Genomic DNA, 230,686 nt, shown 5'->3' on the forward strand with positions numbered 1-230,686 from the left:
GGGCGCCGGACCGCACGGGCGGTGAGCCCTAGGGGGCCGTGCGCAGCCCCTCGAAGACCAGCCGCACCACCGCGTCGGCGACCTCGCTCTCGACCATTCCCCGGCCGCCCGGCCGGTACCACTCGACGATCGAGTTGATCATCCCGAAGACCAGCCGCGTCGCGAGCCGCACCTCCATGTCGCCGCGTACGTCCCCGTCGGCGGCGGCCGCCCTCAGCAGCTCGGCGACCCGGTGGTCGAAGTCGCGGCGCCGCTCCAGAGCCCACCGCTCGGTGCCGGTGTTGCCGCGCACCCGCAGCAGCAGCGTCACGTAAGGCAGTTCGCCGATGAGCACCTCGACCATGCGCCGCACGACGTACTCCAGACGCGCCGAGGCGTCCCCCACGCGTGCGTGCTCCTCGTCGAGGATCGCGAAGAGGTTGTCCAGGGCGCGGCTGACCGCCCGCCGCAGCAGTTCCTCCTTGCCGGCGACGTGGTGGTAGATCGACGACTTGGAGATGCCGGCCGCCTTGGAGAGGTGCTCCATGGAGGTGCCGTCGTAGCCGCGCTCGATGAAGACCTGGACCGCGACGGTCAGCAGGGTCTCCGGGGTGTACGTGTCGCGCTTGGCGGTGGTCACGAGGCGCCCTCCCGCTTCTCGGTGGCGTAGGAGTGCCGGTACAGCGCGAGGGAGGGCGCGTAGCGGCCGGAGGGGTCGCGCTCATGGAGGTCGTCCAGGAGGGAGCAGGCCCAGGTGCGGCCCAGCCTGCGGCTCCACTCGAAGGGGCCGAGGGGGTAGTTCACACCCAAACGCATCGCGGTGTCGATGTCCTCCTCGGTGGCGACGCCCTTGGCCACGGCGTCGTGCGCGAGGTCGACGATCCGCGCGACCGTACGGGCGACGATCATGCCGGGGACGTCGCCGATGACGCTGACGTCCTTGCCGAGTGCCTGGAACAGGCCGATCGCCTCGGACATCGTCTGCGTGGAGGTGTCCTGGGACGCGGACAGGGCGATGCGGGTGGCCTTGCGGTAGTCGAGGGCGAGGTCGAAGTAGACGACGTCGCGGAACTCCACGGAGGTCTGGCCGTCGGCCAGGGCGAGCTGGCCGTCGCCGGGCAGCACCAGGCGGGTGCCGTGATCCTCCTCCTCCTCGCGGACCTGGATGCCCGCCTCCCGGATCAGCGCGAGCAGTTCGGAGGCGGGGCCCAGGTTGCCCTCGGCGACGACGTAGGCGGGCGGCTGGGCCTTCTCCGCGGTGTGCGGTTCGCCCTGCTCGGCGTTGCCTTCGGAGTAGTCGTACCAGCCCCGGCCGGTCTTGCGGCCGAGGCGGCCCGACTCGACCAGACGGCGCTGGGCGAGCGAGGGCGTGAAGCGCACGTCCTGGAAGAAGGACCGCCACACGGAGTGCGTGACCGACTCGTTGACGTCCTGTCCGATCAGGTCGGTCAGCTCGAAGGCGCCCATCTTGAAGCCGCCCGACTCGCGCAGGACCGCGTCGATCGTGGCGGGGTCGGCGCCCTGCGCCTCGTAGACGGCGAACGCCTCGGCGTAGAAGGGCCGCGCGATGCGGTTGACGATGAACCCGGGGGTGTCGGCGCAGGCGACCGGCGTCTTGCCCCAGGAGCGGGCGGTCTCGTACGCGCGCGTGGCCGAGGTGACGTCGGTGGCGTACCCGGAGACGACCTCGACGAGCGGCAGCAGCGGCGCCGGGTTGAAGAAGTGCAGGCCCACCAGGCGGCCCGGGTTGCGCAGGGCGCCGCCGACGGCGGTCACCGACAGGGACGAGGTGTTGGTCGCGAGCAGACAGTCCTCGCCGACGACGTCCTCCAGCTGCCGGAACAGCTCCTGCTTGGCCTCCAGGCGCTCCACGACGGCCTCGACGACCAGGGAGCAGTCCGCGAGCTCGGTGAGGTCCTCCGCGGGCCTCAGCCGGGCACGGGCCTCGTCCCGGTCGGTGCCGGCCAGGCGGTTCTTCTCGACGAGCCGGTCCAGACGGGCGCCGATCGCGGCGGCCGCCTCGAGAGCTCGGCCGGGCACGGCGTCGTACAGCCGCACGGTGTGGCCCGCCACCAGCGCGACCTGGGCGATGCCCTGGCCCATGGTGCCGGTGCCGACCACGGCCACGGGGCTGCTGAGGTCGAGTGCTGTCATGTGCGCGATCCTCCCGCACGGGGATTTCCACAGATGCGGCAGGCCCCCTTGTCCCGACCGATCGTTCGGTTACTCTAGCTCTGACTGGCTGTTCCTGCCCAGGTTTCCGCCAGGTCATGAGCTCGACGGAGAGTTCTCAAGACGAGGAGTTGGTCCCGCATGGCCGCCGCCGAACCGACCGCGCACGCTCTGATCGCCCAGCACCGGCCCACCCTCGACCAGGCCCTGGAAGCGATCCGCACCCGCGCGTACTGGTCCCCGCACCCGGAACACCCCAAGGCCTACGGGGAGAACGGCAGTCTGGACGCCGCGGCCGGCAGGGCCGCCTTCGACGCCGTCCTGAACACCCGCCTCGACCTCGGCCAGCCAGGCACCGACGACTGGGTCGGCGGCGAGGTCTCGCCGTACGGCGTCGAACTGGGCGTGACCTACCCGCACGCGGACGTGGACACGCTGCTGCCCGCCATGCGCGCCGGTCAGCGGGCCTGGCGGGACGCGGGCCCGGAGCTGCGCGCGGTGGTCTGCCTGGAGATCCTCAAGCGGATCAGCGACCGGACGCACGAGTTCGCGCACGCGGTCATGCACACCTCCGGCCAGGCCTTCATGATGGCCTTCCAGGCGGGCGGCCCGCACGCCCAGGACCGCGGCCTCGAGGCGATCGCCTACGCGTACGCGGAGCAGGTCCGCACGCCCGGCACAGCCGAGTGGAGCAAGCCCCAGGGCAAGCGCGACCCCCTCGCGATGACCAAGAGCTTCACACCGGTCCCGCGCGGGATCGCCCTGCTCATCGGCTGCAACACCTTCCCGACGTGGAACGGCTACCCGGGCCTGTTCGCCTCCCTGGCCACCGGTAACGCGGTCCTGGTCAAGCCGCACCCGCGCGCGGTGCTGCCGCTCGCGCTGACCGTGGGCGTCGCCCGCGAGGTGCTCGCCGAGGCGGGCTTCGACCCGAACCTGGTCGCGCTGGCCGCCGAGCGGCCCGGCGAGGGCATCGCCAAGACCCTGGCCACCCGGCCCGAGATCAGGATCGTCGACTACACCGGCTCGACCGCCTTCGGCGACTGGCTGGAGACCAACGCCCGCCAGGCGCAGGTCTACACCGAGAAGGCCGGCGTCAACACGGTGATCGTGGAGTCCACCGACAACTACAAGGGCATGCTCGCCAACCTGGCGTTCTCACTGTCCCTGTACAGCGGCCAGATGTGCACGACCCCGCAGAACGTCCTGATCCCCCGCGACGGCATCCGCACCGACCAGGGCGCGAAGACCTTCGACGAGGTCGTCGCCGACCTCGCCCGCTCGGTCGACGGCCTCCTCGGCGACGACGCACGGGCCAACGCGCTGCTCGGCGCGATCGTCAACCCGGACGTCAAGGCACGTCTGGAGGCTGCCGCGGGCCTCGGCGAGGTCGCCCTCGCCTCCCGCGAGGTGAGCAACCCGGAGTTCCCCGACGCGGTCGTGCGCACCCCGGTGCTCGTCAAGCTCGACGGGGCGCGGAAGTACTGGGAGGGGGCCGACGACGAGGCCGCCTACATGGATGAGTGCTTCGGCCCCGTCTCCTTCGCCGTCGCCGTCGACTCCGCGGGCGACGCGGTCGACCTGCTGCGGCGCACGGTGCGCGAGAAGGGTGCGATGACGGTCGGCGCGTACACCACCGACGAGCAGGTCGAGGAGGCGATCGAGGAGGTCTGCCTGGAGGAGGCCGCCCAGCTGTCGCTCAACCTCACCGGCGGGGTCTACGTCAACCAGACGGCCGCGTTCTCCGACTTCCACGGCTCCGGCGGCAACCCGGCGGCCAACGCGGCCCTCACCGACGGCGCGTTCGTCGCGAACCGCTTCCGGATCGTGGAGGTCCGCAGGGACGCCTAGACGGCCGCCCCTGCACAGGCCGGGCGGGTCGGACAGCCTGCACGGTCTGGACGGTCTCCTAGGCGTCGACGGCGTGCGGTGCGCCCCCGGTGACGCTCCAGTGGTACAGCGTCATGGCCACACTGGTCGCGAGGTTGTAGCTGGAGACCTGGGGGCGCATCGGCAGCGCGAGCAGATGGTCGGCACGCGCGCGCAGCTCGGCGGAGAGCCCGCTGCGCTCCGAGCCGAAGGCAAGCAGGGCGTCGTCCGGCAGGGTGACGCCCCGCAGGTCGTCACCCTCCGGGTCGAGGGCGAACACCGGGCCGGACGGCAGCTCGCCGACGGTCAGCCGCTCCACGGCGGTCGCGAAGTGCAGCCCCGCCCCACCGCGCACGACAGTCGGATGCCAGGGGTCGAGCGTGCCGGTGGTGACCACCCCGGTCGCCCCGAAACCGGCGGCCAGCCGGATCACCGCGCCCGCGTTGCCGAGGTTGCGCGGGTTGTCCAGAACCACCACGGGAGCACTGCGGGGCTCGTGCCCGAGCCGCTCCAGATGCGCCGCGCGGGACGGCCGTACGGCCAGCGCGGCGACGGCGGTGGGATGCGGGCGCGTCACCAGGGAGGTGTACGCCGCCTCCGGGACCTCCGTCACCAGCGCGTCCAGGGCGTCGCGCACATCGGGGGCGAGTTCGTCGGCGAGGGCGAGCGTCGCCCGCCGGTCGGTGGTGACCGCCACCGGGACCTCGGCGCCGAAGCGCACAGCGTGCTTGAGGGCGTGGAAGCCGTCGAGCAGGACGCAGGCGTCGGCGAGCCGGCGCCACCGGCCGAGCGGGTCGGAGCCGGCGGCCACGGGGTCGGTCATGCCGTGAACCCTACGGGGGTGTGCTCGGCATTCCCGCCGCCCTGCGGCTCCGGTTCCTCCGTACCGCCCTCGCCGGGGAACAGGCGGCCACGCGTGCGTGCCACCCATGCGCCCAACCGGCGCAGGAACGGCGTCGGCAGGAAGACGGCGTCCGTCGCGATCATCGCCAGCGAGAAGAACGGCAGCCCGAGCAGCACGGCGATCACCGTGTGCTCCACCATCATCAGCGCCAGCAGGACGTTCTTCAGCCGCCGGTTGGCGAGCGTGAACGGGAAGGCGACCTGCACGATGACGGTCCCGTAGGTCACGATCATCACCATCGTGCCGCTGGCGGCGAGCAGGTCGGCGAGCGCGGGCCAGGGCGAGAAGTAGTCCAGGTGCAGTGGGTAGTACGCGGCCGTGCCGTCCTGCCAGCGCGAGCCCTGGATCTTGTACCAGCCGGCCGTCGCGTAGATCAGACAGGCCTCGGCCATGATCACGACCAGGGCGCCGTTGTGCAGGATGTTGCCGATCACGTCGAGCAGGACGCGGGGCTCCGCCGACTTCGCGCGGCGGCCGACGGCCCACCACAGGCCCTGCACGGCCCACACCGCCCACAGGAGCGCCGGGACGGTCCAGTCGCTGTGGAAACGGCCCGCCACGGTCACCGCGACCAGGACGAACCCGCACGCGGACCACAGGACGGGACCCACCCGGTCGACGGCCCGCTCCCCACGCGCGCGTGCCTCGTCCACCCGGCCGGCCCGCCGCGCGTCCAGTGACCACACCGGGCCGCACCGCATGAACACGAGGTAGATCGACATCAGGTGCAGGACGTTGTCCCCGCCGTCACCCATGAAGACGCTGCGGTTCTGGAGCGAGAGCACACCGACCATGAACAGCACCGACATCGCACGGGTGCGCCAGCCGAGGAGCAGCAGCGCGCTGGAGAGCAGCGCGAGCAGATACACCGCCTCGAACCAGACCTGCCCGTCCGACCACATCAGCGCCGTGAACGCGCCGTTGGTGTCGATCAGCTGCCGGGCCAGCTCCCAGTCCCAGGGGCCGTCGGGGCCGTAGAGCTCCTGGCGGTGGGGGAACTCGCGCAGCAGGAACAGCAGCCAGGTGGCGCTGAAGCCGATCCGGACCACCGCGCTCTGGTACGGCCCGAGCGCCGACCCGGTGACGCGGGCGATGGCGGCGGACACCGACAGGGAGATCCGGTTCACCTCGTGCCTCCCTCGGTCTCGTCGTCCGGCACCGACCACCAGGGCAGCTCGCGGTACACCGGGTTCATCGACACCTTCTCGGTGCTCCACTTGGGCGGGGTCACGTTGGTCGTCCGCGAACGGACCTGGATCCGCTCGACGACACCGCCGGCACCGGCCGCGCCGCCACGTTCCAGACGCAGCACCACGATGTGCCGCAGATAGGTCTCGGAGAGGGCGCCGCGCAGGCCCACGGGCCGGTTGTCGTTGTTGTGCGTGGCGGTGAAGAAGTCCCAGGCGCGGCGCAGCTCGTTCTGCTGGGTGTGGCTCGGCAGCGGATTTCCGTCGATCGCCCGGCCGTCCTGCGCGGACAGGTCGTACCAGCCGGTGGTCCGCGAGTCGCCGTCCACGGTACGGACCTGGGCACGGACCTGGACCGCGATGTTCTGCTGGAGGGGGTTCGGCGCGAAGAGTTTCCAGTTCTGCTCGAACTCCGGGTATATCCACTCGTCGATCGCCTTGCCGTGCGCCTTGGTCACGGTGTTCGACGGAGCGACGTGCAGGAACACCATCCCGACGTGCACACAGACGACCACCGCGACGACGGCCAGTGCCAACGCGGCGCCGACCTGATAGCGCGGGGAGAGAGCGGCCACACCGGTACGCGGCCCGGCCCGGCCCGCCTCATCCGCGGGACCGGCTTCGGGCGCCGCCGGGACGGTCCCGGCCGAAGAACCGGGTCCAGAGCCCGCGTCCTCGGGCCGGGAGGACGGCTCGGGGTCCGGGAGTTCGGCTCGGGGGCGGGGAACGGCGTCCTGGGCGGGCGGTTTCTCCGCCACCGCCTCCCCCGACGTGTGCGGCCCCTTGGGAGAGCCAGAGCCTCCGTCGTGCACGTCCATTCCGCCCCGTTCCCCGATACCGGTCGTCTTCGCGCTGCGCCGCGCAATCGCGAACGGTACTCAGCCTCACCCGTTCGGCGCAGCCCCCTCCCCGCGACGCCCGGGCCGGGAAAGGCCCGGGGCAGGTGATCCACAGGGGATGCCCGCAGGTTATCCACAGCGGTTGACACCTTACGACGGCCGTTCCACGATGGAATCGCGGAGACCGAACGATCGGTCGGGAGGAGTGGGACAGAACCCCGAGCACGGCGCCGAGCCGAGCCGGGGGCTCGAGGTCAGGGGGGACCGCCGCGAGGGCGACGGAGCCGGCGCGCCGCGAGGAGGCGAGTGGCGCGAGGCGAGCGGGCAAGCAGGCGGCAGACAGCAGGCAGCAGGCGACCGACCGTTCCCTTCTTCTAGAACCTGTTCTATCTTGACGCACCGTCAGATCAGCTGACCCGTCGGGAGGACAGGCCGTGGACTTCACCTTCACCGAGGAGCAGCGGGCAGCGGCCGAGGCGGCACGGGGAGTGCTCGCCGGAGTCGCCCCCGACGTCGTGCCGAGCCCCGCGATCACCAGGGGCGCCGTGGCCGACGACTTCGACCGCTCACTGTGGGCCGGACTCGCCTCGGCGGACCTGTTGAGCCTGCTGCTGGACGAGGAGTTCGGCGGCTCCGGCCTCGACGCGATCGCGCTCTGTCTGGTGGTGCGCGAGTCGGCGAAGGTGCTGGCACGGGTACCGCTGCTGGAGAGCAGCGCGGCCATGGCAGCCCTACAGGCTTACGGCGGGCCGGAGTTGAGGTCGTCGCTGCTCGCCCGGGCCGGCCGGGGCGAGATCGTCCTCACCGTCGCCGCGAACGGCCGCACCGGCCACGACCCGGCCGAACTCGCCGTGACCGCACGACGCAACATCCCGACGGGCGGGACCGGCACCGCTGGAGGCGAAGGGCACGGCGCGGACGGCACGCACGGCCCGGGCGAGGACGAGTGGGTGCTGGACGGGGTGCAGACGATGGTGCCCTGGGCGTACGACGCCGACCATGTCGTCGTACCGGCGCGCACCGGCGAGGACCGGAGCGTCCTCGCCGTCCTGCCACGCGGACACGAAGGTGTCGTGCTCGCCGAGCAGATCTCCACCACCGGTGAACGGCTCGCCGAACTGCGCCTCGACTCGGCGAGGATCCCCGCCGGGAACGTCATCACCGCCGACGGCGCCTGGGAGTGGCTACGCGCCCTGCTCACCACGGGGGCATGTGCTCAGGCGCTCGGTCTGGGCGAGCGCGTGCTGGAGATGACCAGCGAGTACGCCGGCAAGCGGGAGCAGTTCGGACACCCGATCGCCACGTTCCAGGCCGTCGCCGTGCAGGCCGCCGACCGCTACATCGACCTGCGCGCGATGGAGGTCACCCTGTGGCAGGCCGCCTGGCGGATCGCCTCCGGGGCACCGGGACCGCTCCCGGCCTCCGGAGACGTCGCCGTGGCGAAGATCTGGGCGTCGGAAGGCGTACGGCGAGTCGTGCAGACCGCACAGCATCTGCACGGAGGCTTCGGCGCCGACGTCGACTACCCCCTGCACCGGTACCACGCGTGGGCCAAGTACCTGGAACTGTCACTCGGCCCGGCCGCGGCCCACGAGGAAGCTCTCGGCGACCTCCTGGCCGCCCACCCCCTCGGCTGACGCCCACCGGCCGGCAGGTGACCGGCCGAGCCGGCCTGAGCGGCCCGGCGCGAGGCCCGGCCGGCCCGACGGACGGACCGCCGGACCGCCGACGAGCTACAGGACGGAGCCGGACCGGCCCTCGTCCGTGACGACCGGACGGCCCGCAGCGGCCCAGATCTGCATGCCGCCGTCGACGTTCACGGCGTCGATGCCCTGCTGGACGAGGTACATCGTCACCTGGGCCGAACGACCGCCGGAGCGGCAGATCACATGGACCCGCCCGTCCTGCGGAGCGGCCTCGGTCAGCTCGCCGTAGCGGGCGACGAACTCGCTGATCGGGATGTGCAGGGCCCCTTCGGCGTGACCCGCCTGCCACTCGTCGTCCTCACGGACGTCCAGCAGGAAGTCGTCGTCCTTGAGGTCGCCGACCGCGACCGTGGGCACACCAGCTCCGAAACTCATGCCTCCGACGCTACCCGACGGGCACACGGCACGACCGGCCGCTAGCCCACCAGCTCGGCCAGCTCCGCCTCCCGGGCGGCCACGTCGGCGAGGAGCTTGTCCGCGATCTCCTCCAGGAGCCGGTCGGGGTCGTCCGGGGCCATCCGGAGCATCGAGCCGATCGCACTGTCCTCCAGTTCCCGGGCGACCAGCGACAGCAGCTCCTTGCGCTGAGCCAGCCACTCCAGGCGGGCGTACAGCTCCTCGCTGGGGCTGGGCGTGCGCTCCGCGGGCGCCGGACCGGCCGCCCACTCCTCGGCCAGCTCACGCAGCAGGGCTTCGTCGCCGCGTGCGTACGCGGCGTTGACGCGGGTGATGAACTCCTCGCGCCGGGCCCGCTCGCCGTCCTCCTGCGCCAGGTCCGGGTGCGCCTTGCGGGCCAGCTCGCGGTACAGCTTGCGGGCCTCCTCGCTGGGCCGTACCCGCTGCGGGGGCCGGACCGGCTGGTCCGTGAGCATCGCCTCGGCCTCCGGAAACAGCCCTTCACCGTCCATCCAGCCATGGAACAGCTCCTCGACCCCGGGCATCGGCATCACCCGTGCCCGCGCCTCGGCGGCCTTGCGCACGTCCTCGGGGTCACCGGTGCGGGCTGCCTTGGCCTCGGCGATCTGGGCGTCCAGTTCGTCGAGCCGGGCATACATCGGACCGAGTTTCTGGTGGTGGAGCCGCGAGAAGTTCTCGGTCTCGACGCGGAAGGTCTCCACCGCGATCTCGAACTCGATCAACGCCTGCTCGGCGGCCCGCACGGCCTGCTCCAGCCGCGCCTCGGGCCGTGGCTGCTCAGCTTCGGGGGTCGTCACTCGACCAGCCTAGGCCAACGCTCCCCCCGAACCCGCCCGACCGACCGACAGGTACTGCCCCGCCCCGCCCCGCCCCACCCCGCCTCGGCTCCGCCGCATGCGCGGAGCCGCGCGTCGTCGCCCCTGCGTGCCTCACACGCCCGCGTGCCTCACACGCCGGTCTCCGCCGGGATCCGACCCGCCCGTACCGCCGCCAGCAGGTCCGAGTGGTCCGCCTCGGTGCGATCGGCGTAGGCGACGGCGAACGTGGCGATCGCCTCGTCGAGCTCCTCGTTCTTGCCGCAGTAGCCGGCGATGAGCCGAGGGTCGGCGCTGTGGGAGTGGGCCCGGGCGAGCAGCGCACCGGTCATCCGGCCGTAGTCGTCGACCTCGTCGGCGGCGAGCGCGGCCGGGTCGACACTGCCCTTGCGGTTACGGAACTGCCGTACCTGGAAGGGGAGCCCGTCGACCGTCGTCCAGCCCAGCAGTATGTCGCTGACGACCTGCATGCGCTTCTGCCCGATCACCACCCGGCGCCCCTCGTGCTCCGCCTCCGGCGCCTCGAAGCCGGCGGTCCGCAGATGCGGGAGCAGGGCCGACGCCCGGGCCTCCTTCACCTGGAGGATCAGCGGTTCGCCCCGGTGGTCCAGCAGCAGCACCACATAGGACCTCGTCCCCACGCTGCCCGTGCCGACGATGCGGAAGGCGACGTCGTGGATCGAGTGACGGGCCAGCAGGGGATGGCGATCCTCGGACAGGGTGGTCAGGTAGTGCTCCAGGGACGCGGCCACAGCATGGGCCTCCGCGTCCGGCACGCGGCGCAGCACCGGCGCCGCGTCGACGAAGCGGCGGCCGCCGTCCTCCGTAGGCTCGGTCGACTTGGCGGCGAACCGCCCACTGGTGTTGGCTCGCGCCTTCTCCGAGACCCGCTCCAGGGTGCCCAGCAGGTCGTGTGCGTCGGTATGGGAGACCAGTTCCTCGTCGGCGATGGCGTTCCACGCGTCCAGCACCGGAAGCTTGGCCAGGAGCCGCATGGTGCGGCGGTAGGAACCGGCCGCTCCGTGCGCCGCCCCGCGGCAGGTGTCCTCGTCCGCGCCGGCTTCCCGGCCCGCCAGCACCAGGGAGGCGGCAAGGCGCTTGAGGTCCCATTCCCAGGGACCTTCGACCGTCTCGTCGAAGTCGTTCAGATCGATGACCAGGCCGCCCCGGGGGTCGCCGTACAGACCGAAGTTCCCGGCGTGGGCGTCACCGCAGATCTGGGCGCGGATCCCGGTCATGGCGGTGCGGGCCAGGTCGTACGCCATGAGCCCGGCGGAGCCGCGCAGGAACGCGAACGGTGTCGCCGCCATCCGGCCGACCCGGATCGGCGCCAGCTCGGGGATGCGCCCACGGCTGGACTCCTCGACGGCCGTCACCGCGTCCGGCCGGGAGGCGTCCAGGTCGAATGCGGCATGGGCCGAGCGCGGCACGCGGTCACGCAGCGTCTTGCCCTTGTCCTTCGGCGACTTCGGGGCAGTCCCCGCATCGGGTCCCTCGGTCGGCCACTCGACGGGCCACTCGGCGAAACCACGCACCCGGGGAATCCTGCTCGCCCCACCCATCTCCGCTCCCGCTCCACCGGCCTCGGTCATCACGACCGCCTCCCCCGCACCCGTACGTCCGTCAGCTCGGCGAGCCGAACATCAACTCGTGCAGACCGTACAGCCCGGCGACCGAACGGCGGCAGCTCTTGTGGACAACCTCCCGCCAGTGGAAAATCCCTCTCCGGCCTTCGCCGGCACACGGTCCGCCCACCGCCCCTGCCCCTCCGGCATGCACCCACGGCCGTCCGCGGCGTCAGGACGGCCGTCATGTTTCACGTGAAACACGACGCGGGCCGAGCGGGCCCTCGGACCTCGATCCGTACCGGCACCCGTTTCGGCGCCTTCTTTCACCAGACACAGGGCAGCTCCACAGCGATCGGGGCCGGTCCGCCGACGGGACTGGCCCAGCTCGTCTCGCCGTCCAGCACGGTCGGCGGGCAGCCGCAGGCCGGCGATCTCGATGGCGGCCGCGCTCAGCCCGTGCATCCGACCCGCCGCCGGATCCCCGGCACGCCGGACCCCCCACCCTCGTCCGCACCGGCTACGTCCAGCGTACTGATGGCGGCGATGAGCAGCACGGCGACGAAGAGACGGCGCCCGAACGCCATTCCCGCGGGACGAGCAGCAGGCCCGTGGCTCGTCCGTCGCTCCTGACGGCCCGGCGACCCTGAGATGTTCCTCACACACGGTGAGCAACCATGGCCTGGACCAGTCGGTCCCGGAATCCATGTCCGGAACAAGCGAAAGCCCCGCAGGTCCGAGACCTGCGGGGCTTTCAGCTGGTGCGCGAGGGGGGAGTTGAACCCCCACGCCCTTTCGGGCACTGGAACCTGAATCCAGCGCGTCTGCCTATTCCGCCACCCGCGCATTGGGTGTGTCTTCCGGTGTGTTGGCCTTTCGGCCTGGCGCCTTCCGACATGCAGAACATTAGCACGCGGGTCAGGGTGCGTTCACATCCCTTCTGGGCGGGCAGGGAGCAGGTGGGAGCCCGTCCTCGGCCCCGTACGTCTCGGCGATGACTGGTTCACGTATCAACCTCGTACCTATGGCGGCCGTCTCCCCAGGAGCCGGACGAGGACCACAGCCGGGTGCGGGACACTGGTCCTCAGCCACCTCTACGATCCTGGGCAGCAGCAGGTGCGCAAGAGGGCGTCGACACCCGTCGACGGGTGCCGACAGGGGGAACCAGCCGATTCACCGGCGCGTGGATACGATCAGTAAGCAGTACCAGGCAAGCAGCACGGCACGGGACAGCAGCCACTACGGAGGAGGTGCCCCATGGGAGTCCTGAAGAAGTTCGAGCAGCGTCTCGAGGGTCTGGTCAACGGCACCTTCGCCAAGGTCTTCAAGTCCGAGGTCCAGCCCGTCGAGATCGCAGGAGCGCTCCAGCGCGAGTGCGACAACAACGCGACCATCTGGAACCGGGACCGGACTGTCGTCCCCAACGACTTCATCGTCGAACTGAGCACCCCGGACTACGAGCGCCTCAGCCCGTACTCCGGACAGCTCGGCGACGAGCTCGCCGGCATGGTCCGCGACTACGCCAAGCAGCAGCGCTACACCTTCATGGGACCGATCAAGGTCAACCTGGAGAAGGCGGACGACCTCGACACCGGTCTGTACCGGGTGCGCAGCCGTACGCTCGCCTCTTCCAGCAGCCAGGCCCCGGAGCAGGCGCCCGCGGGCGGCAGACAGCGCCCCGGCGGATCAGGCGGGCCGGGTTACCCCGGGGCCGGAGCCGGCGCGGCCGCTCCGCCCATGCCCTCCGCTCCGCCGCCCGGCGCCCGTCCCGGCGGCTACGGCTACCCGCCCGCCGCGGGCGCCCAGCGCCCGGGCGCGGCAGGCGGAGGCCTGGCCGGGGCCCCACAGCCCGGGTCGCACACCCGCCACTGGGTCGAGATCAACGGCACCCGCCACCAGATCTCGCGCGGCACGCTCGTGATGGGCCGCAGCACCGAGGCCGACGTGCGGATCGACGATCCCGGCGTCTCCCGCCGGCACTGCGAGATCCGGACCGGCTCGCCCTCGACGATCCAGGATCTCGGCTCCACCAACGGCATCGTGGTGGACGGGCAGCACACCACCCGCGCTACGCTCCGCGACGGCTCGCGGATCGTCGTGGGCAGCACCACCATCATTTACCGGCAAGCCGAAGGGTGAAGCGGGGGCAATGTCAGAGCTGACCCTCACGGTCATGCGGCTGGGTTTTCTGGCCGTACTGTGGCTGTTCGTCATCGTGGCCGTGCAGGTCATCCGCAGCGACCTCTTCGGTACGCGCGTCACTCAGCGCGGTTCGCGCCGGGAGGCCGGGCGGGCGCAGCAGGCACAGCGCCAGCAGGCGCCTCCCCAGCAGCGCCAGCAGCCCGCCGCCGCGGGCCGCACCCGGCGCAACGCACCCACCAAGCTGGTCGTGTCCGAGGGCACCCTCACCGGCACGACCGTCGCGCTCCAGGGCCAGACCATCACTCTGGGCCGGGCGCACGACAGCACGATCGTGCTGGACGACGACTACGCCTCCAGCCGCCATGCCAGGATCTACCCGGACCGCGACGGCCAGTGGATCGTCGAGGACCTGGGCTCCACCAACGGCACGTATCTCGACCGATCGCGGCTGACGACTCCCACACCGATCCCGCTGGGCGCGCCGATCCGTATCGGCAAGACCGTCATCGAGCTTCGGAAGTAGTGCTACATCATGAGTGAGCGCGAGCGGAGCGAGCACGCGGCGGCGGCCGGCACCCATGGCCCCGGTGTGCTCCCGACCGGAGGGTGGGCAGTGTGGCTCGACACGACCGGCTGTACCCGGGGCCGACGGGCGAGGTGCGCATGAGTCTGTCACTGCGTTTCGCCGCCGGATCGCACAAGGGCATGATCCGGGAGGGCAACGAGGACTCCGGTTACGCCGGTCCGCGCCTGCTCGCCATCGCCGACGGCATGGGCGGTGCCGCCGCCGGTGAGGTCGCGTCCTCCGAGGCCATCTCGACCATCGTCGCCCTCGACGACGACGTTCCCGGCTCCGACGTCCTCACCTCGCTCGGCACCGCAGTCCAGCGCGCCAACGACCAGCTGCGCTCGCTGGTCGAGGAGGACCCCCAGCTCGAAGGCATGGGGACCACCCTGACTGCCCTGCTGTGGACCGGGCAGCGCCTCGGCCTCGTCCACGTCGGCGACTCGCGCGCGTACCTGCTGCGGGACGGCGTACTGACCCAGATCACCCAGGACCACACCTGGGTGCAGCGCCTCGTCGACGAAGGCCGCATCACCGAGGAAGAGGCCACCACCCACCCGCAGCGGTCCCTGTTGATGCGGGCGCTGGGCAGCGGCGAGCACGTGGAGCCCGACCTGTCGATCCGGGAGGTCCGGGCCGGCGACCGCTACCTGATCTGCTCCGACGGCCTGTCCGGCGTGGTCTCCCACCAGACGCTCGAGGACACCCTCGCCAGCTACCAGGGCCCCCAGGAGACCGTGCAGGAGCTGATCCAGCTCGCCCTGCGCGGCGGTGGCCCCGACAACATCACCGTGATCGTCGCCGACGTTCTCGACCTGGACACCGGCGACACCCTCGCCGGGCAGCTGTCCGACACCCCGGTCGTGGTCGGCGCGGTCGCCGAGAACCAGCTCCAGCTCCACGACAACGGCATCATGCAGACCCCGGCGGGACGCGCCTCGGGCCTCGGCCGCAGGCAGCAAGGGCGCGGCGGAGGCGGCGAGTTCGGCCCGCCCGGCTCCGGCGGCGACATCACCGGTTTCATCCCGACCGACGGCTTCGGCGACTACACCGACGACGACTTCGTCAAGCCCCGCAAGGGCCGGAAGTGGCTCAAGAGATCCTTCTACAGCGTGCTCGCGCTCGCCGTCATCGGCGGCGGCCTGTACGGCGGCTACCGCTGGACGCAGACGCAGTACTACGTCGGCACCAAGGGCGAACACGTCGCGCTGTACCGGGGCATCAGCCAGGACCTGGCCTGGGTGTCGCTGTCGAAGATCGAGAAGGACCATCCCGAGATCGAACTCAAGTACCTCCCGGACTACCAGCAGAAGCTGGTCGAGTCGACGATCGCCGAGGGCAACCTGTCCACCGCCCAGAAGAAGATCGCCGAACTGGCCGTCCAGGCCTCCGCCTGCAAGAAGCACGCCGATACCCCCACGGCGAGCAAGACCGGTTCGAAGACCGGCGAGGGCAAGGCCGGCGGCACCACGGGAACCACCCCCGTCTCCGTCACGTCCAAGGCATCGCCGAGCCCCTCGGCAACCGCGTCCCCGTCCGCACCCGCGACCACTACTCCCACCCCCGGCCCCAGCCTTTCGGAGGAAGAGCAGAAGGTCGTCTCGCGGTGCGGTGAGCAGTAGGCAAGCCGTGAGAGGCCCCGTCACACGATGAGCAGTACTACCAACTCGCCGACGCACCACACGTCCACGATCGGCTCGATCGGCACCCCGAGCCGGCGCAACACCGAGCTCGCGCTCCTGGTGTTCGCCGTCGTGATCCCGGTCTTCGCCTACGCCAACGTGGGCCTCGCGATCAACGAGAAGGTGCCGTCCGGCCTCCTGAGCTACGGCCTCGGCCTCGGCCTGCTGGCCGGCGTCGCGCACCTCGTCGTGCGCAAGTTCGCGCCGTACGCGGATCCGCTGCTGCTGCCGGTGGCCACGCTGCTGAACGGGCTCGGACTCGTCGCCATCTGGCGGCTGGACCAGTCGAAGTACCTCCAGCGGGCCGAGCAGGCCGGCACGGCCGCGCCACGGCAGCTGCTGTACACGGCGATGGGCATCGCCCTTTTCATCGTGGTGCTGGTCTTCCTCAAGGACCACCGCGTCCTGCAGCGCTACACCTACATCTCGATGGTCGGCGCGATCTTCCTGCTGCTGCTCCCGCTGGTGCCGGGCCTCGGCCAGAACATCTACGGCGCCAAGATCTGGATCTCGGTCGCCGGTTTCTCCATCCAGCCAGGTGAGTTCGCCAAGATCGTGCTGGCGATCTTCTTCGCCGGCTATCTGATGGTGAAGCGCGACGCGCTCGCCCTGGCCAGCCGCCGTGTCCTCGGCCTGTACCTGCCGCGCGGCCGCGACCTCGGCCCCATCATCGTCGTCTGGATCATCTCGATCCTGATCCTGGTCTTCGAGACGGACCTCGGCACCTCGCTGCTGTTCTTCGGAATGTTCGTCATCATGCTGTACGTCGCCACCGAGCGGACCAGCTGGATCGTCTTCGGCATGCTGATGTCCGCGGCCGGCGCGGTCGGCGTGGCCCAGTTCGAGAGCCACGTCCAGCAGCGTGTCCAGGCCTGGCTCGACCCGATGAAGGAGTACACGCTCTCCCAGCAAGGCGTCGTCGGTCACTCCGAGCAGGCCATGCAGGCCCTGTGGGCGTTCGGCTCGGGCGGCACCCTCGGCACCGGCTGGGGCCAGGGCCACTCGGAGCTGATCAAGTTCGCCGCCAACTCCGACTTCATCCTCGCCACCTTCGGCGAGGAGCTGGGCCTCGCCGGGATCATGGCGCTCCTGCTGCTGTACGGGCTGATCGTGGAGCGCGGTGTGCGCACCGCCCTCGCCGCCCGCGACCCCTTCGGCAAGCTGCTGGCCATCGGCCTCTCCGGCGCCTTCGCCCTCCAGGTGTTCGTCGTCGCCGGCGGTGTGATGGGCCTCATCCCGCTCACCGGTATGACGATGCCCTTCCTCGCGTACGGCGGTTCCTCCGTCATCGCCAACTGGGCTCTGATCGGCATCCTGATCCGGATCAGCGACACCGCCCGGCGCCCGGCGCCCGCGCCCGCCACCAACCCCGACGCCGAGATGACCCAGGTGGTCCGCCCGTCATGAACAAGCCCCTGCGCCGGATCGCGATCTTCTGCGGCCTCCTGGTCCTCACGCTGCTGCTGCGCGACAACTACCTCCAGTACGTCAAGGCGGACAGCCTCGCCGGCGACAGCAAGAACCGCCGCGTCAACATCACGCGCTACGCCACCCCGCGCGGCAACATCATCGTCGACGGCAAGGCCATCACCGGTTCGGTGGAGACCAGCGGCGACTACAAGTTCAAGCGCACCTGGTCCAACGGGGCGATGTGGGCACCGGTCACCGGCTACTCCTCGCAGGCGTTCGGCGCCAACCAGCTGGAGCGGCTGGAGGACGGCATCCTCAGCGGCAACGACGACCGGCTCTTCTTCCGCAACACCCTGGACATGATCACGGGCAAGGAGAAGGCGGGCGGCAGCGTCATCACCACCCTCAACCCCGCCGCGCAGAAGGCCGCCTTCCAGGGCCTCGGCGACAAGAAGGGCGCGGTCGCCGCGATCGAACCGTCCACCGGCAAGATCCTCGCCCTGGTCTCCACCCCGTCGTACGACCCCTCGAAGTTCGCCGGTTCCTCCGACACGGACGCCAAGGCGTGGAACGCCGTCCAGAAGAAGAACGACCCCGACGACCCGATGCTCAACCGCGCACTGCGCGAGACCTACCCGCCGGGCTCCACGTTCAAGGTGGTCACGGCCGCCGCCGCGCTGGAGAACGGCGAGGTCTCCGGCATCGACGTGAAGACCGACACCCCGGACCCGTTCAAGCTGCCGCAGTCCACGAACAAGCTCACCAACGAGCACGGCGCCTGTGAGAACGCCACGCTGCGCTACGCGCTCATGGTGTCCTGCAACACCGTCTTCGCGAAGATGGCCGACAACGTCGGCAACGAGAAGATGATCGAGCAGGCGGAGAAGTTCGGCTTCAACGAATCCGAGCTGGACACCCCGGTGCGCGCCGCCAAGTCCGTCTACCCCAAGGACAACCCGCCGCAGAACGCCCTGGACGGCATCGGCCAGGGCTCCAACGCGGCCACCCCGCTCCAGATGGCCATGGTCGCCTCGGCGGTCGCCAACGACGGCAAGCTGATGAAGCCGTACATGGTCGACGAGCTGAGGGCCCCGAACCTGGACACCCTGGAGACGACCGAGCCCCAGCAGCTGTCCCAGGCCGTCTCCTCCAAGACCGCGCAGGCCCTCCAGGAGATGATGCGGACGGTCGTCGAGGACCCGCAGGGCACCGGCGGCAAGGCCAAGATCAGCAACGTCATCGTGGGCGGCAAGACCGGAACCGCCCAGCACGGCCTCAACAACAGCGAGAAGCCGTACGCCTGGTTCATCTCGTACGCGCAACTGTCCGACGGCAGCGCACCGGTGGCCGTCGCCGTCGTCGTCGAGGACGGTTCCGCCAACCGCGGCGACATCACCGGCGGCGGTCTGGCCGGTCCGATCGCAAGGGACGTGATGAAGGCAGTCATCGACAGCAAGAAGTGACCCCCATCACGTCGCCGACACATCGGTGCACGTTGCGATACCGGTCCGGTATCGGGTGACGGGCTTGGCCAGGTCACACAGCGCCGTCCGGGTACGGTATGCCCGGACGGCAGCCTCCGGCCGCACATGTGTGCCGGTCGGGACCGACGGAGAGGGCTGGTAGGTAGCTATGGAAGAGCCGCGTCGCCTCGGCGGCCGGTACGAGCTGGGCCACGTGCTCGGCCGTGGTGGCATGGCCGAGGTCTACCTCGCGCATGACACCCGCCTCGGCCGCACCGTGGCGGTGAAGACGCTGCGCGCGGACCTCGCGCGCGACCCTTCCTTCCAGGCCCGGTTCCGCCGGGAGGCCCAGTCTGCCGCCTCGCTCAACCACCCCGCGATCGTCGCGGTCTACGACACGGGCGAGGACTACATCGACGGGGTCTCGATCCCGTACATCGTCATGGAGTACGTCGACGGCTCCACGCTCCGTGAGCTGCTCCACTCCGGCCGCAAACTGCTGCCCGAGCGGACGCTGGAGATGACCATCGGCATCCTCCAGGCCCTGGAGTACTCGCACCGGGCCGGCATCGTCCACCGCGACATCAAGCCGGCGAACGTCATGCTGACGCGCAACGGCCAGGTCAAGGTCATGGACTTCGGCATCGCCCGCGCCATGGGCGACTCCGGCATGACGATGACGCAGACGTCCGCGGTCATCGGCACCGCCCAGTACCTCTCGCCGGAGCAGGCCAAGGGCGAGCAGGTCGACGCCCGCTCCGACCTGTACTCCTCGGGCTGCCTGCTCTACGAACTGCTGACGGTGCGTCCCCCGTTCGTCGGGGACTCCCCGGTGGCCGTGGCCTACCAGCACGTCCGGGAGGAGCCGCAGCCCCCGAGCGTCTTCGACCCCGAGATCACCCCCGAGATGGACGCCATCGTCCTGAAGGCGCTGGTCAAGGACCCGGACTACCGCTACCAGTCCGCCGACGAGATGCGTCTCGACATCGAGGCCTGTCTCGACGGCCAGCCGGTCGGCGCGACGGCGGCGATGGGCTCCGTCGGGTACGGCGGCTACGGCGACGACCAGGCCACCACGGCCCTGCGCTCCACGGACGCCGGGGCCACGTCGATGCTGCCGCCCATGAACCCGGACGACGGCGGCTACGGCTACGACGACCGTCCCGACCGGCGCCGCCAGAAGAAGTCCAACGCCTCGACGATCCTGCTGGTCGTCGCCGCCGTGCTGGTGCTCGTCGGTGCGGTCCTGATCGGCAAGTGGGTGTTCAGCGGCGGCGTGAACAACGAGTCGGTCGCCGTCCCGAACCTGCTCGGCCAGAACCAGACCGACGCCCAGAGCCAGCTGACGAACAGCGACCTCAAGCTGGGGACGGTCACCCAGAAGCCCTGTGAGGATCAGCCCAAGGGCAAGATCTGCGACCAGGATCCCGACGCCGGCATAAAGGTCGACAAGGACACCGCCGTCAACCTCGTGATCTCCACCGGAGCGCCCAAGGTGGTCGTGGAGAGCGTCCTGGGCAAGAGCCTGGACGAGGCCAAGGCGATCCTGGAGGGCGACAAGTACCAGTTCGTCGTGAAGACGAAGGAGGAGGTGTCCACCGAGGAGGAGGGCACCGTCCTGAAGCAGGACCCGAAGCTCGGCGCGGAGGTGGAGAAGGGCACCACCATCACCCTCACCATCGCCAAGGCCGAGCAGAAGGCGACTGTCCCCGACGTCTCCAACAAGAGCTGTGACGACGCCAAGGCCCAGATGGAGCAGAACGAGCTCAAGGGCAACTGCGTCCAGGTCGACACCCAGGATCCGAACCAGGTCGACAAGGTCATCCAGACCGTCCCCTCGATCGGCTCCCAGGCCGACAAGGGCTCCACGGTCCAGATCCAGATCGGCCGGAGCAACCAGACCCAGGTGCCGAACAATCTCCAGGGCCTGAGCGTGAAGGACGCCAAGAAGGCGCTCCAGGACGCGGGGCTGAACGTCGGCAACATCAGCGGCAACTCGGACGACGACGCCCAGGTCATCAGCTCGGACCCGGCCCCCGGCAGCACGGTCAACAAGGGCCAGACGGTCAACCTGATCGCCTTCAAGAACGGCAACAACAACGGCGGCAACAACGACGGCGGTGTCAACTTCTTCGGTGGCGCCGGCGGCTAGTGGCCGCGCAGGGCAGGACCGTGGGCCCCGCCGGATGCGTCCGGTGGGGCCCACGCCTTTGTGCGAGCCCGGTCCGACGGCCGCTCGACCGCAGGTCCGCCACGTCGCGATGCTCCTCCGTGACAGTGAAATCGCCTGTCAGGTGCGCGCGCATGTCTTCTCGACGTGGGGCAGCGGACGCGGACGACTCCGAGGTGGCCCTGTTCGTGGCGACCACATCGCCGCCGGGACCGGCAGCACCGCCGTCCAGCGCGCTCTCTCGCAGGAGTGGAGCGCTGGGGCGGCCCTGGCGGTTCTCGAGTGACCAGGAGCCAGGCAGAAGGCCTGGAGCCGCACGGCAGGTTGCGGCTCCGGGCCCTCGTCGTGCCGGGTGACGGACTCCTTGGAGGAGGGCTGCGGCCTCAGCCCAGTTCCTTCGGCGGGGTGCGGTTCGCGTCCACCTTGTCCACCCGCACCAGCTCCCCCCACACCACGTAGCGGTACCGGCTCGTGTACACCGGTGTGCAGGTCGTCAGGGTGATGTAGTGGCCGGCCTTCTTCTTGCCGGACTCCGCGGGGATCCGGCCGAGCACCTCGACGTTGTACTTCGAGGTCTCGGGCAGCACCGCGTACACCTTGTAGACGTACCAGTCGTCCTTCGTCTCGAAGACGATCGGGTCGCCCTTCGACAGCTTGTCGATGTTGTGGAACTTCGCGCCGTGGCCGTCGCGGTGCGCGGCGAGCGTGAAGTTGCCCTCCTTGCCGCTCGTCGGCAGAGCGGCCTTCAGCGGGTCGGTGTAGTAGCCCGCGACGCCCTCGTTGAGGATCTTGGACGAGGTGCCCTTCGCCACCAGCACCTCCCCGTTCCGCATCGCGGGGACGTGCAGGAAACCGATGCCGTCCTTGGTGTCCAACGCCCCGGGACCGGTGTCCTCATGCGCCCAGTTGTCGCGCACCTTGTCGCCCTGCCGGTCCGCGTGCCGGTCGGCCACGACGTTGGTCCACCACAGGGAGTAGACGACGAACAGGCCGAGCACCAGGCCCGCCGTGATGAGGAGCTCCCCGAAGACGCTGACGGCCAGGGCGATCCGGCCGCCCCCGCGGCGCCTCGGCGCCGGTTCGGACGCGTCCACACGCGCGTGCTCTTCGTGCTCGGTGTCGCCGGCGGTCGCTGCCACGTTCCTCTGCCCTCGCTCGACTGCGTTCCTACTCGACGAGCGCATCCGGCTTGCCCTTGCTGCGCGGCCGTTCCTCGACCATCTTGCCCCAGACGATCAAGCGGTACTTGCTGGTGAACTCCGGCGTGCAGGTCGTCAGGGTGATGTACCGGCCCGGCCCGGTGAATCCGGAGCCCGGCGGCACCGGGTCGAGGACGCTCGTGTTGCTCGGCGCGGTCACCGGCAGCGAGGACGCCATCTTGTAGACGAAGTACTCGTCCTGCGTCTCCACGACGATGTCGTCGCCCGCCTGGAGCCTGTTGATGTACCGGAACGGCTCGCCGTGCGTGTTGCGGTGACCGGCGAGCCCGAAGTTGCCGGTCTTGGCGTCGGGCATCGCCGTCGTCAGCGGGCCCTCCCCGTAGTGGCCGACCATGCCCTTGTCGAGCACCTTCTTGTTGCTGACGCCCTCGGCGATCGGCACCACCACGTCCAGCTTCGGGATGTGCAGGATGGCGAAGCCCTGCCCCGGCGAGAACACCCCGGGGGCGCCCTTGCCGTTCGCCCAGTCGTCCTGGAGGCTGCTCGCCTCCTTGTCCGCCTGCGCGTGCGCCCGCACGTTGGTCCACCACAGCTGGTAGGTGACGAACAGCAGCATCAGCACACCCGTGGTGATGAACACCTCGCCGACCGCCCGGCTGACGACCACCCCGGCGCTCGGCTTGCGGGCCCGCTGCCGTCGGCGCGCCTCGACGCGCGACAGGGGCCGCTCGTCCTGTGCCGGCGCGTCGGACCCGTTGTACGACTCCGCGGCGTCACCCGGACCCCCATGACGGCCATGGCGGCCCTTGGCGGCCTTTCTGCGGGCCGCTCGCCCACCTGCCGGTGTTCCAGGGGCCGGAGAGGCCCCTGAGGCGTGAGAAGCGGATCTGGAGCGGCCACCGGGCCGGGGCGCGGGCGGTATCCGCAGCGCCACCGTCTCGTCGTCGACCGGCGGCTGATACGGCTCACCGGCGTGGGCAGCCGATCCGTAGGCGTCACCGCCGAAGGACTCGTACGACGCGGTGCCGTACGAGTCCTCGCGCTCGGGGCGCAGCGCGGTCACGCCGTGGCCCTGCCCACCACCGGGGCGAGCCCCGCCGACCTCGCCACAGCGCCCTGGTCGCCGCACTCCACCAGCCAGTTGGCCAGCATCCGGTGCCCGTGCTCGGTCAGCACCGACTCCGGGTGGAACTGCACGCCCTCGACGGGCAGTTCACGGTGACGCAGACCCATGATGATGCCGTCGTGGGTGCGGGCCGTGACCTCGATTTCCGCCGGGACCGTCGCCGGCTCGGCGGCCAGCGAGTGGTAGCGGGTCGCCGTGAAGGGGGTCGGCAGGCCCGCGAAGACGCCTGCGCCCGTGTGCTCCACCAGCGAGGTCTTGCCGTGCAGCAGCTCCGGCGCCCGGTCCACGACACCGCCGTACGCCACCTGCATCGACTGCATGCCCAGGCAGACGCCGAAGACGGGCACACCGGTCGCCGCGCAGTGCCGGACCATCTCGATACAGACACCGGCCTCCTCGGGCGTACCGGGCCCGGGGGACAGCAGGACGCCGTCGAAGCCTCCCCCGTTCCCGGCTTCGCCCGAGCGGGAGGCGACCCCATGGACCTGGGCCGTGGAGACCTCGTCGTTGCGCAGGACCTCGCACTCGGCGCCCAGCTGGTACAGGTACTGGACCAGGTTGAAGACGAAGCTGTCGTAGTTGTCGACGACAAGGATGCGCGCGCTCACTGGTTGTCCACCGTCACATCGTTGAAGGGAAGCAGCGGTTCGGCCCACGGGAAGACGTACTGGAACAGCGCGTACACGACGGCCACGACCAGCATGATCGAGATCAGCGCCTTGGCCCACGCGTTTCCCGGCAGATGCCGCCAGATCCAGCCGTACATGCCGTCCCTTCCGTCGCATCACGGCACCTGACTCACGCCGTACGCCACCAGACTAACGGCGCAGGGCCCTCGGTTCTCCTGCCTCCACGGGCTGGGTGGAGTCCAGGTGCGCCCAGACGATCAGCCGGTGACTGTGCCCCCATTCCGGATCGCACGTCGTCAACGTCAGGTACCGGCCCGGACGCGTATACCCCGACTTACGTGGCACAGCGTCGATCACCTCGACGTCCGAGGGCACTGTTTTGTACGGCCCTTTGTCGATCCGATAGGTGAACCACGTCGTCCCGTCCGTCAGCACCACCGCGTCCCCGCGTCTGAGCTCCGGGAAGTCCTTGAACGGGTCGCCGTAGGTACGGCGGTGACCGGCGACGGAGAAGTTCCCGGTCTGCCCGAGCCGCGCGCTGCCGACGTAGTGCCCCAGCCCCTTCTTCAGGGTGCCGGTGGCCGTTCCCTCGAGCACCGGCTTGTTCCACGTGAAACCGAGACGGGGGATGTACATCACCGCGAAGGGCTTGCCGCTGCGGTACGGCGTCCTCGCCTCGGTGCCGCTCGCGCCCGGTCCGGGGCTCACGCTCTGCCGGTCCCACCGGTCGTGGAGGTCGTCGATCTGGTCGCCCATGACCCGGTCGGCCTGCACACCGGTCCAGAACAGCACGTAGACGACGAAGAGGACGATGACGGTACCGGCGGTCACGCACAGCTCGCTGAACGTCCTGACGATCACCCGCACCGACACAGGCGCCCCCCCGGCTGCCGCTGCTCCACTACCCCGGCTGCACTACCCCACAGGCTTGGCGTAGTGCAGATCCACTGTGCCCGAGTACCCCGGCAGAGTCACCGCCCCGTCCTCGGTGACTTTCCAGCCGAGGCCGTAGACGTTCACGTAGACCATGTAGTTCTGGATCGCGGGGGCGTCCGCGAGCGCCTGCTGGAGCTTCTCCGGGTCGCCGACCGCCTGGATCTTGTAGGGCGGCGAGTAGACGCGGCCCTGGAGGATCAGGGTGTTGCCGACACAGCGCACGGCACTGGTGGAGATCAGCCGCTGGTCCATGACCTTGATGCCCCGGGCACCGCCCCGCCAGAGCGCGTTCACCACGGCCTGGAGGTCCTGCTGGTGGATGACCAGGTAGTCGGGCTGCGGTTCCGGATAGCCCGGGAGCTTGGCGGTGGCGTTCGGCGGGGCGTCGTTGAGGGTGACGGTGATGGCCTCGCCCTTGACCTTCTGGGTCCCGGCGTTCTTCTCCAGCCCGGCGAGCCTGTCGTCCTGGGCCCGGGTGCTGCCGTCGTCGGCCTCGGCCAGGGACTCCACGTCGTCGCGCAGGGCCCCGTTCGTCTCGTCCAGCTCGCCGTTCTTCTGGCTGCGTTCCTGGATGAGATCCGACAGCCTCAGCAAGGAGGCGTCCGTACGGATGTTGGTGCCCTTGGCCGTGTTGAAGCTGGTGAAGAAGAGGAGGCCGGCCAGGGCGAAGACACCCACGGTGAGTACCCGTACGGGCCGGAAACCGCCTCGGCGGTCGTGCGCAGAGGACGGGGACGCGGCGGGGGCGGCGGCCGCGGCGGCGGCCGCGGCGGGCTCCTCGGAGGAAACGGGGGCGGGATCGGGGGCGGAACCCGTTGTACCCGTCCGGGGGGAGTCGGCAGAATTGCTCAACGTACCCTTATCTCCTTCGGCGCCGTAGAAGCACTACGCTAACGGACGCCCGGGGGAGCCCCTCAGTCCCCTGGCACGCAGCCCCCGAGCCCGATCCAGCACCTGCGCGGCCACGCAGCGCATCGACAGGAGAGACCCTCGTGCCGAAGTCACGTATCCGCAAGAAGGCCGACTACACGCCGCCTCCGGCGAAGCAGGCGACCGCCATCAAGCTGACCAACAGTGCCTGGGTCGCCCCCGTGATGCTGGCCATGTTCCTCATCGGGCTGGCCTGGATCGTGGTCTTCTACGTGACCGACGGCTCGCTGCCCATCGACAAGCTGGACAACTGGAACATCGTCGTGGGCTTCGGGTTCATCGCGGCCGGGTTCGGCGTCTCCACACAGTGGAAGTAGCGGCGCAAGCAGCGGGGACGATGCGGGGCGAGTAGCTCTGCCCAGGGTTATCCCCTGAGTTATCCACAGCAGTTTTCCACATGGGGAAAAGAAAGACGATCTGTGGATAACTCATCGAAGGTTGACGCCGGTGTGACCTAACTACCGGCCGTTCCCTTCACTCGAAAGCCTGTTCGCCCCCTGCCTGACCTGCATAAACACGGGTCGGTGCCAGGGGGCGCAGCTGTTCCCGCACGTTGTGCACAAGATTCGCCACAGACTGTGGACAACGCGCTCAGGTGAGCTGGACGGTCCTCAGGAGCGTCACCACCACGACGACGGCCAGCATCACCGCGCAGGTCCCGAACTGCACGAGAGCGCGACGCTCACGGGGGGCGTGGACCATGCCGATCCCGATGACGACCCCGGCGACCAGGCCGCCGATGTGAGCCTGCCAGGAGATACCGCTCCAGCCGAACGTGATCACGAGGTTGATCACCAGCAGGGCGATGACCGGCCGCATGTCGTAGCGCTGCCGGCGCACCAGCACGGCAAGGGCGCCGAACAGACCGAAGATGGCCCCGGAGGCGCCCAGGGAGGCCTGGTTGGGTTCGGCGAGCAGGTAACTCAGGGCGCTGCCGGCCAGGCCGGACACCAGGTACAGCGCGAGGAAGCGGGACCGGCCGAGGGCCTTTTCGAGAGGGCCGCCGATCCACCACAGGCTGAGCATGTTGGACAGGATGTGGATGTAGCTGCCGTGCAGGAACATCGAGGTCACCATGCGGTACCACTGTCCCTCGGCGACGCCCTGCACCTCGCCGAACCCGAGGGCCGGCATGATCGCGCGGCCGATCAGGTCGAACCGGTCGGTGAAACTGTCGCCGACGGCCTGCTGCACCACGAAGAACGCCACGTTGAGGCCGATGAGGACCTTGGTGACCAGGTGGGGATCGGCGGCGACCGCGCCCCCCGCCAGCGTGCGGGGCTGCGAGGCCGCGGGCGGGTGCCCCGTGCCGGAGCCCTCGCGGACGCAGTTCGGACACTGGAAGCCGACGGAGGCGCTGACCATGCACTCGGGGCAGATCGGGCGTTCGCAGCGGGTGCAGCGGATGCCGGTCTCCCGGTCGGGGTGCCGGTAACAGACGGGCAGGCCGCTCTGCGCGTCGTCCTGCCGGCTGCCAGGCGCCTGGTCCATGGGCTCCCCCAAGTAGCTCGTCCGAGTCGTCGCGGTCGGAAGTAACAGCAGTGGTCGGCGTGATCGGGGTGGTCGGCGTAGCCGGCATGGTCGAAAGGAACCGCCCTGCTCATCCTTACGGACGAGCAGGGCGTTTGGTTCCCGGGGGTCCGTCCGCTCCCGTGGTGCGCAGCGGGTGTCGCCTCAGCCCTTGCGGCTCTCGACGACGACCGACTCGATGACGACGTCCTTCAGCGGACGGTCGGTGCGCGGATTGGTCTGGGCGGCCGCGATGCCGTCCACCACCTTCTGGCTGACCTTGTCGGCGACCTCGCCGAAGATGGTGTGCTTGCGGGTCAGCCAGGCCGTCGGGGAGACGGTGATGAAGAACTGCGAGCCGTTGGTGCCCGGGCCGGCGTTCGCCATGGCCAGCAGGTAGGGCCTGTCGAAGCGCAGGTCCGGGTGGAACTCGTCCTCGAACTGGTAGCCGGGGCCGCCGGTCCCGTTCCCCAGCGGGTCGCCGCCCTGGATCATGAACCCGCTGATCACCCGGTGGAAGACGGTGCCGTCGTACAGCTTGTCCGAGGACCGCACGCCGGTTTCCGGGTTGACCCACTCACGCCCGCCGGTGGCGAGTTCGACGAAGTTCCTGACCGTCTTCGGGGCGTGGTCCGGGAAGAGCCGGATCTCGATGTCGCCGTGGTTGGTCTTCAGGGTGGCGTAAAGCTGCTCGGCCACGGTCTGCCTTCCGTTGTCTCTCTGTGACTCCCAGATCCTCGCACGGCCCGCAGCGGACGACGCCCGACAGGCTTTGCGGTGAAGGAACCCAGGTTTCGAGTAGGAAAAACATGCGACTCGTCCGGGACGGGAGCGGGCGGAGCCGATCCGTGGCATCGTCGGCTTTGTCGCCCTGTCGACCCTCTCTATTCCATTGCCCCGATCCGTCCCCTATCGCATGTGATCAGCACCCGTATGCCTGTCCGCGCATGCCGCGACAGCCATTGACAGGCATGATCCGTAAAAGGGTGGAAAGTCGAATTACCGTACGCCACCGAGGAGGAGGAACCCGTGACCCGCATCGACAGCGTGCGCGCCGCGACCGGCTCGGCGAAGGACAGCGTGCTGCACGCCGCGGAAGTGGTGGCGCCCTACGCCGACACGGCCAAGGAACGGGCCGCGCTCTACGCGCACGAAGCCCGTGTACGGCTCGCGCCCAAGGTGTCGCTGGCCGCCGAACAGGCCCGCGTGCAGTACGACGCCCACGTCGCCCCGCGTCTGGAACAGGCGAAGACGCATGTCCCGCCCAAGGTCGACCTGGCCGCGCAGGAAGCGGCCGCCCGCACCCGGCTGGCCGCCCGCCAGGCCGCCGACTACTCCCGGCCCAGGATCGAGCAGGCGGTGGCCGCGGCCGGGCCCGTGAAGGCCGAGGCCGCCGCACGCGGCGTCGCCGCGCTGGCCGCCCTGCGCGGTCAGGTGACGCCGAAGGAGATCGAGAAGCTGGTGCGCAAGCACCGGCGGCGGGCCAGGGCGGGCAAGCTCGCCAAGGCACTGGCCGTGCTCGGTGTCGTCGCCGGCGGTACCTACGCGGCCTGGAAGTGGTGGGACAAGCAGGCCAACCCCGACTGGCTGGTCGAGCCGCCGGCGGCCACGGAGGTACCCGCCCCGGGACTCACCTCGGTGGACGGCAGCGAAGATCCGTCGGTCCTCGACCCCGAGGTGCAGGCCAAGGAGGCCGAGGAGGACGCCGCGAACCGCGACGACCGCGGCTGATCTGCCTGCGCCCGCGGCCGAGCCGCTCCCTCGAGAGACCGAAAAAAAGACCCCTCTCACCTGCTTATCCGCAGGTGAGAGGGGTCTTGCGCGTGGAGCCTAGGGGAGTCGAACCCCTGACATCTGCCATGCAAAGACAGCGCTCTACCAACTGAGCTAAGGCCCCTCGAGAGACGTCCGGCCGGAAGAACCCCGTACCGTCGGCGTCGCAGACCAGAGTACCGGGTCACCCGGGGTATCTCGCAAAAAGATTGGGGGTCCCCGCAGATGACCACTCTCCGTAAGATGCTCGGACCGGGTTCGCTACAGCGAACCGCGGTTTCTGGGGAAGCGATGGGGAGACGCAATGGACGCCGCACAGCAGGAAGCGACCGCGAGAGCGCGGGATCTGCAGCGGAACTGGTACGGGGAGCCGCTGGGGGCGCTCTTCCGTAAGCTCATCGACGATCTTGGTCTCAACCAGGCTCGTCTCGCGGGGGTACTGGGACTGTCGGCGCCGATGCTGTCGCAGCTGATGAGCGGTCAGCGGGCGAAGATCGGCAACCCGGCGGTGGTGCAGCGGGTGCAGCTGCTCCAGGAGTTGGCTGCGCAGGTCGCGGACGGCAGCGTCAGCGCCGCCGAGGCCACCGAACGCATGGAGGAGATCAAGCGGTCACAGGGGGGCTCGGTGCTCAACAACACCACACAGACGACCAGCAGTTCGGGGGCGCCCACGGTCAAGCGGGTGGTCCGCGAGATCCAGTCCCTGCTGCGCTCGGTGGCCGCCGCCGGCGACATCATCGACGCCGCCGACACTCTCGCCCCGACCCACCCGGAACTGGCAGAGTTCCTCCGGGTGTACGGCGCCGGCCGTACCTCCGACGCGGTCACGCACTACCAGTCCCACCAGAGCTGAGCCCGCGGCCCGGTCGCCGAAGGGGGTTCGGCAGCCGGGCAGTCGGCAGCCCGGGGGAGACATCAGGACGCATCAGGACTCATCAGGCGGCAGCGGCGCACACGGGAGGTCGAGGGGGTCGTAACGCTCGTCGCGGGGGGTGGCAGAGGGGAAGACCCGAGCGGGACACGGGGAGGAGCGAGGCGCAGCCATGGGTGAGGTCTTCGCCGGACGGTACGAACTGGCCGACCCGATCGGTCGCGGAGGGGTCGGCGCGGTCTGGCGCGCCTGGGACCACCGCCGGCGCCGCTACGTGGCCGCCAAGGTGCTCCAGCAGCGCGACGCGCACTCGCTGCTGCGTTTCGTCCGCGAGCAGGCGCTGCGGATCGACCACCCCCATGTGCTCGCGCCCGCCAGCTGGGCCGCCGACGACGACAAGGTCCTGTTCACCATGGATCTGGTGGCCGGTGGTTCGCTGGTCCATCTCGTCGGCGACTACGGCCCGCTGCCCCCGGTCTTCGTGTGCACGCTGCTCGACCAGTTGCTCTCCGGGCTGACCGCGGTCCACGCGGAGGGCGTCGTGCACCGCGACATCAAACCCGCCAACATCCTGCTGGAGGCCACCGGAATGGCCCGGCCGCGCCTCAGGCTCTCCGACTTCGGCATCGCGATGCGGCTCGGCGAGCCCCGCCTGACCGAGACCAACCTCGTGGTCGGAACGCCCGGTTACCTCGCGCCCGAGCAGATGATGGGCGCCGAACCGGACTTCCCCGCCGACCTGTTCGCCGTCGGACTGGTCGCCCTCTACCTGCTCGAGGGCGCCAAGCCGGATGCCAAGGCGCTCGTCCAGTACTTCGCGGAGCACGGGCCACCGAGCGCTCCCAAGAGCGTCCCGGAGCCGCTGTGGCAGGTGGTGGCCACGCTGCTCCAGCCGGACCCGCAGGCACGTTTCCGCACCGCCACGGGGGCACGCAAGGCACTGGCGGCGGCGACCGAGCTGCTGCCCGAGCCCGGCCCGGACGACGAACTGATCGAGATCTTCGACCAACTCGGGCCCCTTCCCCCGGGCTTCGGCCCCGACGGCCCGCCCGAGCGGCCGAAGGCGACCGCCTCACGGCCGACCCGAGGGGACACCCGAGGGGACCGCACGACCGGGCCGCCCGGCCCGGGCACCGGCTCGCTGCCCGCCCGTCCCGAGGCGGACCCCGATGGTGCCTCTCCGGGCGCCGGTTCCTCCTCGCCCGCTCCGGCGGCGCCCGCCGCGCCTTCACCCCAGGGGAGGAGCGGTCCGCCCGCCCGGCCGGACACGGCGCCCGGGCCGGGCCACCCGATCACCGACAGCGGCAGCCACGCAGGCGGTGAGAACAGCACGGGCAGCGAGAGCGGGTCGGTGTGGCCGGGCGGGGGCTCCGTGCGTCCCGGCACCGGGCTCGGCCCGCATCCCGTGCACTCGGCCACCGGGTCCGGCCCGGACCCCGAGCGGCCTGCCACCGGACATACCCAGGACCCCGTACGCCCCGCCACCGGTCATGCACCGGGCTCCTGGGCGGACGGCCCGCGAGGGGACGGGGACTCGGCGCCCACCGATCCACGTCGCTCCACGCATCCGACGCGTCCCACGTATCCGACACATCCCCCGCAGGAGCCGGCCTCCTCGCCCACCGCGTCCGGGCACGAGCCCGCGCCCCTCCCCTCCATGTCGGACACCGGAAGCTTCCACCTGCCGCCTCCGCAGCAGCCGTCCGGTTCCTTCTTCTCCGACCCTCTGCCCCCGGAGCCCCCCACTCCGCATCCCCCCGCCTACGCACCGGCGCCCGCCCCTGCCACCGCGCCCCCGTACGAGCCCACATTCGTGTTACCCACCCGCGGCCGCAACGGTGAGGTGTCCACCGCCTCGTACACCGCCCAGGACCCTCACGCCCCACAAGCCCGTCGCGCCCCACAAGCCGTTCAGGGATCTCAAGCCCTTCGGGCGTCGCAGGTGTCCCGAGCCCCGCATGGGTCACCGTCCGCGCCCGCGGCTGTTTCGTCGCACGGCGGTCGCCGAGGGCGTCGCGCCGTCCGCCGCGGGCGTCCCGGTCCGCCCGCCAGGGTGGCGCTGCCCCTGCTGTTCCTCGCGCTGGCCTGCTACGCCGTCGGGTTCTGGGCCTTGACGCGGATCTGAGCCGCCGCCCGCCGCCGAGCGGCCAGCGTCCAAATCCCGAGCACGATCAGCAGCACGCTTCCGGTGCCGATGCCGCCCACGGCGACCGCCCTCATGGCGGGGTCGCCGCTCGACGCACCGTCGGCCGAAGCCCGGCCGCCCGCCGTCCCGCCGCCCGCCGAGGGCTCGGGGTCCGGCGCGCCCACGTCGAAGAACCCGCGGGGCGCCGACTGCCGCGCATAGCCCGGACCCGCCTGGGTGCTGCCGCCGACGCGGACGCGCAGGGTCAGCGCGTAGGGCCCCTCCCCGAAACGGTCCGCCACCTGCTCGGCGAGGTGCACCACGAGGTAGTACGACCCGGCGAAGCGCAGGGAACTCGTCGGGTCGGTGGGGGCGTACCGGTTCGCGTAGCTCACGGGCGGGACCGGTGGCAGAGCGACCGACTTCTGGCTGCCGCCGTACCCGATGCTCGCGTCCTTGACGTCGGCTCGCACCGGGTTGTAGAGCGTCAGGTCCAGGGCGTCCACCACATACCCGGAGTTCTTGTCCGCGCTGCCGAGGTCGACGCCGGCGGACAGCTGCCGCCCCCAGTCGACGGGCACCTTGTAGAAGAGGGTCTGCCCGGGCAGGATCTCGTCGCTCCGGACGCCCTCCGTCACGGCGGCCGCCTCGGTGAAGCCGGCCCCGCCCCGAACAGGGACCGGCTCGGCGACGGGCGGCGTCGGCGTCGCGGAGTCCCATGTCTCGGGCACGCTCGTGGCGGCCGCCCTCTCCAGGGGGGCTTCCGAGACGGGCGCGAGCTCGAGGTCCCAGGACCGGTCGGTGGAGAGGCCCGTCCCGCCTTCGCCGGTTCCGGCGCCGGAACCGGTTCCGATGCGCTCGACGACGACGTAGTACGTACCGGCCTTCCGGCACAGCTTCTTGCTCGGCAGCAGTTCGCGCGCCCCCCAGGCGGTGAGCGGCTGCGCGCTCCTGGAGGCGCCCACGGTCACGGAGTCGGAGGAGCACCTGACACTGTCGGCGTCCTGCACGGAGACGCTGATCCCGTCGCCGGCGGAAAGGGCCGCTCCCGGGCGCGGGATCGCCGTGACCGAGACGTACACGTTCGACACACCGTCCAGCTCGAGCCGGTAATACGCCTTCGCCCCGGCCTTGTCCTCGTCCTGGCCCTGGCCTTGTTCCGGACTCGGGCTCCGGCTCTGGTCCGGATCCTTCAGGGAGCTCCGGTATGTCGCGCCGGGCTCGAGGCGTACGGCGCCGCCCGTGCCCGTCGCCGCAGGGGCGCTGCGGACGTCGGCGGCGAAGGCGTACGAGGGGACGTCCGGGGCTGCTACGGCGGCCCGCCCGGGCAGCACCGCCGACGACACACAGAGCACCGCTCCTACGACCGTGCTCCGCACGACGGCTCGCCACACGGCCGTTCCACGCCCCGTACGCCGGGCCATCGACCCCGCCCCCTCGCCTTCGACCGAACGTGGGCCATCCTGCCCCGCACGCGCGCGTGGCACCCCCGCATTCCGTACGAGCGTCCGAAAAGCCCGCTTCTAACCGCGGGCCGGGAGAACCGCAACACAAAACCCCGACCGCGAGCGGCGGCCGGGGTCTGCTCAGTCTTCGGTATCGGCACTCACGAACCCGTGGGCACGGAGTCGGTCGCCTCCGTCCACAGATCCTGCTCGGCGCGATCCGCCTGGATCTGGCGGTACACAAGGAGCCCGCCGATGGCGGCCAGTGCGACCAGGAGAAGCTTCTTCACCGCGCGACCTCGTCTTTCTTTGACGTAGGGGACCTCTGGCGCCCGACTATACACACCGACCGAGACCGATCGGTGACCTGCGTCCGCCCCTCAACTCCCGCCGTCGGCAGCGCAGTAGGACCGGACCGCACCGCTCCGATCGGAGGGTGATCACACCTTGACGGACGGTGATGTTTGTCCGTCCTCATCCCACCTGATCCATTCTTCTCCGCTTTTAGAGCACCTTGCGGCCATCCGGGTGGTGTTCATCAGAACAACGTCACACCGCGAGGGTCGGTCCACCACTTCGGATCGCCCATACACATCATGAGGAAAGTACGCAAATCGCCCGACCCGAAAGCGAGGGGCCATGACCAGGAACCGCGCCACGAAGCTGTGGACCGCCATCGTCACAGCCGTGCTCGCGCTGTGCACGGCGCTCGGACTGATCACGACGACCGCCGGCTCGGCGGCCGCCCGGACCGCTCCGGCCCGCGACAGCGAGAGCGCCGCCACCGCGGACACCATGGCGTGGCCGACGGCCTCGGCCCCCTGGGCCACGACCCGGTCCCTGCCCCCCACGATGAAGCAGCGCATCCGCGCCGAGGCGCACGGCAAGTCCCCCAGCTGCCGCCACCGCGGCCTTGCGGACGCGGAGCCGGCCGAGCACACCGCGGCCTCCTGCGACCCCGCGGACCCGGCCGAGCCGACCACCCCTCTCCAGCGCTGAGCCCGGGGCACACCACGTGCCGCCTCCCCCCACGTAACGGCGAACTTGCGTACAGCCCGCACGAGCAGGCCCGGTAGCTCCCCAGGAGCCACCGGGCCTTCGCCGTGCCCGCCCTCCTTGACCGCGTCGTGCCGGATGGCGCAGTAAATCGAACACATGATTGAATTTCGTCATGCGACGGTTCCCCGACGATCTCGTCCAAGCGCAGCAGGAGTGGAGTGCCACCTACCGGCAGCTCGCTGCCCGGCCCGGTCGCACCGAGTTGCGACGGCGTCTGCACCGGCTGTCCACTCGCGTGTTCTTCCACCCCTCTTGGCAGCAACGCCGTCCCAGCCCCTCGGCGTGGTGGGAACTGCGCCACCCGGAGGGCCCGGCAGCGGATGTGCGCGGGCGGCTGACCGGATGACGCGCTGGAATGCGGGGTCGCATCCCTCGGACGATCCTGGAGACATGCCCGGGCCGAGCCGCGTGACCGTGCTCCCACCCTCCCCCAGGGGCGGCCGGCGCGTGCGCGTGGACGGCGAGATCCTGGGGCTGGCTCACCACGTCGCCGACGTCGCGGAGTTCCTGCGGCGCGCCGGACTGGAGATCGACCCGGCAGACATAGCGGGTGCACCCTGGATCGACTGGCGCGGCGCCGGACCTGAGTCATGGGGCCCCGAGCCGAGCAGCTGACCTGTATCAGGGCGCGCACCGGACGGCCGCACGCCCTCCCAGGCCCCCGGCGATCGGACCCACCGCTGTCCGACGCCGACGCGTGGTCGCGGTCAGGCCGTCGCGAACGACGAACGACGAACGCGGAAGGCGACAGGCGACAGGCGAAGGCGACAGGCGAAGGCGACAGGCGACAGGCGACAGGCGACAGGCGACGGGCGACGGGCGACGGGCGACGGGCGACAGCCAGAACGTCCGACTGCGCGCCACGGCCGACAGCCGGACGTGCCGCCGCGCGCGACTCGGTCACGAGCCGCAGCAGCCGCCGGCCTGGTTCTGCGCGTCCGACTCGACAGGCGGAGCGACACCGATCTCGACGAGAGCGAAAGCGGGAGCGAAAGCGGGAGCAGGAGCGGAAGTGGGAGTCGGCGCGCAGCAGCCTCCGGCCTCCTGGTCGGCCTCGGGGGCGTCGACAAGGCCGGCGCCACCGCATACGCCGGTCTCGGGCAGGGTGAGTTCGACGCGGTCGGCGGATTCCAGGTCGCCCGCGATCGCGGCGGCGACGGACCGGACCTGCTCGTAGCCGGTCATCGCCAGGAAGGTCGGGGCGCGGCCGTAGGACTTCATCCCGACCAGGTGGATGCCCTGTTCAGGGTGGGACAACTCGCGGTGGCCGTGCGGGCGGACGGTGCCGCACGAGTGCTGGTTGGGGTCGATCAGCGGTGCCAGCTCGACCGGGGCTTGAAGGCGCTCGTCCAGGTGCAGACGGACCTCGGAGAGGAAGGACAGGTCGGGGCGGAACCCGGTCAGCACGATCACCTCGTCCACCGGCTCCAGCCGTCGGCCGTCCTCGGCGACCAGGACCAGCCGACCGCTGCCGTCGCGCTCGATGGCCTCGGTGCCGAAGCCCGTGACCGCGTCGGCGTAACCGTCGTCCACCGCGGCCTTCGCCGCCAGGCCCAGAGCGCCTCGGGCGGGTAGCTGGTCGCCCGTGCCGCCGCCGAAGGTGGAACCGGAGATGCCGCGGCGCAGGACCCACACCGCCTTCGTGCCCGTGCCGTCCTCGGACTCGGCGAGGTCGGCCAGACAAGCGAGTGCGGTGAAGGCGGACGCTCCGGAGCCGACGACCGCTGTGCGCTTGCCTGCGTGGCGGGCCCGGACGACGGGGTCCTTCAGGTCGGGCACCTGGTAGGTGACGCGGTCGGCCGCCGCCTTCTCACCGAGCGCGGGCAGCCCGTCGGCACCGGCCGGGGAGGGCGTGGCCCAGGTGCCGGACGCGTCGATGACCGCGCGGGCGAAGATCCGTTCCTCGCGGCCATCGGCGTGGGCGAGGTGCACGACGAAGGGCTGGGCGTCGCGGTCGGCGTCGACGACGCGATCGCGGCCGGTCCGCGAAACGCCGGTCACGGTCACGCCGAAGCGGACACGCTCGCCGAGGACTTCGGCGAGGGGCGCCAGGTACCGAACCGCCCAGTCGCCGCCCGACGGGTACGCCGCGGGGTCGGGCCTGGTCCACCCGGTCGTGGCAAGCAGCTTCTCGGCGGTCGGGTCGACCACCTCCCCCCAGGTGGAGAACAGCTTCACGTGCGCCCACTCCCGCACCGCCGCCCCTGCGACCGGACCGGTCTCCAGCACCAGGGGCTCGAGGTTCTGGTCGAGGAGGTGGGCGGCGGCGGCAAGACCGACGGGACCCGCTCCGACGACGATGACGGGCAGCTCGGTCAGGGCGGGCGCGTTCACGGCGACTCCTTGCTTGTTTCGACATCCGTCGATGGCTTGCGCAGCCCAGCATGGCGCCTGCATTGACAATCGTCAACATAGACATTCATCGAAACTGCGAGGTCTTCCCGCCGGGTACGGTTCCTCGCCCGGCGGCGGCCACCACCCGGCCGCCGACCCTAATGTCGCCGAGCGCCCTCACCCACCTGCTTCGACATGTGTATACATAGACGTATGTCGAACATCGAGGCGTTGCCGCTGGTGCCGGCCCCGGAGGCCACCGAGGGTGTGGTGCCGTGCTGCCCGCCGCTCACCGAGCGCCCGCTGACGGCCGAGGAGGCCGAACGGACCGCCGCGATGTTCAAGGCGCTCGGAGACCCGGTGCGGCTTCGGCTGTTCTCACTGGTCGCCTCGCACGAGGGCGGAGAGGCGTGCGTGTGCGACATCTCCGACGTCGGCGTCTCCCAGCCGACCGTCTCCCACCACCTGAAGAAGCTCAAGACCGCCGGTCTGCTCACCTCCGAGCGCCGTGGCACATGGGTGTACTACCGGGTGGAGCCGTCGGTGGTGACCGCCATGGGGCAGATGCTCGGTTCCCTGGAATAAGCCGCTGGAACGGACCGCGAGAACGGCGCAGACAGAAAGTGAACTGCAAGCAGGCGGTGGTGATCGGCGGTCAGCTACCGGGCGGGAGGCTGTGAAGATGCTCGCGGAGCCGCCGGAGAGCCCGATCGCCGGCCGGCCGCAGGCCGTCCACCGCCGTGGGTGTGAACCGGTGATGTCAAAAGACCCCCGGACCGATGGTCCGGGGGTCTTCTGGCTGGTGGGGCTAACAGGATTTGAACCTGTGGCCTCATCCTTATCAGGGATGCGCTCTAACCAACTGAGCTATAGCCCCGCCGCGCTCTGCGGTGTGTGTCCCGCGCGCTGACTCCTGAAGATTAGCGCACGACGTGGGCAGTCCCAAAATCGATAGTCGCGGGACGCACAGCAGGGTTTGGAACCGCTACGACGGCACAGGTCACTCGTCCTCGGCGAGCGTCAGCTCGACACCGCCGACGAAGCCCGCGGAGAGGTTGTAGATGAACGCGCCAAGGGTCGCGAGGGCGGTCGCGAGGACGACGTCGATGACCGCGATGATCGACGTGAACATCAGGACGTGGGGGAGCGACAGGAACGACTGGAGGTCGAAGCCGTTCGACTCGTTGGAGCCGGTCGCCTCCGAGATCGTCCCGCCGACCGTCGAGAAGACGCCCATCGCGTCCATGACCATCCACAGCACGGCGGCTGCGATGATCGTGCAGATGCCCAACGCGATGGAGAGCAGGAAGCTGACCTTCATCACCGACCAGGGGTCGGCCTTCGACACCCGCAGGCGCGCCTTGCGCACGCGGGGCGTGGTGCGGGCCCCGGTGCGCGGCCGTCGTACGGTGCCGGCCGCGGCCTGCGCCGGAGGCGCCTGCGTCGGGTAGGCCTGCGGCGGGTGGTAGGGCCCGGCGGGCTGCTGCGGCGGCTGCCGCTCACCGGGAAGCGGCGACGCCTCCTGCTTGGCCTGCGTGCCTCGGGTTTCCGTCACGGTTCCCCCCTGGGATCCCTTCGAGCCCTGTGTGTCGGCCGGGGACGAGGGCGAGTCGGCCGCTGCCGGCCTGATGGCCTTCAGCTGGGTCGTGTGCGTGTCCGCCGCACGCCCGTCGGCATCCCCTGCGCCCCGCGCGTCGGTCGTACGCGCGTCCCCCGCCGACGCGGCGGAGCCACGGCCGCCGCCGTTCTTACCCGTACCGGCAGACGTACCGGCGCCCGTGGCTCCGCTCACGTTGACTCACTCCTCGCTACTCGGACGCGGGCGACTCACCCTCGTCCGTGCCGGTGGTCGTGGCTGCCTCGGCGGTCTCGTCCACGGCGTCCTCGCCGTCGACCTCCTCCGCCTCGCGCCCCGCCTCGGCGTTACGTGCGATACCGACGACGGCATCGCGCTTGCCCAGGTTGATCAGTTGGACGCCCATGGTGTCACGGCCCGTCTCCCTGACCTCGTTGACTCGCGTACGAATCACACCGCCGGACAGCGTGATGGCGAGGATCTCGTCGGTCTCCTCGACCACCAGCGCGCCGACGAGAGAACCGCGGTCCTCGACGATCTTGGCGGCCTTGATACCGAGGCCGCCGCGACCCTGGACGCGGTACTCGTCGACGGCGGTGCGCTTCGCGTACCCGCCGTCTGTGGCAGTGAACACGAACGTACCGGGTCGAACAACATTCATCGAGAGCAGCTGGTCTCCCTCACGGAAGCTCATGCCCTTGACACCCGAGGTGGCACGGCCCATGGGCCGCAGGGATTCGTCCGTGGCGGTGAACCTGATCGACTGTGCCTTCTTGCTGATCAGAAGCAGATCGTCGTCGGCCGAGACAAGTTCGGCTCCGATCAGTTCGTCGTCGGAACCGTCCTCCGTCTCACGGAGGTTGATCGCGATGACACCACCGGCACGCGGCGAATCGTAATCCTTCAGAGGCGTCTTCTTGACCAGGCCGCCCTTGGTGGCCAGGACCAGGTACGGCGCCGCCTCGTAGTCGCGGATCGCGAGGATCTCGGCGATCGCCTCGTCCGGCTGGAAGGCCAGCAGGTTCGCCACGTGCTGTCCACGCGCGTCACGGCCGGCGTCGGGCAGCTCGTACGCCTTCGCCCGGTACACGCGGCCCTTGTTGGTGAAGAACAGCAGCCAGTGGTGCGTGGTGGAGACGAAGAAGTGGTCGACGATGTCGTCCTCCTTCAGCTTCGCCCCGCGCACCCCCTTGCCGCCGCGCTTCTGGGAGCGGTAGTCGTCCGTCTTCGTGCGCTTCACGTAGCCACCGCGCGAGATGGTGACGACGATGTCCTCCTCGGCGATCAGGTCCTCGATGGACATGTCACCGTCGTAGGGCACCAGCATCGTCTTGCGGTCGTCGCCGTACTTCTCGACGATCGCGGCCAGTTCCTCGCTCACGATGCCGCGCTGGCGGACCGGCGAGGACAGGATCTCGTTGTACTCGGTGATCTTCGCCTGGAGTTCGTCGTGCTCCTGGACGATCTTCTGGCGCTCCAGGGCGGCCAGTCGGCGCAGCTGCATCTCGAGGATGGCGTTGGCCTGGATCTCGTCGATCTCCAGGAGCTGCATCAGGCCCGTGCGCGCGATGTCGACGGTGTCGCTGCGCCGGATCAGCGCGATGACCTCGTCGATGGCGTCCAGGGCCTTCAGCAGGCCGCGCAGGATGTGCGCCCGCTCCTCGGCCTTGCGCAGCCTGAAGCGCGTCCGGCGGACGATGACCTCGATCTGGTGCGTCACCCAGTGGCGGATGAACGCGTCCAGCGACAGGGTGCGCGGCACACCGTCGACCAGGGCCAGCATGTTGGCGCCGAAGTTCGACTGGAGGTCGGTGTGCTTGTAGAGGTTGTTGAGGACGACCTTGGCGACCGCGTCCCGCTTGAGGACGATGACCAGGCGCTGGCCCGTACGCGACGACGTCTCGTCACGGACGTCCGCGATGCCGCCGATCTTGCCGTCCTTCACCAGGTCGGCGATCTTCTGCGCGAGGTTGTCCGGGTTCACCTGGAACGGCAGCTCCGTGACCACCAGGCACTGGCGGTTCTGGATCTCCTCGACCTCGACGACCGCGCGCATCGTGATGGAGCCGCGGCCCGTGCGGTACGCCTCCTCGATGCCCTTGCGGCCGACGACGAGAGCGCCGGTCGGGAAGTCGGGGCCCTTGATGCGCTCGAGGAGGGCGTCCAGCAGCTCCTCGTGCGAGGCGTCCGGGTTCTCCAGGTACCACTGGGCGCCCGACGCGACCTCACGCAGGTTGTGCGACGGGATGTTGGTCGCCATACCGACCGCGATACCGGCCGAACCGTTGATCAGCAGGTTCGGGAAACGGGCCGGCAGGACAGTCGGCTCCTGGGAGCGGCCGTCGTAGTTGTCGGTGAAGTCGACGGTCTCCTCGTCGATGTCACGGACCATCTCCATGGACAGCGGCATCATCTTGCACTCGGTGTACCGCATCGCGGCCGCCGGGTCGTTGCCGGGAGAGCCGAAGTTGCCGTTCGAGTCCACCAGCGGCATCCGCATCGACCACGGCTGCGCGAGGCGGACCAGCGCGTCGTAGATCGAGGAGTCGCCGTGCGGGTGGTAGTTGCCCATGACGTCGCCGACGACGCGGGCACACTTGTAGAAGCCCTTCTCGGGCCGGTAGCCACCGTCGTACATGGCGTACAGGACGCGGCGGTGGACGGGCTTGAGGCCGTCCCGGACGTCCGGCAACGCGCGGGAGACGATGACGGACATCGCGTAGTCGAGGTACGAGCGCTGCATCTCCGTCTCGAGCCCGACGGGCTCGATGCGCATCACGACGTCGCCGCCCTCTTCAGGGGTGACGGGAGTGTTCTCGTCGGTCATTGCTGGTGAGAATCCTTTCTGGTGCGGTCAGCTGAGACCGACTCAGATGTCGAGGAACCGGACGTCCTTGGCGTTGCGCTGGATGAACGCGCGACGCGCTTCGACGTCCTCGCCCATCAGGACCGAGAACAGGTCGTCGGCCTGGGCGGCGTCGTCGAGGGTGACCTGGCCGAGGACGCGGTGCTCCTGGTCCATGGTCGTGATGCGCAGCTCCTCGGCGTTCATCTCACCGAGGCCCTTGAAGCGCTGGATCGAGTCCTCGCGCACGCGCTTGCCGCGCTGGCGGCCCATCTCGAGCAGCGCGTCGCGCTCACGGTCGGAGTACGCGTACTCGATGTCCTCCCGGCCCCACTTGATCTTGTAGAGCGGAGGGCGGGACAGGAACACGTGCCCGGCCTCGACCAGCGGCCGCATGAAACGGAACAGGAAGGTCAGCAGCAGGGTATTGATGTGCTGGCCGTCGACATCGGCGTCCGCCATCAGAATGATCTTGTGATAGCGGAGCTTGGAGATATCGAAGTCCTCGTGCACACCGGTGCCGAAGGCGGAGATCAGCGCCTGGATCTCCTGGTTCTGAAGGATCTTGTCGATCCGCGCCTTCTCGACGTTGAGGATCTTGCCGCGGATCGGGAGGATCGCCTGGTACTGCGGGTTGCGGCCCGACTTGGCCGAGCCGCCGGCGGAGTCACCCTCGACGATGAAGATCTCGCACTTGATGGGGTCGTTCGACTGGCAGTCGGACAGCTTGCCCGGCAGGGACGCCGACTCCAGCAGACCCTTGCGGCGGGTCAGGTCGCGGGCCTTGCGGGCCGCCACGCGCGCGGTGGCCGCCTGGATGCCCTTGCGGACGATGTCCGCCGCCTCCACCGGGTTGCGGTCCAGCCAGTCGTTGAGGTGCTCGTAGACCGCCTTCTGGACGAAGGTCTTCGCCTCCGTGTTGCCCAGCTTGGTCTTCGTCTGACCCTCGAACTGCGGCTCGCTCAGCTTCACGGAGATGATCGCGGTCAGACCCTCGCGGATGTCGTCACCCGTGAGGTTGTCGTCCTTCTCCCGCAGCAGCTTCTTGTCGCGCGCGTACTTGTTGACCAGGTTCGTCAACGCCGCGCGGAAGCCCTCCTCGTGCGTGCCGCCCTCGTGCGTGTGGATGATGTTGGCGAAGGAGTACACGCCCTCGGTGTAACCGCTGTTCCACTGCATGGCGACCTCGAGGGAGAGACTCTTCTCCTTGTCCTCCGCCTCCAGATCGATCACCGTCGGGTGCACCGCTTCCCCCTTGCGGGAGTTGAGGTACTTCACGAAGTCGACGATGCCGCCCTCGTAGTGGTACGTGACAATCTTGACCTCGGCCTTCTCGTCCGCACCCGCCTCGTCCGCCCCGGCGGTGGCCTTGGCCGACTCGCGCTCGTCGGTGAGCTTGATCGTCAGGCCCTTGTTGAGGAACGCCATCTCCTGGAAACGCCGCGAGAGCGTCTCGAAGGAGTACTCCGTGGTCTCGAAGATGTCGGCGTCGGCCCAGAAGGTGACCGACGTGCCCGTCTCGTCCGTGGCCTCGTGCTTGACGAGCGGGGCCGTGGGGACGCCCATCTTGTAGTCCTGCGTCCAGCGGTGGCCGTCGGTCCTGACCTCGACCGCGACCTTGCTCGACAGGGCGTTCACGACCGAGACGCCGACGCCGTGCAGACCGCCGGAGACCGCGTAACCGCCGCCGCCGAACTTGCCTCCCGCGTGCAGCACGGTCAGCACGACCTCGAGGGCCGGCTTGCCCTCGGACGCCACGATGCCCACCGGGATACCGCGGCCGTTGTCGATGACACGGACGCCGCCGTCGGCCAGGATCGTCACGTCGATGGTGTCCGCGTGCCCGGCCAGCGCCTCGTCGACCGAGTTGTCGACGACCTCGTACACGAGGTGGTGCAGGCCGCGCTCACCGGTGGAGCCGATGTACATACCGGGTCGCTTGCGGACCGCGTCCAGACCCTCGAGGACGGTAATGGCGCTGGCGTCGTACGAGGCGGTGACCTCGCTGCTCGAGGCACTTGCCTCGCCGTTCGCGCCGGCGTCGGTGGACGGGATGTTCTCGTTGGGGTTGCCGGAATCGGCCACGAAGCGCCCTTTCTGGCACAGCACCAGCCAGGCTCGTCGGCAGGTTGCCGGAGCGGCTGCGGCATGTTGCGTTGGTAAGCCTTGATCAGCGTTGCTCGACTTCTCCCGGGCGGTCCCCACGTTCGGGGCGGGATTGGCTTCCAGTCTACCGGTAGCACTGACACTGATGGGGGTTTGCCGGTACCTGAGTCCGCATGTGCCGCCCTCAACCGGTCTCTTCCGGGTCCCGATATGCGGAAGGGGGCTTCAGGAGGCTCACGGAGGCACTCAGCGCTTCGGGGTGTCAACCCTTGGCTACTTGGGAGTCAGGTCCGGATTCGCACCCGCACGCGGGCACACGACACGAAGGCCGGGCGGTCTCCAGAGATCCGTCCCGGCCTTTCTACGCGTGACACACGTCACCCGTAGGTATCACCGGGACCGGTGCTCCCAGGGGCCCTGAGGGGGCCGTAACGGCGCGCGGGACCGCTGGGGCCGAGCACCTTGATCTGCCGCACGGCACCGTGCCCCAGATCCTCGTTGAGACGCGCGACCAGGGTCGGGGCGAGCAGCCGCAGGTTCGTCGCCCAGGCCGTCGAGTCGCAGCGCACGATCAGCACCCGCTCGTCCTCGTCGTACTTCTCCGGCACACAGTGCTTGGCCACGTCCTCGCCGACGATCTCGGGCCAGCGGCCCATCACACCGCCCACCGCGGCCGGCGCCTCCCACCCGCGCTCGGTGAGCAGCCGGTTTATCGCCGCGCCCAGCGCCATGGGGTCGCGGCCGTCGGCACGCGCACCCGAGCGCAGGCCGCCACCACGCCGCGCCTGCTTCTTCTGCTGAGCCGCGTCCCCACGCGCGCGTGCCTGCTCCCGGGCGGCCCTCAACGCCACCCGTGCGAGATCGACGCCGGAGGGCTCGGGGACGCGCTTCGCGGCAGGCTCCTCGGCGGTCATACGCGCTCCACCGTCCCCTCGGCCACGGCGTACCGGGCACCCGCGAGCACATGCGGCACGTCGTCGTCGACCGCCGCCGTCACCAGGACCTGCTCGCCGGGTGCCACCAGCTCGGCCAGCCGCTCCCGCCGACGCACGTCCAGCTCGGCGAAGACGTCGTCCAGTACCAGCACCGGCTCGTTGCCCTCGGCCCGCAGCAGGTCGTACGAGGCCAGCCGCAGCGCCAGCGCGTACGACCACGACTCGCCGTGGGAGGCGTACCCCTTGGCGGGCAGCTGACCGAGCTTGAGGACCACGTCGTCCCGGTGCGGGCCCACCAGCGTGACGCCCCGCTCGATCTCCTGCTTGCGGACGTCCGCGAGAGCGGCCATCAGCTGCCCGTACAGGTCCTCACGCGTGTGTGCCTCACCGGGCGCGGACGGCTTGTACTCCAGGGCCACGGGACCGCCACCGGGCGCCAGTTGCTCGTACGCCTTGTCGGCCAGCGGCTGGATCGCGGCGACCAGGTCGAGACGCTGGGCGAGCAGCTCGGCGCCCACGCGCGCAAGGTGCTGGTCCCACACGTCCAGGGTCGACAGGTCCATGGACCGCCCGCCGTGCCGCCGGGCGAGCGCGGCCGTCTTGAGCAGCGTGTTGCGCTGCTTGAGCACCCGCTCGTAGTCCGAGCGCACACCCGCCATCCGCGGGGAGCGCGCGGTGATCAGCTCGTCGAGGAAACGGCGCCGCTCACCGGGATCGCCCTTGATCAGCGCGAGATCCTCCGGCGCGAACAGCACGGTCCGCACGATGCCCAGCACATCACGCGGCCTGACCTGCGAAGACCTGTTGATGCGCGCGCGGTTGGCCTTGCCCGGGTTCAGCTCCAGCTCGACCAGTTGCTGCCGCTCGCCCTGTCTGATCTGCGCCCGGACGATGGCCCGGTCGGCGCCCATGCGGACCAGGGGCGCATCCGAGGAGACCCGGTGGCTGCCGAGGGTGGCGAGGTACCCGACGGCCTCGACGAGGTTCGTCTTGCCCTGCCCGTTGGGGCCCACGAACGAGGTGACGCCCGGGTCCAGTGGAACCTCGACCCGGGCGTACGAGCGGAAGTCGGCCAGCGACAGATGCGTGACGTGCATGGTCGTTCGCCGACCTCCCCCAGCGTTGTGGATCGCGGTGGCGACCCTGTGGACTACTTCTTCTCGACCGCGTGGCCGCCGAACTGGTTGCGCAGCGCCGCGATCATCTTCATCTGCGGCGAGTCGTCCTGACGGGACGCGAACCGCGCGAACAGCGAGGCCGTGATCGCGGGCAGCGGCACGGCGTTGTCGATGGCGGCCTCGACCGTCCAGCGGCCCTCGCCGGAGTCCTGCGCGAAGCCGCGCAGCTTGTCGAGGTGCTCGTCCTCGTCGAGGGCGTTGACCGCCAGGTCGAGCAGCCAGGAGCGGATGACCGTGCCCTCCTGCCAGGAGCGGAAGACCTCACGCACGTCCGTGACGGAGTCGACCTTCTCCAGCAGCTCCCAGCCCTCGGCGTAGGCCTGCATCATGGCGTACTCGATGCCGTTGTGGACCATCTTCGCGAAGTGGCCGGCGCCGACCTTCCCGGCGTGCACCGCGCCGAAGTCGCCCTCGGGCTTGAGCGCGTCGAAGACCGGCTGCACCTTCGCCACGTGTGCGGCGTCGCCGCCGTACATCAGCGCGTAGCCGTTCTCCAGGCCCCAGACGCCGCCGGAGACGCCGCAGTCGACGAAGCCGATGCCCTTGGCGGCCAGCTCCTCGGCGTGCTTCTCGTCGTCCGTCCAGCGGGAGTTGCCGCCGTCCACGACGACATCGCCGGGCTCCAGCAGTTCGGCGAGCTCGTCGACGGTCGACTGGGTGGCCGCACCCGCCGGGACCATCACCCAGATCACGCGCGGACCCTTGAGCTTGCCCACGAGTTCCTCGAGGCTGTGGACATCGGCGAGGTCCGGGTTGCGGTCGTATCCGACGACGGTGTGGCCCGCGCGGCGGATCCGCTCGCGCATGTTGCCGCCCATCTTGCCGAGGCCGATGAGACCGAGCTCCATCAGTTGTTCCTTAGGTCGCTGTGTGGCGTGTGGGGCACCTTCGTACCCATGTCCGAGCCTAAACCCGGACCGTCACGCACACCTGTGGGCATACGCGCTCAGACGTACGACCCCACCTGGGGATTCACCGGTGACTTCTCCCCAGGGACCGCCCCGGTCGTCCACCGTCTGTGGACAACCGTCCGGACTCACGGCACCCGCGTCAGCCGCTCAGACGCACCGGCATGATCAGGTACTTGTAGGCGTCGTCCGCCTCCGCGTCCAGAGCCGGCTTGCCGCTGAGCAGCGCGGGCTTCGTGGACGTCGTGAAGGACAGCTGGGCGACGGGTGAGTCGATGGCGCTCAAGCCGTCCAGCAGGAAGGTCGGGTTGAAGGCGATCGAGATGTCGTCGCCCTCGAGCTGTGCGTCGACCCGCTCCACAGCCTGTGCGTCGTCGCTGGAGCCGGCCTCCAGGATGAGCACGCCCTGCTCGAAGCTGAGGCGCACCGGGGTGTTGCGCTCGGCGACCAGGGCCACGCGCTTGACGGCCTCCACGAAGGGGGCGGTCTCGATCACGGCGACGGAGTTGAACTCCGTCGGGAACAGGGTGCGGTACTTCGGGAGGTCGCCCTCCAGAAGCCGGGTGGTCGTACGCCGACCCGCGCCCTCGAAGCCGATCAGGCCCTCGCCCGAGCCGGACCCGGAGAGCGCCAGGATGACGCTGTCGCCGCTCGTGAGCGCCTTGGCGGTGTCCAGGAGCGTCTTGGCGGGCACCAGGGCGACCGCGGAGGCCTCGGGGTTCTCCGGCTTCCACAGGAACTCGCGGACGGCGAAGCGGTAGCGGTCGGTGGACGCCAGCGTGACCGTGTCGCCCTCGATCTCGATGCGCACACCGGTGAGGACGGGCAGCGTGTCGTCACGGCCGGCGGCGATGGCCACCTGAGCGGCGGCGGAGGCGAAGACCTCGCCGGGGACCGTGCCCGTCGCGTTCGGCATCTGCGGCAGGGACGGGTACTCCTCCACAGGCAGTGTGTGCAGGGTGAAGCGCGAGGAGCCGCAGACCACCGTCGCCCGTACACCGTCCGTGGAGATCTCCACGGGCCGGTTGGGCAGGGCGCGGCAGATGTCCGCCAGCAGGCGGCCGGAGACGAGGACCGTGCCCTCCTCCTCGACCTCGGTCTCGACGGAGACCCGCGCCGAGACCTCGTAGTCGAAGCTGGACAGACTCAGCTGGCCGTCCTCGGCCTTCAGCAGCAGGCCGGCGAGGACAGGCGCCGGCGGACGGGCCGGGAGGCTGCGTGCCGCCCAGGCCACGGCCTCCGCGAGTACGTCGCGTTCCACCCGGATCTTCACTCTTGCCGCCTCCTGCTGTTGCCGGCGCTTCTCGCCCTGCCTGGCCTTCGTCGTCTGTCTCGGTGTGGTCGGCCCCGGTGAGGGGCAGGACCACCGGGGAACAGTCTGACGCACCGCACTGACAGTCGGTGCCCCTCGGGGTCAAGTCGTGACGAGGGGCAGCCGGGCACCGGAGAGCGAGTTGTGCACAGGACCCCCTTCTAAACGGATTTCTCGCTCTCTCTAGTCGGGAGTAGTAGTAGGGGCTGTGGAAACGGTGGATAACTGTGTTTCCGCAGCTCAGAGGCGATATTTTGTCCACTGGCCCTGTGGGCGGCGGCGGTGGATAACCGGGGCCTTCTGTGGAGAACAGAAAGTTCTGCACACTCCGTGCACAGGCTGAGGCGAGTTGTCCCCAGCGGCGTCCCCAGGTTTACCCGTCTTTCCCACAGGCCAACCCGGCACCTTCGTGTGACGCCTTTCACTCGACCCGGTGAGGAGGCGCGCCGCGTTGCCGAACAGTGGACAGCGATGTGGAGAAGCCCCGGATCGCTGGGGACAACCGGCCCCAACCTGTGGGTTGTCGGTGGACAACTCCATGCACAGCCTGTGGATCATTTCTTTGTCCACAGGCTGTGGAAATCCTTCGTCCACGAATCCACAGGCAGGTGACCTGCTCTGATCGTCCCGCACCGCGAACACCTGTGGACACAGTCTGGACAACTTCCCGGTCCCCAGGGTGTGGACGGGAAAAAGTCACCGAATCTGTGGAGAGTGGCCGTAACCCGGCTCTTAATCGAACACCGGGTGAGCGGCGGGCGACCGCCACCCACCGCGGTCCGGCCGGGTTCGGCCCGGATTCCGGCCCTCGCGGGTGCTGATTCGGGTGCTGATTCGGGTGCGGATGCGGCTTCGGTTCGGCGTGACGCGGCGCGGGACCGGCCGTGGTCCGGCGTGGGCCCGCGCCGATCCCCACTGAGCGAACGCGTCGTCGTCGGGCGTCCTGTGGGCTGTGGGACGACCCTCGCGCCCCGCGGGCTGTGCGGCGACGCGCGGCGGGACGAGGGCCGGTCAGGGGCCGGGCGGCGACGGCTGCCTCCGCCGGTCCACGCGCCTGCTCCGGGACGACGAAGGGCGCCCACGGATCTCCCTCCGGGGGCGCCCTCGGCGACGTCTGAGGCGCGTTCCTCCGCGCGGTCAGCCGTTCTTGATGCGGTTCGTCAGCTCGGTCACCTGGTTGTAGATGGAGCGCCGCTCCGCCATGAGATTGCGGATCTTGCGGTCCGCGTGCATGACGGTCGTGTGGTCGCGGCCGCCGAACAGCGCGCCGATCTTCGGCAGCGACAGGTCCGTCAGCTCGCGGCACAGATACATGGCGATCTGGCGGGCCGTCACCAGCGCGCGCCCGCGGGAGGTGCCGCACAGATCCTCGACGGTCAGCCCGAAGTAGTCGGCGGTCGCGCCCATGATGGCCGTCGAGGTGATCTCGGGGGCCGAGTCCTCACCGCCGGGGATCAGGTCCTTCAGGACGATCTCCGTCAGCCCCAGGTCCACCGGCTGCCGGTTGAGCGACGCGAACGCCGTCACCCGGATCAGCGCGCCCTCCAGCTCGCGGATGTTGCGCGAGATCCGGGACGCGATGAACTCCAGCACCTCCGGCGGGGCGTTCAGCTGCTCCTGCACCGCCTTCTTGCGGAGGATCGCGATACGCGTCTCCAGCTCCGGCGGCTGGACGTCGGTGGTCAGGCCCCACTCGAAGCGGTTGCGCAGCCGGTCCTCCAGGGTCACCAGCTGCCGGGGCGGCCGGTCGCTGGAGAGCACGATCTGCTTGTTGGCGTTGTGGAGGGTGTTGAAGGTGTGGAAGAACTCCTCCTGCGTCGACTCCTTGTCCGCGAGGAACTGGATGTCGTCGACGAGCAGGATGTCCATCTCGCGGTACCGCTTGCGGAAGCTGTCGCCCTTGCCGTCGCGGATGGAGTTGATGAACTCGTTGGTGAACTCCTCGGAACTCACGTACCGCACCCGCGTGCCCGGGTAGAGGCTTCGCGCGTAGTGTCCGATGGCGTGCAGCAGGTGCGTCTTGCCGAGACCCGACTCCCCGTAGATGAAAAGGGGGTTGTAGGCCTTCGCGGGCGCCTCGGCGACGGCGACGGCGGCCGCGTGCGCGAACCGGTTGGAGGCACCGATGACGAACGTGTCGAAGAGGTACTTCGGGTTCAGGCGCGCGGTCGGCTCACCGGGGCCGGGCGTCGGCGAGGACTGCTTGGCCGACTGTCCGGGGCCGAGAGGCTGGCCCGGGCCGCCGCGGTGCGGATGACCGGGCCCGGACGACTGATCGGACAGATCACGCCGACCGCTGTCGCGCTGGTCGTAGTCGGAGCGCGACGGCTCGTACTCCGAGCGCTTCTGCTCGTACGGCGAGGGGTCGTACGGCGGCCGCTCCATCGACTGGGGGCGGTAGTCCTGCGACGGCGGACCGTAGGAGTCCTGCTGTGACGGGGCGCCGTACGGGGCCTGGGAGGCCGGCCCGCCGTAGGTGTCCTGCGACGAGGGCGACGCGTAGGGGTCACGCTCGGGGAAGCCGAGCCGCTGCTGCTGCCAGCTGTACTCGTCCTGCTGCGGCCGCGGCCAGGCGCCGGGCTCCGGGCGCTGGTACTCGGACGGGTACGCGGGCCTCGCCGTGGGCAGTTGATCCGGGCGCTGGTCCGGGCGCTGGTCCGGGCGCTGGTCCGGGCGCTGGTCGGGGCGCTGGTCCGGGCGCGAGCCGGGAAGCTGGTCGCCGGGCGTCGGGGGCAGCTGTTCGGCGCGGTGCCTGCCGTAGCCCTCGTACTGGCTTTCGTACGGCTTGTCGTACCCGGTGTCGTAGCGGCCGTCCTGGCCGTCGTAGGGGCCTGCGGGGAGTTCGGGCTCTTCATAGCGGGACGGCTGCTGCACGGGAGGCGCCGGCGGGGCCGGGGCTTCGCCTACGGAGTCGTCGACGGTGATCGCGATACGGATCGGCCGCCCGCACTCGCGGCTCAGCGTCTCGCTGACGACCGGGGCCAGGCGTCCTTCGAGGACGTTCTTCGCGAACTCGTTGGGCACGGCGAGCAGAGCGGTGTCCGCGACCAGGGCCAGGGGCTGGCAGCGCCGGATCCAGTGCTCGTCCTTCACCTCGACACCCTGGCCGCGGCCCTCCCCGAGGAGCTGCTCCATTACGCGTGGCCACACTGCGGCAAGATCGGCAGGCACGTCAGCCACAGGGCACGCTCTCTCGTGGGTCCCACGTACGTGTGGTTGTGGGACGGTCGGGATTCATATCGGGTGGGGCAGGGACAAAGGAACGAATCGGAGTTCAGCCACGGTAGTCAGGGCGACGGGACGGTTCAAGTTGTTGTCCCCAGCCTGTGGACAGTGTCGCCCGTGACCGCCGGTTTGACCGAATGGCGCAGCCGCGCGTACCGTAACCAGGTCGAGTTGTCGATGGCTGCTGCCGCCTGCCTCCGATGGGCACAGATCACGTCGGTGATCGGGAAGCGGTGCACTCGGGCGTTTAACCGCGAGCTACCTCGTGGGCGCACGGTGACAGCCAGGACGGCACCCCGCCACCACCGATTGATTTCTGGAGCCCCCGAGTGAGCAAGCGCACCTTCCAGCCGAACAACCGTCGTCGCGCCAAGACCCACGGCTTCCGCCTGCGGATGCGCACCCGTGCCGGTCGCGCGATTCTCGCGAACCGCCGCAGCAAGGGTCGCGCCAACCTGTCCGCCTGAGCCTGATCAGGTCATGACGTCGTGCTGCCTACCGAGCATCGGCTGAGGCGGCGCGAGGACTTCGCGACCGCGGTACGACGGGGTCGTCGGGCCGGCCGCCCGACCCTCGTGGTCCACCTTCGAAGCGGTGCAACGGACCCGCACGCGCCTGGGGAGAGCGCTCCCCCGACGCGTGCGGGTTTCGTCGTGAGCAAGGCCGTGGGCGGCGCGGTCGTGCGCAACAAGGTGAAACGCAGACTGCGTCATCTGATGCGCGACCGAGTCACCCTGTTCCCCCCCGGTAGCCTGGTAGTCGTACGGGCGCTGCCCGGGGCGGGCGACGCCGACCACGCACAGCTGGCCCAAGACCTGGATGCCGCCCTTCAACGGCTACTGGGAGGGGGCGCGCGATGAAGTACCCGCTGCTGGCTCTGATCAAGCTCTACCAGTGGACGATCAGTCCGCTGCTGGGGCCGGTGTGCAAGTACTACCCGTCGTGCTCCCACTACGGCTACACGGCCATCGATCGGCACGGTGCGATCAAGGGAACGGCACTTACCGCCTGGCGGATCCTGCGGTGCAATCCGTGGTCGCTGGGCGGCGTGGACCATGTTCCGCCGCGCAAGCGCCCGCGGTGGCACGAAATGTTGCGTGACGCCTGGCGTGCACGCAGGGGCGGGACCTCCGCCGCCGAAACGGCCACCGAAGAGAACTTGACTTCTCCTTCGAGCCCGGCCGCAGAGACACCGTCCCATGCCCAAGGAGCATGATTAGTGGACACGATTGCCAGCCTCTTCAGCTTCATCACGACACCTGTCTCCTGGGTCATCGTCCAGTTCCACAAGGTGTACGGGGCCATCTTCGGCCCCGACACCGGGTGGGCCTGGGGCCTGTCCATCGTGTCCCTGGTGATTCTGATCCGTATCTGTCTGATCCCGCTCTTCGTGAAGCAGATCAAGGCGACGCGGGCGATGCAGACGCTGCAGCCCGAGATGAAGAAGATCCAGGAGCGCTACAAGAACGACAAGCAGCGCCAGTCCGAAGAGATGATGAAGCTGTACAAGGAGACGGGTACCAACCCGCTCTCCTCGTGCCTTCCCATCCTGGCGCAGTCCCCGTTCTTCTTCGCGCTGTACCACGTGCTCAACGGCATCGCCAACGGTGAAACCATTGGCGTGATCAACGAGAGCCTTCTCGCGAGCGCGCAGAAGGCGCACATCTTCGGCGCCCCGCTGGCCGCGAAGTTCACGGACAGCGCCTCGGACCTGGTGCCGTTCGACGCCTCGCTGACCAACGTCCGCATCGTCACCGCGATCATGATCATCATGATGTCGGCGTCGCAGTTCTTCACGCAGCGCCAGCTGATGACGAAGAACGTCGACACCTCGGTGAAGACGCCGTTCATGCAGCAGCAGAAGATGCTGATGTACGTCTTCCCCGTCATGTTCGCCGTCTTCGGCATCAACTTCCCCGTCGGTGTCCTCGTCTACTGGCTGACCACCAACGTGTGGACCATGGGTCAGCAGATGTACGTGATCCGCAACAACCCGACGCCGGGTTCCAAGGCTCAGGCCGCGTACCTGGAGCGCCTGTACAAGCACGTCACGCACCACGGCAAGATCCGCAGCCGGGGCGAGAAGGCCATCGTCAAGGCCATCGTCGCCAAGGGCCGCGAGCGCAACGACGCCGAGCGCAAGTTCATCAACGGTCTGACCAAGGTGGGCTTCGCCGCCCAGGCCGACGGCACCGTGATCAGGGGCGAGTCCCAGACCGCGGTCCAGACCGAGGACGGCACGCCGACGACGAGCACGGCCGCCGCCAAGCGGCAGCAGCCCAAGCGCCAGTCGAAGTCCCAGCGCCAGTCCGCGGCCCCGGCGAAGGCTGCCGGCGAGAGCGTCTCGCTCACCAAATCCGACGAGCCGGAGGACGCCAAGCCTTCCGGGAGCGCCGGTACGGCCAAGCCGGCCGGTTCCAAGCCCGGCAGCGGAGGCCGCAGCAAGGCCCAGTCCGGGCAGCGCAAGGGCGGCCCGCAGCGCCCCAAGTCCCCGTCCAAGAAGTAAGAAGGAGCCCATCCCGTGACGGAAGGCACCACCTCCGCCGCCGCCGAGGGTGCAGACACCCTGACCCGCCTGGAGCAGGAGGGCGAGATCGCTGCGGACTACCTCGAGGGTCTGCTGGACATCGCCGATCTCGACGGCGACATCGACATGGACGTCGAAGCCGACCGCGCCTCTGTGTCGATCATCAGCGACGCGGGCACCCGTGGCCTGTCGAAGCTGGTCGGCCGGGACGGCGAGGTGCTGGAGGCGCTCCAGGAACTCACGCGCCTGGCCGTGCACCGGGAGACCGGCGACCGCAGCCGGCTGATGCTGGACATCGCGGGCTACCGCGCCCAGAAGCGTGCCGAGCTCTCCGAGCTGGGCGCCAAGGCCGCGGCCGACGCGAAGAACAGCGGCGAGCCGGTGAGGCTGGAGCCGATGACTCCCTTCGAGCGCAAGGTCGTCCACGACGCGGTGAAAGCCGCCGGTCTGCGCAGCGAGTCCGAGGGCGAAGAGCCGCAGCGCTTCGTCGTCGTCCTCCCCAACTGATCCGGTACGCACGCACTCCGGCCCCGTCTGTTGCGCAGACGGGGCCGATCTTTGTCAGCCTGGTAGTTCTGGTGGTCGGCGCTCGAAGCGCTGATGCGGTACGGAAGGACGGTCCCCGTGACGGAGGCAGCGGAGCTCCCCCCTGCGCCTGAGGTGGCACGAGAGGTATTCGGCGATCGCTTCGGTGATGCGGTCCGATACGCCGAGCTCCTGGCCGAGGCAGGGGTACAGCGCGGGCTCATCGGCCCACGGGAGGTGCCCCGCCTGTGGGAGAGGCACCTGTTGAACTGCGCGGTGCTCTCCGAGGTCGTACCGGAGGGTGTGACCGTCTGCGACGTCGGCTCGGGTGCCGGGCTGCCCGGTATCCCCCTGGCGCTCGTGCGGGAAGACCTGAAGATCACCCTGCTGGAGCCGCTGCTGCGACGCACCAACTTCCTCACCGAAGTGGTTGAGCTCCTGGGCCTGGACCATGTGACGGTGGCTCGTGGTCGCGCCGAAGAAGTCATGGGCACGATGCCGCCGGTGCATGTGGTGACCGCCCGTGCCGTGGCGCCTCTGGACCGCCTGGCCACCTGGGGCATTCCGTTGCTGCGCCCCTACGGCGAGATGCTGGCCCTCAAGGGCGACACCGCCGAGGAGGAGCTGAAGAGTGCCGCCACGGCGTTGAGCAAGCTCGGCGCCGTGGGCACTTCGGTCCTGCATGTCGGCGAGGGCGTAGTGGATCCGTTGTCCACGGTGGTGCGGGTTGAGGTGGGGGAGAGCCCGGGTGGTGTGAGATTCGCCGCCAAGCGGGCCAAAGCGGCCCGCACCAGCCGAACGCGTCGTCGCCGCTGAGACGTACTCCACACAAGCTGCCAAACCCGCGCATCACGGAGTGTCGCGAGGGGTCCGGCTGCCGGCGCTGTGCATCGTGTTTCACGTGAAACGTCGCTCCTTGCTCCACGGCATCATCAGCCGCGGCCGCGCCGCAGCCGAACCCCGCGACCGTAAGCCTCTCGGTTCACTCCATGCGGGACGGGAGTTGTCCACAGAGGTGGATTTCTCCACAGAACAACAGGCCTCACTGGTTCATGACCCCGAAGACATGGGAGGCTCTGTTCATTGCGAGCCTGAAGTCGAGGAGAGTGAATCCTTGCGGTCCGACGCCAACATCGCGGGACCGATGACCGATCCGGTCCCCGGTCCCCGTACCGAGTCGTTTGGGGAGGATGTTTCACGTGAAACACCGCCCCCGATGGACGACACTCCGATCGGTCGTGCTGCCCAACTCGCGGTGGAGGCTCTGGGCCGCGCCGGCGAGGGTCTGCCACGTCCTGAGCAGACCCGTGTGATCGTGGTCGCCAATCAAAAGGGCGGAGTCGGCAAGACGACGACGACCGTCAATCTTGCCGCGTCGCTGGCCCTGCACGGCGGCCGAGTCCTGGTGGTGGACCTCGACCCCCAGGGCAACGCGTCCACGGCCCTGGGAATCGACCACCACGCCGAGGTCCCATCCATCTATGACGTACTGGTCGACAGTCGCCCGCTCGCGGAAGTCGTCCAGCCCGTTCCTGATGTCGAGGGCCTCTTCTGTGCTCCCGCCACAATCGACCTCGCCGGCGCGGAGATCGAGCTGGTCTCCCTGGTGGCACGTGAGAGCCGCCTTCAACGAGCGATCCAGGCCTACGAGCAGCCACTCGACTACATTCTCATCGACTGTCCGCCTTCACTCGGCCTGCTGACGGTCAACGCGCTGGTGGCCGGTGCCGAGGTCCTCATCCCGATCCAGTGCGAGTACTACGCGCTGGAAGGCCTGGGGCAGCTGCTGCGCAACGTCGACCTGGTCCGGGGCCACCTCAACCCCACGCTGCATGTGTCGACCATTCTGCTCACCATGTACGACGGCCGGACGCGTCTCGCGTCGCAGGTCGCGGAGGAGGTGCGCACCCACTTCGGTGAAGAGGTGCTGCGGACGAGCATTCCTCGCTCGGTCCGTATCTCCGAGGCGCCGAGCTATGGACAGACGGTGCTGACCTACGATCCAGGATCGAGTGGCGCCCTCTCCTACCTTGAGGCAGCACGAGAGCTTGCGCTGAGGGGTGTCGGTGTCAGCTATGACCCGACCCACGCCCATATCGGCGCCCAGAACAACCCGAACATGGTGGAGGGCATTCAGTGAGTGAGCGACGGAGGGGGCTGGGCCGCGGTCTTGGTGCGCTGATCCCTGCTGCCCCGACGGAGAAGACACCGGCGCAGGCCGCGGTCGGCGGCGGAGGATCCACGTCCCCCGCAGCCGTACCGGTGCTGACGACCGACCGGGGGGTGGCCGCCGCGAAGGTGGCCACGCTCCCGTCTGTTTCACGTGAAACAGAGGAGCTGGTGCTGAACGGCTCGGTGGAGGCGCCCGCGCCGGTCGGCGCATACTTCGCCGAGATCCCCCTGGACCACATCGCGCCGAACCCGCGCCAGCCGCGTGAGGTCTTCGACGAGGACGCGCTGCACGAGCTCATCACCTCCATCAAGGAGGTCGGCCTCCTCCAGCCGGTCGTCGTACGCCAGCTCGGCCCGGCGCGCTACGAGCTCATCATGGGTGAGCGGCGTTGGCGGGCCTGCCGTGAGGCCGGCCTGGAGGCGATCCCGGCGATCGTGCGGGCCACGGACGACGAGAAGCTTCTCCTGGACGCGCTTCTGGAGAACCTCCACCGTGCTCAGCTGAACCCGCTGGAGGAGGCAGCCGCGTACGACCAGCTGCTCAAGGACTTCAACTGCACGCACGACCAGCTGGCGGACCGCATCGGCCGGTCCCGCCCGCAGGTGTCCAACACGCTGCGGCTGCTCAAGCTCTCGCCGGCGGTGCAGCGCCGGGTCGCGGCCGGAGTGCTCTCCGCCGGTCACGCCCGCGCACTGCTCTCCGTGGACGACTCGGAGGAGCAGGACCGGCTGGCCCACCGCATCGTGGCTGAGGGACTGTCGGTGCGGGCCGTCGAGGAGATCGTGACCTTGATGGGCTCGCGTCCGCAGACGGCTCAGCGGGCGAAGGGGCCACGGGCCGGCGGTCGGGTCTCCCCGGCGCTGACCGACCTCGCCACCAGGCTCTCGGATCGCTTCGAAACCCGGGTGAAGGTCGACCTGGGGCAGAAGAAGGGCAAGATCACCGTGGAGTTCGCGTCCATGGAGGACCTGGAGCGCATTCTCGACTCGCTCGCTCCTGGCGAGGGCCCTGTCCTGCAAAAGGGTCTTGTGGAGGGCGACGTCGAGGAATCGGAAGGCTGAGCCGTAGCGGGGCCGAGAGGGCGTCGGCCGTGGGACCGGTGAGCGAGCCGTGTCCGGTGTGTACCGGAACACGGCTCGCTCTTTGCTTTCAGGCAGTTTCGATGGAATCGCATCGTGGATACGATGCGATGGGGTTGTGGCGCATCCACCTGGCAGTACCTCGAAGCGGGAGGCGGGGGCCATGCGAACGATGAGCCGGACCGGACTGGTGAGCGCCGGGCTGGGCCTGGGCGCGGTCGGCGGATTCGTCGGCAGCCTGCTCAGGGAACGGAGCGCTCTGACAGCCGCTCGCGACGCAGCGAGCGAAGGAAGCGAGGAACAGCCTTCATGGGGCGTCGGCTCGTACCGCTCACGCTGGACAACCTTCAAGACCTTCCCAAGCGCTGTCGGGCGTGTGTCTTCTGGGAGCTGGACCCCGTCAGCGGTCCGGCCGCGGTAAAGGCGGGCACTCCCGCCCTGGAGAAGGAGTCCTGGATCTCCGCCGTCCTGCTGGACTGGGGATCGTGCGGGCGGGTCGTCTATGTGGACGACGTCCCCGTGGGCTTCGTGCTCTACGCGCCGCCTGCCTATGTGCCCCGCTCGACGGCGTTTCCCACGAGCCCTGTGTCGCCGGACGCCGTGCAGTTGATGACTGCCTTCATCATGCCGGGCTACCAGGGGCAAGGACTCGGTCGAGTGATGGTCCAGACGGTCGCCAAGGATCTGCTGCGGAGGGGCTTCAAGGCGATCGAGGCGTTCGGTGACGCCAGATGGAAGGAACCGGCCTGTATGCTCCCGGCCGATCATCTGCTGGCGGTGGGCTTCAAGACGGTCCGTTTCCACCCCACTCACCCTCGGCTGAGGCTGGAGCTGCGTACCACGCTCTCCTGGAAGGAAGACGTGGAGATGGCACTCGACCGGTTGCTGGGGGCAGTCCAGAAGGAGCCGGCACTGAGGCCGCTCTAGGTGCGTGTGGTCATGCGTGTGGGCCGGCCCTCTCGGGCCGGCCCACACGTTTCACGTGAAACATCAGCCGTCGGCGGGACGGCTCAGCGCATCACTCGGAGATGAAGGTCTCCAGATCGCGGACGAGCGCGGCCTTCGGCTTGGCGCCGACGATGGTCTTGGCGACCTCGCCACCCTGGTACACGTTCAGCGTGGGGATCGACATGACGCCGTACTTGGCGGCCGTACCCGGGTTCTCGTCGATGTTGAGCTTGACGATCTCGATTTTGTCGCCGTGCTCGGCTGCGATGGCCTCGAGCGACGGGGCGATCTGGCGGCACGGGCCGCACCACTCGGCCCAGAAGTCCACCAGGACGGGCTTGTCGCTCTTGAGGACGACCTCTTCGAAGTCGTCGTCGGTCACATTCTTCAGGGTGCCGGCCACAGGGGGCTCCTTAATTCTCTGTGCGGTGGGGCGGGAGAGGGTCAGACGGTGGTCTTCTCGGGCTCGGCCTGCTCCTCGTCCGCGAGGGCAGCGAGGTAGCGCTCGGCGTCGAGAGCGGAGGAGCAGCCGGTGCCGGCCGCGGTGATCGCCTGACGGTAGGTGTGGTCGACCACGTCGCCGGCAGCGAAGACACCGGTCACGTTCGTCCGGGTGGAGGGCGCGGCGACCTTCAGGTAGCCCTCTTCGTCGAGTTCGAGCTGACCCTTGAACAGCTCGGTGCGCGGGTCGTGGCCGATCGCGATGAACAGGCCCGTCACCGGGAGGTCCGAGAGCTCGCCCGTCTTGAGGTTGCGCAGCTTCAGGCCGGCCAGCTTCGGGTCACCATGGATCTCGGCGACCTCACTGTCCCAGACGAACTTGATCTTCGGGTCGGCGAACGCGCGCTCCTGCATCGCCTTGGAGGCGCGCAGGGTGTCCCGGCGGTGGACGATCGTCACGGACCGGGCGAAGCGCGAGAGGAAGGTGGCCTCCTCCATCGCGGTGTCGCCACCACCGATCACGGCGATGTCCTGGTCCTTGAAGAAGAAGCCGTCACAGGTGGCGCACCAGGAGACACCGCGGCCGGAGAGGGCGTCCTCGTTCGGCAGGCCGAGCTTGCGGTGCTGGGACCCGGTGGTCACGATGACGGCCTTGGCCCGGTGGATCGTGCCGGCGGTGTCCGTGACGGTCTTGATCTCACCCGTGAGGTCGACGGAGACGATGTCGTCGGGGATCAGCTCCGCACCGAAACGCTCGGCCTGGGCACGCATGTTGTCCATGAGCTCGGGACCCATGATGCCGTCCTGGAAGCCGGGGAAGTTCTCCACCTCGGTGGTGTTCATCAGTGCGCCGCCCGCGGTGACGGCGCCTTCGAACACGAGCGGCTTCAGCGAAGCGCGCGCGGTGTAGAGCGCCGCGGTGTAGCCGGCGGGCCCGGAGCCGATGATGATCACGTTACGGACGTCGCTCACGGCTTGATTCCTCGTCTCTGGGGACTGCATCGGTCGAGCGGTGGGAGCTACTTGGACTCTCACCCCACCCAACGGATCCTAAGGGGCGCGCATTCCCGGTGTGTCCGGGCACACCAAGGGACGACACGGCAAGGGATGCAGGGGGGATATGACACGGGACGAGGACGGGGCCGTCGGGTGTCAGCGACGCGTGTAGGAGCTCGTCAGCAGAACCTTGGCCGGAGTTGACGCCGGGTGTTCCACGCAGGTGGTGTCCACGATGTAGGCGTTGATCCGGGTGCTGTCCGACGTGTCCGGCAACACGACGAGCAGGGCGTTCGTTCCCTGGTAGGTGCCTGTCTCGGTGGCGAGGGCCGTGTCGCTGCGGCCGATGCCCGCTTGTACGCAGGGAGGGACCGTGGGTTGGAGCAGAGTCTTGGGCGAGGCGGAACCGGGCGCTGCGGGGTCTGACTCTCCCTGGATGCCCAACCTCTGTGGGGAGCGGGAGCCGCCGGCCTTGGCGAGGAGATCGGTGACCTGCCTCTCGAGTCCGTTCGCTGAGAAGGTGTCCGGCGCAGTGGACTGATGGGCGGTGCTGCCCGGCTCCTCGTTGCCCGTGAGAGAGGACACCAGGACGGAGCCGAGTCCCAGTACCGCGGCTGTGAGGACAGCGCCCAGGACGGCAAACCGGCGGCGGCCACCGCGCGTGCGGTCCTTGCGACCCGGGCCGGTGGTCGTGGGGCGGGCGCGTCCGGCGGGCCGGTCTGTGGCTGTCGTTGTTTCACGTGAAACGCGGCGCGCTTCGGCGTCGGTGGTGGGCAGGCCGGCCGGCTGAGATGCGTGCGTGTCCTCGGGAGACGCGGAATTCAGCAGCGCCTCGGCAGCGAGTGCGGCGTCGATGCGGTGGGCGACATCGTCCGGCATACGCGGAGGGCCGGGGAGAGTGCCCAGAAGGCCACGGATCTCCTCGAGCGACGCACGGACGTCCGCGCAGAGCTCACAGCTGTCGAGATGGCGGCGCACGTCGGCACTCCGGGAGGGAGTCAGCAGGCCCTCGGTGAGGTCGGAGATCTCCGCGACGTCCGGGTGTGCGGTCCTGTCCGTCGTCGAGGTCACGCTCGCCCACCTCCGCCCTTCACAGCAGCTGAATCGCCTGTCCCGGCGTTGCCCGGCCCCTCGTCACGAGTTTCCGCTGCCGGTGGGACGGATGTCCCCTGCGCCCGGTTCCGTCCTGAGCCGTTTTCTCTGTCGCCGCCGGTGCCGGCCGGCCGTAGATGCGTGAGAAGTGGCAGGAGTCTGGCTCTGCCCCGGGCGCAGCGACTCTTCACCGTCCCGGTCGGCACGTCGAGCACGCGGGCGGCCTCGGCGACCGGGTAGCCCTGCATGTCCACGAGGACGAGGGCGGCTCGCTGGTCGGGCGGGAGGGTGCCGAGCGCTTCGAGGAGCTGGCGGTGCAGATCGTTGCGTTCGGCGGGGGCGGACGCCGACTCGTGCGGCTCGAGCAGCTGCTCCAGACGCTCGGTGTCGTCGACCGGCGAGGTCTTGCGGGAAGCGGCCTTGCGGGCGCGGTCCAGGCAGGCATTCACCGTGATGCGGTGCAGCCAGGTCGTGACGGCGGACTGGCCGCGGAAGGTGTGGGCGGCCCGGTAGGCGGACACGAGAGCGTCCTGGACGGCGTCAGCGGCCTCCTCGCGGTCCCCCAGCGTGCGCAGGGCCACCGCCCAGAGGCGGTCACGATGGCGCCGTACAAGCTCGCCGAAGGCCTCCGGGTCGCCTTCTACGTGGCGGGTGAGGAGGTCCTGGTCGCTCGCTCCGTCAAATCCGGCGCCTTCCGCCATCGGGACCCCCTCCCCTCCGGTGAGACGTCAGCCCGTGAACTTCACGTCGGTGATGGCCTGCTTGTAGCCGGCGCGACTGTACTCGTCCGTGTCCGAGCGAGGCGCGGCGGTGATCCATACGAGAACGTACCGCGTCTTCACCGGCTTCTCGGCGGAGATTCTCAGTTCCTGCCCGGACGTCCGGGCGTCGGCGATCTTCGTCATGGACGTGAGAGACGCCGACGACGAGAGCGAATCGGCCGCGTACAGGCTGGCTGCGGTGTAGCTGCCGCCGTAGTGAAGCCCTATCGAGGCTGCGGAGACGCTCTGCTCGGAACCGAGGTCGTAGACGATGCCCACCCCCTTCTTGAAGGGCGCGAGAACCGGCCCGTCGTCGAAGGAGCGCGACCGCCAGTACGTGGAGCTGTCACCGTCGTAGGTGAGCTTCGCGTCATCCGCGTGCTGGGGGGTGCCGTCCGGGTAGTACTCGGCGGCGTCGTAGATCTTGAGCGCCTTGACCGGCTTCGGAGCGGTGCTGTTCTTGTCGCCCTCGTCCGTCGTCTGGGTCTGGTTGCTGTCGTCGGACTTGCTCTGGTCCATCAGCGCGTCCGCGAGCTGCCAGCTGCCCAGACCGAGGGCGGCGATGAGGAGGGCGGAGACCGCCCACTTCAGGGCCTTGCCGGTGCGGCTCTGGAGCGGGGGCGGCGGGGGCGACATCTGCTGGGTGGCGCCCGGGTGCGGAGCGGGACGACCGTAGGTGCCCTGCTGGTACGTCGTGCGCTGGTACTCGGGCGGAGCGGTGAACGCGGGCTCGGGCGGGCGGATGCGGGGCATCTCACCGATCGCCTTCACCAGCTCCTCCGGCGTCGTGCAGGCCGCCTCGTGCCGGGAGGCGGTCGCGCCGTCGTTGACGAGGGCTCGCATGGAGAGCTCCGACAGGCCCCGGTGGACACCGGCGCGCACCTGGTCGGGAGCGATCAGCCCGACGTCCTTGGGCAGCCCCGACAGGCCGTGGGCGTCGTTCTCGTACGGCCAGCGCTGGGTGAGCGCCGCGTACAGCAGGGCGCCGATCGCCTCGGTGTCGGTGCGTTGCGGAGTGTCGGTGGTGATGCCGCGCAGGGCGGCGTTCACCGCGAGGCCTCGGATGCGCCACTGGCCCGAGGAGGTACGCAGGACGGCGCTGGGGTTCAGGCGCAGATGCGCCAGGCCTTCGCGGTGCGCGGCGGCCATGGCGGAGGCGATCTGACTCACCATCTGGTAGGCGTCGTGCGGCTCCAGCGGGCCGGCCGCGAGCAACGTCGTCAGCTCGGTGGCGTCCGGCAGCCATTCATGGACGACGTAGACGAGGTCGTTCTCCTCGACGGCGTCCAGTACTTGGACGAATCGGGGATCCCCGAGCAGGGCCGAGGACCGGGCCGCTGCCAGCACCGAACGTGCCCGTGTGTGGTCCGCGGGCAGGATGTGGACGCCCACGGCCCGGCGGAGTTTCTCGTCGACCGCGCGCCAACTGCTGAAACCGTCCAGACGGGTGACGCACTCTTCGAGGCGGTAGCGTCTGGCGAGCTTGTGACCGCTGTGCAGTTCCGGCGGTGAGGCCTTCCCGGGACGCTCCGCCCCGCCACTCCCCTGTGCCTCGTCGCTGTCCGTGTCCTGCTCCCGGTTCTTGGCCACCCCGTCGGCCGTGGACTGGTCCGCTTGTGCGGTCAGCGGCTTGTCACCGCTGTTGTCTGCCACGTCGACGGCAGCTGTGCTCCGTTCCGCCACCGTCGTTCCTGCCTCCCCATTCGATGCGCGCCGTCCGACCTCGTGCGCGCCGTCCGACGCCGAACCCAATTGTGCCCACAGTCCGGCGCTATGCACGACACGCGGGGGTGGGCGATGGTTGTGCGCCTACCCCTTGTATCAGCGACCCAGGCGTCCGCGGACCATGCCGACGAGCGAGTTGAGCTCCTCGATGCGCATGCGGCGGGCGGCGACGAAGAAGACGCCGAACAACAGCACCCCGCCGACCAGCAGCGCTGCGAAGGAACCGAGGACGCCTTGGCCCAGGCTGTGGCCGATGCCGTAGCAGGCCGCGCCGCTGATGAGAGCGGCCGGTACGGAGGCGATGCACAGCCGGGCGTAGGTCCGCAGGACATGGGAGCCGTCGAGGTCGCCGCCGAGCCGCTTGCGCAGTCTGTTCCAGGCGACACCGACGCCGATCGCGTACGCCAGGCCGTAGGAGGCCGCCATGCCGACCACGGCCCAGCGGGCGGGGAGGACGAAGTAACAGACCGCCGACGCGGTCGCGTTGACCGCGGCCACGATGACGGTGTTGTAGAAGGGGGTCCGGGTGTCCTCGTAGGCGTAGAAGGCGCGCAGGACGACGTACTGCACGGAGTAGGGAATCAGGCCCAGACCGAAGGCCATCAGCATGAAGCCCATGTTCGTGGCCTCGCTGGTGCCGGAGGAGCCGAAGATCAGCGTGCACATCGGGATGCCGAGCGCGAGGAAGCCGAAGGCGATCGGGACGATCGCGACGGCGGTGGTGCGCAGGCCCTGGGAGATGTCGTCGCGGACGGCGCCCCCGTCGCCCTCGGCCGCCGAGCGGGAGATGCGGGGCAGAAGCGCGGCCATCAGGGAGACGGTGATGATGGCCTGCGGCAGGCCCCAGATCAGCTGGGCGTTCGCGTAGGCGGCGAAACCGGTGCCGTCGACCGGCGAGTCCTTGCCCGCCGAGGTGGACAGCTGGGTGACGACGAGCGCGCCGGCCTGGTTGGCCAGCACGAAGAGGACGGTCCACTTGGCGAGGGTGGCGGCCTTGCCGAGGCCGTGGCCCTTCCAGTCGAAGCGCAGCCGCGGCCGGAACCCGGTCTCGCGCAGATACGGGATCATGGCGAGGGCCTGCACGACGAGGCCGAGCAGGACCCCGATGCCGAGAAGCCGCTCGCCCTCCGGCGGGATCGTGGTGACCTTCATGCCGGAGTCGGCGGAGGTGCCGTAGACCCAGATGAACATGCCCAGCGTCACGATGATGACGATGTTGTTGAGGACCGGCGTCCACATCATCGCGCCGAACTTCCCGCGCGCGTTGAGGATCTGCCCCATCACCACGTGGACGCCCATGAAGAAGATCGAGGGCAGGAAGTAGCGGACGAAGGTGATGCCGACCTCGTTGGCCGCCGGGTCGCTGGCGACCGAGTCGGACAGGAGGCGGATCAGGACGGGCGCTGCGGCGATGGCGCCGACGGTGAGCAGGCCGAGCGCCACCATGACCAGCGTGAGCAGGCGGTTGGCGTAGGCCTCGCCGCCGTCCTCGTCCTCCTTCATGGCCCGCACGAGCTGCGGGACGAAGACGGAGTTGAGCCCGCCGCCGACGGTCAGGATGTAGATCATGGTGGGCAGCTGGTAGGCGACCTGGAAGGTGTCGCCGAGCAGGCCGACGCCCAGCGCCGAGACGATCAGCGCCGAGCGGACGAAGCCGGTGAGGCGGGACACCATGGTGCCCGCGGCCATCACGGCGCTGGACTTCAGCAGGCCCGCGGCCCGTCCGCCCTTCTTCGCCGCAGCGGCGGCGGGAACGTCGGCCGCGGCAGGGTCCGGCGTGGCGGTGAGGTTCATGGTCTGGTCCGCCGCGAGCGACGGCGGTACCGGCGCCTGGTACGGCGGTACCGCTCCCTGTCCGCCCGGGGCGGACGCGGGGCCCGGTACCGACGGGGGCTCGGCGGCCCGGGAGCCGCCCTGCTGCTGGTCCCGGAAGAGGTGGGCGAAGGCGTCGGGCTGGTGCTGTTCCTCGCCGGAGTGCGTCACCAGGTCGTCCACCCCCACGAACTGGGTGGTGCGGGGATCGTCTCCGTACGGCAGGTACTGGCTGGGGCCCTCCGGCTCGGGCGCCGGGGTCTGGGCCCACACATGCGGGTCGGGGGCGTACGGGGACTGCGGGGGCCGGCCGTACAGAGGCTGCTGCGGCTGCTGCATGCCCGGGGGCGGTGGGGGGTGTGCGGCACGGTCGTAGAGCGCCTCGGCGACAGGATCCTGCGCGGTGAGGTCCTGGGACCGGTAGGGGTCCTGGTCGTAGGCGTCCTGGAGGTACATGTCCGCCGGGTGCTGCGGCGGCACCTGGCCGTGCTCGGGCGGCGGGCCCTCGGGGTTGCCCGAGCGGCCCGCGGCCTGGCCGCGGTCACCGTCGTACGGCGCGTTCATGGTTACCCCACCTCATCGTCCCGGGCCCACCGGCCACGGCATCCTCAACGGTCCACTCTCTCACCCGTGCCGGACGGGTCGACGCTTTCCACTGCGGTGTCCGGTGTCCCGTCACTCGGCTGCTCCGGGTCGGCTGCGCCAGCTCCGGAGCCGGATTTCTCGTCGGGACGGGTCTGGCGGCGCTCGGGATCCTCCGGGCCGTCGGCGGGTCCGTCCGCCTCGTCGGCGCCGTCCTCGCCCTCCTCGCCGTCCTGTGGTGTCTCTGCTGTCTCTCGGGCCGCGGCGCGCTTGCGCTGGGTGTACATGCGGAAGCCTGCCAGCACGAGCAGCAGGACACCGCCGCCGATGACCAGCATCACGGTGGCCGTGATCTCGGTGACCCGCACGTCGAAGGCCACCTCGGCGCCGTACTTCTGGCCGTCCTCGGTGTACAGCTGGGCGATCACCCTCGTCTGGCCGTTGACGTTGGCGGACGTGGTGAACTTCACCGTCGTGCTGTGCCCGCCGGAGACCGTGACCCGCTGCTCGACGTAGGGCTCGTCGGAGAACTCGAGACGGGTCGGGTTCGTCGAGGTGAGCCGCAGGATCAGGTGGTCGACGCCCTGCACCAGGTTGTTCTGCACGGTCACCGGGATCGTGGCGCTGCGCCCGGAGAGTTTGGTCTCCGACTTGTCGATCAGCTTGACCTGGCCGGTGAGGGTGTCCAGATAGTCCTGCACGCTCTGCCGGAACGAGCTCGCGGCGCTGCGACGGCCGCGCCACGACGTGGACATCTCACGGTTTATCGCACGCCCGAAGGGGGTCACCACCCGGGCCTCGTTGGCGAGGATCACCTTGAAGTTGTCGAGCCTGTCCTGCGTGTACGCGATCTGCTCGAACGCCGACCGGGGCAGCTCCTGCTTGCGCAGCGACGACGGGTACGCCGACCTCGACGGCACCTTCGTGGTGGCGCCCGGGTCGGGTTTGGCCTTGGCGGCAGCGGTGAGCTGCTGGGCCTGCGACCAGGTACCGCCCTGGAGCATCGTGACGGCCGCCGCCAGCGCCCGGGCCTGGCCCGCCGTAGGCACGCGCTGCGGGGCGACGACGACGCTGCGCTGCTTGGCGGTCTGCAGGTTCAGGGCCAGGCTCTGCGCGAGGAACTCCTGCACGGCGAGCGTCGACGTGGAGGCCTTCGTCAGATCGCCCTGGAACCCCGTCGACAACCTGGCGTCCGAGACGACCGCCGTGGTGCCGCCGCCGATCGGCCGGGCGGCGGAGGGGGTGTAGGTGAGATCGCCGGTTTCCGCGAGGCTGTCGCCGCGGGCGATCACCTTGTCGGCGCCGGCCGAGGTGGCGACCTTGACGATCGACGGGTCGACGGCGCCGTCCACCGGCCAGGCGAAGTCGGTGGACGGTGTCACGTGGAGCACGGTCTCGACCGTGGTGGCAGCGACGTCGGTGGCCGCCTTGAGCTGGCTCAGCGAGCCGGCGACGCCGGTGCCGTTGTGGGCCAGCGAGGCCAGGTCGGGGTCCGCGAAGGGCAGCGCGACGACCTCCTTGCCGAGCACCGCCTCCTGGAGCTCCGCGAGCCACTGCTTGGCGAGTGCCTGGTGGGTGCCTGCCGTGGTGGTGTCGCCGTCGCCCCGGATCCGGTAGCTGCCGGTCATGGCGTCGACGGACGCCAGCAGGTCCGGATCGATCACCCAGGTGACGTCGAGTTCCTTGCCGAGGCTCAGAAGCTGGTCCAGACGGCCGCCGGGCGCGAGTTCCTCGGCCAGGTCGTCGTTGAGGAAGACCGGCGTCTGCTGCGCGTTCGAACCGGTCTCCGCCGTCATGTGGACGGAGGACACCAGCGGCCACAGCACCGTCGTCCTGGTCGGGGTGTCCGCCTCCTCGGGCTGCCACGGCAGGAAGGTCCGCTGGATGCCCAGCACCTGTTCCCAGGGCCGTGCGGACGTCTGCCCGGAGAGGGCGACACCGAGCGGGTAGACGCCGTCCTCGCCGAGGTCGAGTTTGTCGACCGGGACGGCGATGCTGAAGTGCTCCGCCACGCCCGGTGTGAGCTTGGCGAACTTGGCGACGTACTTGCCGCCCACCTCCGAGCCGTCGTCGCCGGACAGCGACTCCGCGTTCTTGGCGGCGGTGTCGATCGCCGACCGGGTGCTGAACGCGGAACCCACCCACAGACCCACGTGGGCGCCGGTGACCGCCTGCCTGCCGTTGTTGACGACCGTGCCGGAGACGGTGAGCGTGTCGCCCTCGGTGGGTGCGCCAGGACTCAGTGAGTCGACGGCGACAGCCACCGTGCCCGCGCCCGAGGCGTCCTTGACGGAGGTCTGGCCGGCGGCCTGCGCGGAGGCGGCGGGCAGCTGGAGGAGACCGGCCAGCAGGGGCACCCCGGCCAGCAGTGCGCCGGTGCGCCGCAGCCACCGGCGGGCAGGTGAGGGAGTCATCCCCGGAGAGTCTGCCGCCTCGGCCACGCGTTCGCCCGTCCCTCGTCGTCGTCAGTGGTCGTCGGAATGTGCGTCCACGCATCGTAACGATGCGCGCTGAGGGTAAGTGCCGCGGACTGCTCCACAAGATCGCGGAAGGCGGCCGGATCCTCCGCTATGCGAAGGAAATGCGAAGAGTGCTGGTTTTGTAGATGAAAAATAAGCTCTGTACGTCTATCGGGGTAGATGTGATTACGCTCCATATCAGGGCGCCCCCGGTCGGCCGGGCCACGTACCCTCTTCTGTTGTGCCGAACGCCAATGAAGACAATCTCAGCGTCCTGAGCCAGGTGCAGCACCGCGCGGTCAGCGAACTGCTGCGGGTCGCCCCTGTCGCCGACGACCTCGCCCGCCGTTTCCACGAGGCCGGGTTCTCCCTCGCCCTGGTCGGCGGCTCGGTCCGGGACGCGCTGCTCGGCCGGCTCGGCAACGACCTGGACTTCACGACGGACGCCCGCCCCGAGGACGTTCTGAAGATCGTCCGGCCATGGGCGGACGCGGTCTGGGAAGTAGGGATCGCCTTCGGTACCGTCGGCGTACAGAAGGACGCCCGCGTCGAAGGAGTCGACCGGTCCTTCCAGATCGAGGTCACCACATACCGGTCGGAGGCCTACGACCGGACCTCGCGCAAGCCCGAGGTGTCCTACGGCGACTCCATCGAGCAGGACCTCGTCCGGCGCGACTTCACCGTGAACGCCATGGCTGTGGCGCTTCCCGAGAAGGAGTTCATCGACCCGCACGGCGGCCTCGAGGACCTCTCGGCTCGTGTGCTGCGCACCCCGGGTACGCCGGAGGAGTCCTTCTCGGACGACCCGCTGCGCATGATGCGCGCCGCCCGCTTCGCCGCCCAGCTCGACTTCGAGGTCGACCCCGAGGTCGTCAGGGCGATGCGGGAGATGGCCGGCCGGATCGACATCGTCTCGGCCGAGCGGGTACGGGACGAGCTGAACAAGCTGATCCTGTCCGCGCACCCCCGCAAGGGGCTGTCCCTGCTGGTCGACACCGGCATCGCCGACCACGTGCTGCCCGAGCTGCCCGCCCTGCGGCTGGAGAGCGACGAGCACCACCGCCACAAGGACGTCTACGAGCACACGCTGATCGTCCTCGAGCAGGCGATCGCCCTGGAGGGGAACGGCCCCGACCTCACCCTGCGAGTCGCCGCGCTGCTGCATGACATCGGCAAGCCTCGTACCCGTCGCTTCGAAAACGACGGCCGCGTCTCGTTCCACCACCACGAGGTGGTCGGAGCGAAGATGACGAAGAAGCGGATGACGGCTCTGAAGTACTCCAACGAGCTGGTGAAGGACGTCTCCCGGCTGGTCGAGCTCCACCTGCGCTTCCACGGGTACGGCACGGGTGACTGGACCGACTCCGCGGTGCGGCGCTATGTACGCGACGCGGGACCGCTCCTCGACCGCCTTCACGCACTGACCCGGTCGGACTGCACGACGCGCAACAAGCGCAGGGCGGCGGCGCTCTCACGGGCATACGACGGGCTGGAGGAGCGCATCGCGCAGCTGAAGGAGCGGGAGGAGCTGGACGCCATCCGCCCGGACCTCGACGGCAACCAGATCATGGAGATTCTGGGAGTCGGCCCGGGACCGGCCATCGGGCAGGCGTACAAGCACCTGTTGGAACTGCGCCTGGAGAACGGGCCGATGGAGTACGACGCGGCGGTGGCGGCGCTCAAGGAGTGGTGGGCCGAGCAGGGCTGAGTCCGTGAATCGGGGTCATGTTTCACGTGAAACATGACCCTGACGGCGCGACAGGCGCGCAGACGAAGGGGGCGGTGTTTCACGTGAAACACCGCCCCCTTCGTCTGCAACTGCCTTACTTCTTGTAGTCCTTCAGGCAGAGCAGGAAGTTACTGCCGTCACCGCTCTCGGTGTACGAGTACTGGAAGTCCTTGGCCTTCTCCTCGCACTTGCTGTCGGCCGAGAGCTGCGTGTACGTGCCCTTGATCTTCGCCAGCACGACGAACTGCGCCTGCGAGGAGTCGCACTTCACGACCTCGAGGTCGGGGTCGTTGTCGTTGGTGCTGCCGCGGTGCATGCAGTCGCCGACCGCCGCGGTGTCGGCGTCGTCCTGGCTGGATATGAAGGCGGCGATACCCACACCGACGACGGCGAGAACGATGACGATGTTCTTGATCAGCTTGAAGCTGACCTTGCGACGGGGCTGCTCCGGGGGGACCGCGCCGTAGGGGGCCGTGGGGTAGCCCGGCTGCCCCGGCTGCCCGGGCTGCTGGGGGTAGCCGCCCTGGGGCGGGTACGGGGCCTGGCCCTGGGGCTGGCCGTAGGGCTGCTGGCCCTGCTGCGCGAACGGGTTCTGGCCCTGAGGCGGCGGAGTCGACACGTGGGGTCCCCCTAGAAAACTTTGGACGTGTGGCGCGAAATCACTCGCGAAGTAAGACGCACGTAAGTTACCGGCCCCCACTGACAACCTTGTAGCCGAGGTGGAGTCTGTGTCATTGATGTGACACTTACCGACGTTCAAACCGGGCCATAGCGCCAGCAACCGTTCCGTAGATAACGGCGACCGTGACCACCAGAGCAACGGAACGCCCGTCAGGCGGCAGCATCAGGGCGGCGACCGCGGCGGCGCTTACGAAGGCGACGTTGAACAGGACGTCGTAGAGGGAGAAGATCCGGCCGCGGAAGCCGTCCTGGACGGACGACTGGACGACGGTGTCGGTGGCGATCTTGGCGCCCTGGGTGACGAGGCCCAGCACGAACGCCGCGGCGAACGTGGTCGCCCGCGTGAACGGCAGCATGAGGGCGAGCACCAGGACCGCGGCGGCCGCGGAGCAGACCACGATCCAGCGGACCGGCCCCAGCCATCCCACAGCTGACGGGGTGATGACCGCGGCGACGAAGAAGCCCACGCCGGAAACGCCCACCGCGAGGCCCAGCAGCGCCAGCCCGTCGTCCGGGTCGGACGACCAGGCGTACCGGCACAACATCAGCACCATGACCGTCAGGGCGCCGTAGGAGAACCGCATCAGCGAGATCGAGCCGAGCGCCCAGGCGGCCTTCCTGCGCTTCGGCTCGGCAAGGTGACGCAGACCGGCGGACAGCCCGCGGGCGGTGCCCCTGAGCGCGCTCGCCAGGCCGGGCCGGCCCGCGTACCGGTCGGGTCCGAGCAGGTCCGCGGCCATCGTGAGGGAGCCGAGCGCGGCACACAGGTACAGGGCGCATCCCAGCAGTACCACCGCCGCGTCGGAGTCGGCCACCACCAGCCGTACGACGAAGGCGAGACCGCCGCCCGCGACCGCGGCCAGCGTTCCGGCGGTGGGGGAGAGCGAGTTGGCCATCACCAGACGCTCGCCGTCGACGACGCGTGGCAGCGCTGCGGAAAGACCGGCCAGGACGAACCGGTTGACGGCCGTGACGCACAACGCGGAGGCGTAGAACAGCCAGTCGGGAACGTGACTGATCATCAGGACTGCGGTCACGGATGCCAGTAGGGCGCGCAGCAGGTTGCCGTGGAGGAAGACCTGGCGGCGGCGCCAGCGGTCCAGCAGGACGCCGGCGAAGGGGCCGACCAGGGAGTAGGGCAGCAGCAGGACCGCCATGGCGGAGGCGATCGCGCCGGCCGAGGTCTGTTTCTCCGGAGAGAACACCACGTAGGTGGCGAGCGCGACCTGGTAGACACCGTCCGCGCACTGGGACAGCAGCCGCACCGCGAGCAGGCGCCGGAAGTTCCCGAAGCGCAGCAGAACGCGCAGATCACGGACGACGGCCATGGGGCACAGCCTCACATACGGGGAAGGTCCCCGGGTCGGTGACCCGGGGACCTTCTCAGCCCTGGCAGGAGCGAATTTCCCGCGTGGGGTCGAGTCAGCGCTCGACCTCGCCGCGGATGAACTTCTCGACGTTGGCGAAGGCCTCGTCGTCGAAGTACTGGACCGGCGGGGACTTCATGAAGTACGAGGACGCCGACAGGATCGGACCACCGATGCCGCGGTCCTTGGCGATCTTCGCGGCGCGCAGGGCGTCGATGATGACGCCCGCGGAGTTCGGGGAGTCCCAGACCTCGAGCTTGTACTCCAGGTTCAGCGGGACGTCGCCGAAGGCACGGCCCTCGAGGCGGACGTACGCCCACTTGCGGTCGTCCAGCCAGGCCACGTAGTCCGACGGACCGATGTGGACGTTCTTCTCGCCCAGGTCGCGGTCGGGGATCTGCGAGGTGACGGCCTGCGTCTTCGAGATCTTCTTGGACTCGAGGCGGTCGCGCTCCAGCATGTTCTTGAAGTCCATGTTGCCGCCGACGTTGAGCTGCATGGTGCGCTCGAGCCGGACCCCGCGGTCCTCGAACAGCTTGGCCATCACACGGTGCGTGATGGTGGCGCCGACCTGCGACTTGATGTCGTCACCGACGATCGGGACGCCCGCCTCGGTGAACTTGTCCGCCCACTCCTTGGTGCCGGCGATGAAGACCGGGAGGGCGTTGACGAACGCGACCTTGGCGTCGATGGCGGCCTGGGCGTAGAACTTCGCCGCGCTCTCGGATCCGACGGGCAGGTAGCAGATCAGGACGTCGACCTGCTTGTCCTTGAGGACCTGGACCACGTCGACGGGGGCCTCGGCGGACTCCTCGATGGTCTCGCGGTAGTACTTGCCGAGACCGTCCAGGGTGTGGCCGCGCTGGACCGTGACGCCCTTGTTGGGGACGTCGCAGATCTTGATGGTGTTGTTCTCGCTGGCACCGATGGCGTCCGAGAGGTCGAGGCCGACCTTCTTCGCGTCGACGTCGAAGGCGGCGACGAACTCGACGTCACCGACGTGGTAGTCGCCGAACTGCACGTGCATCAGACCCGGGACCTTGGACGCCGGGTCGGCGTCCTTGTAGTACTCGACGCCCTGTACCAGCGAGGCGGCGCAGTTGCCCACGCCGACGATGGCTACGCGAACCGAACCCATTCCGGTTGCTCCCTGTGTGTACGAGTGAGTCCCTGAACGGGCGCTCACGTGGCGGTTTCGTCGGGCAGATCCGTCCTGGGGGTGTCCCCGGGACGGGGCAGGCCGCCCGTCGATCCAGATGTGGTGTTCTGTTGAGCGGAGTCACCGGAGGCGGAACCCGTGAGGTCCCGTCCGGCCCGCTCGCTCTCGATCAGCTCGTTCAGCCAGCGCACTTCGCGCTCCACGGACTCCATACCGTGGCGCTGAAGCTCGAGCGTGTAGTCGTCGAGGCGCTCCCGGGTGCGCGCCAGGGAGGCGCGCATCTTCTCGAGGCGCTCCTCCAGCCGGCTGCGGCGGCCCTCCAGTACGCGCATGCGTACATCGCGTGACGTCTGCCCGAAGAAGGCGAAACGAGCGGCGAAGTGTTCGTCCTCGTACGCGTCGGGACCTGTCTGCGAGAGCAGTTCCTCGAAGTGTTCCTTACCCTCCGCCGTCAACCGGTAGACGATCTTGGCGCGACGCCCCGCCAGTGGAGCGGCGAGGGCGTCTTCATGGGTGTTTCCCGGCTCCTCGATCAACCAGCCGTTGATGACCAGCGTCTTGAGGCAGGGATAGAGCGTGCCGTAGCTGAACGCACGGAACACCCCCAGTGACGTATTGAGTCGTTTGCGCAGCTCATAGCCGTGCATCGGGGACTCGCGGAGAAGGCCCAGGACGGCGAACTCGAGGATCCCGGCACGCCGGCTCATCGTCGCCTCCTCTCGGCTATGTCGCGCTGATGTATCGACTCGATACATCAGCACGATAGAACGGCCTTCCGGATGGGACAAGGGGAGAAAGGGTGAACGGGATCACATCGCCGATTCGTTGGAGGTGAGTTGCCTGGTTTGGGGTGAACTTCGGGGCTAGGCGGGTTTTGGCGGTGCGTAGTCTGTGCGCCATGCAGACCACCGGGACCCATGAGACGCCGGGGGGCGTCGAGGTCCTCGGTGCCGTACGGGTGAATGCGCGACCGACCGCATCCGTACTTCGGGGGGACAGGAAACCAGCCGCCTTTTCCAGGCGCGCACGGATGCGCCTGCCCGAGGAGTAATCGTTCGATGAGCGAGCACCGTCGCAAACCGCCGCAGTCGCAGGAAGGCGGACGTGCCGCGGCCCGACGCGGCCAGTCCGGTCCGTCCTCCGGCCGCCGCGCGGCACCGCGAGGCGCCACCGGATCTCCTTCCGACTACGGGTTGGGTTATGGGGTCGGAGGCGAGGAGCAGTCACAAGGCAGCCGCGCCGAGTCCCGGCGCGCGTCCCAGAGAGACTCGGGCGGGCGGCGCAGAGCGGCCGAGCCCGCAGGGGGCCGTCGTGGCGCCCCGGCCGGTCCTGGACGGGGCAGAGGGCGCCCTGCGCCCGACAGCAAGCGTCTGATCGACTACCCGCGGTCCGGCAAATACGGCTGGCGGCGCTGGACGCCGTCCTGGAAGCTCGTCACGGGTCTGTTCGTCGGCTTCGTGGGCAGCCTGGTGGCCGTGGCGGGCATCGGATACGCCATGGTGGGCATCCCGGACGTCGCCAAGACGGCGACGGCGCAGAACAACGTCTACTACTGGAAGGACGGCAGCCAGATGGTTGCCACCGGTGGTGAGACGAACCGGCAGAACATCGGCCTCTCGCAGATCCCGGAGGAGATGCGCTGGGCGGTGATCTCGCAGGAGAACAAGACCTTCTACGACGACAGCGGCATCGACCCCAAGGGCATCGCCCGTGCCGTGTTCAACATGGCCCGGGGCGGACAGACGCAGGGTGGATCCACCATCACCCAGCAGTACGTCAAGAACGCCATGCTGAACGACCAGTCGCAGACGATCTCCCGGAAGTTCAAGGAGATCTTCGTGTCCATCAAGGTGGGCGCGGAGGTCGACAAGGACCAGATCATGGCCGGCTACCTGAACTCCGCGTACTACGGGCGCAACGCCTACGGAATCCAGGCCGCGGCCCGTGCCTACTTCAACAAGGACGCGATCAAGCTCAGCCCGGGCGAGTGCGCCTTCCTGGCCGCCATGCTGAAGGGCGCCACGTACTACGACCCCGCCGGCGCGACCTCCGTCGACTCGGTCGGCGCCACGGCCGAGGCCAACAGCAGGCGGGCGCTGCGCCAGATGCAGGACACCCTGGACAAGATGGTCGAGTACGGCCATCTGGACGCCTCGGTGCGGGCCAAGTACACCGCTCTTCCCAAGTGGCAGAACCCCCGGTCGAACACCGACCTCAAGGGCCAGATCGGCTACCTGGTCGACCTCGCCAACGGCTACCTGGTCACCAACAGCAAGAAGACCGGGATCACCCCGGACCTGCTTCAGCAGGGCGGCTACTCGATCTACACGACCTTCGACAAGAACAAGGTCAAGGAGCTCGAGGAATCGGTCACGAAGGTCCAGAAGGCCAACATCAAGCCGAAGGAACGGCCGGAGACCGATACGCACGTCCAGTTCGGCGGCGCGTCCGTGGAACCGGACACCGGTGCCATCCGGGCCGTCTACGGCGGTGAGGACGCCACCAAGCACTTCACCGACAACGCCGACCAGACCGGTGCCCAGGTCGGTTCGACGTTCAAGCCGTTCGTGCTGGCCGCCGCGATGACGTGGGGCGTGCGGGATCCGGATCTGGGGTCGTCGCAGGCGCAGGACGAACGCACCATCGTGTCACCCAAGAGCCTGTTCAGCGGCAAGAACAAGCTCAAGATCGAGAACTACGACGGTTCGGTCTGGAAGAACGAGAAGGGTGAGGAGTGGCTTCAGACCAATGACGGCAACGTCTCCCTCGGCTCTCCGCCCAAGTTCAAGATCGATCTGCGTGAGGCGATGCGTGAGTCGGTGAACTCCGCCTTCGTGCAGCTCGGCATGGACGTCGGTCTGGACAAGGTGAAGGACTCCGCGGTCAGCGCGGGTCTGAAGCCGTCCAGCCTGACCAACAGCGGATTCCCGTCGTTCTCGATCGGCATCTCCGACCCGAGCGCGATCCGGATGGCGGGCGCGTACGCCACCTTCGCCGCCAGCGGCAAGCAGCGTGATCCTTACTCCGTGGAGAAGGTCACGAGCGAGAAGGGCCAGATCTTCACGCACGAGAACGAGACGAAGCAGGCGTTCACCTCGAAGGTCGCCGACAACGTCACCGACGTCCTGAAGACCGTGGTGGAGAAGGGCACCGGTACCAACGCCCAGCTGCCCGGCCGTGAGGTGGCCGGAAAGACCGGTACCACCGACGGCAACAAGTCGGCCTGGTTCGTGGGCTACACCCCGCAGCTGTCGACCGCCGTCACCATGTTCCGCTACGACGACGACGAGTCGAACAAGAACCGTACGTTCTTGAAGATGTTCGGAACAGGTGGCCAGAAGAAGATCCACGGCGCCTCGTTCCCGGCGCAGATCTGGCACGACTACATGGCCGAGGCGCTGAAGGGCACCGACCCGAAGGACTTCCCCGAGCCCGAGCCCATCGGTGAGGTCGTCAACGCGGAGCCGTCCCCCACTCCGACGCCCTCGGTGACCGAGACCGAGGAGGAGTCTTCTTCTCCGTCTCCGACTCCCAGTGAGCCGGAGGTCGAGCCTTCGCCCTCGGCGACCGAGACCTGCTCCAATTTCTTCGACTGCGGCGATGTCGGCGGTGGGACGAACAACGGGAACGACAACGGCGGAACTGGGGAATCCAGTCCCTCGCCGTCCGTCACGGAGTCGAGCGGCAACTCGAGAGGCAACGGAAACGGCGGCTTCTTCGGAGGACCGGCCGGCTGACCGCGCTGTCCCCCGTCTTGGGTGTTTCACGTGAAACATCCGGATGTTTCACGTGAAACGAGGGCCGCTCCATCGAACGAGGTGGGGCGGCCCTCGGTGTTTTCCTAGGTCCGTACGGCAGGATGTGGCTCATGCCCAGTGCAGAATCGACGCCGACGCGCGTGCACGAGCCGGATCCGGTAAGGCCGACCAGGGAGGACCCCGTGGCCGCGGCCGGCAGTGAGCTGTTCGGTGGCCCCCTCGGCCGACGGGCCCTGACCGGGACGTCCTGGTGGACTCCCGTGCGGATCATCGCGCTCGTGGCGATCGGGATGTTCGCCCTGGGGCTGATCCAGAAGGCGCCCTGCTACAACGGCGGCTGGTTCTTCGGCGCCACCTCCCAGTACACACATGCGTGCTACTCGGACATCCCGCACCTTTACCAGGGGCGCGGTTTCGCCGACGGACTCGTGCCGTACTTCGACAAGCTCCCCGGCGACATGGACTACCTCGAGTACCCGGTGCTGACCGGCGTGTTCATGGAGGTGGCGAACTGGCTGACGCCGGGCGGCGGCAGCATCCAGGACCAGGAGCAGTGGTACTGGATGGTCAACGCCGGGATGCTGATGGCGTGCGCAGCCGTCATCGCCGTCTGCGTGACCCGGACGCACGCCCGGCGTCCCTGGGACGGCCTGCTGGTCGCCCTGGCGCCCGCTTTCGCGCTGACCGCGACCATCAACTGGGACCTGCTGGCGGTCGCTCTGACGGCCGCGGCGATGCTCATGTGGTCACGGGGCCGGTCCCTCGCCTTCGGTGTCCTGCTGGGACTCGCCACGGCCGCCAAGCTCTACCCCGTCTTCCTCCTCGGTCCCCTGTTCGTGCTGTGCTGGCGTGCGGGCAAATGGCGGGACTTCGGCAAGGCCCTGGGCGGTGCGGCCGTCGCCTGGCTGGTGGTGAACCTGCCCGTCATGCTGTTCGCCTTCGAGGGGTGGTCGAAGTTCTACCGGTTCAGTCAGGAGCGGGGCGTCGACTTCGGCTCCTTCTGGCTGATCATGGCGCAGAACTCCAAGGACCCCCTCACCACCGACAGCGTCAACACCCTCGCCACGCTTCTCGTCGTGCTGTGCGCTGTGGGGATCGCCGCGCTGGCGCTGACCGCGCCCCGCCGTCCCCGCTTCGCCCAGCTGGCCTTCCTGATCGTGGCCGCCTTCATCCTCACCAACAAGGTCTACTCACCGCAGTACGTCCTGTGGCTGGTGCCGCTTGCGGTGCTGGCCCGGCCGAAGTGGCGGGACTTCCTGATCTGGCAGGCGTGCGAGGTCGCCTACTTCCTGGGCATCTGGATGTACCTCGCCTACACGTCGAGCGGGGACGCCCACAAGGGCCTGCCGACCGACGGCTACCACTGGGCCATCGGCGTCCACCTGCTGGGGACGCTCTACCTGTGCGGCGTCGTCGTACGCGACATCCTGATGCCGGAGCGGGACGTGGTGCGGCAGGCGGGGGACGACGACCCCTCGGGCGGGGTGCTCGACGGTGCGGAGGACGCCTTCGTCCTCGGAGCCGCGGCGCATCCGCCCCGGCACGCCTCCCACTTCGACGGGCCGCAGGTGGACTGGGGAAAGCCCGAGGCCATCGACAGTTCGCCCTGAGCGAACAGGGCCGTCACTGAGGCTTCCTGGCCCAGGCAGCGGGTCATGGGAAAGGCCGTACACGGACTCCGTGTACGGCCTTTGCCGTGGCCGCCTTGGTTCAGCGCTCGCCCTTCAGCGGTCCGCTCCCGCGCTTCAGCGGTCCACGATCCGGTCGAACTGGGTGGTGGTGTGCCGCAGATGGGCTACCAGCTCGTCGCCGACGTGCGGCTCGGGCGCGTCCGAGGGCACGAACAGGATGGACACCTGCATGTGCGGCGGCTCGGCGAACCACCGCTGCTTCCCGCCCCAGACGAAGGGCGAGAGGTTCCGGTTCACCGTGGCGAGGCCGGCCCGGGCGACGCCCTTGGCGCGCGGCATGACGCCGTGCAGGGCCTTGGGGGCCTCCAGACCCACCCCGTGCGACGTGCCGCCCGCCACGACCACCAGGAAGCCGTCGGAGGCCGCCTTCTGCTGCCGGTAGCCGAAGCGGTCACCCTTGGCGACCCGTGTGACGTCGAGGACCGCCCCGCGGTACTCGGTGGCCTCGTGGTCCCCCAGCCACAGCCGCGTGCCGATCCGGGCGCGGAAGCGGGTCTGCGGGAACTGCTGCCGCAGCCGGGCGAGTTCGTCGGCCTTCAGGTGGCTGACGAACATCGTGTGCAGCGGCAGACGGGCCGCGCGCAGCCGGTCCATCCAGCCGATGACCTCCTCGACGGCGTCGGAGCCGTCCGTGCGGTCCAACGGCAGGTGGATGGCGAACCCTTCCAGCCTGACGTTCTCGATGGCGGCGTGCAGCTGCGGCAGGTCCTGCTCGCTGATGCCGTGCCGCTTCATCGACGACATCACCTCGATGACCACACGAGCGCCCACGAGGCCGTACACGCCGTCGACCGACGACACCGAGCGCACCACCCGGTCGGGCAGCGGAACGGGCTCCTCACCGCGCCGGTACGGCGTCAGCACCAGAAGGTCACCGCCGAAGAAGTCCTTGATGCGCGCGGCCTCGTACGTCGTGCCGACGGCGAGGACGTCCGAGCCCAGCCGGGTGGCCTCCTCCGCCAGCCGGTCGTGCCCGAAGCCGTAGCCGTTGCCCTTGCAGACCGGGACGAGTCCCGGGAACTGGTCCTGCACATGCTTGTGGTGCGCCCGCCAGCGCGCGGTGTCGACGTAGAGGGTGAGCGCCATGGCCGGACCTGGGACCTTTCTCGTGGCTGCGGTGGGGGAAACGCCTCGGAGGTGGCGGAGGCGTCAGAGGTATGGAATCACCGAACGTGACGTCAGCGGCGCGACATGTAGATGTCGAGAGCCTTGTGGAGCAGCTTGTTCAGCGGGAAGTCCCACTCGCCGAGGTACTCCGCGGCCTGTCCGCCCGTGCCGACCTTGAACTGGATGAGGCCGAAGAGGTGGTCGGTCTCGTCCAGCGAGTCGGAGATGCCACGCAGGTCGTAGACGGTCCCGCCGAGCGCGTAGGCGTCGCGCAGCATCCGCCACTGCATCGCGTTCGAGGGGCGGAACTCGCGGCCGATGTTGTCGGACGCGCCGTACGAGTACCAGACGTGCCCGCCGACGATCAGCATCGTCGCCGCCGCGAGGTTCACGCCGTTGTGGCGGGCGAAGTACAGCCGCATACGGTTGGGGTCCTCGGTGTTGAGGGCCGACCACATGCGCTGGAAGTAGGACAGCGGGCGCGGCCGGAAGTGGTCCCGCACGGCCGTGATCTCGTACAGCCGCTGCCACTCCTCGAGGTCGTGGTAACCGCCCTGGACGACCTCGACGCCGGCCTTCTCCGCCTTCTTGATGTTGCGGCGCCACAGCTGGTTGAAGTTCCTGTGGACCTCTTCGAGGGAACGGTTCGCCAGCGGCACCTGGTACACGTAACGCGGCTGGACGTCGCCGAAGCCGGCGCCGCCGTCCTCGCCCTGCTGCCAGCCCATGCGGCGCAGCTTGTCGGCCACCTCGAAGGCGCGCGGCTCGATGAAGTCGGCCTCGATGTCGCGCAGTCGCTTCACGTCCGGGTTCTGGATGCCCGCCTTGATGGAGGTGGCCTCCCAGCGCCGGATGATCACCGGCGGGCCCATCTTCACCGAGAAGGCGCCCTGTTGCTTGAGGTGCGCCAGCATCGGTTCCAGCCAGTCGGTCAGATTCGGCGCGTACCAGTTGATGACCGGACCCTCGGGAAGGTAGGCCAGGTAGCGCTTGATCTTGGGCAGTTGGCGGTAGAGGACCAGGCCCACGCCGACCAGTTCACCGGTCCGCTCGTCGAACCAGCCGAGGTTCTCCGAACGCCACTCGGCCTTGACATCGGCCCAGGCCGGAACCTGCATGTGGCTCGCCGACGGCAGGCTCTGGATGTATGCCAGATGCTGCTCGCGGCTGATCGTCCTCAGGGTCAGGCTCATTCGGGGCGCTCCTCGGGCTGGTGTGTCCCCATGGGTACAGGGGCTCCGGCTCTCGCGCCGAAGCCTACTGCGCCTGGCGAGCGGCCTGACTGGGCGTACGGAACCTGCGCCCCGGCCCGTGCGCGGCCGGGGCGTTCCGTCCGGATTCGTAGGTGTCCTGTGTGACGTGCGGCGCGGTCGGGGCCCGTGGCGCGGGCGCCGGCGCCGCTCTAGGTCACCAGATTCCGCCGAAGAGGCCACCGTGGGCCATACCGATGAAGAAGCCGACGCCTGCGGTACCGAGACCCACGATCAGACCGAAGCGCTCACGGGTGGTCTCGGAGATCCACTGTCCGTACGCACCGGTGAGGATTCCCACCAGGCCGGCCCAGGAGCTGAGCAGATGGAGGCTGTGGAAGAACGACGTGATGAACGCCGTCACCCCGAGCACCAGGGTCACCGCGAGCAGGGTGTCCTGGAGCGGATGGGCTTTGCCGTCGGTGGCGAAGAGAGATCCGGCGGTGTTGGGTCGCAATGCCTGTGCCATGTGGCACCTCCTGCGGAAGCGGCGCATCGTAGCGCCATACACACCCGACGTGTACAGACTGACGGTCATCCACGCCGGATTTCAACCGGAAGCACGTGTGCAGGTAGTCTGTACCCTCTGCACCGGTGTCTGCCCAGGCCTAGCCAGGGAATCCGTCCAGCTGAGAACGGGGAAGTCGCAGGCCGACCCCCGATTGTCAGTGGCGGCCGATACCGTTGCGTACGCATCACAACCCTCCTGCCACGGATCGACCGTGGCCGCTGAGTCCGAAGGAGGTGGGTTCCACATGCGTCACTACGAAGTGATGGTCATCCTCGACCCCGATCTCGAAGAGCGCGCTGTCTCCCCGCTGATCGAGAACTTCCTCTCCGTTGTCCGTGAGGGCAACGGCAAGGTGGAGAAGGTCGACACCTGGGGCCGTCGTCGTCTCTCGTACGAGATCAAGAAGAAGCCCGAGGGCATCTACTCGGTCATCGACCTGCAGGCCGAGCCTGCGGTCGTCAAGGAGCTCGACCGCCAGATGAACCTGAACGAGTCGGTCCTCCGGACCAAGGTCCTCCGTCCCGAGACCCACTGAGCTCTCCAGCTCAGCTGATCTCGGGATTCTGAGTAGCAGCACAAGCAGCCAGCAGCAAACCCGCCGAGAGGTTCCCCCATGGCAGGCGAGACCGTCATCACGGTCGTCGGCAATCTTGTCGACGACCCCGAGCTGCGCTTCACCCCCTCCGGTGCGGCGGTCGCGAAGTTCCGTGTCGCGTCCACTCCCCGCACCTTCGACCGCCAGACGAACGAGTGGAAGGACGGCGAGAGCCTGTTCCTGACCTGCTCGGTCTGGCGTCAGGCGGCGGAGAACGTCGCGGAGTCGCTCCAGCGAGGCATGCGCGTCATCGTGCAGGGCCGGCTGAAGCAGCGGTCCTACGAGGACCGTGAGGGTGTCAAGCGCACGGTCTACGAACTGGACGTCGAGGAAGTCGGCGCCAGTCTGCGCAGTGCCACGGCCAAGGTCACCAAGGCTTCCGGCCGCGGTGGCCAGGGCGGCCAGGGTGGTTACGGCGGCGGCTCCGGTGGCGGCGGCCAGGCCGGCGGCGGCTGGGGTGGAAACTCCGGCGGCGGCCAGCAGGGTGGCGGCGCTCCGGCAGACGACCCGTGGGCGACCGGCGCTCCCGCCGGTGGCAACCAGGGCGGCGGGCAGTCCGGTGGCGGCTGGGGTGGAAACTCCGGCGGCAGCGGCGGCTCCGGTGGCGGCTACTCGGACGAACCCCCCTTCTAGGCCGTTCAGGCCCGGAGGTCCGGGCCTGAACGGGTCGAAGGCGGGTTGGAATCCCTACTTCTTGATCACACAGGAGAAACACCATGGCGAAGCCGCCTGTGCGCAAGCCTAAGAAAAAGGTCTGCGCTTTCTGCAAGGACAAGGTCACGTACGTGGACTACAAGGACACGAACATGCTGCGGAAGTTCATTTCCGACCGCGGCAAGATCCGTGCCCGCCGCGTGACCGGCAACTGCACGCAGCACCAGCGTGACGTCGCCACGGCCGTCAAGAACAGCCGTGAGATGGCGCTGCTGCCGTACACCGCCCAGGCGCGATAAGGGAAGGGTGACCGACAAATGAAGATCATCCTCACCCACGAGGTCTCCGGCCTCGGTGCCGCCGGCGAAGTCGTCGACGTCAAGGACGGCTACGCTCGCAACTACCTGATCCCGCGGAACTTCGCGATCCGCTGGACCAAGGGCGGCGAGAAGGACGTCGAGCAGATCCGTCGTGCTCGCAAGATCCACGAGATCCAGACCATCGAGCAGGCCAACGCTGTGAAGGCCCGGCTCGAGGGCGTGAAGGTCCGTCTGGCTGTGCGCTCCGGCGACGCCGGTCGTCTCTTCGGTTCCGTCACCCCGGCCGACATCGCTTCCGCGATCAAGGCTGCCGGTGGTCCCGAGGTCGACAAGCGCCGCATCGAGCTCGGCTCGGCGATCAAGACCCTGGGCGCCCACGAGACGTCCGTGCGTCTGCACCCCGAGGTTGCCGCCAAGGTCAACATCGAGGTCGTCGCGGCCTGATCGCTGCGCTCGGCTTGAAGTACTGAGAGGGGCCGCACCCGGTGGGTGCGGCCCCTTCTGTCTGCGTGTGTTTCACGTGAAACGCCGTTCAGGCACCGGCCGCTTGCACCGATGTACCGTCATACGCCGTCGGTTTCACGTGAAACGGTCACCGAGTAGCACCGGTGATGACCCAGCGGCCGGAGCGGGCACGCAGCCAGAGGGTCAGCATGCGAACCACCATCATCAAAGTCATCGCTCCCCATACGGCGGTGAGACCGCCGCCGAGGACCGGTATCAGCAGGGCCACCGGGGTGAAGACAGCCAGGGTGAGCACCATGGCCCAGGCGAGATAGGGACCGTCGCCCGCGCCCATCAGTACGCCGTCCAGCACGAAGACGATGCCGCAGATGGGCTGGGAGAGCCCTACCACGAGCAGAGCGGGCAACGCTGCCTCCTTCACCGCCTGGTCACCGGTGAAGAGCGGCAGGAACAGCGGTCGGGCGATCACGACCAGCAGCCCGAGCAGAACGCCTACTGCCATCCCCCATTCGACCATGCGTCGGCAGACGGCACGGGCGCCCTGGGCGTCGTCCGCACCGAGATATCGTCCGATGATGGCCTGCCCGGCGATGGCGATGGCGTCCAGAGCGAAGGCCAGCAGACTCCACAGGCTCAGAGCGATCTGGTGCGCCGCGATGTCGTTGTCTCCCAGACGGGCGGCCACGGCGGTGGCGATCATCAGAATCGCCCTGAGTGAAAGTGTGCGCACCAGCAGCGGGACCCCGGCCTGCGCGGAAGCCCTGATGCCGACGGCGTCGGGTCGCAGCGACGCGCCATGGCGACGTGCTCCCCGGACGACCACCGCGAGATAGACCACGGCCATGCCCCACTGCGCGATCACGGTGCCCCAGGCGGAACCGGCGATACCGAGGTCCGCACCGTAGACGAGGCCGGCGTTCAGGGCGGCGTTGGCGACGAAGCCGCCGACGGCGACGTAGAGCGGCGTCCTTGTGTCCTGGAGCCCGCGCAGAACACCGGTCGCGGCCAGAACGACGAGCATGGCAGGGATGCCGAGTGCTGAGATGCGCAGATACGTCGACGCGTACGGGGCGGCGGTGTCCGAGGCGCCGAAGACTTCCACAAGCGCCGGGGCGGTGGGCAGGACGGCCACGATCACAGCGGCGCCGAGCAGCAGGGCCAGCCAGATGCCGTCCATACCCTGGCGGATGGCTGCCGGAAGGTCACCGGCGCCCATACGGCGCGCGACGGCGGCAGTGGTCGCGTAGGCGAGGAAGACGAACACACTGACGGCTGTGGTGAGAAGCGCGGACGCGACGCCGAGCCCGGCCAGTTGAGCGGTGCCCAGATGGCCGACGATCGCGCTGTCGGCCAGGACGAAGAGCGGCTCGGCGACGAGCGCGCCGAAGGCCGGGACGGCCAGTGCCACGATCTCCCGATCGTGCTGTCGCCGGGCGCGCCTGGGGGGCGCGGGAGCCTGTGTCATGACCACCAATCTAATCGTCCACAGGTAAGAGATGCAATCAGCCAGTGACCCTTACTACGCTTCGTGCGGTGCCCGCGCTCGTGCGCCGTTCGAAGAGATCTTGGCCCGACCGGGAAACTTTTTCTTCTGCACAGCCGGTGGATGGAGAAGGTGCAGGTCAGAGGCTCTCCATAAGAAAAGTCGAGGGCTTGTTCACAGCGCTGTCCACCGGGTCGTACACAGGTTTCGTGGAGTTCTCCACAGCATCGGGGCCGTCGTCCACATGGCCTGTGGATAACCAGATTGGCTGACGGTGCCCGCGGGCCTAACGTGGTCCGGCGTGTGCTCCGTCCGTCGGCCGACGAAACCCTCATAAACCCGACGCGTCACAACCGGAGTTGACGCTCTCAATTGTCAGTGCCCTGCCGTAGAAAGAAGACAGGGCGAGGTCCGCTCGGCGGACGGGAGGAGGTGGCTCGGTGAGCATTTCCGAGCCCTTGGACGACCCGTGGGCCGACAGCGGGCCCAGTGATCGTCTGCCTCCGGCCCGTCGCCGCGGCGACGGAGGACGGGGCCGGGACGAGCAGCACGATCGCGGCCGGGACAGCGGCGAGTGGGAAGGCGGTGGCACCGCCTTCGAGCGGGTACCGCCGCAGGACCTCGACGCCGAGCAGTCCGTCCTCGGCGGCATGCTCCTGTCCAAGGACGCCATCGCCGACGTGGTGGAGGTCCTCAAAGGCCACGACTTCTACAAGCCCGCGCACGAGACGATCTATCAAGCGGTCCTCGACGTCTACGCGAAGGGCGAACCGGCCGACCCCATCACGATCGCCGCCGAACTCACCAAGCGCGGCGAGATCAACAAGGTCGGCGGCGCGTCCTATCTGCACACTCTCGTCCAGACGGTGCCCACGGCCGCCAACGCCGAGTACTACGCGGAGATCGTCCACGAACGTGCCGTGCTGCGCCGCCTGGTCGAGGCCGGCACCCGCATCACGCAGATGGGATACGCGGGCGACGACGACGTCGACGAGATCGTCAACCGGGCCCAGGCCGAGATCTACGCGGTTACCGAGCAGCGCACCAGCGAGGACTACCTCCCGCTCGGCGACATCATGGAGGGCGCTCTCGACGAGATCGAGGCGATCGGCTCGCGCAGCGGCGAGATGACGGGCGTGCCGACCGGCTTCACGGACCTCGACTCGCTCACCAACGGCCTCCACCCGGGCCAGATGATCGTCATCGCGGCCCGCCCCGCCATGGGAAAGTCGACGCTCGCGCTGGACTTCGCGCGTGCGGCGTCGATCAAGCACAACCTGCCGAGCGTCATCTTCTCCCTCGAAATGGGGCGCAACGAGATCGCGATGCGCCTGCTGTCCGCCGAAGCCCGTGTCGCCCTGCACCACATGCGTTCCGGCACCATGACGGACGAGGACTGGACCCGTCTGGCCCGCCGGATGCCCGAGGTCTCCTCCGCGCCGCTCTACATCGACGACTCCCCGAACCTGTCGATGATGGAGATCCGTGCGAAATGCCGCCGGCTGAAGCAGCGCAACGACATCAAGCTCGTGATCATCGACTATCTCCAGCTGATGCAGGCCGGTGGTTCCAAGCGGTCCGAGAGCCGTCAGCAGGAGGTCTCGGACATGTCCCGTAACCTCAAGCTGCTGGCCAAGGAGCTGGAGGTCCCGGTGATCGCGCTCTCACAGCTCAACCGTGGTCCCGAGCAGCGCACGGACAAGAAGCCGATGGTGTCCGACCTGCGTGAGTCCGGCTCCATCGAGCAGGACGCGGACATGGTGATCCTGCTGCACCGCGAGGACGCCTACGAGAAGGAGTCCCCGCGCGCCGGTGAGGCCGACATCATCGTGGGCAAGCACCGTAACGGTCCGACGGCCACCATCACCGTCGCCTTCCAGGGCCACTACTCGCGCTTCGTGGACATGGCGCAGACCTGACCCGCGCCCCGGGCGAAATGAGCTCGACGCCGGTCGCGCGGGCGGGTGGACTGAGCCCATGACGACACCTCAGCAAGAGTTGCTGCCGGGCACCTCGCGGGCGCTGCTGCACCGGATCGCCGTGGCCCAGGCCGAGGGGCGGGCCCCGTCGCTCGTCGCCGCGGTCGTGCGCGACGGGCGGGCCGTGTGGCACGGGGCGCGGACCTCGGTCGACGGGCACGCGCCGGACGAGAACGTGCAGTACCGGATCGGCTCGATCACCAAGACCTTCACCGCCGTGCTCGTGCTGCGGCTACGCGACGAGGGGGTGCTCGACCTCGAGGACCCGCTGGAGAAGCACCTGCCCGGCACCGGTGCGGGGGGAGCCACGGTGGCCCAACTGCTGGCCCACACCGGTGGGTTGGCGGCCGAGACGCCCGGCCCGTGGTGGGAGCGGACTCCAGGCTCGCTGCGGCCCGAACTCGCCGACGTCCTGGGCGATCGGGCCGCGCCGCACCCCGCGGGTCGCCGTCACCACTACTCGAACCCGGGCTACTCGCTCCTGGGCTCCCTCGTGGAGCAACTCCGTGGGGCGCCCTGGGAAGAGGTATTGCGGCGTGAAGTGCTCGAACCTCTGGGTCTCGACCGGACGGGTGTTCGATCAGAGGTCCCGGCCGCAGGAGGCTGGGCGGTGCATCCCTGGGCCGATGTGCTGCTCCCCGAGCCCGCCGAGGACTTCGGACGGATGGCTCCGGCGGGCCAACTCTGGTCCACGACCGGAGACCTCGCGCGATTCGCCGCGTTCCTTGCGCGGGGCGACGACCGGGTACTGGGCGCGGAGACCCTGCGCGAGATGGCCACACCCGCGGCGCCGGCGGGGCTGACGGACGTGGTGGACGGTGCCGCCTACGGACTGGGTCTGCAGATCCAGCACCGAGACGGCCGGTTGCTGGTGGGTCACTCCGGGTCCGTGCCGGGCTTTCTGGCCACCCTGACCATCGGTGTGGCGGACGACGTCGGCGCGGTGGTGCTCGCCAACTGCACGTCCGGGGTGCAGACCTCCCAGGTGGCCTCCGACCTCGTACGCATCGTCGCCGAGGCGGAGCCGCGGATTCCCGAGCCGTGGCGTCCGCTCCGTGCGGTTGATCCGGCAGTCCTGGAGTTGGCGGGCCAGTGGCACTGGGGGACCAGTCCGCTCGCCCTGCGGGTGACGGCCGACGGACTGCTGTCCCTGGGGCCGCTGTCCGGCGATGGTCGCCGATCCCGGTTCAGGGCGAACGGGGACGGCACCTGGACCGGGCTGGAGGGCTATTACGCTGGGGAGCTCCTGCGGGCCGTACGGCGGCCGGACGGGAGCGTGGATCACCTGGACCTCGGGTCCTTCGTGCTGACGCGTCAGCCGTACGACGAGGGCGCTGCCGTGCCCGGTGGCGTCGATCCGGAGGGATGGCGCGGCATCGGCTAGCCGTCGGCAGAGGGAACCTGTTTCACGTGAAACAGGGCGCTTCCCTCTGCCGCGAGCCTTTGTACGGGGTGAGGGACCGCCCGGTACCGGGTCCTCAGAGTTGCAGTTTGAAGCCCACGTGCGAGGCGACGAAGCCGAGGCGCTCGTAGAAGCGGTGGGCGTCGGTACGCGCGGTGTCGGAGGTCAGCTGTACCAGCCGGCAGTTCTCGCGCCGCGATTCCTCGATCGCCCACTCGATGAACCGGGTGCCCAGCCCGCTGCCACGCTCGTCGGCGTGCACCCGCACGCCCTCGATGATCGACCTGGTCGCGCCCCGGCGGGAGAGTCCCGGGACGATCGTCAGCTGGAGGGTGCCGACGACGCGTCCCTCGCGGACGGCGACGACGAGACGCTGGTTCGGATCCGCGCTGAGCCGTTCCAGTGCCGCCAGATAGGGGCTGAGATCGTCCGGCGACTCGCGCTTCGCGCCCAGGGGGTCGTCCGCGAGCATGGCGACGATCGCGGGAAGGTCGTCGGCGACGGCGGCCCGTATTTCAAGATCTCCCATGCCCGCAACCCTATGCGTCCAAGGCCGCGACGGGCGCCTTCAATGACTCCACGACCCGTACCAGCGGGGTCAGTTCCGCGTTCGTGGCAGCTTCGTCGAGTGCTTCACGCAGGGCGGCGTCGTTGGTCGGGCGGGCTTCGGTGAGCAGCTTCAGGCCGGCTTCGGTGACATCGGTGTAGATGCCACGGCGGTCGGTGGGGCACAGGTAGCGCTCGAGCAGCCCGCGGTCCTCGAGCCGGGTCACCAGCCGGGTGGTCGCACTCTGGCTGAGGACGACCGCGTCGGCCACCTGCTTCATCTGCAGATGCCCGCCGACGCCGTCGTGCTGTCGGCTGAGGACGTCGAGCAGCGAGTACTCGCGCACGCTCAGTTCGTGGCCGGCCTGGAGCGCGCGCTCGATGTGGGCCTCGATCCTCCCGTGCAGGAGAGAGAGGGCACACCAGCCCTGGGCGAGAGCGGTGAGTGCGGGGTCCGTCGCAGTCATGGGGGTTCTCCTCCGTCCCGGAGCGGCTGTCACCAGGATAGAGCAATCGCGCAATAGACCGCGTTTGCCTTTAGCCCGCGTCTGCAACTATTGTGTACGCACCTTAACCGCACCTGCAATCGTCTGGAAGGTATTCTCCCCATGCCTCTCGCGCTTCTGGCTCTCGCGATCGGGGCCTTCGGAATCGGCACCACCGAGTTCGTGATCATGGGTTTGCTGCCCGAGGTCGCGGACGACTTCGGGGTCTCCATCCCCACGGCCGGCTTCCTCGTGACCGGCTACGCGCTCGGTGTCATGTTCGGCGCCCCGCTGATGACGGTCCTCGGTACCAAGGCCTCCCGCAAACGGATGCTGATGCTGCTGATAGGCCTGTTCATCGTCGGCAACCTGCTCTCCGCCGTCGCCCCTTCCTTCGCCGTGATGCTCCTCGGCCGTGTGGTGGCCTCCCTCGCCCACGGCGCCTTCTTCGGCATCGGCTCGGTCGTCGCCGCGGACCTGGTCGCCCCGGAGAAGAAGGCCGGGGCCATCGCGATGATGTTCACCGGCCTCACCGTCGCCAACGTCGTAGGAGTACCGCTGGGCACTCTCGTCGGACAGAACCTCGGCTGGCGCGTCACCTTCGCCGTCGTCGCCGTGCTCGGCGTCGCGGGGCTGGTCGGCATCGCCAAGCTCGTGCCGGACATGCCGCGGGCCGAAGGGGTGCGCCTGCGGCACGAGCTGGCCGCCTTCAAGAACGTCCAGGTGCTGCTCGCCATGGCGATGACCGTTCTCGGCTTCGGCGGCGTCTTCGCGGCCATCACCTACATCGCGCCGATGATGACCCACGTGGCCGGCTTCGCCGACGGATCCGTCACCTGGCTGCTGGTCCTCTTCGGGCTCGGCATGGTCGGCGGCAACCTCGTCGGCGGCAAGTACGCCGACCGCGCGCTGATGCCGATGCTGTACGTCTCCCTGGGTGCCTTGGCGATCGTCCTGGCGCTCTTCACGCTGACCGCGCACAACAAGGTGCTCGCGGCCCTCACGGTCGCCTTGATCGGCGCTCTGGGGTTCGCCACCGTCCCGCCGTTGCAGAAGCGTGTCCTGGACCAGGCCCACGGCGCGCCGACGCTGGCCTCGGCGGTCAACATCGGGGCCTTCAACCTCGGCAACGCGCTGTCCGCCTGGCTCGGCGGCCTCGTCATCGCCGCCGGACTGGGCTACACCGCCCCGAACTGGGTCGGCGCCGCGCTCGCCGCGGGCGCCCTGCTTCTCGCCCTGGTCTCGGCCGCGCTGGAGCGCCGCGCCGGCACCCCTGGTACCGCGGGTGCGGCAGGTGCCGTCGTCGCCGGCGGGGCGATCGCCGAGCGGCAGGCGGCCGTCCGGCGGTAGAGATCGCCGGTCACCCCGCCGCAGGAGCCGTCCCGGCACACCGGCGCCCGGCCGTCATCCGCAGCTGATCTCGACCACGCCGTCCCGCAACGCCACCTCTGCCCGACCGGCGACGCCGAACCGACCGGCGAGCCGCGCCCTCGTCGACCCCGCAAGGAGAAACCCCCTCATGAGCACCACCACCGTCGCGCCCCTGACCATCCAGGACGCCGAAGCCCTCGTCACGGCCGCCCGCCGCGCCGCCGGGGCCGAAAGGGTCACGGTCAGCGTCACCGTGCTGGACGCCGGCGGACATCTGCTGGCCTTCCGGCGCGACGACCGCGCTGTACTGATCTCAGGAGAGACGAGCACACGGAAGGCGTACACCGCGCTTCAGCTGAACGCCCCCACCTCCGACCTCGTCGACGCCGTACAGCCCGGCGGCTCCTTCCACACCCTGCCCACCGCGTTGGACCGACCGCTGCTGTTCATCGCAGGCGGGGTGCCGGTGCACCGCGACGGCCGTCTGATCGGAGCGATCGGGGTCGGAGGCGGCGCCCCGGAGCAGGACCACGACTTCGCCACGGCCGCCGTCAAGACGCTCACCTGACCTGACCTGACCTGACCCGTGTACGACAACGCCGGTCCCCAGCCATCGACGGGGACCGGCGTTGTCCGTGCCCCGGCTTCAGCCGGCTGCCACGGTGAGCGGCGCGAACCGGCGGCGCCAGTCGCCCGGCAACTCCGCGATCCCGTGGGTCATCACGGCATTGAAGGCCACGGACCGTAGACCCCGGCCTTTCACCCACGCCAGCAGTTCCTCGTGCCGCACGTCGATGTCAGTGCGCAGCGGCCGGTCGGTGTGGGCGGCGAGGGAGGTCAGCAGCGCCTTCGCGGTCTCCGTGTCCCTGGCGATCAGTGGGCCGACGACCTGAGTGTCCATGTTCGGCCAAGCGGCGGCGTAGCCGACGATCCGGCCTTCGTCCTCGGCGACGCGCAACTGGTCGGCGAAGGCAGGCAGACGGGTGATCACATGCGTGCGGTCGGTTCCGAAGACCTCCTCGTCGAGCCGGAGGATCGTGATGAGGTCCTCGGCCGTGGCGGCACGGGTGACGACGTGTGAGGCCGGCTGGTCCGGCGTGAAACGCCCACGCACCATTTCCGCCCGCCCCGTGGTCTTGAAACCCAGCTCCTCGTAGAGCGGACGGCCGTTCGGCGTGGCGTGCAGGGTCAGCGGGGTGGTGCCCATCACGGAGATGACGTGGCGCATCAGGCGTCGGCCGACGCCCTGCCTGGCGTGCCGCTCGGCGACCAGCATCATGCCGATGGCGCCGAGGGCGGGGCGGCCGTGCGGGCCGTACTCGGTGACGACACAGGCGCTGACGAGCCCGCCGTCGGGGTCGTCGATGCCGTAGCCCGTTCCGGCCGAAAGGAGGAAGCCCCATTTGTGCTCCTCGCGCGGCCACCCCCGGTCCTCGGACAAGTCAGCGCAGGCGGTGAGATCGCGGAGCGTCAGACGACGGACGGGCAGAGCGGTGAGGGAAGGAGTCGGCACGCGGGTCAGGCTGTCCGATGGGTACGCGCGGCGTCCACCTGTTTCCCTGAGACCTGCGTGCTTTTGGCCACCTCGTATCCCACCCTCACGCCACGTCGGCACCGAGAGAGTGTTTCACGTGAAACAGCGGTGACGGGCAGCGCGAAACAAGCCTCCTCAGGAACGTGACACGCTTCCCGCTAGCCTCGGGTCATGGCGAGACTTCACCTCTTCGACCTCGACGGCACGCTGCTGCACGGGACTTCCGCGCCGCTGGAGATCTCCCGTCAGCTCGGCCTGGAAGCCGAGACCATGGTGCTCGAGCAGTCGATTTCCGCGGGAATGATCGGTCCGCCGGAGTACGCGACACAGGTGCGTGACCTCTGGACCCACCTCACCGACGAGCATGTGACGGCGGCGTTCGAAGGCGCACCGTGGCTGTCACGTATCCGCGATGTCTGGGCGGAGATCAGGCGCAGGGGAGAGTACTGCGCCGTCGTGTCGCTCTCGCCCTCCTTTTTTGTGGAGAGGCTCACTGGCTGGGGCGCGCACGCGACCTGTGGATCCCGGTTTCCGATGCTCCCTTTCACCGAGCCCGTGGACCCGGCGGGAGTACTGAGCGCGGCGGCCAAGGTGCTGATCGCCGACCGGCTGTGCGTCGAGTTCGGGGTGTCCCGGGACGACTGTGTGGCGTACGGCGATTCACTTTCCGACAAGGATCTGTTCGCGACCGTTCCCGTCTCGGTGGCGGTCAACTCGGACCGTCATCTGGCGGGCCTCGCAACGCACTCCTATGTGGGACGCGATCTGTGGGACGCCTATGAACTGGTGTGCCAGGAGGACTGATGGCCAGAACGGCCAGCTCCTGAACGCAGCTGGGCGTCCGGCGCGTGTCAGGTGTGCTCCCGGCGCCGGCCGAGCGCTCCGGGCTCCGGAGCTCCCCGACGCTCCCGATTTCAGCCCAGGTCAGGCGCGTGCATGGCGCGCACGCCCTCGATGTTGCCGTCGAGATAGTGCCGTAGCGACAGCGGTACGAGGTGGACGGAGGCGATCCCGACCCGGGTGAACGGAATACGGACGATCTCGTACTCGCCGGCGGGTTCCTCGATCTCAGGGCCGTGGCGCAGGGCCGGGTCCATGGACTCCAGGCGGCAGACGAAAAAGTGCTGCACCTTCACTCCGGTCGCGCCCCCGTCCGCACCGATGTGCTCGACGGTGTCGACGAAGCAGGGCACGACGTCAGCGATCTTGGCCCCGAGTTCCTCGTGGACCTCGCGGTGAAGGGCGTCCACCACGGTCTCGTCGTCCGGTTCGACTCCGCCACCGGGCGTGACCCAGTAGGGATCCACGCCGGGCTTGGTGCGCTTGATCAGGATCAGGTTGTCGCCGTCCAGCAGAACGGCTCGTGCGGTGCGCTTGACCACGGGTCGGACGGTCATGGGAGAAATGTGGCCCCGCTGGTTCCACGTGAAACATCGTGAGGTCTCCCGGGCGAGATCATTCGGTGGAACCGGTCGAACACACCGGTCAGTACCAAGCGGCGGCCGCCCCCAGCAGCCACTCGTGGGCCTGTGCGACATGCGGCATCGCCAGTGTTCCCGTGCGGACCACCAGCACGTAGGTCCGTAACGGCGGCACCGCCGGTTCGTGCAGCGCGACGACGTCCCCGCGCTCGAGAGCGGCAGCGCACAGATAGCGGGGCAGAACCGCCAGACCGGCGCCGGCGACAGCGCAGGCGAGGACCGCGCGCAGGTCGGGAACGATGACGGTGCCCGAGGCCGCGGGGCGGGAGCCGAAGACGGTGGCCCAGTAGCGGGAGACCAGGGGCAGCGACTCGTGGACCTCGATGACCGGGACGTCGTCCAGCGCGGCCGCGCCCTTGCGGCGCAGTTTCCCGGCGCCGATGCGCTCGTCCCACCTGGGGGCGGCGACCAGGACGTGCTCCTCGTCGCACAGCGGAGTGGCCGTGAACAGCGCCCCGCGCGGGCGGGCCGTACTGATGGCCAGGTCGTGGTGGCCGGCGGCCAGGCTCTCCAGGACCTCCTCGGCGTTGCCGAAGGAGGCACGCAGGGCCAACCCCTGTCCGTCACTGCCGGCCAGTTCGGTGAGGGCGGGGAGGGCCCGCTCGGCGGTGAACTCGGGAGGGCCGGCGAGATGCAGTGTCCGCCCGGTGGATTCGTCGTCGAGGCCGGCCTCGGTGATCTCCATCAGGGCGTCGAGATGAGGCGCGGTCTTGTGCGCGAGCTCGTCACCGATGCTCGTCGGCGTCACACCGCGAGCCTGCCGCAGGAACAGGGGACGGCCCAGCTGCCGCTCCAGTGTGCGGATCTGCGAGGTGACAGCCGGCTGGGACAGTCCCAGCAGAGCGGCGGCGCGAGTGAAGGAGCCGGCCCGGTGCACGGTCACGAAGGTACGCAGCAAGGCCAGATCCACGCAGCGTCCTCCTCTTCCCTGCCCTTCTCTTCCGGCTCCGAGGCAGGACCCAACTATAAATAAGTCGATAGGTCTCTGTCGCTACAGTGATTGGACACTGACACAGAGTCAACTAGCCTTGTGCGCGCGGTTCTTCACGCGTGGAACCGAGGGCGGTCCGAGCCACGAGGGGGGAGGCTCGGACCGCCCGCCATATGCAGGGGGACCCCGTCGAGGCTTCCTAAGACGCTCACCGCGCCGACTCCTCCAGCGCCCGCAGCACATCCGCCACCAGGTCCTCCGGGTCCTCGGCGCCCACGGACAGCCGGATGAAGCCCTCCGGCACCGCGTCCCCGCCCCAGCGTCCCCGCCGCTCCGCGGTGGACCGCACTCCGCCGAAACTCGTCGCGTCCTCCACGAACCGCAGCTCCTCGAGGAAACGCTCGGCACGCGCGCGGGTGGGCAGCGTGAAGGAGATCACGCATCCGTAGCGACGCATCTGCTGCGAGGCGACCTTGTGGGAGGGATCGTCCGGCAGCCCCGGGTACCGCAGCCCGCTCACCTCGGGCCGCCCCAGCAACGCCTCGGCCAGGGTCATGGCAGTGGCGTTCTGTCGGTCGACGCGCAACTGGAGTGTGGCGATCGACCGGTGAGCGAGCCAGGCTTCCATGGGCCCGGGGATCGCCCCGACGATCTTGCGCCAGCGCCGTACGGACGTCATCGGCTCACCGGCCCGCCCGGTGACATAGCCGAGGAGGACGTCGCCGTGGCCCGTGAGCTGCTTGGTGCCGCTCGCCACCGAGAAGTCGGCGCCGAGTTCCAGCGGGCGCTGCCCGAGCGGGGTGGCGAGCGTGTTGTCGACTGCCACCAGGGCGCCACGCGCGTGTGCCGCTTCCACGAGCCGCCGGATGTCGCACACCTCGAGCCCGGGATTGGACGGGGACTCGATCCACAGCAGCTTCGCGCCGTCCAGGACGTCCAGTTGGGCGTCGCCGCCGGTCGGCGCGGTGCGCACCTCGATGCCGTACGCCTCCAACTGCGCGCGCACCATGGGCAGCACCTGGTATCCGTCGTCGGGCAGAACGACGGTGTCGCCGGCCCGCAGCTGCGAGAACAGCACCGACGAGATCGCGGCCATGCCCGAGGCGAAGACGAGCGTCTCGACGCCGTCCCGGCCCGGCGCCTCGAGCTCGCCGATGGCACGCTCCAGATGGGTCCAGGTCGGGTTCTCGTCACGGCCGTAGGTGTACGGGCCCGTGGGCTCGCCCGGCAGGTGGAAGTGCGCTGCGAACACCGGCCCGGGAAGGGTCGGCTCGTGCTTCACCGGCTCGGGCAGCCCGGCCCGCACCGCACGCGTGCCCTCGCCGGGGCCTTCGGGGCGCTCTCCCTGGGGGGATTCGTTCATGCCGCTCGTCCTTCCATGTCGTGCCGTACGGCGGCGAGCAGACCGGTGCTCGCCGCCTCCACCATCTCAAGGCACTCCTCGAAGCCGTTCCGGCCCCCGTAGAAGGGGTCGGGCACGTCGAGGCCCTCGCCGGCCGCACCGGAGGTGGTGGGCGCGGCACTCGGCGAGGAACGGCCCCGCGACGGGCGGGTGTACGAACGCAGCAGCCGGATCTTCGCAGCGTCCTCCTCGGTGGGTGCGAGGAGGCGCAGGGCTTCGAGATGACCGGTATCGAGGGCTATGACCAGATCGAGGCGGGCGAACCAGGAGGGCTCGAATCGCCGGGCCGCGTGGTCGAGGGTGTAGCCGTGCTCCCCCAGGACGGACAGCGCGCGCGGATCGGCGTTCTCGCCCACGTGCCAGTCGCCAGTGCCGGCGCTGTCCACCTCTATCAGCCCGTCGAGGCCGGCGGCCTCCACGCGCGCGCGGAAGACCGACTCGGCCATCGGCGAGCGGCAGATGTTGCCGGTGCAGACGAAGCAGACGCGGAAGGTCATCGCAGACTCAGTCCCCGTCGGGCAGGGCCACGTTGAGCGCCCAGGAGACGACGGAGATGATCAGACCGCCCAACACGGCGGTCCAGAAGCCCTCCACGTGGAAGCTCAGGGCGAACTTGTCGGCCAGCCACGAGGTGAGCAGCAGCATCAGGGCGTTGACCACCAGGGTTATCAGCCCGAGCGTGAGAATGAAAAGAGGGAAGGTCAGCACCTTCAGGATCGGCTTGACCAGGAAGTTCACCAGGCCGAAAAGCAGTGCGACGACAATGAGCGTGCCGATCTTCTTGCCCGTGCTGTCACCGGTCAGAGTGATCTTGTCGAGCAGCCAGACGGCGACCGCCAGGGCGCCTGCGTTGGCGATCGTCTTGACTACGAAATTCTTCATGTGTCTGATCGTGGCAGAGAGATCGCGAACGAGCACCGGACGAGGGCGGACAAGGTCGATGAAGGTATTCCGGTTGGACGAACTGGAGACGGAACGAGCCGCCAACGATGGCGCCTACCTGCAGTTCCTGCGCGAGCGGAACATGTCGGTCGGGCTGTACGCGCTGGACGCGGGCGCCCATGATCCGCAGAATCCGCACAACCAGGACGAGGTGTACTTCGTCGTGAGCGGGCGCGCCTCGGTCACCGTCGGTCTGGAGACCACGCAGGTGGCGCGCGGCAGCGTGGTGTACGTCCCGGCCGGTGTCGCCCACAAGTTCCATCACATCAGCGAGGACCTGCGCGTCCTGGTCGTGTTCTCGCCGGCCGAAGGCTGAGCCGTCTTCTCACCGGCCGAGGGCTGAACCTCTTCCTCAGGAGCGTCTCCGCCTGCCGGTCGACCAGCGGTCTCGGGGTTCCCTAGGGGTTCGGTCAGGGGAGGACAAGGGGTGCGGAGCCCCCGTCGGCACCCTCTTCGGACCTAGCATCGACGGCAGGACATCGAAACGCTCCGGCCCGGCAGGGGTGCCGGACATCGACCGAAGAGGATGAGGACAAGGGCGATGCGAGAGATCTTCGCGGGACTGCCGTGGTGGGTGAAGTGGGTCGCGGTGCCGGTCATCGCCCTGGTCGTGTTCGGCGGCCTGATAGCCAGCGTCGTCGGGTTCGTGATCGGCCTGCTGTTCAAGCTGCTGGTCTTCGTGGCGCTGGTCGGCGGACTCGTCTATCTCGTGAGGAAGTTCACGTCGAGTTCCTCGTCGCGCAGCGACTGGTGAGCGGTGCGGGAGGCCGGTGATCGGTAACAGCAATCACCGGTTCCCTCGGCCGGGGGAAGTTTCCCTGACAGCGCGTCTGCAAGCGGTGGCAGACGGTTAAAGTCCGGAACTCGTCGCGGGGACGACCCCGCGAGTGGCGTACGCCCCCTCCCGTGTTCCCCCGCACGGACCGCCCCCTCGCGCTTCGGGAGTGACCCTTGGCCATGGTTGACACCGCATCCGCAGAACCGTACGCACCCCCCACCCGGCCACGCTCCTCCGCACCCCCGCTGCAACGCCCGCCGAACACGACCGCCCCCGAGCATCCGCATCCCGCGGTCACCTTGATCGGCTCCGTCCAGCGCGCCATGCGCCTGCTGGAGTCCGTCGCGGAGCACGAGTACGGGGCTCCTGCCAAACAGCTTGCGCGCGAGACAGGCCTCGCACTGCCCACGGCCTACCACCTGCTGCGCACCCTCGTGCACGAGGGTTATCTGCGCCGGGACAAAGGGCTGTTCTTCCTCGGCGAGGCGGCTGAGCGGCTCGGCACCAGTGGAGCGGCGCAGAAACGTCGCACCACGGTCGCCGACACCCTTGCCCAGTGGCGCGATTCGATCGGTGTACCCGTCTACTACGCCCGATATCGCGACGGCGAGATCGAGATCATGTGCGTCTCCGACACCCCGGGCAATCCGGCGGTCGAGGAGTGGGCGGACTTCCGCGAGACCGGACACGCGCACGCCATCGGGCAGTGCCTGCTCTCCCAGCTGGACGAGGAGACCCGGCGCGACCATCTGGCCCGTTATCCGGTGCAGTCGATCACCCCGTACACCGTGCGTGACGGCCACACGCTGCTGAGGCGCCTGGAACGGATGCGGCGTATGGAACCGGTGGTCGAGCGGCAGGAGTACGCGGTGGGCACGGTGTGTGCCGCGCTCCCGATCACCGTGGGCACCACGGCGGCCACCATGGCGATCTCCCTGCCCGCCCATCATGCCGACCGGTTGCTGCCTGCGGCTCGCCGACTGCAGAGCGAGGTCGGACGGCTGCTGGGATCACTGGCGATCTCTATCAGTATCTGAAAACTCACTCCTTGTGATCTGTTGTGTACGTTCAGCAAGATGCGTGCAGTGCCAGAAGGTCCATTCCCGGCCAGTCGGCGGCAAATGACGGGGTAAGGCGATGCGCGAGTCCGTACAGGCAGTACAGGCAGAGGTCATGATGAGCTTCCTCGTCTCCGAGGAGCTCTGTTTCCGCATCCCCGTGGAGTTGGGTTACGAGTCGAGCGATCCCTACGCCGTACGACTCACGTTCCACCTGCCTGGTGATGCCCCGGTGACCTGGGCCTTCGGGCGCGAGCTGCTCATCGACGGGGTGGGCAGGCCGTGCGGCGAAGGGGACGTCCGCGTCTCGCCGGTCGATTTCGACGTGCTGGGGGAGGTCCTGATCCGGCTTCAGGTCGGCGGGGACCAGGCGCTGTTCCGCTCCTCGGCGGCCCCGCTCGTGGCATTCCTCGACCGCACGGACAAGCTGGTCCCGCTCGGTCAGGAGGGTGCTTTCGCGGATTTCGACGCGCACTTGGACGAAGCGCTGGATCGGATTCTGGCGGAGGAGCAGAGCGCGGGCTGACGTGAGGGCGGTGCGTGGTGGCGAGGGAGTGACGGAACGCTTCGCCGTGGTTGGTGCGGTGCAGGAACGCTTCTTCTCTGTCGGTAGGGGCACGCAAGGTCTGCTTGAGGCTCCCGGAACGTCTCAAACGCCTGTGTGGGTTCCGGCGTCGGCCTCGGTGCTTGCGTGGGCTTCCGCGTCGGCGCCGAAACCGGCGTCTGTGTCGGTGCTTGTGTGGGTTTCAGCGCTTACGTCGTCTGCCGCGACCGCCCCGGGCCTGGGCGGTACTTGCGGTCGTCGTTGCCCCTGGAGCGGCAGGAGCGGTACTGGCAGCGGCAGCCGCTTCCGGGATCGCCGGGAGTGATGCCTTCCCGGTGGCAGGCCGGTCGGCGGAGACCACCAGAGCCGCCAGGACCGTGGTGACGGGAACGGAAGCGACCAGGCCGATGGAGCCCACCAGCGTGCGCACGATCTCCTCGGCGACCAGTTCGCTGTTGGCGACGCCGCCCACGCTGCTCTGCGCGATCGAGAAGAGCAGAAGCAGCGGGAGTGCGGCACCGGCGTAGGCGAGGACGAGCGTGTTGACCACGGACGCGATGTGGTCGCGGCCGATACGGATGCCGGCCCGGTACAGGCCGCGCCAGCCCATCGAGGGGTTGGCCTCGTGCAGCTCCCAGACCGCCGAGGTCTGAGTGACCGTCACGTCGTCGAGGACACCGAGCGAGCCGATGATGATGCCGGCGAGCAGCAGCCCGCTCATGTCGATCGACGGATACAGGCCATGGATCAGGCCGGTGTTGTCGTCCGTGTTGCCGGTCAGCGCGGCCCAGTCGATGAACAGCGAACCGAGGATGCCGATCAGGAACAGTGAGATGAGGGTGCCGAGCACTGCGACGGAGGTGCGCGCCGAGAGGCCGTGACAGAGATACAGGGCGATCAGCATGATGGCGCTCGAGCCCACCACGGCCACGACCAGCGGGTTCGACCCTTGGAGGATCGCGGGCAGGACGAAGAAGTTGAGCACCATGAAGCTGATGGCCAGCGCGACCAGCGCCATGACGCCCCGAAGTCGCCCGACGACCACGACGGCTGCCGCGAAGATCAGGGCCAGGACCGTCATGGGGATCCGACGGTTGACGTCGGCGACCGAGTACTGGAGGTCCTTCGGCGCGGAGGGCTCGTAGGCGACCACCACCTTCTCGCCCTGCTCCAACTGCCGTGACTGGTCCGGCTGAACGATCTCGGTGAACGTACGGCCCTTGTCGCTGCCGGTGTCCACGCGGATCGTGGCCCGCTTGCAGGTGCCCCTCGCCTGCTGCTGTGCGGAGGAACCCTCTGCGGTGGAGGTGTCGCCGGTGGGAGCGTCGCCCGAGGCGTTCACCGACGCACAGCTCACGTTCACGACCTTGGTGACCGTGGCCTGCTGGGTCTGCCGGTCGAAGCCGACTCCGGTGCGCTCGTGCGCTGGAGCACCGCCGGGCCACAGCACCACCAGTCCCACCAGCACCGCGGCACCGAACGGGATGAGGATGGCCGCGATGACCTTGCGCAGGTGCTGGGAGACGGGGGCGGCCGGGCCGTGACTGTGACTGTGCCCGTGCGAATGTCCGTGCCCGCCTCCTGACCCGGAGCCGTGTTCGTCCCCCGGGCCGTCCTCGTGACCGCCCCCGCCGTGCGCGTGTCCGCCGCTGTCTCCCTGGCCGGGACCGTTCCCGGAACCGCCACCGTGACCGCCGCGGTGGCCCTGTCCATGACCGCGGTCAGGATCAAAGCCATGGGTGTCGCCGGGGCCGGCACCGTAGCCGGGGCCTGGTCCAGCGCCGGGGCCCGGCCCAGCACCTGTGCCCGGAACGGCACCCGAGCCGGGCTCCGCTCCCCGTCCCGGTCCAGGACGAGGGCTCCCGTACCCCTGCCCACCCGCAGGAACGCTGCCTGAAGCCTGTCCGCCCGCAGGTCCGGTTCGGTACCCATGCCCACCCGCAGGAACGCTGCCTGAACCCTGTCCGCCCGCAGGTCCGGTTCGGTACCCATGCCCACCCGCAGGAACGCTGCCTGAACCCTGTCCGCCCGCAGGTCCGGTTCGGTACCCCTGCCCACCCGCAGACCCGGTCCCGTACCCCTGACCAGGCGTAGGCCCGGCCGCGTACCCCTGGCCGCCCCCGTATCCCCGGTCGCCCCCGGGGGCTTGCCCTGGTCCGTAGCCCTGGGAGTTCCCCCGTACGTGCCGGGTCCCGTAGCCCTGGTCGTTCCCGGACCCGTGCCCGTCCACGTAACTCGGGTCGCCCGTCCGCCCTGATCCCGTGCCCAGCCTTGGTGCCGACCCCGGGCTCGATCCGGGGCCTTCACCGGTTCGCGGTGCCTGACCGCGGGGGGTTCCGACGCGCCTCAGGCCGCCCAGTCCTCCCGCGTAGCCCGGACCTTGGCCGGAGCCGCGAGGGTGATCGTGACCGTCACCGAAGTCGCGGTCGTCCCTCGGCCCGCTCTCGGAGCCGTTGCTGTTGCTGTCGCCGTTGCCGGGGCCGCTGCCGGCGCCCGGTCGGCGGGGTGGCTCCGGTGGTGGGTACGGAGACTGGTCTGCGGTGGTCACCGACCGATCATCGCAAGAACGACAGGGGCCCTCTGTTCACCGCGCCAGAATTGACGCTAGCGTGGAGGCAACCTTTGCACACGCGGGAGCTCGGAGCACCGGGCTGAGAGGGCGCTGACCTCCGTCTTTGCGATGTTTCACGTGGAACGTCTCTCCTGTCGAGTGATGTTTCACATGAAACGTCGGCAGACGGTAGCCGCTGCGTCGACCGCCGAACCTGTTACCGGGTAATGCCGGCGTAGGGAGTAGGTCTCATGACCAACAAGGACGCACGCACGCCTGCCTTCACGCATCACGTCACCGGCGAAAGCGCGGTCGACGTGAACGGATCAGAGGGCGGGAAGTCCATCGGCTGGCACAAGGGATATGTCGAGGGCGCTCGCCCCGATGTGCGGGTGCCGGTCCGTCAGGTGCATCTCACCAACGGGGAGTCGGTCACTCTGTACGACACCTCCGGCCCGTACACCGATCCGCTCGCCGATACCGACGTCCGCAGGGGCCTGTCGCCGCTGCGCGAGAACTGGATCATCGCCCGCGGCGACACCGAGGAGTACGCGGGTCGTCCCGTCCGCCCGGAGGACGACGGGGTCAAGCACACCTCACCGCGCGGCGGTCTGCGCAACCTCGATGCGGTCTTCCCGGGGCGACCGCGTCTGCCGCGCCGCAGCCGGGACGGTGCGGCCGTCACCCAGCTCGCCTATGCGCGCCGGGGGGAGATCACACCCGAGATGGAGTTCGTGGCCATCCGGGAGAACGTTGCTCCCGAGGTGGTTCGCGACGAGATCGCGGCGGGCCGCGCCGTGTTGCCGGCCAACGTCAACCACCCGGAGATCGAGCCGATGATCATCGGCAAGCGGTTCCTGGTGAAGGTCAACGCCAACATCGGCAACTCGGCGGTGACGTCGTCCATCGAGGAGGAGGTCGAGAAGATGACCTGGGCGACCCGTTGGGGCGCCGACACGGTCATGGACCTGTCGACCGGACGCAATATCCACACCACCAGGGAGTGGGTGCTGCGCAACTCCCCCGTTCCCATCGGCACGGTGCCGCTGTACCAGGCGCTGGAGAAGGTCGACGGCCGCGCCGAGGAACTGACCTGGGACATCTACAGGGACACCGTCATCGAGCAGGCCGAACAGGGCGTGGACTACATGACGGTCCACGCCGGTGTCCGCCTCTCCTATGTCCCCCTCACGGCCAACCGCAAGACCGGGATCGTGTCGCGAGGCGGCTCGATCATGGCGGCCTGGTGCCTCGCGCACCACAAGGAGTCGTTCCTCTACGAGAACTTCGAGGAACTCTGCGAAATTCTCGCCGCCTACGACGTCACCTACTCGCTGGGCGACGGCCTGCGTCCGGGGTCCATCGCGGACGCCAACGACGCCGCGCAGTTCGCGGAGTTGAGGACGCTCGGGGAACTCAACCGCATCGCGAAGCGTTTCCACGTACAGACGATGATCGAGGGCCCGGGACATGTCCCGATGCACAAGATCAAGGAGAACATCGACCTTCAGCAGGAGATCTGTGATGAAGCTCCGTTCTATACGCTCGGCCCGCTGACGACGGACGTCGCGCCGGCGTACGACCACATCACCTCCGGGATCGGCGCCGCGATGATCGCCTGGTGGGGCACGGCGATGCTCTGCTACGTCACGCCCAAGGAGCATCTGGGCCTGCCCAACCGTGACGACGTCAAGACCGGTGTCATCACCTACAAGATCGCCGCCCACGCAGCCGATCTCGCCAAGGGGCACCCCGGGGCGCAGGAATGGGACGACGCGCTGTCCGACGCCCGCTTCGAGTTCCGCTGGGAGGACCAGTTCAACCTCGCCCTCGATCCGGACACGGCACGGGAGTTCCACGACGAGACACTCCCGGCGGAGCCGGCGAAGACGGCACACTTCTGCTCGATGTGCGGGCCCAAGTTCTGCTCGATGAAGATCAGCCAGAGCATCAACGAGCGGTTCGGCGGTGGGGCGGACGCCGGGGCCTCGGCAGAGGAGATCGCCGAGGGCATGATGGAGAAGTCGAAGGAGTTCGCGGCGAGCGGTAACCGCGTGTACCTGCCGCTGGCCGACTGACACCCGGATCGGGCGCTGTCCCCGCAGATCAGACGGGGGAGGACAGCGCCCTGAGCGGCCGTCACCGGTGGGGGCGACGTCGATGCCGAAGCCGGGTGGGTGAAGGACCTTGCGGAGGGCGAGGGCGAAGGAGAGGGCGCCGGTCCGGTTCCATCCGGTCCGGTGAGGAGGGCATCGCGCTCGTTCGGTTGCCTTCGGCTGCCGGCTCGGCAGACTTGCCTTCATGACAGCGCGATTCATGAGCAAGGGTGCAAATCTGCCGGTCGACGTACCGGACGTACAGGTCGAACTCAGCTGGGCCGAGGGGGTGGGCGTACCGGACATCGATGCCTCGGCGCTGCTGTTGGCACAGGACGGGCGGGTTCGGGACGACGGGGACTTCGTCTTCTACAACCAGCCGCTCCACGCGTCCGGCGCCGTGCGGCACATCGGCAAGCGGAGCGATGCCGGTGTCATGACCGACACGGTCCAGGTGGATCTCCGCTCACTGGAGAGAGCCATCACGCGGGTGGTGCTGTGTGCGTCGGCCGACGGCGGGAACTTCGGTCAGGTGACCGGCCTGACGCTGAGACTGCTCGGCACGGGTGGGCGCTCCGAAGTGGCGCGCTTCGAGATGCAGGCCGCCAGGGAGACAGCGTTCATCGCCGGTGAGCTGTACCTGCGGGAGGGCCGCTGGAAGTTCCGGGCGGTGGGCCAGGGTTACGACTCCGGGCTGGCGGGGGTGGCCAGGGATTTCGGGATCACCGTCGACGCGGAGCCGGAGGTGGCGGCCACATCACCGAGCGCGCCTGTGCTCACCCCACCCGCTCCCGCCCCACCGACACTCCCCCCGCCTGTGTCATCCACGCCCACCCCGCCGGTGTCGCCTCCGGCCACCCCTGCGGCCGTCGTCCCGCCTCCGGCCGGCCGGTCGTCCGGTCCCCGTACGACCAAGGGGGAGGAGCGGCTGCCGGTCGACATGCGCAAACGGCTGTCCCTGCGCAAGGAGCAGGTCGCCGTCAGCCTGAGCAAGCGCGGAGCGCTGGGGCTCAGCGCGCGGGTCGTGCTCGTCCTGGACGCCTCCGGGTCCATGGCGTTCCTGTACTCGCGGGGAGTGGTGGCGGACGTCGTGGAGCGCATGGCCGCGGTGGCGGCACAACTCGACGACGACGGTGAGATGCAGGCCTGGACGTTCGCCAGCGAGGCCGCCCGCCTTCCCGACCTGCGGTTGGGCGAGCTGCCGGAGTGGCTGCGGCTGCATGTGCGGGTGGGGGAGATCAGTCTGTTCAGGCGTGGCAAGAAGCCCCGCAAGGGGATGGAGCCGGGGCAGGTCGACATGCGCTCGGTCGGCATCCAGAACGAGGAGCAGAAGGCGATCGCCCAGGTCAGATCGTATGTGCGGGAGAATCCGGCGCCCGTGCCGACGCTGGTGCTGTTCTTCTCCGACGGCGGGGTCCACCGCGACGCGGCAATCGAACGGGAGCTTCGGGCGGCCGTCGAGGAGCCGATCTTCTGGCAGTTCGTGGGGCTCGGTCAGTCCGACTACGGAGTGCTGGAGCGGTTCGACACGCTGCCCGGACGCCGTGTCGACAATGTCGGGTTCTTCGCCGTGGACGACGTCAGTACCGTACCGGACCAGGAACTCTACGACCGGCTGCTGTCCGAGTTCCCCAGCTGGATCACGGCAGCGGGCCGCGCGGGCATCCTCTGACCGGCGTACGACCACGGCCGCCTCCTCGTGCTGTGCCCCCTGCCGCCCCCGGGACCTGGACAGCACACCGCACGCGACAGACCTCCCGCGGCACACCGGACGCGGCAGACCGTACGGCGCACATGGCAGTGCAGCGCTGCGTCGGTGAGCATCACGGAGCAGCGCTGATACGCGGGGCGGGCCTGTCACCGAGGCCGCCGGTGTGGGTGTGCGGCGTACGGCTTGCGCTCCCCTCGGTGGGACGGCGGAGGCGCAAGCCGAGTGACTATTCCGGCTGGTGCTCCGGGCCCCCGAAGTCCGGGCTCGTGTAGTCCGGGCTGCTGAAGCTCGGGCGGGGCCCGGTCGAGCGGCCGTCGTCCGGGCTGCTGAAGCCCGGGCGGTCGTAGCCGATCTTCGGGAGGCGGCCGGTGGGAGCCGGTGGGGACAGGTCGTTGTGCAGGGCGGCCGCCGTGCCGGGATTGGCGAGAGCCTCCTGGAGGAACGGCAGGATGCCGCGTTCCAGCAGGGCTTCTCGCCAGGCTTCTCTGGCCTGGTCGACCTCCTCGCTCAGTTCGCTGTACGGTCCGGCCTCCAGGGACGGCCGGTTGCGCAGAGCGGTGAGCAGCAACGCCACGGTGGCGACGAGGATCGCGGCGACGGCCACGGCCCCGAACGTCCAGCCGGCGGCGAGCATGGTCCGGGCGAACGCCTGCCCGGGGTCGAGGACCCTGAGTATGTAACCGACGAGCAGGAAGATCACCGCGGCGGTCCCGGCGAGCACGGGGGTGAGGACGGCGGCGACGGCACCCGCTCCCGCGGCTTCGGCGGCCTGGGCCGCCTCCCCCACGGTGGTGGCGAGCCCCATCGCGGCCGCGCCCGGCTCCGCGGAGGTCTCGGACGTGGACGACGGGGTGGACGGCGCGGGGTGGCGCAGCTCCTCGCGGACCTTCACGTAGTGCTGGTACTCGGCCGCCGCGGCCACCGTGATGAGTGCGGAGGCGTTGAGCGCCATGGTGCGCAGTTGTTCGGGGTTGAGCCGCTGTCCGACAGCGGCCAGTTCCGGGTGGTGTGGGGCGGAGCGCAGCGCCTCGTCGAGGATCCGCTCGTACTCCTGGCGGTCCTCGCTGTTCAGGTGCTGCGGAACGCTGTTCATCTGCATCCCCCGATGCTCCGTAGGGCTTGGGGCTCGCATGCCAACGAGCCGTCGGGCAGAAACGGAGGGGAGCCTGCTACGGATAACCCGATGGTAGAGCGGCGACGGCATGGGGTGACAGGGGGTTTGCCGAAATTGGCCCCTGGCCTGCGGTGTCGCCGAGGGGCCCGAAGTGGGTGACTTCTGCCCCCTGGAGCGCTCAGACCTCGAGGGGCAATTGCTGGACCAGCAGTTTTCCGGCCATCGTCACACCGCCGTCCATCGCGATGGCCAGCCCGTCCGCGTAGACGTGCGGGCCCTCCACGTGCGGGCCGCCGTTGTCCTCGTCCTCCTCGGAGCCCACTTCGCCCAGCAGGTAGGGAATCGGGCTGTGGCCGTGAACGATGCGGGTGCCCCCGTACGTATCGAGCAGGGAGCGGACGGCGTCGGCGCCGCCCTCGTCGCGGAAGGAGAAGCGCTTGGTGAACTTGCGGAACAGGTCCCACACTTCGTCCGCGTCATTGCGCGTGATCGTCTCGCGGACGGTGTCGTTGACCGCCTCGATCGAGTCGCCGTAGTCGAGGTAGGCGGTGGTGTCGGAGTGGACGAGCAGGTGACCGTCGACCTCCTCGACGGCGTCGAGGCGGGCCATCCACTGGAGGTGGTGGTCCTGGAGCCGGTCCATGTCGTACTTCTGGCCGCCGTTGAGCAGCCAGGCCGCCTGGAAGGTGGCGGTGCCCGCGCCGGAGTTGACGGGGGTGTCGCCGAAGCGCTTGGCGCCGAGCAGCAGCAGTTCGTGATTGCCCATGAGGGCCTTGCAGTACCCGCCGGCCGCGGCGGCCTCGGCGGACAGCCGCATGACGAGGTCGATGACGCCGATGCCGTCCGGGCCGCGGTCGGTGAAGTCGCCGAGGAACCACAGCCGGGCGGTGCCCGCGCACCAGTTGCCGGCGGAGTCGACGAGGCCCTTCTCCTGAAGTGCGGCCACCAGTTCGTCGAGGTAGCCGTGTACGTCACCGACGACGAACAGCGGTCCCGGGCCGGTCGCGGGCACCGGGGCCTGGACGGCCACGGGGTCCACGGCCACCTGGAGGGTGTCGCCGCGCCGGGTGATGACGGGCAGGTCGCGCTGGGTGGGCGTGTAGCCGTCCGGATGCTCCAGCGGCTCCTCGAGGGGCGGCGCGGCAGCTCCGGGGTCGGTGCCGTGGTCGTACGGACCGGTCTCGTTGACGTACGCGGGCACCCGGAAGTCGCGCAACGTCGCCGTCCGCTCCACCTCGGGTCCCTGACCGGCCCCCTGAGTCATCAGACCCCTCCACCATCGCGCCGCATCTGCACCCTTCGGGCTGCCTGGTCGCAGCGGCCCGCGGTGCCGTGCGTCCATCATAGGAATGCGCATCGTGCCGTGTGATGACCCAGGGGTGGTGAATCGGAGCAAGGCTCCAGTTCATCGTGGCTTTCGCCCCGATTGGGCAGGGCTTCGGCAGTCGGTGCTCACGCCGCCCGGACCCTGCCCGAACCCGCACCCCGCCCTGGCCCGGTACTTCGCCGGACCGGCCGGGCCGCTACATCGGTCGGTCAGAGGGTGGTTCAGGTGGTCCCGGTGAGGGTGTTGCGGCGGCTGGGACCAAGGTGACGACCGGTGTCTCCGACGCCGTCCGAAACCGCCCGTACGTGCCCATGCCCTCCCGTGCCCGGCGTTGACGCGGACCGCTCGTTCCTGCCGAGCCGGCCGCCGTAACCGAACCCGTCTGCCCTTCTCCCGCCGCCCCTCGACGCTTCCCCAAGCCCCAAGCCCCAAGCCCCAAGCCGCCGCTCCCGGTGATCCGCGCCATCGTGTGGGCGTGGGTCGCGGTGAGCGGCGGCTCGGATCAGCTCTGTTCCGGCGCGCGGGGCGGGCTGACCGTGGTCCGAGGGGGGCGCCGTTGGGAAGAGGTCCGCACGAACAGCTCGGTCGGTATCACCTGCTCGACCGGTCGGTCCGTTTGCTCGCCCTCGATCGCGTCGATGAGGAGTTGGATCACCGCCGTGCCGATGCGGCGCGGCTTCAGCGAGAGGGTCGTGACGGGCGGCTCGGTGTTGGCGTACACCGCGGACTCGCTGCAGCACACGACGAGCAGGTCCTCGGGGACGCGCAACCCGTAGCGGCGGGCCGCGGCGAGCAGGTCGGTGCCGTTGGGGTCGAACAGGCCGTAGACGGCGTCGGGGCGGTCGGGGCGGGCCAGCAGCCGGTCGGCCGCGACCGCGCCCGCACACGGGTCGTGCGCGGGGTAGGCCTCGTAGACCGGGTCCTGCCCCACCCGCTCGCACCACCGCAGATACGCGCTGGTCGACAGGTGTGTGTAGGTGTCGGTGGTGGTGCCCGTGAGCAGGCCGATGCGGCGGGCGCCGGCGTCGGCCAGGTGGTCGAGGATGTCAAGGACGGCGGCTTCGTGGTCGTTGTCCACCCACGCGGTGACCGGGAGCGCGCCGGCCGGGCGGCCGTCGGAGACGACCGGTAATCCCTGCCGGACCAGCTCGCTGACCACCGGGTCCTGGTCGGAGGGGTCGATGACGACCGTGCCGTCCAGGGCGACGTTCGACCAGACGTCGTGGCGCGAGGTCGCGGGGAGGATGACGAGCGCGTAGCCGCGGGCGAGCGCGGCCGAGGTGGCGGCGCGCGCCATTTCCGCGAAGTACGCGAATTCGGTGAAGGTGAAAGGTTCATCCCCGTAGGTCGTCACGGTCAGGCCGATGAGGCCGGACTTGCCGGTACGGAGGGTTCGGGCCGCCGCCGAGGGGCGGTAGCCGAGTCGGTCGGCGACCTCACGGACATGGCGGCGGGTGGCGTCCGGAAGCCTGCCCTTGCCGTTGAGGGCGTCGGAGACGGTCGTGATGGACACTCCGGCGGCGGCGGCCACGTCCCTGATGCCCGCCCGGCCCGGCCGGCTGCCTCGGCGTGAGGTTTCCGCGCGGCTCACCTGGTGCTTCCCTGCTGCTGTCATGGCGAGCCGATAGTAGGGCTCATTCGGTGGGGTAGGGCGGACGCATATGCACGCATTGACAGGCACGTTTCTGCAAGGCTGAATAGGGTCAAATGCCTTGGAAATAAAGGTAGTTGACGGTTCTCATGCCAGGACGTGGCGTGTCGGCACGGATGAGCCTGCCGACGCGCCGATGTTTCGAAGAGGTCTCAACTCACCTGCACGAGGGATGCGCGCCACGGAGTGCACTACGGGCGCGTAGATATATGTGCAGCGCGCCCCCTGACGTGTACGCCTTCGTGCGGCTTCGTCCTCAGAAGTCGCGGAAGGTCCCTCCGCTTCGGCGCGACGGTCCCTGCTCACCTGTACGCACCCGCGCCGAATCCTCATAAGGTGAGCAGTATTGAAGCCGGTGGTGGTCACGAGGAGGACTGCGGTGAGCGAGACGAGCCCCAAGCTGCGCGCCGAGCTGGAGGGGATCCCCACCTACAAGCCGGGCAGGCCTGCCGCGGCCGGTGGTCCCTCGGCCTACAAGCTGTCCTCCAACGAGAACCCCTACCCGCCGCTGCCGGGCGTGATGGAGACGGTGACGGCCGCCGCCGCGTCCTTCAACCGGTACCCGGACCTGGCCTGCACGGCGCTGGTGAACGAGCTGTCCGAGCGCTTCGGCGTCCCGGCCTCCCACCTGGCCACGGGCACCGGCTCGGTCGGTGTCGCCCAGCAGCTCGTCCAGGCCACCGCGGGTCCCGGCGACGAGGTGATCTACGCCTGGCGGTCCTTCGAGGCCTATCCGATCATCACGCAGATCAGCGGCGCCAAGGCTGTGCAGGTGCCGCTGACGCCGGGGGACGTGCACGACCTGGACGCCATGGCCGATGCGATCACCGAGCGGACCCGGCTGATCTTCGTCTGCAATCCCAACAACCCCACGGGCACCGTGGTGAAGCGGGCCGAGCTGGAACGGTTCCTCGACCGCGTGCCGGGTGACGTGCTGGTCGTGCTGGACGAGGCGTACCGGGAGTTCATCCGCGACCCCGAGGTGCCGGACGGTGTGGAGCTGTACCGCAAGCGGCCCAACGTCTGTGTGCTGCGGACCTTCTCCAAGGCCTACGGCCTCGCCGGGCTGCGCATCGGATTCGCCATCGCCCATGAGCCGGTGGCGGAGGCCCTGCGCAAGACCGCGGTGCCCTTCGGTGTCAGTCAGCTCGCGCAGGAGGCCGCGATCGCCTCGCTGCGCGCCGAGGACGCGCTGCTCGGCCGGGTCGGTTCCCTGGTCTGCGAGCGTCTCCGCGTGGTCGAGGGGCTCCGCGCACAGGGCTGGACGGTGCCCGAGACCCAGGCCAACTTCGTGTGGCTGCGACTGGGCGAGCACACGGTCGCCTTCGCCGCCGCGTGCGAACAGGCGGGCGTCGTGGTGCGGCCGTTCCCGGGCGAGGGCGTGCGGGTGACGATCGGGGAGAACGAGGCGAACGACATTTTCCTGAAGGTCGCGGAGGGTTACCACAAGGAGCTGTAAGGAGCGGCCGCACCGGTTTGTGCTGGTCGGCGGCGGCCACAGGGGGGTTCCCGCGGGTAGCGGGGACCCCCCTTCGCCTGTCGAAAATCCGTGCGGCATACTTGCTTGTGAATGTGAACGCTTTCACAAGCGTGATCCACGAGCGTGAGTAAGGAGTGACGACGTGGACCTGGCTCTGGCGCCGGAGACCCTGGCGCGCTGGCAGTTCGGCATCACCACCGTCTACCACTTCCTCTTCGTCCCCCTGACGATCTCCCTCGCGGCCCTCACCGCCGGTCTGCAGACCGCCTGGGTGCGCACGGAGAACGAGAAGTACCTCAGGGCGACGAAGTTCTGGGGCAAGCTGTTCCTGATCAACATCGCGATGGGTGTCGTCACCGGCATCGTGCAGGAGTTCCAGTTCGGGATGAACTGGTCCGACTACTCACGCTTCGTCGGTGACGTCTTCGGCGCCCCGCTGGCCTTCGAGGCTCTGATCGCCTTCTTCTTCGAGTCCACCTTCATCGGCCTGTGGATCTTCGGCTGGGACAAGCTCCCGAAGAAGATCCACCTGGCCTGCATCTGGATGGTCTCGATCGGCACGATCCTCTCGGCGTACTTCATCCTCGCGGCCAACTCGTGGATGCAGCACCCCGTCGGGTACCGGATCAACAAGGAGAAGGGCCGAGCCGAGCTCACCGACTTCTGGGCCGTGCTGACCCAGAACACCGCGCTCAGTCAGGTCTTCCACACGATGTCCGCGGCCTTCCTGACCGGCGGCGCCTTCATGGTCGGCATTGCCGCCTTCCATCTGTACCGCAAGAGGCACATCCCGGTGATGAAGACCTCACTGCGGCTGGGCCTGGTCACCGTGGTCATCGCCGGCCTGCTCACCGCCATCAGTGGTGACACCCTCGGCAAGGTCATGTTCAAGCAGCAGCCGATGAAGATGGCCGCCGCCGAGGCGCTGTGGGACGGCGAGGCGCCCGCGCCGTTCTCGGTCTTCGCCTACGGAGACGTCGAGAAGGGACACAACAAGGTCGCCATCGAGATCCCGGGCCTGCTGTCCTTCCTCGCGAACGACGACTTCAGCTCGCATGTCCCCGGCATCAACGACGTGAACAAGGCCGAACAGGAGAAGTACGGCCCCGGCGACTACCGGCCCAACATCCCCGTGGCCTACTGGGGCTTCCGCTGGATGATCGGCTTCGGCATGTCGTCCTTCGCGATCGGCCTGGCCGGCCTGTGGCTCACCCGCAAGAAGTTCCTGCTGCCACAGCACCTGAGGGTCGGCGAGGACGAGGTGCCGCACGTGGTGCTGTTCAGGAACAAGGCGCTCGGCCCCAAGCTCACCAGGCTCTACTGGCTGGCGGCGATCTGGACCCTGGGCTTCCCGCTGATCGCCAACTCCTGGGGCTGGATCTTCACCGAGATGGGCCGTCAGCCCTGGGTCGTCTACGGCGTCCTCCAGACCCGTGACGCGGTCTCCCCCGGGGTCTCGCAGGGCGAGGTCCTCACGTCGATGATCGTCTTCACGGCGCTCTACGCGATCCTCGCCGTCATCGAGGTCAAGCTGCTGGCGAAGTATGTGAAGGCGGGCCCGCCCGAGCTCACCGAGGCCGACCTCAACCCGCCCACGAAGATCGGCGGCGACTCCCGGGACGCCGACAAGCCGATGGCCTTCTCCTACTAGGCCGAGGGAGCTGCACAGACATGGAACTGCACGACGTCTGGTTCGTCCTGATCGCCGTCCTGTGGACCGGCTACTTCTTCCTGGAGGGCTTCGACTTCGGGGTCGGCATCCTCACCAGGCTGCTCGCCCGGGACCGGCCCGAGCGGCGGGTGCTCATCAACACCATCGGGCCCGTCTGGGACGGCAACGAGGTGTGGCTGCTCACGGCGGGCGGTGCCACTTTCGCCGCCTTTCCCGAGTGGTACGCCACGCTCTTCTCGGGCTTCTACCTGCCGCTGCTGCTCATCCTCGTCTGCCTGATCGTCCGGGGTGTCGCCTTCGAGTACCGGGCGAAGCGTCCCGAGGAGAACTGGCAGCGCAACTGGGAGACCGCGATCTTCTGGACCTCGCTCCTTCCCGCCTTCCTGTGGGGCGTCGCCTTCGGCAACATCGTGGGGGGCGTCAAGATCGACCAGAACTTCGAGTACGTGGGCGACGTCTGGGACCTGCTCAACCCGTACGCGCTGCTCGGCGGTCTCGTGACCCTGACGCTGTTCACCTTCCACGGTGCGGTGTTCACGGCCCTCAAGACCGTCGGCGACATCCGGGAGCGGGCACGCAGGCTGGCGCTGAAGGTGGGGCTCGTGACCGCCGCGCTCGCCCTGGTCTTCCTGCTGTGGACGCAGATCGACGGCGGTGACGCCAAGAGCCTCGTCGCGCTGGTCGTGGCGGTCGGTGCCCTGGTGGCGGCGCTCGTCGCGAACCAGGCGGGACGCGAAGGCTGGTCGTTCGCGCTCTCCGGCATCACCATCGTGGCCGCCGTGGCGATGCTCTTCCTGACGCTCTTTCCGAACGTCATGCCGTCCTCGCTCAACGAGAGCTGGAGCCTCACGGTGACCAACGCCTCGTCCAGCCCGTACACCCTGAAGATCATGACCTGGTGCGCGGGCATCGCCACGCCGCTCGTGCTGCTCTACCAGAGTTGGACCTACTGGGTGTTCCGCAAGCGGATCGGTACGCAGCACATCGCCGAGGCCACGCACTGAGTCCGGAATGGGGTGTGTTTCACGTGAAACACACCCCATGGGGAGAGAGCGCGTTTCGCGTGAAACACGCTCTTTGAGAAGAGGGTGTTTCACGTGAAACCGATCGACCCGCGTCTCCTCCGGTATGCCCGCGCCACCCGCCTCTTCCTGGTGGCGGTCGTCGGCCTGGGCGCCGTCGGGGCGGCTCTGGTCATCACTCAGGCGATGCTCATCGCCGAGGTCGTGGTGGGCGCCTTCCAGCATGGCCTGTCCCTCAGCGAACTGCGCACTCCCCTATTGCTGTTGATGACGGTGGCGGTCGGCCGTGCGGTGGTCGCCTGGCTCACCGAACTGGCCGCGCACCGCGCGAGTGCCGCCGTAAAGTCGGAGCTGCGCAGGCGGCTGCTGGACCGGGCCACCGCGTTGGGACCGAACTGGCTCAGCGACCGGCGCACCGGTTCGCTGGTGGCACTCGCCACGCGGGGCGTGGACGCCCTGGACGACTACTTCTCCCGCTATCTGCCGCAGTTGGGGCTGGCGGTGGTCGTACCGGTCGCGGTACTCGCGCGGATCGTGACCGAGGACTGGGTGTCCGCCGCGATCATCGTCGGCACCCTGCCGCTCATCCCGGTCTTCATGATGCTGATCGGGTGGGCCACGCAGTCGCGGATGGACCGGCAGTGGCGACTGCTGTCCCGGCTGTCCGGACACTTCCTGGACGTCGTCGCCGGGCTGCCCACGCTCAAGGTGTTCGGGCGGGCCAAGGCGCAGGCCGAGTCGATCCGGCGCATCACCGGTGAGTACCGGCAGGCAACCATGCGGACACTTCGCATCGCCTTCATCTCGTCGTTCGCGCTGGAGTTGCTGTCGACGCTCTCGGTGGCCCTGGTGGCCGTGACGATCGGCATGCGACTCGTGCACGGCGAGATGGATCTGTACATCGGCCTGGTGATCCTGGTGCTCGCACCGGAGGCGTATCTCCCACTGCGCCAGGTCGGGGCGCAGTATCACGCGGCTGCCGAGGGGCTGGCCGCCGCCGAGGAGATCTTCGAGGTGCTGGAGACGCCGACCCCGCAGTCGGGCACGGCCGTGGTGTCCGCCGGGGGGATGACCTTCGAGAACGTCACCGTGCGCTACCCCGGACGCTCCGCCGACGCCGTCACGGACGTGTCGTTCACCGTCGAAGCCGGTGAGACGGTCGCGCTGGTCGGACCGAGCGGCGTGGGCAAGTCGACCCTGCTGAACACAGCGCTGGGCTTCGTGCGACCGGTCGAGGGCCGGGTGCTGGCCGGGGGAGTCGACCTCGCGTCGGCCGACCTGGAGCAGTGGCGGTCCCGGATCGCCTGGGTGCCGCAGCGTCCGCACCTCTACGCCGGGACGATCGACGAGAACGTCCGGCTGGCGCGTCCCGACGCCGACGACACGGCGGTACGCCAGGCGCTCGCGGACGCGGGGGCGCTGGAGTTCGTCGCAGCACTGCCCGCCGGAACCGACACCGTGCTCGGCGAGGACGGTGTCGGGCTGTCCGCCGGCCAGCGCCAGCGGCTGGCGCTGGCCAGGGCCTTCCTCGCGGACCGGCCCGTGCTGCTGCTGGACGAGCCGACGGCGGCGCTCGACGGGGAGACCGAGGCGGAGGTGGTGGCGGCCGTGCGGCGCCTCGCCGCCGGCCGGACGGTCCTGCTGATCGTGCACCGCCCGGCCCTACTGACGGTCGCGGACCGGGTGGTGCGGCTGGCCGGGGCCGGGACACCCGCGCCCGTGGAGCCCGCGCCCAAGAGGGCCCCCGCCCCGCCGGAAGAGGCCGCGCTTCTGACCGGAACCGGTGAGCCCGCGACGGAGCTTGCCGTGACCGGCGGCAATGTGCTCGCCCGGGTCCGGGCGACGGCCGGCGCCCGACGCGGCCGGCTCGTCCTCGCGCTGCTGCTCGGCAGCCTCGCCCTCGGCAGTGCCGTGGGTCTCATGGCCACCTCCGGATGGCTCATCTCGCGGGCCTCTCAGCAGCCGCCCGTGCTGTATTTGATGGTGGCTGTGACGGCGACCCGCACCTTCGGTCTCGGACGGGCGGTGTTCCGGTACGCGGAGCGGCTCGTGTCGCACGACGCCGTGCTGCGGATGCTGGCCGACACCCGTGTCGCCGTCTACCGGCGGCTGGAGCGGCTGGCACCCGCCGGGTTGAGCTCGGCGCGGCGGGGCGACCTGCTGACACGGCTGGTCGCCGACGTGGACGCCCTCCAGGACTACTGGCTGCGCTGGCTGCTGCCCGCCGGTTCCGCCGTCGTCGTCTCGGCCGGGTCCGTCGCCTTCACCGCATGGCTGCTGCCCGAGGCCGGTGCGGTGCTCGCCGCCGGCCTGCTGACGGCAGGGGTGGGGGTTCCCCTGATCACCGGCGCCGTGGCCCGCAGGGCCGAACGCCGCCTCGCCCCCGCCCGGGGAGTGCTGGCCACCCGCACGGCCGACCTGCTCACCGGTACCGCCGAACTGACCGTCGCGGGTGCGCTGCCCGTCCGTACCGCAGGGGTGCGCGCGGCCGACTCCGTGCTCACGCGGATCGCCTCCCGAGCCGCGACGGCCACCGCTCTCGGGGACGGCCTGACCGCACTGGTCTGCGGACTGACTGTCACGGCCGCCGCCCTCGTGGGCGCCGAGGCAGTCGCCGGCGGACGGCTGAGCGGGGTGACGATGGCCGTGGTCGTCCTCACCCCGCTGGCCGCCTTCGAAGCCGTCCTGGGGCTGCCCCTGGCCGTGCAGTACCGCCAGCGGGTACGCAGGAGCGCGGAGCGGGTGTACGAGGTCCTGGACTCCCCCGAGCCCGTCCGTGAGCCGGAGCGGCCCCTTCAGGCGCCCACGTCGCCTTTCCCGCTGGTCCTCGGAGGGCTGGCCGCCCGGCACTCCGGGCAGGGCCGGGACGCGCTGGCCGGAGTCGATCTCACCCTGACGCAGGGCCGCCGGATCGCCGTCGTCGGGCCCTCCGGCTCCGGCAAGACCACGCTCGCGCAGGTGCTGCTGCGGTTCCTGGACGCCGGCGCGGGCTCGTACACACTCGGCGGGGTGGACGCCTACGCCCTGGACGGTGACGACGTACGCAGGCTCGTCGGGCTGTGCGCGCAGGACGCGCATCTCTTCGACAGCTCGGTCCGCGAGAACCTGCTGCTCGCGAAGAAGGCGGCGAGCGAGGAGGAACTGCGGGACGCGCTGGCCAGGGCCCGGCTGCTGGAGTGGGCCGACGGCCTGCCCGTCGGGCTCGACACGCTCGTCGGCGAGCACGGTGCCCGCTTGTCCGGTGGGCAGCGGCAGCGGCTCGCGCTGGCCCGGGCGCTGCTCGCCGACTTCCCCGTCCTGGTGCTCGACGAGCCCGCCGAGCACCTGGACCTGCCGACCGCCGACGCGCTCACGCAGGACCTGCTGACCGCCACCGAGGGCCGGACGACCCTGCTCATCACTCATCGGCTCGCCGGTCTCGAGGCGGTCGACGAGGTGATCGTGCTGGACGGGGGACGGGTGGTCCAACGGGGCTCCTACGCGGCGCTGGTGGCCGTGGACGGGCCGCTGCGCAGGATGGCCGAGCGGGAGGAGGCCACGGAACTGCTGGTGGGGGCAGGATGATCGACGCACGCAGTCCGGCCCGGGCAGCAACCTCGCGGGCGGGCCTTCGGCGTCCTCGGGACGGGCGCCCTCCGTACCGGGCCATCGGGTGCGGCCATCCCCCAGGCGTACGACGTGAGCGGGACCAGAGGCCGTAGCGGGCTCGGGCTGCGCGGTGTGAGGCGGGGCGGTGTAGGCAGCGGGGCGGTGCCTCGCGAGGGCCCGGAGGCGAATGTCTCACCCCTGAACGTCGGGAGACACCCCGCCACGAGAGCCGAAGCCGACCGCCCGGACCCCGTGCCGGCGGCGACGGCGGTGGGGGTTGCCTGGCGCCCGACTTCATCGGGCACAGGATGTCGGGTCGGCCGGAGGGTTGCCGCCTAGCGTGGTGATCGCAACGGCGGAAGGAGACCGGGAGTGCTGGAGCGGCTCAACCAGGCCATGGACGACATCGAGGGCCACCTCGACGAGTCGATCGACGTGGGGGCGCTGGCGCGCGCCGCGGCCACCTCGGAGTACCACCTGCGCCGGATGTTCTCCGCGCTCGCGGGGATGCCCTTGTCGGAGTACATCCGGCGTCGGCGGCTCACCGTCGCGGGCGCCGAGGTGCTCTCCGGGGACGACTCGCTGCTGGAGATCGCGGTCCGCTACGGCTACGGCTCCGGCGAGGCGTTCGCGCGGGCCTTCCGGGCCGTCCACGGTGTCGGACCCGGTGAGGCCCGCCGCACCGGCGCCGCGCTGGTCTCACAGCCCCGGTTGACCTTCCGCCTCACCGTCGAAGGGAGCAGCAGCATGCGCTATCGCGTAGTGGACCGGCCGGACTTCACCGTCGCCGGCCTCAAGGCCCGGGTGCCCTTGGTGCACTTGGGACCGAACCAGGCGATCATCGACTTCGTCCGGGGGATCGACCCGCGGACCCTGGAGCGCCTGGAGAAGCTGTCGGACCAGGAGCCGCAGGGCATCGTGGCGGTCTGCGACGACCTGGATCCGAGCCGGGCCGAGGGCACGGAACTCGACTACTACCAAGGGGTGATCACGTCCGCGGCCGCCCCCGAGGGCACGGTCTCCCTGGCCGTCCCGGCGGGTACCTGGGCCGTCTTCACCACTTCGGGGCCGGCGCCCCGAGCCATCCAGGAGCTGTGGCGGGACGTCTACACGCAGTGGTTCCCGTCGAATCCGTACCGCGGCCGCCCCGGTCCGGAGATCCTGCGCACCCGCCTGGCGGCGGACGGGACCGAGGCCGAGGCCGAACTGTGGCTGCCGGTGGAGCGGGAGCAGGGTTGACGCCCCGGCGGAGAGGGCTATCGGCGCTCGGCGATCAGCCGCTCGATGACGACGGCGACCCCGTCCTCGTTGTTGGCGACGGTGTGTCCGGAGGCCGCCGCGAGCACTTCGGGGTGCGCGTTGCCCATCGCGTACGACCGGCCGGCCCAGGTGAGCATCTCGACGTCGTTGGGCATGTCCCCGAACGCGACGACCTCCTCGTGGGAGATGCCGCGTTCCGCGCAGCACAGGGCGAGCGTGCTGGCCTTGGAGACGTCCGGGCCGCTGATCTCCAGCAGGGCGCTGGGGCTGGAGCGGGTCACGTTGGCGCGCTCCCCGATGGCCAGCCGGGCGAGCGTGAGGAAGGCGTCGGGGTCGATCGTCGGGTGGAACGCGAGGATCTTCAGCACCGGCTCACCGGCCCCGGGCGCGTCCGGCGCCAGCAGCCGCTCGGCCGAGGCGAGCGAGTCGGGGATCTCCATGTGCATCTTCGGATACTCCGGCTCCTGGTAGAAGCCGTACGTCTGCTCGATCGCGTACACGGTCCCGGGCGCCGCCTCCCGCAGCAGCCGTACGGCGTCCAGCGCGTTCTCCCGTGCCAGCTCGCGCACCTTCACGAACTTGTGGGCGCCGGGGCCGCCGTGCAGGTCGACCACGGCCGCACCGTTGCCGCAGATCGCCAGACCGTGACCGTGGACGTGGTCACTGACGACGTCCATCCAGCGGGCCGGGCGGCCGGTGACGAAGAAGACCTCGATGCCCGCCTCCTCGGCGGCGGCGAGGGCGGCGACCGTGCGCGGCGAGACCGACTTGTCGTCGCGCAGCAGGGTGCCGTCGAGATCGGTGGCGATCAGCCGCGGCGGGAGGGCGGCGGCCGGGGTCTCGGGCTGTCGAGTCGCTGAGGTCACCGAGCCATTCTCCCGCATATGCCCGAACGCTCGTGGGCCAGCCCGCACACAGGAGACCCCGGCCCGGCGCGAATGACCTGATGCCGAGGTCAGCGCAGTTGCGCCGGGGCCTCCATGGCGATCTGCTCGAAGACCTTCTCGTCCGCGGCGAAGACGGAGTCGGCGATGGGCCAGTGGACCACGATCTCCGTGAAGCCGAGTTCCCGGTGCCTGCCCGCGAAGTCGACGAAGGCGTCCAGGGACTCCAGCGGACGTCCGCGGTCCGGGGTGAACCCCGTGAGCAGGATCTTGTCCAGCTCCTGCACGTCCCGCCCGCTCGCGGCACAGGCGTCGGTGAGCTTCTCGACCTGGCCGCGAATGGCCTGAACCGACTGCTCGGGCGTGCCGTCCTCGTACAGCTTGGGATCGCCCGTGGTCACCCAGGCCTGTCCGTACCGAGCCGCGAGCCGCAGCCCGCGGGGCCCGGTCGCGGCGACCGCGAAGGGCAGGCGGGGACGCTGGACGCAGCCCGGGATGTTCCGCGCCTCGTGCGCCGAGTAGTAGTCACCCTCGTACGACACCGAGTCCGCGGTGAGCAGCCGGTCCAGCAGCGGTACGAACTCGGCGAGACGGTCGGCCCGCTCGCGCGGGGTCCACGGTTCCTGGCCGAGGGCGGTGGCGTCGAAGCCGGTGCCGCCCGCGCCGATCCCCAGGGTCACCCGGCCGCCACTCACGTCGTCCAGGGAGATCAGTTCCTTGGCGAGGGTCACCGGATGCCGGAAGTTGGGCGAGGTGACCAGCGTTCCCAGGCGCAGACGGTCGGTGACGGCCGCGGCGGCGGTCAGCGTGGGGACCGCACCGAACCACGGGCCGTCGCGGAAGGTGCGCCAGGACAGGTGGTCGTAGGTGTACGCGCTGTGGAAGCCGAGCTGCTCGGCCCGCGTCCAGAGGGCACGGCCCCCCTCGTTCCAGCGCAGGTACGGGAGGATCACGGTGCTCAGACGCAGACTCATGGCATCGAGCCTATGCGGATGAGCGTGTTTCACGTGAAACAGTCACCGTACGCGGCCGCTCAGCCACGGGCTGAGGCCGACCAGGATGAATTCCTTGTGCACGCGATCACGCGGCAGCGGCACCACCAGGAAGTAGCCGGGCGGGAAGCGCCGGGACTTCACCCAGGCGTGGCCCTCGTAGAGGGAGCGGAGAAAGGCGGGGACGTCGTCCCGCTCGATGTCGGGGCACTCCACGCCGTCGACCGAGATCAGGGCGTCGTCGTCGGGGTAGAGCCGCACACTCACGCTGGGCCGGCCGCCGAGCTCGACGTAGGCCTCGTGCGGCAGTGAGCCGTCCGGGTCGGTGGTGACGCCCACGCCGGCCGAGGTGCGGCGGGAGGTCTGGTCGGCGCCGATGTCGTGGGTGACCTCGATCTCGAGGGCGTACTCGGCGGCGATCACACGGAGGGCGGCGACGGCAGCCTCGGTGGAGGGGAGGTGGTCCATACCTGTGATCATGCCGAAGTGAGACGGGGGCGGGGGCCGGAAAGCGCGTCTCAGTGCCGCTCGGGGAAGCGCAGGTATGCCGCGGGTACGGCCTTCGTCAGCCATACCCCGTTCGCGCTGACCTGGAAGACGTGGCCGTCACGGTGCATGGCCGCCGCGTCGACGGCGAGGACCACCGGGCGGCCACGGCGCGCTCCGACCCGCGTCGCGGTCTCCCGGTCGGGCGAGAGGTGCACGTCATGGCGGTTCATGGGCCGCAGCCCCTCGGCGCGGATCGCGTCCAGATGGCGGGCCACCGTCCCGTGGTACAGGTACGACGGCGGGGTCGCCGCGGGCAGCCCGAGGTCGACCTCGACGCTGTGGCCCTGGCTGGCGCGGATCCGCGTTCCCTCGACGGCGAAGCGCTTCTTGTCGTTGGCCGCGACGACATGGTCCAGTTCGTCACGGGTGAAGGGGAAGCCGTGCGCGGAGCTCGCCGCGATCAGATCGTCGATCTCCACCCAGCCGGCCTCGTCCAGGGTGAGCCCCACGCGCTCGGGCTGGTGCCGCAGGTGCTTCGAGAGGTACTTCGACACCTTCACGGTGCGTCTTTCGTTCATGTCCTTCTCGTTCATCCGCTCAGCATGACGCGAGAGACGCAGATCACGCATTCGGTTGTGAAGTCAAGGTTTGATCCACAAGCAACCAGGGTTATCCACAGACCAGTTGGCGCTTCTGTGGACAACGGGCGGTCACATCACCCGACTTCGCCGGAACGCCCTGACTCAGCCGGACTTGGGGCAGTGCGGCCCAACGACCCCTGTCCAGACCCCACCTGGGGAACATCCCGACGGGCCAGACCCGTTCGACCACCACCGCGATTCACACGGACGGACCCAGCCGCGCCAGTGCCCTCAACGCCCCTGGCAGGAAGCGTGACAGCGCATAGGCGCCCCGCGCCTCGACGGTGACCGGAACCACCGCCTCGTTGAGCGTGACCGCCCGCAGGATGGCGCTCGCGACCTTCTCGGGCGGGTAGTTGCGGATCCCGTACGCGCGCGTGGAGCGCTTCTGGCGGCGCCGTTCCTCCTCCGCGTCCACCCCCACGAAGGCTGCGGTGGCAGTGATGTTGGTCCTCACCAGACCGGGACATATGGCCGTGACGCCGATGTCCTGGCCGGCCAGTTCCGCGCGCAGACACTCGCTGAGCATCAGGACGGCCGCCTTGGAGGTGCTGTAGGCGGGCAGCGTCCGGGACGGCAAGTAGGCGGCCGCCGAAGCGGTGTTGACGATGTGGCCACCCTGGCCGCGCTCCGCCATCTGCCGGCCGAAGAGACGGCAACCGTGGATGACGCCCCACAGGTTGACGTCCAGGATCTTGCGCCAGTCCTCGGACGTCGTGTCGAAGAAGGAACCCGACATCCCGATACCCGCGTTGTTCACCAGCACGTCCACCACGCCGTGTTGTGCGAGGACCCGCTCTGCGAGCTTCTCCATCGCCCGCTCGTCGGAGACGTCCACCGCCTCCGCCCAGGCCCCGGCCGCGCCGATCAGGCGGCATCTCTCGGCCGTGTCGGCCGCGCCCTGCGCGTCCCGGTCGACGGCTATGACGCGGGCGCCCGCCTCGGCGAACGCGAACGCCGTGGCCCGGCCGATGCCGCTCGCCGCCCCGGTGAGCAGCACCAACTGACCGCCGAAACGCTCGGCATGCCCGTTGTCGGCGACCCTGCCCACCGACCGCCGCGTGCTGCTCCGGCGGCTCACTCCCGCCGTCTCGACCGCACCGTGCCCTTGCCGTTCTCCCTCGACCGACGTTACGAAGTCGTTGATCCAGGAGGCCAGTTGATCGGGCCTGGTACGCGGGACCCAGTGCCCGGTCGACAGGGTGCGCCGGGTCAACCGGGGCACCCATTCCTCCAGTTCGTCGTACAGCCGCTCCGACAGGAACCGGTCCCCCGTGGGCGTGATGAGCTGCACGGGCACGTGCGCGTGCGCGTCGGGGCGCGGCCGACGCAGCCGGGTCCGTACGTTGTCCCGGTACAACCAGGCCCCGTTGGCCGCGTCCGACGGCAGCGAGGGCGTCGGGTAGTCACCGGCGGGTACCTTCTCGATGCGCCGCAGGATGCCCGGCCAGCGCCTGCCGAGCGGACCGCGCCAGGCCAGTTCGGGCAGAGCGGGCGTGTGCAGCAGGTACACGTACCAGGATTTGGCGCCCTGGCCGAGCAGTTGGCCGATCCTGCGCGGGGTCGGCCTGGCCAGACGCTTGTCGATCCAGTGCCCGAAGTGGTCGAGCGACGGCCCGGACATCGAGGTGAAGGACGCGATGCGGCCCCTGGTGCGCTCGACCGTGACGAACTCCCAGGACTGCACCGAGCCCCAGTCGTGCCCCACGAGATGCACCGGCCGGTCCGGGCTGACCGCGTCCGCCACCGCCAGGAAGTCGTCCGTGAGCTTCTCCAGGGTGAACCCGCCCCGCAGCGGCTTCGGCACGCCGGAACGGCCGTGACCCCGGACGTCGTACAGCACCACATGCAGCCCGTGGCGGTCCGCCAGCCGGGACGCCGCCTCGGCCCACACCTCCTTGCTGTCCGGGTAGCCGTGCACCAGGACGACCGTCGGCCGTCCGGGATCCCCCAGCTCGGCGACGCACAGCTCGATCCCGCCCGTCCGCACCCGCCGCTCACGCACGCCCTCCGGCAACGTCACTTCCCCCCTGCCTTCCCTTCCGCTTCCGGCCGGCGCCGGGAAACGGAGAGTCCGTGTGCCCCTGCCGTTGGCGCCGCTGTCATGCCACTCGGGTACCCCCGTCCGCGCCGACCGCGCTACGTGTCCGTCATGTGGCATCGCCGAATGTGGCAGTTGTTAGAGACCGCGTCAACAGGAGGATCCGGAGCTTGTGGAAAACCCGACGACAGCGCCCCGTAGCTCTCAGGCATGGCATCCCCTACGTGCCCGTACATCTGAGGTCTGAGGTGAAGACGGCTCTGAAGTCTGACGATTTTCGTGGTGTGCGTCACTAATTTCGATGACGTGACTGTGATCGCGACCGAAAGCCTGAGCAAGCGGTTCCCCCGGGTGACCGCTCTTGACCGGCTCTCCCTGGACGTCGGGCCCGGTGTGACCGGCCTCGTCGGAGCCAACGGGGCCGGCAAGTCCACACTTATCAAGATCCTTCTGGGTCTGTCGCCCGCCACGGAGGGCCGCGCCGAGGTGCTCGGCCTCGACGTCGCGAGCAGGGGCGCCGACATCCGCGAGCGGGTCGGCTACATGCCGGAACACGACTGCCTGCCGCCCGACGTCTCGGCCACCGAGTTCGTCGTGCACATGGCCCGCATGTCCGGCCTGCCGCCCACCGCGGCGCGTGAGCGCACCGCCGACACGCTGCGCCATGTCGGTCTGTACGAGGAGCGCTACCGCCCCATCGGCGGCTACTCCACCGGCATGAAGCAGCGCGTGAAGCTCGCCCAGGCCCTCGTCCACGACCCGCAGCTGGTGTTCCTGGACGAACCGACCAACGGCCTCGACCCGGTCGGCCGGGACGAGATGCTCGGGCTCATCCGCCGTATCCACACCGACTTCGGCATCTCGGTCCTGGTCACCTCACATCTGCTGGGCGAACTGGAGCGCACCTGCGACCACGTCGTCGTCGTCGACGGCGGCAAGCTCCTGCGCTCCAGCTCCACCACCGACTTCACCCAGACCACGACCACCCTCGCCATCGAGGTCACCGACACCGACGCCCAGCCGGACGGCACCCGCGCGGTCCGCGAGGCGCTGCACGCGCGCGGGGTGGAGGTTCTGGACGCCAACAGCGGCCTGCCGGGCGCCGGCCATGTCCTGCTGCTGACCGCTCAGAGCGAGGACACGTACGACGTCGTCCGGGACGTGGTCGCCGACCTCGGCCTCGGCCTGGTGCGCATGGAACAGCGCAGGCACCACATCTCCGAGGTTTTCACGGACGCCGACACCAGCAACGACCAGCAGCGGAAGGAGACCGTCGGCCATGGCAGTTGAGCACCCGGTCACCGCCCCCTCGGGTGACCAGACCCGCATCCACAACATCGGCTACCGCAGCTACGACGGGCCCCGCCTGGGCCGCGCCTACGCGCGCCGCTCCCTCTACTCGCAGTCCCTGCGCGGCGCCTACGGCCTCGGCCGCTCGGTGAAGTCCAAGGTGCTGCCCATGCTGCTGTTCGTGGTGATGTGCGTCCCCGCGGCCATCATGGTCGCGGTCGCCGTCGCCACGAAGGCCAAGGAACTGCCCGTCGACTACACGCGCTACGCGATCATCATGCAGGCCGTCATCAGCCTGTACGTCGCCTCGCAGGCCCCCCAGTCCGTCTCGCGGGACCTGCGCTTCAAGACCGTGCCGCTGTACTTCTCCCGGCCCATCGAGACCGCCGACTACGTGCGCGCCAAGTTCGCGGCGCTGGCCTCGGCGCTCTTCGTGCTCACCGCCGCCCCACTGCTGGTTCTGTACATCGGCGCGCTGCTGGCCAAGCTGGACTTCGCCGACCAGACCAAGGGATTCGCTCAAGGACTCGTCTCCGTGGCCCTGCTCTCGCTGCTCTTCGCCGGCCTCGGCCTGGTCATCGCCTCGGTGACCCCGCGGCGCGGGTTCGGTATCGCCGCCGTCATCGCCGTCCTGACCATCTCCTACGGCGCCGTCTCCACGCTCCAGGCCATCGCCGAGGCGCAGGACAGCACCGGTTCCATTCCCTGGATCGGCCTGTTCTCACCGGTCACCCTCATCGACGGCGTGCAGTCGGCGTTCCTGGGCGCCTCCTCGGCCTTCCCGGGCGCTGTCGGCCCGACCAACGGGGAGGGCGCCGTCTACGTCCTCGTCCTCCTCGGTCTCATCGCCGCGAGCTACGGCCTCCTGATGCGCCGCTACCGAAGGGTCGGACTGTGACCACGCTCAGCATCGATCACGTCTCCCGCTGGTTCGGCAACGTGGTCGCCGTCAACGACATCACCATGACCATCGGCCCCGGCGTCACCGGCCTGCTCGGTCCCAACGGCGCCGGGAAGTCCACCCTCATCAACATGATGGGCGGCTTCCTGGCCCCCTCCACGGGCACGGTCACCCTCGACGGACAGCCGGTCTGGCGCAACGAGGCCATCTACAAGCACATCGGCATCGTCCCCGAGCGCGAGGCGATGTACGACTTCCTCACCGGCCGCGAGTTCGTCGTCGCCAACGCCGAGTTGCACGGCCTGGGCGCCAAGGCCGCCCAGAAGGCGCTGGCCACGGTCGAGATGGAGTACGCGCAGGACCGCAAGATCTCCACGTACTCCAAGGGCATGCGGCAGCGCGTGAAGATGGCCAGCGCCCTCGTGCACGAACCGTCGCTGCTGCTGCTCGACGAGCCGTTCAACGGCATGGACCCGCGCCAGCGCATGCAGCTCATGGACCTGCTGCGGCGCATGGGCGACGAGGGCCGCACCGTGCTGTTCTCCTCGCACATCCTCGAAGAGGTCGAGCAACTCGCCTGGCACATCGAGGTCGTCGTCGCGGGCCGGCACGCCGCCAGCGGTGACTTCCGCAGGATCCGCCGTCTGATGACCGACCGGCCGCACCGCTATCTGGTGCGTTCCAGCGACGACCGCGCCCTCGCGGCAGCGCTGATCGCCGACCCGTCGACGTCCGGCATCGAAGTCGACCTCGCCGAAGGTGCCTTGCGCATCCAGGCCGTCGACTTCGGCCGATTCACCGCCCTGTTGCCGAGGGTCGCCAAAGACCACGGCATCCGGCTGCTGACGGTCTCGCCGTCCGACGAGTCCCTCGAGTCCGTCTTCTCGTATCTCGTCGCGGCGTAGGAGGCCGAAAGATGTACGACCCCACAGTCGCCCGGCTCACCTATCGAGCCCTGCTCGGCCGCCGCCGGGCCCTCATCCTGGGCGCCCTGCCCCTTCTGCTGATCGCCATCTCCGTGGTGGTGCGCGGCCTCGCGGGCGCCGACGACCAGACGGCGTCCGACCTGCTCGGCGGCCTGGCCCTCGCCACCATGGTGCCGATCATCGGCGTCATCGCGGGCACGGGCGCGATCGGCCCGGAGATCGACGACGGCTCCGTGGTGTACCTGCTCTCCAAGCCGCTGAAGCGGCCGACGATCATCTTCACCAAGCTGATCGTGGCCGTCGCGGTGACGATGGTGTTCTCCGCGCTGCCCACGCTCATCGCCGGTTTCATCCTCAACGGCAACGGCCAGCAGATCGCCGTCGCCTACACGGTGGCCGCGCTGGTCTCCTCCATCGCCTACGCGGCGGTCTTCCTGCTGCTGGGCACGGTGTCCCGGCACGCGGTGGTCTTCGGCCTCGTCTACGCCCTTGTCTGGGAGGCCCTGTTCGGGTCGCTGGTGCCGGGCGCGCGCACGCTCAGCGTCCAGCAGTGGTCGCTGGCCGTCGCCCACAAGGTGGCCGGCGGGGACCTCGTCACCTCCGACGTCGGTCTGACCACGGCGACGGTCCTGCTGGTCGTGGTGACCGTCCTGGCCACCTGGTTCGCGGGGCAGAAGCTGCGGGCGCTGAAGCTCGCCGGAGAGGAGTGAGCGGCCCCGGCGGGCGGCGACCGCTGGTTCTTGACGGCGGCTTCACCTGTGCCCCGACACACTGGGCGAAGCGGACAGGGCTGGGAGGACGGGGATGGCGGACGACGAACCGGTGAGCGGCGGTCGCGAGCGGTCCGGGGACGAGGTCCGGAACGGCCTCGTCCTGGACGAGGACTTCATACGGGCCGCCGAGACGTCCGAACCGTCCGCCCGGGCCCGGATGCTGGCCGCACGCTGGCGCGCGGAGGCACCCGAGCCGCAGCCCTGGCGGGCCGACGAGCCGCCCGCGGGCTGGTTCTTCAGCAAGGCCCGACGACGCAGGTGGCGCCGCCGGTGACTCCGCCCGGCATCGCCGTTCGTACGGCTGTTTTATTCGGTGGCGCCCAACTTGTCCTGCGGGCACAGTGGTTGTACGCGCAGCGCCGGAAGGGATCCGGTGCCACAGACCGGGAGAGGAGCGCGACGATGCCCATGCACGGCAGTCCGTCGAGTTCCCTTCAGGGCAGCCGGCGGCGGGTCGCGGAGTAGTTACGCCTCCGTCGGACCCGCACCGCAGGGGAGCTGCCCGGGGCGGCCGCTTCGAGCACGCGATGTCGCTCTCGCGTGGGCCGCCCACCCGGAGGATTGGCCGAGAGGCAAGGCACCGGCTTGCTAAGCCGTGGTCGGGGGTTTCCCCCGCGCACGTTCGATCCGTGCATCCTCCGCGAGGCGTTGTCACTGGGACTTGGCGGGTTTTGTGCCGAGGGTGAGTTTTCGGGCTCGCGTCAGCCGGCGCGAGCACTGGTGTGACCGGGTGACCGGGTGATCGGTACCGGTGGCTGTACGGGTGCGGGTGCGTCGTGGCTGGTCGCGCAGTTCCCCGCGCCCCTGATCGCCTGCGGCGATCGGTGGCCGCGGGGTGCTGTGTTCCTGATTGCCTGGCGCGAGGCGTATGCCTCACCCTGCACAGCCCGCAAGCCCGCAAGCCCGCAAGCCCGCAAGCCCGCAAGCCCGCAAGCCCGCAAGCCCGCAAGCCCGCAAGCCCGCAAGCCCGCAAGCCCGCAGCGTCGAGACGTCGTCGGCTGAGGTCGCTCAGGTGGGCAGGAGGGGTTCCAGAACGGTGGCGATGCCGTCCTCGTCGTTGGAGGCGGTCACCTCGTCCGCCACGGCCTTGAGTTCCTCGTGGGCGTTGGCCATGGCTACGCCCCGGGACGCCCAGGCGAACATGGGGATGTCGTTGGGCATGTCACCGAAGGCGATGGTGTCGGCGGCTTTCAGGCCCAGGCGGCGGGCCGCCAGGGAGAGCCCCGTCGCCTTGGAGAGGCCCAGAGGGAGCAGTTCCACGATGCCCGCGCCGGCCATCGCGACCGTGACGAAGCCGCCCGCGGCCCGCCGGGCCGCCTCGGCCAGCGCGTCGTCCGAAAGCTTCGGATGCTGTATGTAGATCTTGCTCAGCGGAGCCGACCAGAGATCGGACGCATCGGTGAACGGAGTCGTCGGCAGGGTTCCCGCGAGCGCGTAGCCGGGGCCGACCAGCACATCCCCGTCCAGGCCGTCACGGCTCGCCGCCAGGTACAGCGGGCCGACCTCCGCCTCGATCTTGGCCAGCGCCACCCCGGCCAGCTGCCTGTCCAGGGTCACCGAGGTCAGCAGGCGGTGCGAGCCGGCGTCGTAGACCTGGGCACCCTGGCCGCAGACCGCGAGGCCGTCGTAGCCGAGGTCGTCGAGGATGTGCCGGGTCCACGGCACCCCGCGGCCCGTCACCACGATGTGCGCGGCGCCCGCCGCGGTGGCCGCGGCGAGGGCGTCACGGGTGCGCCCGGAGATCGAGTCGTCGGAGCGCAGAAGTGTTCCGTCGAGGTCGGTGGCGATGAGCCGGTAGGGGAAAGCGGCGGTCACTTGGCCACCGGCTCCAGAACCTCACGGCCGCCGAGGTAGGGGCGCAGCACCTCGGGCACGTACACGGAACCGTCGGCCTGCTGGTGGTTCTCGAGGATCGCGACGATCGTGCGCGGAACGGCGCACAGCGTGCCGTTGAGCGTGGCCAGCGGGCGTACCTGCTTGCCCTCCCGGACGCGGATCGACAGCCGGCGGGACTGGAACTCGGTGCAGTCCGAGGTCGAGGTCAGCTCGCGGTACTTGCCCTGGGTCGGGATCCACGCCTCGCAGTCGAACTTGCGGGCGGCCGAGGAGCCGAGGTCACCGGAGGCGACGTCGATGACCCGGAACGGCAGCTCCAGCGCGGAGAGCCACTGCTTCTCCCACGCCAGCAGGCGCTGGTGCTCGGCCTGCGAGTCCTCGGGCGTGACGTACGAGAACATCTCGACCTTGTCGAACTGGTGGACGCGGAAGATGCCCTTGGTGTCCTTGCCGTGCGAGCCGGCCTCGCGGCGGAAGCACGGCGAGAAGCCCGCGTAGCGCAACGGCAGCCGGTCCGCGTCGATGATCTCGTCCATGTGGTACGCGGCCAGGGGGACCTCGGAGGTGCCGACCAGGTAGAGGTCGTCCTTGTCGAGGTGGTAGACGTCCTGGGCCGCCTGGCCGAGGAAGCCGGTGCCCGCCATGGACTGGGGGCGGACCAGCGCCGGGGTCAGCATCGGCGTGAAGCCGGCGGCGGTGGCCTGGGCGATCGCCGCGTTGACCAGGGCCAGCTCCAGCAGGGCGCCGACGCCGGTGAGGAAGTAGAAGCGGGAGCCGGAGACCTTCGCGCCGCGCTCGACGTCGATCGCGCCGAGGATCTGGCCGAGCTCCAGGTGGTCCTTGGGCTCGAAGCCCTCGGCGCCGAAGTCGCGGATCGTGCCGTGCGTCTCGAGGGTGACGAAGTCCTCCTCGCCGCCCACGGGCACGTCGGGGTGCACGAGGTTGCCGAGCCGCTGGAGCAGCTCCTGGGTCTCGGTGTCGGCGGCGTCGCGCTCGGCGTCGGCGGCCTTGACGTCGGCGGCGAGCTGGCTCGCCTTCTTCAGCAGCTCGGCCTTCTCATCCGCGGAGGCCTTGGGGATGAGCTTGCCGAGCGCCTTCTGCTCGGCGCGCAGCTCGTCGAAGCGGACGCCGGACGACCTGCGCCGCTCGTCGGCGGAGAGGAGGGAGTCGACGAGCGCGACGTCCTCTCCACGGGCACGCTGGGAAGCGCGCGCACGGTCGGGGTCCTCACGGAGCAGGCGAAGGTCAATCACGCGGCCAAGGCTACCCGTGCGGGGTTCCGGCTTACGACACCATTACCCACCGGGCGCGGACGGTCACGAATCTTGGCTTACGTTGCGTTATGTGTGAATTGCCCAACGTGTCAATAAAAAGCGTCTCACTCCCCGGGACGGGGCATGTGGCGGGCGTCTCATTGACTCGATTCCCTTGCGCCGGAGGGGACTTGGAGCAGTTGTTGTCCACAGGTGCCTGCACTCCGATAACAGTTATCCACAGGGTGTGCGAAAGATCTGTGGATATTGGAATTGATCATTCCGATACCGCCGTATGAGGTGGTCATTTCCTTGGTCAAACCCGCCTCGGTCCCCCTTTCGAGTGGAAATGGGCCTCCCGGGGGATGGATCGAGGGGAACAGCTGGACGAGGGGTGGGTCCGGGGGTGGGGGTCGCGATGGGGCGCCATAGGGCGATTTGTCGACTGGATGGCACTTCGTTGTCGACTTGTCCCCAGGTCGAGAAGCGAGCCTGTGGATAACTTCTGTGGATAACGAAGATGTGCAGCTAGCACCGGCCGCGCGGACCGACCGCAACGGCTCCGCCCGAGGGCCGGCGCGGTCTCCGGGGTCGTCCGGAGTCGCGCCTAGAACCGGCCGTCCTGGCAGCGCGCCACCCAGTCCGACGCCGCCACGAACTCCCCGTCCGAGGTGCCGGGCAGCGGTGCGTCCACGTCCGTCGCGCTCACGTCCGCACGTGGGTACGAGCCCAGGAAGCGGACCTCGCGGCAGATCCGCTTCAGCCCCATGAGCGCCTCGGCCATCCGGCGGTCGGAGATGTGTCCCTCGGCGTCGACGCAGAAGCAGTAGTTGCCGATACCTGCGCCCGTCGGACGTGACTGGAGCAGCATGAGGTTGACGCCCCGGGTGGCGAACTCGCCCAGCAGGTCGCGCAGGCCACCGGGATGGTCGTCACGCTGCCACAGCACGACGGACGTCTTGTCCGCGCCGGTCGGCGCCGCGGGCCGGGCAGGCCTGCCCACCAGCACGAACCGGGTCTGGGCGTTCTCGGCGTCGTGGATCTCGGTCTCCAGGGCGGTCAGCCCGTACCGGGTGGCCGCGAACTCGCCCGCGAAGGCGGCGTCGTAACGGCCCTCCTGGACCAGCCGGGCGGCGTCCGCGTTCGAGGCGGCCGACTCCCAGACGGCTTCCGGCAGGTTCGCCTTCAGCCAGTTGCGCACCTGCGGCTGCGCGGCCGGATGCGCGGAGACCGTCTTGATGTCCGTGAGCTTCGTGCCGGGACGGACCAGCAGCGCGAAGGTGATCGACAGCAGCACCTCGCGGTAGATCATCAGCGGGGTGCCCGCGACCAGCTCGTCCAGGGTCGTGGTGATGCCGCCCTCGACGGAGTTCTCGATGGGCACGAACGCGGCCTCGGCCTCGCCGGTGCGCACCGCGTCGAGCGCGGACTGCACCGACACGTACGGGATCAGCTGCCGGGTGGCCGCCTCCGGAAGCGTGCGCAGGGCGACCTCCGTGAAGGTGCCCTCGGGGCCGAGATACGCGTAGCTCGCTGGCATGACCTCACCCTAATGGCCCTTGCCGAAGCAGGCGTACGTGTCTCATGACAGCCCCTCGCAGGAATGAATCCGCACGACTGGGCGTGACCTCACGCCTCCAGCAGCCGCTGCCCCACGTACTCCCCCTCGGCCGCCCCGCCCGGCACCGCGAAGAGGCCGCTCGACTCGTGGCGGATGTACGTCGACAGGGCGTCGCCGCGGTCCAGTTTGCGTTGCACGGTGACGAAGCCGCGCAGCGGGTCCGCCTGCCAGCAGACGAACAACAGTCCCGCGTCCGGGGTGCCGTCCGGATCGATGCCGTCGTGGTAGGAGAAGGGCCGCCGCAGCATGGCCGCTCCGCCGTTCTGGTCGGGGCGGGTGATGCGGGCGTGCGCGTTGATCGGGACAACCAGATCGCCGTTGGCGTCGGTCTTCTCCAGGTCCATCTCGGTCGTCTCGCCGCCTCCGGACAGTGCCGCGCCGTCGGACTTGCGGCGTCCGATGACCTGCTCCTGCGCCTTGACCGGCAGTTTCTCCCAGTCGTCGAGAAGCATGCGGATGCGGCGTACGACGGCGTAGGAGCCGTCGGCCATCCACGCCGGGTCCTTCGGGCTGTCCGCCGGGACGAAGATGCGCTGGTCGAAGTCGGAATCGGACGGCTTGGGATTGCGGGTGCCGTCCATCTGGCCCATCAGATTGCGGGCCGTCATGGGATGGGCGGTGGCGCCCGGTGTCCGGTTGAAGCCGTTCATCTGCCAGCGGATCTTCGCCGCGCTGCCCGCGTCCTTCTGGATCGCGCGCAGGGCGTGAAAGGCCACCAGGGCGTCGTTCGCGCCGATCTGCACCCACAGGTCGCCGTTGCTGCGTGTCCTGTCGAGGTGGTCGGAGGAGAAGTCGGGGAGCGGGTCCAGGGCGACCGGACGTTGTTTCTCCAGGCCGGTGCGGGCGAAGAAGGTGTTGCCGAAACCGAAGGTCACCGTCAGCGAGCAAGGACCGGCGTCCCTGGCCACATCAGAGTCACCGGTCGCGACGGCTTCGCCTGCCATCAGCCGCCGGGCCGTCTCCGACCAGCGGCGCAGCAGCGCGGCGGCCTCCTTGCGCCCCGCACCTGCCGCGAGATCGAAGGCGACGAGATGACCGCGGGCCTGGAGGCCCTGGGTGATCCCGGGCTGATGTTTCACGTGGAACATCGCCTCGTCGGAACCGATCGAGGAGAGCGGCGTCGTCGGCGAGGGAGCGGCCGTGTAGCCGACGGCACCGCCGACCGCGCCGAGTGCGAGCCCGGTGGCGCCTGCGGTGCCGAGCAGCCTGCGTCGTGTCAGACCCTCGGAAGAGGGGGTTTCCGAGGGGACACCTGCTTCTGCTTCCCCGGAGGTACGGGCCTCGGGAAGGGCCTGCGGAGTGGACTGGTCGGGCATGGTGCGGTTCAGCCGATCTGCGCGTTCTTGGAGACGGTCACCTGGTCGATGTCGGAGGTCCGGACGGTGACGGCGATGGTCCACTCGCCGGCCAGGGGGATCTGCACGCCGTTCGCCGACCAGTGGCCGGTGGTGATGTGGTCGGGGACGACGGGCAGCGGCCCGATCTTCTTGGCCTCGAGGGTGAAGGCGACCTTCACCTCGGGTACGTCGAAGGCGCGGCCGTTGGGCCGGGTCACGTACACGTGCATCTCGTTCGCCCCGGCACGCGCCGGGTCGAAGTCGACGCTGACCACGCCCTTGCCGTCCGTGCCGCCGGTGTCGAACGACATGTCCAGTGTGAGGGCGCCCGACGTGGAGTCCGCCGCGGAGGACGAGGAAGAGGGACGGTTGGCCCTGGCGGCGTCCTGCTCGGTCCGCCCGGGTTCGGTCGACGTCAGGACGGTGGTCACGGCGAGCACCACGACGGCGACGCCGGCCTCGGCGAGCACCGACCGGCGCAGTCCGAAGCGGTGGGTGTCGGAGTCCCGCAGCCGCTTCTCCCGGGTGGCGTCGACAGCGGCCTGCTGCCGGGCGAGCTGTGCGGCCCGCTCGGCGCTTCCCGGGCCCTTCCCGCTTCCCGACACGGACTTGGCGCTTCCCGACCCGGTTCCGTCGCTCGTGGAGCCGGTCACGGTGTCGCCGGACGCCTGCTCGGCGGTGCCGCCGGTCCCGGCCGATGCCGTGACGCGTTCCTTCTCCTGCGCCGACTCCTGTACCGCCTCCCCGGCCGGTGTGTCCGCCAGCCGTGCCGTCCACCGGCGCGAGATCCACGCGATGCCGACGAGCAGCGCCACGAGCCCGATCTTGACGAGCAGCAGCTGGCCGTAGCCGGTGTCGGTGAAGGCGGACCAGGAGCCGAGCTGGCGCCAGGACTGGTAGGTGCCGGTGGCGACCACGACGAGGACACTGCCGAAGGCCAGCCGGGAGAAGCGGCGGGCCGCCGTGCTGTCGACGGGCCGGTCCGCGGGCGCCCGGTAGAGCGCGACGAGGAGCGCGGCGAGCCCGCCGAGCCAGGTTGCGACGGCGAGCAGGTGCAGCACGTCGACCGGCATCGCGATGCCCGGCTGAAGTCCGGTCGAGGCGTGCTCGGCCATGGCCCAGCTGGCCGCGAGCCCGGCGGCGACGACGGTCCCGCCGATGGCGAGTCCGAAGGTGAGGTCACGCTTGTCGTCGCCCTCGCCCGCATCGGACGGTGGGGGCGCTGCGTCGTCGTTCACGGTGGCGGTGGCAGAGGGGCGGGCGTACGCGCCGAAGAGCACGGCGATGAACAGCGCGGCCGCGGCGAGCAGCAGCAGCCGGGACACCAGGGCCGCGCCCGTCTTGGTCTGTAGGACCTCCCCGAGGAGGCCGAGGTCGAAGATGTCGCCGACCTTGCCGGAGGTCGTGTAGGAGCCTCGCAGGAGCAGCAGGAACAGGGTGGCCCCGGTCATCGCGAGCCAGCCGGAGACTACGAGCCGCTGGAGCGCGCGCACCCCGCTGCCGCGCTGCCAGCAGGCCAGCACGAAGGCGGCCCCGCCCACCAGCACGATGAATCCGGCGTACGACAGGTATCGGCCGAAGCCGTAGAGCCCGCCGACGACACCACCGCCGGCTGCCTGGTCGGACACCGAGACGCTGGTCGCGGAGGGGGAGCCGATGGAGAAGGTGTAGGCGCCGGCGACGGGGTGGCTGTCGGCGGACACCACCTGGTAGGTCACGGTGTAGGTGCCGTCGGGCAGCCCCGAGTGCAGTTGCACGGCGTAGGTCGTGCCGCTGAGCTCGGACGGCTTGCCGGTGTCGACCCGGGTGCCCTTGGGGTCCAGGACGCGCAGCGAGTCGTCGTTCATCGAGACGGTCTCGGAGAAGGTCAGCGAGACCTGCGTGGGTGCCTTGTCGACCACCACCCCCTGCGCGGGGTCGCTGCCGGTCAGCGCGGCGTGCGCGGATGCGGGCCCGGCGCCGGCCAGGAGTGCGCCGGTGACTGCCAGGAACAGCAGTACGAGCATCCGGACGCGGGGGGCGATGGTCTGCGTCAAGGTGGTCCCTCCCTCAGTGGCCGGTCTGCGGGTTGTACGTGGCGGACTCCACCGGGATCTCGACCTCGACGGGGTCGGACGCGGCGAAGTGCAGTCGGACGGTCACTTTCTCGCCCAGCACCGGCTTGCTCTTCAGCTTCTCGAACATCAGGTGGTTTCCGCCGCTCTTGAACACGAGTTGACCGTGTGCGGGCACGTCCAGGGACGCGACCTCCTCCATCGACGAGCCGACGGTCTCGTGGAGGGTGACGCTGCCCGCCGCGGTACTGGTGACGGAGGTCAGCTCGTCCTTCGCGCCGCCCTCGTTGACGATGGTCAGGAAACCGGCGGCCATGGTGTCGGAGACGGGCTGCGGGATGTAGGCGGCCCGGACGGACAGTTCGGCCCGCCCGTCGGAGCCGGACCCGCATCCCGCGAGCAGCAGCGCGCCGGTGATCACCGCGAGGGGCACGCTGCGCAGTCGCGGGGGCCGTACCGGAATCACGGGTGGTATGCGCCTCACGGGTTCTCGCCCTTGACGATCTTGGGGAGGTCCTTGGTGTAGTCGTCGACGGTGGCCTCTTCGTCGAACAGGAGGTACCCCGCGTCCGTCTTCGGCGAGAAGGCGATGACCTGGGTGCCGTGGGTGGAGACGATCTTGCCGTTCTTGTCCTTGTGGGGTGCCTCGACGGAGATGCCGAGGGCGTAGGCGGCGGCCTGGATGGTGGCGAACTTCCCGCTCAGGCCGACGACCTGCGGATCGATGCCCTTGAGCCACTTGCCGAGGGCGGCCGGGGTGTCGCGGTCCGGGTCGGTGGTGACGAACACGACGCGCAGGTCGTCCTGCTCGGCCTTGGGCAGCTGCTTCTTGGCGACGGCGATGTTGTTCATCGTCAGCGGGCAGACGTCGGGGCAGTTGGTGTAGCCGAAGTAGATCAGCGTCGGGTGGCCCGCGGTCTCCTTGCGCAGGTCGTAACTCTTGCCCTGGGTGTCGGTGAGGACCAGGCCGGGCTTGGTGAAGGGCTGGTCGAGCACGGTCACGACCCGCTGCTTGCCGTCCTCGGAGACCGCGGCGACGGGGCTGCTGCCGCTGTCGTCGCCGCCGCACGCGGAGAGGGTGAGGGTGGCGGCGGCGAACAGCGCGGCCACGGCGAACGTCTTCTTGCGCATAGAAAAATGTCCCAGATGTGTGAACTCGGGTGCGCACCGGGGGTCCGGGGCGGGGTGTCCGTAAGGGCGTACGGCCCCGGTGCGCACCGTCGAGGAGCATGCGCCGGGCGGCGGTCGGCCGCCCGGCGCGGGAAGTGGGCTCAGGCGTCGGCCGTGGTGCGACGGCGGCCGGCGAGCACTCCGTACGCCACACCGGCGGCGCCGACGACGATGCCGACCACGCCGAGGACCCGGGCGGTCGTGTCGGTGCCGCCGGAGTCGGAGGCGGCCTCGGTGGTGGCGGCGGCCGCTTCGGCGTCGTCGGACTTGTCGGAGGCGTCCTCGGCGCTCGCGCCGTGGTGCCCGTCCTCGGAGGCGGCGCCCAGGGCGAGCACGGGGGCCGGGTTCTCGGGCTCCTCCGCGCCGTCCTTCTGGACCTCGATCCAGCGCACGACCTCCTTGTTGGAGTACGTCTGGATCGCCTTGAAGACGAGTTCGTCGGCGTCCTCGGGGAGCGCGCCGACGGAGACCGGGAACTTCTGGAAGTAGCCGGCCTCGATGCCCTTGCCGGTGGCGGTCCAGGTGATCTTGGAGACGGCCTCGGAGATCTGCTTGCCGTGCAGCTCGATGGGCTTGGCGAGCTTCGACTTGGTCACGTCGATCTTCCAGCCGTTGATCGGCTCTGGCATCGCGGAGGCCAGCGGGTGGTCGGCCGGGAAGGCGACCTCGAGCTTGGTGGTCGAGGCGTTGTCGCGCTCGTTGGGGACCTTGAAGTCGACGACCGCGTAACCGCCCTTGGCTGCGGTGCCCTCGGCGGCGACGCTGACGTGCGCGAAGGCGGGCGAGGACAGGACGAGAACGGCGGAACCGGCGACGGCAGCGGCGGCGGCGACGCGGGAGGCGATACGAGAGGCCTTCATGAAAGCGAGCACTCCACTCTGAGTGAATCTGCGGGTGGGAGAGGCGTGGGCACGAAAGGTGCGCACGCGCGCGTGCCGCACGACGGCGGCCGCCCCCCGGTGGTGGAGTGCTGGTCGTGTCGCGTCAGGCAGCGAGGTCGAGAACGGCCGTGGCCGGCGGTCCGCGTCTGATCACCGAGTGCTGGAGTGCGGCGGTGCGGGGGGCGGGCGTCGCCGGCAGGGTGGTGCGCGGGACGCGCGGTTGCGCCCCGGGGGCGGTGGGCAGCCCGGAGAGCAGGGCACGCACCAGCGCGAGCGCCCCGCGCAGGGAGCGTACGAGCGCCCCCTCGGCGACGCCGTGTGCCGACAGGGCGAGCAGCCGCAGCAGGGCGGTGTCGCCGCGCCGCAGGAGCCACCCGGCGGCGACGGCCGCGAGGACGTGCCCGAGCAGCATGGGCAGGGACGGCAGCAGCGACATCGACGAGCCGGCGGGCGCCAGCGCGTCCGCGGCATGGTGCGACGTGGAACCCATCCCGCTCATGCCGCTCATGTCCGTACCGGCGCCGGCGGTGTCGCCGCCGCTCGGGTAGAGCCGCGCGTCGACGAGGATCTTCTGGGCCTGGGCGGGGCTGATCGCCGCCGCCGTTGCCCCGCACACCAGCCGGGTCGCCCGTTCGACGAGCGTGGCGTCGGACAGGGCCGACGACGCGGTGGACACGGAGGCGGAAACCGAACGGGCGGCCGAGGCGGAGACGGAAGCGCTGTGCTGGCCGAGTCCGAACAGCGTGTGCAGCAGGGACTGCCCCACCGCGAGCAGTCCCGCGATACCCGGCAGCGACCGCTCGCGTCCGGCGAGTGGCGCCACGACCGCGAGGACGCCAAGGAAGCCCGCGCCCACCGTCCACAGCGGAACCGTGGCGCAGGAGGCCATGGTGTGCCCGGCGGCGGCCAGCACGACGCAGACCGCGGCGAACACCGCGGCCCGCAGCAGCCGTAGATCGCGACTCGCGCGTTCGCTGTGGGGGGCAGACATGGCGGGCTCATCATCGCACTGGCTTCACCACGGTCATACGGCAGGTCCACAAGGTTTGCGTACGATGCGGAAGATCACCTTCTGTGATGACTGGTGCGAATGATGACCCCTGATTCCTACATACACCGTTTTCAGGGCTGCGTGCATCCCCCATATGGGCGGCATCACGTGGAATTCACGCTTACAGAGGGCTTCCAGGGGCAATACGTATCGGTATGTCGAGCCGCAGCCAGGAGGCTGGAGCATGAGCATCTGGTGGTCACTCCATCTGCGGCGCGAAGCCGCGAGCGTTCCGCTCGCCCGCCGCCTGCTGCTCGGCACCATGGAGACGGCGGGCGTCGATCCCGACGTCAGTTACGACCTCTCCGTCGCGCTGAGCGAGGCCTGCGCCAACGCCGTCGAGCACGGCGGCGACACCGCGCACGGCGGCTGTTCGGAGGCCTACCGCGTCACCGCCTACCTCGACGGTGAGACATGCCGCATCGAAGTGGCCGACTCCGGGCCGGGGTTCACCGGCGGGCGCACGCCGCGCGTCGACCGCTCCGCCCGCAGCGACACCTATGCCGAGCAGGGCCGGGGCCTCTACCTCATCCAGGAACTCGCCGACCACGTCCACATCGGCAACAAGCCGGGACGCAGCGGCGCGGTGGTGAGCTTCGACAAGATCCTCAAGTGGCGCAAGGACGCTCCCCTCATGGCGGTCTGACCGGTCGTCGACTCCGGTCGGCCCGGGTGTCCCCGACGGGCCGGGACTCCGGCCTATCAGGGTGCGCACCAGCCGTCAGGCAAGCGGGAGTTCGGCTTCCGCAGCACTCACAGGTCCCTCTCAGCGTTCCCCCATGCCGCTGACGGGTGGCGTTCCTACGTTCATGTCCATGACGGGAAACCACCAGGACACCCCCCTCATTCGGCGTCGCGCCCTCGCGGTGGCCGGCGGCACGGCCGCGGCCGGCGGACTCGTCTTCGCCGGGTACCAGTCGGCCTTCGCCGGCACGGTCGCGGACGACGGGACGAGCGCCTCGTCGTCCGTCACCTCCACCTCGACGAGCAGCAGCCGTATGACTTTGATGACGAGCGTCACCGAAGGGCTACCGCCTCGACGGCGCCTTGGTGCGCAAGGGCATCACCGAGGAGACGCCCCCACAGGCGCTCCGCCGAGCGACGCCCCGTCGGGCCTCCGCCTCCTCATAGGGTCGGTACATGACAAGTCGTGAGGACGAGGCGCTCGCGCAGGCCGCGGTGGCCGCGCTGACCGGGCAACTGGCCCTGGCCCCCAAGCCGGGCCTGCCCGACCCACGCGACCTGGCCGCCCGCGTCACCCGCAGGGACCACCGGGGGCTGCGCTGGTCGGCCAAGGCGCTCGCACCCGGCCTCGCGGCGATGGCCGCGGCCGCCCGCCGCACCGGTGAGCCCACGCCGCGGCTCCGCGCGGAGCTGGGCGCGATCGGGAGGTGCACCGAGCACTCGGTGGGCCTAGCGGGCGGCGGGCACCGGGGTGCGCTGTGGACGCTCGGTCTGCTCGTGGCGGCGGCCGCCCTCGACACCCGCGCGCGGGGCGTCGAGGTCGCCGCGACCGCCAAGCGCATCGCGGCCCACCCCGACCGGGCCGCTCCACGGCGGCCCTCGCGGGGCGCGACGGTCTCGGCGAAGTACGGCGCGGCCGGCGCCCGCGGCGAGGCACGCGCCGGATTCCCGCACGTACGACGGGCCCTGGACGCGCTCGCTGCGGCCCGCTCGGCCGGTGCGGACGAGCCCGAGGCCCGTCTCGACGCCCTGCTCACCGTCATGTCCACCCTCCAGGACACCGAACTCCTGCACACCGCGGGCCCGCTGGGACTGCGCCATGTCCAGTCCGGCGCCCGCGGCATCCTGGAGGCGGGCGGCACGGCGACCCCCGCGGGCCGCGCGGCCCTCGACGACCTGGACACCGACCTCCACGCGCGCGCGTGGAGCCCACGCGGCAGCGCCGGCCTCCTGGCTGGCGCACTCTTCGTCGACTCCCTGCCGGTCCTCGCGCTCACCCGGGCGGCTTGACGGGACGTCGGCGGCAGGGAGAGCGGGAGAGCGGGAGAGCGCGAGGGCGGAAGACCGGGGCGATCGGGGAGCCGAGCGGTCCGCACGGCCCTCGGTCGGTCACCGGTGGTGCGCGGTCGAACACCTGGCCCGGGCACTCGGCCGGTGCCGCTCCGCTGCGGCGCCGTCAGCCGACCGGGATCAACCCCGCCGCCGGCTCCGTCCGCTTGGCGGCGGCCCGCCGGGCCGCCGGGCCCATCGCGTACGACGCCGCGACCATCGCCGCGCCCAGCAGCAGCCAGCCGGGCGTCCCCCACTCGACCAGCAGCCAGGTCAGGACCAGCGGGCCGAGGGTGCGGGCCACCGTGACCCCGGTGCCGAACAGCCCCTGGTACTCGCCGACGCGGTCGGCCGGAGCCAGGTCGAAGGAGAGCTGCCAGGAGCCCGCGGACTGCCCCATCTCCGCCGCCACCTGAAGCACCGAACCCAGCACCAGCACGCCCGCCGCCACCCACGGTGAGGCACCCGCCGACAGGGCGAACACCGCGCACGCGGCGCACATCACCCAACCCGCACGGCGCACCGCGCGCGTGGCGCTCGCCAGCCCGGTCACACCACGCGCCGCCCGCACCTGGAACACCGTCACCGCGGCGGTGTTGAGCACGAACAGCGCGGACACCAGCCAGGCGGGCGCCCCCGTCCGCTCGGTGATCCACAGCGGCAGCACGAGACTGAGCAGCGGCATCCGCAGCAGCAGCACGGTGTTCAACAGCGCCACGAGGGAGTACGGCCGGTCCCGCAGCACCCCCAGGCCGCTCCCGCGCGGACGGACACCCCCGGGAGTCACCCGGGGCAGCCCGGCGAGCAGCAGCGCGCACCCCAGGAAACTCACCGCGTCGACCACGAACACCCCGAGGTAGGCCGCCCGGGTCCCGGAGTGCAGCGCGAGCCCGCCGAGTCCGGCGCCCACCGCCAGACCCGCGTTCAGCGTCGCCTGGAGCCGTGCGAGCAGGCCCGTCCGCTCCCCGGCGGGCACCAGGGCGGCCAGCAGCGCCTGCCTGGCCGCCGCGAGCCCCGACTGCGCGGCGGCGTACCCGCACGCCACGAGGACGAACGGGACGAACCCGCGCACGAGGGTGAAGGACGCCACCGCGAGCCCGGTGGCGAGCGCCAGCAGCACCGCCGTCCCGCGCGCCCCACGCCGGTCGGCCAGCCGCCCCAACGGCACCCCGGCCAGCGAACCGACGGCCCACCCGAGGGTGAGCCCGAGCCCTACGCGCGCGGGCGCGAGACCGATCACCTGGGTGAAGTACAGGGCGGACGTCGTGTAGTACGCGCCGTCACCGACCGAGTTGCTCAACTGGGCCAGAGCGAGCAGACCCTGCGGCGAGGTCCGCCGCGAGGGACTCTGCTGCGGGGGAGTCTTGCTCGGGGGAGTCTTCGTCGTCATAGGGACGACGCTAGGGACCCGGTGGGCCTCCGGGCAGCACCACTCGGACCACCTTTCCTTGGCCCAATTCAGGCCGCCCGGCCGCCCCGACCTGACGGCCCGGACCGGGTGGCCCGGACCGGGTGGCCCGACTTGACGGCCCCGACCGCCGCCCCGACCTGACGGCCCGGACCGGGTGGCCCGACCTGACGGCTCCGACCGCCGGCCCGACCTGACGGCCCGGACCGGCCGCTGTCCGAGGCCGCCGCTGACCGCCGCCGCCACAGCATCCCCCGCCACAGCAGCGTCCCCGCCGCCGCACCGGCCGTCGCCGGGGCACCGGCCGCCGCGGCCGTCGGCCAGGGCACCGGCCGTCCACGTGCCGCCGACCAGGCCCCTTCAGCCGCCGTCCAGCACCTTCACCAGCGCCTCCAGTGCCTCCGGGTACATCCGTTCCCGGGGTGTGCCGTAGCCCACCACCAGCCCCTGCGCTCGGGTGTCCGGGCCCTCGGCGGGGTCGTGCCAGTGCTCGCCGAGGCGGCCCACCGCGAGCCCTTCGGCCTCCGCGCGCGCGTGCACCTCGGCCTCGTCGTCGACCTCCACCAGCGCGTGCAGCCCGGCCGCGATCCCGCGCACGCCCCTGCGTGTCCCGAGCCGGTCCAGGAGCAGGTCCCTGCGGCGGCGGTAGCGCAGCCGACACGCGCGTACATGACGGTCGTAGGCGTGGCTGCCGATCAGCTCCGCGAGCGCGAGCTGCCCGATGGACTCGGTGTGGTGGTCGCTGTGCAGCTTGGCGTCCGCGACGACGTCCACCAGCCGCGGCGGCAGGACCATCCAGCCGAGCCGCAGCGCGGGCCCGAGCGTCTTGGAGGCGGTGCCCAGATAGACGACCTGCCCCGGGGCCATTCCCTGGAGCGCGCCGACGGGCTGCCGGTCGTAGCGGAACTCCCCGTCGTAGTCGTCCTCGACGATCAGCGCGTCACGCGCGCGTGCCCATTCCGTCAGCGCCCGTCGCCGGCCCGGGTGCAGTGTCACGCCGGTCGGGTACTGGTGCGCGGGCGTGACGACCACGGCTCCGGCGTCGCCCAGTTCACCGACGCGCACCCCGCGCTCGTCGACCCGCACCGGCGCCACGGTCCCGCCGTTGCGCCGTACGACCTCCCGGTGGAAGGGCAGCCCCGGGTCCTCCATCGCGATACCGGCGCCGCCCAGCACGCGCGTGAGGAGAGCGAGGCCCTGCACGTACCCGGAGGTGATCACGATCCGTTCCGGCGGCGCGATGACGCCCCGCGCCCGCCCCAGGTACCCCGACAGCGCGGAGCGCAGTTCGATGCGGCCGCGCGGGTCGCCGTAGTCGTACGCCAGTGAGGGCGCCGTCGCGATGGCCCGGCGCAGCGCCCGCAGCCAGGCCGAGGCCGGGAACGCCCCGACGTCCGGGCTGCCGGGCCGCAGATCGAAACGTGGCTCACGCGTGCGTGCGGCGGCGCCCGGCGGTTCGGCGGCGAGGGACGGCAGGGCCGCCACCCGGGTGCCCGAACCCTGCTGCGCCGCGAGATAGCCCTCGGCGACGAGTTGGTCGTAGGCGGCCTTCACCGTGTTGCGCGAGATGCCGGTCTCGGCCGCGAGCCGCCGGGTGGCCGGCAGCCGGCTCCCGGGCGCCAGCCGCCCCTCCCGTACGGCGTCCCGCAGAGCCCGCTCCAGCCCGGCCCGCCGCCCCTCGGCGGCATCCGGCTCCAGATGCAGGTCGACGCCGACACCGGACCAGAAGTCGTTCACGCAGTCCCCCTAGGCAGAAGTCCCCCGGACGGCCGTCACACCGGGCCCGAGCGCACAGGCCCCTCGGACAGGTCGATGGCCGGGTACCACCGGTACCCGGCCATCGATCGGCGATGTCAGCCCTTGAGCGAGGTCATCCAGGCCTCGACCTCGTCGGAGCGGCGCGGCAGCCCGTCCGACAGGTTCCGGTTGCCGTCCTGGGTGACGAGGATGTCGTCCTCGATCCTGACGCCGATCCCCCGGTACTCCTCGGGCACCGTCAGGTCGTCGGCCTGGAAGTACAGCCCGGGCTCGACCGTGAGCACCATGCCCGGCTCCAGCGTCCCGTCGACGTAGGACTCCACGCGCGCGGCGGCGCAGTCGTGGACGTCCATGCCGAGCATGTGACCGGTGCCGTGCAGCGTCCAGCGGCGCTGGAGGCCGAGCTCCAGGACCCGCTCGACCGGGCCCTCGACCAGACCCCACTCGACGAGCCGCGCGGCCAGCACGCGCTGTGCGGCGTCGTGGAAGTCGCGGTACTTGGCGCCCGGCCTGACGGCCTCGATACCGGCCTCCTGGGCCTCGTACACGGCGTCGTAGATCTTCTTCTGGATCTCGCTGAAGCGGCCGTCGACGGGCAGGGTTCGGGTGACGTCGGCGGTGTAGTACGTGTGCGTCTCCACGCCCGCGTCCAGCAGCAGCAGGTCGCCGGAGCGGACCGGGCCGTCGTTGCGGACCCAGTGCAGTGTGCAGGCGTGCGGCCCGGCGGCGGCGATGGTGCCGTAGCCGACGTCGTTGCCTTCCACCCGCGCGCGGAGGAAGAACGTGCCCTCGATGTAGCGCTCGCTGGTCGCCTCGGCCCGGTCGAGGACCTTCACGACGTCCTCGAAGCCGCGGACCGTGGAGTCGACGGCCTTCTGGAGCTCGCCGATCTCGAAGTCGTCCTTGATCAGCCGGGCCTCGGAGAGGAAGACGCGCAGTTCGGCGTCGCGTTCCGCGGTGACCTTGTCGGTCAGGGCCGCCTCGATACCGGCGTCATGGCCGCGCACGACCCGTACCGGGCCGCTCGCCTCGCGCAGCCTGTCCGCCAGCTCGCGCACGTCGGAGGCGGGGATGCCGTACAGCTGCTGCGCCTCGGTGAGCGAGTGCCGGCGGCCGACCCACAGCTCGCCCTGACCCGACAGCCAGAACTCGCCGTTCTCGCGGTCGGAGCGCGGCAGCAGGTAGATCGTCGCCTTGTGGCCGTCGGCCTCGGGCTCCAGGACGAGGACGCCGTCCTCCGTCTGGTTGCCGGTGAGGTACGCGTACTCGACGGAGGCGCGGAAGGCGTACTCGGTGTCGTTCGAGCGGGTCTTCAGGTTGCCCGCGGGGATCACCAGGCGCTCGCCCGGGAAGCGCGCGGAGAGCGCGGCGCGGCGGGCGGCGGTCTCCGCGGCCTGGGCGATCGGCTCCAGGTCACGCAGCTCCGTGTCCGCCCAGCCGGACTTCATGCTCTCGGCCAGCTCGTCGGACACGCCCGGGTACAGGCCGTTCTTCCGCTGCTTGAGGGGCTCCTCGGACTCTGTCTCCGGGCCCGCTGCGGTGGCAGCGTCATCCGGCACAGCCGGGGTGAGCTCGTCGGCCACGGTCATCCTCCTAGATATGGCACTGGACCCCCTCCATCGTACGGTCGTACGTAAGGGGGTCCGGAGCCGAAGGACCTGTCACGGCTTGTTATGGCCGCTCACTCGAAGCGGGCCGCCAGCAGCACCACGTCCTCGTCGCTGTCCCGTTCGTCCGCTCCGTCCGGCAGGAGCGTGCGCAGCACGTGGTCGGCGATCGCCCCGGGGTCGTGCCGCAGGGGTCTGGGGACCCCGGCCGCGGCCGCGTGCAGCCGGGCGAAGGCGCGGTCGGCGGGGTCGCCGGTGCGGTGCAGCAGGCCGTCGGTGTAGAGCAGAACCGTCTCGCCGGGCTCGGCTTCCACCTCGACGCTCGGCGCCTCCCAGCACGCCAGCATGCCCAGCGGGGCGGAGACGGTGGTCTCGACGAACTCCGTGCGCCGCTCACCGACCAGCAGCGGCGGGCAGTGCCCGGCGCCGGCCAGGGTGATCTTGCGCAGGGCGGGCTCGCAGTACGCGAACAGGGCGGTGGCGGACCGCGCGGGCTCGGTGAGCCGCAGCAGCAGTTCCAGGTCGGACAGGACCGCGACGGGGTCCTCGCCCTCCATCACGGCGTACGCCCGCAAGGAGGCGCGCAGCCGGCCCATCGCGGCGACCGCGCTCGGCCCGGACCCGGTGACGGACCCGACGGCGAGCCCCAGGGCTGCGTCCGGCAGTGGCAGCGCGTCGTACCAGTCGCCGCCTCCGCGCGGCCCGGTCCGGTGCCGGGCGGTGAGCTGGACGCCGGGCACGCGCGGCAGGCGGGAGGGGAGCAGCTCCTCGGTCATCGTCTTCATGCACGCGCGTGTGCGTTCGATCTCCAGCAGCCGGGCCAGGTGCTCGGCTGCGTACCGGACGTACAGGCCGACCAGGTGGCGCCGGCGCTCACCCGGTTCGGCGGGTTCGTCGTAGAGCCACACGGCCGCGCCCAGGCGGCCCGGAGCGCCGTCCGCCTTCAGGGGCAGCGCGTAGCTGGCGGCGTAGCCCAGACGGGCGGCCACCTCCCGGTGGCGGGGGTCCAGGCCGTCCTCCGCGAACAGGTCGGGCTCGGCGATCTCCCCCTCGCCGCCGGGCAGCCCTTCGAGGATGCGGCCGTACGAGAGGGCGCTGCGCGGCACGGTCTCGATGTGCCCGAGGTCGGCGCGGCCGAGGCCCAGGCCGATCATGGTGTCCGGTCCGAGCCGGTCGGAGGGTTCGAGGACGACGAGACCGCGCCGGGCCCCCACGAGGGCGGACCCGGCGCGCAGCAGCTCCTGGAGGGCGTCCGGCAGTGTGTCCGTGCGGGTCAGGCGTTCGGTGAGTTCGTGCAGGGTGGTGAGGTCGGAGACCCAGCCGGCGAGCCGGTCGGTCAGCAGGGCTCCGGGGCCGGAGGAGGCCGCAGGAACCGCCGGGGCGCCCGGGGATACGGGCGCGGGCGCGACAGTGTGTGCGGGCGAGGGAACCGTTGAATCGATTCCAGCCACTTTCGGAGGGTGAGGGGCGTTCATGGCGTCCGGCTCTCGGACCGGAGCGTATTGCTCAAAAGCATCGCAAACCCCCATGTCATTCTGCGCCGCTAGCGGTGTCTCCACATGTACACGCACTCGTGAGGGGATGTCCAGCATTGTCCTGTTGGGATTGCTGGTGTCCGTGGGGTCTTTGGGAGAATCGGGCATGGTTCTTCCGGCTCCCTTGCGGAATTGTAAACTTGGCTTAAAACTGCCTCGGGTAACGGGTGATTGCGGTCGACTGGGCTTGCTCCACGGAGCGTCACAACGGTCGTGATGGGTACGTACTCGGTAAGGGCCAGGGGTCGTCGGGAGCTCGTAGGGAGCCTCCCGGAACCTGGTGACCGGCCCGGGCGTCATAGTCATCGACGACCGTGCCCCATCCTCCCGTGGCGGAGGCGAAGAGAAATACGTGCGACGTTAAACGCCAGACTTCGCCACCCCACGCCACGCCCAGGCATTAGATGGACGCAAGTCGGACGGAGCGGCCGCGGAAGCGACCACCGCTCGACCCTGACGGGTTCCCCTTGTCTCGTACAGGGGTGTGCTGCGCCATCAGGTACGCACAGTGAAGTGATCTACACATGATGTGATGTGGCCCACGGTGTTGCCAGCGGTGCAACGGAAAGGAACGAGCGCTCATGCGCGAGATCCTCGGAAAGCGACGCAGGCTCCTGTCCCAGTCCAGCGACAGAGGACCTGAGTTGATCGACTCGGCCCTGACCTTCGCGACGGAATGGCAGTGGCCCGTCCTCCCGGGCGTGACGGCGGACCCGCAGGGGCGTTCCCGCTGCGGCTGTCCCGACCCGGAGTGCACGGTCCCCGGTGCTCACCCCTTCGACCCCGGCCTTCTCGCGGCCACCACCGAGGCGCGCATGGTGCGCTGGTGGTGGACCAACCGGCCGGCCGCACCGATCATCCTGGCCACCGGGGGAACGGCCCCCTGCGCGGTCAGCCTCCCCGCCCTTGCGGCCTCGCGGGCACTCGTGGCGCTCGACCGGCAGGGCATCCGCCTCGGCCCGGTCGTCGCCTCGCCCACGCGCTGGTCGTTCCTCGTCCGGCCGTACACGATGGAGCAGCTGGGTGAGCTGCTCTACGCCAAGGATTTCGTGCCCGGCTCCCTGCGCTTCCACGGCGAGGGCGGCTACATCGCCCTGCCCCCGTCGGAGACGGGCGGCGGCGACATCCGGTGGGAGCGCGCGCCACTGCCCGGTTCGGCCTCCCCCTGGGTGCCCGACGTCGAGGCCGTGGTGGACGCCGTCGTGGACGCCCTCACTCGTACGGGTGTGAGCGCGCCCGAGTTGTAGGGGTGTCGGGCGCGCGCCGGACGGGACACCGGCGTTCGCCCTCTATCTTCCGCTACATGAACCTTCGTCTCCTCGCCCTCGGGGGCGCCGTGGCCGGCGCGATCGCGCTGCCTCTGGCCATGGCGTCCGCGGGGCCGGTCGGCGACGAAGGGCGGGTTGCCGGCGAGGCCGTCGCGCGCGCGGCCGTCGAGGCGGCCGGTACGCGGGCCGCCGCCGACGGCGCGGATCCCAAGGCGCCGCCGGCCGAAGCCTCCCGGTCCCCGCTGCTGCTCGGCCTGGGGCTGGCCACCGCCGCCCGGTGCGGTCCCGAACTCTCCTCCCCGGACGGCGTGGAGGCACAGACCTGCGTGCTGTCCCAGGGCGAGGACACCTGGGCGCGCACTTACTACCGCAACGCCACCGGGCGCGCCCTGGAGGCCTTCCTGAGCCTCATGGGGCCCGAGGGGCGCACCGTGCGGACGCGCTGCGCCGTGAGCGCCGAGGACGAGCCGGAATCCTGTGAGACACCCCGTGAACGGACCCGTGGGGACCGGGCGGCCTACACCGCCGTCACGGAATTCGCCCGAGAGGCCGGCGACGGCCCCCTGCTGTTGCGTTCCGGAAGCAACTCCCGTACGGACACGGGCAGTTGAAACGCGACCGCAAAGTGTGAACGCGGCTGGACACGTAAATACCCGGTTGCTGGCGACGGGGGATGCACCAGCAACCGGGCTACTCGAACGGTAACAAGAGATCTGCCTCAAGCAAATTCGATCTCTTGTTTTCATCGGTATTCCGGACACCGGCGGAACAGCGCCTCTGGCGCCGACTCACCTTGCGCGGACGGCAGTTGTGAGGGGTGTCACGTCCTCCGTCAGGTCCGGCGTTACTGACCAGCCGGTCAGTAACGCCGGTTTCCGGCCCGGTGCGTCAGCTGAGTGTGACCTGTCGGTTGGTCAGTCCGCCCCGCGCACGACGCTCGTCGGCGGTCAGCGGCGCGTCCGAGGCCAGGGCGGTGGCGAGCCGCTCGGCGAACTCGGTGGCCGGCTTCTCGATGTCGTCCGCGGTGATCGCGCTCGGCAGGTCCCAGACCGGCACCGTCAGGCCGTGCGCCCGGAAGGAGCCCACCAGGCGCGTGCCCTCCCCGAGGCTGGAACGGCCGGCGGCGTGCAGCCGCGCGAGGGCGTCCAGAAGCTGTTCCTCCGGGTGCGGCATGACCCAGCGCAGGTGGTTCTTGTCCGGCGTCTCGCACCAGTACGCGGCATCCACGCCGGTCAGCTTCACGGTCGGGATCGCCGCGGCGTTCGCCCGCTCGAGAGAGGCGGCCACCTCCGGCGCGGCGTTCTCCGGATCCGGCACCCAGAACTCGAAGCCGCTGTGCACAACTGGCTCGAACGCGCCTTCGGCATCGAGCAGATCCTGCATCCGCGGACCGTCGGCCGGGGCACGGCGCGCCTGCACCGGAGTACCGGGGTCCGCCTCCAGGGCCCGCCGCAGGGTGTCGGCCAGGTCGCGGCTGATGTCGCCCGACGGCGTGTCGTTCTGCAGGCCGAGCAGTACCGAGCCGTCGTCGCGGCGCAGGGCGGGCCAGGCCATCGGCAACACCGTGGCGAGGGTGACCGAGGGGACGCCCTCGGGCAGACCGTCCTTCAGCGTCAGCTCGACCGTGGCGGCCGGCACCAGCTCGCGCAGCGCCACCCAGTCGCCTTCACCCGGCAGGCCCTCGAACGGCCGCTGCACCAGCTCGGTCACGGCATGCGCGGCGGCCCGGCCATGACAGGCCTTGTAGCGGCGGCCGCTGCCGCACGGGCAGGGCTCACGCGCGCCGACGACCGGGATCTCCGCGTCGGTGAGCTGCGGCCGCTTGGCCTTCGTCTGGGGTCGCTTCTTGGCCACTGGGTGTCTCCCGGGTACGGCTCGTCTGGTACGGCGCGAGCCTAGCCGTTCCCACGCTCCGTGACCGGAACCTGTGGACAACGCGGGAGTGGTGGACGGCGGGAACGGCGACGGCCGGGAAGGGTGAGCGAGACGTCTCCTGCTGCCCTTGTCCCTTCCGGCCCCCGGCTGTCCTCGTCGCTCCGGTCCGCCCAGGGCCTGTCGTTCGGATGGCACCGTGAGCCAGGCCGACCTGATCCAGACGACAGGCTCTAGTCCACGTCGTCGAACGCGCCCGCGAAATTGAGGCCGGGCATCGACGCCACCGGGGGAGCCGCGACCCGGGACGCGAAGTCGTCGCGTCGACAGCCGGCGTCGGGGTCGTAGACGTCGGTGTGGACGACGACCCACACCGTGACCTCGCCGCGGGCGTCGTTGCGGACGCCCCAGTCGTCGGCCAGCGCCGTGATGATGTTGAGCCCGCGGCCGCCGTGCGCGGTGACCGAGGGGGTCGCGGGGGCCGGGCGGGTCGGGCCGCCGCCGTCGGTCACCTCGACCATCAGCCGGCCGCCCGGTTCGACACGCCACGCGGCCCGGACGTCACCGTCCCCGGCCAGGGCTTCGCCCAGGGGTCTGCCGTGCTTGCAGGCATTGCTCAAGAGTTCGGAAAGGATCAGTACGGCGTCGTCGATGACCGATTCCGAGACTCCGCCACTGCGCAGTTGATCGCGCATGCGGTGTCTCGCGTTCCCCACGCCCGCAGGACCATGGGGTACGGCCATGCTCGACGACGCGGGCACCTCCTGTGCCACCACCAACGCCACCCCCGAGACCTCCTTCGCCCCACGCCACGGTGTGGATGCCCCATTGGCCTGTACCGGAAACCGGCCAATGCGGCCCCGGCGACGCATTCGTCATGTCGAACACGTACCGAACGCGCCGGAGCACTCCCTGTGAGGGGCCTGTCAGTGAGTGGCTGAATTCGAACGTTATGGCTGAGAACGGAGGATGCTGTAGGCGGGCTGTGTGGTCAAGAGGTGTGGATGGGTCTTCTGGGACTTCTGTGACTTCCTCCAGTCGCCGGCTCAGCGGCCCAGCCGTCGCAGCACCTCGCGCGGACGGTTGGTGATGATGGCGTCGACGCCCAGCTCGACGCAGAGATCGACATCCCCGGGTTCGTTCACGGTCCACACGTGCACGCGGTGGCCGGCCGCCTTCAGGCGCTCGATGTACGCCGGGTGGTTGCGCACGATCCTGATGGAGGGACCGGCGATCCCCACCCCCGCGGGCAGCCGCCCGTCGCGCAGCCGGGGCGAGACGAACTGCATCAGATAGACCGTCGGCACGGTGGGGGCCGCGGCCCGCACGCGATGCAGGGAGCGGGCCGAGAAACTCATGATCCGCACGGGGGACCCGGCCGCCGAGGCCGGCGCGTCCAGGCCGAACCTCTTCAGCAGCACCAGGAGCCGCTCCTCCACCTGTCCGGCCCAGCGTGTCGGATGCTTGGTCTCGATGGCCAGCTCCACCCGTCGTCCCGCGTCGGAGACGAGCTCCAGCAGGCGCTCCAGGGTCAGGACGGAGGTCTCCGCGCGGTCCTCCGGCCTGACCTCCCAGTCGGGGTCCTCCTCGCGCGCGTGCCAGGCCTCGCGGGCCTCCCGCGTCTTCCAGGAACCGAAGTCCAGCGCCGCGAGGTCGGCCAGCTCCAGGGCGGAGACCGCGCCGCGGCCGTTGGACGTACGGTTGACGCGACGGTCGTGGACACAGACGAGATGGCCGTCCGCCGTCAGTCGTACATCGCACTCGAGGGCGTCCGCGCCGTCCTCGATGGCCTTCTTGTACGCGGCCAGAGTGTGCTCGGGGGCATCCTCGGAAGCCCCGCGATGGGCGACGACTTGAATGTGGTCCTGCCGTACGTGGGTCACCGCGTCATGGTGCCACCGGGGCCCGGTCGTCTGAGAACCCTCTGAGATGTTTCGACGATGCGTACTTAATGTTCCTGATGACCCATATAAGGAATGGCCATGGACCCACAGCCACCGCTTATGGTGCTCTGACGGCCCGTGGGAAAAGCTGAGACGTACAAAAGCACACGCACAGCTTCAGCGCGCCGGGTCGACGACAAAGCGTGCGGGAAAGCGCGCGAGCGCGGACGAGCGTGACCCAGTGTGACCGACGACAACAGCCGTGGATCGAGGAGTAGAGCTGTGAGCACCGAGAACGAGGGCAAGAGCGAGGGCACCCAGGTACCCCCGGCCCCGTCCGCACCCCCCGTGCCGGTGGAATCTCCCTCGGCCTCCCCGCAGGCGGCAGCACCCGACGCCGCGCCCACGACTCCGCTGCCCGCGGCGCCCGCGCAGGCACCGGAAGCCGGTCGTGACGCCGGTGCGGGTGCGCCCGAGGGCCACTGGCCGCCGCCCACCGCCCCGCCGGGAGCCCCGGCCCCGGTCGACGGCGACTGGCCGCCGCCGACCGCTCCGCACGGATCCCCGGTCCCGCAGGCGGCCCCGGCCGCTGACGACTGGCCCACCCAGGTCCCCGCCACACCGCTGTACGCGGACCCCGGTGCGGGCACGCACGCGTACGGCGCCGGCGCACCGGCCGGAGGCACCGGTGGCTTCGGCGGCCCGGGCGGCCCCGAGGGAACCGCGTGGGGCGCCTCCTACCAGCAGCCCGCGCCCAAGTCGGGTCGCGGGCGCGGCGGGCTCGTCGCCGCGATCCTCGTCGCCGCGCTGGTCGCGGGCGGCCTGGGCGGGGGTCTCGGCTACACCTTGGCCAAGAACGACGACGACACCGGCTCGACCACCGTCGCCGCGTCCACCAACGGGGGCGACGTCAAGCGCGACCCGGGCACGGTCGCCGGGGTCGCCGCCAGGGCGCTGCCCAGCACCGTCACCATCGAGGCCGAGTCCAGCAGCGGCGAGGGCGGCACCGGCACCGGCTTCGTCTTCGACACCCAGGGCCACATCGTCACCAACAACCACGTCGTCGCGGACGCGGTCGATGGCGGCAAGGTGACGGCCACCTTCCCCAACGGCAAGAAGTACGACGCCGAGGTCGTCGGGCACGCCCAGGGCTACGACGTCGCCGTCATCAAACTCAAGAACGCCCCATCGGACCTGAAGCCGCTCGCCCTCGGCGACTCCGACAAGGTGGCGGTCGGCGACTCGACGATCGCGATCGGTGCCCCCTTCGGCCTGTCCAACACGGTCACGACGGGCATCATCAGCGCCAAGAACCGCCCGGTGGCCTCCAGCGACGGCAGCAGCAGCGCCGCCTCCTACATGAGCGCCCTCCAGACGGACGCCTCGATCAACCCGGGCAACTCCGGCGGCCCCCTGCTGGACGCCTCGGGCAACGTCATCGGCATCAACTCCGCGATCCAGTCCACCGGCAGCGGCGGCCTGGGCGGCACCACCCAGTCCGGCTCGATCGGCCTCGGCTTCGCCATCCCGATCAACCAGGCCAAGTACGTCGCCCAGCAGCTGATCAAGACCGGCGAGCCGGTGTACGCCAAGATCGGCGCGTCCGTCTCCCTGGCGGACTCCACGAACGGCGCGAAGATCACCGACACGGCCGACGGTGGCGCCTCCGCCGTCGAGTCGGGCGGCCCGGCGGCCCAGGCCGGCCTGAAGCCCGGCGACGTCATCACCAAGCTCGACGACATGGTGATCGACAGCGGCCCCACCCTCATCGGCGAGATCTGGACCCACCAGCCCGGCGACAAGGTCACGATCACCTACGAGCGCGACGGCAAGACCCACACCGTCGACCTCACCCTGGGCTCCCGCAAGGGCGACAGCTGACGCCCACGACGACCCCGGCCCCCGCCCCTCCGACCCACGCGCGCGTACCTCCCCGGTCCAGCTCCCGCTGACCCCACGCGCGCGTGCACTCGTCACCCTGTCCCGCACCGCCGGCCACCGGCGGCCACCGGCGGAGGGCCGCACGAAGGCGAGTCGGCGGCCTCTACGGCACGTGAGGTCGCGGGCGCCGAGGCATGGAAACGAGTGAGGCGGTCTGCCGGAAGCCACAGCTTCGGCAGACCGCCTCACTCATCGCGAGCCCGGATCAGAGCAGCGCACCGTCGGTGATCTGCGTGGCTGTGCCGTTCTTGATCGCGACCTCGGCCTCCACGCCCTTCTTGGCCGCCTTCTCCAGGTCGGCCTCCTCGCACGGCGCGTCCACCTTCGAGCCGGCGGTGCCGCAGATCTGGCCCCCGCCCAGGATCACGGTGTCCTCGGCGAGGAAGAAGGCCTGCTGCTCGCCGCCGGAGCCCTTGGCCGCAGGACCGTCGACCAGGTACTTGCCGGGCGCCACGTACCGCACGATGCCGTACCAGGTGCCGCTGACGCCCTGGCCCTTGCCGAGGCCCTCCACGACGGTCTCGCTGGAGTCGGACGTGCCCCCGGACGCTGACGTGCCGGTGCCGCCGGAGCCGGACGTGCTGCTGCCGCCGGACGTGCCGCCGGAGCCGGACGTGCTGCTGCCGCCTGACGCGCCGCCACTGCCGGACGTCGTCCCGGAACCGGAGGGGGATGCGGAGGTGTCGCTCCCGCCCGGGGTGTTGGACTTGCTCGCCGCCGCGGACGCGTCGACCTTGCCGGAGGAGCTGTCGGCGGCGTCGTCGCCCTGGCTGCACGCCGTCATCAGCAGGGTGCCGCCCAGGAGCGCGGCGGAGACAAGGAAGGCCTTGCGACGGTTGCGGATCATGGGTCAATTCCCCTGCGTGATCGATTGGTTGGAGCTGAGATGAGAGCGGTTCCTCAGCGCCGGGCTTGATCATTATGAGGGCGCTGGACCCGAGCGGATACCTCGGTCCTCGATCCAGGACGACCCCGTCACAGTGCCGTGACACGAACAACTCGACCTCACGGGACTGAGGTTGCTGCTCCTCGCCACGCTGCGGTGGCACCGAGGGCTGCCGATCACCTCTGCGGTGTGCCGACGGAGTGCGTACCGGACGCTGGGCGTACTGATCACAAGCGTTGTCGACACTGGTGGGTCCCGAACACGGCGAAGACCTCCGATGTCAGGACAGCGCCAGTGGGCCCCGTGTGGACCACGCCCCCCGAGCAGCGCCCGCGCCGGGTACTCTGTACCCGCTCCGCCCCAGGTGGGCCGGGGCGCGGGTGGGTTGCCCGAGCGGCCTAAGGGAACGGTCTTGAAAACCGTCGTGGCAGCGATGTCACCGTGGGTTCAAATCCCACACCCACCGCAGATGAACGGCCCCTGACCAGGTGAATCGGTCGGGGGCCGATCTCATGTGGGCTGCCCGTCAACGCCCGTGGTTCCCCGCCGGTTACCGGGCGATCGGGCACGGCAGGGGCACGGCCCTTCGGCTACTCGTAGACGACGGCCGCACTGAGGGCCCGCGCAAAATACATCCAGTCGCCGTCCGGCGGCATCTCTTCGCCGAGGTACCGGTACGAGCCGGGAGAGTCCGTGATCCACGCGACGAGCGCACCGAGGTAGTCCTCCACTGTGCGGTTCTCCCAACTTTCCCGCTGCCCCCGAACGTCGGACGGCAGGCGCACCCTGGCGCACGGTGTGGTCACCGGGATGGCGGGCCATCACACCGGAGAGGGCGCCGAAACCGGAGGACTACGCGATGGCTACTTCTGGCTCCCGCCGTGAGACGACGTCACCGAGCGGATGGGACTCCCGCCTTTACTGGCAGTGGATCGCGTACAACACGATCGCCTTCGTGTGCTATTGAGGTGCACGGCCGCAGCTCCTACCGTGTTCCTGATCGCTCGGTGACGACCGAAGCTCCGGCAGGCCCAGAACCCGAACTGATCCATGGTGAGCGGACTCTGTACGACAACCCTTGGGTCAAGCTGAGCCTCGTAGACGTTGAGCCACCACTGGCCGAACTTTCCCGTGGGGTGATCAGAAGACTGCCGCAAAGTGCAATGTCCGAGAGGCTGGGGTGGAACGCACCACATCTGTCTCTCGGTACCACAGTGGCGTTTAGACATATGGGGTCTACGACATGGTGGGCAACTTATGGGAATGGCTTGTTACCTCGACCGCGCCAGGGCGGTATGAGCTTCGAGGCAGTGCCTTTACAAGTCCTCTGTTTCGGGGAGTCCCCGCCATTCCCAACGACGCCAACGACACGATGCATGACGACGACACAGGGTTCCGCTGTGTAGCTGGGCCCGAGCAGATACATCTTGGCAAGGGCTGATCGAAAGGGCGGGTAGTGCAACACGACTGCCCGGGCACTGTGTCCCTCCCACCCGGCCGTCGCCGATCGTCGGCGGCGGCCAGGACGCCCGTACGGGCCAGTCCGGCGCGCCGGAGCCGCCCGCGTCGGCGAGGCTGAGCGACGGGGCGTGTCCGACCCGGGAAGACGGTGGACACCGCCCGAGGGCCACGCACGAGAGGTGAGAGGCGGAGAGGTCCCATGAGCGGTTGCGGCGAGGCGACGGCCACGACGACGGCAGAGCCGGAAAAGGGTCGCCCGGGTCGCGCCCCGCGAGATTCCGGTCGCCGCAGGTGAGCACAGCACTCATGCGGATCGCGGTCATCGGGGACTGTCCCGTCTTCCGGCACGGCGTCTCCGAACTAATCGACAGCGCACCGGACCTCCACCTGGTCGCGGCCGCGCAGTCGGTGGAGACCGCGGACGGCACCCTGGGCGGCGCGGAAGTGGTGCTGATCGACCTCCAGCAGTCCGCGCCGACGCTCACCGAGGCCGTGGTGAAGCTGCGGACGCGGGGACATGCCATCCTCGTCGTGTCCTCCTCTCCGCAGATCGACGCCGTCCAGGTGATCCGGGCGGGCGCGAGCGGCTATCTGAGCCGGCAGGCGGAGGCTCACGAGGTCCTGACGGCGATTCGCACAGTGGGCTCGGGCCGCAGTTATGTGGCCGCGCCGGCCAGCCATTTGGTGGGAAGGTCCCTCCATTTCACGGTACGGGAGCAGGAAATCCTGCGCCTTCTCGCAAATGGTTCAACGGACCACGAAATCGCCGCCAAACTGGGAATCAGCAAACACACCGTCCAGTCGCACCTCGACCGAATCGGCGAGAAAACCGGCTCCCGCCGCCGACCGGACCTGACTCGGATCGCCGTGGAACACGGGCTCACCGACCCCGAGTAAGGTCCCCTAGGGGTAGTTCTGCCCCGCTGGCCGTGGGCAATTGTCGCTCTTGACCAACGCAGGCGAAAGCAAGACCTTTGTTGAGGACCACTGATGGGACACGGAAATCAGCTGGGAGAAGTCATGCGCAATCGGCTCGCAGTTCTCATCATTGCTACACTGCTTCCTTTGGCGGGAGGGACCTCGCTCGCGGCAGCCAGTCAGGCAGGGGACCCCCCTCCGCTCGGAAAAGTCACGGTCTTCGGGACAGTCAAGGACTGCCCGGGCGACTCTTCCCCCGACACGGTGAAGATAACGGCCGGCAACGAAACAATGGTCGACAATTCACTCGCGGGAAACGGCAACTCTTACTCTGTCACCTTCAAGAAGATCCCCACAACAGGCTCGACGGGCAGGCCCACCGTGACCTGCGAAAACGATAAGACATACGAGCCGGATCCATTCACGATCAACGGGGCGCCGACCTCTGCCCCCGTGAAGCAGAAGCAGAACCTCAAGCCCTAACCTCGATCGTTCATGAGTCCTCGTCGGTTCGCTGACGGGGACTCTGCGTTTGTGTGGTGCGTCTTTTCGGGGGTTGGGGCAGGGCGAGTGCCTCGCGAGGTCAGGCCGGATCCGAAAACTAGACGGTCGCCCCACCCTCGCCAGGCACCCAACTCGGGATTCCATGGGCCATGTGTGGGCCAGCGCCGTGGAAGGGTGCACGGCTCAGCGTAGATGCGCAGGTCAGAGACGGGCTGGGCCGTGCCGTCGCGACGCTCTTGTAAACCGTCGTGGCAGCGATGTCACCGTGGGTTCAAATCCCACACCCACCGCAGGTGAACGGCCCCTGACCAGGTGAACGGCCCCTGACCAGGTGAGCAGAGCTGATCCCGAGAGAGGCCGGCCGACAGATCCACCTTGGGGTAGGTGCCGATACCTGCCGTCGGGGCCAGAGCGCCTGCCGAGGGGCGCCCGGCCTCCGTCATTGCCAAGAGTGAGATGCGGTTCGTGGAGCGGCGTGAGCCGCTGAGCCGCTCGGGCCCGCCGTGCGGGCGTGGGCCCGGACGCTGGTTGCTCTACGCGTCCGGGGCCGTGGCGTCGTGGGGGGTCATGGGCGGCGGGGGCTGGTGGGCGGTCATGCGGGCCGCCGACGCGATGGTTCCCCGCGCCTCCCGCGCCGTCAGGCCGGTTCGTACGGCGGCCTCGACCAGGTCGTCGGTCAACTCAGGGCCGATGCCGTCTTCGTGGGCCCGGCAGGCCGCCCAGAACAGTCGCGTGTTGCGTTGTCCCTCATGGGCGGCCAGCACGAACTGGACCAGGCCCCGGCCGTGTGCGCCGCCCGCTGTCGGGGCGGGGCCGGGGCGGGAGGCGCGCGGGGGCGGCAGCAGCAGGCGCAGGAGGGAACGCGGGCAGGGTGCGGGGGTGAGGTGGTCGGTGCCCGGGGCGATGGCGTAGACGCCGTGGGCGGTGCGGGAGCCCGGGCCCACGAGGTAGCCGCCCGCGCCCCGGATGTCGATGCCGGGGGCGAGGCGGCCGGCCGAGTTGGGGACGACGACGTCCGGCGGGCCGGTGAGCCAGAGGTGCCGGCCGCCGGACGGGGTACGGACGACGACCGTGGGCGGAATCGTGAACAGATGGCGCAGGGCCAGTTCGCGCAGGGCGGCCGTGGAGTCCGTGTCCGACTTGGTGTCCAGGTCGACGCCGATGAGGTGGTGCGGCGGGAGGCCGCAGGCGATGCCGTAGCCGGTGGCCCAGGGCGCGGCGGCGAACAGTTCGCGGACGCGGACCGGGTCGGTCGAGGCGTCGTACACGCCGTGGCCGAAGCGGCCGCACTCACCGTGGCAGGGCGGACCTGCCGGTTCGGGGGCGTTCCGGTGGGGGGAGCGCAGGGCCGGGAGTTTGGTCCGGGACAGGGGGATGACGGCCAGGCCGTGTTCGGCGGCCGACAGGGCGTGGGCGAGGGCCAGTGTGGTGGCCTGCCGGGGGTACCGGTTGGTGGTGGCCATGGATCCATGGTCGTACATGTGTTCGAGAAAGGGAAGGGGGTTTGCGGTGGGGCCCGCGCGGGGGCGGCCGTCGGTGCGGATGTGCCGGAACGCCGCTCTGGCCCCGGTCGGCCGCAGCGAACGCGGGTCCGTGACCTTGACAGGGACCCATATCTGACGGACAGTCAGAAACGGCTTCGGCCGGCTGCTTGGGCCCACCGCATTCGTCCCGGTCCCTGTCCGTCCGGCCCCCGCCCCTGTTCCTGCCACCCGTCCAGGTGCCGCCCCGCTTCACCCGCCCCGTTCCACCCGTCCCGCCGCCCCGCCCCCTCTCCCGTACCGGTCCTGGAAGGAGTACGGCCGTGGCAGACGAGCTCCACATGCGGCTCAAGGCGTACGAGGGCAGTCCCGCGGCGGTCGCCGGCACCGGCCGGGACCCCGTCAACGCGCCCATGATCCGGCACTGGTGCGAGGCCATGGGCGACCGGAATCCCGCGTACACGGGCCCCGGCGCGATCGCCCCGCCGACCATGCTCCAGGCGTGGATCATGGGCGGCCTGAGCGGTCATGAGGGGCGCGCGCAGGCCTACGACGAGCTGCTCTCCCTCCTCGACGAGGCGGGCTGCACCTCGGTCGTCGCCACCGACTGCGAACAGGAGTACCTGCGCCCGCTGCGGCCGGGCGACGAGGTCGCCTTCGACACGGTGATCGAGTCGGTCTCGCAGCGGAAGACCACCAAGCTGGGCACCGGGTACTTCGTGACGACCAGGACGGACATACGCGTGGGCCTGGCACTCGTCGGCACCCACCGCTTCCGCATCCTCAAGTACGCGCCGGCAGGCCGGGGACGGGAACAGCGGCCACGGTCATCGTCCTGGGGGACGAGGGAAGCGACGGAAGCGAGGGAGGCGAAGGCAAGGCGGGCGACGGGGGGCGAAGGAGCGAGGGCGTCGGAGCGGCGACCTCGGCCCGTCGTCAACCGCGACAACGCCGGCTTCTGGGAAGGAGTGCGGCTCCGTCGTCTCCTCATCCAGCGCTGCGCCGCCTGCGACACCCTCCGCTTCCCCTGGCTCCCCGGCTGCAACGCCTGCGGATCGGCGGAGTGGGACACCGTCGAGGCAGCCGGCGAGGGGACGGTCTTCTCGTACGTCGTGATGCACCACCCGCCCTTCCCGGCCTTCTCCCCGCCCTACGCGGTGGGGCTGATCGAGCTGTCCGAGGGCGTCCGCATGATCAGCAATGTCGTCGACGTGCCCTACGACAAGGTGCGGATCGGCATGCCGGTGGAGTTGGAGTTCCGGACCTACGACGACGGCGGCCACGGCAGCGAGAAGCCCGAGGGCGACGACGCGTTGGTGCTGCCCGTCTTCCGCCCGCGCGCGACGGAGGCGGCCGCGTGAAGGCCGGGGACGAGCTGCCGCCGCTGGAGATCGAGGTCACCCGCACCCTGATCGTCGCCGGCGCCCTCGCCTCGCGGGACTACCAGGACGTCCACCACGATCCTGAACTGGCCCGGCACAGAGGGTCCCCCGACATCTTCATGAACATCCTCACGACCAACGGCCTGGTCGGCCGCTACCTCACCGACCACTTCGGTCCGAAGACGGTGATCCACAAGGTCGCCGTCCGGCTCGGCGCGCCCAACTACCCCGGTGACACCATGGTGTTGCGGGGCCGGATCGAGGAGGTCGACGGAGCGACGGCCGTGGTGCGGGTCACCGGGGACAACGGGACAGGCAGGCACGTCACCGGGACGGCGACGCTCACCGTCCCGCCGGGAGGCGTGGGATGAGCGTACGGACGCGGGACTCCCTGGGCGGCCGGGCCGCGATCGTCGGCATCGGGGCGACGGAGTTCTCCAAGGACTCCGGGCGCAGCGAACTGCGGCTGGCGGCGGAGTCGGTGCGGGCGGCCCTCGCCGACGCGGGACTCACGCCCGCCGACGTGGACGGGATGGTGACGTTCACGATGGACACGAGCCCGGAGATCACCGTGGCGCAGGCGTGCGGTATGGGCGAGCTGTCGTTCTTCTCCCGGGTCCACTACGGCGGCGGGGCGGCCTGCGCGACCGTGCAGCAGGCGGCGCTCGCCATCGCGGCCGGTGTCGCCGAGGTCGTCGTCTGCTACCGCGCCTTCAACGAGCGGTCGGGGCGGCGTTTCGGCTCGGGTGTACGGCACCGCGAGCCGTCGGCGGAGGGCACGGCACTGGGCTGGACACTGCCGTTCGGGCTGCTCACCCCGGCCTCCTGGGTGGCGATGGCGGCCCAGCGGTACCTGTACGCGTACGGGCTGACCCCGGAGGACGCGTTCGGGCCGGTCGCCGTCACGGCCCGCCGGCACGCGGCGGGGAACCCGGCCGCCTACTTCCACGACCGGCCGATCACCCGCGCCGACCACGCGGCCTCCCGCTGGATCGCCGAGCCGCTGAGGCTGCTGGACTGCTGCCAGGAGACCGACGGCGGCCAGGCGCTCGTCGTCACCTCGGTCGAGCGGGCCCGTGACCTGCCGCATCCGCCCGCCGTGGTCGCCGCGGCCGCCCAGGGCGCGGGCCGGGCCCAGGAGCAGATGACCAGCTTCTACCGCGACGACCTGACGGGCCTGCCGGAGATGTCCGTGGTCGCCCGCCAGCTGTGGCGCGGCTCCGGACTGGCTCCGGCCGACATCGACGTGGGGATCCTGTACGACCACTTCACGCCGTTCGTGCTGATGCAGCTGGAGGAGTTCGGCTTCTGCGCCCCCGGCGAGGCCGCGTCCTTCGTCGCGGAGAACCGGCTGCCGCTGAACACCCACGGCGGTCAGCTCGGGGAGGCCTACCTCCACGGGATGAACGGTGTCGCCGAAGCCGTACGGCAGCTGCGCGGCACGTCCGTGAACCAGATTCCGGGGGCCTCCCGCACCCTGGTGACGGCGGGAACGGGGGTTCCGACATCGGGTCTGGTCCTGACCTCGGACGGGTGAGACCGGTTCTGACCTCGGACGGACGAGCACCCGCGCTGCCCGCAGGCCGGTCCTCGGGGCGGGCCCTCAGGACGGGCGGCGAGGAGGCCGGACCAGGGGGCATCCCGTAGTAGTCGGCGTCGTCTCGTCCACCTTCAGGAGGTGGAGCGGGCACCACCCCTACAACCTGAGAGGGACTTCTCTTCGGGACCTGCGGCCGATCCGCCCGAGCGGGGCCCGAACCTAGCGTGGAGCCATGACCACACCCGTCTGCGCCAGCGCTTCGTACGGAATGACGCGGCCTGCTCCGTACCCGTCCTTCGCTTCGTACGTCAGGGCCCGTCAGCCGGTGCTGCTGCGCACCGCACGGTCGCTGACCGCGAACCCGAGCGATGCGGAGGACCTGCTGCAGACCGCGCTCGCCAAGACCTACGTCGCGTGGGAGCGGATCGAGGACCACCGGGCGCTCGACGGCTATGTCCGCCGGGCCCTGCTGAACACCCGCACGTCGCAGTGGCGCAAGCGCAAGGTCGACGAGTTCGTGTGCGACGAGCTGCCGGAGCCGGAGCCGGTCGGGTCCGCGGACGATCCGGCGGAGCGGCAGGCGCTGCACGACGCCATGTGGCGGGCGATCATGAAGCTGCCCGCGCGGCAGCGTGCCATGGTCGTCCTCAGGTATTACGAGGACCTCAGCGAGGTCCAGACGGCAGAGGTGCTCGGCGTCTCGGTGGGCACGGTGAAGTCGGCGGTGTCACGGGCGCTCGGCAAGCTGCGCGAGGATCCTGAGCTGGTGCTTGTCCGATAGTGCGCCGACGTGGTGTTCTGACCTGGGCTTGGACGTGATCTGATCGATCATCGGTACCTAGTGACATACCGCGCGGTATGTGCGCAGAATCAGCACAACCGTTACCACCGCGTAGGCAATGTCGCCGCCCTGGGAGGACGCCGTGCTGAGCACCATGCAGGACGTACCGCTGACCGTCACCCGCATCCTCGAGCACGGCATGCTGGTGCACGGGCGGTCGCGGATCACCACCTGGACCGGCGGCGAGCCGCAGCGGCGCAGCTTCGCCGAGGCCGGCACCCGTGCGGTGCAGCTGGCGAACGCCCTGCGCGACGACCTCGGCGTCCGCGGAGACGACCGGGTGGCCACGCTGATGTGGAACAACGCCGAGCACGTCGAGGCGTACTTCGCGATCCCCTCCATGGGCGCGGTCCTGCACACCCTCAACCTGCGCCTGCCGGCCGAGCAGCTGGTGTGGATCGTCAACCACGCCGCCGACAAGGTCGTCATAGTCAACGGATCGCTGCTCCCGCTGCTCGCGCCCCTGCTGGCGAAGCTGCCCACGGTCGAGCACGTCGTCGTCTCGGGTCCGGGGGACCGCTCGCTCCTCGAGGGCGCCCACGCGCGCGTGCACGAGTACGAGGAGCTGATCGCGGACAAGCCGAAGACGTTCGACTGGCCCGAGCTGGACGAACGCCAGGCCGCCGCCATGTGTTACACCTCCGGTACCACCGGCGATCCCAAGGGCGTGGTCTACAGCCACCGTTCGATCTACCTGCACTCGATGCAGGTCAACATGGCCGAGTCGATGGGCCTGACCGACCGGGACACCTCGCTCGTCGTCGTGCCGCAGTTCCACGTCAACGCCTGGGGCCTGCCGCACGCCACGTTCATGACGGGCATCAACATGCTGATGCCCGACCGCTTCCTTCAGCCCGCGCCCCTCGCCGAGATGATCGAGAGCGAGAGGCCGACCCACGCGGCCGCCGTCCCCACCATCTGGCAGGGCCTGCTGGCCGAGCTGACCGCCAAGCCGCGCGACGTCTCCTCCCTCACCCAGGTCACCATCGGCGGCTCCGCCTGTCCGCCCTCCCTGATGACCGCGTTCGACGAGCTGGGCATGCGGGTCTGCCACGCCTGGGGCATGACGGAGACCTCGCCGCTCGGGACCATCGCCCGGCCCCCGGCCCACGCGATCGGCACCGACGAGGAACTCGGCTACCGCCTCACCCAGGGCCGCTTCCCGGCCGGCGTCGAGGGCCGGCTCACCGGTCCCGGCGGCGAACGCCTCCCCTGGGACGGCGAGTCCGCGGGCGAGCTGGAGGTGCGCGGCGGCTGGATCGCCGGCGCCTACTACAACGGCCCGGACGCCGAACCCCTGCGCCCCGCCGACAAGTTCAGTGAGGACGGCTGGCTGAAGACGGGTGACGTCGGCACCATCTCCCCCGACGGCTTCCTCACCCTCACCGACCGCGCCAAGGACGTCATCAAGTCCGGCGGCGAGTGGATCTCGTCGGTGGACCTGGAGAACGCGCTGATGTCCCACCCCGATGTCGCCGAGGCCGCCGTCGTCGCCGTCCCGGACGACAAGTGGGGGGAACGGCCACTGGCCACGGTCGTCCTCAAGGAGGGGGCCAACTCCGACTTCGAGTCCCTGCGCGCCTTCCTCGCCGCGGAAGGCAAGATCGCCAAGTGGCAGCTTCCGGAGCGCTGGACGATCATCGAGTCGGTCCCGAAGACGAGCGTGGGCAAGTTCGACAAGAAGGTGCTCCGCAGGCAGTACGCGCAGGGTGAGCTGGACGTCACCCAGCTCTGAGTTCTGTCGCCGGCCGTACGGTGTCGCCGGCCGTACGGCGTCTCGGCGTCGTCGGCCGTCGTCCTCGTACTCGGCCGGCCTCTGCCCTCGTGACAGTCCCCTGCGCCGTCGCGCGCCATCCCATGCCTCCGTCCGCCGCCCTTCGTCCCCGGTCCGCCGTCCTTCGTCCTTCGTCCTCCGTCCCCCGTCACCGTCGTACGGCCGTGGTCGTCCACCCGAGGAACAGCCACGTGCCCGCCACCGTGACGACACCGGCCCAGCCGAAGTGGCTGAAGGCGAGGCCGGCGAGGGCCGAGGCGGTGGCGCCGCCTGCGAACCCGGCGACGACATAGGCGCTGTTGGCGGTGGCCGGGGCGGAGGTGGTGGTCAGCGCGAGGGTCTGGTTGGCGACGTGCGAGGCGACCAGGGCCGCGTGGATCACGATCGCGGCCACGAAGAGCGCGACGAGCACCTGCCCGCCCAGCCAGAACAGCGGGACCGAGAGGGCGGCCAGCACATACGCGTCGCGTCCGACCTTCGCGGCGCCGAAGCGGTCGACCAGACCGCCCGCCAGGGGTGCGACCACGCTGGCGGCGAGCCCGAAGAGGCCGAAGAGGCCGGCGGCCGCGGTCGAGAGACCGTAGGTCCCGCCCGTGAGCAGCAGCGCGAGGGAGGTCCACAGGGCGCTCCAGGCGCCGTACATCCCGGCCTGCCGTACGCAGGCCCGCCACAGGTCAGGCGAGCGCCGCACCAGGCCCGGCATCGCGGTGAGACCTGCGAAGAGGTGATCCTCACGGGGGCGTCGGCGTTCGGAGGGCAGGGCGGCTGCCGTCAGCAGACCGAGAAGCGTCGTCAGGACGGCCGCACCCACGAACACCGCCCGCCAGCCGAAGGCCTGCCCGGCCAGTCCGCCCAGGACGCGGGCGGCGACGACGCCGGTGAACAGTCCGGCGACGACGGCGGCCACATGCCGGGCGCGCCGGTCGGCGGGGGCGCGTTCGGCGACCAGCGGCACGAGGAGCTGTGGGACGACGGTCGCGGCCGAGCCGACGAGCACGGCGGCCGCGAGGAAGACGGTCCCGGTGGCCAGGGCCCCCGCGACCAGGGCCGCCGAGGTGACCAGGGAGAGGCCGGCGACCAGCCTGCGCCGGTTGACGCGGTCGCCCAGCGGGGCGAAGAAGAGCAGGCCGACCGCGTAGCCGAACTGCGCGACCGAGGCGATCCAGGCCACCGCCGAGGGCGCCGAGCCGAAGTCACGGGCGATCAGGGGGAGCAGCGGGGCCGCGAGGTAGACATTGGCGGCCGTGACGGCGGTGCAGAGGGCGATGAGGACGAGGAGGAGGTTCTTGCGGCGGGCCTCGGAGACCGCCGAGCGCACCTCCACCACCGCGGCTCGACCTGCTCGACCGATTCCTCCGGCACGACCTGTTCCGCCGGTCCGTCCGGCTCGATCGGTCCGTCCGGCTGGATCGGTTCGGCCGGTTCGGCCGGTTCCGCCGGTCCGTCCGGCCTCTGTGGCTTCTCGATGTTCCCGGGCTCCCCCGGCTTCCTGTGCTGCCTGGTTCTCCGTGGTGCGGGACGGCATGGCGGAGGCGCTCCTTCGGCCGACTGTGGAACTGGCAGATCCGGATGGATCCGATAACCAACCAGTTGGTTGGAACGAACGGGCAACAGTCTGGGCGGAGCGCGAATTCCCTGTCAACCAACTAGTTGGTTGTGGCTCTCGCTAGGCTGTACCCATGGCAACCACCAGGGATCCCGAGGCCACCCGCGCCCGGATCTTCGAAGCCGCCGTCACGGAGTTCGCCCGGCACGGCATCGCGGGTGCCCGCATCGACCGCATCGCCGCCGAGGCCAAGGCGAACAAGCAGCTCATCTACGCCTACTTCGGCAACAAGGCCGAGCTGTTCTCACAGGTCCTCGGCCGTCGCATGGTGGAGCTCGCCGCCGCCGTCCCCGTCGATCCGGACGACATCGAGGGCTGGCTCGACCGGGTGATGGAGTACCACGCGGCCCACCCCGAGCTGCTGCGCCTCCTGCACTGGGAGGGCATCGAGTACGGCCGTACCGAGTTGCCCGACGAGGCGGAACGGCAGGAGCACTACGCGCGCAAGGTCGCCGCCGTGCAGGACGGCCAGGACCGCGGCGTGATCTCCGACGCGATCCCGGCCGGCGATCTCTTCTTCCTGCTGATCGCTATGGCCAACTGGTCCGCTTCCGTACCGCAGTTGAGCCGCATCCTCACGGACCCCGAGGGCACCGACAGCAATCGTCTGCGCGCCTCCGTCAAGGAGGCGGCACGGCGGCTGATCGCGCCATAGCCATGCCGGAGGGTAAGCCGCGGTCGTAGCCACAGCCACAGCCACAGCCGCAGCCGCGGTCGTAGCCACAGCCAGTGTCACCGCCGAAGGGTCTTTGCCGCGGCCGGGGGCAAGGACGCGGCCGAAGCCGGAGCCGCGCCCGACCTCGCTGCCGGGGCCGAAGCGCAGCCGCGGCAGCGACGGGACCGAACCCTGGCCCGGGCTAGTTGGTGCCGATCCGGGCCAGCAGGTCCACGATCCTGCTCTGCACCTCCGGGCTCGTCGACCGCTCGGCCAGGAAGAGGACCGTCTCCCCCGACGCCAGCCGCGGCAGGTCCGCCTGGTCGACGGCGGCCGTGTAGACGACCAGGGGAGTGCGGTTGAGCTGGCCGTTCGCGCGTAGCCAGTCCAGGATCCCGGACTGGTGGCGGTGCACCTGCATCAGGTCCATGACGACCAGGTTCGGCCGCAGCTGCCCCGCGAGCGTGACGGCATCCGCGTCGCTCGCCGCGCGCGCCACCTGCATCCCGCGCCGCTCCAGCGTCGAGGTCAGTGCGAGGGCGATCTCGGCGTGCTCCTCGATGAGCAGCACCCGCGGTGGATGCTGCTCGCTGTCGCGCGGCGCCAGCGCCTTCAGCAGGACGGCGGGGTCGGCGCCGTAGGCCGCCTCGCGCGTCGCCTGCCCGAGCCCGGCCGTGACCAGCACCGGAACCTCGGCGGCCACCGCTGCCGTACGCAGCGACTGCAACGCGGTACGGGTGATCGGCCCGGTCAGCGGGTCCACGAACAGCGCGGCCGGGAAAGCGGCGATCTGCGCGTCGACCTCCTCGCGCGACTGCACGATCACCGGCCGGTAGCCGCGGTCGCTGAGCGCCTGCTGTGTATGGACGTCCGGCGCGGGCCAGACCAGCAGCCGACGCGGGTTGTCCAGCGGCTCGGGCGGCAGCTCGTCGTCCAGTGGCTGCGGGCGCGGGGGATCCGCCACCTCGACGGCCCCGCCGGGCCCGTCCAGCGGCTCGGGTCCCTCGGCGGCGTTCTCGTCCGGGGCCCCTATGGCGTACGACCGTCCGGCGCCCTCGGTGCCCGGCCCACCGGGGGCGAGGCGCGTCTGCCCCGCGAGGGAGGGATGCGGGACGGGCGTCGACCCGGGTCCGGGTGCGGGTTCCGCTCCGTGCGGCGCGACGGGGGCCGGGACGGGCTGTGCCGCCGTCGGGGCCTGCGCGGCGGCGGGCTGCTCGGCCGACGGGTGCGGACGGGCCGTCTGCTCGGGGCGCGTCGCCGGGTCGGGCGGAGTGCCCAGCTTGCGGCGCCGCCCGGACCCACCCGGGGCGTGCGGGGCCGGTGTTGCCGAGGACTGCGCCGACGGCAGCCCCGGCTGCGACTGACGCATCGCCTGAGCCTGCTGCGCCTGCGCCTGCTGAAGCTGGAGTGCCTGCTGAACCTGTTGGGCCTGCTGTACCTGCACGGCCTGCCGGGTGAAGGGCACGCCCTGTCCCAGGGTGCGCACGCTGATCGCCCGCCCCTGCGTCGAGTTGGGGTCCATGGGCCGGCCCGCCCCGGACTCGGCGGGCAACGGCTGCGCCGCCCGCGGCTGCCCGACGGCGGCCTCGGGCGGAAGCGGGGTGCCTCCGCTCGGCGTCGCCGCCACCGGCGCGGGCTGCGGGGCCGAGGGAACCCGGCCCGCTTCGGCCGGGAGCGGCTGACCCTGCCCGGCCGGATTCGGTACGGCGGCAGTGCCCGGCCGGGCCCCGGCCGCCGCGACCTGCCCCGGCTGCCCGGGGATCGGCAGGCCGGGGGCCGCCGGTGCGGGAACGGGCCGACCCGCGGCCGACTGCCCAGGGCCGGGCACAGGGGCGGCAGGCGGCTGAGCGGCGGCAGCGGCAGACCGCTGGGCGCCCCCCTGCGCCGGAACAACCTGGTGGCCACCGGCCTGCGGCTGCTGCGGTCGGGACTGCGCCTGGGCCGGGACGGCGGCTTCCGCCGGTTGGGCGACCGCCCGTCGACGGCGGCCCGTGGGCGCGCTCGTGGGGTGCGGCTGGGGCGGGGTGTGGTCGTCGGCCTGGTCGTGCGGGACGGCGTCGTGCCGCCCGTGATCGATCGCGGAGTCCGCGGCGGCGGCGCCCTGCACGGGGAACTGACCCTGTGCCTGCACGGGTTCCAGAGCCTGGGCAGGCATCGGGGCCTGACCGGGAATCAGTGCCTGACCAGGAATCGGGACCTGGCCGGGTACCTGGCCTTGCGAGGGCGCCTGCACCCTTCCCGCAGCCGGTGCCGGTGCCGGTGCCGGGACGGAGCCCGGAACGGGACCGGGAGCCGAACCCGGAACGGCGTCGGGCATCGAACCCGGTGCCGGGACCGGTCCCCGGGCCTGGCCGGCCGGCGCTGCGCCGACGGGACCGTCCGTCACCCGGTCCGCCTCCGCGGGCGGCAGGGCGAACACCGCACGGGGGCCCGCCTCCTGCGCGGCGGCGCGCTCGTTCGCGGCGGCCAGGGCACGCCGTCGGCGCCCCGTCGGCTGCCCGTCCTCAGCCTCCACCTCCGCCCCGGCATCCGTACCCGTGCCGGTGCCCGCTCCCGCTCCCGTGCCGTTTCCCGGCCCGGAGGCCTCGGCCGGTGGGCCTGCGAGCGCAGGCAGCGCGGACGGCAACGCGTTCTGAGGTTGCAGGCCCGCCGGGGCATGCCGGGCCCGCCGGCCGTCCGGCGCCGGTACACCCTGCGGCGGAACCGTGCCGCCAAGTCCCGTACCGGAGGCCGCGGTCCCCGCCGCGTGCTCGGCGGCGGTGACGACCGCGCCCTCGCTCACCCCCGCGTCGACCCCGGGAGCCGCCCCCGCCTCCGCCCCGACGACGGCGACCTCGGCCGACCGACCACGCCGCCGCCCGGTACCGCCGTCACCGCCGGAGCCCTCCACAGCGTCCGCCTCGTCGGTGGCGGGCGACACGTCACCCGGCAGCTCGTCCGCCGCGGCGGACGCGGCCCGCCTGCGCCGCCGTCCGGTGGGAACGACTGCGTCCGCGTCGGCGCCGCCGTCGGCGCCCGGGACGTCACCGTCCAGGAAGGCGTCCACGGAGGACCGCCGGGCCCGGCGGCGCCCACCGGCGCCGTACTCGCCGGGAACCTCCTCCATCGCAGCCGCCGAGCCTGCTGGGACCGCCGCGGCCGGCGGAGCTGCCGGAACCGCGTCCGGGCCGGCCGCGAGAGCGGGCAGGGCCGAGGAGACGGCAGGAGCCGCCATGGCGCCCGCGCCACCGCCCAGCGGCACCTCGAGCACGTAGGCGCTGCCGCTCATGCCCGGCACCTCGTGCGTCTGGAGCACGCCGCCGTGCGCCCGCACGATCCCCCGCACGATCGGTTCGTGCACGGGGTCGCCGCCGGCGTACGGCCCGCGCACCTCGATGCGGACGACCTCGCCGCGCTGGGCGGCCGCGACCACGACCGTGTTGTCCATGTAACCGCCCGCCGAGACGGGCGCGTTGCCCGTGGCGTCGACGCCCGCGACGTCGGCGACGAGATGCGCGAGCGCGGTCGCGAGGAGCCGCGCGTCGACCTCGGCCTCGATGGGCGGCGCGTGCACGGCGAACTGCACCCGACCCGGCCCGATGAGATCCACGGCGCCGTCGACACCGGCGGCGACGACGGCGTCGAGCATCACCTTCGTCCGGGCGATGACCTCCGACCCGGTGTCGAGACGCTGGTAACCGAGGACGTTGTCGATGAGCGTGGTGATCCGCGAGTAGCCGGCCGACAGGTGATGGAGCACCTGGTTGGCCTCGGGCCAGAGCTGACCGGCGTCGTCCGCGGCGAGCGCGGCCAGCTCGCGGCGCAGCTCGTCCAGCGGACCGCGCAGGGAGCCCCCGAGCAGGGTGAGCAGCTGCTCGTGCCGCCCGGCGAGCGCCTCGTACCGGTCCTTCTCCCGCTCCGCGAGCGCGGCATAGCGTTCCTCGCCGGCCGCGACCTCCTCCTCGTGCTGCTCGCGCAGCTCCTCGAGCTCGGTGACGTGCTGCTGGCGCAGCGCGGTGAGGTCGGAGGCGTGCTCCTCGGAGAGCTTCTCCATCTCCTCCGCGTGCCGCTTCTCGACGCCGTCCTTCTCCTCGGCGAGGGCGTCGAAGGGCCGCCGGTCGGTGAAGGTCATGACGGCGCCGACGAGCTGGTCGCCGTCCCGCACGGGTGCGGTCGTCAGATCGACGGCGACCCTGTCCCCGCTCTTGGACCACAGCACCTGCCCGCGCACCCGGTGCTTGCGCCCGGAGCGCAGGGTGTCGGCGAGCGGCGACTCGTCGTACGGGAACGGCGAGCCGTCGGCGCGCGAGTGCAGCACGAGGGTGTGCAGCTCCTTGGCGCCGAGATCGCTCGCCCGGTATCCCAGTATCTGGGCGGCGGCCGGATTGACGAGGACGATCCGTCCGTCGGTGTCGGTCCCGACGACGCCCTCGGACGCGGCCCGCAGGATCATCTCCGTCTGCCGCTGCGAGCGCGCCAGCTCGGCCTCGGTGTCGACGGTGCCCGACAGGTCGCGTACAACCAGCATCAGCAGTTCGTCGGAGGCGGAGGAGTAGCCGTAGCCGTCGTAGGCCTGCTGGCCGTTCTCGAGGTTGGCGCTGGTCACCTCGACCGGGAAGTCGGTGCCGTCGGTGCGGCGCGCCACCATCCGCGTCGGCTTGGTCCGGCCGCGCGGGTCCATGTGATCGGGCCGCCGCATGGACCCCGGGATGAGTTTGGAGTCGAACTGCGGCAGCAGATCCAGCAGCCCCCGCCCCACCAGAGCCGTACCCGGCGTCTCGAAGGCCTCGAGCGCGATGGTGTTCGCGTTGACGACCGTCCCGTTGGCGTTGACCAGCAACAACGCATCGGGAAGCGCGTCGAGTATGGCTGCGAGGCGAGCAGCGCCTCGGGATGGCCTGCTGCTCACGAGTCGCTTCCTCCCTGTTACCGCACCTTGCCGACCGTTCGGGCCATCTTGCCAACCGGCCCGCACCGTGTCACGCGAGGGAGTCTAAGGGCTGGGGTCCCGTCGGCGGCGCCGGATGAGAGGGAGCTCGCACTGCGAGGTGACACAGAACGTGTGTCCTCACCGGTCGTGACCCCTCCCTGTGCAGGAAGACCCGCTCCCGCGCCCGCCCCGCCGCCCCTCGGATCGCGCGAGACCTTCGCGCGACCTTTACGGAACCGGTGCTTCCGCCACGTACCACCTGTCCACGCACGAACGCACGAACGGGGAGGGACGCGGGGCAGTGCGGGGCGCGGCGGGGCGGAGGCGAATCGGGGCGACGGCCCCCCGGGGCCTGGCACAGGGGCGGGTGAGGAGGAAGGGGCGGGGCACGTCTGACCGTGGCGTTCGTAGCCGTGGTCGTACCCGTCGTGGCCCTGCCCGTCCTGGCCGTGGCCGTCGTGGCGTCAGCGGGCGGCCGGACGAAGATCGGGCAGCAGTGGCACAAGCCGGTCCCACCGCTCGATCTGGCAGCCGTTGCTGCGGTCGTACGTCGCGTCGACCGGGCGTCCGGCCCACCGGCCCGTGACGTGGGCGGTGGCCGGCCCGCCGTACCGCATGGTGCACACACCGCCGCTGGGCGCGGGCGCGAAGGTGTCCCTGCCCCATCGGCTGTTGCGGTCAACGGCGCGACAGGCGCTTCCCACGTCCGGGTGACTGCCACGCTCCGGGTGGCAGTACACCTCGAACGTCCCGTCGGCCCGTCCGCCGGCGTGCCGGACGGTGACGGTGAGGTGATCACCGGAGACCCGGTCCTCCTCCTGGACGGGCGGAGGCGCGAGCGAGGCGTTGCCGCCGAGCGGCGTCAGAGCGGTGCCGGCCGTGACGGCCTCGGCCGTCCCGGCGTACGCGGTGACGGGCCCGGCGGCCGACGAGGCGACCATGACGGCACAGGCGGCGGAGGCGGCGACGGCGAGCCGTCGGAGCGGTGTGACCTGGAACATGACAGGACTAACGCCGCACGCCGGACGACGTTGCGCCGCGACAAGCGCTTTGCCCTGCGGCCCACCTGCCTAGTACCGTGGACGGCGATTGGTGACACACCGCTCGACTGTGTCATCATCTGCACGCACCACTCGCACACACGCGAGCGGCTGTGCTGGAGGCGTCGCCTAGTCCGGTCTATGGCGCCGCACTGCTAATGCGGTTTGGGACTTCAATCCCATCGAGGGTTCAAATCCCTCCGCCTCCGCGTGATCACCGAAGCCCCGGTCCACTCGACCGGGGCTTCGTCGTTCCCGCCTCCCGCACCCGGGCCCCTCACGGACCCTCAGAGAGGCGTTTTCGCAGCTCACAAGCGGTATGGCAAACGGATTTCACATGTCGGCGGCAGTCATGTAATGTTCTTCCTGTCGCCGCGAGCGGGCCGGAAGGGCCGAGAGCGAAGACAGAAAAACCGAATAAACAAGCACTCGTAGCTTAACGGATAGAGCATCTGACTACGGATCAGAAGGTTGCAGGTTCGAATCCTGCCGAGTGCACAGCTGCCCAGAGGCCCTAAGGATCAGTCCTTAGGGCCTCTGGCTTTTGCCTTGACGGCAGCGTTTGACGGCAACCGCCTTTGCGAGCTGATCAGACGGTCACCGGGACACCGGCCGCGCCGTCGTCATGGTCCGGATCGTTGCCGTCACACCTCAGGGCATCCCCGACGCTGTCGAACGCCGAGCGCTGCGAGTCGAGGCGCACGAAGGTGTAGATGTCCATGGTCACGCGGATCGAGCTGTGGCCCAGGACTTCCATGATCATGCGGTCATCCGCGCCTGTTCGTGGGGGAGCGACGCGCACGTGTGGCGCAGGTCGTGAAAGCGGACCTTGCGGACGCCGGCCCGGATGGACAGGGCCTCGAAGGGGCGGTTGAGGTTGCGCGGCTCGATGGGGGTTCCGTTCCGGGTGGTGAAGTCGAGGCCTTGGCCCGTCCCCTTCCTGGTGTTGTCCGCCCCCTTCCGGTCAGCGATCCGTTGCGCGCGCTGAGCAGGAGCTGTCCGGGCGATCAGGCGATCGCGGTGAATTGGGGCCTGGAGCCTGACCGAACTGATCAGGGCTGCGGCATCGACGGTACCGAGGAACACGTAGCCGCGTTTGTCGTGGCGGGTAGCCACGGCCCTCGACTTCTTCAGCTTATTGACGGCGCGTTCGGCGGTGTTGCGCTTCTTGTACCGGTCCTCGTCGAATCCGGGTGGCCGTCCACCGCGGGAGCCTTTGCGCAGGCGGCCTGGCTGTCCGCCTTCTCCGGGATCGTGTACCGGATCCCCCGGCGTCGCAGGTACTGACGGCAGGGGCCGTTGCTGTAGGCCTTATCGGCCGCGAGGCTGTCCGGCTTCTTGCGGGGCCTGCCCGGCGCGAGGCGGGAAACCCGGATCTTCTCCAGTACCGACACGAACTGGGTGCAGTCCGCGCGTTGGCCGGGAGTGACGATCAGGAACATCGGTCGGCAGCGCCCGTCGGCGCTCAGGTGGATCTTGCTGGTGAAGCCGCCTCGCGAGCGGCCCAGACCCTCGCCTCCTGCACCACCTCCACCTGGCGATCGAAGGCTCTGCCACACGGTCTCGGCCTGGTGTTCTGTCACCTCGTCCCCTTTATTTATAGCGCCCCCGCACTCTTCCGCTCCCCGTCCGCCGGCTCCTGCCGTTCGCTGCGGCCGCAAAGTGCCAAAGTACCGGATTCAACGACCGCCTACAGTAACCACGTAGGGCGCGGTCTAAGCACCGCAAATACTCCATGAGCAGTACACCTATAGGCAACCGGGACGATTGGGGGGATCGGTGCCTTCACCGTCGGACTGGGCCGACGGGCTATACTGCGCGAATTTCGCACACAACCAGGTGCGAAAATCGGCACCTCAAGTTTGGCTCAAGCTGATTGCCGACGTTCCGATTTACGTGCGAGAGTTCATCTCGACCGACAAGCGCAGGTGCAAGTGGTCTCTTCACAGGGGGAAATTTCGCAATGAATACTGTTCGTATGGGTGCCAAGGTCACGGCTCTTGCGGTGCTGGCTCTGCCCATGCTCGGGAGCACTGCCTACGCCGCGCCGCAGGCTGGGGCCTCTGCTGCTCCGCTGGCAAGCGACGCCGTGTACACCTCGTGGGGCTGTGACAACAACCCGAGGGTGAACCGCTTCAACACGTCGTACACGCCCGGGAACAATACCGTCACCGTCTACTACAACAACCACTGCAACCACAGCGTGAAATACCGTGTGGAGTTCTTCGACACCAAGAACCAGGAGAACCACATGTCGAACTGCGTCACGGTCCCTGCCGGCGTCAAGAGCCACAAGAAGTTCGACAAGAGCATCTTCGACAACGTCACAGGCGTCTGGAAGTGCTGACGCTGGCCTAATTTTCGCTCGCACGTCGACGGAAATTAAATGAACGGGATAGACGGCTTTCGCCTGGTAAGTTTTGGCAAAATTCACCGGGTGAAAGCCGTCTATTTTTCTACTTGACGAGCGGAGGGTGGTCTCCTCACCCTACTGGCGTGACATTTCCCGCTAGCAGGGAATGCGGCGCTTCCCACCGGCGAATGATGGCATGAGCAGCTCCACTCTGTGGAAGATTTTCCACAGAGGTGGGTGGAACGGCTTTGGGCTGGAGCTGCCGGACTGGAACGTCTCTTCCACTCGCCATCTTGATCCAGCGACTCGTACCGGCGTGGCCAGCGGTACTGGCGCGGGTGAGTAGCAGCGGTAGTAGGCGAGTTCTCCGGTGGTGCGATCGCGGCGGATCAGCAGCTGGCTGTTCTGTGGCGGGGTTGGGCAGGTCGATGGCGGCCCAGTCGTAGAAGCGGTGCCTCTTCGCCCCGGCTCCTGCGGACAGCTTCTGCCAGGCTCGCCTGGGCAGCTTCTTGACCAGGGTGTCCGCGCGGAACTTCCCGGCTCTGGTGGTGACTTCAGTGCCAGATCTCGATGGGGCACGAGCCCGGACTTCGGTAGCCCGCCACCGCCCGTCAGGCGGAGCCCCACAGACCGGCGTCACCCTGTGCCAAGTCACGATCTACGCCTGGAGCACTAGTGCCGCGACAGGCAACGTTCGCCCCGTCGCGACGCCCGGCACGCACTCTCGCCGCACCGGCCGAAAGCCCAGGTACGTCCAGTACGAGGACTTCCGGCCGGCACGCCGAGAGCACCCACCGGACGCCGCTCCTTGACGGGCAAACGTTGCCCGCCGCGGCACTAGCCTGCTGCCTCTTTTGGATCTTTGCGCCCAGGGTTCCGGACGAGCGATACAGTGCGCGCCGTGGACATACCCGATTGGTTCGCCTGGATCTTTCTCGGCCTGTTCCTCGTGCAGGTCCTCGGTCTCATGCCCGTCATCCACCGGCTACGCGGACTCGACTCCGCAGTGCGCTTCAAGGCACGTCTCGACCTGCTGGATGCAGTCGGTGGCCTGCTGCTCTTTGGCGGCGGGCTACTGGGTCTCGTGGTGGCGGAATCCTGGTTCTGGATCAGTGTCCCCGGATACGTGCTCATGACAGCCGGCTACGCCATGAAGGGCGTCCAACGGCTCCGCGCCCGCCGCCCGGCGGCCTGATCCGGGAGACAGGCTGTAGATCGGCCTCAGTGGCGACGTCAGCAAGGTGCCCGATTACAAGATGGCGTCTCTGGTGGCGTCGCCGAGTGCGTCGTCCATCCGATCGGCGGCGGCCTTGAGCGTCGTGCTCATGACGTGTGCGCGTAGGTGTCGAGCATCGTCGTGTCGTGCTGTGCCCGAGGGCCTCCGTGGTCATGAGAGCGTCGACGCCCTGACTGTCCCGGAACGTTCCGGCACATGAGCGATTCGCCGCGGCCCCCCGAGGATGTTCCCGGAGCAGCTCCCGCACAGCCGCCTCCACCTAGGCAGACGCCTGATGTGACGCCCTGAATGACGTCCGCTCCACGGTGTGTGGACCGACGGCAGACGGGATGGAAGCTCGGGTGAGTGGTGGGTGGGCGCGAGTGGGATCATCACGCATGAAGCTGAGGGGGGACATGACAGACACCGAGGAAGATCGAGGGTGGCCGCAGGGGATCGGGCTCACGGTCGGAGCGGTCTGGGCCGGCGTCCGCGCGGTGGGCGGAAGCCAGCCGCCGTTGATTCGGTGGGGCCTGGGCATAGGAGCGATCTGCGTCTTTATTGGACTTGCGTGGCCCGTCATCGGCCGCATCCGGGCAGCCAGGCGAGGGCGCAAAACCTCTGCGGTTGACGCAGGCGAGCGGCAAGAGCCTTGACGCCGGAAGGTGTGGGAGCTGGAGCATGTCCTTTTTTGACCTGCTCATCAGCTGATCGGATGTGTCTGTTCGGTTAGTGATCACTGAGGTGACGTGGGACCGGATCGAGCCGCTGATGCCGGTCGATCCGGTCCGAGGCGGCGGTGGGGCCGACCGCCGAGGGCTCGCGCGCCATCGTCGTGGGGCCGGCCGACGAGGCTTGCCCTGGTCGACGACACAAGCCAGCAGCGTGGCTGAGGCTTGTGGGGGCCGGCGAGGCATACGCGTGCGTGGTCGGTCGTCGCAGACGCCGTCGTGGCCGGCTTGCCTCGGCGGGGGCGAGGCGGACAATCGAACCCATGGCTGCCCCAGTCCGAGGTGATCATGACCGCTCGGTCGTGTCACCAGGCGCGACGAGGATCCAGACGCTGTATCACCAAGGTCAGTAGTCGTACGGCTGTTCGTTTCGTTTGCCGTTGCAGTACAACCAAGTGCACACGCCGTGCCAGTACTTGGTGCGTGACGAGGTGTAGAGGTCCGCAGCCAGGTCGGCCACCTCGGACCGGGTCAATCCTGGGGAGCCGTTGCGGATCTGGTGAGAGTCAGCGACCGCCACAGCGGCCACGATGCTGTAGTCGGCCAAGACGCAAATCGGAACTCGTATCGCCGGGGCAGAGCGTGTTTTCACCGAGCCCATGCGCTTGAGGTCGGCGTCCTGGCACTCCATCAGAACGCCGTCCGTGCCGGCGGGGGTGAACCGCACGCGGGAGCCGACCAGCTTGCCGCTGAACGCCTGGTCGCCGTCGTCGATCGCCCGGAAGAGGTTCTCGAGCGCGGTGGCCGGGTCGGCGATCGTGCCCCAGAGGCTGTCGACCAGCAATGTTCTGCGCCCGTACTGGTACTGGGCCTGCGCCACGGCAGGCTCCTCGACGCCGATCGCCTCCTCCCTGACCGGACGACCCACCTCGGTGCGTCCGACGTAGCAGTCCGCGTTCGACGGTGCCCCCTCGCACTCCCTGGTGGAGAGGTCCTGAAGGTGCTCCGAGAACTTCCGGTAATGACCGACGGACTCGGCCGGGGTCAACATGTAGCCCTTCGTTGCCCGGTCCACGCTCTGTTGCGGCGGCACCGAGGACACCAGAACGTAGCTCCCTGTGAGGGCCAGGGCGACGCCCGTCAGGGCCCTGAGCCTTCTGATGGAACTGCCGCGCACGACCGTGCCCCCTCGGTTCGTCTTCTTGCCGATCACGCATTTCGACCAGGGAAGGGGAGGGAAGGTTGTTCTCACGAACGGCCCCGTTCGACACCGGGCACCGTGCCCTCGACGCAGCCCGTACGAAGTCCGATGACCGGGGCCGCGCACGACCTCGCCGCCGGCCTCGCAGACTCCTGGGGCCTCAGCCCCCTCCCCCATCGGCCCCGACACTTCGTCACGGGGCACCGGCGTCATCGCCTTGACTCCGTACGGAGTCACCCACGGTCTGCCAACAGGGGTCTACCGCATCTGAGCGAGGGCGAGGGCGGGCGCAGGGGGCAGGGGGCAGGGGGCAGGGTCTCTGACACCGACCGGTGGTATCGACGGCCCAAGGTGTTCCTTCGGATCTTCGTCCCGAGGGTTCCGGGCAGGCGATACTGTGCCCGCCAAGGGCAGACCCCACTGGTCCGCCTGGACCTTCCTCGGCTTGACCGGCTTACAGGCGCTCGGGCTCGTCGCCGTCATCGACCGACTGCGCGGACCCGACCCCGTGGTGCGTTCCGAGGCGCGCCTCGATCTGCATGTCGCACGGCGACCGGGGGGTCGTGGCATCCGTGTGGGGCGGGGAGGGGGACTCATGAGGATCAAGGCCGGCAGAGCTGGACTCGTCGTGCCGGCGCTGGTGGCACTGGCGGCGTGTGGGACCGGAGCATCCGGAGGATCGGAAGACGCGAAGGGGACGGAGCGGTCCGCGGCTTCGCCTTCCGCGGTGCGGTCGCCGGCCCAGGGCCGCCTCTCCTCCGCGGCGCTTCAGGGCCGGTGGTGGACCTGGGCGGCGTCGGAGCCCGAAGGCACGAACCCGGTCGCTGACGAGGACGGAAGCGAGTGTGGGCGAAACCAGCCGCGGGACGTGTGGTTCCTTGCGGGCACCTTCGGCACTCAGGCCGAGCGCACCTGCGGCGTCCCAGGCGGGACACCTCTCGCGTTCCCCCTGGTGAACCGGATGGGCGACCCGGCGGACTGCGCGGACTTCATGAGCGCGGCCGAGGGATCCGCGGTCCTGGACGGTGAGCGGGTCGACGCGGAAACCGTCCGCGGGGAGGCGATCACCGCGCAGGGCGTCGACGGCAATGCCGTCACAGGTACGGACGAGCGCTTCAGCACCACCGGGTGCGGGCTCTGGGTCCAGTTGGCTCCCCTGCGACCCGGAAAGCACACGCTGATCATCCGGGGCCGGTCCGCGGACTTCGCGATCGGTGTGGACTACTCCCTGACGGTCGGTACCGCGTAGGAGAAGGACGCACAGGAGACCCCGCGGCGGAGGGCGCCAAGTCGGTTGTGGCGGGAGGCGGTCGGGCGGCGCGTCATGCGTCGGGGTGCCGGGGTGCGGGGTCCGTGTCGTGGAGGCGGAGTTCTTCGCGGTAGGCGTTGGCCAGGGTGGTGGCGCGGGTGAACCAGTCGGTCAGGACGGCGATCTCCTCGGGGGAGTACTCCGCGAAGAGGGTGTTGAGGCGGACGTAGTACGGCTCGTAGAGGGTGTACGCGCGGGCGACCGCGGAGGGGACCGCGGCGACGCGGACCCGGCGGCGGTCTTCGGGGTCGGGGCGGCGGGTGACGTAACCGGCGCGTTCCAGGCGGTTGAGGATGCCGGTCACGGCGCCTGTGGTGACGTGGACGCGGGCCGCGAGGTCGCCGGCGGTGAGGAGGTTCTCGCCTGCCTGGATGACATAGGCGAAACAGGTCAGGTCGGTGACGTTCAGGCCGAGGCGCTGGGCCATCTCCTGCTGGCCGACCATGCTGGCCGCGATGAGGTCGTCCATCGCCGCGAGTGCTTGCGCGGGGGTGGCGGCAGGGCGGCCGCGGCCGGTGTGGGTTCCGCTGTGCGGCTGTGACGGCTCGGCTGGCATCTCGGGGCTCTCTTGTTCCTTGCCTCAGAGGTCTGGATCCGCTCGGGGTCCGGTCGAGGCCTGCTCGGCGTCCGGGCGGCGTCCGGTCGGGTTCGCGTCTTCGCGGTTCGTTCGTGCTGGGTCCTTGTTATCTGCTTTCGATTTCTCTTACCTTGTAAGAGGTTAAGGACTGCAACTTCTTAGAAAGTGAGGGAATAGTGGCGGGTCATCTGTACGACGAGGGACATACGGTCGCCGGCTGGACGGGTGTCGGCATCGCGACCGTCGGGACCGCCGTGGTGGGGGTGGGTGTGTGTGCCGTTTCCGGGATCCTCCTGGCCGCTGGACTCGTGATCGTGGGTGTGAGCGCCCTGGTCACCTGGGGGCTGCATCTCGCCGGCTGGGGAAAGCCACCGGGAGTGCGGCCACGGGCGGAGTGGGGGATGCGGGTGCGGGACCCGTGGGCCGAGGGCGGGCATCCGGGATGTGTGGGGTGCCGGGTCGCGGGCCGCGCGCCCGGGGGCAGGTCGGTGGTGTCAGTGCCTGGGCCTAACGTTGTGAGTGATGGCACAGGCATGGAAGTGCGCGGGGCTGCGGTGGTCGGCGCAGGGGCCCGAGCTGATGTGGGACGGGGGGCGTCGTAGCCCGTTGTCCTGGGGGAAGCAGGTCTCCTTCGGGGTGGTGGAGGGAGGAGTGCGGGAGTGTGCCGGGGCTCGGGGGCATGCGTGCCCGCGGCGGACGGTCGTACCGGGGAGGAGTGCGGGCGGGCGCTGTGAGGAGTGCGCGCGGCTGGACCGGGCGCACTCGGTCGCCGCGGACCGGGTCGCCGATGACCCGCGGCCGTACCGCGTGTATCTCGCCTGGTTCGGACCCGGTCTGGTGAAGGTCGGGATCACGGCGCGTGAAAGGGGCTCGACGCGGCTGCTGGAGCAGGGCGCCGTCTGCTTCAGCTGGCTCGGCAGCGGGCCGCTGATGGCCGCGCGGCGCACCGAGGAGCTGCTGCGGGCGGCTCTGCGGGTTGCGGACCGCGTTCCGTACGCCGAGAAGCGGGCGGTGCGGGCCACGCTGCCCGAAGCTGAGGAGCAACGGGCCGGTGAGATACGTCAGGTGTACGGGCGGGCCGTGGCACTGGGCGGCTGGCCCGAATCGTTGGAGCGTGCGCCGTTCCGACCGGTCGATCACGTGGGGGCGTTCGGGCTCGCCGGGGCGCCGGCCGCCCTCGGGGAGGTGGGTGAGCTCATCCCCGGGGGTGCGGTGAGCGGGGAGCTCGTGGCGGCCGCCGGGCCCGATCTGCATCTGGCCACGGGGGGCGGAGTGGTCGTGCTCGACACGCGGTTGATGCGGGGGTGGCAGCTGGTTCCGGTGGAGCCTGGGGAAGCGGACGGCCGGCCCGCCTTTCCCGTGCGGGCCTTCGAAGTCGCGGAGGAGCACCGTCAGGACGGGTTGTTCTGAGAAGCCTGGTGAAGGGCGTAAGGGCGTAAGGGCGTAGGAGAGTCGATGCGCGCGGGCGCTGAATCGGGCACGGAGTGTCGCCGCGTGGGGAGTTGGGCTGGTGTGGACCTGAGTCAGGTGTGGCGCTGAGGGGCCCGAGTTGGGCCCGGTGCGGAGTTGGGCCCCGGCGGATTCGTCCCCTTGGCAGCCAGATGCCCGCTGACGGCCCCGTCCCCCTGACGGCTCCGTCCCCTTGACGGACTCGCATGTGCTCGCGGACCGGCCCCGGCGGACTCGGATTCCCGGCGGAGCGTGCCCTCGTGGAGCCATGCCCCCGGGCGTGCGGCTCTGCCCAGGCAAGGCACAGCCGGCGGTTCGGGCGGACGCCCAGCGGATTCTCACGGAGCGCCCGTCCCGAGGGCCGCACAGCGGGTCGTATCGGGCGAACCGTCCTGCGGGGTCACGGTGGCGCGAAGGGTTCCAAGCTGTTGCCTGAGAGGTCCCTGTGCGTTTCTCAGGGAAATCACAGATTAGTGAAAGAGTGCTCTCAGGGGGCCCGGCCAAGGTGTTCACCATGACCACGACCTCGCCCCAGGGGCGCACCGAACTGCTGAGGCCGGACGGGAGCCCCGTCCGAGTGCTTGTGGTGGACGACGAGATGTCGATCACCGAACTGCTGTCCATGGCCCTGCGCTACGAGGGCTGGCAGATCCGGAGCGCGGGCGACGGCACGGGTGCCATCCAGACCGCACGGGAGTTCCGGCCCGACGCCGTCGTCCTCGACATGATGCTCCCGGACATGGACGGGCTGACCGTCCTGGGGCGGCTGCGCCGTGAGCTGCCGGACGTTCCGGTGCTGTTCCTGACGGCCAAGGACGCGGTCGAGGACCGGATCGCCGGCCTCACCGCGGGCGGCGACGACTACGTCACCAAGCCGTTCAGCCTCGAGGAGGTCGTGGCGCGGCTGCGTGGTCTCATCCGGCGTTCCGGCGCCGCCGACCGGCGCTCCGAGTCCGTGCTCGTCGTCGGGGACCTCACCCTCGACGAGGACAGTCACGAGGTGTCGCGGGCCGGGGACAACATCCATCTGACCGCCACCGAGTTCGAGCTGCTGCGCTTCCTCATGCGCAATCCGCGGCGCGTGCTCAGCAAAGCCCAGATACTTGACCGCGTGTGGTCGTACGACTTCGGCGGCCAGGCCAACGTCGTCGAGCTGTACATCTCCTACCTGCGGCGGAAGATCGACGCGGGACGCGAACCGATGATCCACACCCGGCGCGGCGCCGGGTATCTGATCAAGCCCGCTGTGTCATGAGCGGGCGACGACGGCCGCGTGCGCAGAAGAGACGAGCGGGACACCCGCGCACCCTGCGGACGCGGCTGGTCGTCGCGTCCGTCGTGCTGATCGCCGTCGTCTGCGCGGTGATCGGCACGGTGACGACCCTCGCGCTGCGGTCTCATCTGTACGACCAGCTCGGGGACAAGCTGAAGGACGTCTCGAGCCGCGCGGCCGGGATGGGCGGGCCACCGGGTGGGCTCAAGGGCAGCCAGCCCGGGCAGACCACCACCGGGCTCTCGGGCACGGTCGACCTCGAGGAGTTCGTGACGCGCGGCCCTCAGCCGCAGGGCACGGTGATCGCAAAGGTCGAGAACGGGAGCATCACCGACTCCAAGGTCGGCGAGAAGGACCGCAACAGCACCGACATCAACCCCATGGTGGGCGCGGACCTGAGTGAGGCCCAGGAGGCCGCCCTCGGCACGGTCGCACAGGACCGTTCGTCGCACAGCGTCGAGCTTCCCGGCCTGGGCGACTACCTCGTCCAGTACGTCTCCGGGGGCAAGGGTTCCTACTACGTCGCCATCCCGACCCAGGACACCGACAGCACCATCACCACCCTCATCCTCGTCGAACTGAGCGTCACCGCGGCCGGGCTCGTGGCTGCCGGCATCGCCGGGTACGTCATGGTGGGAGTCGCCACCCGCCCCCTGCGCAAGGTCGCCGCGACCGCCACCCGGGTCTCGGAGCTGCCCCTGCACACCGGTGAGGTCAACCTCAGCGAGCGGGTGCCGCAGGCCGAAACGGATCCGCACACCGAGGTCGGGCAGGTCGGGGCCGCGCTCAACCGGATGCTGAACCACGTCCATGGCGCCCTGCACGCCCGCCAGGAGAGCGAGATGCGGGTCCGCCAGTTCGTCGCGGACGCCAGTCACGAGCTTCGTACGCCCCTCGCCTCCATCAGGGGGTACGCCGAGCTGACCCGGCGCGGACGGGAGGAGGTCGGGCCCGACACCCGGCACGCCCTCGGACGTATCGAGTCCGAGGCCGGCCGGATGACGTTCCTCGTCGAGGACCTGCTCCTGCTCGCCCGGCTCGACGCGGGCCGCCCGTTGCAGTTCGAGCAGACCGACATGGTCCCTCTGGTCATCGACACCATCAGCGACGCCCGCGCCGCCGGACCCGATCATGTCTGGCGCCTCGAACTTCCCGACGAGCCCGCGCTCGTCTCGGCCGACGCGGCACGGCTCCAGCAGGTCCTCGTCAACCTCCTCGCCAACGCCCGGACGCACACCGCGCCCGGTACGACCGTCACCGCACGGGTGCAGCGACGCGGGCCGTGGCTGTGCGTGGACGTCCAGGACAACGGTCAGGGCATCCCGGCAGACCTGCTGCCGCACGTCTTCGAACGCTTCGCCCGCGGCGACTCGGCGCGTTCCCGCACCACCGGTTCGACGGGGCTCGGCCTTGCCATCGTGCAGGCCGTGGCAACCGCGCACGGCGGCGCCGTGACGGTGGACAGCGTGCCCGGGCAGACCGTGTTCACGGTGCATCTGCCCGCCCTCGCCGCGCCCCAGCCCGCGCCCGAAACGAACTGGCAACTCGACTCACAGGTCGAGCACAGTGCCACCACATGGGTGCAACAGGGCGCTTGACGAAAGTCGTTGCCATGCGAACCGACTCTTCTCCCGGCACGCTGCCGGCGCGGGAGCACCTCCCGGCCGCCACAGCCGGTACGCCTGTCCTGGACGTAGTGATCCCCGTCTACAACGAGGAGAAGGACCTCCGGCCGTGCGTCCAGAGACTGCACGACCATCTGACGCGTACGTTCCCCTACTCCTTCCGCATCACGATCGCCGACAACGCGTCGACGGACACCACTCCCCTGGTGGCGCAGCGGCTGGCGACACGGATCCCGGAGGTGGAGAACTTCCGCCTCGAGCAGAAGGGCCGCGGCCGTGCGCTGCGGACCGTCTGGTCGGCCTCGGACGCCCCGATCCTCGCGTACATGGACGTGGATCTGTCCACCGACCTCAACGCGCTGCTGCCGCTGGTGGCACCGCTGATCTCCGGACACTCGGACCTGGCGATCGGCTCCCGGCTGGCCCGTAGCTCCCGTGTGGTGCGCGGGCCGAAGCGGGAGTTCATCAGCCGCGCCTACAACCTCATCCTGCGCGGCTCGCTCCAGGCCCGCTTCTCGGACGCGCAGTGCGGGTTCAAGGCGATCCGGCGTGATGTGGCACAGATCCTGCTCCCCCTGGTGGAAGACACCGGCTGGTTCTTCGACACTGAGATGCTGGTGCTCGCCGAACGCGCCGGCCTCCGTATCCACGAGGTGCCGGTCGACTGGGTCGACGACCCGGACTCCACGGTGCACATCGTGAAGACGGCGACCGACGACCTGAAGGGGGTATGGCGCGTGGGCCGGGCGCTGGCCACCGGTTCGCTCTCCCTGGACCGGCTGACCAGGCCGTTCGGCGACGACCCCCGCGACCGCGACATCATGGACGTACCCAAGGGCCTGGCCCGCCAGCTCGTCGGCTTCTGTGTCGTGGGTGGTCTCTCCACCCTCTTCTACCTGCTGCTCTACACCGTCTTCCGCCAGTTCGGCGGATCGCAGGTGGCCAACGCCCTCGCGCTGCTGGTGTCGGCCGTCGCCAACACCGCCGCCAACCGGCGGCTCACCTTCGGGGTGCGCGGCCGCGGCGGGGCCGTCAAGCACCAGGCGCAGGGACTGGTCGTCTTCGGCATCGGACTCGCGCTGACCAGCGGCTCGCTCGTCGCCCTGAACACGGCGACGTCCAGCCCCGCGCACTCCACCGAGCTGGCGGTGCTGGTCGCCGCCAACCTCGCGGCGACCGTACTGCGCTTCCTGCTCTTCCGGGTGTGGGTGTTCTCCGACCGGCGCGAGGGCGACGACCCGACGCCGACCGGCGCGCACGCCTCCGCCGACAGCTCGCACGCCCCTCAGACCGTGCACGCCGCTCAGCCCGTGCAGGCCCCGCAGACGTCCCGTGATCCCCACACCTCCCACGACCCCCGCGTTCCCCATGGCGCCCACGGTCCGTACGACCCCGGCACCCCCCGCGCCCCCCGCGGCTCCTCACCGGCATACCCGGCCGGTCCCTCGCAGACGAGCACCCCGCAGGCCGGCACCCCGCAGGCCGGAGGGTCGTCCGGGCCACAGCCGATGCCGCAGCCGCATGACCCGCCGCAGCCGCCGTCGCAGAGGCAGCAGTTGCCGCAGAGGCGCATCGTGCATCCGCAGGACCAGGACCCGACCACCCGTTTCCGCGCCGGCGAAGCCGCGGACGGCAGCTGGAGGGACGCCACCGTGCACTTGCCGCCGGTACGCCGCCCCCGCGACACCGACCCGGGGGACGCCCGATGACCACCGAACTCGATCAGACGACGACCTGGGACACACCGCTGGGCTCGGCGCCGGCCGGCCCGCGCCCCGACGCCCGGGAGACGGCCGTCCCGGCCCCCGGGTCGGGTGAGCCGAAGCAGCCCCTGCACCGCAGGCTGTGGCGCGGCCGCCCCGAGGACCCCCGCTGGGCGCGCCCGGCCTTCCTCGCCCTGCTGGCCGCCACCCTCCTGCTCTACCTGTACAACCTGAGCGCCTCCGGTTACGCCAACTCCTTCTACTCCGCGGCCGTCCAGGCAGGCAGCGTGAGCTGGAAGGCCCTGTTCTTCGGCTCACTGGACGCGGGCAACGCCATCACCGTCGACAAGCCCCCGGCCTCGCTGTGGCCGATGGCGCTGTCGGTCAGGGTCTTCGGCCTGAACACCTGGGCGATCCTGGTTCCCGAGGTACTGATGGGCGTCGGCTCGGTCGCCGTCGTGTATGCCTCGGTGCGCCGCCGGTTCAGTGCCGGGGCCGGCCTGATCGCGGGCGCCGTGCTGGCGCTGACACCCGTCGCGGCGCTGATGTTCCGGTTCAACAACCCGGACGCGATGCTGGCCCTGCTGATGGCCGTGGCCTGCTACGCGGCGGCCCGCGCCCTGGAGGACGGCCGGACGAAGTGGCTGGTGTGGGCCGGGGTCGCGATCGGCTTCGCGTTCCTCGCCAAGACCCTCCAGGCCTTCCTGATCCTGCCGCCGCTCGCGATCGTCTACGCGGTCTGCGCGCCGGTGTCGGTGAAGAAGCGGTTCGGCCAGCTGGCCGTGGCCACGGGCGCGCTGATCGTGTCCGGCGGCTGGTGGGTGGCGATCGTCGAGCTGTGGCCGGCCGCCTCCCGCCCGTACATCGGCGGCTCGCAGAACAACTCCTTCCTGGAGCTGACCTTCGGCTACAACGGTCTCGGGCGCCTCAACGGCGAGGAGACCGGCAGCGTCGGCGGTGGCGGCGGTGGCGGCAACACCGGCCAGTGGGGCGAGACCGGCTGGGACCGGATGTTCAACTCCGAGATCGGCGGCCAGATCTCCTGGCTGCTGCCGGCCGCGCTGGTGCTGCTCGTCGGCGGTCTGGTGGCCACCCGGAAGCTCGGGCGCTCGTCGACGACCCGCGGTCTGTTCCTGGTGTGGGGCGGCGCGCTGCTGATCACCACCGTCGTCTTCAGCTACATGGCGGGCATCTTCCACCAGTACTACACGGTGGCCCTCGCTCCCTACCTCGCGGCCGTGATCGGCATGGGCGCAGGGCTCCTGTGGGAGAAGCGCTCCGAGATCTGGGCCTCGCTCACCCTCGCGGCCTCGGTCGTGGCGGCCGCGGCCTGGAGCTACGTCCTGCTCAACCGCACCCCCGACTACCTGCCCTGGCTGAAGTGGCTGGTCCTGGTCGGCGGACTGGCCGCCGCGCTCGGCCTGATCTTCGCGGGCCGGATCAACCGTCGACTGGCCCTCGCGGCAGCCTCCGTGGGCTTGGTGGCCGCGCTGGCCGGTCCGGCGGCGTACACCGTCAGCACGCTCCAGGAGGGCCACACCGGCTCCATCGTGACCGCCGGTCCGGCCGGCGCGAGCATGATGGGCGGCGGCCCGGGTGGCCGAGGCGGCTTCGGCGGGGGTCCGGGCGGCCGGACCCAGAACGGCAACACGCCGAATCAGGGGCAGGGCCAGAACCAGCAGGGCGGCGGCACGGGCGGTTTCCCCGGCGGCGGAATGCCCGGCCAGAACCAGCAGAACGGCAACGGCGGTACCCAGGGCCAGGGCCAGAACCAGCAGGGCGGCCCGGGCGGTCGGACCGGCGACGGCGGCGGCATGAATGGCGGTGGCGGTGTCGGCGGTCTGCTCAACGGCGCCTCGGTCACCGACGAGGCCAAGAAGCTGCTGGAGGCCGACTCCGGCGAGTACACCTGGGCGGCGGCCGCGATCGGCGCCCAGAACGCCGCGAGCTACCAGCTCGCCACGGGCGACGCGGTGATGGCGATCGGCGGCTTCAACGGCACCGATCCGTCCCCGACGCTGGCGCAGTTCAAGCAGTACGTGGCCGACGGCAGGATCCACTACTTCATCAGCAGTGGCTCCGGCGGCGGCATGAGCGGCGGCAGCGACGGCACATCCTCGCAGATCACCTCCTGGGTCGAGGCCAACTTCAAGAAGGTGACGGTCGGTTCGGCCACCTTCTACGACCTGACGCAGAAGGCGAGCGGCTGACGCACCGCTGGGCGGAACCGAGCGGCGTCGCCGCGCAGAGCGGACGAAGGGCGGTGGCTGAATGCCACCGCCCTTCGTCGTGCCCCTCCCCCTTCTGCCCCTCCCGCCTTCTGCCCCTTCCGCCCTCTGCTCCTCCCGCCCACTGCCCCTGTGGGCCGGTAATCCTGTTGTACGGCGTATAGGAACTCTCCTACGGTGTACAACATGACTACGCCCTCCATGGCCCGGACCGGGGCCCACCCCCAGCGCTGGCTGATCCTCGGCGTCATCTGCCTCGCGCAGCTCACCGTGCTGCTCGACAACACCGTTCTGAACGTCGCGATCCCCTCGCTGACCCGGGAACTGGACGCGTCCACCGCCGACATCCAGTGGATGATCAACGCGTACTCGCTCGTGCAGTCCGGTCTGCTGCTCACCGCCGGCAGCGCCGCCGACCGGTACGGCCGTAAGAAGATGCTGGTCGCGGGCCTGGCGCTGTTCGGCACCGGCTCCCTGGCGGCAGGCTTCTCGGAGACGACCGCCCAACTGATCGCGGCGCGGGCGGGCATGGGCGTGGGCGGCGCGTTGCTGTTCACCACCACCCTCGCCGTAGTGATGCAGGTCTTCCTGCCCGAGGAGCAGCCCAGGGCGATCGGCATCTGGGCCGCCGTGAACTCGCTGGGCTTCGCGACCGGCCCGCTCATCGGCGGCTTCGTGCTCAACCACTTCTGGTGGGGCGCGATCTTCCTGGTCAATCTGCCGGTGGCCGCGCTGGGCGTGGTCGCCGTGGTCGCCCTGGTACCGGAGACGAAGGATCCGCGGGGCGACCGTCCGGACCTGCCCGGCGCGTTCCTCTCGACGGTCGGCATGACCTCGCTGGTCTTCGCGATCATCTCCGGCCCGTCGCACGGCTGGACGTCCTCACGGGTCCTGCTGAGCGCGGGGCTGGCGGTCGTCGTCCTCGCGCTGTTCGCCCACTGGGAGAGGACGACCCCGTACCCCATGCTCGACCTGGCGTTCTTCCACGACCGACGGTTCACGGGCGCGGTCGCCGGCACGGTACTGGTGACCTTCGGGATGGGCGGCGCGCTGTTCCTGCTCACCCAGCACCTCCAGTTCGTCCTCGGCTACGGCCCCCTGGAGGCCGGCCTGCGGACCGCGCCGCTGGCCCTGACCGTCGTCGCCCTCAACTTCACCGGAGCGTCGGCGAAGCTGCTGGCCGGGCTGGGTGGGCCGATGTCGGTGCTGGTGGGGATGGTGCTGATGGCGACCGGCCTGGTGTCCATCGCGACGGCGGGCTCCGGCGGTTACGCCGGGACGCTGCTCGGGCTGCTGCTCATCGGCGCGGGCACGGCGGTCGCCGGTCCGGCGATGGCGCACGCGATCATGAGCTCGATCCCGCCGGCGAAGGCGGGGGTGGGCGCGGGGATCAACGGCACCCTCGGGGAGTTCGGCAACGGGCTCGGGGTGGCCGTCCTCGGCGCCGTGCTGAACGCGCGGTTCGCGGCGGTGTCCCTGCCGGTGGCACTGGTGGCGGCGAACTCGGCGTCGGAGAAGGCACGGCTGATCGAATCGTTCTCCTCCGGCTTGGAGACCAGCCTGCTGCTCGGCGCGTCGGCCGTGCTGCTGGGCGGGTCGGTGGCCGCGGCCCTGCTGCACCGGGCGGAGCGCAAGGACGAGCCACCGCTTCTCGCGACTCCCTGAACGCCGTCGCCGACGACCCAGGACGACGACGGCTCACCCGTGCGGTGGCCTTGTGCGGCCGGGGCGGGAGGCCGCCCGGGACGGTGAGCCCGTAGGGCCGGGTCGGGCGGGCCGACCCGCCTGCCGCTCGATGCAGCCGTCCGTACGGCTGGGTCGAACGGCCGGTTCGTGGGGCGGAACCGCATGTCAGGGCGGGCCCCGGTCCGTGCCGGCGGACCGCCGCCTAGCATCTTCTCCAGTTACCGGAAGGAAGGTGCCTTGCCATGGCCGAGACCGCCAGGGGCGCCGCACATGACAGTGTGTGGCTGGAAGGCAAGGCACGTCGGCGTGGCCGTGGCGGGGGCCAGCCCTCCGGGCTCGACCGGAACCGGATCACCGAGGCCACCGTCCGCCTGCTGGACGCGGAGGGGCTCGCCAAGTTCTCCATGCGGCGGCTGGCGGCCGAGCTGAACGTGACGGCGATGTCGGTGTACTGGTACGTCGACACCAAGGACGACCTGCTCGAACTCGCCCTGGACACGGCCTTCGGCGAGCTGGCGGAGCTGCTTCCCGACCCGGAGGACGAGAACGCCGACTGGCGCGAGCAGGTGCGTGCGCTGGCGACGGCGTACCGAGGACTGCTGGTCCGCCACCCCTGGCTGTCCCCGCTCGCCGGCCGCTATCTCAACATCGGCCCGAACTCGGTGGCGTTCTCCCGGACGGTCCAGCGGGTCGTGCGCCGTACCGGCCTGCCCGCGCACGGCATCACCGGCGCGATCTCGGCCGTCTTCCAGTTCGTGTACGGCTACGGCACGATCGAGGGTCACTTCTTCGCGCGGGTCGCCGACACCGGCCTGACCCCCGACGAGTACTTCCGGCAGGCCATGACCGCGACCGCCGACGCCCCGCGGACCGCCGAGATCATCGAGGAGTCGAAGAACCTCATGGCGGCCCGCGGCGGTGACACGGTCGAGGAGATGCTGGCCCGGGACTTCGCCTTCGCCCTCGACCTGCTGATCGCGGGCATCGAGGCGATGGTCGAACGCGGCTGAGCCGCGAGGCCCCGCCGGGCCGCGACCTCACGGGTCCGGGCCGGCGACCGGGCCGCGGCCTCAGGCGTCCTGGTCGGCGACCAGTCGCGCGGGGAAGCCTCCGGTCGCCACCGGCCCCCATCGCCGCGGCGTGACCCGGATGATCGACTTGCCCTGCTTCAGCATCGCCTGCCGGTACTCGTCCCAGTCCGGGTGCTCGCCGGCGATGTTGCGGTAGTACTCCACCAGCGCCTCGACGGAGTCCGGCGCGTCGATCACCTCGGCCGTGCCGTCGATCTGGACCCACGGTCCGTCCCAGTCGTCGCTCAGCACGAGGACGCCGACCCGCTCGTCCCGCTTGGCGTTGCGCGTCTTGGCCCGCTCGGGGTAGGTGGAGACGACGATCCGCCCGGAGTCGTCGACCCCGCAGGTCAGCGGCGAGGCCTGGGAGCTGCCGTCGGCGCGCCGGGTCAGCAGGATCGCGCGGTGCCGGGGCCGTACGAAGTCCAGCAGCTCGTCCAGGGAGACCTTGGTGTTCGTCGCGATGTTCGGTGCCATGGAGCCAGCCTAGGCGCAGGGGCGCCGTTCCGGCTGACCCTGCCGTGCCTACGCCCAGCCCTCGTCCCGGCGCCTCAGCGCACCCCTTTCCGCGCTCCTCCTACGACTGGGGGAGCGCGTCCCCCTGTACCGCCTGGACGTCCAGCTCCACCTTCAGGGTCGTGCCGATGGCCGCGATGCCCGCCTGGACGACCTGGTTGTAGTTCATCGCGAAGTCCTCGCGGTGCAGCTCCGCAGTGGCCCGGAAGGCGGCCCGGGTGCCGCCCCAGGGGTCGGAGCCGGTGCCGAGGTAGGCGAGGTCCAGGTCGACGGGGCGGGCGACACCGTGCAGGGACAGGTCCCCGTGGACGGTCCAGCGGTCGGGACCGGCCGGGGTCAGGCCGGTGGAGCGGTAGGTGATCTCCGGATACTTCTCGGCGTCCAGGAAGTCCGCCGAGCGCAGGTGGGTGTCGCGCATGGCGTTGCCCGTGTCGATGGAGGCCGCCCGGATCACCGCCTCCACGCGGGACTTGGCGACATCGTCCGGGGCGACCTCCATCGCCGCCGTGAACTCCGTGAACCGCCCGCGCACGCTGGAGATGCCCAGGTGCTGGGCGACCGCGCCGACCGTGGAATGCGCCGGGTCGACGGTCCAGGGCCCGGGCGGGGGCAGTTCCGTGCCGCCCTGCCGGGCCAGCGTGACGGTCCCCACCTCGGCCCGATTGCTCGCCGTCACGATCGCGCTCGCGGCCGCGGGCGCGTACCCGACGGCCGTGACGATGACCGTGTACGCCCCCGGGGCCAGCGCGGTCGCGTCCCGTACGGCTCCTTCGGCGTCCGCCTCGGCGCGCAGCACCTGGCCGCCCACCATGTCGGTCACCGTGACGACCGCGTGCGACACGGCCCACCCGTCCCGCGTACGGATCTTCGCGGTCAGTCCCATCTCACGTACTCCTCACACTGGAACCGGCCCGGTGCGGGGGTTCGCCCCGCACCGGGCCGGAGCCGACAACTGTCCGGACTACTCGCCGGGGTGGGCGAGTTCGATGTCGTGGCCGTCGACGCCGGCGCCCGCGACGGTCAGCGCGGTGGCCACCGGCGGGTAGCCGGTCGCGATGACGGTGTACTCGCCGCCGTCGAGGTCGGCGAAGGCGTACGCCCCGTCCGCGCCGGTGGTGGCCGTGCCGACCACGTTGCCCGCCGCGTCCACGAGCGTCACGCGCGCGTCGGCCAGCGGACCGTGCGGCGCCCGGACGACACCCTGGAGCTGGGCGCCCGCCTCGAGGACGATCTCCGTGCGGGTCACGCCCGTCACGCCGATCTCCACGGGCAGGGCGCGCGGCCGGAACCCGACGGCGTTCACGGCGACGGTCACGGCGCCCGGCACCAGCTCCGCGAAGGAGAACTCGCCCTGCTCACCGGTGGCCGCGGTGGCCAGCAGATCGCCGCGCACATCGGTGACGATCACCATCGCGTCCTTGACGGTCCCGCCCGACTCGGCGGCGCGCACGACACCGCTGAGCCCGCTGGTCCCGCTGAGCAGGATGTCGTACCCGACCGGCTCGCCGTTCACCACGATCGTGGACGCCTGCGGCTGGAAGCCGTCGGCGGAGGCGATCAGCACGTACGAACCCGTCCCCGGCGCGTCCAGCGCGTAGGAACCGTCGGACTGGGCGACCGACCGGCCGAGCTGGCGCCCGGCGAGCGAGATCAGCGTGACGGCCGCCCGCGGGACGGGCGCGCTCTCCGCGCCGCGGACGAACCCGTGCACCGGGATGCCGCCCGAGGGCGCCTGCGGGGCTTCGGCGGTGGCGACGGCGGCGAGCTGCCGCGTGCCCTGGAGGCCGTCCTCGTGACCGGGGTCGGCGGCCGTCTCGGCCACCGCCCAGCTGGGGACGTTCTCCTCGGCGCGGGCCGCGGTGGTGGCGGTGGTGGCCGCGGCGGTGGTCCCGGTCGCATCCGCGGTCGGGGCCGTGGCCGGCGTGTCCGCCGTGGCCGCCTGCGCCAGCGCACCCTTGGTCCGCAGCGGGACCTCCTTGATGAACAGGGTGATCAGGAAGGCGAGCAGCGCCAGGGCGGCCGCGATCAGGAACACGTCCGCGATGCCGTGGCCGTACGCGCTCTCCATGACCGTGCGCAGCGGCGCGGGCAGCTTGTCCATGTCCGGGATCTCGCTCGAGGAGCTCGAACCGGAGGCGAGCGAGGCGTACTTGGGGCCGAGGCCGGCGATGCCGTCCTGGGCGTAGTCGGTGATGCGGTGGGCCATCACGGCGCCCAGGGCGGAGACGCCGACCGCACCGCCGAGGGAACGGAAGAACGTGACCGTGGAGCTGGCCGAACCGAGGTCGGCCGGGCTCACCTGGTTCTGTGTGGACAGCACCAGGTTCTGCATCATCATGCCGATGCCGAGACCCAGCAGGGCCATGAAGACGGCCATCTTCCAGTAGTCCGTGTCGTACCGGATGGTGCCCAGCAGGCCGAGGCCCGCCGTCACCAGCACGCCACCGCTGACCAGCCAGATCTTCCACTTGCCGGTCCGGGTGATGAACTGCCCGGAGACCGTGGAGGAGATGAACAGGCCGCCGATCATCGGGATCGTCATGACACCCGACATCGTCGGCGACTTGTCCCGGGCGAGCTGGAAGAACTGGCTGAAGAACACGGTGCCGGTGAACATCGCGACACCCACGAAGAGGGAGGCCAGCGACGACAGCGTGATGGTGCGGTTGCGGAACAGCCGCAGCGGGATGATCGGCTCACTGGCCCTGGACTCGACCAGCACGAACAGCAGGCCGAGCAGGATCGAGCCGCCGACCATCGTGTACGTCTGCCAGGACACCCAGTCGTACTTGTCGCCGGCGAAGGTGACCCAGAGCAGGAGCAGGGAGACCGCGGCGGAGATGAAGAACGCGCCGCCCCAGTCGACCTTGACCTCGCGCTTGACGACGGGCAGGTGCAGGGTCTTCTGGAGCACGATCAGCGCGATCACCGCGAACGGCACACCGACGTAGAAGCACCAGCGCCAGCCGAGCCACGAGGTGTCGGTGATGACACCGCCGAGCAGCGGGCCGCCGACGGTGGCGATGGCGAAGGTCGCGCCGAGGTAGCCGGAGTAACGCCCGCGCTCACGCGGGGAGATCATCGCGGCCATCACGATCTGCGCGAGTGCGGAGAGACCGCCGACGCCGATGCCCTGCACGACGCGACAGGCGATGAGCATGCCGGGGTTCTGCGACAGACCGGCGGCCGCGGATCCCAGCACATAGATGACGAGCGCTATCTGGACGAGCGCCTTCTTGCTGTACAGGTCGGAGAGCTTGCCCCACAGGGGGGTGGCGGCGGTCATGGACAGCAGCGCGGCGGTGACGACCCAGGTGTAGGCGGACTGGCCGCCGCCCAGGTCGCCGATGATCTCGGGCAGGGCGTTGGTGACGATCGTGGACGACAGGATCGCCACGAACATTCCGAGCAGCAGCCCGGAGAGCGCCTCCATGATCTGCCGGTGCGTCATCGGAGCGTCGTCGGCGGAGCCGTGGGACCCTCCGCCGTGCTTCGCGTGAGCCCGCACACCGGCTGGTGTGGTCGTTGCCATGGACTTCCTTCTCTTACGTTGCTTGTGCGGGTGTACGGGTGGTCTGCGTCTGTTCGCCTACGGGAACGGGAGGCGGGGGTGCGGGCGGGGGCGGCGGCCGGTGCGTGATCGTCCGGCAGTCGCCGAAGCTGGCGCGCAGCCGGGTCAGCAGTCCGATGAGCTGACCGACCTCGGTGTCGGTCCAGTCGCCCAGCCGCTCCGCGAGCAGTTCGGTGCTCCGGCGTGACAGCTCTACGAGCATCGCGTGGCCCTCGGGGGTGAGGTGCAGGATGCGGGAGCGCTTGTCCGCCGGGTCGGGGGAGCGTTCGATCCAGCCCCGGTCGGCGAGGTGGGCGGCATGTCGGCTGGTCACGGACATGTCGACGGCGAGCAGCTCGGAGAGCGCGCTCATGCGCATGTCGCCGTGGCGGCCGAGGAGCGCCAGTACGCCGGCCGAGCCCGCGGAGCAGTCGTGCGGCAGGATCCGCCCGAGGTCCCGCTTCACCGCACCGACGGCACTGAGCTGACGCGCCAACTCCTCGTACTGCGCCTGCCCTGCCATCACACCTCCCAATTTGTTGCTTAGGGCAACCATAGGATCGGTTGGTTGCTACAGGCAAATAAGAGGGCCGCCTGGAGCCGCAAAAAGTTGGCAAAGACAAGTATTCCGGGGGTAAATGTGCAGGTGGGGATGGCATCGAGGTCGTCCGAGCCTGAGGGAGGACCGCCCGGCCGGGCTGGGACGGACGATCGCCCCTCCGGCTGGGACGTACGACCGCCCCTCCGGATCGGACGGACGACCGCCCGTCCGGGTCAGACGGATGACCGCCCCTCCGGGCCGAACGGACGGCTGTCGGTGCATCGGGCGGCACAGCGGCCGGAACGGATGGACAGCACGCAGGGACAGGGCGGTCCAGGCAGGCAGGGCCGCCAGGGCGGGCCGGGAGGGACCGGGGCGGTCGGGCGGGTGGGCAGGACGGTCGGGGCGGGCCGACGGCCCGGCGGCTGCCGGGGCGGGCAGGTCGGCCGGGCGCAGGCGGTGGCGCGACCCGGGGGCCCGGGGCTCCCTCCGAGGTTCCGGTCGTACAGACTCGCGACCCCCACTTGGGCCGCCCCGCGCATTTTCGCTAGTGTCTCGGCCCATGGCTAACACGCAGGGCCCCCAGGGCAACCACGACCCCGCCGGCAGCACCCAGATGTTCCGCGCGTTCGTCGACGACGGCGCCCCCCGGGCCGCTCAGCCGGCTCCTACTCAGGCCGGGCCCCGCATCGGGCTGATCGTCGGCATCGTCGCCGCGGTAGTGATCGTCGCGGCGGTCGCCTGGCTGGCGCTGAAGTAACCGTCGGCCCGCACCGGCCAGGTGTGACCGGGTGCGCCGACGTCCGTGCTCGAAGCGGCGTCACGGCGCACCCGCCACCTGTCGAACCCTCGAACGGCCGACCGGATCGACCCTGCGGCCCGCCGACGCCTCGGGCCCTCCGATGCCACCGGTCCGCCGACTCCTTCAACTGCCGACCGCTGCGGCCTGCCGGCCCCTTCGGCTCTGTCGGCCCGTCAGGTCTGCCGCCCCCTGACTCCTTCGGTCGGCCGACTGCTCCGGGTGGCCGGCTGCTTGGGCCGCCGACCGCTGCGGCCTGCCGGCCCCTTCGGCTCTGTCGGCCCGTCAGGTCTGCCGCCCCCTGACTCCTTCGGTCGGCCGACTGCTCCGGGTGGCCGGCTGCTTGGGCCGCCGACCGCTGGGGCTGATGGCCCCGTGGGCCTGCTGGCTTTGCCGGGCTCCCCCGACGCTGCCGGTTCGCCGACGTTCTCGGCCGCCGACCGCTGCGGCCTGCCGCTCCCGCCCCGGTTGCCGCCTCCGGGCACCTCCCGGACGGCTCCGGTCTGCCGGCTGTCTGCCCCCGGCCTCTTCGGCGCCGCTTCCTCACTCCCAGTGGACCGAGACGTCCCGCGTCTCGATGTGCATGCCCAGCGGTACGCGCCACGCGTCGACGCAGACCGTCCAGGTCTTCTCCCTGAGCGCGCCCGCGGGGATCGGCGTGGGGAGCGCGGCCGTCGACCGGCGCGTCGTCCAGTCGATGCCGAGCGTGTCGACGACATGGGTCCCGAAGGTGACCGTGCCGGAACGCACCGAGGTGCCACCGGAGTTGCTGAAGGCGAGAGTCACGTCCTCGCACCACCGCTGATCCGTACCCGCACGGGAGGGATCGCTCACGGTGAGGACGGCCGGTCCGGCGGGCGCGGTACCCGAAGGGGCCGTGGGCGCGGGTGACGACGAGCCCGGGGGTACACCGCCCGAGGTGCCCGAGGTGCCCGAGGTGCCCGAGGTGCCGCCCTCGGTGCCTGCGGGGGCCGGGGCTCCCGAGTCACCTGACGCACTGGGGGCACCCGGGGTCGCGGTCCGTGAGGCGGTCCGGGATCCCGCGCCGGCCGCCGTCGTGCCGGCCGCCGCGTTTCCCGCCCCCTCCGGGGTGGTCCCTTCCGCCGTGACGCCGGGACCGGGCCGCGCCTCGGGGGAGCCGCTCGGTCCGTCCAGCGGGACCAGTCGCACCCCGCCCGTCGGATCCGCCGGATCGCCCGTACGGGAGCCCGGCGGTGCCGGTTCGCCCGCCCCGCCGACGGCGACGTAGCCGCCTCGGTGGCCATCGCCCGAGCAGCCGGCCAGCAGACCCGCCGCCACCACGACGGCGGCCGCCGACGCACCCAGTACGGCGCCCCGGCGGCCACGTGCCCGTGTCGGACTTCGCATCGCGTCAGTGTGTCTGACGCTTCGTCAGGAAGGAAGCCCTCGATCGGAACCGGCTGTCGCCGGCCGCTAGTCGGAGATGAGGCCCTCGCGCAGTTGCGCCAGGGTCCGGGTCAGCAGACGGGAGACGTGCATCTGGGAGATGCCGACCTCCTCGCCGATCTGGGACTGCGTCATGTTGGCGAAGAAGCGCAGCATGATGATGCGGCGTTCGCGCGGCGGGAGCTTGGCCAGCAGGGGCTTCAGCGACTCGCGGTACTCCACTCCCTCCAGCGCCGTGTCCTCGTACCCGAGGCGGTCGGCCAGGGAGCCCTCGCCGCCGTCGTCCTCCGGGGCCGGGGAGTCCAGCGAGGAGGCCGTGTAGGCGTTGCCGACCGCGAGGCCGTCGACGACGTCCTCCTCGGACACGCCCAGCACCGCGGCGAGTTCGGCGACCGTCGGGGAGCGGTCCAGCTTCTGGGAGAGCTCGTCGCTGGCCTTGGTGAGGGCCAGGCGAAGCTCCTGGAGGCGGCGCGGGACGCGCACCGACCACGACGTGTCGCGGAAGAAGCGCTTGATCTCGCCCACGACCGTCGGCATGGCGAACGTCGGGAACTCCACGCCCCGTTCGCAGTCGAAGCGGTCGATCGCCTTGATCAGGCCGATGGTGCCGACCTGGACGATGTCCTCCATCGGTTCGTTGCGCGAGCGGAAGCGGGCCGCCGCGTAGCGCACGAGTGGGAGGTTGAGCTCGATGAGGGTGTCCCGGACGTACATGCGCTCGGGGCTGTCCTCGGCGAGGGTGGCCAGTCGCAGGAACAGGGAGCGGGACAGGGTGCGGGTGTCGATGGCCCCCGTGGCCGTGAGGGCCGGGGCCGGTGCGGCCTCGGGAGCCGTGACGTCGTCGAGCACGTCGAGCACGACGGGCTCAACAGGCGCGCTGGGCGCGGATTCGCTCTTTGTGAGCGTGAGCACCTTCGAGCTGCCCTGATCTGCGGACATGCCACCCCCTTTGGGTCGCGGGACGGTCGCGGCGGACATTCCCACTTGAGGAACGTCAGCCTTCACCTGAATACCGGCGCCGAAGCCCCGGCAAACGCGCTGCCGGAAGAATGTCACATGTCGGCAACACGCTGTAGTGACATGTCGACATGTGAGTGACGAAACAGCCCTGGAAACAGGGGGTCTGACGGCATTTCAGCGGGAATCCACCAGGAAAGGAGCCTGCGCGTGTTTCGCTCCTACCGGTGACATCTCGGTCAGGCTTGCGATCCCGGATCGAGTGACGTGTCGGAGGGTGTCGGCGCGCGTATCGGCAGGTGTCCGCGTCGTTCCGCGGGTGCCCGCGGACGCCGGCGTCACGCCTCGATGCGGTTGGCGGAGCGAAGCCGCTGGAAGCTGCGCGCGAGCAGCCGGGACACGTGCATCTGGGACACCCCGAGTTCCGCGCTGATCTGCGACTGCGTGAGGTTGCTGTAGTAGCGCAGCAGGAGGATGCGCTGCTCGCGCTCGGGGAGCTGGACCAGGAGGTGGCGCACGAGGTCGCGGTGCTCCACGCCGTCCAGCGCCGGATCCTCGTAGCCGAGGCGGTCCAGCAGGCCCGGCAGGCCGTCGCCCTCCTGCGCGGCCTCCAGCGAGGTGGCGTGGTACGAGCGGCCCGCCTCGATGCAGGAGAGCACCTCGTCCTCGCCGATGCGCAGCCGCTCGGCGATCTCGGCCGTCGTCGGAGTGCGGCCGAAGGCGGTCGTCAGGTCCTCGGTCGCGCTGTTGACCTGCACCCACAACTCGTGCAACCGGCGCGGTACGTGGACCGTGCGGACGTTGTCGCGGAAGTACCGCTTGATCTCGCCGATGACCGTCGGCATGGCGAAGGTCGGGAACTGCACGCCCCGGTCCGGGTCGAAGCGGTCGATGGCGTTGATCAGGCCGATGGTGCCGACCTGGACGACGTCCTCCATCGGTTCGTTGCGGGAGCGGAAGCGGGCGGCCGCGTAGCGCACGAGCGGGAGATTGGCCTCGATGAGCGCCCCTCGCACCCGGTTGTGCTCCGGCGTGCCCGGCTGGAGCTCCTTGAGCTCGCCGAAGAGGAGCTGGGTCAGCGCCCGGGTGTCGGCTCCCCTGCGCCGCTCGGGCGCGGTTTCCGGGGCGGTTTCCGGGACGGCTTCCAGGGCGGGCGCCGGGGCCGGTCCCGGAGGGGACGCCGGGGCGGCTTCCGAAGCGGACGCGGGGGCGGATGCCGGGGGTGCCTCTGTCTGAGGCGGCGCAGTACTGGCCGACACGGTCAACGCCACCTCTTCGTCAGGTCAACATCGGTCAACTCATCCGTCAAAAGCGGTCATAGCATCACAAGACATGTGCACTGTGTGCAAGCACCCCATAACGCCGTGTTGAAGGAGAAGTTGGGCTGTCGTCCTGGTCCCGGACGTGCGAAAGCCCCCCGCTGTTCCGGCGGAGGGCTCCGTACGGCCGAAGGCGCCTGCGGAAGGGGCGGCTCAGAACTCGTAGTCGGCGACCACCCAGGTGGCGAACTCGCGCCACTGGGCGACGCCCGCCTGGTGGGCCGGGTGTTCGAGGTAGCGCTTCAGGGCGTCGACGTCCTCGACCGCGGAGTTGATCGCGAAGTCGTAGGCGATGGGCCGGTCGCTGATGTTCCAGCCCAGCTCCCAGGAGCGCAGCTCCTCGATCTGGCCGTCGAGGGCCCGGAAGGCCGCCTCACCCCGGACGACCCGGGGGTCGTCGCGCACGACGCCCTCGTTGAGCTTGAAAAGGACCAGGTGGCGGATCATGGGCACTCCCAGCGCGTGCTACTTGGCCCCGTCGGCGAGCCAGGTGAAGAAGTCACCCACGGCCTTGGCGGCGTCCGATATGCCCTGGAAGCCTATCTGGACGTAGTCCGCCGCCTTCGCCGGGTCCGTGATGATCACGTAGAGCGCGAAGACCACGAGTACGTAGACGGCGATCTTCTTGGCGTTCACCGCCACCTGGCCTCCCCTGTATGCGCCCGTTCGGGCCTGTTGCCGGCGGCGAGTGTAACCGTAAGTGCGATTTTCACATCGCTTTTTGAGCGCCCCGGCGCGTTCGTGAACCGTCCGTGAACCGTTCGGGGGCCGTCGTCCGATGAAGAGGTACACGCCGACCCGACGGACGGAAATCAAGATGCAGGGAAGCGACCTGAGCCACGCGGGACCGAAACCCGGAGACGAGCGAAGGGCCCGGCTCACAGAGCCGGACCCTTCGTCCAAGAGCGGTAGCGGAGGGATTTGAACCCTCGGTGACTTGCGCCACACTCGCTTTCGAGGCGAGCTCCTTCGGCCGCTCGGACACGCTACCGAGGGAGACCTTACAGCAAGGCGGGCCCCGGTTTGAAATCGGTAATCGGGGGTTGAATCAGCGGTCGCGGAAGAACTCCGTGAGGAGTCCGGCGCACTCCTCGGCGAGGACGCCCTCGACGACCTCGGGGCGGTGGTTGAGCCGCCGGTCGCGGACGACGTCCCAGAGGGAGCCCGCCGCGCCCGCCTTGTCGTCGCGGGCGCCGTAGACGACCCGGTCCACCCGGGACTGCACGATCGCGCCCGCGCACATGGTGCACGGTTCGAGGGTCACCACGAGCGTGCAGCCGGACAGCCGCCACTCGCCCAGCGCGGCCGCCGCCCGCCGGACGGCGAGCACCTCCGCGTGGGCCGTGGGATCGCCGACGGCCTCACGTTCGTTGTGGCCCCTCGCGAGGACCGTCGTACCGTCCGGAGCCAGCAGGACGGCGCCGACCGGGACGTCCCCGCCCAGGACGGCCAGCCGTGCCTCGTCCAGGGCGAGCCGCATCGCGGCCCGCCACGGATCGCGTACGGGATCGGGCGCCGTTTCCTGTGCGGTCAGCGGACGGTCTCCAGGACCTCCGAGGCGCCCAGGGCGTCGGCGATCTCGGTGACCGCGTCCGCGGACAGCGACTTGAGTTCCTTCTCGCCGACGCCGAGGTCGTCGAGGATGCCGGCGTCGCCGACCGGGCCGTGCGGAACGGCCTCGGCCGAGCTGCCGTTCACGGCGCCGACGACACCCTCGGCCTCGTCGTCGTCCCCGTCCTCGTCCTCACCGTCCTCGGTGCCGTCGAGGTCGAGGGCGTCCAGATCGTCGTCGTCACCCGGGTCCCTTCCGAGCAGTTCGTCGGTGAGCAGGATCTCGCCGTACGAACTGCGGGCGGCGGCTGCGGCGTCGGAGACGAAGATGCGAGGGTCCTCCTCGCCGTCGATGCGGACGACCCCGAACCAGGAGTCCTCCTGCTCGATCAGCACGAGCACCGTGTCGTCGTCGGGAGAGGCTTCCCGGGCCAGGTCGGCCAGATCCGACAGGGTCTCCACATCGTCGAGCTCCGTGTCGCTCGCTTCCCACCCGTCTTCGGTGCGCGCGAGCAGTGCGGCGAAGTACACCGTGACTCTCCCACTGGTCTTAGGCGTGCCGGTTGGGGGTCCCCCCGGCGGAGGTTGCGGGCGGAGAGAGCTCAGGCTCCGAGCCCCACCCACTCGGAATCGTGGCAGAAACGAGGCGTCCAGGGGACATCTTCGGCTCCCTGTGTCCGGTGGTTTTGATCGCACGTCCATGAGCAGGTCCATGACCACGTCCGCGAGTGACTCACCAGCGCACTCGTTGCCGCCATCAGCGGATCGTACGCGGCTTTCCCGTGCGCTCACGCACGACCGTCCCGGGTGACACCCGTGACGGTGGCGATCTTCCCCGTATGCCCCAAGTCCCGTACGGCCGCCGTTACCAGCGGAACGTGCGCATGCGCATCGCGTGGCGCAGGCGGGCGGTCTTCGCGCGGCGCGGCTGGACCCGGTCGCGCAGTTCGCGGGCCTCGGCCAGCTCGCGCAGGAACCGGGCGCGGCGCCTTCGGCGTTCGGCCTCGGTCTCGGCCGGCCGCGCCGAGTCCGGCGCGTCGTCGGGCAGGTTGGGCAGCTCAGGCATCAGCACACCACCCCGGGTACCCCGGTCCGTCTCCCTATCCGCCCCCTACTTTCCCTCCGACGGGTGGTTTGACGCCAGCCGACGGCCCAAGCGAGGGGGGAGAGCTTCACTGTGTGTGGGGACGCCGGGCGGGTTCGGCGCGGTTACTGTTGTGGACATGCGTCTCCACGTCGTCGACCACCCCTTGGTCGCCCACAAGCTCACCACGCTCCGCGACCAGCGCACGGACTCCGCGACCTTCCGCCGGCTGGCCGACGAACTGGTCACCCTGCTCGCCTACGAGGCCACGCGTGACGTGCGCACCGAACAGGTCGACATCAAGACGCCGGTCGCCCCGACCACCGGCGTCAAGCTCTCCTACCCGCGTCCGCTGGTCGTGCCGATCCTGCGCGCGGGCCTCGGCATGCTGGACGGCATGATGCGCCTGCTGCCGACCGCCGAGGTCGGCTTCATGGGCATGATCCGCAACGAGGAGACGCTCCAGGCGTCCACGTACGCCACGCGCATGCCGGAGGACCTCCTGGGCCGCCAGGTGTACGTCCTGGACCCGATGCTGGCCACCGGCGGCACGCTGGTCGCCGCGATCCGCGAGCTGATCCGGCGCGGCGCCGACGACGTGACGGCCGTGGTGCTGCTCGCGGCCCCGGAGGGTGTGGAGCTCATGGAGCGCGAGCTCGCGGGCACCCCGGTCACCGTCGTGACGGCGGCGGTCGACGACCACCTCAACGAGCACGGCTACATCGTCCCGGGCCTCGGCGACGCGGGTGACCGGCTGTACGGCGCGGCGGAATAGACCGGACCGGACAACGCGGAGGGGGAGGGGCTGCTCGCAGCCCCTCCCCCTCCGCGTTGTCCGCCTTCTAGCAGCCCTTCTTCGTGGACGGCGTCGGCTGTGGCGCCGCCAGCGCCGTCAGTGCCTTGACCGAGGCCGCCGGGCTGGTCAGGGCCTTGAACCCGTTGCCGATGATCAGATCGACGGCCGTGCCCGCACGGGCGGCGTCGGTGCGGCGCTCGGCGGCGGTGAGCTGGGTCGCGAGCACCGGCAGCGAGGTGTTCAGCGAGGACGCCGGGCCGAGCAGTATCCCGGTGCCGGTGACCTTCTTGTCGTACTGCTTGGCCGCGTTGCCCACCTCGCCGATCCTGAAGCCGCGTTTCCTCAGCTCGTCCGCGGTGGTCTTGGCGAGACCGCTGCGGGTGGTGGCGTTGAAGACGTTCACGGTGATCTGCGCGGGCTTGGGCACGGCGCCCGCAGCAGCCGGCACAGTCGGCACGGCGGACGCGGAGGGGCTCGCCTTGGTCGCCTTCGTCGAGCAGCTGGTTCCGGCGGCCGTGGCCGTCCCCCCGCCGCCCGTGAAGACGTCGATGAGCTGGAGGGTGCCCCACCCGGCCACGCCGAGCACGGCACCGCAGGCGACGACCACGACGGCCAGCCGGCCGCGGCGTCGATGGGGGCGCATGCGGGGGTATTTGTCCCCCGTGATCCGGTACTTGCCGCCCATGCCGGGGGGAGTCAGCATGCTCATGAGCGCAGCGTAGTGCGCCCGGGCGGCCGTGACGAATAAACGATCATCCGACACTGTTCGGGGCGCGGGAAAGTACCCGAAAGGGTCAACCCGAAGGTCGGCCGCAGCGGGTGGAGGGGTTCCGGCGGAGGGTCAGTCCAGCTCGAGCACGCGCGCGTGGAGCACCTGTCGCTGCTGGAGTGCCGCCCGCACCGCGCGGTGCAGCCCGTCCTCCAGGTACAGGTCGCCCTGCCACTTCACGACGTGCGCGAAGAGGTCGCCGTAGAACGTGGAGTCCTCCGCGAGCAGGGTTTCCAGGTCGAGCTGCTGCTTGGTGGTCACCAACTGATCGAGGCGGACCGGGCGCGGTGCGACGTCCGCCCACTGCCGGGTGCTTTCCCGGCCGTGGTCGGGGTACGGCCGGCCGTTTCCGATGCGCTTGAAGATCACACGGAAAGCCTACCGGTCCAGACGTTCCGGGCGCAGCCATGGAGGCGGAGTGCGGCGCCGGAAAGATGTGATGAACATGGGTAAAACGGAACTAAGGTCGGTCGGCGAGTGGGTCGACCGGCGCCGCTGACATCGCCACCGGGCGCCCCTTCGCCGGGGTAGCCCCCGGCCTGGGCATGCTGTCGCGGGACGGAAAGTGTCTGCCCGGGCGATTCGTCCGGTGCCTCCGCGCCGGGCGCGGCGGAGGGGCGGTCGACGGGTCGGCCCTCGGAGGGGCGTCGAGGGAAGTCCCCGCTCCACGAGCGCTGTACACAGGCTGTGGACAGAGAATCCACGGGAGAGAAACCGGCGTCCCGCCCTGCCGAGCCACCGGAGCCACCGGAGCCGCCGGGTGACCGGGGCCGACGAGTGCTCCAGGGCTTCGGCATCCCCAGCTCGCCTTTCGTACGGTCCGGCGGAGGCGGCACATCCGCCTCCGCCGACCGGTCAGCGGTCCCTTGGCTCCGGGGGCTGCTGCGGTTTGGCGTCCTTCACCCGCGGTTTCGGTGTGCTGCGGGCCGCCTCCGCGCGCAGCAGGGCGCGCAGGATCGCGTACGGGTCTGTGGGCATGACTTCGTCCCTCACATGTTCCTCGCGTGAGCGTGATCGCCGGACGGGCTGGGAACGGCGTCCGTCAGCAGCGCAGGACCACGGTGCGCAGGATGTGCGAGGTGCGCAGGGCGTACGACGGCCGGTGCGGCAGGGGGCGCGGTCCGTCTGCGGAGACCTCGGGCGCCCGGGGCGGCAGCTGTGCGGGCCGCGGCGCGGCGGCGGGGCGGTGGACGCAGGGGGCCGGCCGGAGCGCCGTGTCGAGGACGTCGTACTCGGCGGACGCGGCGGCGGTGACGGGCGCCGTCGCCGCGATCTCGGCGGCCGAGCCCGGCACCAGCAGGGCCAGCAGCAGCACGAGTGTCCGCAGCCAGGCGCGGCTGCGGGGGAGGCGTGCCGCGGGGCTCATGAGGAGTCATCTCCCCGCGACACGCCCCGCCCTCAGCATGCCGGGGGCCGGCTACGCCCGTTCGGCGGACAACGGGCTCACCCGTGTGCGGCAGCCGGCCGCCGGACCGCGGCGGGGCCGCCTGCGGGCCCTGCGGGGAAGGGGTCGTTCGCCGGCTCGGGCAGGTCGTCCTCGGCGGGGAGCGGTGGCCTTGGCCTGGGGTTGACCGGGCCGGGTTGTCCTTGGCGGGGTGCGGTGGCCTTGGCCTGGGGTTGACCTGCCCCGGTTGTCCTTGGCGGGGTGCGGTGGCCTTGGCCTGGGGTTGACCTGCCCGGGTTGTCCTTGGCGGGGTGCGGTGAGCTCGGCCTGGGGTTGACCTGCCCCGGTTGTCCTTGGCGGGGAGCGGTGATGTCGGCCCGAGGACGACCTGTCCCAGCCGTCCTCGGCGGGGAGCGGGGACCGGTGACACCGCCCGAGCAGGCGTGGGCCGGCCGTCCGGGGCGGACCCGCCATCCGGCGCGGGCCCCCCGCCAGGGGCGGACCCCCGGCCTACTTCTTGCCGGTCCCGGCGGACTTCGCGGGCTGCTCCGACTTCGCGGGCTGCTCCGCCTTCGCCGACTTCGCGGCTTTGGCCGCCGCCTTCATCTCCTGTTTGTGCGCCCGCACCTTCACGAGCGACTCCGGGCCGGTGATGTCGGCGACGGACCGGAAGGATTTCGGCTCGCCGTAGGAGCCTGCCGCCTCCCGCCAGCCCGTGGGCCGCACACCGAGCTGCTTGCCCAGCAGCGCGAGGAAGATCTGTGCCTTCTGCCTGCCGAAGCCGGGCAGTTCCTCGAGCCGTCCGAGCAGTTCCCTGCCGCTGCTCACGTCCTTCCAGACGGCGCCCGCGTCACCGTCGTAGTGATCGACGAGGTACTGGCACAGCTGCTGGACGCGCTTGGCCATGGAGCCGGGGTAGCGGTGCACGGCCGGCTTGTCGGAGAGCAGCGCGGCGAACGCCTCCGGGTCCTGTGCGGCGATGTCGTGCGCGTCCAGGTCGTCGGCGCCGAGCCGGTCGGCGATCGTGCGGGGTCCCTTGAACGCCCACTCCATCGGAACCTGCTGGTCCAGCAGCATCCCGACGAGCGCGGCGAGCGGGGACCGCCCGAGGAGCTCGTCGGCCTCGGGGTCCTGGGAGAGGTGAAGGGTGACGTCCATGCGTCGATGATCCCGCCTGCGCCGTCAGGTCGCGCGCCAGTACCCCAGTGCGTGCAGCCGCTCCTTGGGGAGGCCGAGTTCCTTGCGTACGTAGGCCGACAGCGTTCTCGTGGTGCGGGTGTCGCAGGCGATCCAGACGTACGGGTCGGGCGTGGCCGCGAGGAGGGCGGGCAGCTCGGTCCTCACCCGCTCGACGAGGTGAGCGCCGGAGTCGGCCCTCGGCACGTGCCGTATCTCGTGGCGCGCGGGGTCGGTGCGGAAGGGGAGGCCGTCCGCGCCGTCGGCCGAGCCCTCGAACCAGACGGTCGCCGGGGCGGAGCCGAGCGCGCCCTCGTCCTCGCCGAGCAGGGAGTTGATCGCGGGCAGGGAGGCCGGGTCGCCGATCACGAGGACGTGCGAGGGGGCCGGGGAGGGCGGTTCGAAGGCGGTGCCCTGGACGGTCGCGTCGATGGTGTCGCCGGGCTTCGCCGCCCGCGCCCAGTCGCTGGCCGCGCCGGCGTGCAGGGCGAACTCCAGGGCGAAGGAGCCGGTCGCCGGGTCGGGGTCGACCAGCGTGTAGGCCCGCTGGTGCGGGCGGCCCGCGTTCTCGAACCAGAGCCGGATCCAGATCGTCGGGTGGACGCCGGTGGCGGCGAGCAGCCCGCCGTCCGACAGGCGCAGCCGGCGGTATTCGCCGGTGACCTCCTCGGCCCCCGTGACCGTGAGCGTGAAGTCCTTCGCACGCATCAGTCTGAGGACCGTGCCCTCCCAGCCCCGCCCCTGCGCCATGGCCCCTCATCCCTCGCGTACGATTTCGGCAACTAACTTAGGGAAGCCTAACCTAAAGGCATAAGGGGCTACAGGGTGACCACCGACATCTACCGTGACGCCTGGGGCGTTCCGCACCTGCGCGCCGGCGACGCCCACGCCCTCGCCCGCCTCCAGGGATCGGTCACCGCCCGCGACCGCGCCTGGCAACTGGAGACCGAACGCCACCGGGCGCGCGGCACCTCGGCGTCCTTCCTCGGCCCCGAGGCCCTCCCCTGGGACCTCTTCGCGCGCCGCGCCCGCCTCGACGACACGGCGAGACGCTGCTTCGACGAACTGGGCAGCCGGGACCCGGAGACGGCCGACTGGGTACGCGCCTACGCCGACGGCGTCAACGAAGGGCTGGCCGGCGCCGACGCGCCCGAGTTCACGCGGACCGGCCTCGAGCCCGGCCGCTGGGAACCCTGGACCCCGCTCGCCGTCTGGCTGGCCACGCACATCCTGTTCGCCGGGTTCCCCGCCAAACTGTGGCGCGAGGAGGCCGCCCGCCACCTCGGCCCCGAGGCGGTCGGCCTGTTCGCCGCCGACGGACCCGGCACCTCCGGCAGCAACGGCTGGCTGGTGAGCGGAGAGCGTACGGTCACCGGGCAGGCGGTCATCGCCGGCGACCCGCACCGCTTCATCGAGGACCCCGGCGTCTACCAGCAGATCCGGCTGGCCTGCGACGAGTTCGACGTCGTCGGCCTCGCCGTTCCCGGGGTCCCCGGCATCGCCCACTTCGGCCACACCGGCACGGTCGCCTGGGCCATCACCAACGCCATGGCCGACTACCAGGACCTCTACCGCGAGCGGCTGCGCCGGACCGGCGCGGGCGTCGAGGCGCTCGGCCCGGACGGCGCCTGGCGGCGGGTCGCCCGGCACACCGAGCAGGTGCGGGTCGCGGGCGAGGAGACCGTCGAGGTGGAGGTCCTCGAGACAGAGCGCGGCCCGGTGATCGCCGGCGGCCCGGAAGGCCTCGACGACGGCACCCCGCTCGCGCTGGCCCTGCGCTATCCGCCCCGCGTCACAGCCGACCTGGGCTTCGAGGCCCTCCTCCCCCTGCTCCGGGCCCGCCGGGTCGCCGACGTGGACCGTGCCTTCGACCGCTGGGCCGAGCCCGTCAACGTCGTCCAGGCCGCCGACACCGAGGGCGGCCTCCTGCACCGGGTCGCGGGCCGGGTGCCGCTGCGCGCCGCGGCGAACGGGACCCGGCTGGTGCCCGCCTGGGAACCCGGCCACGAGTGGACCGGCTGGCACGACATGCCCCGTGCGGGACTGACCGACGGCCTCGCCGTGATGGCCAACCAGCGGGGCCCCGCCACGGAGCTGGGCGTCGAGTTCGCGCCGCCGCACCGCGCCGACCGCATCCGGGCGCTGCTGGAGGAACGCCGGCAGTGGTCCGCGGCCGACATGCCGGCCATCCACACGGACACCCGTCTGGCCTCCGCCGCGCCCCTGCTGGACCACCTGTCCGCCCTCGACGACCTGACCGGCCAGGCCGGCGAGCTCCGTGACCGGCTGCTGCGCTGGGACCGCCGGATGGACGCCGACAGCCGGGAGGCGTCGGCGTTCGCCGCCCTGCGCAGCGCCCTGGTACGCCGCCTCGCCGCCCACCCGGCCTTCGCGGCCCTGACCACCCCGCCCGCCTACCCCGAGGTGCTCCTTCCCTGGCTGGCCCTGGTTCCGCGCATCGGCTTCGCCCTCGAACACCTTCTGCGCGCCGAGGAGCTGTACGGCGTCGACCGCCCCGCGCTGGTACGGGAGGCCGTCGAGGAGGTCGCCGGGCAGCCGGCCGCCCGCTGGGGCGACACCCATCGCCTCGCCCCCTGGCGGGCGCTGCCCGACCCCGCCCGGGAGGCCCCGGCCCTGGCGGGCGACCACGACTGTGTGCTGTGCACCTCGGCCGTGCCCGGCTGGACCGACCTCGCCGCGCGCGGCCCGGCCGCCCGTTACGTGTGGGACCTGGCCCGCCGCGAGGACAGCCTGTGGGTGGTCCCGTTCGGCGCGTCCGGCCTCCCCGACCACCCCCACCACCGCGACCAGCTCCCCCTGTGGCTCAGGGGCGAGCTCGCCCCGGTCGTCACCGACTGGGCGCAGCTGACGAAGGAGAGCGACGATGACTGACCGCGACAACCACCGGGACAGCCGGGGCAGGTACGTGTACGAGCAGGTGGCCGAGGGGTTCGGGACCGTCGGGATCCGTCTCCTCGACGCCGAGGGGGACGCGGACGTCGTCCACGGCTGGGTGAGCGAGGAGCGGGCCGTGTTCTGGGGCATGAACGGCCTGACCCGGGACCAGGTCGCGGACGTCTACGCCCACATGGCGGGCCTCGACACCCACCACGCCTTCCTGGTCGAGCTGGACGGCGATCCGGTCGCCCTCCTCCAGACCTACGAGCCCGCCGAGGACCGGGTCGGCGAGTGCTACCCGGTCGAGGCCGGAGACATCGGCGTCCACCTGCTCATCGCGCCGGCCGGCGAACGGGGCGCCCGGCCCGGCTGGTCGGCGGCGCTGATGGGCGCGTTCGCGTCGTACGTACTGCTCGGCCTGGACCGGCCGCGCGCCGTGGTGGACCCCGATGTGCGCAACGACAGGGCGATCGCCCGCTTCCTCCGCCAGGGCTTCGAGGCCGGGCCGGTCGTCACCCTGCCCGAGATCGATCTGCCGGACGTGTACCTGCCGGAGAAGAAGGCGCAACTGGCGTTTCTGCGCCGGGAGGTAGCGTTCCCCGGGTGACCTCACCGCTCACCCCCGAAGACCTCGTCGCCCACTACGACCTGGAGCCGATTCCCCGCGAGGGAGGCCTGTTCCGGCGTACCTGGGCGGGTCCCGAAGGGCCGGACGGCCGCCCCGCCGGCTCCGCGATCGTCGCGCTGCTCACCGCCGACGACTACTCGGCCCTGCACCGGCTGCCCACCGCCGAGGTCTGGCACCACTACCTCGGCGACCCGCTCCAGCTGCTGCTCCTCGCCCCGGACGGCACGTCCCGTACGGCGGTGCTCGGCCCGGACGTCCTCGGCGGGCAGCATCCGCAGCTCACCGTGCCCGCGCACACCTGGATGGGGGCGCGGGTGGCCGCCGGGGGCGCCTGGGCCTTCTTCGGCTGCACGATGGCCCCCGGCTTCACCTACGGGGACTACGAACACGGGGACGCGGCCGCCCTCACGGCGCGGCATCCCGACCGGGCCGCCCTGATCGCGCGACTGTGCCGTCCATGACGTTGCTGTCGGGCCGGGTGGCCCTGATCACGGGTGCGGGCGGCGGTGTCGGGCGCGGTATCGCCCTGCGGTTCGCCCAGGAGGGTGCGGCGGTGGCGCTGCACTGCCGTACCCGCACCGAGGCGGCCCGGGCGCTCGCCGAGGAGATCGGCGAACGGGCCGTCGTCCTGCCGGGCGCCGACCTGACCGTCGAGGACCAGTGCCGCGGGCTGGTGGCCCGGGCCGCCGAGTGGGGCGGCGGCCGGCTCGACGCGCTGGTGAACAACGCGGGCGTGCAGCCGGTGCAGGCCCTGCCCGAGATGACGGCGGCCGACTGGCGGGCGGTGGTCGACACCAACCTGACCAGCGTGTTCTCCTGCACCCGGGCGGCGGCGGAGGTGATGCGGGAGCGAGGGGGGAGCATCACTCACATCGCCTCCGTCGAGGCGGGCAGGCCGGCTCCCGGCCACGCCCACTACGCCGCCTCCAAGGCCGCGGTCGTGATGCACGCACGGGCGGCGGCCCAGGAGTACGGGGCGTTCGGCATCCGGGTGAACACGGTCTCTCCGGGGCTGATCGACCGGGAGGGACTGGCCGAGGCATGGCCGGAGGGGGTGAGGCGGTGGCGGGAGGCGGCCGCGGTCGGCCGGCTGGGCCGCCCGGAGGACGTCGGCGACGCCTGCGTCTTCCTGGCCTCCCCGCTCGCCTCCTGGATCACCGGTCACGACCTCGTGGTGGACGGCGGGGTGTCGGCGCGGCCCACGTGGTGAACCGGATGCCCTGTGCATGCGTACGTATCCCCGAGCACGGGTCTCGAGTCTCAAGCAAGGCGGAACGGTGACGTGAGCGAAGGGCGAGAGGGCGGACGACACGGCGGGAGGCGCCCCGCCGGCGGTCGGTCCGGAGCCGGCCGTCAGGCCGACGGGAGCCGCGGAGCAGGCCGATCCGCCGACGGGCGGCCCGCAGTCCGGCGATCCCCCGGCCGAAGGGGACTTCAGGGCCTGGTGCTGCTGGGCACCGTGCTGGTCCTGCTCCTCCTCGGCGGCGGACCCGCCTCCGCGCACGCGGCCCTGCGCAGCGCCGACCCCGCCGACGGAAGCGTCGTCAGGACGGCACCCAAGTCCCTCACCCTCACGTTCACCGAGTCCGTAGGCCTGCTCGACGACTCCTTCCGCGTCTTCGACCCCGACAACCGGCGCGTCGAGACCGGCCGACCGGGCCACGCGGACGGCCGCGCCGACACCGCACGGGTCGAGCTCCCCGGCAAGCTCGGCACCGGCACGTTCACGGTGGCCTGGCGCGTGGTGTCGGCGGACAGCCACCCCATCGCCGGCGCCTTCACCTTCTCGGTGGGCAAACCGTCCGCGATTCCGCCCGCCCTGCCGAGCACCTCCGTGGAGAACCCGGTCACCGGAGGCCTCTTCAACGTCGGCCGCTACGTCGCCTATCTCGCCGCCGCGCTCCTCATCGGCACGGCCGCCTTCATCGCCGTCTGCCGTCCGCCGGACGTACGGCCGCTGGGCAGGCTGCTGCTGGCCGGCTGGTGGGCGCTCGTCGGCTCGACGGTGTTCCTTCTGCTGCTCCGCGGCCCGTACGAGACCGGCGCCGGCCCCGCGCGGATCCTGGACCCGTCGGGGCTGACCCGCACGCTGGGCACCCGGCCGGGACTGGCCCTGCTGGCGCGCCTCGCGCTGCTCACGGTGGCCGCGGTCCTCCTCCTGAGGCAGCGCAAGGCCCTGCGGGCGCAGACCGGGGGAACGGGGGACAAGCAGCGGGGGCCATCGCGCGCGACCCTGCTGACCGGCGCCGCGCTGACGGTGGGTCTCGCCCTGACCTGGGCCGCCGCCGAACACGCGTCGGCCGGTATCCAGGTCCCCGCGGCGATGACGTCCTCGGTGCTGCACCTGCTCGCGATGTCGGTGTGGCTGGGCGGCCTGGCGGCCCTGCTCACCCTGTTCTACCGCGCGTCCGTCCCGTCCCGCGTGGTCGGCCGTTTCTCGCAGGTGGCCGGCCTCGCGGTGACCGTCCTGGTGGTCACGGGCGTCTACCAGTCCTGGCGCGGCCTCGGCTCCGTGTCCGCGCTGACCGACACGACGTACGGGCGGGTCCTGCTCGCCAAGCTGGCCGCGGTGACGCTGCTGCTGGTGGCGGGGGCGCGGTCGCGGCGCACGGTGACAAGCGAGAGGACGGCGAGGAACGTGACGGCGGAGGCGCCCGAGGAGACGCACGTGCGGGAGGAGCGGCTGCCGGAGCCGGTGGGCGGAAGGGCCCGCGGCGGGGCGGACGGCCTCACGAAGGGCGCGGCCCACGACAGGGCGGACGGCCCGGCGGACGGCGTGTCACCGCCCGAGGAGCCCCGGCCGCCGGCCGGACCGGCCCTCACCCCGGCCGAGGACGCCCAGCGCAGGGCGCTGCGCCGCTCGGTGCTGGCCGAGGTCGTCGTCTCCGTCGTCGTACTCGTCCTCACGACCATCCTGACGGGCACCCTGCCGGGCCGGGCGGCGGCCGAGGCGGCGACGGCGGAACAGTCCGCCGGGCTGCCCGTGGCCTCCGTGACCGACATCCCCTTCAGCTTCGGGTCCGGCGATCCCGGCGTCCGTGGTGTCAGCGGCAAGGTGCAGGTCACCCTGAACCCGGGCCAGGTCGGCGACAACGGGCTCCAAGCGGTGGTCTACGGCCCGGACGGCGGTTTCGTCAGCGTCCCCGAACTGCGCGTCTCCTTCACCCTCCCCGGCCAGGACATCGGCCCCCTCGACGCCAAGATCACCGACCGGGGCGGCTACTGGGCCGCCGACTCGGTCAATCTGCCCATCGCCGGCACCTGGGAGATGAAGGCGACGATCCGGGTGTCGGACGTCGACCAGGTGAGCGAGTCGAAGCCGGTACGGATCGAGCGCTGAGGCCGCCGGGCCGGCTCGGGCCGCGCAGAGGGCCGGGGCCGCGCTCCGGACGCGGTCCGGCCGGTCAGTGTGCCGGGTCCGGGGTGGCGTGGCGGGCCGCGAGGGCACGTTCCTCCTCCTCGAGCCGACGCGAGCACCGGGCGTCCGGGTCGTAGGCGACGGCCGTGCTCACGCAGGTGCAGAACACCCGGGCGTCCCGCGTGACACGGCTGGTGACGCGGAGGGTCGAGCGGCGCAGGTCACCGATGGTGGTGACGATGGTGACCGGCTCCGGCTGGAGCACGAGGGGTTCCATGTAGTCGAGCTCGTGGCGTGCGTAGACGAACCTCGGGCGGATCTCCTGCCCGGGCAGTCCGGGACGCAGATAGAACATGTCCATGTGGGCGTCCTGGATCATCTCCAGCAGCCGGACGTTGTTCACGTGGTTCATGGAGTCCAGGTCGCTCATGCGCACCTGGCGGAGGTAGAGGTGCGGTCGGCAGTCCGACGCCTCGACGGGTGGGCGCCCGGTACCGGTGCGGCGGATGTCGGGCGCCAGGGCTTGGCTCAAGGGGTCACTCCTCGGAACATCGGAACAGGGCCCGGCACAGGGGCCCGGCACAGGGATCCCGGCACGGTGGGAGCCCGGCACGGGAGGGTCCCGGCTCGTGGCCGGTACGCGGTGCCGGTGTCCGCTGTGATGGTGCCGGGGCGGCGGGGACCTGTGCGTCTACAGGGCCCGCTCGATCGCGTCGGCCGCCGCGCCCGCCCCGCCGGCCGCCGCGATCTCCCGGCGCATCGCGGACACGCCCGCGCGGATGTCCCGGTCGCAGGAGACGCGCAGGACGGCCTCGCGCAGCGCCTCGGGGGTGACGCTCTCGCGGGGCAGATGAACGCCCAGCCGGAGCCGTTCGATCCGGTCGGCGTTGACCCGCTGCTCGGCCATCTGCGGCACCGCCACCAGCGGGACGCCGTAGTACAGGGCCTCCATCGTGCCGCCCATTCCGGCGTGGGTGACGAAGGCGTCCGCGTGCGCGAGCACCGCCAGTTGGGGCACCTGGGGATGGACCTCGACGCTGTCGGGCAGCGGCCCCAGCCGGTCCCGCGGGACGGCGGGGCCGACGGACATGACCACGTGCCAGGGCAGCTCGGCGAAGGCCTGGACGCAGGACCGGTAGAACTCCGGCCGCCGGGTGAACTGCGAGCCCAGGGAGACGAGCAGGACCGGCAGGTCGGGCCGGGGAGGCTGCCAGGAACCCTGGTAGGAGCGGTCCCCGAGCGCCGGTCCGACGTACGCGACGCGCTGTGCCGCGACGGTGTCCGCGCGGCGCTGGAAGGAGCGGGGGAAGAACGCGACGGCATGTGCGGGCCGTACGAGGTCGTGGATCCGCGCGGTGTCGATGCCGTGTTCGGCGAAGGCGGCCGCGAGCCGCCCGAAGCCCGGCAGCTGGGGGAGGCCGGGCACGTCGAAGAACTCCGGGACGATGCCGTCGTAGGCGAGATGGGTGGGTGACGCGACGACGATCGGGACCTGCCAGCGCGCCCCCAGCATCAGGCCCGCGAAGGCGTACACGTCGCACAGCACCAGGTCCGGACGGTCCGTGCCGAACGCGCGGGTCAGCGCGGGCAGGGATGCCAGCGCGACCTCGACGACCTGCGCGAACCCCTCGGCCATGTCCTCCGGCGCGTCCGAGCCGTCCCCCGCGTCCGGGTAGAGGACGGGCTCGGCGCCGGCCGCCTTCACCTGGTGCACGAAGTCCTCGGTGACGGCGTAACTGACCCGGTGCCCCCGCCGTACGAGCTCCTCAACGACCCCCAGCGTCGGATTGACGTGCCCGTGCATCGGAACGTTGAAAACGGCGATGTGCGCGGGATTCGGATGAGTACCAGGCACGACACGCAACTCCTGTCCGGCACGGAGCCGGGGCGGGGGACTGGGGGACGGTGCGCCCGAACGGCGGACGCGGAGTCCTGATTAAAGGCGCAACGACACCGCTCCTGACCGCAAACCTGCGGCAGTGTCACCCCATCAGGGAGCCTTGGCGGCCGTGCGTTGACAGCGCCGTGACCCTTGCGGGGCAACCGCGCGGCACCCGAGGAGGGGACGCCGACGCGGCGGACGTGACCGCCGGTCCGATCGGCCGTTGGGGGGTACAGGACGTCGTCCCCCGGCGGCCGGCCCACCGGACCGGCCCACGGCGGGGACGGCTCATGACAGGAGCAGTCTCATGCCCGGATCGCATCTGCCCTTGATGGAAGAGGGGATGGCCCGCTGGCCGTTCGGCCCGCCCAACGCCGGGATCGCCCTGGACTTCGTGGGCGCCCCGCCCGCGCTGGACGAGCTGCGCTCCCTGGTGGAAGAACGCTGGAAGGCCCTGCCGAGGCTCACCCAGACCCTGGTCGCCCCCGGCGGTGTCCGGACCGGCCTGGGCCGGTGGACCGGCCGGCACCGCTGGGCACGCCGGGACGACCACGGCCCGGCCCAGCAGGTCGCCGGCGCGGACAGCACCCTGCGGGAGGCGGTGAACCACTGGTTCCACCGGCCGTTCCCGGCCGGCCGGCCGCCGTGGAGCCTGCACCTTCTGCGCGGCACGACGGAAGGGGAGTTCTCCCTGCTGTTCCGGATGCACCACAGCCTGCTCGACGGCCGTTCCCTGACGACGCTGCTGCGCGCCCTCTTCGACGACGGCCGGCCGCTGGAAGAGGCCGCGTCACTGGCGGTGCCCGGCCCCCGGCGACGGACCGTCCGCCCCGGCGTGACGGCGAGCGGCCCGCCGGGCCTGCTGACCACCGGCCGCGCGGTGCCCCTGCCGCACCAGGGCGCACGGGAGCCCGCGTACACCGTCGTACGGCTGCGGGCCGACGTCCTGCGGGCGGCGCGCGAAGCCGTCCGCGCGGGGGACGCCGGCTCCGAGCGCCCGGCGACCACCAACGAGGTGTTCCTGGCGACGGTCTCCGGCGTCCTGCGCTCCTGCCTGTCCGCCTCGGCCTCGGCCTCCGGCTCCGCAGGCGGCGCGGGTGACGGGAGTGCGGAGCCGAGGCAGGTGTGGCTCTCGGTGCCGGTCGACGAGCGGCCCGACGACTGCGGTGAGTTCCTCGGCAACGCGTTCGCCAACGTCCGGGTGCCCGCGCCGGTGACGCTGTCCGACCCGGCGGCCCGCCTGAGCGCGTGCACCGGTCTGCTGACCACCGTGACCCGGCCCCGGCGCACCTCCGAGAGGCTGCTGGAGGGCACGCTCGCGGCGATCCCGGGGGCGGCCCTGGCACTGGCCGGGGGCAGGATCTTCGCGCCCGCGTACGCCCCGGCGGCCTGCTCCTACGTCCATCTGCGCGAGCGGGGCCAGACCCTGGCCGGACGTCCGCTGCGGCGCCTCACCATCGTCCCGATGGTGCCCCCGGCCGACACGGCGACCTTCGCGCTGGGCGGCTGCACACCGGGCCACACACTGAGCGTCGCCACCAACTCGGGCAGTCAGGACGCCGGCCTGCTGGCGGAGGCGTTCCTCGACGAGCTGACACTCCTGGCCGCCGGAACCCGCTGACCCGTACAGCGACCCGCGCGGGCCGTCGACCCGGACGAGCCGTCCGGCCGAGCCGCGGAACGGTAAGGGCCGCCGAACAGATAAGAGCCGCCGACGTATCGACGTCGGCGGCCCTTTTTGTGACCGGCTGCGAAGCCACTGTCACCGGCCGGGGCTAGCTCGCCTTGCGCTGAGCCGCACCCATGCCGGAGAGGGAGGTCTGCGCGTCGTCGAGCAGGAAGATCTCGTCCTCCCCGAAGTCCGGGGCCTGGAAGGGGTTCGTCGTCGGGGGCGGCGATGCCGCGGTGGCATGGCGGGTCGCCCCTTCCGGAGCGGAGAACAGCGAGGTGGGGTCGATGAGAGGTCTCCCATTCGTTACAGGCCCGTGCGAGGACCTGGTGTGCCGTGACCGGGCACAGCGGTCCTACAGCTTGCTCATCTTGCTGTACGGGCTCAGGATCCGCATTTGCGCCGAACCGAAATCCACGAGCGCGGCGATTCCGTCCTCGATGCCGATCACCCGGCCGAGGCCGTACATGTCGTGCGTGACCTGGTCGCCGACCTCGAAGTGCTTGGGAGCCGGTGCGGCCGGGGCCTTGAAGGGACTGGTAGGCAGGTACCGCTTCGGTGCAGTTGGCTTTGTCATTGCCTCCAGTATGGGCCTGCATGTACCGCTCGTAGCGGCCGTCCGCCCCCGCTGTTCGTCACAGACCCGGCGAGTGAGCACCGCTCCGCTCGAAATAACGACAGCCAAACGCCGCTGACCTGGGCGTTCCACGGACAGCCCTCGAAGGGCCCAGACCTAACCGTTATCTCCGGATCCGACGGCTCGGGAACACGACCCACTCCTCCCGGGCGTCCGGCGCGCAGGGCTCCGGCTTTCCGCTCCGGCCGACGGGGGAAGACCGCGCGGGGTGTCCCGCCTCGAACGGCCGGGAGAGCCGAGGACAACGACGAAGGGCCCCACCGCGAACGGTGGGGCCCTTCGACATCGTGCCCGGTGAGGCACTGGCGGAGGATACGAGATTCGAACTCGTGAGGGGTTGCCCCCAACACGCTTTCCAAGCGTGCGCCCTAGGCCACTAGGCGAATCCTCCGCGGCAAACAATACAAGACGTTGAGGAGTGCTCGCGAACTCGTTCCCCCCGCTCAGATCCTGTAGCCTGTGCGCAGCCCCTCACGCGGCGCTATCTGACTGAACTCCCCCAGGGCCGGAAGGCAGCAAGGGTAGGTTGGCTCTGGCGGGTGCGTGGGGGGCGCTTGCGTTCTCGGCGGGGCCGGGACGGGTGCGCGTGGGGGCCGGGCGGCCGGGTACGCGCGGCGACCTGATGTCAGTGGTCGCCTATAACCTCGTATGCGTGTCGTCTCTCGCGCTGTACCGCCGCTATCGCCCGGAGTCGTTCGCCGAGGTCATCGGGCAGGAGCATGTCACCGGCCCGTTGCAGCAGGCGCTGCGGAACAACCGGGTCAATCACGCGTACCTGTTCAGCGGGCCGCGTGGGTGCGGGAAGACCACCAGCGCGCGGATCCTCGCCCGGTGTCTGAACTGCGAGCAGGGGCCCACGCCGACCCCGTGCGGGGAGTGCGAGTCGTGCAAGGACCTGGCCAGGAACGGGCCGGGCTCGATCGACGTCATCGAGATCGACGCCGCTTCCCACGGCGGTGTGGACGACGCCCGTGACCTGCGGGAGAAGGCCTTCTTCGGGCCCGCGCGCAGCCGCTACAAGATCTACATCATCGACGAGGCCCACATGGTCACGCCGGCCGGTTTCAACGCGCTCCTCAAGGTGGTCGAGGAGCCGCCGGAGCACCTGAAGTTCATCTTCGCCACGACCGAGCCGGAGAAGGTCATCGGGACCATCCGGTCGCGGACCCACCACTACCCGTTCCGGCTGGTGCCGCCGGGAACGCTGCGGGACTACCTCGGTGAGGTGTGCGGCAAGGAGGCCATCCCCGTCGAGGAGGGCGTGCTGCCGCTCGTCGTGCGCTCCGGGGCCGGATCCGTGCGTGACTCCATGTCCGTCATGGACCAGCTGCTCGCCGGTGCGACCGAGGCCGGTGTGACGTACGCCATGGCCACCTCCCTGCTCGGCTACACGGACAGCTCGCTGCTCGACTCCGTCGTCGAGGCGTTCGCCACCGGTGACGGCGCCGCCGCCTTCGAGGTCGTCGACCGGATCATCGAGGGGGGCAACGACCCTCGCCGCTTCGTCGCCGACCTGCTGGAGCGGCTGCGGGACCTCGTCATCCTCGCCGCCGTCCCGGACGCGGCCGAGAAGGGGCTCATCGACGCCCCCGCCGACGTGATCGAGCGCATGCAGGCCCAGGCCGGCGTCTTCGGCGCCGCGGAGCTGAGCCGCGCCGCCGACCTCGTCAACGAGGGCCTCACCGAGATGCGCGGCGCCACCTCGCCACGTCTCCAGCTCGAACTGATCTGCGCGCGCGTGATGCTGCCCGCCGCCTACGGCGACGAGCGGTCCGTCATGGCCCGCCTCGACCGCATCGAGCGCGGGGTGAACTTCTCGCCGGGCGGCGCCGGGCAGGGCACGGCGCAGGGAGCGCCCGTGATGCCGGCGATGGGTTACGTGCCCGGGCCCGAGGTGCACGGCGGTGCCGCCGTGGCTGGGGGCGCGCCGATTCCGCCCGGTGGCGGAGCCGCTGCCGCCCGCGCCGCGGTACGGGGCCCCGGCCCGGGCGCCGGGCAGAGCAGTGCCGGTCCGGGGCAAGCAACGCAGGGTCAGGCAGCGCAGGGCCAGGCCGCACAGGGTCAGTCTCCCGGCCGAGCGCAGGCGCCCGCCCAGCCTCCGGCCGCCCCTGCCCACACGCCCGCTCCCGCTCCCGCCGCGGCCGCCGCCCCACCGGCGGCGGAGGTTCCGGCCGCGAGCCCTCAAGCTCCCGCCGCCGCTCCCCAGGCGCCTGCCCAGCCCGCCCCCGGCGCCTGGCCCACCGCCACCGCGGCGGGCAGCGGGCGCCGCCCCGGCGGCTGGCCCACGGCAGCGCCCGCGGGTGGCGGCGGACGGCCCCCGGCGGCCCCCGCCCCTGCTCCCTCCGCCACGGCCCCGACCGGTCCTGCGACTGCCGCCCCGACCCCGGCGGCCACTCCCGCGCCCCCCTCCGGCGCCTACGCGCCCCCCTCCGGCGGCCTCGACCCCCGCATGCTCTGGCCGAACATCCTGGAGGCGGTCAAGAACCGCCGTCGCTTCACCTGGATCCTGCTCAGCCAGAACGCGCACGTCGCGGGCTTCGACGGCACGACGCTCCAGCTCGGTTTCGCCAGCGCCGGCGCCCGCGACAACTTCGCGAGCAGTGGCAGCGAGGACGTGCTGCGGCAGGCGCTGGCCGAGCAGTTCAGCGTCCAGTGGAAGATCGACGCGGTCATCGACCCGTCCGGCGGCTCGGCGCCCCCGGCGACCGGCGGGTTCGGCGGCGGCAGCGGAGGTGGCGGCGGGGCCGGTGCGCCCGGCGGCTACGGCAGCCCCGGAGGCCACAACGGCCCCGGCGGCCACGGCGGTGGCGGACCGGCGGCCCCGCCGGGAGGGGCCCCGCCCCAGCCACCGGCCGCCCACGGCGCGCCCCCCCAGCAGGCTGCCCAGGCGGGCCCGTCGGCCCCCTACTCGGCGCCGGCCCCGTCCCGTCCGGCCGCCCCGGAACCGGTGGCCCCGGAGGACGACACTCCCGAGGACGACGACCCCGACCTCAACGAGTCGGCCCTCTCCGGATACGAACTGATCGTGCGCGAGCTCGGAGCGACCGTCGTGGAGGAGTTCACCAACGAGTAGTCGGCGGACCCGGGACCGGGCGGAGCGGACACAAGGGGAGGACACGGGGCGTCTTCGGAGGAACCTACGAGGTCCTCGCCCGCCGGCTTTCGGAAGCCCGCACAAAACGCCCCGCCTCCCGCCCGTTAGGCTGACCCCCGTGAACGTCCTCGTCATCGGCAGCGGCGCCCGCGAACACGCCCTGTGCCGCTCACTGTCCCTCGATCCCGCCGTCACCGCGCTGTACTGCGCCCCGGGCAACGCCGGCATCGCCGAGGTCGCCGAGCTGCACCCGGTAGACGCCCTGGACGGCGAGGCCGTGTCCGCGCTCGCCGTCGAGCTCGGCGCCGAACTGGTCATCGTGGGCCCGGAGGCGCCGCTGGTCGCCGGGGTCGCCGACGCCGTGCGCGAGGCGGGCATCCCGGTGTTCGGCCCCTCGAAGGAGGCCGCGCAGCTCGAAGGCTCCAAGGCGTTCGCCAAGGACGTGATGGCCGCGGCCGGCGTACCGACCTCCCGCTCCTACGTCTGCACCACCCCCGAGGAGGCCGCCGAGGCCCTCGACGCCTTCGGCGCTCCGTACGTCGTCAAGGACGACGGGCTGGCCGCCGGCAAGGGCGTCGTCGTCACCGACGACCTGGCGACCGCCACGGCCCACGCGGCCGCCTGCATGGCAGTGCCTCCCACGCCGTCCAGGCAGGGCGGAAGCGTCGTGATCGAGGAGTTCCTCGACGGCCCTGAGGTCTCCCTCTTCGCCGTCACCGACGGCGTGAGCGTCGTCCCGCTCCAGCCCGCCCAGGACTTCAAGCGCGCGCTCGACGGCGACGAGGGCCCCAACACGGGTGGCATGGGCGCCTACTCGCCGCTGCCCTGGGCCGACCCGAAGCTGGTGGAGGAGGTCCTGGAGACGGTTCTCCAGCCGACCGTGGACGAGCTGCGCCGCCGCGGCACCCCCTTCTCCGGACTGCTCTACGCCGGCCTCGCGATCACCAGCCGCGGTATCCGGGTGATCGAGTTCAACGCCCGCTTCGGCGACCCCGAGACGCAGGTCGTCCTGGCCCGCCTGAAGACCCCGCTGGCCGAGGTCCTCAAGGCGGCCGCCACCGGCGAACTGGCCGACCTGCCGCCCCTGCGCTGGAGCGACGACGCGGCCGTCACGGTCGTCATCGCCTCCCACAACTACCCCGGCACCCCGCGCACCGGCGACCCGATCACCGGTCTCGCCGAGGTGGCCGCCGTGGACGCCCCGCACGCGTACGTGCTGCACGCGGGCACGAAGTACGACGGTGACACCGTCGTCAGCGCCGGCGGGCGCGTGCTGTCCGTCACCGCGACCGGCACCGACCTCACCGAGGCCCGCGAGCGCGCCTACCGGGCGGTCGCCCGCATCGGACTCGACGGATCCCAGCACCGCACGGACATCGCGGCGAAGGCGGCGACGGGCGCGTAGCCGCTGGCCGAGCGGAACCTCACCGACCTCGGAAACCTCTCAGGCCCCGGGTGGCCGTGGAACTCCTCGTCGAGGACCCATGGAACCCGGGGCCTGATCGTTGTCCACCGCCCCCCACCTTTCCCCAAAGCCATTCCATCGTGTGAGCGCTGAGCTATCCGGCTGACGTGGGCCGGAGCGCCAACTAGGGTGCGGCGCAAGCGTTCCGGTACTCGTTCCGGCACTTGGCCCACCGGCATTGCGATGTCGGTGGTCGGTGCCACAGTGGGGGAGTGAGCACTGCGAAGACAGCCGGGGGAAACAGGACAGCCGAGAGGGGGTGAGGTCCGGTCGTGACCGGTATCGGTGTCGAGATGGGCGCGCAGGCCGCCCGTGCCCGGGCGCTGGCGGTGCTGCGCATCCGAAGCCGGGCGCTCGCCGTCGCGCTGCTGCCCGCGGCCGCCGCCGTGATCCTCCTGGCCGGTGGTTCCACCGGGCACCTCGTGGGCCCGGGGTGGGGAGCCGCCCGCTGGGCCGTGTCCGCCGTCGCGCTCGTCGTCCTGCTCGCCGCCGGTGTCATCGGCCTGGTCGTCGCCCGCGCGCGCCCCGCCGTGAGCCCCACGGTCACCATCGCGGAGGAGGCGGCCCCCGACCTGTACCGGCTGGTCCGTGACCTCGCCGACCGTCTCGACGTCCCCGCGCCCTCCGCGATAGCGCTCACCCCGGACTGCGACAGCTGGCTGGAGGACCGCACCCATCCGGCCCACGGCCCGTCCCCATCCCGCGGCGCTGACGAGATAGCCGGCCCGGGCGGCTCCCGCGGCCCCCTGCACCGCCGTGCGACAGCGGCACCGGTCCTCGTCATCGGCTCCCCGTTCCTGTGGTGGATGCGGGTCGGCGAACTGCGCGCCGTCCTGGCCCCGGTCGTCGCCGGTACAGGCCCCTCCGCGCACCCCGACATAGCGGCGGCCCGGCGCTTCGTGCGCGGGCTGGATGCGGCCGTGGCCGTCTGCGGCTACCGCGGCGTCCGGTATCCCGTGCTGCGTCCGGCCTGCTCGGGCATCGGCTGGGTCGCGCGCGCGATGCTGCGCGGCTGTCAGACCCACGCGGGCGAGATGGAGCGCGGGGTGGCCGCGGCGGCCGCCGAGCGTGCACAGAGCGTGGACTACGGGCTGCGCATCGTCGCCCAGGAGCAGGTGGGTCTCGCGTACGCGGGCTGGGACCGTCTGCTGACGCGCGTGGCGCTGCCCGCCTGGCGGATGGGCCGCTGGCCCTCCCGGCTGGACGCGGGCGTCGTCGCCGCCCTGACCGAACTGTCCCGCCGTGACCGGCTGGCCGAGGGGTTCGCCTCCCGCCTCGGCGAGCGCCCCGCCTGCGACCTGCTCGAGGAGCCGGGCACGATCGACGAGGCCGCCTCCCTGCTCGCCGCCCGCCTCTTCCACGGCGGCCCCGCGGACCCGGGTCCGGACTGGTCGCCGGTGGCCTGGGAGGACTACCCGGACGAGGTCGTCGACCGCAAATGGCGTACCGACGCCGCGCGGCTCCACCGCGTCCTCGACGCCCTCGGCGTCCGCCGCGCCCCGGGCCTCACCGCCCTGTCCCATCCCGGCAGCCCCAGCGGCCCCACCCTGGCCCGCGTCCTGGACCACCTGACGGACCGGCCCGACGACGCCGACGCGCCCCACCCCCCGAACCCGGCCCCGTCGGCTGCCCCCCGCGGGACGGCGACACAGGCCGGTACGCCCTTCGCCCCTGGACCCGAGCCGGCACCGTACCCGTCCTCCCCCATCGACGCGGGCCCCCTCGACGCAGGCCCCACCGACCCCCCGGTCCCGACTTGGACCCCCACGCACCGCCCCACCACGCCGGCCGCCACTCCCAACACCTCTGCCTCCCCCGTCACCCCCGTCTCCGGCCTGGGCCCAGGGACCGGCCCCGACCCGGACTCCGGCCCCGCTGCGGACCAGGACCCCGCCCCGGCCCCCGCTCCGGAACCCGAGCCCGCCTTCCTCTCCGATGACGAGGACACCGTGCCTCCCAACCCCCGCAGCGCCGCCCTCGCCGCCGGGCTCGGTGCCGAGCTGGGGCGGGAGGAGGCCGCGGCCTCGGCTGCGGCGCCGCCCGTGCCTGCCGGTCCTCCGCCCCCGGGGCAAGGGCCGGACATGGCCCTCTGGGACGAGGACGCGCTCCCGCTGTTCCCGCTCCAGCCGCCGCGCACCGACCGCGAGCTGCTGGCCGACCATGTCACGGCGATGGTCTGCTGCGCCGCGATGGACACGGTCGGCGCGATCCCCGGCCTCGACTGGCTCGACGGCCCCACCCTCCTGGTCGACGGCGAACGCGTGGCCGACCTGACCCCCCGGGTGCTCAGCCTCGTCGAGGAGGGCGACGCGATCCCCCTGCGCACCTGGCTCGTGGAGCGCGGCATACGCCCGGAGAAGCCGGTACGCCTCGGCTGAACCCGCCCGAGCCCTCAGGCATCCGAAGCGCCCCACGCGCTCGTTCGCTCCCGAGGACCTCCACGCACCCGAAGCGCCGGCTGCCCTGCTGCCCCCGCCCCGGAATCGCGTCACCCCACACCAGCCCGTCGCCGCCCCACCCCCCGGCGCCACCCCCTCCCCAGCGCCGCCCCCGAGCCGACCGGCCCGCCCGTGACAGCCGCACCGGACCGTCGCCCGAGCCCTATCGGAGCCTCTGATTCCACTTTCGGCCAATTCGCAACGACTAGTGACTGCCTGCGCGCGTTATGTGATGTGCTGGGACTGATACAGCCCATGGCAAGGGCTTGCGACATAGGCCGGACGCGCACGGCGGTCACGCAAGCGCACGAACCATCGCGGGGGCACGAGGGAGGGGAGCACCATGGGACCCGGACCAGGACAGGCACCAGGACCGGAGCACATCCGCCGATGGGAGTCGGGAGCACTGGCCCACGCCGTGACCGACCCCTTCGGACAGGGCCCCGTCCCCTGGCTGCGAGGGAGCGAGACGTACTTCGACGACACCGGCCACGTCGTCCCCTGGTACGTGGACCCGGCCCCCGCCGCCCCCCGGGGCGGCGCCCCCCGCGTGCCGGCCCCCCGTGCCGCGTCCTCGGCCGGCGGCCCCCGCTCGGCCGACGACGTGCGACGCCAGATCAAGGGCTTCGTCTCCACCGGCGCGGTCGCCCCCGGGGACGCCGTCGACTTCCACATCACGGTCGACCCGCCCCAGGAGTTCAGCGTCGACATCTACCGCATCGGTCACTACGACGGCGACGGCGCCGCCAAGATCACCACCAGCCCGCGCCTCTCCGGCATCGTCCAGCCCCCGCCGCTGACCGCCGACCGCACGGTCTCCTGCCACCACTGGTGGCTCTCCTGGCGCTTACAGGTCCCGTCGTACTGGAACGTCGGCGCGTACGTAGCCGTCCTGACCACCGTCGACGGCTACCGCTCCCACGTGCCCTTCACGGTCCGCGACCAGCGCCCCGCCGACCTGCTCCTGCTCCTTCCCGACATCACCTGGCAGGCCTACAACCTCTATCCCGAGGACGGCCGCAGCGGCGCCAGCCTCTACCACGCCTGGGACGAGAAGGGCCGTCTCCTCGGCGAGGCCGACGCCGCCACCACGGTCTCCTTCGACCGCCCCTACGCGGGTGCCGGCCTCCCGCTCCACGTCGGCCACGCCTACGACTTCATCCGCTTCGCCGAGCGCTACGGCTACGACCTCGCGTACGCCGACGCCCGCGATCTGCACGCCGGTCAGATCGACCCCACCCGCTACCGGGGACTGGTCTTCCCCGGACACGACGAGTACTGGTCCGCCCCGATGCGCCGCGCCGTGGAACTCGCCCGGGACAGCGGCACCTCGCTCGTCTTCCTCTCCGCGAACTCCCTCTACTGGCAGGTGGAGCTGGGTCCGTCTCCGTCCGGAGTCCCGGGCCGCCTGCTCACCTGCCGCAAGCGCAGGGGACCCGGCAAGCCCGTCCTCTGGCGCGAGATCGACCGCGCGGAACAGCAGCTGGTCGGCATCCAGTACGCGGGCCGGGTGCCCGAGCCGCACCCGCTGATCGTCCGCAACGCCGGCCACTGGCTGTGGGAGGCGACCGGCGCGCTCGACGGCGACGGCATCGAGAACCTGGTGGCGGGTGAGGCCGACCGCTACTTCCCGCGCACCCCGCTCCCGCCCCACGAGGACCGCATACTCCTCGCCCACTCCCCCTACGCCGACAGCGAGGGCGTCCTGCGCCACCAGGAGACCTCCCTCTACCGGGCGCCCTCCGGCGCCCTCGTCTTCGCCTCCGGCACCTTCGCCTGGTCCCCGGCCCTGGACCGCCCCGGCCATGTGGACCCCCGTGTCCAGCGCGCCACGGCCAATCTCCTGGACCGCATCTGCAAACGCGACTGACCACTGCACCCCGGTCACCGGCCCCCGCGCCTCCGCCCGGCCCGCTCCTGCTGCCCCCTCGGCTGCCCCCTGCACTGCCGCCCTGCCGGCTTCTGTACGCCCGCTCGCCCACCCGCTGTCCTGGACCGATCCCGATGTACGGGACAATCGGCCCACTAGGACAGAACCACGGGGAGGAACCGTGTCCGGATTCGTAGAAAAGCCCGAGCCCCTTCAGGTGCCGGGCCTGGTGCACCTGCACACCGGCAAGGTGCGCGAGCTGTACCAGAACGAGGCGGGCGACCTCGTGATGGTCGCCAGCGACCGCACCTCCGCCTTCGACTGGGTGCTGCCGACCGAGATCCCCGACAAGGGCCGCGTCCTCACCCGGCTCTCCCTGTGGTGGTTCGACCAGCTCGCCGACCTGGTCCCGAACCACGTCCTGAGCACGGAGCTGCCCGCCGGCGCCCCCGCCGACTGGGAGGGTCGCACCCTGGTCTGCAAGTCGCTCCAGATGGTCCCCGTCGAATGCGTGGCCCGCGGATATCTCACCGGTTCGGGCCTCGTCGAGTACAAGGAGTCCCGCACGGTCTGCGGCCTCGCCCTCCCCGAGGGCCTGGTCGACGGCAGCGAACTTCCCGCCCCGATCTTCACCCCCGCCACCAAGGCCGCCGTCGGCGAGCACGACGAGAACGTCTCCTACGAGGAGGTCGCCCGCCAGGTCGGCGCCGACACCGCCGCCCAGCTCCGCCAGGCGACGCTCGCCGTCTACAGCCGCGCCCGCGACATCGCCCGCGACCGGGGCATCATCCTCGCCGACACCAAGTTCGAGTTCGGCTTCGAGGGAGAGAACCTGGTCATCGCCGACGAGGTCCTCACACCGGACTCCTCCCGTTTCTGGCCGGCCGACCAGTGGCAGCCCGGCCGCGCACAGTCGTCGTACGACAAGCAGTTCGTGCGCGATTGGCTGACCTCGGGCGAGTCCGGCTGGGACCGCGCGGGCGAGCAGCCCCCGCCGCCTCTGCCGCAGCACATCGTGGACGCCACCCGCGCGAAGTACATCGAGGCGTACGAGCGCCTGACGGGCACCAGCTGGGCCTGACGCGTGAAAGGCCCCGGTCGATGACCGGGGCCTTTCACGATGGAGCGGACGACGAGGCTCGAACTCGCGACCTCAACCTTGGCAAGGTTGCGCTCTACCAACTGAGCTACGTCCGCAGTGCGCCGTGGCGCGAGGCCAACTATACCCAACCCCGCTCCCGCGCGAGCCGTACCGCCGCGTGCCGGTTCTCCGCGCCGAGCTTCGAGACGGCCGACGACAGATAGTTCCGCACGGTCCCCTGGGACAGCGCCGCCCGCTCGGCGATCTCCGCCACGGGCGCGCCGTCGGCGGCGAGTTCGAGCACCTCCGCCTCGCGCGAGGTCAGCGGCGAGTCGCCGGCGGCGATCGCGTCGGCGGCCAACTCCGGGTCGACATAACGGTTCCCCGCGTGCACGGTCCGGATTATCTCCGCGAGCCGTTGTGCGCTCACCGTCTTCGGGACGAACCCCCGCACTCCGGCCGCGAGCGCCCGCTTGAGGTGCCCGGGCCGGCCGTGGCTCGTGACGATCAGTGCCTGGCAGTCCGGCAGTTCGGCCCGCAAGGATGTGGCGACGCTCACACCGTCGGCGCCGGGCATCTGTAGATCCAGGACGGCGACGTCCGGCCGGTGTGCCAGTGCCATGGCCAGCGCCTCCGGTCCGGTGGCCGCTTCGGCGACGATCACCAGGTCGTCCTCGAGGGAGAGCAGCGCGGCCAGCGCCCCCCGGATGAGGTGTTCGTCGTCGGCGAGCAGCACCCGCACGGTCATGAAGTGACCTCTCTCACAGCAGCCTTTCCGCTCAGCGGCACCTCGGCGACGACCCGGAAGACGCCCGGGCCGACGAACCCGGCCTCCAATGTCCCGTCCACGCCTTGCAGCCGCTCCCGCAGTCCGGTGAGTCCGGAACCGCCGCCGCCCCCGCTCTCGGGGACGACCGACCCGGCGCCGTCGTTCTCCACTGTCAGCACCACACGTCCCTCGGGCATCCGCAACGCCACCGAGCACCGCCCGGCGTCTCCGTGCCGCAGCACGTTGGTGGTGGTCTCCCGCACCACCCAGCCGAGCGCCGACTGCACCTCGGCGGGCAGACCGCCGGACTCTCCGCTCACCTCGCACATGATCCCGGCCGCCCGCAACACACCTTGCGCCCCGGCCAGTTCGACCCCGAGATCAGCCTCCCGGTACCCCCGCACCACGGCGCGGACCTCCCGCTGAGAATCCTGCGCTATCCGCTGGACCTCGATCATCTGCTCCACGGCCTCCGGCCGCCCACGCCTCGCCAACTGCACGGCCAGCTCGCTCTTCAGGGCGATCACCGCCAGGTTGCGTCCCATCACGTCGTGCAGGTCCCGCCCGAACCGCAGCCGCTCCTCGGCGACGGCGAGCCGCGCCTCGACCTCACCGGCCCGGTCCGCCTCCCACAGCACCGCGAGGTTCCAGGCACTGCACCGGCAGGCGAACAGTGAGAAGCATGTCGCGAAGGCGGTCAGGAACCCCACCATGAGGATCCCCGCCATGTCCGGTTCCGCCCAGCCGAACGCCGCCATCAGGAGCACCGCCAGCAGCGCCGAGTGCCGCAGGAACAGCCGGATCGGCACCACGATCCCGTACAGCATCCCGAAGGGCAGCAGCGCGGCTCCTATGCAGAGCCTGACCGTCACCGGGTCGGCGCCGCCGAGCACGGTGAGTGCCAGGTCCAGGACCAGATTGACGGCCAGCAGCGCGGCCGCCGGGTAGAGGGCCCGCGGCGGCAGCTCGGAGCGCTGCAGATAGTGGTCGAGGACGGGCCGGGTCAGCCGGTTGGCCTCCGCGCACTGGAGGGCGCTCGACAGGAGCAGCAACCCGCCGACGATCAGCGGCGCGGGACGCTGCTCGAGCCCGCCCACCAGAGGCAGCGCGAGCCAGGCGAAGGAGAAGAACCAGGTGGTGAAATACCAGGTGCCCAGAGTCTGGAACTCGACCCGCTCCGCCTTGCTGCGGTCCTTCCAGTGACGCCGCTGCCACCCCCGAATGCGGCCCAACATCCTTGCCTCCCCTGCCGTCCACCCACCACGAATCCGGTCCGGTTCCCGGCTCGGTCCCGGCGGGTCAGCGCCGGGGCTCCCAACGGAACCACCGCCGTACAGCAAACAGTGCCGACAGGGTCCAGGCCAGTGCGATACCCAGGGCGCCCAGGGCCTCGTAAGCCGACAGGTCGCCGGTCCAGCCGCCGCGTATCAGGGTGATCACCGGAGACAGCGGCAGCAGTTGGCAGACGGAGGCGAGCCGGTCGGGCAGCAGTTCCAGGGGAACGGCCACTCCGGAACCGATCATCGACACGAGCACCAGGGGCGCCGTGGTGACCTGTGCGCTCTCCACGGTCCGGGTCGCCG

At 70.5% G+C, this 230,686-nt stretch carries 200 protein-coding genes, 10 tRNA genes, 1 other RNA gene and 2 pseudogenes (1 of these 213 running past the window's edge); 95 read left to right on the plus strand and 118 right to left on the minus strand.

The features are described 5' to 3' along the window. Positions 1-28: 28 nt before the first annotated feature. Positions 29-619: a TetR/AcrR family transcriptional regulator gene (locus tag OHS71_RS20785; protein ID WP_328480879.1), complete on the minus strand. Its 591-nt coding sequence runs from the start codon at positions 617-619 to the stop codon at positions 29-31. After that, entirely contained in the window at positions 616-2,133 is a 1,518-nt protein-coding gene (locus tag OHS71_RS20790) for a 3-hydroxyacyl-CoA dehydrogenase (RefSeq protein WP_328480880.1), read from the minus strand. The genes OHS71_RS20785 and OHS71_RS20790 overlap by 4 nt, the downstream gene beginning before the upstream one ends. Positions 2,134-2,292: 159 nt before the next feature. On the opposite strand from OHS71_RS20790, the gene paaN reads away from it, so the two are divergent. Then, positions 2,293-4,002: a phenylacetic acid degradation protein PaaN gene (paaN, locus tag OHS71_RS20795; RefSeq protein WP_328480881.1), complete on the plus strand. Its 1,710-nt coding sequence runs from the start codon at positions 2,293-2,295 to the stop codon at positions 4,000-4,002. Between the two features lie 58 nt (positions 4,003-4,060). On the opposite strand, the gene OHS71_RS20800 is transcribed toward paaN, so the two are convergent. From OHS71_RS20800 to OHS71_RS20810, 3 genes are read right to left on the minus strand one after another with little or no spacing between them, the layout of a single operon-like run. Continuing rightward, complete coding sequence (locus OHS71_RS20800; RefSeq protein ID WP_328480882.1) at positions 4,061-4,843, minus strand: TrmH family RNA methyltransferase; 783 nt, start codon at positions 4,841-4,843, stop codon at positions 4,061-4,063. Beyond that, complete coding sequence (locus OHS71_RS20805) at positions 4,840-6,051, minus strand: HTTM domain-containing protein (protein ID WP_328480883.1); 1,212 nt, start codon at positions 6,049-6,051, stop codon at positions 4,840-4,842. Before OHS71_RS20805 ends, OHS71_RS20800 begins: the two co-directional genes overlap by 4 nt. Further along, entirely contained in the window at positions 6,048-6,929 is an 882-nt protein-coding gene (locus tag OHS71_RS20810; RefSeq protein WP_328480884.1) for a DUF5819 family protein, read from the minus strand. The genes OHS71_RS20805 and OHS71_RS20810 overlap by 4 nt, the downstream gene beginning before the upstream one ends. Positions 6,930-7,384: 455 nt before the next feature. Here OHS71_RS20810 and OHS71_RS20815 point away from each other — a divergent pair, with 455 nt between their 5' ends. Then, a complete protein-coding gene (locus OHS71_RS20815; protein WP_328480885.1) occupies positions 7,385-8,587 on the plus strand; it encodes an acyl-CoA dehydrogenase family protein in 1,203 nt (400 codons plus the stop codon). A gap of 96 nt (positions 8,588-8,683) precedes the next feature. On the opposite strand, the gene OHS71_RS20820 is transcribed toward OHS71_RS20815, so the two are convergent. The 4 genes from OHS71_RS20820 to OHS71_RS20835 all read right to left on the minus strand — a co-directional run bounded on the left by OHS71_RS20820 (position 8,684) and on the right by OHS71_RS20835 (position 12,299). Then, on the minus strand, positions 8,684-9,013 hold the full coding sequence (locus OHS71_RS20820) for a rhodanese-like domain-containing protein (RefSeq protein WP_328484581.1): 330 nt from the start codon (positions 9,011-9,013) through the stop codon (positions 8,684-8,686). Between the two features lie 59 nt (positions 9,014-9,072). Continuing rightward, on the minus strand, positions 9,073-9,870 hold the full coding sequence (locus tag OHS71_RS20825; RefSeq protein ID WP_328480886.1) for a hypothetical protein: 798 nt from the start codon (positions 9,868-9,870) through the stop codon (positions 9,073-9,075). Between the two features lie 149 nt (positions 9,871-10,019). Beyond that, complete coding sequence (locus OHS71_RS20830) at positions 10,020-11,480, minus strand: DUF2252 domain-containing protein (protein WP_328480887.1); 1,461 nt, start codon at positions 11,478-11,480, stop codon at positions 10,020-10,022. A gap of 732 nt (positions 11,481-12,212) precedes the next feature. Further along, positions 12,213-12,299 (minus strand) — tRNA-Leu (locus OHS71_RS20835). A 411-nt stretch (positions 12,300-12,710) separates the two neighbouring features. Between OHS71_RS20835 and OHS71_RS20840 the strand changes: the two genes are divergently transcribed. The 6 genes from OHS71_RS20840 (at position 12,711) to pknB (ending at position 20,867) form a co-directional block, all read left to right on the plus strand. Next, entirely contained in the window at positions 12,711-13,592 is an 882-nt protein-coding gene (locus OHS71_RS20840) for a DUF3662 and FHA domain-containing protein (RefSeq protein WP_328480888.1), read from the plus strand. A 10-nt stretch (positions 13,593-13,602) separates the two neighbouring features. After that, the gene (locus OHS71_RS20845) at positions 13,603-14,118 is read left to right on the plus strand and encodes an FHA domain-containing protein FhaB/FipA (RefSeq protein ID WP_020130618.1); all 516 of its coding nucleotides are present in this window, start codon (positions 13,603-13,605) and stop codon (positions 14,116-14,118) included. Between the two features lie 140 nt (positions 14,119-14,258). After that, positions 14,259-15,782, plus strand: coding sequence for a Stp1/IreP family PP2C-type Ser/Thr phosphatase (locus OHS71_RS20850; RefSeq protein ID WP_328480889.1), 1,524 nt, complete (start codon positions 14,259-14,261; stop codon positions 15,780-15,782). A gap of 27 nt (positions 15,783-15,809) precedes the next feature. Then, a complete protein-coding gene (locus tag OHS71_RS20855) occupies positions 15,810-17,249 on the plus strand; it encodes an FtsW/RodA/SpoVE family cell cycle protein (protein WP_328480890.1) in 1,440 nt (479 codons plus the stop codon). After that, positions 17,246-18,715, plus strand: a complete 1,470-nt coding sequence (locus tag OHS71_RS20860; protein WP_328480891.1) for a peptidoglycan D,D-transpeptidase FtsI family protein — start codon at positions 17,246-17,248, stop codon at positions 18,713-18,715. Before OHS71_RS20855 ends, OHS71_RS20860 begins: the two co-directional genes overlap by 4 nt. A gap of 169 nt (positions 18,716-18,884) precedes the next feature. Continuing rightward, positions 18,885-20,867 carry a Stk1 family PASTA domain-containing Ser/Thr kinase gene (gene pknB, locus OHS71_RS20865; RefSeq protein ID WP_328480892.1) on the plus strand — a complete coding sequence of 661 codons (1,983 nt, stop codon included), beginning with the start codon at positions 18,885-18,887 and terminating at the stop codon, positions 20,865-20,867. 401 nt (positions 20,868-21,268) lie between these two features. Here the strand turns inward: pknB and OHS71_RS20870 are convergent, their stop codons facing one another. Genes OHS71_RS20870 through OHS71_RS20895 form a run of 6 tightly spaced genes read right to left on the minus strand, consistent with a single transcriptional unit; the run spans position 21,269 to position 25,588 of the window. Further along, positions 21,269-22,069 (minus strand): class E sortase, encoded by an 801-nt coding sequence (locus tag OHS71_RS20870; protein ID WP_443046992.1) that lies wholly within the window; start codon positions 22,067-22,069, stop codon positions 21,269-21,271. After that, entirely contained in the window at positions 22,053-23,108 is a 1,056-nt protein-coding gene (locus tag OHS71_RS20875) for a class E sortase (protein WP_328480894.1), read from the minus strand. The genes OHS71_RS20870 and OHS71_RS20875 overlap by 17 nt, the downstream gene beginning before the upstream one ends. Beyond that, complete coding sequence (locus OHS71_RS20880) at positions 23,105-23,779, minus strand: aminodeoxychorismate/anthranilate synthase component II (protein ID WP_328480895.1); 675 nt, start codon at positions 23,777-23,779, stop codon at positions 23,105-23,107. Before OHS71_RS20880 ends, OHS71_RS20875 begins: the two co-directional genes overlap by 4 nt. Then, the gene (locus OHS71_RS20885) at positions 23,776-23,937 is read right to left on the minus strand and encodes a hypothetical protein (RefSeq protein WP_142265183.1); all 162 of its coding nucleotides are present in this window, start codon (positions 23,935-23,937) and stop codon (positions 23,776-23,778) included. Before OHS71_RS20885 ends, OHS71_RS20880 begins: the two co-directional genes overlap by 4 nt. Positions 23,938-23,989: 52 nt before the next feature. After that, positions 23,990-24,667, minus strand: a complete 678-nt coding sequence (locus OHS71_RS20890; RefSeq protein WP_328484582.1) for a class E sortase — start codon at positions 24,665-24,667, stop codon at positions 23,990-23,992. Between the two features lie 48 nt (positions 24,668-24,715). Further along, entirely contained in the window at positions 24,716-25,588 is an 873-nt protein-coding gene (locus OHS71_RS20895; RefSeq protein ID WP_328480896.1) for a DUF881 domain-containing protein, read from the minus strand. Between the two features lie 140 nt (positions 25,589-25,728). Here OHS71_RS20895 and crgA point away from each other — a divergent pair, with 140 nt between their 5' ends. After that, the gene (crgA, locus tag OHS71_RS20900) at positions 25,729-25,983 is read left to right on the plus strand and encodes a cell division protein CrgA (RefSeq protein ID WP_328480897.1); all 255 of its coding nucleotides are present in this window, start codon (positions 25,729-25,731) and stop codon (positions 25,981-25,983) included. Positions 25,984-26,257: 274 nt separating this feature from the next. Here crgA and OHS71_RS20905 read toward each other — a convergent pair whose 3' ends face one another. Together OHS71_RS20905 and OHS71_RS20910 are read right to left on the minus strand one after the other, a co-directional pair. After that, the gene (locus OHS71_RS20905) at positions 26,258-27,157 is read right to left on the minus strand and encodes a rhomboid family intramembrane serine protease (RefSeq protein WP_328480898.1); all 900 of its coding nucleotides are present in this window, start codon (positions 27,155-27,157) and stop codon (positions 26,258-26,260) included. A gap of 183 nt (positions 27,158-27,340) precedes the next feature. After that, positions 27,341-27,874 (minus strand): peptidylprolyl isomerase, encoded by a 534-nt coding sequence (locus OHS71_RS20910; protein ID WP_328480899.1) that lies wholly within the window; start codon positions 27,872-27,874, stop codon positions 27,341-27,343. Between the two features lie 330 nt (positions 27,875-28,204). Here OHS71_RS20910 and OHS71_RS20915 point away from each other — a divergent pair, with 330 nt between their 5' ends. Beyond that, a complete protein-coding gene (locus OHS71_RS20915; RefSeq protein ID WP_328480900.1) occupies positions 28,205-28,906 on the plus strand; it encodes a DUF5324 family protein in 702 nt (233 codons plus the stop codon). A 93-nt stretch (positions 28,907-28,999) separates the two neighbouring features. Here the strand turns inward: OHS71_RS20915 and OHS71_RS20920 are convergent. Continuing rightward, a tRNA-Ala gene (locus OHS71_RS20920) sits at positions 29,000-29,072 on the minus strand. Between the two features lie 180 nt (positions 29,073-29,252). On the opposite strand from OHS71_RS20920, the gene OHS71_RS20925 reads away from it, so the two are divergent. Both OHS71_RS20925 and OHS71_RS20930 read left to right on the plus strand, forming a co-directional pair. Further along, a complete protein-coding gene (locus OHS71_RS20925; protein WP_328480901.1) occupies positions 29,253-29,801 on the plus strand; it encodes a helix-turn-helix domain-containing protein in 549 nt (182 codons plus the stop codon). A gap of 190 nt (positions 29,802-29,991) precedes the next feature. Next, complete coding sequence (locus OHS71_RS20930; protein WP_328480902.1) at positions 29,992-31,944, plus strand: serine/threonine-protein kinase; 1,953 nt, start codon at positions 29,992-29,994, stop codon at positions 31,942-31,944. Here the strand turns inward: OHS71_RS20930 and OHS71_RS20935 are convergent. Then, on the minus strand, positions 31,908-33,338 hold the full coding sequence (locus OHS71_RS20935; RefSeq protein ID WP_328480903.1) for a hypothetical protein: 1,431 nt from the start codon (positions 33,336-33,338) through the stop codon (positions 31,908-31,910). The two genes, OHS71_RS20930 and OHS71_RS20935, sit on opposite strands and share 37 nt — an antisense overlap. Positions 33,339-33,550: 212 nt before the next feature. Continuing rightward, positions 33,551-33,679: a DLW-39 family protein gene (locus tag OHS71_RS20940; protein WP_003999697.1), complete on the minus strand. Its 129-nt coding sequence runs from the start codon at positions 33,677-33,679 to the stop codon at positions 33,551-33,553. A 349-nt stretch (positions 33,680-34,028) separates the two neighbouring features. On the opposite strand from OHS71_RS20940, the gene OHS71_RS20945 reads away from it, so the two are divergent. The 3 genes from OHS71_RS20945 to OHS71_RS20955 all read left to right on the plus strand — a co-directional run bounded on the left by OHS71_RS20945 (position 34,029) and on the right by OHS71_RS20955 (position 35,063). Continuing rightward, positions 34,029-34,388, plus strand: coding sequence for a DUF6344 domain-containing protein (locus tag OHS71_RS20945; RefSeq protein ID WP_328480904.1), 360 nt, complete (start codon positions 34,029-34,031; stop codon positions 34,386-34,388). Between the two features lie 172 nt (positions 34,389-34,560). After that, complete coding sequence (locus OHS71_RS20950) at positions 34,561-34,794, plus strand: hypothetical protein (RefSeq protein WP_328480905.1); 234 nt, start codon at positions 34,561-34,563, stop codon at positions 34,792-34,794. Between the two features lie 44 nt (positions 34,795-34,838). Further along, positions 34,839-35,063 carry a hypothetical protein gene (locus OHS71_RS20955; protein ID WP_328480906.1) on the plus strand — a complete coding sequence of 75 codons (225 nt, stop codon included), beginning with the start codon at positions 34,839-34,841 and terminating at the stop codon, positions 35,061-35,063. A gap of 285 nt (positions 35,064-35,348) precedes the next feature. Here the strand turns inward: OHS71_RS20955 and OHS71_RS20960 are convergent, their stop codons facing one another. Further along, positions 35,349-36,782, minus strand: coding sequence for an NAD(P)-binding domain-containing protein (locus OHS71_RS20960; protein WP_328480907.1), 1,434 nt, complete (start codon positions 36,780-36,782; stop codon positions 35,349-35,351). 213 nt (positions 36,783-36,995) lie between these two features. Between OHS71_RS20960 and OHS71_RS20965 the strand changes: the two genes are divergently transcribed. Next, positions 36,996-37,367: an ArsR/SmtB family transcription factor gene (locus tag OHS71_RS20965; protein WP_328480908.1), complete on the plus strand. Its 372-nt coding sequence runs from the start codon at positions 36,996-36,998 to the stop codon at positions 37,365-37,367. Positions 37,368-37,582: 215 nt separating this feature from the next. Here OHS71_RS20965 and OHS71_RS20970 read toward each other — a convergent pair. The 9 genes from OHS71_RS20970 to dnaA form a co-directional block, all read right to left on the minus strand. Further along, positions 37,583-37,659: transfer RNA gene (locus OHS71_RS20970), tRNA-Ile, on the minus strand. A 123-nt stretch (positions 37,660-37,782) separates the two neighbouring features. Beyond that, positions 37,783-38,574 carry a DUF3566 domain-containing protein gene (locus OHS71_RS20975; RefSeq protein ID WP_328480909.1) on the minus strand — a complete coding sequence of 264 codons (792 nt, stop codon included), beginning with the start codon at positions 38,572-38,574 and terminating at the stop codon, positions 37,783-37,785. A gap of 16 nt (positions 38,575-38,590) precedes the next feature. Then, positions 38,591-41,185, minus strand: coding sequence for a DNA gyrase subunit A (gyrA, locus tag OHS71_RS20980; RefSeq protein ID WP_328480910.1), 2,595 nt, complete (start codon positions 41,183-41,185; stop codon positions 38,591-38,593). Between the two features lie 42 nt (positions 41,186-41,227). Next, positions 41,228-43,312, minus strand: coding sequence for a DNA topoisomerase (ATP-hydrolyzing) subunit B (gyrB, locus tag OHS71_RS20985; protein WP_328480911.1), 2,085 nt, complete (start codon positions 43,310-43,312; stop codon positions 41,228-41,230). A 374-nt stretch (positions 43,313-43,686) separates the two neighbouring features. Further along, entirely contained in the window at positions 43,687-44,223 is a 537-nt protein-coding gene (locus OHS71_RS20990) for a DUF721 domain-containing protein (protein ID WP_328480912.1), read from the minus strand. Then, positions 44,220-45,341 (minus strand): DNA replication/repair protein RecF, encoded by a 1,122-nt coding sequence (gene recF / locus OHS71_RS20995; RefSeq protein WP_328480913.1) that lies wholly within the window; start codon positions 45,339-45,341, stop codon positions 44,220-44,222. Before recF ends, OHS71_RS20990 begins: the two co-directional genes overlap by 4 nt. Positions 45,342-45,394: 53 nt before the next feature. Beyond that, on the minus strand, positions 45,395-46,270 hold the full coding sequence (gene gnd, locus OHS71_RS21000; RefSeq protein ID WP_328480914.1) for a phosphogluconate dehydrogenase (NAD(+)-dependent, decarboxylating): 876 nt from the start codon (positions 46,268-46,270) through the stop codon (positions 45,395-45,397). A gap of 202 nt (positions 46,271-46,472) precedes the next feature. Then, positions 46,473-47,603: a DNA polymerase III subunit beta gene (gene dnaN, locus OHS71_RS21005; protein WP_328480915.1), complete on the minus strand. Its 1,131-nt coding sequence runs from the start codon at positions 47,601-47,603 to the stop codon at positions 46,473-46,475. 1,176 nt (positions 47,604-48,779) lie between these two features. Beyond that, a complete protein-coding gene (gene dnaA, locus OHS71_RS21010; protein ID WP_328480916.1) occupies positions 48,780-50,822 on the minus strand; it encodes a chromosomal replication initiator protein DnaA in 2,043 nt (680 codons plus the stop codon). Between the two features lie 374 nt (positions 50,823-51,196). On the opposite strand from dnaA, the gene rpmH reads away from it, so the two are divergent. The 9 genes from rpmH (at position 51,197) to OHS71_RS21055 (ending at position 58,098) form a co-directional block, all read left to right on the plus strand. Further along, positions 51,197-51,334: a 50S ribosomal protein L34 gene (gene rpmH, locus OHS71_RS21015; RefSeq protein WP_018846094.1), complete on the plus strand. Its 138-nt coding sequence runs from the start codon at positions 51,197-51,199 to the stop codon at positions 51,332-51,334. Between the two features lie 21 nt (positions 51,335-51,355). Then, positions 51,356-51,727 carry a ribonuclease P protein component gene (rnpA, locus tag OHS71_RS21020; protein WP_078615780.1) on the plus strand — a complete coding sequence of 124 codons (372 nt, stop codon included), beginning with the start codon at positions 51,356-51,358 and terminating at the stop codon, positions 51,725-51,727. After that, a complete protein-coding gene (yidD, locus tag OHS71_RS21025; protein WP_328480917.1) occupies positions 51,724-52,083 on the plus strand; it encodes a membrane protein insertion efficiency factor YidD in 360 nt (119 codons plus the stop codon). Before rnpA ends, yidD begins: the two co-directional genes overlap by 4 nt. Positions 52,084-52,086: 3 nt before the next feature. Continuing rightward, positions 52,087-53,373, plus strand: coding sequence for a membrane protein insertase YidC (gene yidC, locus OHS71_RS21030; protein WP_328480918.1), 1,287 nt, complete (start codon positions 52,087-52,089; stop codon positions 53,371-53,373). A 15-nt stretch (positions 53,374-53,388) separates the two neighbouring features. Then, positions 53,389-53,901, plus strand: a complete 513-nt coding sequence (locus OHS71_RS21035) for a Jag family protein (RefSeq protein ID WP_328480919.1) — start codon at positions 53,389-53,391, stop codon at positions 53,899-53,901. 117 nt (positions 53,902-54,018) lie between these two features. After that, positions 54,019-54,735: a 16S rRNA (guanine(527)-N(7))-methyltransferase RsmG gene (gene rsmG / locus OHS71_RS21040; RefSeq protein ID WP_328480920.1), complete on the plus strand. Its 717-nt coding sequence runs from the start codon at positions 54,019-54,021 to the stop codon at positions 54,733-54,735. Positions 54,736-54,985: 250 nt separating this feature from the next. Continuing rightward, the gene (locus OHS71_RS21045; RefSeq protein ID WP_328484583.1) at positions 54,986-56,059 is read left to right on the plus strand and encodes an AAA family ATPase; all 1,074 of its coding nucleotides are present in this window, start codon (positions 54,986-54,988) and stop codon (positions 56,057-56,059) included. Further along, a complete protein-coding gene (locus OHS71_RS21050; protein WP_328480921.1) occupies positions 56,056-57,153 on the plus strand; it encodes a ParB/RepB/Spo0J family partition protein in 1,098 nt (365 codons plus the stop codon). The genes OHS71_RS21045 and OHS71_RS21050 overlap by 4 nt, the downstream gene beginning before the upstream one ends. 327 nt (positions 57,154-57,480) lie before the next feature. Next, positions 57,481-58,098 carry a GNAT family N-acetyltransferase gene (locus tag OHS71_RS21055; protein WP_328480922.1) on the plus strand — a complete coding sequence of 206 codons (618 nt, stop codon included), beginning with the start codon at positions 57,481-57,483 and terminating at the stop codon, positions 58,096-58,098. Positions 58,099-58,189: 91 nt separating this feature from the next. On the opposite strand, the gene trxA is transcribed toward OHS71_RS21055, so the two are convergent. The 7 genes from trxA to OHS71_RS21090 form a co-directional block, all read right to left on the minus strand. Continuing rightward, complete coding sequence (gene trxA, locus OHS71_RS21060) at positions 58,190-58,522, minus strand: thioredoxin (protein ID WP_328480923.1); 333 nt, start codon at positions 58,520-58,522, stop codon at positions 58,190-58,192. Positions 58,523-58,563: 41 nt separating this feature from the next. Beyond that, complete coding sequence (gene trxB / locus OHS71_RS21065) at positions 58,564-59,532, minus strand: thioredoxin-disulfide reductase (protein ID WP_328480924.1); 969 nt, start codon at positions 59,530-59,532, stop codon at positions 58,564-58,566. 180 nt (positions 59,533-59,712) lie between these two features. Next, positions 59,713-60,627 carry an anti-sigma factor family protein gene (locus OHS71_RS21070; RefSeq protein WP_328480925.1) on the minus strand — a complete coding sequence of 305 codons (915 nt, stop codon included), beginning with the start codon at positions 60,625-60,627 and terminating at the stop codon, positions 59,713-59,715. Further along, a complete protein-coding gene (gene sigM, locus OHS71_RS21075; RefSeq protein WP_328480926.1) occupies positions 60,624-61,349 on the minus strand; it encodes an RNA polymerase sigma factor SigM in 726 nt (241 codons plus the stop codon). The genes OHS71_RS21070 and sigM overlap by 4 nt, the downstream gene beginning before the upstream one ends. Positions 61,350-61,376: 27 nt before the next feature. Beyond that, positions 61,377-63,092 (minus strand): protein kinase family protein, encoded by a 1,716-nt coding sequence (locus OHS71_RS21080; RefSeq protein ID WP_328480927.1) that lies wholly within the window; start codon positions 63,090-63,092, stop codon positions 61,377-61,379. Between the two features lie 138 nt (positions 63,093-63,230). Then, positions 63,231-65,510, minus strand: a complete 2,280-nt coding sequence (murJ, locus tag OHS71_RS21085; RefSeq protein ID WP_328480928.1) for a murein biosynthesis integral membrane protein MurJ — start codon at positions 65,508-65,510, stop codon at positions 63,231-63,233. Between the two features lie 44 nt (positions 65,511-65,554). Then, positions 65,555-67,969 carry a DUF6049 family protein gene (locus OHS71_RS21090; RefSeq protein ID WP_328480929.1) on the minus strand — a complete coding sequence of 805 codons (2,415 nt, stop codon included), beginning with the start codon at positions 67,967-67,969 and terminating at the stop codon, positions 65,555-65,557. A gap of 259 nt (positions 67,970-68,228) precedes the next feature. On the opposite strand from OHS71_RS21090, the gene OHS71_RS21095 reads away from it, so the two are divergent. Further along, the gene (locus tag OHS71_RS21095) at positions 68,229-69,695 is read left to right on the plus strand and encodes a CCA tRNA nucleotidyltransferase (protein ID WP_328480930.1); all 1,467 of its coding nucleotides are present in this window, start codon (positions 68,229-68,231) and stop codon (positions 69,693-69,695) included. Between the two features lie 115 nt (positions 69,696-69,810). Here OHS71_RS21095 and OHS71_RS21100 read toward each other — a convergent pair whose 3' ends face one another. The 4 genes from OHS71_RS21100 to OHS71_RS21115 all read right to left on the minus strand — a co-directional run bounded on the left by OHS71_RS21100 (position 69,811) and on the right by OHS71_RS21115 (position 73,630). After that, positions 69,811-70,335 (minus strand): LppU/SCO3897 family protein, encoded by a 525-nt coding sequence (locus OHS71_RS21100; RefSeq protein WP_328480931.1) that lies wholly within the window; start codon positions 70,333-70,335, stop codon positions 69,811-69,813. Between the two features lie 127 nt (positions 70,336-70,462). Further along, positions 70,463-71,725 carry an MFS transporter gene (locus OHS71_RS21105; RefSeq protein WP_328480932.1) on the minus strand — a complete coding sequence of 421 codons (1,263 nt, stop codon included), beginning with the start codon at positions 71,723-71,725 and terminating at the stop codon, positions 70,463-70,465. A 94-nt stretch (positions 71,726-71,819) separates the two neighbouring features. After that, positions 71,820-72,902, minus strand: coding sequence for an inositol-3-phosphate synthase (locus OHS71_RS21110; RefSeq protein WP_328480933.1), 1,083 nt, complete (start codon positions 72,900-72,902; stop codon positions 71,820-71,822). Positions 72,903-72,946: 44 nt separating this feature from the next. Next, entirely contained in the window at positions 72,947-73,630 is a 684-nt protein-coding gene (locus OHS71_RS21115; protein WP_328480934.1) for a PadR family transcriptional regulator, read from the minus strand. Between the two features lie 351 nt (positions 73,631-73,981). Here OHS71_RS21115 and OHS71_RS21120 point away from each other — a divergent pair, with 351 nt between their 5' ends. Together OHS71_RS21120 and OHS71_RS21125 are read left to right on the plus strand one after the other, a co-directional pair. Beyond that, positions 73,982-76,660 (plus strand): transglycosylase domain-containing protein, encoded by a 2,679-nt coding sequence (locus tag OHS71_RS21120; protein ID WP_328480935.1) that lies wholly within the window; start codon positions 73,982-73,984, stop codon positions 76,658-76,660. A gap of 131 nt (positions 76,661-76,791) precedes the next feature. Continuing rightward, positions 76,792-78,291 (plus strand): glycosyltransferase family 87 protein, encoded by a 1,500-nt coding sequence (locus OHS71_RS21125; RefSeq protein WP_328480936.1) that lies wholly within the window; start codon positions 76,792-76,794, stop codon positions 78,289-78,291. 135 nt (positions 78,292-78,426) lie between these two features. Here the strand turns inward: OHS71_RS21125 and OHS71_RS21130 are convergent, their stop codons facing one another. The 3 genes from OHS71_RS21130 to OHS71_RS21140 form a co-directional block, all read right to left on the minus strand. Next, the gene (locus OHS71_RS21130; RefSeq protein ID WP_328480937.1) at positions 78,427-79,458 is read right to left on the minus strand and encodes an alanine racemase; all 1,032 of its coding nucleotides are present in this window, start codon (positions 79,456-79,458) and stop codon (positions 78,427-78,429) included. 92 nt (positions 79,459-79,550) lie between these two features. Continuing rightward, positions 79,551-80,672, minus strand: coding sequence for a peptidoglycan bridge formation glycyltransferase FemX (gene femX / locus OHS71_RS21135; RefSeq protein ID WP_328480938.1), 1,122 nt, complete (start codon positions 80,670-80,672; stop codon positions 79,551-79,553). 214 nt (positions 80,673-80,886) lie between these two features. Further along, entirely contained in the window at positions 80,887-81,198 is a 312-nt protein-coding gene (locus tag OHS71_RS21140; protein ID WP_328480939.1) for a hypothetical protein, read from the minus strand. Between the two features lie 286 nt (positions 81,199-81,484). Between OHS71_RS21140 and rpsF the strand changes: the two genes are divergently transcribed. The 4 genes from rpsF (at position 81,485) to rplI (ending at position 83,253) form a co-directional block, all read left to right on the plus strand. Continuing rightward, a complete protein-coding gene (rpsF, locus tag OHS71_RS21145) occupies positions 81,485-81,775 on the plus strand; it encodes a 30S ribosomal protein S6 (RefSeq protein ID WP_006604399.1) in 291 nt (96 codons plus the stop codon). Between the two features lie 78 nt (positions 81,776-81,853). Continuing rightward, a complete protein-coding gene (locus tag OHS71_RS21150) occupies positions 81,854-82,468 on the plus strand; it encodes a single-stranded DNA-binding protein (RefSeq protein ID WP_328480940.1) in 615 nt (204 codons plus the stop codon). An 83-nt stretch (positions 82,469-82,551) separates the two neighbouring features. Continuing rightward, complete coding sequence (rpsR, locus tag OHS71_RS21155) at positions 82,552-82,788, plus strand: 30S ribosomal protein S18 (RefSeq protein ID WP_020130672.1); 237 nt, start codon at positions 82,552-82,554, stop codon at positions 82,786-82,788. 18 nt (positions 82,789-82,806) lie between these two features. Continuing rightward, positions 82,807-83,253, plus strand: coding sequence for a 50S ribosomal protein L9 (rplI, locus tag OHS71_RS21160; RefSeq protein WP_328480941.1), 447 nt, complete (start codon positions 82,807-82,809; stop codon positions 83,251-83,253). Between the two features lie 148 nt (positions 83,254-83,401). On the opposite strand, the gene OHS71_RS21165 is transcribed toward rplI, so the two are convergent. Then, entirely contained in the window at positions 83,402-84,739 is a 1,338-nt protein-coding gene (locus OHS71_RS21165; protein ID WP_328480942.1) for an MATE family efflux transporter, read from the minus strand. Between the two features lie 458 nt (positions 84,740-85,197). On the opposite strand from OHS71_RS21165, the gene dnaB reads away from it, so the two are divergent. Both dnaB and OHS71_RS21175 read left to right on the plus strand, forming a co-directional pair. After that, on the plus strand, positions 85,198-86,676 hold the full coding sequence (dnaB, locus tag OHS71_RS21170; RefSeq protein WP_328480943.1) for a replicative DNA helicase: 1,479 nt from the start codon (positions 85,198-85,200) through the stop codon (positions 86,674-86,676). Between the two features lie 58 nt (positions 86,677-86,734). Beyond that, positions 86,735-88,120: a serine hydrolase domain-containing protein gene (locus OHS71_RS21175; RefSeq protein WP_328480944.1), complete on the plus strand. Its 1,386-nt coding sequence runs from the start codon at positions 86,735-86,737 to the stop codon at positions 88,118-88,120. 94 nt (positions 88,121-88,214) lie between these two features. Here OHS71_RS21175 and OHS71_RS21180 read toward each other — a convergent pair whose 3' ends face one another. Further along, the gene (locus OHS71_RS21180; protein ID WP_328480945.1) at positions 88,215-88,667 is read right to left on the minus strand and encodes a GNAT family N-acetyltransferase; all 453 of its coding nucleotides are present in this window, start codon (positions 88,665-88,667) and stop codon (positions 88,215-88,217) included. 10 nt (positions 88,668-88,677) lie between these two features. Then, the gene (locus OHS71_RS21185; protein ID WP_328480946.1) at positions 88,678-89,151 is read right to left on the minus strand and encodes a MarR family winged helix-turn-helix transcriptional regulator; all 474 of its coding nucleotides are present in this window, start codon (positions 89,149-89,151) and stop codon (positions 88,678-88,680) included. A 141-nt stretch (positions 89,152-89,292) separates the two neighbouring features. Here OHS71_RS21185 and OHS71_RS21190 point away from each other — a divergent pair, with 141 nt between their 5' ends. Both OHS71_RS21190 and OHS71_RS21195 read left to right on the plus strand, forming a co-directional pair. After that, positions 89,293-90,519: an MFS transporter gene (locus OHS71_RS21190; RefSeq protein WP_328480947.1), complete on the plus strand. Its 1,227-nt coding sequence runs from the start codon at positions 89,293-89,295 to the stop codon at positions 90,517-90,519. A 169-nt stretch (positions 90,520-90,688) separates the two neighbouring features. Further along, complete coding sequence (locus OHS71_RS21195) at positions 90,689-91,108, plus strand: GlcG/HbpS family heme-binding protein (RefSeq protein ID WP_328480948.1); 420 nt, start codon at positions 90,689-90,691, stop codon at positions 91,106-91,108. 78 nt (positions 91,109-91,186) lie between these two features. Here OHS71_RS21195 and OHS71_RS21200 read toward each other — a convergent pair whose 3' ends face one another. After that, positions 91,187-92,053 carry a GNAT family N-acetyltransferase gene (locus tag OHS71_RS21200; protein WP_328480949.1) on the minus strand — a complete coding sequence of 289 codons (867 nt, stop codon included), beginning with the start codon at positions 92,051-92,053 and terminating at the stop codon, positions 91,187-91,189. A 192-nt stretch (positions 92,054-92,245) separates the two neighbouring features. Between OHS71_RS21200 and OHS71_RS21205 the strand changes: the two genes are divergently transcribed. Further along, entirely contained in the window at positions 92,246-92,878 is a 633-nt protein-coding gene (locus tag OHS71_RS21205) for an HAD family hydrolase (RefSeq protein WP_328480950.1), read from the plus strand. Between the two features lie 110 nt (positions 92,879-92,988). On the opposite strand, the gene OHS71_RS21210 is transcribed toward OHS71_RS21205, so the two are convergent. The 5 genes from OHS71_RS21210 to OHS71_RS21230 all read right to left on the minus strand — a co-directional run bounded on the left by OHS71_RS21210 (position 92,989) and on the right by OHS71_RS21230 (position 96,770). Then, positions 92,989-93,471 carry an NUDIX hydrolase gene (locus OHS71_RS21210; RefSeq protein WP_328480951.1) on the minus strand — a complete coding sequence of 161 codons (483 nt, stop codon included), beginning with the start codon at positions 93,469-93,471 and terminating at the stop codon, positions 92,989-92,991. Positions 93,472-93,559: 88 nt separating this feature from the next. Beyond that, entirely contained in the window at positions 93,560-94,465 is a 906-nt protein-coding gene (locus OHS71_RS21215) for a LysR family transcriptional regulator (RefSeq protein ID WP_328480952.1), read from the minus strand. Positions 94,466-94,694: 229 nt separating this feature from the next. After that, on the minus strand, positions 94,695-95,849 hold the full coding sequence (locus tag OHS71_RS21220; protein ID WP_328480953.1) for a cystathionine gamma-lyase: 1,155 nt from the start codon (positions 95,847-95,849) through the stop codon (positions 94,695-94,697). Continuing rightward, positions 95,846-96,385, minus strand: a complete 540-nt coding sequence (locus OHS71_RS21225) for a low molecular weight protein-tyrosine-phosphatase (RefSeq protein WP_328480954.1) — start codon at positions 96,383-96,385, stop codon at positions 95,846-95,848. The genes OHS71_RS21220 and OHS71_RS21225 overlap by 4 nt, the downstream gene beginning before the upstream one ends. Positions 96,386-96,392: 7 nt before the next feature. Then, positions 96,393-96,770 (minus strand): phage holin family protein, encoded by a 378-nt coding sequence (locus OHS71_RS21230; RefSeq protein WP_328480955.1) that lies wholly within the window; start codon positions 96,768-96,770, stop codon positions 96,393-96,395. A 58-nt stretch (positions 96,771-96,828) separates the two neighbouring features. On the opposite strand from OHS71_RS21230, the gene OHS71_RS21235 reads away from it, so the two are divergent. The 4 genes from OHS71_RS21235 (at position 96,829) to OHS71_RS21250 (ending at position 99,192) form a co-directional block, all read left to right on the plus strand. Then, positions 96,829-97,146, plus strand: coding sequence for a cupin domain-containing protein (locus OHS71_RS21235; protein ID WP_328480956.1), 318 nt, complete (start codon positions 96,829-96,831; stop codon positions 97,144-97,146). Between the two features lie 225 nt (positions 97,147-97,371). After that, on the plus strand, positions 97,372-97,584 hold the full coding sequence (locus tag OHS71_RS21240; protein WP_328480957.1) for a DUF5326 family protein: 213 nt from the start codon (positions 97,372-97,374) through the stop codon (positions 97,582-97,584). Between the two features lie 203 nt (positions 97,585-97,787). Then, the gene (locus OHS71_RS21245) at positions 97,788-98,645 is read left to right on the plus strand and encodes an IclR family transcriptional regulator (protein ID WP_328480958.1); all 858 of its coding nucleotides are present in this window, start codon (positions 97,788-97,790) and stop codon (positions 98,643-98,645) included. Positions 98,646-98,745: 100 nt separating this feature from the next. After that, complete coding sequence (locus OHS71_RS21250; protein WP_328480959.1) at positions 98,746-99,192, plus strand: SsgA family sporulation/cell division regulator; 447 nt, start codon at positions 98,746-98,748, stop codon at positions 99,190-99,192. Positions 99,193-99,412: 220 nt separating this feature from the next. Here OHS71_RS21250 and OHS71_RS21255 read toward each other — a convergent pair whose 3' ends face one another. Then, on the minus strand, positions 99,413-100,678 hold the full coding sequence (locus OHS71_RS21255; protein ID WP_443046995.1) for a YibE/F family protein: 1,266 nt from the start codon (positions 100,676-100,678) through the stop codon (positions 99,413-99,415). A 1,334-nt stretch (positions 100,679-102,012) separates the two neighbouring features. Between OHS71_RS21255 and thiC the strand changes: the two genes are divergently transcribed. Both thiC and OHS71_RS21265 read left to right on the plus strand, forming a co-directional pair. Further along, positions 102,013-103,839: a phosphomethylpyrimidine synthase ThiC gene (thiC, locus tag OHS71_RS21260; RefSeq protein ID WP_328480960.1), complete on the plus strand. Its 1,827-nt coding sequence runs from the start codon at positions 102,013-102,015 to the stop codon at positions 103,837-103,839. 223 nt (positions 103,840-104,062) lie between these two features. Beyond that, on the plus strand, positions 104,063-105,529 hold the full coding sequence (locus OHS71_RS21265; RefSeq protein WP_328480961.1) for a VWA domain-containing protein: 1,467 nt from the start codon (positions 104,063-104,065) through the stop codon (positions 105,527-105,529). A 265-nt stretch (positions 105,530-105,794) separates the two neighbouring features. Here the strand turns inward: OHS71_RS21265 and OHS71_RS21270 are convergent, their stop codons facing one another. The 3 genes from OHS71_RS21270 to OHS71_RS21280 form a co-directional block, all read right to left on the minus strand. Further along, complete coding sequence (locus OHS71_RS21270) at positions 105,795-106,667, minus strand: hypothetical protein (RefSeq protein ID WP_328480962.1); 873 nt, start codon at positions 106,665-106,667, stop codon at positions 105,795-105,797. A 193-nt stretch (positions 106,668-106,860) separates the two neighbouring features. Then, complete coding sequence (locus tag OHS71_RS21275; protein ID WP_328480963.1) at positions 106,861-107,946, minus strand: metallophosphoesterase; 1,086 nt, start codon at positions 107,944-107,946, stop codon at positions 106,861-106,863. A 565-nt stretch (positions 107,947-108,511) separates the two neighbouring features. Then, entirely contained in the window at positions 108,512-109,624 is a 1,113-nt protein-coding gene (locus tag OHS71_RS21280; protein WP_328480964.1) for a LacI family DNA-binding transcriptional regulator, read from the minus strand. A 415-nt stretch (positions 109,625-110,039) separates the two neighbouring features. Between OHS71_RS21280 and hisC the strand changes: the two genes are divergently transcribed. From hisC to OHS71_RS21305, 5 genes are all read left to right on the plus strand, one after another. After that, the gene (gene hisC / locus OHS71_RS21285) at positions 110,040-111,119 is read left to right on the plus strand and encodes a histidinol-phosphate transaminase (RefSeq protein WP_328480965.1); all 1,080 of its coding nucleotides are present in this window, start codon (positions 110,040-110,042) and stop codon (positions 111,117-111,119) included. A 163-nt stretch (positions 111,120-111,282) separates the two neighbouring features. Further along, a complete protein-coding gene (locus OHS71_RS21290) occupies positions 111,283-112,791 on the plus strand; it encodes a cytochrome ubiquinol oxidase subunit I (RefSeq protein WP_328480966.1) in 1,509 nt (502 codons plus the stop codon). A gap of 20 nt (positions 112,792-112,811) precedes the next feature. Continuing rightward, positions 112,812-113,816: a cytochrome d ubiquinol oxidase subunit II gene (gene cydB / locus OHS71_RS21295; RefSeq protein WP_328480967.1), complete on the plus strand. Its 1,005-nt coding sequence runs from the start codon at positions 112,812-112,814 to the stop codon at positions 113,814-113,816. Between the two features lie 93 nt (positions 113,817-113,909). Then, a complete protein-coding gene (gene cydD, locus OHS71_RS21300) occupies positions 113,910-117,398 on the plus strand; it encodes a thiol reductant ABC exporter subunit CydD (protein WP_328480968.1) in 3,489 nt (1,162 codons plus the stop codon). Positions 117,399-117,794: 396 nt separating this feature from the next. Beyond that, positions 117,795-118,661, plus strand: a complete 867-nt coding sequence (locus OHS71_RS21305; protein ID WP_328480969.1) for an AraC family transcriptional regulator — start codon at positions 117,795-117,797, stop codon at positions 118,659-118,661. A 17-nt stretch (positions 118,662-118,678) separates the two neighbouring features. Here OHS71_RS21305 and OHS71_RS21310 read toward each other — a convergent pair whose 3' ends face one another. The 5 genes from OHS71_RS21310 to OHS71_RS21330 form a co-directional block, all read right to left on the minus strand. Further along, positions 118,679-119,566 (minus strand): Cof-type HAD-IIB family hydrolase, encoded by an 888-nt coding sequence (locus OHS71_RS21310; RefSeq protein ID WP_328480970.1) that lies wholly within the window; start codon positions 119,564-119,566, stop codon positions 118,679-118,681. A gap of 71 nt (positions 119,567-119,637) precedes the next feature. Continuing rightward, entirely contained in the window at positions 119,638-120,540 is a 903-nt protein-coding gene (locus tag OHS71_RS21315) for an LLM class flavin-dependent oxidoreductase (protein WP_328480971.1), read from the minus strand. A gap of 42 nt (positions 120,541-120,582) precedes the next feature. Continuing rightward, positions 120,583-121,026, minus strand: a complete 444-nt coding sequence (locus OHS71_RS21320; RefSeq protein WP_328480972.1) for a hypothetical protein — start codon at positions 121,024-121,026, stop codon at positions 120,583-120,585. Between the two features lie 50 nt (positions 121,027-121,076). After that, complete coding sequence (locus tag OHS71_RS21325) at positions 121,077-121,625, minus strand: RNA 2'-phosphotransferase (protein WP_366882579.1); 549 nt, start codon at positions 121,623-121,625, stop codon at positions 121,077-121,079. Between the two features lie 262 nt (positions 121,626-121,887). After that, positions 121,888-123,711: an SDR family oxidoreductase gene (locus OHS71_RS21330; RefSeq protein WP_328480974.1), complete on the minus strand. Its 1,824-nt coding sequence runs from the start codon at positions 123,709-123,711 to the stop codon at positions 121,888-121,890. A 330-nt stretch (positions 123,712-124,041) separates the two neighbouring features. Between OHS71_RS21330 and OHS71_RS21335 the strand changes: the two genes are divergently transcribed. From OHS71_RS21335 to OHS71_RS21360, 6 genes are all read left to right on the plus strand, one after another. Next, a complete protein-coding gene (locus tag OHS71_RS21335) occupies positions 124,042-125,019 on the plus strand; it encodes an ABC transporter ATP-binding protein (RefSeq protein ID WP_328484584.1) in 978 nt (325 codons plus the stop codon). Then, complete coding sequence (locus tag OHS71_RS21340) at positions 125,009-125,917, plus strand: ABC transporter permease (RefSeq protein ID WP_328480975.1); 909 nt, start codon at positions 125,009-125,011, stop codon at positions 125,915-125,917. The genes OHS71_RS21335 and OHS71_RS21340 overlap by 11 nt, the downstream gene beginning before the upstream one ends. After that, positions 125,914-126,825 carry an ABC transporter ATP-binding protein gene (locus tag OHS71_RS21345; RefSeq protein WP_328480976.1) on the plus strand — a complete coding sequence of 304 codons (912 nt, stop codon included), beginning with the start codon at positions 125,914-125,916 and terminating at the stop codon, positions 126,823-126,825. The genes OHS71_RS21340 and OHS71_RS21345 overlap by 4 nt, the downstream gene beginning before the upstream one ends. 11 nt (positions 126,826-126,836) lie before the next feature. After that, positions 126,837-127,556: an ABC transporter permease gene (locus OHS71_RS21350; RefSeq protein WP_328480977.1), complete on the plus strand. Its 720-nt coding sequence runs from the start codon at positions 126,837-126,839 to the stop codon at positions 127,554-127,556. A 94-nt stretch (positions 127,557-127,650) separates the two neighbouring features. Then, positions 127,651-127,893, plus strand: coding sequence for an SGM_3592 family protein (locus OHS71_RS21355; protein ID WP_328480978.1), 243 nt, complete (start codon positions 127,651-127,653; stop codon positions 127,891-127,893). Positions 127,894-128,174: 281 nt separating this feature from the next. Next, positions 128,175-128,260: transfer RNA gene (locus tag OHS71_RS21360), tRNA-Ser, on the plus strand. Between the two features lie 367 nt (positions 128,261-128,627). Here OHS71_RS21360 and OHS71_RS21365 read toward each other — a convergent pair. The 9 genes from OHS71_RS21365 to OHS71_RS21405 form a co-directional block, all read right to left on the minus strand. Then, positions 128,628-129,434 carry an HAD family hydrolase gene (locus OHS71_RS21365; RefSeq protein ID WP_328480979.1) on the minus strand — a complete coding sequence of 269 codons (807 nt, stop codon included), beginning with the start codon at positions 129,432-129,434 and terminating at the stop codon, positions 128,628-128,630. Then, on the minus strand, positions 129,431-130,708 hold the full coding sequence (serS, locus tag OHS71_RS21370) for a serine--tRNA ligase (protein WP_328480980.1): 1,278 nt from the start codon (positions 130,706-130,708) through the stop codon (positions 129,431-129,433). Before serS ends, OHS71_RS21365 begins: the two co-directional genes overlap by 4 nt. Before the next feature lie 607 nt (positions 130,709-131,315). Next, a complete protein-coding gene (pheA, locus tag OHS71_RS21375) occupies positions 131,316-132,248 on the minus strand; it encodes a prephenate dehydratase (RefSeq protein WP_328480981.1) in 933 nt (310 codons plus the stop codon). 89 nt (positions 132,249-132,337) lie between these two features. After that, positions 132,338-133,645, minus strand: a complete 1,308-nt coding sequence (gene efeB / locus OHS71_RS21380; RefSeq protein ID WP_328480982.1) for an iron uptake transporter deferrochelatase/peroxidase subunit — start codon at positions 133,643-133,645, stop codon at positions 132,338-132,340. An 8-nt stretch (positions 133,646-133,653) separates the two neighbouring features. Beyond that, a complete protein-coding gene (locus tag OHS71_RS21385; RefSeq protein WP_328480983.1) occupies positions 133,654-135,702 on the minus strand; it encodes a copper resistance CopC/CopD family protein in 2,049 nt (682 codons plus the stop codon). 13 nt (positions 135,703-135,715) lie between these two features. Beyond that, on the minus strand, positions 135,716-136,204 hold the full coding sequence (locus OHS71_RS21390; RefSeq protein ID WP_398150557.1) for a copper chaperone PCu(A)C: 489 nt from the start codon (positions 136,202-136,204) through the stop codon (positions 135,716-135,718). Further along, on the minus strand, positions 136,201-136,851 hold the full coding sequence (locus OHS71_RS21395) for an SCO family protein (protein ID WP_328480984.1): 651 nt from the start codon (positions 136,849-136,851) through the stop codon (positions 136,201-136,203). Before OHS71_RS21395 ends, OHS71_RS21390 begins: the two co-directional genes overlap by 4 nt. Positions 136,852-136,991: 140 nt before the next feature. Beyond that, positions 136,992-137,750 carry a YcnI family copper-binding membrane protein gene (locus tag OHS71_RS21400; protein ID WP_328480985.1) on the minus strand — a complete coding sequence of 253 codons (759 nt, stop codon included), beginning with the start codon at positions 137,748-137,750 and terminating at the stop codon, positions 136,992-136,994. A gap of 124 nt (positions 137,751-137,874) precedes the next feature. Continuing rightward, the gene (locus OHS71_RS21405) at positions 137,875-138,762 is read right to left on the minus strand and encodes a hypothetical protein (protein ID WP_328480986.1); all 888 of its coding nucleotides are present in this window, start codon (positions 138,760-138,762) and stop codon (positions 137,875-137,877) included. 244 nt (positions 138,763-139,006) lie between these two features. On the opposite strand from OHS71_RS21405, the gene OHS71_RS21410 reads away from it, so the two are divergent. Then, complete coding sequence (locus tag OHS71_RS21410) at positions 139,007-139,468, plus strand: ATP-binding protein (RefSeq protein ID WP_328480987.1); 462 nt, start codon at positions 139,007-139,009, stop codon at positions 139,466-139,468. Positions 139,469-139,588: 120 nt separating this feature from the next. On the opposite strand, the gene OHS71_RS41365 is transcribed toward OHS71_RS21410, so the two are convergent. Continuing rightward, on the minus strand, positions 139,589-139,843 hold the full coding sequence (locus OHS71_RS41365; protein ID WP_443046996.1) for a hypothetical protein: 255 nt from the start codon (positions 139,841-139,843) through the stop codon (positions 139,589-139,591). A 119-nt stretch (positions 139,844-139,962) separates the two neighbouring features. Here OHS71_RS41365 and OHS71_RS21420 point away from each other — a divergent pair, with 119 nt between their 5' ends. Beyond that, positions 139,963-140,796, plus strand: coding sequence for a triphosphoribosyl-dephospho-CoA synthase (locus OHS71_RS21420; RefSeq protein WP_328480988.1), 834 nt, complete (start codon positions 139,963-139,965; stop codon positions 140,794-140,796). 166 nt (positions 140,797-140,962) lie between these two features. Here the strand turns inward: OHS71_RS21420 and OHS71_RS21425 are convergent, their stop codons facing one another. From OHS71_RS21425 to OHS71_RS21440, 4 genes are all read right to left on the minus strand, one after another. Further along, complete coding sequence (locus OHS71_RS21425) at positions 140,963-142,225, minus strand: MFS transporter (RefSeq protein WP_328480989.1); 1,263 nt, start codon at positions 142,223-142,225, stop codon at positions 140,963-140,965. 378 nt (positions 142,226-142,603) lie between these two features. Next, the gene (gene pdxR / locus OHS71_RS21430) at positions 142,604-143,980 is read right to left on the minus strand and encodes a MocR-like pyridoxine biosynthesis transcription factor PdxR (protein ID WP_328480990.1); all 1,377 of its coding nucleotides are present in this window, start codon (positions 143,978-143,980) and stop codon (positions 142,604-142,606) included. 116 nt (positions 143,981-144,096) lie between these two features. Continuing rightward, positions 144,097-145,590 carry an aminopeptidase P family protein gene (locus OHS71_RS21435; RefSeq protein WP_328480991.1) on the minus strand — a complete coding sequence of 498 codons (1,494 nt, stop codon included), beginning with the start codon at positions 145,588-145,590 and terminating at the stop codon, positions 144,097-144,099. A gap of 92 nt (positions 145,591-145,682) precedes the next feature. Further along, positions 145,683-147,200, minus strand: coding sequence for a PP2C family protein-serine/threonine phosphatase (locus tag OHS71_RS21440; protein WP_328484586.1), 1,518 nt, complete (start codon positions 147,198-147,200; stop codon positions 145,683-145,685). 524 nt (positions 147,201-147,724) lie between these two features. Here OHS71_RS21440 and OHS71_RS21445 point away from each other — a divergent pair. Both OHS71_RS21445 and OHS71_RS21450 read left to right on the plus strand, forming a co-directional pair. Beyond that, positions 147,725-148,390, plus strand: a complete 666-nt coding sequence (locus OHS71_RS21445; protein WP_328480992.1) for a bifunctional DNA primase/polymerase — start codon at positions 147,725-147,727, stop codon at positions 148,388-148,390. Between the two features lie 56 nt (positions 148,391-148,446). Continuing rightward, the gene (locus OHS71_RS21450) at positions 148,447-149,022 is read left to right on the plus strand and encodes a hypothetical protein (RefSeq protein ID WP_328480993.1); all 576 of its coding nucleotides are present in this window, start codon (positions 148,447-148,449) and stop codon (positions 149,020-149,022) included. Positions 149,023-149,299: 277 nt separating this feature from the next. Here OHS71_RS21450 and OHS71_RS21455 read toward each other — a convergent pair whose 3' ends face one another. From OHS71_RS21455 to OHS71_RS21465, 3 genes are all read right to left on the minus strand, one after another. Next, positions 149,300-150,265, minus strand: a complete 966-nt coding sequence (locus OHS71_RS21455; protein ID WP_328480994.1) for a DUF5926 family protein — start codon at positions 150,263-150,265, stop codon at positions 149,300-149,302. Between the two features lie 251 nt (positions 150,266-150,516). Next, on the minus strand, positions 150,517-151,155 hold the full coding sequence (locus tag OHS71_RS21460) for an ATP-binding protein (RefSeq protein WP_328480995.1): 639 nt from the start codon (positions 151,153-151,155) through the stop codon (positions 150,517-150,519). A 174-nt stretch (positions 151,156-151,329) separates the two neighbouring features. Next, positions 151,330-152,166, minus strand: coding sequence for a glycerophosphodiester phosphodiesterase (locus OHS71_RS21465; RefSeq protein ID WP_328480996.1), 837 nt, complete (start codon positions 152,164-152,166; stop codon positions 151,330-151,332). A gap of 282 nt (positions 152,167-152,448) precedes the next feature. On the opposite strand from OHS71_RS21465, the gene OHS71_RS21470 reads away from it, so the two are divergent. Continuing rightward, the gene (locus tag OHS71_RS21470) at positions 152,449-154,047 is read left to right on the plus strand and encodes a S1C family serine protease (RefSeq protein WP_328480997.1); all 1,599 of its coding nucleotides are present in this window, start codon (positions 152,449-152,451) and stop codon (positions 154,045-154,047) included. A gap of 265 nt (positions 154,048-154,312) precedes the next feature. Here the strand turns inward: OHS71_RS21470 and OHS71_RS21475 are convergent, their stop codons facing one another. Then, positions 154,313-154,954, minus strand: coding sequence for a hypothetical protein (locus OHS71_RS21475; RefSeq protein WP_328480998.1), 642 nt, complete (start codon positions 154,952-154,954; stop codon positions 154,313-154,315). A 418-nt stretch (positions 154,955-155,372) separates the two neighbouring features. On the opposite strand from OHS71_RS21475, the gene OHS71_RS21480 reads away from it, so the two are divergent. Further along, a tRNA-Ser gene (locus OHS71_RS21480) sits at positions 155,373-155,459 on the plus strand. Between the two features lie 124 nt (positions 155,460-155,583). On the opposite strand, the gene OHS71_RS21485 is transcribed toward OHS71_RS21480, so the two are convergent. Next, a complete protein-coding gene (locus OHS71_RS21485) occupies positions 155,584-155,799 on the minus strand; it encodes a DUF7660 family protein (protein WP_443046999.1) in 216 nt (71 codons plus the stop codon). Between the two features lie 946 nt (positions 155,800-156,745). On the opposite strand from OHS71_RS21485, the gene OHS71_RS21495 reads away from it, so the two are divergent. Both OHS71_RS21495 and OHS71_RS21500 read left to right on the plus strand, forming a co-directional pair. Next, positions 156,746-157,351, plus strand: coding sequence for a response regulator transcription factor (locus OHS71_RS21495; protein ID WP_328481000.1), 606 nt, complete (start codon positions 156,746-156,748; stop codon positions 157,349-157,351). 123 nt (positions 157,352-157,474) lie between these two features. Then, on the plus strand, positions 157,475-157,855 hold the full coding sequence (locus tag OHS71_RS21500) for a hypothetical protein (protein WP_328481001.1): 381 nt from the start codon (positions 157,475-157,477) through the stop codon (positions 157,853-157,855). 554 nt (positions 157,856-158,409) lie between these two features. Here OHS71_RS21500 and OHS71_RS21505 read toward each other — a convergent pair. Continuing rightward, entirely contained in the window at positions 158,410-159,339 is a 930-nt protein-coding gene (locus tag OHS71_RS21505; RefSeq protein ID WP_328481002.1) for a bifunctional DNA primase/polymerase, read from the minus strand. 359 nt (positions 159,340-159,698) lie between these two features. Between OHS71_RS21505 and OHS71_RS21510 the strand changes: the two genes are divergently transcribed. From OHS71_RS21510 to OHS71_RS21530, 5 genes are all read left to right on the plus strand, one after another. After that, entirely contained in the window at positions 159,699-160,718 is a 1,020-nt protein-coding gene (locus tag OHS71_RS21510) for a bifunctional MaoC family dehydratase N-terminal/OB-fold nucleic acid binding domain-containing protein (RefSeq protein ID WP_328484587.1), read from the plus strand. Further along, entirely contained in the window at positions 160,715-161,110 is a 396-nt protein-coding gene (locus OHS71_RS21515) for a MaoC/PaaZ C-terminal domain-containing protein (protein WP_328481003.1), read from the plus strand. The genes OHS71_RS21510 and OHS71_RS21515 overlap by 4 nt, the downstream gene beginning before the upstream one ends. Continuing rightward, positions 161,107-162,276 carry a lipid-transfer protein gene (locus OHS71_RS21520; protein WP_328481004.1) on the plus strand — a complete coding sequence of 390 codons (1,170 nt, stop codon included), beginning with the start codon at positions 161,107-161,109 and terminating at the stop codon, positions 162,274-162,276. Before OHS71_RS21515 ends, OHS71_RS21520 begins: the two co-directional genes overlap by 4 nt. A gap of 235 nt (positions 162,277-162,511) precedes the next feature. Next, positions 162,512-163,060, plus strand: coding sequence for a SigE family RNA polymerase sigma factor (locus OHS71_RS21525; protein WP_328481005.1), 549 nt, complete (start codon positions 162,512-162,514; stop codon positions 163,058-163,060). 142 nt (positions 163,061-163,202) lie between these two features. After that, positions 163,203-164,855 (plus strand): long-chain fatty acid--CoA ligase, encoded by a 1,653-nt coding sequence (locus OHS71_RS21530; protein WP_443047170.1) that lies wholly within the window; start codon positions 163,203-163,205, stop codon positions 164,853-164,855. A 187-nt stretch (positions 164,856-165,042) separates the two neighbouring features. On the opposite strand, the gene OHS71_RS21535 is transcribed toward OHS71_RS21530, so the two are convergent. Further along, complete coding sequence (locus OHS71_RS21535) at positions 165,043-166,221, minus strand: MFS transporter (RefSeq protein WP_328481007.1); 1,179 nt, start codon at positions 166,219-166,221, stop codon at positions 165,043-165,045. A gap of 352 nt (positions 166,222-166,573) precedes the next feature. Between OHS71_RS21535 and OHS71_RS21540 the strand changes: the two genes are divergently transcribed. Continuing rightward, positions 166,574-167,155 (plus strand): TetR family transcriptional regulator, encoded by a 582-nt coding sequence (locus OHS71_RS21540; RefSeq protein ID WP_328481008.1) that lies wholly within the window; start codon positions 166,574-166,576, stop codon positions 167,153-167,155. A gap of 202 nt (positions 167,156-167,357) precedes the next feature. Here the strand turns inward: OHS71_RS21540 and OHS71_RS21545 are convergent, their stop codons facing one another. After that, the gene (locus tag OHS71_RS21545; protein ID WP_328481009.1) at positions 167,358-172,043 is read right to left on the minus strand and encodes a hybrid sensor histidine kinase/response regulator; all 4,686 of its coding nucleotides are present in this window, start codon (positions 172,041-172,043) and stop codon (positions 167,358-167,360) included. Between the two features lie 485 nt (positions 172,044-172,528). Then, positions 172,529-173,065 carry an SSI family serine proteinase inhibitor gene (locus tag OHS71_RS21550; protein WP_328481010.1) on the minus strand — a complete coding sequence of 179 codons (537 nt, stop codon included), beginning with the start codon at positions 173,063-173,065 and terminating at the stop codon, positions 172,529-172,531. Between the two features lie 157 nt (positions 173,066-173,222). Between OHS71_RS21550 and OHS71_RS21555 the strand changes: the two genes are divergently transcribed. Both OHS71_RS21555 and OHS71_RS21560 read left to right on the plus strand, forming a co-directional pair. Next, positions 173,223-173,313, plus strand: a tRNA-Ser gene (locus OHS71_RS21555). 216 nt (positions 173,314-173,529) lie between these two features. Continuing rightward, a tRNA-Arg gene (locus OHS71_RS21560) sits at positions 173,530-173,602 on the plus strand. Between the two features lie 91 nt (positions 173,603-173,693). Here OHS71_RS21560 and OHS71_RS21565 read toward each other — a convergent pair. The 3 genes and pseudogenes from OHS71_RS21565 to OHS71_RS21575 form a co-directional block, all read right to left on the minus strand. Continuing rightward, positions 173,694-173,867: an integrase gene (locus OHS71_RS21565; RefSeq protein WP_328481011.1), complete on the minus strand. Its 174-nt coding sequence runs from the start codon at positions 173,865-173,867 to the stop codon at positions 173,694-173,696. Then, positions 173,864-174,220 carry a hypothetical protein gene (locus tag OHS71_RS21570; RefSeq protein ID WP_328484822.1) on the minus strand — a complete coding sequence of 119 codons (357 nt, stop codon included), beginning with the start codon at positions 174,218-174,220 and terminating at the stop codon, positions 173,864-173,866. The genes OHS71_RS21565 and OHS71_RS21570 overlap by 4 nt, the downstream gene beginning before the upstream one ends. Further along, positions 174,200-174,612 (minus strand): annotated as a pseudogene (locus OHS71_RS21575) (transposase); the annotation flags it as partial. The gene OHS71_RS21570 and the pseudogene OHS71_RS21575, both read right to left, overlap by 21 nt. 470 nt (positions 174,613-175,082) lie before the next feature. On the opposite strand from OHS71_RS21575, the gene OHS71_RS21580 reads away from it, so the two are divergent. Next, positions 175,083-175,451 (plus strand): hypothetical protein, encoded by a 369-nt coding sequence (locus OHS71_RS21580; RefSeq protein WP_328481012.1) that lies wholly within the window; start codon positions 175,083-175,085, stop codon positions 175,449-175,451. A gap of 267 nt (positions 175,452-175,718) precedes the next feature. Here OHS71_RS21580 and OHS71_RS21585 read toward each other — a convergent pair. After that, positions 175,719-176,013, minus strand: a pseudogene (locus tag OHS71_RS21585) (IS701 family transposase); the annotation flags it as partial. 345 nt (positions 176,014-176,358) lie between these two features. Here OHS71_RS21585 and OHS71_RS21590 point away from each other — a divergent pair. Continuing rightward, positions 176,359-176,652 carry a hypothetical protein gene (locus OHS71_RS21590; protein ID WP_328481013.1) on the plus strand — a complete coding sequence of 98 codons (294 nt, stop codon included), beginning with the start codon at positions 176,359-176,361 and terminating at the stop codon, positions 176,650-176,652. Positions 176,653-177,750: 1,098 nt separating this feature from the next. Here the strand turns inward: OHS71_RS21590 and OHS71_RS21595 are convergent. Beyond that, on the minus strand, positions 177,751-178,521 hold the full coding sequence (locus tag OHS71_RS21595) for a hypothetical protein (protein ID WP_328481014.1): 771 nt from the start codon (positions 178,519-178,521) through the stop codon (positions 177,751-177,753). An 892-nt stretch (positions 178,522-179,413) separates the two neighbouring features. Here OHS71_RS21595 and OHS71_RS21600 point away from each other — a divergent pair. Next, entirely contained in the window at positions 179,414-179,794 is a 381-nt protein-coding gene (locus OHS71_RS21600; RefSeq protein ID WP_328481015.1) for a hypothetical protein, read from the plus strand. 73 nt (positions 179,795-179,867) lie between these two features. Here the strand turns inward: OHS71_RS21600 and OHS71_RS21605 are convergent, their stop codons facing one another. Beyond that, positions 179,868-180,410, minus strand: coding sequence for a MarR family winged helix-turn-helix transcriptional regulator (locus tag OHS71_RS21605; RefSeq protein ID WP_328481016.1), 543 nt, complete (start codon positions 180,408-180,410; stop codon positions 179,868-179,870). A 197-nt stretch (positions 180,411-180,607) separates the two neighbouring features. Between OHS71_RS21605 and OHS71_RS21610 the strand changes: the two genes are divergently transcribed. From OHS71_RS21610 to OHS71_RS21645, 8 genes are all read left to right on the plus strand, one after another. Further along, positions 180,608-181,033 carry an HGxxPAAW family protein gene (locus OHS71_RS21610; protein WP_328481017.1) on the plus strand — a complete coding sequence of 142 codons (426 nt, stop codon included), beginning with the start codon at positions 180,608-180,610 and terminating at the stop codon, positions 181,031-181,033. Further along, the gene (locus OHS71_RS21615) at positions 180,954-181,841 is read left to right on the plus strand and encodes a DUF2797 domain-containing protein (protein WP_328481018.1); all 888 of its coding nucleotides are present in this window, start codon (positions 180,954-180,956) and stop codon (positions 181,839-181,841) included. Before OHS71_RS21610 ends, OHS71_RS21615 begins: the two co-directional genes overlap by 80 nt. Positions 181,842-182,394: 553 nt before the next feature. Beyond that, complete coding sequence (locus OHS71_RS21620; RefSeq protein ID WP_328481019.1) at positions 182,395-183,135, plus strand: response regulator transcription factor; 741 nt, start codon at positions 182,395-182,397, stop codon at positions 183,133-183,135. Beyond that, positions 183,132-184,751: an ATP-binding protein gene (locus OHS71_RS21625; RefSeq protein WP_328481020.1), complete on the plus strand. Its 1,620-nt coding sequence runs from the start codon at positions 183,132-183,134 to the stop codon at positions 184,749-184,751. The genes OHS71_RS21620 and OHS71_RS21625 overlap by 4 nt, the downstream gene beginning before the upstream one ends. A 14-nt stretch (positions 184,752-184,765) precedes the next feature. Then, positions 184,766-186,487 (plus strand): glycosyltransferase, encoded by a 1,722-nt coding sequence (locus tag OHS71_RS21630; RefSeq protein ID WP_328481021.1) that lies wholly within the window; start codon positions 184,766-184,768, stop codon positions 186,485-186,487. Next, on the plus strand, positions 186,484-188,691 hold the full coding sequence (locus OHS71_RS21635) for an ArnT family glycosyltransferase (protein ID WP_328481022.1): 2,208 nt from the start codon (positions 186,484-186,486) through the stop codon (positions 188,689-188,691). Before OHS71_RS21630 ends, OHS71_RS21635 begins: the two co-directional genes overlap by 4 nt. Before the next feature lie 204 nt (positions 188,692-188,895). Beyond that, positions 188,896-190,374, plus strand: a complete 1,479-nt coding sequence (locus OHS71_RS21640; protein ID WP_328481023.1) for an MFS transporter — start codon at positions 188,896-188,898, stop codon at positions 190,372-190,374. A 263-nt stretch (positions 190,375-190,637) separates the two neighbouring features. Continuing rightward, complete coding sequence (locus tag OHS71_RS21645; RefSeq protein ID WP_328481024.1) at positions 190,638-191,405, plus strand: TetR/AcrR family transcriptional regulator; 768 nt, start codon at positions 190,638-190,640, stop codon at positions 191,403-191,405. A 60-nt stretch (positions 191,406-191,465) separates the two neighbouring features. Here OHS71_RS21645 and OHS71_RS21650 read toward each other — a convergent pair whose 3' ends face one another. The 4 genes from OHS71_RS21650 to OHS71_RS21665 form a co-directional block, all read right to left on the minus strand. Further along, entirely contained in the window at positions 191,466-191,942 is a 477-nt protein-coding gene (locus tag OHS71_RS21650; RefSeq protein WP_328481025.1) for a PPOX class F420-dependent oxidoreductase, read from the minus strand. 100 nt (positions 191,943-192,042) lie between these two features. Continuing rightward, on the minus strand, positions 192,043-192,864 hold the full coding sequence (locus OHS71_RS21655; RefSeq protein WP_328481026.1) for a YceI family protein: 822 nt from the start codon (positions 192,862-192,864) through the stop codon (positions 192,043-192,045). 78 nt (positions 192,865-192,942) lie between these two features. After that, the gene (locus OHS71_RS21660) at positions 192,943-195,513 is read right to left on the minus strand and encodes an MFS transporter (protein WP_328481027.1); all 2,571 of its coding nucleotides are present in this window, start codon (positions 195,511-195,513) and stop codon (positions 192,943-192,945) included. Between the two features lie 13 nt (positions 195,514-195,526). Further along, entirely contained in the window at positions 195,527-196,054 is a 528-nt protein-coding gene (locus OHS71_RS21665) for a MarR family winged helix-turn-helix transcriptional regulator (protein WP_328481028.1), read from the minus strand. 580 nt (positions 196,055-196,634) lie between these two features. Here OHS71_RS21665 and OHS71_RS21670 point away from each other — a divergent pair. Further along, complete coding sequence (locus tag OHS71_RS21670; protein WP_328481029.1) at positions 196,635-196,832, plus strand: hypothetical protein; 198 nt, start codon at positions 196,635-196,637, stop codon at positions 196,830-196,832. A gap of 582 nt (positions 196,833-197,414) precedes the next feature. On the opposite strand, the gene OHS71_RS21675 is transcribed toward OHS71_RS21670, so the two are convergent. From OHS71_RS21675 to OHS71_RS21715, 9 genes are all read right to left on the minus strand, one after another. Further along, the gene (locus OHS71_RS21675) at positions 197,415-198,239 is read right to left on the minus strand and encodes a hypothetical protein (protein ID WP_328481030.1); all 825 of its coding nucleotides are present in this window, start codon (positions 198,237-198,239) and stop codon (positions 197,415-197,417) included. A gap of 66 nt (positions 198,240-198,305) precedes the next feature. Then, positions 198,306-199,217, minus strand: coding sequence for an RNA polymerase sigma factor SigF (locus OHS71_RS21680; RefSeq protein WP_328481031.1), 912 nt, complete (start codon positions 199,215-199,217; stop codon positions 198,306-198,308). Between the two features lie 356 nt (positions 199,218-199,573). Beyond that, entirely contained in the window at positions 199,574-200,500 is a 927-nt protein-coding gene (locus OHS71_RS21685) for an RNA polymerase sigma factor SigF (protein WP_398150512.1), read from the minus strand. A gap of 207 nt (positions 200,501-200,707) precedes the next feature. Then, positions 200,708-201,001: a Dabb family protein gene (locus OHS71_RS21690; RefSeq protein WP_328481033.1), complete on the minus strand. Its 294-nt coding sequence runs from the start codon at positions 200,999-201,001 to the stop codon at positions 200,708-200,710. 18 nt (positions 201,002-201,019) lie between these two features. Then, on the minus strand, positions 201,020-201,196 hold the full coding sequence (locus tag OHS71_RS21695; RefSeq protein WP_200728596.1) for a hypothetical protein: 177 nt from the start codon (positions 201,194-201,196) through the stop codon (positions 201,020-201,022). Positions 201,197-201,460: 264 nt separating this feature from the next. Next, positions 201,461-201,545, minus strand: a tRNA-Ser gene (locus OHS71_RS21700). Positions 201,546-201,602: 57 nt separating this feature from the next. After that, on the minus strand, positions 201,603-202,034 hold the full coding sequence (gene tadA / locus OHS71_RS21705) for a tRNA adenosine(34) deaminase TadA (protein ID WP_328481034.1): 432 nt from the start codon (positions 202,032-202,034) through the stop codon (positions 201,603-201,605). A gap of 50 nt (positions 202,035-202,084) precedes the next feature. After that, on the minus strand, positions 202,085-202,636 hold the full coding sequence (locus OHS71_RS21710; RefSeq protein WP_328481035.1) for a tRNA adenosine deaminase-associated protein: 552 nt from the start codon (positions 202,634-202,636) through the stop codon (positions 202,085-202,087). A 334-nt stretch (positions 202,637-202,970) separates the two neighbouring features. Further along, complete coding sequence (locus OHS71_RS21715; protein WP_328481036.1) at positions 202,971-203,171, minus strand: hypothetical protein; 201 nt, start codon at positions 203,169-203,171, stop codon at positions 202,971-202,973. Between the two features lie 157 nt (positions 203,172-203,328). Here OHS71_RS21715 and upp point away from each other — a divergent pair, with 157 nt between their 5' ends. Then, a complete protein-coding gene (gene upp, locus OHS71_RS21720; RefSeq protein WP_328481037.1) occupies positions 203,329-203,964 on the plus strand; it encodes a uracil phosphoribosyltransferase in 636 nt (211 codons plus the stop codon). 67 nt (positions 203,965-204,031) lie between these two features. Here the strand turns inward: upp and OHS71_RS21725 are convergent, their stop codons facing one another. The 6 genes from OHS71_RS21725 to OHS71_RS21750 form a co-directional block, all read right to left on the minus strand. Next, positions 204,032-204,694, minus strand: coding sequence for a LytR C-terminal domain-containing protein (locus OHS71_RS21725; protein WP_328481038.1), 663 nt, complete (start codon positions 204,692-204,694; stop codon positions 204,032-204,034). A 132-nt stretch (positions 204,695-204,826) separates the two neighbouring features. Then, on the minus strand, positions 204,827-205,123 hold the full coding sequence (locus OHS71_RS21730) for a type II toxin-antitoxin system VapB family antitoxin (protein WP_004943146.1): 297 nt from the start codon (positions 205,121-205,123) through the stop codon (positions 204,827-204,829). A gap of 486 nt (positions 205,124-205,609) precedes the next feature. Then, on the minus strand, positions 205,610-205,732 hold the full coding sequence (locus OHS71_RS21735; protein ID WP_328481039.1) for a hypothetical protein: 123 nt from the start codon (positions 205,730-205,732) through the stop codon (positions 205,610-205,612). 64 nt (positions 205,733-205,796) lie between these two features. Next, positions 205,797-206,120 carry a hypothetical protein gene (locus OHS71_RS21740; protein WP_328481040.1) on the minus strand — a complete coding sequence of 108 codons (324 nt, stop codon included), beginning with the start codon at positions 206,118-206,120 and terminating at the stop codon, positions 205,797-205,799. A gap of 528 nt (positions 206,121-206,648) precedes the next feature. Continuing rightward, positions 206,649-207,296 (minus strand): HhH-GPD-type base excision DNA repair protein, encoded by a 648-nt coding sequence (locus OHS71_RS21745; RefSeq protein ID WP_328481041.1) that lies wholly within the window; start codon positions 207,294-207,296, stop codon positions 206,649-206,651. A gap of 24 nt (positions 207,297-207,320) precedes the next feature. Further along, positions 207,321-208,064, minus strand: a complete 744-nt coding sequence (locus OHS71_RS21750) for a siderophore-interacting protein (RefSeq protein WP_328481042.1) — start codon at positions 208,062-208,064, stop codon at positions 207,321-207,323. A gap of 75 nt (positions 208,065-208,139) precedes the next feature. On the opposite strand from OHS71_RS21750, the gene OHS71_RS21755 reads away from it, so the two are divergent. The 5 genes from OHS71_RS21755 to OHS71_RS21775 all read left to right on the plus strand — a co-directional run bounded on the left by OHS71_RS21755 (position 208,140) and on the right by OHS71_RS21775 (position 214,180). Then, positions 208,140-210,206 (plus strand): penicillin acylase family protein, encoded by a 2,067-nt coding sequence (locus tag OHS71_RS21755; protein WP_328481043.1) that lies wholly within the window; start codon positions 208,140-208,142, stop codon positions 210,204-210,206. Then, positions 210,199-210,819 (plus strand): GNAT family N-acetyltransferase, encoded by a 621-nt coding sequence (locus OHS71_RS21760; protein WP_328481044.1) that lies wholly within the window; start codon positions 210,199-210,201, stop codon positions 210,817-210,819. Before OHS71_RS21755 ends, OHS71_RS21760 begins: the two co-directional genes overlap by 8 nt. Then, positions 210,816-211,301: a cupin domain-containing protein gene (locus OHS71_RS21765; protein ID WP_328481045.1), complete on the plus strand. Its 486-nt coding sequence runs from the start codon at positions 210,816-210,818 to the stop codon at positions 211,299-211,301. Before OHS71_RS21760 ends, OHS71_RS21765 begins: the two co-directional genes overlap by 4 nt. After that, positions 211,298-212,050: an SDR family NAD(P)-dependent oxidoreductase gene (locus OHS71_RS21770; protein WP_328481046.1), complete on the plus strand. Its 753-nt coding sequence runs from the start codon at positions 211,298-211,300 to the stop codon at positions 212,048-212,050. The genes OHS71_RS21765 and OHS71_RS21770 overlap by 4 nt, the downstream gene beginning before the upstream one ends. 234 nt (positions 212,051-212,284) lie before the next feature. Continuing rightward, a complete protein-coding gene (locus OHS71_RS21775; RefSeq protein WP_328481047.1) occupies positions 212,285-214,180 on the plus strand; it encodes a copper resistance CopC/CopD family protein in 1,896 nt (631 codons plus the stop codon). Between the two features lie 64 nt (positions 214,181-214,244). On the opposite strand, the gene OHS71_RS21780 is transcribed toward OHS71_RS21775, so the two are convergent. Together OHS71_RS21780 and OHS71_RS21785 are read right to left on the minus strand one after the other, a co-directional pair. Beyond that, positions 214,245-214,730: an acyl-CoA thioesterase gene (locus OHS71_RS21780; RefSeq protein WP_328481048.1), complete on the minus strand. Its 486-nt coding sequence runs from the start codon at positions 214,728-214,730 to the stop codon at positions 214,245-214,247. 159 nt (positions 214,731-214,889) lie between these two features. Then, positions 214,890-216,053 carry a macrolide family glycosyltransferase gene (locus OHS71_RS21785; RefSeq protein ID WP_328481049.1) on the minus strand — a complete coding sequence of 388 codons (1,164 nt, stop codon included), beginning with the start codon at positions 216,051-216,053 and terminating at the stop codon, positions 214,890-214,892. A 334-nt stretch (positions 216,054-216,387) separates the two neighbouring features. On the opposite strand from OHS71_RS21785, the gene OHS71_RS21790 reads away from it, so the two are divergent. Beyond that, complete coding sequence (locus OHS71_RS21790) at positions 216,388-217,701, plus strand: wax ester/triacylglycerol synthase domain-containing protein (RefSeq protein WP_328481050.1); 1,314 nt, start codon at positions 216,388-216,390, stop codon at positions 217,699-217,701. A gap of 403 nt (positions 217,702-218,104) precedes the next feature. Here OHS71_RS21790 and OHS71_RS21795 read toward each other — a convergent pair whose 3' ends face one another. Together OHS71_RS21795 and OHS71_RS21800 are read right to left on the minus strand one after the other, a co-directional pair. Then, entirely contained in the window at positions 218,105-218,326 is a 222-nt protein-coding gene (locus OHS71_RS21795) for a hypothetical protein (protein ID WP_328481051.1), read from the minus strand. 363 nt (positions 218,327-218,689) lie between these two features. Next, a tRNA-Ser gene (locus OHS71_RS21800) sits at positions 218,690-218,777 on the minus strand. 71 nt (positions 218,778-218,848) lie between these two features. On the opposite strand from OHS71_RS21800, the gene ffs reads away from it, so the two are divergent. From ffs to OHS71_RS21830, 6 genes are all read left to right on the plus strand, one after another. Further along, an RNA gene (gene ffs / locus OHS71_RS21805) (signal recognition particle sRNA small type) lies at positions 218,849-218,947 on the plus strand. 91 nt (positions 218,948-219,038) lie between these two features. Then, the gene (locus tag OHS71_RS21810; protein ID WP_328481052.1) at positions 219,039-221,459 is read left to right on the plus strand and encodes a DNA polymerase III subunit gamma and tau; all 2,421 of its coding nucleotides are present in this window, start codon (positions 219,039-219,041) and stop codon (positions 221,457-221,459) included. A gap of 139 nt (positions 221,460-221,598) precedes the next feature. Beyond that, positions 221,599-222,885, plus strand: coding sequence for a phosphoribosylamine--glycine ligase (gene purD / locus OHS71_RS21815; protein ID WP_328481053.1), 1,287 nt, complete (start codon positions 221,599-221,601; stop codon positions 222,883-222,885). Positions 222,886-223,217: 332 nt separating this feature from the next. Continuing rightward, positions 223,218-225,323 carry a hypothetical protein gene (locus OHS71_RS21820; RefSeq protein WP_328481054.1) on the plus strand — a complete coding sequence of 702 codons (2,106 nt, stop codon included), beginning with the start codon at positions 223,218-223,220 and terminating at the stop codon, positions 225,321-225,323. Between the two features lie 403 nt (positions 225,324-225,726). Next, positions 225,727-227,253: a N,N-dimethylformamidase beta subunit family domain-containing protein gene (locus tag OHS71_RS21825; RefSeq protein ID WP_328481055.1), complete on the plus strand. Its 1,527-nt coding sequence runs from the start codon at positions 225,727-225,729 to the stop codon at positions 227,251-227,253. A 181-nt stretch (positions 227,254-227,434) separates the two neighbouring features. Beyond that, positions 227,435-228,334, plus strand: coding sequence for a phosphoribosylaminoimidazolesuccinocarboxamide synthase (locus tag OHS71_RS21830; RefSeq protein WP_328481056.1), 900 nt, complete (start codon positions 227,435-227,437; stop codon positions 228,332-228,334). Between the two features lie 40 nt (positions 228,335-228,374). Here OHS71_RS21830 and OHS71_RS21835 read toward each other — a convergent pair. The 4 genes from OHS71_RS21835 to OHS71_RS21850 form a co-directional block, all read right to left on the minus strand. Next, positions 228,375-228,450: transfer RNA gene (locus tag OHS71_RS21835), tRNA-Gly, on the minus strand. A gap of 23 nt (positions 228,451-228,473) precedes the next feature. Next, complete coding sequence (locus OHS71_RS21840) at positions 228,474-229,082, minus strand: response regulator transcription factor (protein ID WP_328481057.1); 609 nt, start codon at positions 229,080-229,082, stop codon at positions 228,474-228,476. Continuing rightward, the gene (locus tag OHS71_RS21845; protein WP_328481058.1) at positions 229,079-230,338 is read right to left on the minus strand and encodes a sensor histidine kinase; all 1,260 of its coding nucleotides are present in this window, start codon (positions 230,336-230,338) and stop codon (positions 229,079-229,081) included. The genes OHS71_RS21840 and OHS71_RS21845 overlap by 4 nt, the downstream gene beginning before the upstream one ends. Before the next feature lie 64 nt (positions 230,339-230,402). Next, positions 230,403-230,686: the end of an ABC transporter permease gene (locus OHS71_RS21850; protein WP_328481059.1), read on the minus strand. Its footprint extends 532 nt past the window's final position; only the last 284 of its 816 coding nucleotides appear in the window; its start codon lies off the right edge, out of view — the gene reads right to left on this strand; it ends in the stop codon at positions 230,403-230,405.

This window comes from Streptomyces sp. NBC_00377 (genome assembly GCF_036075115.1).
Taxonomy (GTDB): Bacteria; Actinomycetota; Actinomycetes; order Streptomycetales; family Streptomycetaceae; genus Streptomyces.

Bases quoted from the DNA above. Each gene is read 5' to 3' on its own strand.
- OHS71_RS20790 (WP_328480880.1), bottom strand. From the start codon at position 2,133: ATGACAGCACTCGACCTCAGCAGCCCCGTGGCCGTGGTCGGCACCGGC.
- paaN (WP_328480881.1), top strand. From the start codon at position 2,293: ATGGCCGCCGCCGAACCGACCGCGCACGCTCTGATCGCCCAGCACCGG.
- OHS71_RS20800 (WP_328480882.1), bottom strand. From the start codon at position 4,843: ATGACCGACCCCGTGGCCGCCGGCTCCGACCCGCTCGGCCGGTGGCGC.
- OHS71_RS20810 (WP_328480884.1), bottom strand. From the start codon at position 6,929: ATGGACGTGCACGACGGAGGCTCTGGCTCTCCCAAGGGGCCGCACACG.
- OHS71_RS20830 (WP_328480887.1), bottom strand. From the start codon at position 11,480: ATGACCGAGGCCGGTGGAGCGGGAGCGGAGATGGGTGGGGCGAGCAGG.
- OHS71_RS20840 (WP_328480888.1), top strand. From the start codon at position 12,711: ATGGGAGTCCTGAAGAAGTTCGAGCAGCGTCTCGAGGGTCTGGTCAAC.
- OHS71_RS20845 (WP_020130618.1), top strand. From the start codon at position 13,603: ATGTCAGAGCTGACCCTCACGGTCATGCGGCTGGGTTTTCTGGCCGTA.
- OHS71_RS20850 (WP_328480889.1), top strand. From the start codon at position 14,259: ATGAGTCTGTCACTGCGTTTCGCCGCCGGATCGCACAAGGGCATGATC.
- OHS71_RS20855 (WP_328480890.1), top strand. From the start codon at position 15,810: ATGAGCAGTACTACCAACTCGCCGACGCACCACACGTCCACGATCGGC.
- OHS71_RS20860 (WP_328480891.1), top strand. From the start codon at position 17,246: ATGAACAAGCCCCTGCGCCGGATCGCGATCTTCTGCGGCCTCCTGGTC.
- pknB (WP_328480892.1), top strand. From the start codon at position 18,885: ATGGAAGAGCCGCGTCGCCTCGGCGGCCGGTACGAGCTGGGCCACGTG.
- OHS71_RS20870 (WP_443046992.1), bottom strand. From the start codon at position 22,069: ATGCGCTCGTCGAGTAGGAACGCAGTCGAGCGAGGGCAGAGGAACGTG.
- OHS71_RS20885 (WP_142265183.1), bottom strand. From the start codon at position 23,937: ATGTACGGCTGGATCTGGCGGCATCTGCCGGGAAACGCGTGGGCCAAG.
- OHS71_RS20905 (WP_328480898.1), bottom strand. From the start codon at position 27,157: ATGGACCAGGCGCCTGGCAGCCGGCAGGACGACGCGCAGAGCGGCCTG.
- OHS71_RS20925 (WP_328480901.1), top strand. From the start codon at position 29,253: ATGGACGCCGCACAGCAGGAAGCGACCGCGAGAGCGCGGGATCTGCAG.
- OHS71_RS20930 (WP_328480902.1), top strand. From the start codon at position 29,992: ATGGGTGAGGTCTTCGCCGGACGGTACGAACTGGCCGACCCGATCGGT.
- OHS71_RS20945 (WP_328480904.1), top strand. From the start codon at position 34,029: ATGACCAGGAACCGCGCCACGAAGCTGTGGACCGCCATCGTCACAGCC.
- OHS71_RS20950 (WP_328480905.1), top strand. From the start codon at position 34,561: ATGCGACGGTTCCCCGACGATCTCGTCCAAGCGCAGCAGGAGTGGAGT.
- OHS71_RS20955 (WP_328480906.1), top strand. From the start codon at position 34,839: ATGCCCGGGCCGAGCCGCGTGACCGTGCTCCCACCCTCCCCCAGGGGC.
- OHS71_RS20965 (WP_328480908.1), top strand. From the start codon at position 36,996: ATGTCGAACATCGAGGCGTTGCCGCTGGTGCCGGCCCCGGAGGCCACC.
- gyrA (WP_328480910.1), bottom strand. From the start codon at position 41,185: ATGACCGACGAGAACACTCCCGTCACCCCTGAAGAGGGCGGCGACGTC.
- OHS71_RS20990 (WP_328480912.1), bottom strand. From the start codon at position 44,223: ATGACCGCCGAGGAGCCTGCCGCGAAGCGCGTCCCCGAGCCCTCCGGC.
- recF (WP_328480913.1), bottom strand. From the start codon at position 45,341: ATGCACGTCACGCATCTGTCGCTGGCCGACTTCCGCTCGTACGCCCGG.
- gnd (WP_328480914.1), bottom strand. From the start codon at position 46,270: ATGGAGCTCGGTCTCATCGGCCTCGGCAAGATGGGCGGCAACATGCGC.
- yidD (WP_328480917.1), top strand. From the start codon at position 51,724: ATGAAGTACCCGCTGCTGGCTCTGATCAAGCTCTACCAGTGGACGATC.
- OHS71_RS21045 (WP_328484583.1), top strand. From the start codon at position 54,986: ATGGGAGGCTCTGTTCATTGCGAGCCTGAAGTCGAGGAGAGTGAATCC.
- OHS71_RS21055 (WP_328480922.1), top strand. From the start codon at position 57,481: ATGGGGCGTCGGCTCGTACCGCTCACGCTGGACAACCTTCAAGACCTT.
- sigM (WP_328480926.1), bottom strand. From the start codon at position 61,349: ATGGCGGAAGGCGCCGGATTTGACGGAGCGAGCGACCAGGACCTCCTC.
- murJ (WP_328480928.1), bottom strand. From the start codon at position 65,510: ATGAACGCGCCGTACGACGGTGACCGCGGCCAGGCCGCGGGCCGCTCG.
- OHS71_RS21105 (WP_328480932.1), bottom strand. From the start codon at position 71,725: ATGGCCGTCGTCCGTGATCTGCGCGTTCTGCTGCGCTTCGGGAACTTC.
- OHS71_RS21110 (WP_328480933.1), bottom strand. From the start codon at position 72,902: ATGGGTTCGGTTCGCGTAGCCATCGTCGGCGTGGGCAACTGCGCCGCC.
- OHS71_RS21115 (WP_328480934.1), bottom strand. From the start codon at position 73,630: ATGAGCCGGCGTGCCGGGATCCTCGAGTTCGCCGTCCTGGGCCTTCTC.
- OHS71_RS21120 (WP_328480935.1), top strand. From the start codon at position 73,982: ATGAGCGAGCACCGTCGCAAACCGCCGCAGTCGCAGGAAGGCGGACGT.
- OHS71_RS21125 (WP_328480936.1), top strand. From the start codon at position 76,792: ATGCCCAGTGCAGAATCGACGCCGACGCGCGTGCACGAGCCGGATCCG.
- OHS71_RS21130 (WP_328480937.1), bottom strand. From the start codon at position 79,458: ATGGCGCTCACCCTCTACGTCGACACCGCGCGCTGGCGGGCGCACCAC.
- femX (WP_328480938.1), bottom strand. From the start codon at position 80,672: ATGAGCCTGACCCTGAGGACGATCAGCCGCGAGCAGCATCTGGCATAC.
- OHS71_RS21140 (WP_328480939.1), bottom strand. From the start codon at position 81,198: ATGGCACAGGCATTGCGACCCAACACCGCCGGATCTCTCTTCGCCACC.
- rpsF (WP_006604399.1), top strand. From the start codon at position 81,485: ATGCGTCACTACGAAGTGATGGTCATCCTCGACCCCGATCTCGAAGAG.
- OHS71_RS21150 (WP_328480940.1), top strand. From the start codon at position 81,854: ATGGCAGGCGAGACCGTCATCACGGTCGTCGGCAATCTTGTCGACGAC.
- rpsR (WP_020130672.1), top strand. From the start codon at position 82,552: ATGGCGAAGCCGCCTGTGCGCAAGCCTAAGAAAAAGGTCTGCGCTTTC.
- rplI (WP_328480941.1), top strand. From the start codon at position 82,807: ATGAAGATCATCCTCACCCACGAGGTCTCCGGCCTCGGTGCCGCCGGC.
- OHS71_RS21165 (WP_328480942.1), bottom strand. From the start codon at position 84,739: ATGACACAGGCTCCCGCGCCCCCCAGGCGCGCCCGGCGACAGCACGAT.
- OHS71_RS21175 (WP_328480944.1), top strand. From the start codon at position 86,735: ATGACGACACCTCAGCAAGAGTTGCTGCCGGGCACCTCGCGGGCGCTG.
- OHS71_RS21180 (WP_328480945.1), bottom strand. From the start codon at position 88,667: ATGGGAGATCTTGAAATACGGGCCGCCGTCGCCGACGACCTTCCCGCG.
- OHS71_RS21185 (WP_328480946.1), bottom strand. From the start codon at position 89,151: ATGACTGCGACGGACCCCGCACTCACCGCTCTCGCCCAGGGCTGGTGT.
- OHS71_RS21190 (WP_328480947.1), top strand. From the start codon at position 89,293: ATGCCTCTCGCGCTTCTGGCTCTCGCGATCGGGGCCTTCGGAATCGGC.
- OHS71_RS21195 (WP_328480948.1), top strand. From the start codon at position 90,689: ATGAGCACCACCACCGTCGCGCCCCTGACCATCCAGGACGCCGAAGCC.
- OHS71_RS21205 (WP_328480950.1), top strand. From the start codon at position 92,246: ATGGCGAGACTTCACCTCTTCGACCTCGACGGCACGCTGCTGCACGGG.
- OHS71_RS21210 (WP_328480951.1), bottom strand. From the start codon at position 93,471: ATGACCGTCCGACCCGTGGTCAAGCGCACCGCACGAGCCGTTCTGCTG.
- OHS71_RS21220 (WP_328480953.1), bottom strand. From the start codon at position 95,849: ATGAACGAATCCCCCCAGGGAGAGCGCCCCGAAGGCCCCGGCGAGGGC.
- OHS71_RS21225 (WP_328480954.1), bottom strand. From the start codon at position 96,385: ATGACCTTCCGCGTCTGCTTCGTCTGCACCGGCAACATCTGCCGCTCG.
- OHS71_RS21230 (WP_328480955.1), bottom strand. From the start codon at position 96,770: ATGAAGAATTTCGTAGTCAAGACGATCGCCAACGCAGGCGCCCTGGCG.
- OHS71_RS21235 (WP_328480956.1), top strand. From the start codon at position 96,829: ATGAAGGTATTCCGGTTGGACGAACTGGAGACGGAACGAGCCGCCAAC.
- OHS71_RS21240 (WP_328480957.1), top strand. From the start codon at position 97,372: ATGCGAGAGATCTTCGCGGGACTGCCGTGGTGGGTGAAGTGGGTCGCG.
- OHS71_RS21245 (WP_328480958.1), top strand. From the start codon at position 97,788: ATGGTTGACACCGCATCCGCAGAACCGTACGCACCCCCCACCCGGCCA.
- OHS71_RS21250 (WP_328480959.1), top strand. From the start codon at position 98,746: ATGCGCGAGTCCGTACAGGCAGTACAGGCAGAGGTCATGATGAGCTTC.
- thiC (WP_328480960.1), top strand. From the start codon at position 102,013: ATGACCAACAAGGACGCACGCACGCCTGCCTTCACGCATCACGTCACC.
- OHS71_RS21265 (WP_328480961.1), top strand. From the start codon at position 104,063: ATGACAGCGCGATTCATGAGCAAGGGTGCAAATCTGCCGGTCGACGTA.
- OHS71_RS21270 (WP_328480962.1), bottom strand. From the start codon at position 106,667: ATGCAGATGAACAGCGTTCCGCAGCACCTGAACAGCGAGGACCGCCAG.
- OHS71_RS21275 (WP_328480963.1), bottom strand. From the start codon at position 107,946: ATGACTCAGGGGGCCGGTCAGGGACCCGAGGTGGAGCGGACGGCGACG.
- OHS71_RS21280 (WP_328480964.1), bottom strand. From the start codon at position 109,624: ATGACAGCAGCAGGGAAGCACCAGGTGAGCCGCGCGGAAACCTCACGC.
- cydB (WP_328480967.1), top strand. From the start codon at position 112,812: ATGGAACTGCACGACGTCTGGTTCGTCCTGATCGCCGTCCTGTGGACC.
- OHS71_RS21310 (WP_328480970.1), bottom strand. From the start codon at position 119,566: ATGCGGGAGAATGGCTCGGTGACCTCAGCGACTCGACAGCCCGAGACC.
- OHS71_RS21315 (WP_328480971.1), bottom strand. From the start codon at position 120,540: ATGAGTCTGCGTCTGAGCACCGTGATCCTCCCGTACCTGCGCTGGAAC.
- OHS71_RS21320 (WP_328480972.1), bottom strand. From the start codon at position 121,026: ATGGACCACCTCCCCTCCACCGAGGCTGCCGTCGCCGCCCTCCGTGTG.
- OHS71_RS21325 (WP_366882579.1), bottom strand. From the start codon at position 121,625: ATGAACGAAAGACGCACCGTGAAGGTGTCGAAGTACCTCTCGAAGCAC.
- OHS71_RS21340 (WP_328480975.1), top strand. From the start codon at position 125,009: ATGGCAGTTGAGCACCCGGTCACCGCCCCCTCGGGTGACCAGACCCGC.
- OHS71_RS21350 (WP_328480977.1), top strand. From the start codon at position 126,837: ATGTACGACCCCACAGTCGCCCGGCTCACCTATCGAGCCCTGCTCGGC.
- OHS71_RS21355 (WP_328480978.1), top strand. From the start codon at position 127,651: ATGGCGGACGACGAACCGGTGAGCGGCGGTCGCGAGCGGTCCGGGGAC.
- pheA (WP_328480981.1), bottom strand. From the start codon at position 132,248: ATGCCAGCGAGCTACGCGTATCTCGGCCCCGAGGGCACCTTCACGGAG.
- efeB (WP_328480982.1), bottom strand. From the start codon at position 133,645: ATGCCCGACCAGTCCACTCCGCAGGCCCTTCCCGAGGCCCGTACCTCC.
- OHS71_RS21395 (WP_328480984.1), bottom strand. From the start codon at position 136,851: ATGCGCAAGAAGACGTTCGCCGTGGCCGCGCTGTTCGCCGCCGCCACC.
- OHS71_RS21400 (WP_328480985.1), bottom strand. From the start codon at position 137,750: ATGAAGGCCTCTCGTATCGCCTCCCGCGTCGCCGCCGCCGCTGCCGTC.
- OHS71_RS21405 (WP_328480986.1), bottom strand. From the start codon at position 138,762: ATGTCTGCCCCCCACAGCGAACGCGCGAGTCGCGATCTACGGCTGCTG.
- OHS71_RS21410 (WP_328480987.1), top strand. From the start codon at position 139,007: ATGAGCATCTGGTGGTCACTCCATCTGCGGCGCGAAGCCGCGAGCGTT.
- OHS71_RS21420 (WP_328480988.1), top strand. From the start codon at position 139,963: ATGACAAGTCGTGAGGACGAGGCGCTCGCGCAGGCCGCGGTGGCCGCG.
- OHS71_RS21425 (WP_328480989.1), bottom strand. From the start codon at position 142,225: ATGACGACGAAGACTCCCCCGAGCAAGACTCCCCCGCAGCAGAGTCCC.
- OHS71_RS21435 (WP_328480991.1), bottom strand. From the start codon at position 145,590: ATGACCGTGGCCGACGAGCTCACCCCGGCTGTGCCGGATGACGCTGCC.
- OHS71_RS21440 (WP_328484586.1), bottom strand. From the start codon at position 147,200: ATGCTGGACATCCCCTCACGAGTGCGTGTACATGTGGAGACACCGCTA.
- OHS71_RS21445 (WP_328480992.1), top strand. From the start codon at position 147,725: ATGCGCGAGATCCTCGGAAAGCGACGCAGGCTCCTGTCCCAGTCCAGC.
- OHS71_RS21450 (WP_328480993.1), top strand. From the start codon at position 148,447: ATGAACCTTCGTCTCCTCGCCCTCGGGGGCGCCGTGGCCGGCGCGATC.
- OHS71_RS21460 (WP_328480995.1), bottom strand. From the start codon at position 151,155: ATGCGTCGCCGGGGCCGCATTGGCCGGTTTCCGGTACAGGCCAATGGG.
- OHS71_RS21475 (WP_328480998.1), bottom strand. From the start codon at position 154,954: ATGATCCGCAACCGTCGCAAGGCCTTCCTTGTCTCCGCCGCGCTCCTG.
- OHS71_RS21500 (WP_328481001.1), top strand. From the start codon at position 157,475: ATGCGCAATCGGCTCGCAGTTCTCATCATTGCTACACTGCTTCCTTTG.
- OHS71_RS21505 (WP_328481002.1), bottom strand. From the start codon at position 159,339: ATGGCCACCACCAACCGGTACCCCCGGCAGGCCACCACACTGGCCCTC.
- OHS71_RS21510 (WP_328484587.1), top strand. From the start codon at position 159,699: ATGCGGCTCAAGGCGTACGAGGGCAGTCCCGCGGCGGTCGCCGGCACC.
- OHS71_RS21520 (WP_328481004.1), top strand. From the start codon at position 161,107: ATGAGCGTACGGACGCGGGACTCCCTGGGCGGCCGGGCCGCGATCGTC.
- OHS71_RS21525 (WP_328481005.1), top strand. From the start codon at position 162,512: ATGACCACACCCGTCTGCGCCAGCGCTTCGTACGGAATGACGCGGCCT.
- OHS71_RS21540 (WP_328481008.1), top strand. From the start codon at position 166,574: ATGGCAACCACCAGGGATCCCGAGGCCACCCGCGCCCGGATCTTCGAA.
- OHS71_RS21550 (WP_328481010.1), bottom strand. From the start codon at position 173,065: ATGTTCCAGGTCACACCGCTCCGACGGCTCGCCGTCGCCGCCTCCGCC.
- OHS71_RS21565 (WP_328481011.1), bottom strand. From the start codon at position 173,867: ATGATCATGGAAGTCCTGGGCCACAGCTCGATCCGCGTGACCATGGAC.
- OHS71_RS21580 (WP_328481012.1), top strand. From the start codon at position 175,083: ATGGGTGCCAAGGTCACGGCTCTTGCGGTGCTGGCTCTGCCCATGCTC.
- OHS71_RS21605 (WP_328481016.1), bottom strand. From the start codon at position 180,410: ATGCCAGCCGAGCCGTCACAGCCGCACAGCGGAACCCACACCGGCCGC.
- OHS71_RS21615 (WP_328481018.1), top strand. From the start codon at position 180,954: ATGGCACAGGCATGGAAGTGCGCGGGGCTGCGGTGGTCGGCGCAGGGG.
- OHS71_RS21620 (WP_328481019.1), top strand. From the start codon at position 182,395: ATGACCACGACCTCGCCCCAGGGGCGCACCGAACTGCTGAGGCCGGAC.
- OHS71_RS21625 (WP_328481020.1), top strand. From the start codon at position 183,132: ATGAGCGGGCGACGACGGCCGCGTGCGCAGAAGAGACGAGCGGGACAC.
- OHS71_RS21630 (WP_328481021.1), top strand. From the start codon at position 184,766: ATGCGAACCGACTCTTCTCCCGGCACGCTGCCGGCGCGGGAGCACCTC.
- OHS71_RS21635 (WP_328481022.1), top strand. From the start codon at position 186,484: ATGACCACCGAACTCGATCAGACGACGACCTGGGACACACCGCTGGGC.
- OHS71_RS21640 (WP_328481023.1), top strand. From the start codon at position 188,896: ATGACTACGCCCTCCATGGCCCGGACCGGGGCCCACCCCCAGCGCTGG.
- OHS71_RS21645 (WP_328481024.1), top strand. From the start codon at position 190,638: ATGGCCGAGACCGCCAGGGGCGCCGCACATGACAGTGTGTGGCTGGAA.
- OHS71_RS21650 (WP_328481025.1), bottom strand. From the start codon at position 191,942: ATGGCACCGAACATCGCGACGAACACCAAGGTCTCCCTGGACGAGCTG.
- OHS71_RS21655 (WP_328481026.1), bottom strand. From the start codon at position 192,864: ATGGGACTGACCGCGAAGATCCGTACGCGGGACGGGTGGGCCGTGTCG.
- OHS71_RS21660 (WP_328481027.1), bottom strand. From the start codon at position 195,513: ATGGCAACGACCACACCAGCCGGTGTGCGGGCTCACGCGAAGCACGGC.
- OHS71_RS21665 (WP_328481028.1), bottom strand. From the start codon at position 196,054: ATGGCAGGGCAGGCGCAGTACGAGGAGTTGGCGCGTCAGCTCAGTGCC.
- OHS71_RS21670 (WP_328481029.1), top strand. From the start codon at position 196,635: ATGGCTAACACGCAGGGCCCCCAGGGCAACCACGACCCCGCCGGCAGC.
- OHS71_RS21675 (WP_328481030.1), bottom strand. From the start codon at position 198,239: ATGCGAAGTCCGACACGGGCACGTGGCCGCCGGGGCGCCGTACTGGGT.
- OHS71_RS21680 (WP_328481031.1), bottom strand. From the start codon at position 199,217: ATGTCCGCAGATCAGGGCAGCTCGAAGGTGCTCACGCTCACAAAGAGC.
- OHS71_RS21690 (WP_328481033.1), bottom strand. From the start codon at position 201,001: ATGATCCGCCACCTGGTCCTTTTCAAGCTCAACGAGGGCGTCGTGCGC.
- tadA (WP_328481034.1), bottom strand. From the start codon at position 202,034: ATGCGGCTCGCCCTGGACGAGGCACGGCTGGCCGTCCTGGGCGGGGAC.
- OHS71_RS21715 (WP_328481036.1), bottom strand. From the start codon at position 203,171: ATGCCTGAGCTGCCCAACCTGCCCGACGACGCGCCGGACTCGGCGCGG.
- upp (WP_328481037.1), top strand. From the start codon at position 203,329: ATGCGTCTCCACGTCGTCGACCACCCCTTGGTCGCCCACAAGCTCACC.
- OHS71_RS21725 (WP_328481038.1), bottom strand. From the start codon at position 204,694: ATGAGCATGCTGACTCCCCCCGGCATGGGCGGCAAGTACCGGATCACG.
- OHS71_RS21735 (WP_328481039.1), bottom strand. From the start codon at position 205,732: ATGCCCACAGACCCGTACGCGATCCTGCGCGCCCTGCTGCGCGCGGAG.
- OHS71_RS21740 (WP_328481040.1), bottom strand. From the start codon at position 206,120: ATGAGCCCCGCGGCACGCCTCCCCCGCAGCCGCGCCTGGCTGCGGACA.
- OHS71_RS21745 (WP_328481041.1), bottom strand. From the start codon at position 207,296: ATGGACGTCACCCTTCACCTCTCCCAGGACCCCGAGGCCGACGAGCTC.
- OHS71_RS21750 (WP_328481042.1), bottom strand. From the start codon at position 208,064: ATGGCGCAGGGGCGGGGCTGGGAGGGCACGGTCCTCAGACTGATGCGT.
- OHS71_RS21760 (WP_328481044.1), top strand. From the start codon at position 210,199: ATGACTGACCGCGACAACCACCGGGACAGCCGGGGCAGGTACGTGTAC.
- OHS71_RS21770 (WP_328481046.1), top strand. From the start codon at position 211,298: ATGACGTTGCTGTCGGGCCGGGTGGCCCTGATCACGGGTGCGGGCGGC.
- OHS71_RS21790 (WP_328481050.1), top strand. From the start codon at position 216,388: ATGCCCGGATCGCATCTGCCCTTGATGGAAGAGGGGATGGCCCGCTGG.
- OHS71_RS21795 (WP_328481051.1), bottom strand. From the start codon at position 218,326: ATGACAAAGCCAACTGCACCGAAGCGGTACCTGCCTACCAGTCCCTTC.
- OHS71_RS21825 (WP_328481055.1), top strand. From the start codon at position 225,727: ATGGGACCCGGACCAGGACAGGCACCAGGACCGGAGCACATCCGCCGA.
- OHS71_RS21840 (WP_328481057.1), bottom strand. From the start codon at position 229,082: ATGACCGTGCGGGTGCTGCTCGCCGACGACGAACACCTCATCCGGGGG.
- OHS71_RS21845 (WP_328481058.1), bottom strand. From the start codon at position 230,338: ATGTTGGGCCGCATTCGGGGGTGGCAGCGGCGTCACTGGAAGGACCGC.